172 protein-coding genes, 1 tRNA gene, 6 pseudogenes and 1 riboswitch (1 of these 180 running past the window's edge) are annotated in these 230686 nt (G+C 70.2%); of the genes and pseudogenes, 73 read left to right on the top strand and 106 right to left on the bottom strand.

Annotated features, from left to right (window positions below; genetic code table 11):
* On the bottom strand, nt 1–966 hold the 5' portion of the coding sequence (locus tag ACI2L1_RS03545) for a 3-isopropylmalate dehydrogenase (protein WP_404737655.1). It extends 78 nt beyond the left edge of the window; only the first 966 of its 1044 coding nucleotides appear in the window; the start codon lies at nt 964–966; its stop codon lies beyond the left edge, outside the window.
* A 142-nt stretch (nt 967–1108) separates the two neighbouring features.
* Between ACI2L1_RS03545 and ACI2L1_RS03540 the strand changes: the two genes are divergently transcribed.
* Nucleotides 1109–2659, top strand: a complete 1551-nt coding sequence (locus tag ACI2L1_RS03540) for a purple acid phosphatase family protein (protein ID WP_404737654.1) — start codon at nt 1109–1111, stop codon at nt 2657–2659.
* A gap of 54 nt (nt 2660–2713) precedes the next feature.
* Here ACI2L1_RS03540 and ACI2L1_RS03535 read toward each other — a convergent pair whose 3' ends face one another.
* From ACI2L1_RS03535 to ACI2L1_RS03525, 3 genes are all read right to left on the bottom strand, one after another.
* Nucleotides 2714–2845 carry a hypothetical protein gene (locus tag ACI2L1_RS03535; RefSeq protein ID WP_404737653.1) on the bottom strand — a complete coding sequence of 44 codons (132 nt, stop codon included), beginning with the start codon at nt 2843–2845 and terminating at the stop codon, nt 2714–2716.
* A gap of 300 nt (nt 2846–3145) precedes the next feature.
* The gene (gene pruA, locus ACI2L1_RS03530; protein WP_404737652.1) at nt 3146–4777 is read right to left on the bottom strand and encodes an L-glutamate gamma-semialdehyde dehydrogenase; all 1632 of its coding nucleotides are present in this window, start codon (nt 4775–4777) and stop codon (nt 3146–3148) included.
* Between the two features lie 174 nt (nt 4778–4951).
* On the bottom strand, nt 4952–5878 hold the full coding sequence (locus tag ACI2L1_RS03525; RefSeq protein ID WP_404737651.1) for a proline dehydrogenase family protein: 927 nt from the start codon (nt 5876–5878) through the stop codon (nt 4952–4954).
* Nucleotides 5879–5985: 107 nt separating this feature from the next.
* On the opposite strand from ACI2L1_RS03525, the gene ACI2L1_RS03520 reads away from it, so the two are divergent.
* Entirely contained in the window at nt 5986–7254 is a 1269-nt protein-coding gene (locus tag ACI2L1_RS03520; protein ID WP_404737650.1) for a PucR family transcriptional regulator, read from the top strand.
* Between the two features lie 37 nt (nt 7255–7291).
* Here ACI2L1_RS03520 and ACI2L1_RS03515 read toward each other — a convergent pair whose 3' ends face one another.
* A complete protein-coding gene (locus ACI2L1_RS03515) occupies nt 7292–7660 on the bottom strand; it encodes a TetR family transcriptional regulator C-terminal domain-containing protein (RefSeq protein WP_404737649.1) in 369 nt (122 codons plus the stop codon).
* Between the two features lie 4 nt (nt 7661–7664).
* Between ACI2L1_RS03515 and ACI2L1_RS03510 the strand changes: the two are divergent.
* Nucleotides 7665–8999: pseudogene (locus tag ACI2L1_RS03510) on the top strand (MFS transporter); the annotation flags it as partial.
* Between the two features lie 66 nt (nt 9000–9065).
* Here the strand turns inward: ACI2L1_RS03510 and serA are convergent.
* The 6 genes from serA to ACI2L1_RS03480 all read right to left on the bottom strand — a co-directional run bounded on the left by serA (nt 9066) and on the right by ACI2L1_RS03480 (nt 19073).
* A complete protein-coding gene (gene serA / locus ACI2L1_RS03505) occupies nt 9066–10655 on the bottom strand; it encodes a phosphoglycerate dehydrogenase (protein ID WP_362663400.1) in 1590 nt (529 codons plus the stop codon).
* Nucleotides 10656–10917: 262 nt separating this feature from the next.
* Nucleotides 10918–11916: a ketol-acid reductoisomerase gene (gene ilvC, locus ACI2L1_RS03500; protein WP_030942878.1), complete on the bottom strand. Its 999-nt coding sequence runs from the start codon at nt 11914–11916 to the stop codon at nt 10918–10920.
* Nucleotides 11917–12052: 136 nt separating this feature from the next.
* On the bottom strand, nt 12053–12580 hold the full coding sequence (gene ilvN, locus ACI2L1_RS03495) for an acetolactate synthase small subunit (protein ID WP_069766166.1): 528 nt from the start codon (nt 12578–12580) through the stop codon (nt 12053–12055).
* A gap of 33 nt (nt 12581–12613) precedes the next feature.
* A complete protein-coding gene (locus ACI2L1_RS03490; RefSeq protein ID WP_404737648.1) occupies nt 12614–14458 on the bottom strand; it encodes an acetolactate synthase large subunit in 1845 nt (614 codons plus the stop codon).
* 244 nt (nt 14459–14702) lie between these two features.
* Complete coding sequence (locus ACI2L1_RS03485) at nt 14703–17690, bottom strand: EAL domain-containing protein (protein WP_404737647.1); 2988 nt, start codon at nt 17688–17690, stop codon at nt 14703–14705.
* A gap of 420 nt (nt 17691–18110) precedes the next feature.
* Nucleotides 18111–19073, bottom strand: coding sequence for a 2-hydroxyacid dehydrogenase (locus tag ACI2L1_RS03480; RefSeq protein ID WP_404737646.1), 963 nt, complete (start codon nt 19071–19073; stop codon nt 18111–18113).
* A 74-nt stretch (nt 19074–19147) separates the two neighbouring features.
* On the opposite strand from ACI2L1_RS03480, the gene ACI2L1_RS03475 reads away from it, so the two are divergent.
* Together ACI2L1_RS03475 and ACI2L1_RS03470 are read left to right on the top strand one after the other, a co-directional pair.
* A complete protein-coding gene (locus ACI2L1_RS03475) occupies nt 19148–20146 on the top strand; it encodes an aldo/keto reductase (RefSeq protein WP_404737645.1) in 999 nt (332 codons plus the stop codon).
* A gap of 527 nt (nt 20147–20673) precedes the next feature.
* Nucleotides 20674–21852 (top strand): PQQ-dependent sugar dehydrogenase, encoded by a 1179-nt coding sequence (locus ACI2L1_RS03470; RefSeq protein WP_404737644.1) that lies wholly within the window; start codon nt 20674–20676, stop codon nt 21850–21852.
* Here the strand turns inward: ACI2L1_RS03470 and ACI2L1_RS03465 are convergent.
* The 7 genes from ACI2L1_RS03465 to ACI2L1_RS03435 all read right to left on the bottom strand — a co-directional run bounded on the left by ACI2L1_RS03465 (nt 21845) and on the right by ACI2L1_RS03435 (nt 29598).
* Nucleotides 21845–22051 carry a DUF6191 domain-containing protein gene (locus tag ACI2L1_RS03465; RefSeq protein ID WP_404737643.1) on the bottom strand — a complete coding sequence of 69 codons (207 nt, stop codon included), beginning with the start codon at nt 22049–22051 and terminating at the stop codon, nt 21845–21847. The two genes, ACI2L1_RS03470 and ACI2L1_RS03465, sit on opposite strands and share 8 nt — an antisense overlap.
* 35 nt (nt 22052–22086) lie before the next feature.
* On the bottom strand, nt 22087–25146 hold the full coding sequence (locus ACI2L1_RS03460) for an AAA family ATPase (RefSeq protein WP_404737642.1): 3060 nt from the start codon (nt 25144–25146) through the stop codon (nt 22087–22089).
* A 140-nt stretch (nt 25147–25286) separates the two neighbouring features.
* Nucleotides 25287–25475, bottom strand: coding sequence for a hypothetical protein (locus ACI2L1_RS03455; protein WP_404737641.1), 189 nt, complete (start codon nt 25473–25475; stop codon nt 25287–25289).
* Between the two features lie 196 nt (nt 25476–25671).
* A complete protein-coding gene (locus tag ACI2L1_RS03450; RefSeq protein WP_404737640.1) occupies nt 25672–26268 on the bottom strand; it encodes a hypothetical protein in 597 nt (198 codons plus the stop codon).
* A 35-nt stretch (nt 26269–26303) separates the two neighbouring features.
* Nucleotides 26304–26876, bottom strand: a complete 573-nt coding sequence (locus ACI2L1_RS03445) for a GNAT family N-acetyltransferase (protein ID WP_404737639.1) — start codon at nt 26874–26876, stop codon at nt 26304–26306.
* Nucleotides 26851–29097, bottom strand: coding sequence for an MMPL family transporter (locus ACI2L1_RS03440; RefSeq protein WP_404737638.1), 2247 nt, complete (start codon nt 29095–29097; stop codon nt 26851–26853). The genes ACI2L1_RS03445 and ACI2L1_RS03440 overlap by 26 nt, the downstream gene beginning before the upstream one ends.
* A 195-nt stretch (nt 29098–29292) precedes the next feature.
* Nucleotides 29293–29598, bottom strand: coding sequence for a hypothetical protein (locus tag ACI2L1_RS03435; protein ID WP_404737637.1), 306 nt, complete (start codon nt 29596–29598; stop codon nt 29293–29295).
* Between the two features lie 140 nt (nt 29599–29738).
* Between ACI2L1_RS03435 and ACI2L1_RS03430 the strand changes: the two genes are divergently transcribed.
* A complete protein-coding gene (locus ACI2L1_RS03430) occupies nt 29739–30554 on the top strand; it encodes an SAM-dependent methyltransferase (RefSeq protein WP_404737636.1) in 816 nt (271 codons plus the stop codon).
* A gap of 58 nt (nt 30555–30612) precedes the next feature.
* On the opposite strand, the gene gatB is transcribed toward ACI2L1_RS03430, so the two are convergent.
* From gatB to ACI2L1_RS03385, 9 genes are all read right to left on the bottom strand, one after another.
* The gene (gatB, locus tag ACI2L1_RS03425; RefSeq protein ID WP_404737635.1) at nt 30613–32127 is read right to left on the bottom strand and encodes an Asp-tRNA(Asn)/Glu-tRNA(Gln) amidotransferase subunit GatB; all 1515 of its coding nucleotides are present in this window, start codon (nt 32125–32127) and stop codon (nt 30613–30615) included.
* Between the two features lie 15 nt (nt 32128–32142).
* Nucleotides 32143–32382, bottom strand: coding sequence for a hypothetical protein (locus ACI2L1_RS03420; RefSeq protein WP_404737634.1), 240 nt, complete (start codon nt 32380–32382; stop codon nt 32143–32145).
* Nucleotides 32379–33881 (bottom strand): Asp-tRNA(Asn)/Glu-tRNA(Gln) amidotransferase subunit GatA, encoded by a 1503-nt coding sequence (gene gatA / locus ACI2L1_RS03415; RefSeq protein WP_404737633.1) that lies wholly within the window; start codon nt 33879–33881, stop codon nt 32379–32381. Before gatA ends, ACI2L1_RS03420 begins: the two co-directional genes overlap by 4 nt.
* A gap of 5 nt (nt 33882–33886) precedes the next feature.
* Nucleotides 33887–34183, bottom strand: a complete 297-nt coding sequence (gatC, locus tag ACI2L1_RS03410; RefSeq protein WP_007384860.1) for an Asp-tRNA(Asn)/Glu-tRNA(Gln) amidotransferase subunit GatC — start codon at nt 34181–34183, stop codon at nt 33887–33889.
* 206 nt (nt 34184–34389) lie between these two features.
* Nucleotides 34390–36624, bottom strand: coding sequence for a putative bifunctional diguanylate cyclase/phosphodiesterase (locus ACI2L1_RS03405; RefSeq protein ID WP_404737632.1), 2235 nt, complete (start codon nt 36622–36624; stop codon nt 34390–34392).
* Nucleotides 36625–36896: 272 nt separating this feature from the next.
* On the bottom strand, nt 36897–39089 hold the full coding sequence (gene ligA / locus ACI2L1_RS03400) for an NAD-dependent DNA ligase LigA (RefSeq protein WP_404737631.1): 2193 nt from the start codon (nt 39087–39089) through the stop codon (nt 36897–36899).
* A 15-nt stretch (nt 39090–39104) separates the two neighbouring features.
* Nucleotides 39105–40106, bottom strand: coding sequence for a methionine synthase (locus tag ACI2L1_RS03395; RefSeq protein WP_404737630.1), 1002 nt, complete (start codon nt 40104–40106; stop codon nt 39105–39107).
* Nucleotides 40107–40303: 197 nt separating this feature from the next.
* Entirely contained in the window at nt 40304–40993 is a 690-nt protein-coding gene (locus ACI2L1_RS03390) for an SDR family oxidoreductase (RefSeq protein WP_404737629.1), read from the bottom strand.
* Nucleotides 40994–41016: 23 nt separating this feature from the next.
* Nucleotides 41017–41556 carry a TIGR00730 family Rossman fold protein gene (locus ACI2L1_RS03385; RefSeq protein WP_404737628.1) on the bottom strand — a complete coding sequence of 180 codons (540 nt, stop codon included), beginning with the start codon at nt 41554–41556 and terminating at the stop codon, nt 41017–41019.
* A 50-nt stretch (nt 41557–41606) separates the two neighbouring features.
* Between ACI2L1_RS03385 and ACI2L1_RS03380 the strand changes: the two genes are divergently transcribed.
* Nucleotides 41607–41936, top strand: coding sequence for a DUF427 domain-containing protein (locus tag ACI2L1_RS03380; protein ID WP_404737627.1), 330 nt, complete (start codon nt 41607–41609; stop codon nt 41934–41936).
* A gap of 37 nt (nt 41937–41973) precedes the next feature.
* Nucleotides 41974–42756 (top strand): alpha/beta fold hydrolase, encoded by a 783-nt coding sequence (locus ACI2L1_RS03375; RefSeq protein ID WP_404737626.1) that lies wholly within the window; start codon nt 41974–41976, stop codon nt 42754–42756.
* An 84-nt stretch (nt 42757–42840) separates the two neighbouring features.
* On the opposite strand, the gene mnmA is transcribed toward ACI2L1_RS03375, so the two are convergent.
* Nucleotides 42841–43965, bottom strand: coding sequence for a tRNA 2-thiouridine(34) synthase MnmA (mnmA, locus tag ACI2L1_RS03370; protein WP_404737625.1), 1125 nt, complete (start codon nt 43963–43965; stop codon nt 42841–42843).
* Nucleotides 43966–44025: 60 nt separating this feature from the next.
* Between mnmA and ACI2L1_RS03365 the strand changes: the two genes are divergently transcribed.
* Nucleotides 44026–44691 (top strand): N-acetylmuramoyl-L-alanine amidase, encoded by a 666-nt coding sequence (locus ACI2L1_RS03365; protein WP_404737624.1) that lies wholly within the window; start codon nt 44026–44028, stop codon nt 44689–44691.
* A 226-nt stretch (nt 44692–44917) separates the two neighbouring features.
* Complete coding sequence (locus ACI2L1_RS03360; protein ID WP_404737623.1) at nt 44918–46468, top strand: multicopper oxidase family protein; 1551 nt, start codon at nt 44918–44920, stop codon at nt 46466–46468.
* Between the two features lie 116 nt (nt 46469–46584).
* On the opposite strand, the gene ACI2L1_RS03355 is transcribed toward ACI2L1_RS03360, so the two are convergent.
* From ACI2L1_RS03355 to ACI2L1_RS03345, 3 genes are all read right to left on the bottom strand, one after another.
* Nucleotides 46585–47754 (bottom strand): cysteine desulfurase family protein, encoded by a 1170-nt coding sequence (locus ACI2L1_RS03355; RefSeq protein ID WP_404737622.1) that lies wholly within the window; start codon nt 47752–47754, stop codon nt 46585–46587.
* A gap of 65 nt (nt 47755–47819) precedes the next feature.
* On the bottom strand, nt 47820–48086 hold the full coding sequence (locus tag ACI2L1_RS03350) for a DUF4190 domain-containing protein (RefSeq protein WP_404737621.1): 267 nt from the start codon (nt 48084–48086) through the stop codon (nt 47820–47822).
* A gap of 48 nt (nt 48087–48134) precedes the next feature.
* The gene (locus tag ACI2L1_RS03345) at nt 48135–48299 is read right to left on the bottom strand and encodes a hypothetical protein (RefSeq protein ID WP_404737620.1); all 165 of its coding nucleotides are present in this window, start codon (nt 48297–48299) and stop codon (nt 48135–48137) included.
* A 133-nt stretch (nt 48300–48432) separates the two neighbouring features.
* On the opposite strand from ACI2L1_RS03345, the gene ACI2L1_RS03340 reads away from it, so the two are divergent.
* Nucleotides 48433–49059, top strand: coding sequence for a TetR family transcriptional regulator (locus ACI2L1_RS03340; protein ID WP_404737619.1), 627 nt, complete (start codon nt 48433–48435; stop codon nt 49057–49059).
* 70 nt (nt 49060–49129) lie between these two features.
* Here ACI2L1_RS03340 and ACI2L1_RS03335 read toward each other — a convergent pair whose 3' ends face one another.
* The gene (locus tag ACI2L1_RS03335) at nt 49130–49528 is read right to left on the bottom strand and encodes a hypothetical protein (RefSeq protein WP_404737618.1); all 399 of its coding nucleotides are present in this window, start codon (nt 49526–49528) and stop codon (nt 49130–49132) included.
* Nucleotides 49529–49876: 348 nt separating this feature from the next.
* Here ACI2L1_RS03335 and ACI2L1_RS03330 point away from each other — a divergent pair.
* A pseudogene (locus tag ACI2L1_RS03330) lies at nt 49877–50038 on the top strand (streptophobe family protein); the annotation flags it as partial.
* 417 nt (nt 50039–50455) lie between these two features.
* Here ACI2L1_RS03330 and ACI2L1_RS03325 read toward each other — a convergent pair.
* Nucleotides 50456–51310 carry a thioesterase family protein gene (locus ACI2L1_RS03325; protein WP_404737617.1) on the bottom strand — a complete coding sequence of 285 codons (855 nt, stop codon included), beginning with the start codon at nt 51308–51310 and terminating at the stop codon, nt 50456–50458.
* Between the two features lie 159 nt (nt 51311–51469).
* On the opposite strand from ACI2L1_RS03325, the gene ACI2L1_RS03320 reads away from it, so the two are divergent.
* Nucleotides 51470–52690, top strand: a complete 1221-nt coding sequence (locus ACI2L1_RS03320; protein WP_404737616.1) for an alpha/beta hydrolase — start codon at nt 51470–51472, stop codon at nt 52688–52690.
* Here the strand turns inward: ACI2L1_RS03320 and ACI2L1_RS03315 are convergent.
* The 10 genes from ACI2L1_RS03315 to ACI2L1_RS03270 form a co-directional block, all read right to left on the bottom strand.
* Nucleotides 52599–53255 (bottom strand): trimeric intracellular cation channel family protein, encoded by a 657-nt coding sequence (locus ACI2L1_RS03315; protein ID WP_404737615.1) that lies wholly within the window; start codon nt 53253–53255, stop codon nt 52599–52601. The genes ACI2L1_RS03320 and ACI2L1_RS03315 overlap by 92 nt on opposite strands.
* A gap of 23 nt (nt 53256–53278) precedes the next feature.
* Nucleotides 53279–54670 (bottom strand): M1 family metallopeptidase, encoded by a 1392-nt coding sequence (locus tag ACI2L1_RS03310; protein WP_404737614.1) that lies wholly within the window; start codon nt 54668–54670, stop codon nt 53279–53281.
* Nucleotides 54671–54767: 97 nt separating this feature from the next.
* The gene (locus ACI2L1_RS03305; protein ID WP_404737613.1) at nt 54768–56054 is read right to left on the bottom strand and encodes an ABC transporter ATP-binding protein; all 1287 of its coding nucleotides are present in this window, start codon (nt 56052–56054) and stop codon (nt 54768–54770) included.
* A gap of 14 nt (nt 56055–56068) precedes the next feature.
* The gene (locus ACI2L1_RS03300) at nt 56069–57160 is read right to left on the bottom strand and encodes an ABC transporter ATP-binding protein (protein ID WP_404737612.1); all 1092 of its coding nucleotides are present in this window, start codon (nt 57158–57160) and stop codon (nt 56069–56071) included.
* Nucleotides 57157–58164 (bottom strand): ABC transporter permease, encoded by a 1008-nt coding sequence (locus ACI2L1_RS03295; RefSeq protein ID WP_404737611.1) that lies wholly within the window; start codon nt 58162–58164, stop codon nt 57157–57159. The genes ACI2L1_RS03300 and ACI2L1_RS03295 overlap by 4 nt, the downstream gene beginning before the upstream one ends.
* A gap of 69 nt (nt 58165–58233) precedes the next feature.
* Nucleotides 58234–59982, bottom strand: coding sequence for an ABC transporter substrate-binding protein (locus ACI2L1_RS03290; protein WP_404737610.1), 1749 nt, complete (start codon nt 59980–59982; stop codon nt 58234–58236).
* Between the two features lie 59 nt (nt 59983–60041).
* Nucleotides 60042–61040, bottom strand: coding sequence for an ABC transporter permease (locus ACI2L1_RS03285; protein ID WP_404737609.1), 999 nt, complete (start codon nt 61038–61040; stop codon nt 60042–60044).
* 335 nt (nt 61041–61375) lie between these two features.
* A complete protein-coding gene (locus ACI2L1_RS03280; RefSeq protein ID WP_404737608.1) occupies nt 61376–62170 on the bottom strand; it encodes an enhanced serine sensitivity protein SseB C-terminal domain-containing protein in 795 nt (264 codons plus the stop codon).
* Between the two features lie 165 nt (nt 62171–62335).
* The gene (locus tag ACI2L1_RS03275) at nt 62336–63127 is read right to left on the bottom strand and encodes an enhanced serine sensitivity protein SseB (protein ID WP_404737607.1); all 792 of its coding nucleotides are present in this window, start codon (nt 63125–63127) and stop codon (nt 62336–62338) included.
* Nucleotides 63128–63194: 67 nt separating this feature from the next.
* Entirely contained in the window at nt 63195–63863 is a 669-nt protein-coding gene (locus ACI2L1_RS03270; RefSeq protein ID WP_404737606.1) for an AAA family ATPase, read from the bottom strand.
* A 182-nt stretch (nt 63864–64045) separates the two neighbouring features.
* A riboswitch (glycine riboswitch) is annotated at nt 64046–64142 on the top strand.
* A gap of 153 nt (nt 64143–64295) precedes the next feature.
* On the opposite strand from ACI2L1_RS03270, the gene gcvT reads away from it, so the two are divergent.
* The 6 genes from gcvT to ACI2L1_RS03240 all read left to right on the top strand — a co-directional run bounded on the left by gcvT (nt 64296) and on the right by ACI2L1_RS03240 (nt 70367).
* Entirely contained in the window at nt 64296–65411 is a 1116-nt protein-coding gene (gene gcvT / locus ACI2L1_RS03265) for a glycine cleavage system aminomethyltransferase GcvT (protein ID WP_404737605.1), read from the top strand.
* 98 nt (nt 65412–65509) lie between these two features.
* Nucleotides 65510–65887 (top strand): glycine cleavage system protein GcvH, encoded by a 378-nt coding sequence (gene gcvH / locus ACI2L1_RS03260; protein WP_404737604.1) that lies wholly within the window; start codon nt 65510–65512, stop codon nt 65885–65887.
* A 15-nt stretch (nt 65888–65902) separates the two neighbouring features.
* Entirely contained in the window at nt 65903–67168 is a 1266-nt protein-coding gene (glyA, locus tag ACI2L1_RS03255; protein WP_404737603.1) for a serine hydroxymethyltransferase, read from the top strand.
* A 56-nt stretch (nt 67169–67224) separates the two neighbouring features.
* The gene (locus ACI2L1_RS03250) at nt 67225–68592 is read left to right on the top strand and encodes an L-serine ammonia-lyase (protein WP_404737602.1); all 1368 of its coding nucleotides are present in this window, start codon (nt 67225–67227) and stop codon (nt 68590–68592) included.
* Between the two features lie 261 nt (nt 68593–68853).
* Nucleotides 68854–69468, top strand: coding sequence for a type IV toxin-antitoxin system AbiEi family antitoxin domain-containing protein (locus ACI2L1_RS03245; RefSeq protein ID WP_404737601.1), 615 nt, complete (start codon nt 68854–68856; stop codon nt 69466–69468).
* The gene (locus ACI2L1_RS03240; protein WP_404737600.1) at nt 69468–70367 is read left to right on the top strand and encodes a nucleotidyl transferase AbiEii/AbiGii toxin family protein; all 900 of its coding nucleotides are present in this window, start codon (nt 69468–69470) and stop codon (nt 70365–70367) included. Before ACI2L1_RS03245 ends, ACI2L1_RS03240 begins: the two co-directional genes overlap by 1 nt.
* 435 nt (nt 70368–70802) lie before the next feature.
* Here the strand turns inward: ACI2L1_RS03240 and ACI2L1_RS03235 are convergent.
* A pseudogene (locus ACI2L1_RS03235) lies at nt 70803–71015 on the bottom strand (hypothetical protein); the annotation flags it as partial.
* A gap of 105 nt (nt 71016–71120) precedes the next feature.
* Between ACI2L1_RS03235 and ACI2L1_RS03230 the strand changes: the two are divergent.
* Nucleotides 71121–71399 (top strand): hypothetical protein, encoded by a 279-nt coding sequence (locus tag ACI2L1_RS03230; RefSeq protein WP_404737599.1) that lies wholly within the window; start codon nt 71121–71123, stop codon nt 71397–71399.
* Complete coding sequence (locus tag ACI2L1_RS03225) at nt 71396–71788, top strand: type II toxin-antitoxin system VapC family toxin (RefSeq protein ID WP_404737598.1); 393 nt, start codon at nt 71396–71398, stop codon at nt 71786–71788. Before ACI2L1_RS03230 ends, ACI2L1_RS03225 begins: the two co-directional genes overlap by 4 nt.
* A 137-nt stretch (nt 71789–71925) precedes the next feature.
* Here the strand turns inward: ACI2L1_RS03225 and ACI2L1_RS03220 are convergent, their stop codons facing one another.
* The 8 genes from ACI2L1_RS03220 to ACI2L1_RS03185 all read right to left on the bottom strand — a co-directional run bounded on the left by ACI2L1_RS03220 (nt 71926) and on the right by ACI2L1_RS03185 (nt 87440).
* A complete protein-coding gene (locus tag ACI2L1_RS03220; protein WP_404737763.1) occupies nt 71926–72165 on the bottom strand; it encodes a hypothetical protein in 240 nt (79 codons plus the stop codon).
* Nucleotides 72162–72890 carry a lysophospholipid acyltransferase family protein gene (locus tag ACI2L1_RS03215; RefSeq protein ID WP_404737597.1) on the bottom strand — a complete coding sequence of 243 codons (729 nt, stop codon included), beginning with the start codon at nt 72888–72890 and terminating at the stop codon, nt 72162–72164. The genes ACI2L1_RS03220 and ACI2L1_RS03215 overlap by 4 nt, the downstream gene beginning before the upstream one ends.
* Nucleotides 72891–72964: 74 nt before the next feature.
* Entirely contained in the window at nt 72965–73744 is a 780-nt protein-coding gene (locus ACI2L1_RS03210; protein ID WP_404737596.1) for a BTAD domain-containing putative transcriptional regulator, read from the bottom strand.
* A gap of 304 nt (nt 73745–74048) precedes the next feature.
* Complete coding sequence (locus tag ACI2L1_RS03205) at nt 74049–75941, bottom strand: amino acid adenylation domain-containing protein (RefSeq protein ID WP_404737595.1); 1893 nt, start codon at nt 75939–75941, stop codon at nt 74049–74051.
* Nucleotides 75925–82665: an SDR family NAD(P)-dependent oxidoreductase gene (locus ACI2L1_RS03200; RefSeq protein ID WP_404737594.1), complete on the bottom strand. Its 6741-nt coding sequence runs from the start codon at nt 82663–82665 to the stop codon at nt 75925–75927. Before ACI2L1_RS03200 ends, ACI2L1_RS03205 begins: the two co-directional genes overlap by 17 nt.
* Nucleotides 82658–84736 carry a beta-ketoacyl synthase N-terminal-like domain-containing protein gene (locus ACI2L1_RS03195; protein ID WP_404737593.1) on the bottom strand — a complete coding sequence of 693 codons (2079 nt, stop codon included), beginning with the start codon at nt 84734–84736 and terminating at the stop codon, nt 82658–82660. Before ACI2L1_RS03195 ends, ACI2L1_RS03200 begins: the two co-directional genes overlap by 8 nt.
* Before the next feature lie 29 nt (nt 84737–84765).
* The gene (locus ACI2L1_RS03190) at nt 84766–86052 is read right to left on the bottom strand and encodes a cytochrome P450 (protein ID WP_404737592.1); all 1287 of its coding nucleotides are present in this window, start codon (nt 86050–86052) and stop codon (nt 84766–84768) included.
* 164 nt (nt 86053–86216) lie between these two features.
* The gene (locus tag ACI2L1_RS03185; RefSeq protein WP_404737591.1) at nt 86217–87440 is read right to left on the bottom strand and encodes a beta-ketoacyl-[acyl-carrier-protein] synthase family protein; all 1224 of its coding nucleotides are present in this window, start codon (nt 87438–87440) and stop codon (nt 86217–86219) included.
* Nucleotides 87441–87638: 198 nt separating this feature from the next.
* On the opposite strand from ACI2L1_RS03185, the gene ACI2L1_RS03180 reads away from it, so the two are divergent.
* Together ACI2L1_RS03180 and ACI2L1_RS03175 are read left to right on the top strand one after the other, a co-directional pair.
* On the top strand, nt 87639–88229 hold the full coding sequence (locus ACI2L1_RS03180; RefSeq protein ID WP_404737590.1) for a TetR family transcriptional regulator: 591 nt from the start codon (nt 87639–87641) through the stop codon (nt 88227–88229).
* A complete protein-coding gene (locus ACI2L1_RS03175; RefSeq protein ID WP_404737589.1) occupies nt 88192–90933 on the top strand; it encodes an AAA family ATPase in 2742 nt (913 codons plus the stop codon). Before ACI2L1_RS03180 ends, ACI2L1_RS03175 begins: the two co-directional genes overlap by 38 nt.
* 15 nt (nt 90934–90948) lie before the next feature.
* Here the strand turns inward: ACI2L1_RS03175 and ACI2L1_RS03170 are convergent, their stop codons facing one another.
* Together ACI2L1_RS03170 and ccrA are read right to left on the bottom strand one after the other, a co-directional pair.
* The gene (locus ACI2L1_RS03170) at nt 90949–92688 is read right to left on the bottom strand and encodes a 3-hydroxyacyl-CoA dehydrogenase family protein (protein WP_404737588.1); all 1740 of its coding nucleotides are present in this window, start codon (nt 92686–92688) and stop codon (nt 90949–90951) included.
* 36 nt (nt 92689–92724) lie between these two features.
* On the bottom strand, nt 92725–94068 hold the full coding sequence (ccrA, locus tag ACI2L1_RS03165; protein ID WP_404737587.1) for a crotonyl-CoA carboxylase/reductase: 1344 nt from the start codon (nt 94066–94068) through the stop codon (nt 92725–92727).
* Nucleotides 94069–94350: 282 nt separating this feature from the next.
* Between ccrA and ACI2L1_RS03160 the strand changes: the two genes are divergently transcribed.
* The 5 genes from ACI2L1_RS03160 to ACI2L1_RS03140 all read left to right on the top strand — a co-directional run bounded on the left by ACI2L1_RS03160 (nt 94351) and on the right by ACI2L1_RS03140 (nt 99567).
* On the top strand, nt 94351–95127 hold the full coding sequence (locus ACI2L1_RS03160; RefSeq protein ID WP_404737586.1) for a thioesterase II family protein: 777 nt from the start codon (nt 94351–94353) through the stop codon (nt 95125–95127).
* Complete coding sequence (locus ACI2L1_RS03155) at nt 95124–96140, top strand: 3-oxoacyl-ACP synthase III family protein (RefSeq protein WP_404737585.1); 1017 nt, start codon at nt 95124–95126, stop codon at nt 96138–96140. Before ACI2L1_RS03160 ends, ACI2L1_RS03155 begins: the two co-directional genes overlap by 4 nt.
* Nucleotides 96141–96203: 63 nt before the next feature.
* Entirely contained in the window at nt 96204–97145 is a 942-nt protein-coding gene (locus tag ACI2L1_RS03150) for a BTAD domain-containing putative transcriptional regulator (protein WP_404737584.1), read from the top strand.
* A gap of 44 nt (nt 97146–97189) precedes the next feature.
* Nucleotides 97190–97984 carry a sterol desaturase family protein gene (locus tag ACI2L1_RS03145; RefSeq protein WP_404737583.1) on the top strand — a complete coding sequence of 265 codons (795 nt, stop codon included), beginning with the start codon at nt 97190–97192 and terminating at the stop codon, nt 97982–97984.
* Nucleotides 97981–99567: an MFS transporter gene (locus tag ACI2L1_RS03140; protein ID WP_404737582.1), complete on the top strand. Its 1587-nt coding sequence runs from the start codon at nt 97981–97983 to the stop codon at nt 99565–99567. Before ACI2L1_RS03145 ends, ACI2L1_RS03140 begins: the two co-directional genes overlap by 4 nt.
* Nucleotide 99568: 1 nt before the next feature.
* Here ACI2L1_RS03140 and ACI2L1_RS03135 read toward each other — a convergent pair whose 3' ends face one another.
* From ACI2L1_RS03135 to ACI2L1_RS03080, 12 genes are all read right to left on the bottom strand, one after another.
* Nucleotides 99569–101773, bottom strand: coding sequence for an FAD/NAD(P)-binding protein (locus ACI2L1_RS03135; RefSeq protein ID WP_404737581.1), 2205 nt, complete (start codon nt 101771–101773; stop codon nt 99569–99571).
* Nucleotides 101774–101799: 26 nt separating this feature from the next.
* Nucleotides 101800–102918, bottom strand: coding sequence for a pyridoxal-phosphate-dependent aminotransferase family protein (locus ACI2L1_RS03130; protein WP_404737580.1), 1119 nt, complete (start codon nt 102916–102918; stop codon nt 101800–101802).
* On the bottom strand, nt 102915–104084 hold the full coding sequence (aepY, locus tag ACI2L1_RS03125; RefSeq protein ID WP_404737579.1) for a phosphonopyruvate decarboxylase: 1170 nt from the start codon (nt 104082–104084) through the stop codon (nt 102915–102917). The genes ACI2L1_RS03130 and aepY overlap by 4 nt, the downstream gene beginning before the upstream one ends.
* Nucleotides 104081–105631, bottom strand: a complete 1551-nt coding sequence (locus tag ACI2L1_RS03120; protein ID WP_404737578.1) for an isocitrate lyase/phosphoenolpyruvate mutase family protein — start codon at nt 105629–105631, stop codon at nt 104081–104083. Before ACI2L1_RS03120 ends, aepY begins: the two co-directional genes overlap by 4 nt.
* A 146-nt stretch (nt 105632–105777) precedes the next feature.
* Entirely contained in the window at nt 105778–106605 is an 828-nt protein-coding gene (locus tag ACI2L1_RS03115) for an aldo/keto reductase (RefSeq protein WP_404737577.1), read from the bottom strand.
* A complete protein-coding gene (locus tag ACI2L1_RS03110) occupies nt 106602–107837 on the bottom strand; it encodes a cytochrome P450 (RefSeq protein WP_404737576.1) in 1236 nt (411 codons plus the stop codon). The genes ACI2L1_RS03115 and ACI2L1_RS03110 overlap by 4 nt, the downstream gene beginning before the upstream one ends.
* A gap of 69 nt (nt 107838–107906) precedes the next feature.
* Nucleotides 107907–108899: a 3-oxoacyl-ACP synthase III family protein gene (locus ACI2L1_RS03105; RefSeq protein ID WP_404737575.1), complete on the bottom strand. Its 993-nt coding sequence runs from the start codon at nt 108897–108899 to the stop codon at nt 107907–107909.
* Nucleotides 108896–110134, bottom strand: coding sequence for a flavin-containing monooxygenase (locus ACI2L1_RS03100; RefSeq protein ID WP_404737574.1), 1239 nt, complete (start codon nt 110132–110134; stop codon nt 108896–108898). The genes ACI2L1_RS03105 and ACI2L1_RS03100 overlap by 4 nt, the downstream gene beginning before the upstream one ends.
* Nucleotides 110131–111429 carry an acyltransferase family protein gene (locus tag ACI2L1_RS03095; protein WP_404737573.1) on the bottom strand — a complete coding sequence of 433 codons (1299 nt, stop codon included), beginning with the start codon at nt 111427–111429 and terminating at the stop codon, nt 110131–110133. Before ACI2L1_RS03095 ends, ACI2L1_RS03100 begins: the two co-directional genes overlap by 4 nt.
* 64 nt (nt 111430–111493) lie before the next feature.
* Complete coding sequence (locus ACI2L1_RS03090; RefSeq protein WP_404737572.1) at nt 111494–112699, bottom strand: beta-ketoacyl-[acyl-carrier-protein] synthase family protein; 1206 nt, start codon at nt 112697–112699, stop codon at nt 111494–111496.
* On the bottom strand, nt 112696–113022 hold the full coding sequence (locus ACI2L1_RS03085) for an acyl carrier protein (protein WP_404737571.1): 327 nt from the start codon (nt 113020–113022) through the stop codon (nt 112696–112698). The genes ACI2L1_RS03090 and ACI2L1_RS03085 overlap by 4 nt, the downstream gene beginning before the upstream one ends.
* A gap of 45 nt (nt 113023–113067) precedes the next feature.
* Nucleotides 113068–113748, bottom strand: coding sequence for a lysophospholipid acyltransferase family protein (locus tag ACI2L1_RS03080; RefSeq protein ID WP_404737570.1), 681 nt, complete (start codon nt 113746–113748; stop codon nt 113068–113070).
* Nucleotides 113749–114017: 269 nt separating this feature from the next.
* Here ACI2L1_RS03080 and ACI2L1_RS03075 point away from each other — a divergent pair, with 269 nt between their 5' ends.
* The 4 genes and pseudogenes from ACI2L1_RS03075 to ACI2L1_RS03060 all read left to right on the top strand — a co-directional run.
* A complete protein-coding gene (locus ACI2L1_RS03075) occupies nt 114018–115610 on the top strand; it encodes an MFS transporter (protein WP_404737569.1) in 1593 nt (530 codons plus the stop codon).
* A 184-nt stretch (nt 115611–115794) separates the two neighbouring features.
* Nucleotides 115795–116463 (top strand): lysophospholipid acyltransferase family protein, encoded by a 669-nt coding sequence (locus ACI2L1_RS03070; protein WP_404737568.1) that lies wholly within the window; start codon nt 115795–115797, stop codon nt 116461–116463.
* A 60-nt stretch (nt 116464–116523) separates the two neighbouring features.
* Nucleotides 116524–117207, top strand: coding sequence for a DedA family protein (locus ACI2L1_RS03065; protein ID WP_404737567.1), 684 nt, complete (start codon nt 116524–116526; stop codon nt 117205–117207).
* Nucleotides 117208–117363: 156 nt separating this feature from the next.
* Nucleotides 117364–117892: pseudogene (locus tag ACI2L1_RS03060) on the top strand (NAD(P)-dependent oxidoreductase); the annotation flags it as partial.
* A 677-nt stretch (nt 117893–118569) separates the two neighbouring features.
* On the opposite strand, the gene ACI2L1_RS03055 reads toward ACI2L1_RS03060, so the two are convergent.
* Both ACI2L1_RS03055 and ACI2L1_RS03050 read right to left on the bottom strand, forming a co-directional pair.
* Nucleotides 118570–118797, bottom strand: coding sequence for a hypothetical protein (locus tag ACI2L1_RS03055; protein ID WP_404737566.1), 228 nt, complete (start codon nt 118795–118797; stop codon nt 118570–118572).
* A gap of 661 nt (nt 118798–119458) precedes the next feature.
* A tRNA-Thr gene (locus tag ACI2L1_RS03050) sits at nt 119459–119547 on the bottom strand.
* Nucleotides 119548–120196: 649 nt separating this feature from the next.
* Here ACI2L1_RS03050 and ACI2L1_RS03045 point away from each other — a divergent pair.
* The 5 genes and pseudogenes from ACI2L1_RS03045 (at nt 120197) to ACI2L1_RS03025 (ending at nt 124128) form a co-directional block, all read left to right on the top strand.
* Complete coding sequence (locus ACI2L1_RS03045; RefSeq protein ID WP_404737565.1) at nt 120197–120904, top strand: DUF998 domain-containing protein; 708 nt, start codon at nt 120197–120199, stop codon at nt 120902–120904.
* A gap of 31 nt (nt 120905–120935) precedes the next feature.
* Nucleotides 120936–121307: a YciI family protein gene (locus ACI2L1_RS03040; RefSeq protein WP_404737564.1), complete on the top strand. Its 372-nt coding sequence runs from the start codon at nt 120936–120938 to the stop codon at nt 121305–121307.
* Between the two features lie 81 nt (nt 121308–121388).
* A complete protein-coding gene (locus tag ACI2L1_RS03035) occupies nt 121389–122627 on the top strand; it encodes an RNA polymerase sigma factor (protein WP_404737563.1) in 1239 nt (412 codons plus the stop codon).
* A gap of 248 nt (nt 122628–122875) precedes the next feature.
* Nucleotides 122876–123106: pseudogene (locus tag ACI2L1_RS03030) on the top strand (IS3 family transposase); the annotation flags it as partial.
* Between the two features lie 29 nt (nt 123107–123135).
* Nucleotides 123136–124128: an aldo/keto reductase gene (locus ACI2L1_RS03025; protein ID WP_404737562.1), complete on the top strand. Its 993-nt coding sequence runs from the start codon at nt 123136–123138 to the stop codon at nt 124126–124128.
* Between the two features lie 126 nt (nt 124129–124254).
* Here the strand turns inward: ACI2L1_RS03025 and ACI2L1_RS03020 are convergent, their stop codons facing one another.
* From ACI2L1_RS03020 to ACI2L1_RS02980, 9 genes are all read right to left on the bottom strand, one after another.
* Complete coding sequence (locus ACI2L1_RS03020; RefSeq protein ID WP_404737561.1) at nt 124255–125523, bottom strand: diaminobutyrate--2-oxoglutarate transaminase; 1269 nt, start codon at nt 125521–125523, stop codon at nt 124255–124257.
* Nucleotides 125524–125588: 65 nt separating this feature from the next.
* A complete protein-coding gene (locus ACI2L1_RS03015) occupies nt 125589–126590 on the bottom strand; it encodes a TauD/TfdA family dioxygenase (protein ID WP_404737560.1) in 1002 nt (333 codons plus the stop codon).
* Between the two features lie 32 nt (nt 126591–126622).
* Nucleotides 126623–126832 carry an MbtH family protein gene (locus ACI2L1_RS03010; RefSeq protein ID WP_404737559.1) on the bottom strand — a complete coding sequence of 70 codons (210 nt, stop codon included), beginning with the start codon at nt 126830–126832 and terminating at the stop codon, nt 126623–126625.
* Between the two features lie 194 nt (nt 126833–127026).
* Nucleotides 127027–143418 carry an amino acid adenylation domain-containing protein gene (locus ACI2L1_RS03005; protein ID WP_404737558.1) on the bottom strand — a complete coding sequence of 5464 codons (16392 nt, stop codon included), beginning with the start codon at nt 143416–143418 and terminating at the stop codon, nt 127027–127029.
* A 2-nt stretch (nt 143419–143420) separates the two neighbouring features.
* Nucleotides 143421–143678 (bottom strand): acyl carrier protein, encoded by a 258-nt coding sequence (locus ACI2L1_RS03000; protein WP_404737557.1) that lies wholly within the window; start codon nt 143676–143678, stop codon nt 143421–143423.
* A 124-nt stretch (nt 143679–143802) separates the two neighbouring features.
* Nucleotides 143803–145533, bottom strand: a complete 1731-nt coding sequence (locus ACI2L1_RS02995) for an acyl-CoA dehydrogenase (protein WP_404737556.1) — start codon at nt 145531–145533, stop codon at nt 143803–143805.
* Nucleotides 145530–145688 carry a hypothetical protein gene (locus ACI2L1_RS02990; protein ID WP_404737555.1) on the bottom strand — a complete coding sequence of 53 codons (159 nt, stop codon included), beginning with the start codon at nt 145686–145688 and terminating at the stop codon, nt 145530–145532. Before ACI2L1_RS02990 ends, ACI2L1_RS02995 begins: the two co-directional genes overlap by 4 nt.
* Entirely contained in the window at nt 145685–147364 is a 1680-nt protein-coding gene (locus ACI2L1_RS02985) for an acyl-CoA dehydrogenase family protein (protein ID WP_404737554.1), read from the bottom strand. The genes ACI2L1_RS02990 and ACI2L1_RS02985 overlap by 4 nt, the downstream gene beginning before the upstream one ends.
* Nucleotides 147361–149115 (bottom strand): fatty acyl-AMP ligase, encoded by a 1755-nt coding sequence (locus ACI2L1_RS02980; RefSeq protein WP_404737553.1) that lies wholly within the window; start codon nt 149113–149115, stop codon nt 147361–147363. The genes ACI2L1_RS02985 and ACI2L1_RS02980 overlap by 4 nt, the downstream gene beginning before the upstream one ends.
* Nucleotides 149116–149254: 139 nt before the next feature.
* Here ACI2L1_RS02980 and ACI2L1_RS02975 point away from each other — a divergent pair, with 139 nt between their 5' ends.
* The 7 genes from ACI2L1_RS02975 to ACI2L1_RS02945 all read left to right on the top strand — a co-directional run bounded on the left by ACI2L1_RS02975 (nt 149255) and on the right by ACI2L1_RS02945 (nt 157292).
* Nucleotides 149255–150217: an ABC transporter ATP-binding protein gene (locus ACI2L1_RS02975; protein ID WP_404737552.1), complete on the top strand. Its 963-nt coding sequence runs from the start codon at nt 149255–149257 to the stop codon at nt 150215–150217.
* The gene (locus tag ACI2L1_RS02970; protein WP_404737551.1) at nt 150214–151110 is read left to right on the top strand and encodes an ABC transporter permease; all 897 of its coding nucleotides are present in this window, start codon (nt 150214–150216) and stop codon (nt 151108–151110) included. The genes ACI2L1_RS02975 and ACI2L1_RS02970 overlap by 4 nt, the downstream gene beginning before the upstream one ends.
* A gap of 87 nt (nt 151111–151197) precedes the next feature.
* Nucleotides 151198–152334 carry an LLM class F420-dependent oxidoreductase gene (locus ACI2L1_RS02965; protein WP_404737550.1) on the top strand — a complete coding sequence of 379 codons (1137 nt, stop codon included), beginning with the start codon at nt 151198–151200 and terminating at the stop codon, nt 152332–152334.
* Nucleotides 152321–153031: a thioesterase II family protein gene (locus tag ACI2L1_RS02960; RefSeq protein ID WP_404737549.1), complete on the top strand. Its 711-nt coding sequence runs from the start codon at nt 152321–152323 to the stop codon at nt 153029–153031. The genes ACI2L1_RS02965 and ACI2L1_RS02960 overlap by 14 nt, the downstream gene beginning before the upstream one ends.
* Nucleotides 153032–153054: 23 nt before the next feature.
* Entirely contained in the window at nt 153055–153879 is an 825-nt protein-coding gene (locus tag ACI2L1_RS02955) for an SDR family oxidoreductase (RefSeq protein ID WP_404737548.1), read from the top strand.
* Nucleotides 153880–153975: 96 nt separating this feature from the next.
* Nucleotides 153976–156624, top strand: coding sequence for an amino acid adenylation domain-containing protein (locus tag ACI2L1_RS02950; RefSeq protein WP_404737547.1), 2649 nt, complete (start codon nt 153976–153978; stop codon nt 156622–156624).
* A 113-nt stretch (nt 156625–156737) separates the two neighbouring features.
* Nucleotides 156738–157292: a glycoside hydrolase family 25 protein gene (locus ACI2L1_RS02945; RefSeq protein WP_404737546.1), complete on the top strand. Its 555-nt coding sequence runs from the start codon at nt 156738–156740 to the stop codon at nt 157290–157292.
* A 17-nt stretch (nt 157293–157309) separates the two neighbouring features.
* Here ACI2L1_RS02945 and ACI2L1_RS02940 read toward each other — a convergent pair whose 3' ends face one another.
* Nucleotides 157310–157987, bottom strand: a complete 678-nt coding sequence (locus tag ACI2L1_RS02940; RefSeq protein ID WP_404737545.1) for a FadR/GntR family transcriptional regulator — start codon at nt 157985–157987, stop codon at nt 157310–157312.
* A 243-nt stretch (nt 157988–158230) separates the two neighbouring features.
* Between ACI2L1_RS02940 and ACI2L1_RS02935 the strand changes: the two genes are divergently transcribed.
* On the top strand, nt 158231–159886 hold the full coding sequence (locus ACI2L1_RS02935; RefSeq protein ID WP_404737753.1) for a 2-isopropylmalate synthase: 1656 nt from the start codon (nt 158231–158233) through the stop codon (nt 159884–159886).
* Nucleotides 159883–160671 (top strand): ABC transporter ATP-binding protein, encoded by a 789-nt coding sequence (locus ACI2L1_RS02930; protein WP_404737544.1) that lies wholly within the window; start codon nt 159883–159885, stop codon nt 160669–160671. The genes ACI2L1_RS02935 and ACI2L1_RS02930 overlap by 4 nt, the downstream gene beginning before the upstream one ends.
* Before the next feature lie 46 nt (nt 160672–160717).
* On the opposite strand, the gene ACI2L1_RS02925 is transcribed toward ACI2L1_RS02930, so the two are convergent.
* Both ACI2L1_RS02925 and ACI2L1_RS02920 read right to left on the bottom strand, forming a co-directional pair.
* A complete protein-coding gene (locus ACI2L1_RS02925; protein WP_404737543.1) occupies nt 160718–160936 on the bottom strand; it encodes an EF-hand domain-containing protein in 219 nt (72 codons plus the stop codon).
* Between the two features lie 49 nt (nt 160937–160985).
* Entirely contained in the window at nt 160986–161900 is a 915-nt protein-coding gene (locus ACI2L1_RS02920; protein ID WP_404737542.1) for a MerR family transcriptional regulator, read from the bottom strand.
* A 49-nt stretch (nt 161901–161949) separates the two neighbouring features.
* On the opposite strand from ACI2L1_RS02920, the gene ACI2L1_RS02915 reads away from it, so the two are divergent.
* The gene (locus ACI2L1_RS02915; RefSeq protein WP_404737541.1) at nt 161950–162630 is read left to right on the top strand and encodes a GNAT family N-acetyltransferase; all 681 of its coding nucleotides are present in this window, start codon (nt 161950–161952) and stop codon (nt 162628–162630) included.
* On the opposite strand, the gene ACI2L1_RS02910 is transcribed toward ACI2L1_RS02915, so the two are convergent.
* From ACI2L1_RS02910 to ACI2L1_RS02885, 6 genes are all read right to left on the bottom strand, one after another.
* Complete coding sequence (locus ACI2L1_RS02910; protein WP_404737540.1) at nt 162601–163788, bottom strand: hypothetical protein; 1188 nt, start codon at nt 163786–163788, stop codon at nt 162601–162603. The two genes, ACI2L1_RS02915 and ACI2L1_RS02910, sit on opposite strands and share 30 nt — an antisense overlap.
* Entirely contained in the window at nt 163788–164483 is a 696-nt protein-coding gene (locus tag ACI2L1_RS02905; RefSeq protein WP_404737539.1) for a polysaccharide deacetylase family protein, read from the bottom strand. The genes ACI2L1_RS02910 and ACI2L1_RS02905 overlap by 1 nt, the downstream gene beginning before the upstream one ends.
* 147 nt (nt 164484–164630) lie before the next feature.
* On the bottom strand, nt 164631–165134 hold the full coding sequence (locus ACI2L1_RS02900; RefSeq protein ID WP_404737538.1) for an ATP-binding protein: 504 nt from the start codon (nt 165132–165134) through the stop codon (nt 164631–164633).
* 262 nt (nt 165135–165396) lie between these two features.
* Entirely contained in the window at nt 165397–166164 is a 768-nt protein-coding gene (locus tag ACI2L1_RS02895; protein ID WP_404737537.1) for an enoyl-CoA hydratase/isomerase family protein, read from the bottom strand.
* 76 nt (nt 166165–166240) lie between these two features.
* Nucleotides 166241–167479 carry an Ig-like domain-containing protein gene (locus ACI2L1_RS02890; protein ID WP_404737536.1) on the bottom strand — a complete coding sequence of 413 codons (1239 nt, stop codon included), beginning with the start codon at nt 167477–167479 and terminating at the stop codon, nt 166241–166243.
* 112 nt (nt 167480–167591) lie between these two features.
* Complete coding sequence (locus ACI2L1_RS02885; protein WP_404737535.1) at nt 167592–168818, bottom strand: Ig-like domain-containing protein; 1227 nt, start codon at nt 168816–168818, stop codon at nt 167592–167594.
* A 298-nt stretch (nt 168819–169116) separates the two neighbouring features.
* Here ACI2L1_RS02885 and glgX point away from each other — a divergent pair, with 298 nt between their 5' ends.
* Entirely contained in the window at nt 169117–171363 is a 2247-nt protein-coding gene (glgX, locus tag ACI2L1_RS02880) for a glycogen debranching protein GlgX (RefSeq protein ID WP_404737534.1), read from the top strand.
* Between the two features lie 192 nt (nt 171364–171555).
* Here glgX and ACI2L1_RS02875 read toward each other — a convergent pair whose 3' ends face one another.
* From ACI2L1_RS02875 to ACI2L1_RS02860, 4 genes are read right to left on the bottom strand one after another with little or no spacing between them, the layout of a single operon-like run.
* On the bottom strand, nt 171556–172194 hold the full coding sequence (locus tag ACI2L1_RS02875; protein WP_404737533.1) for a response regulator: 639 nt from the start codon (nt 172192–172194) through the stop codon (nt 171556–171558).
* Nucleotides 172184–173434, bottom strand: a complete 1251-nt coding sequence (locus tag ACI2L1_RS02870) for a sensor histidine kinase (RefSeq protein WP_404737532.1) — start codon at nt 173432–173434, stop codon at nt 172184–172186. Before ACI2L1_RS02870 ends, ACI2L1_RS02875 begins: the two co-directional genes overlap by 11 nt.
* 25 nt (nt 173435–173459) lie before the next feature.
* Nucleotides 173460–174194, bottom strand: a complete 735-nt coding sequence (locus ACI2L1_RS02865; RefSeq protein ID WP_404737531.1) for an ABC transporter permease — start codon at nt 174192–174194, stop codon at nt 173460–173462.
* On the bottom strand, nt 174191–175096 hold the full coding sequence (locus ACI2L1_RS02860) for an ATP-binding cassette domain-containing protein (protein WP_404737530.1): 906 nt from the start codon (nt 175094–175096) through the stop codon (nt 174191–174193). The genes ACI2L1_RS02865 and ACI2L1_RS02860 overlap by 4 nt, the downstream gene beginning before the upstream one ends.
* Nucleotides 175097–175302: 206 nt before the next feature.
* Here ACI2L1_RS02860 and ACI2L1_RS02855 point away from each other — a divergent pair, with 206 nt between their 5' ends.
* From ACI2L1_RS02855 to ACI2L1_RS02825, 7 genes are all read left to right on the top strand, one after another.
* Nucleotides 175303–177129: an ABC transporter ATP-binding protein gene (locus tag ACI2L1_RS02855; protein WP_404737529.1), complete on the top strand. Its 1827-nt coding sequence runs from the start codon at nt 175303–175305 to the stop codon at nt 177127–177129.
* Nucleotides 177126–178985 carry an ABC transporter ATP-binding protein gene (locus tag ACI2L1_RS02850; RefSeq protein WP_404737528.1) on the top strand — a complete coding sequence of 620 codons (1860 nt, stop codon included), beginning with the start codon at nt 177126–177128 and terminating at the stop codon, nt 178983–178985. Before ACI2L1_RS02855 ends, ACI2L1_RS02850 begins: the two co-directional genes overlap by 4 nt.
* A 30-nt stretch (nt 178986–179015) precedes the next feature.
* The gene (locus ACI2L1_RS02845; RefSeq protein WP_404737527.1) at nt 179016–180758 is read left to right on the top strand and encodes an ABC transporter transmembrane domain-containing protein; all 1743 of its coding nucleotides are present in this window, start codon (nt 179016–179018) and stop codon (nt 180756–180758) included.
* Entirely contained in the window at nt 180755–182509 is a 1755-nt protein-coding gene (locus ACI2L1_RS02840) for an ABC transporter ATP-binding protein (RefSeq protein WP_404737526.1), read from the top strand. The genes ACI2L1_RS02845 and ACI2L1_RS02840 overlap by 4 nt, the downstream gene beginning before the upstream one ends.
* A gap of 254 nt (nt 182510–182763) precedes the next feature.
* Nucleotides 182764–184827, top strand: a complete 2064-nt coding sequence (locus tag ACI2L1_RS02835; RefSeq protein WP_404737525.1) for a M4 family metallopeptidase — start codon at nt 182764–182766, stop codon at nt 184825–184827.
* Nucleotides 184828–185112: 285 nt separating this feature from the next.
* A complete protein-coding gene (locus ACI2L1_RS02830; RefSeq protein WP_404737524.1) occupies nt 185113–186777 on the top strand; it encodes a M4 family metallopeptidase in 1665 nt (554 codons plus the stop codon).
* A 68-nt stretch (nt 186778–186845) separates the two neighbouring features.
* Nucleotides 186846–187355 (top strand): DUF1990 domain-containing protein, encoded by a 510-nt coding sequence (locus tag ACI2L1_RS02825; RefSeq protein ID WP_404737523.1) that lies wholly within the window; start codon nt 186846–186848, stop codon nt 187353–187355.
* Nucleotides 187356–187379: 24 nt separating this feature from the next.
* Here the strand turns inward: ACI2L1_RS02825 and ACI2L1_RS02820 are convergent, their stop codons facing one another.
* Nucleotides 187380–189998: a glycosyltransferase family 1 protein gene (locus ACI2L1_RS02820; protein WP_404737522.1), complete on the bottom strand. Its 2619-nt coding sequence runs from the start codon at nt 189996–189998 to the stop codon at nt 187380–187382.
* Nucleotides 189999–190349: 351 nt separating this feature from the next.
* On the opposite strand from ACI2L1_RS02820, the gene ACI2L1_RS02815 reads away from it, so the two are divergent.
* From ACI2L1_RS02815 to glgB, 5 genes are all read left to right on the top strand, one after another.
* Nucleotides 190350–191555 (top strand): S8 family peptidase, encoded by a 1206-nt coding sequence (locus tag ACI2L1_RS02815; RefSeq protein ID WP_404737521.1) that lies wholly within the window; start codon nt 190350–190352, stop codon nt 191553–191555.
* Nucleotides 191556–191767: 212 nt separating this feature from the next.
* Nucleotides 191768–193858, top strand: coding sequence for an alpha-1,4-glucan--maltose-1-phosphate maltosyltransferase (locus tag ACI2L1_RS02810; RefSeq protein ID WP_404737520.1), 2091 nt, complete (start codon nt 191768–191770; stop codon nt 193856–193858).
* The gene (treS, locus tag ACI2L1_RS02805; RefSeq protein WP_404737519.1) at nt 193855–195555 is read left to right on the top strand and encodes a maltose alpha-D-glucosyltransferase; all 1701 of its coding nucleotides are present in this window, start codon (nt 193855–193857) and stop codon (nt 195553–195555) included. The genes ACI2L1_RS02810 and treS overlap by 4 nt, the downstream gene beginning before the upstream one ends.
* Nucleotides 195556–195645: 90 nt before the next feature.
* Entirely contained in the window at nt 195646–197034 is a 1389-nt protein-coding gene (locus ACI2L1_RS02800) for a maltokinase (protein ID WP_404737518.1), read from the top strand.
* 91 nt (nt 197035–197125) lie between these two features.
* A complete protein-coding gene (glgB, locus tag ACI2L1_RS02795) occupies nt 197126–199507 on the top strand; it encodes a 1,4-alpha-glucan branching enzyme (protein ID WP_404737752.1) in 2382 nt (793 codons plus the stop codon).
* A gap of 50 nt (nt 199508–199557) precedes the next feature.
* Here the strand turns inward: glgB and ACI2L1_RS02790 are convergent, their stop codons facing one another.
* The 4 genes from ACI2L1_RS02790 to ACI2L1_RS02775 form a co-directional block, all read right to left on the bottom strand.
* Entirely contained in the window at nt 199558–201774 is a 2217-nt protein-coding gene (locus tag ACI2L1_RS02790) for a HelD family protein (protein ID WP_404737751.1), read from the bottom strand.
* Between the two features lie 167 nt (nt 201775–201941).
* Nucleotides 201942–202274, bottom strand: coding sequence for a thioredoxin family protein (locus ACI2L1_RS02785; RefSeq protein WP_404737517.1), 333 nt, complete (start codon nt 202272–202274; stop codon nt 201942–201944).
* Nucleotides 202271–202657 carry a MerR family transcriptional regulator gene (locus ACI2L1_RS02780; protein ID WP_404737516.1) on the bottom strand — a complete coding sequence of 129 codons (387 nt, stop codon included), beginning with the start codon at nt 202655–202657 and terminating at the stop codon, nt 202271–202273. Before ACI2L1_RS02780 ends, ACI2L1_RS02785 begins: the two co-directional genes overlap by 4 nt.
* Nucleotides 202658–203331: 674 nt before the next feature.
* A complete protein-coding gene (locus ACI2L1_RS02775; RefSeq protein ID WP_404737750.1) occupies nt 203332–203997 on the bottom strand; it encodes a maleylpyruvate isomerase family mycothiol-dependent enzyme in 666 nt (221 codons plus the stop codon).
* A gap of 82 nt (nt 203998–204079) precedes the next feature.
* Between ACI2L1_RS02775 and ACI2L1_RS02770 the strand changes: the two genes are divergently transcribed.
* Complete coding sequence (locus ACI2L1_RS02770) at nt 204080–204553, top strand: MarR family winged helix-turn-helix transcriptional regulator (protein WP_404737515.1); 474 nt, start codon at nt 204080–204082, stop codon at nt 204551–204553.
* Nucleotides 204554–204848: 295 nt separating this feature from the next.
* Nucleotides 204849–205019: a hypothetical protein gene (locus ACI2L1_RS02765; RefSeq protein WP_404737514.1), complete on the top strand. Its 171-nt coding sequence runs from the start codon at nt 204849–204851 to the stop codon at nt 205017–205019.
* A 13-nt stretch (nt 205020–205032) separates the two neighbouring features.
* Here ACI2L1_RS02765 and ACI2L1_RS02760 read toward each other — a convergent pair whose 3' ends face one another.
* A complete protein-coding gene (locus ACI2L1_RS02760) occupies nt 205033–205797 on the bottom strand; it encodes a DUF2127 domain-containing protein (protein ID WP_404737513.1) in 765 nt (254 codons plus the stop codon).
* A gap of 77 nt (nt 205798–205874) precedes the next feature.
* Complete coding sequence (locus tag ACI2L1_RS02755) at nt 205875–207545, bottom strand: MFS transporter (protein ID WP_404737512.1); 1671 nt, start codon at nt 207543–207545, stop codon at nt 205875–205877.
* Between the two features lie 119 nt (nt 207546–207664).
* Here ACI2L1_RS02755 and ACI2L1_RS02750 point away from each other — a divergent pair, with 119 nt between their 5' ends.
* Nucleotides 207665–208273 (top strand): TetR/AcrR family transcriptional regulator, encoded by a 609-nt coding sequence (locus tag ACI2L1_RS02750; protein ID WP_404737511.1) that lies wholly within the window; start codon nt 207665–207667, stop codon nt 208271–208273.
* A 122-nt stretch (nt 208274–208395) separates the two neighbouring features.
* Here ACI2L1_RS02750 and ACI2L1_RS02745 read toward each other — a convergent pair whose 3' ends face one another.
* The gene (locus ACI2L1_RS02745; RefSeq protein ID WP_404737510.1) at nt 208396–209775 is read right to left on the bottom strand and encodes a cation:dicarboxylate symporter family transporter; all 1380 of its coding nucleotides are present in this window, start codon (nt 209773–209775) and stop codon (nt 208396–208398) included.
* Between the two features lie 151 nt (nt 209776–209926).
* On the opposite strand from ACI2L1_RS02745, the gene ACI2L1_RS02740 reads away from it, so the two are divergent.
* The 5 genes from ACI2L1_RS02740 to ACI2L1_RS02720 all read left to right on the top strand — a co-directional run bounded on the left by ACI2L1_RS02740 (nt 209927) and on the right by ACI2L1_RS02720 (nt 216276).
* Nucleotides 209927–211717, top strand: coding sequence for an ATP-binding protein (locus ACI2L1_RS02740; protein WP_404737509.1), 1791 nt, complete (start codon nt 209927–209929; stop codon nt 211715–211717).
* Between the two features lie 5 nt (nt 211718–211722).
* The gene (locus tag ACI2L1_RS02735) at nt 211723–212409 is read left to right on the top strand and encodes a response regulator (protein WP_404737749.1); all 687 of its coding nucleotides are present in this window, start codon (nt 211723–211725) and stop codon (nt 212407–212409) included.
* 815 nt (nt 212410–213224) lie between these two features.
* Nucleotides 213225–214586: an extracellular solute-binding protein gene (locus ACI2L1_RS02730; protein WP_404737508.1), complete on the top strand. Its 1362-nt coding sequence runs from the start codon at nt 213225–213227 to the stop codon at nt 214584–214586.
* Nucleotides 214583–215443: a carbohydrate ABC transporter permease gene (locus ACI2L1_RS02725; RefSeq protein ID WP_404737507.1), complete on the top strand. Its 861-nt coding sequence runs from the start codon at nt 214583–214585 to the stop codon at nt 215441–215443. Before ACI2L1_RS02730 ends, ACI2L1_RS02725 begins: the two co-directional genes overlap by 4 nt.
* Nucleotides 215440–216276 carry a carbohydrate ABC transporter permease gene (locus ACI2L1_RS02720; RefSeq protein ID WP_404737506.1) on the top strand — a complete coding sequence of 279 codons (837 nt, stop codon included), beginning with the start codon at nt 215440–215442 and terminating at the stop codon, nt 216274–216276. The genes ACI2L1_RS02725 and ACI2L1_RS02720 overlap by 4 nt, the downstream gene beginning before the upstream one ends.
* Before the next feature lie 187 nt (nt 216277–216463).
* Here ACI2L1_RS02720 and ACI2L1_RS02715 read toward each other — a convergent pair whose 3' ends face one another.
* The gene (locus ACI2L1_RS02715) at nt 216464–216922 is read right to left on the bottom strand and encodes a PPOX class F420-dependent oxidoreductase (protein ID WP_404737505.1); all 459 of its coding nucleotides are present in this window, start codon (nt 216920–216922) and stop codon (nt 216464–216466) included.
* A gap of 178 nt (nt 216923–217100) precedes the next feature.
* Here ACI2L1_RS02715 and ACI2L1_RS02710 point away from each other — a divergent pair, with 178 nt between their 5' ends.
* Nucleotides 217101–217805: a helix-turn-helix domain-containing protein gene (locus ACI2L1_RS02710; protein ID WP_404737504.1), complete on the top strand. Its 705-nt coding sequence runs from the start codon at nt 217101–217103 to the stop codon at nt 217803–217805.
* A 57-nt stretch (nt 217806–217862) separates the two neighbouring features.
* Here the strand turns inward: ACI2L1_RS02710 and ACI2L1_RS02705 are convergent.
* A pseudogene (locus tag ACI2L1_RS02705) lies at nt 217863–218399 on the bottom strand (RNA-guided endonuclease TnpB family protein); the annotation flags it as partial.
* Between the two features lie 206 nt (nt 218400–218605).
* Nucleotides 218606–219631, bottom strand: a complete 1026-nt coding sequence (locus ACI2L1_RS02700; protein ID WP_404737503.1) for an ATP-dependent 6-phosphofructokinase — start codon at nt 219629–219631, stop codon at nt 218606–218608.
* Between the two features lie 184 nt (nt 219632–219815).
* Here ACI2L1_RS02700 and pta point away from each other — a divergent pair, with 184 nt between their 5' ends.
* From pta to pyk, 3 genes are all read left to right on the top strand, one after another.
* Nucleotides 219816–221906, top strand: coding sequence for a phosphate acetyltransferase (gene pta / locus ACI2L1_RS02695; protein ID WP_404737502.1), 2091 nt, complete (start codon nt 219816–219818; stop codon nt 221904–221906).
* A complete protein-coding gene (locus tag ACI2L1_RS02690) occupies nt 221903–223111 on the top strand; it encodes an acetate kinase (protein ID WP_404737501.1) in 1209 nt (402 codons plus the stop codon). Before pta ends, ACI2L1_RS02690 begins: the two co-directional genes overlap by 4 nt.
* Before the next feature lie 90 nt (nt 223112–223201).
* Nucleotides 223202–224626: a pyruvate kinase gene (pyk, locus tag ACI2L1_RS02685; protein WP_404737500.1), complete on the top strand. Its 1425-nt coding sequence runs from the start codon at nt 223202–223204 to the stop codon at nt 224624–224626.
* Nucleotides 224627–224706: 80 nt separating this feature from the next.
* Here pyk and ACI2L1_RS02680 read toward each other — a convergent pair whose 3' ends face one another.
* From ACI2L1_RS02680 to ACI2L1_RS02660, 5 genes are all read right to left on the bottom strand, one after another.
* Nucleotides 224707–225204: a hypothetical protein gene (locus tag ACI2L1_RS02680; protein WP_404737499.1), complete on the bottom strand. Its 498-nt coding sequence runs from the start codon at nt 225202–225204 to the stop codon at nt 224707–224709.
* Between the two features lie 126 nt (nt 225205–225330).
* On the bottom strand, nt 225331–226650 hold the full coding sequence (locus ACI2L1_RS02675; RefSeq protein ID WP_404737498.1) for a hypothetical protein: 1320 nt from the start codon (nt 226648–226650) through the stop codon (nt 225331–225333).
* A complete protein-coding gene (locus tag ACI2L1_RS02670) occupies nt 226640–227209 on the bottom strand; it encodes a DUF6114 domain-containing protein (RefSeq protein WP_404737497.1) in 570 nt (189 codons plus the stop codon). Before ACI2L1_RS02670 ends, ACI2L1_RS02675 begins: the two co-directional genes overlap by 11 nt.
* A 118-nt stretch (nt 227210–227327) precedes the next feature.
* Nucleotides 227328–227960: a DUF6230 family protein gene (locus ACI2L1_RS02665; protein ID WP_404737496.1), complete on the bottom strand. Its 633-nt coding sequence runs from the start codon at nt 227958–227960 to the stop codon at nt 227328–227330.
* Nucleotides 227961–228623: 663 nt separating this feature from the next.
* A complete protein-coding gene (locus ACI2L1_RS02660; RefSeq protein ID WP_404737495.1) occupies nt 228624–229613 on the bottom strand; it encodes a tetratricopeptide repeat protein in 990 nt (329 codons plus the stop codon).
* A gap of 231 nt (nt 229614–229844) precedes the next feature.
* On the opposite strand from ACI2L1_RS02660, the gene ACI2L1_RS02655 reads away from it, so the two are divergent.
* The gene (locus tag ACI2L1_RS02655) at nt 229845–230471 is read left to right on the top strand and encodes a TetR/AcrR family transcriptional regulator (RefSeq protein ID WP_404737494.1); all 627 of its coding nucleotides are present in this window, start codon (nt 229845–229847) and stop codon (nt 230469–230471) included.
* Nucleotides 230472–230686 lie beyond the last annotated feature (215 nt).

Here is a 230686-nt window from a genome sequence, read left to right as displayed (position 1 = left end):
GTCGGCGGAGACCGCCTCGTCGATCCGGGCGGCCTGGGCCTCGAAGCCGAGGTGGCGCAGGAGCAGCGCGACGGACAGGACCGTGGCGGTGGGGTCGGCCTTGCCCTGGCCCGCGATGTCGGGCGCGGAGCCGTGGACCGGCTCGAACATCGACGGGAACTCGCCGGAGGGGTTGATGTTGCCGCTCGCGGCGACGCCGATGCCGCCGGAGACGGCCGCGGCGAGGTCGGTGATGATGTCGCCGAAGAGGTTGTCGGTGACGATCACGTCGAAGCGGGCCGGGTCGGTGACCAGGTAGATGGTGGCCGCGTCCACGTGGATGTAGTCGGTGGTGACCTCGGGGAACTCCTCGGCCACCTTGTTGAAGACGTTCGTCCACAGGTGACCCGCGAAGGAGAGCACGTTGTTCTTGTGGACCAGCGTGAGCTTCTTGCGGGGACGGGCCTGGGCGCGGGCGAACGCGTCACGCACGACACGCTCGACACCGAAGGCCGTGTTGACGGAGACCTCGGTGGCGACCTCGTGCGGGGTGCCCTTGCGGATGGTGCCGCCGTTGCCGGTGTACGGGCCCTCGGTGCCCTCGCGGACGACCACGAAGTCGATGGCGGGCTCGCCCTTCAGGGGCGTCTCCACACCGGGCAGCAGCTTCGACGGCCGCAGGTTGACGTGGTGGTCGAAGAGGAAGCGGAGCTTGAGCAGGAAGCCGCGCTCCAGGACGCCGGACGGGACGCTCGGGTCGCCGATCGCACCGAGGAGGATCGCGTCGTGCTGCTTCAGCGCGTCCACGTCGGCGTCGGTGAGGGTCTCACCGGTCGCGTGGTAGCGCTTGGCGCCGAAGTCGTACTCCTTGGTCTCCAGCTTCACATCCTGCGGAAGGACGGCGGAGAGGACCTTCAGACCTTCGGCCACGACCTCCTGGCCGATGCCGTCACCGGGAATCACTGCGAGATTGATGCTGCGAGACATGCGGGAACCCTACTCCGCGTCCCATGGGATGACACGGCCTGTCCGCGATACGGACATGAGAGCGGGACCGGGCGTCAGCCCTTCGACTGGCGTTCACCCGTAGGTATGGCGGGCGTTGGGGTCCGCTGGGAACTTCATCGTCATGGACCTTCCCGATTTCGGCATTCCGCCCCACCTCGCGCGCCGGATGAGCATGGCCGAGCAGCACGAGTACCTGCGGACGAAGCTGTCCCGGCGCCGCACGCTGGTGACCGCGGGCGCGGTGGCCGGCGGGCTGCTGACGGGCTGTTCCACCGAGGGGACGTCCACCGCCACCCCCTCCCCCACGGCCACCGTGCACGGCTCCGCCGTCTCCCCCTTCGGCCGCCATCTCGCCTTCGGCGCCGACCCGAAGACACAGATGCGGGTCTCCTGGCAGGTGCCGCTCGCGGTGAAGAAGCCGTACGTCCGCGTCGGCCTGAAGCCCGACGACCTGAGCCGGAAGATCGAGGCCGAGCTCCGCGATCTGCACACCCCCGGGCAGACCGGCGTACGCCTCGCGCTCGACCAGTACTACCTGCACGCGGCCCTGGACGGACTGCGTCCCGGCACGACGTACTACTACGGCGTCGGCCACGACGGCTTCGACCCGGCTAACGCGAAGCAGCGCGCGACCATCAGTGAGTTCCGTACGGCCCCGGCGAGCCCGGAGAAGTTCGTCTTCACCGCCTTCGGCGACCAGGGGGTCGGCACCGCCGCGGCCGCCAACGACAACCTCCTGCTGCGCCAGAACCCCGCCTTCCACCTCCACGCCGGCGACATCTGCTACGCCGACAGCAACGGGCAGGGCCTGAAGTCCGACGGCTACGACCCGGGCTTCTGGGATCTGTTCCTCAAGCAGAACGAGGAGGTCGCGCGGAGCGTGCCGTGGATGGTGACGACCGGCAACCACGACATGGAGGCCTGGTACTCCCCCGACGGCTACGGCGGCCAGCTCGCCCGCTGGACCCTCCCCGACAGCGGCTTCGACCCCCGCTCGGCACCGGGCGTGTACTCCTTCGCGTACGGCAACGTCGGCGTGGTGGCGCTGGACGCGAACGACGTGTCGTACGAGATCCAGGCCAACTTCGGCTACACCGACGGGAAGCAGACGAAGTGGCTGGACAAGAGGCTGGGTGAGCTGCGAGCGACGAAGGGGATCGACTTCGTCGTCGTCTACTTCCACCACTGCGCGTATTCGACGTCCTCGCACGCCTCCGACGGCGGGGTGCGCGCGCAGTGGCTGCCGCTGTTCGAGAAGCACCAGGTGGACCTGGTGATCAATGGGCACAACCACGTGTACGAGCGGACGGATGCGATCCGTGAGGGCAGGATCGGCCGGTCGGTGCCGGTCGGCGGCGCCACGGATCCCACGCGGGACGGGATCGTGTACGTCACGGCGGGCGGAGGAGGCCGTGACCTGTACGGCTTCCCCGCGGGTGTGAAGGAGAGCTACGAGGGGCGCGTGCACGACCAAGAGTCCGTCGAGACCTTCCAGTGGACGAAGTCGAAGCAGACCCTGAAGGAGACGGTGGAGTGGTCGCGGGTGCGCTACCGCGGGTTCTCGCTGCTCTCGGTGGAGGCGGAGAGCGGGTCGCGGCCGCGGCTGACGGTGTCCGCGCTGGCGCAGAACGGGGAGCGCATCGATCGGTTCGAGGTGTGGCGCGGGGCCTGACGGGCCCGCGCCACACCTCGTCCGGGTGCGGCTCCCGGCTTGGGAACGGTTACGTCAGTGTCCGGTCGAGCCGCCGTTGTCACGGCGGTCGAGGGCGCGCTGCAGAGCGGCGGCGGCGTTCTTGCGGTCGGACTCGCTCGTACGGGAGATGTGACGGACTCGACCGCGGGCGGTCGTCTCGGCCATGAGAAATCGACTCCTTCGAATTCATGGGAAGGGGACAACGAGACGCCGGAAGGGGCGGGGAGCGGCGGGCCGCAGGGGTTGCCTGCACGGGGCCCGGCTCACGACCGCCATTCGCTTGATCGAGCGAGACGTTCGGCTTCTACAAAGCTAAGGGAGGACGGCCGGTCTGTCTCCACAATTACTCGGACTTCCTACTATCTGAGACGGTGGAGTGGGTCACACCGCGCTGACCTGCGGTTTCGTCGAAACGCTGAGGGGCCGGGCAACAGCCCGGCCCCTCAAGATGACTGACAGGCGCCGTCAGCCCATGTGCGGGTACGGATAGTCGGTCGGCGGGACCAGCGTCTCCTTGATGGCGCGGGTCAGGGTCCAGCGCTGGAGGTTCTGCGGGGCGCCGGCCTTGTCGTTGGTGCCGGAGGCGCGGCCGCCACCGAAGGGCTGCTGGCCGACGACGGCGCCGGTGGACTTGTCGTTGACGTAGAAGTTGCCGGCCGCGTAGCGCAGCTTCTCCATCGTGTACGCCGCCGCCGCGCGGTCGGACGAGATCACCGAGCCGGTCAGGGCGTAGTCGGACGCCGACTCCATCTGGGTCAGCATGTCGTCGTACTTCTCGTCCTCGTAGACGTACACCGCGAGGAACGGACCGAAGTACTCGGTCGTGAAGACCTCGTTGGCCGGGTCCGTGCACTCGACGACGGTCGGACGGACGAAGTAACCGACCGAGTCGTCGTAGGAGCCGCCCGCGACGATCGTGCAGGCGGGGTCCGACTGGGCGCGGTCGATCGCCGCTTTGTTCTTGGCGAACGCGCGCTCGTCGATGACCGCCCCGATGAAGTTCGACAGATCGGTGACGTCGCCCATCGCGATGCCGTCGACCTCGGCGGCGAACTCCTCGCGGAAGCCGCTGTTCCAGATCGACGCGGGGACGTACGCCCGGGAGGTCGCGCTGCACTTCTGGCCCTGGTACTCGAAGGCACCGCGGGTCAGGGCGGTCTTGAGGATCGCGCGGTCGGCGCTGGGGTGGGCCACCACGAAGTCCTTGCCGCCCGTCTCGCCGACCAGGCGCGGGTAGGTGCGGTACTTCTCGATGTTGGCGCCGACCGTCTTCCACAGGTGCTGGAAGGTCTTCGTCGAGCCGGTGAAGTGGATGCCCGCGAGGTCCCGGTGCTCCAGGGCGACCTTGGAGACCTCGATGCCGTCGCCGGTGACGAGGTTGATGACGCCCTTGGGCAGCCCCGCCTCCTCAAGGAGCCGCATCAGCAGCACGGCGGCGTGGGTCTGCGTCGGGGACGGCTTCCACACGACGACGTTGCCCATCAGCGCGGGCGCGGTCGGCAGGTTGCCCGCGATCGCCGTGAAGTTGAACGGCGTGATCGCGTAGACGAAGCCCTCAAGGGGGCGGTGGTCGAGGCGGTTCCAGACGCCGGGGGCGTTGGCCGGCGGCTGCTCGGCGAGCAGGTCACGGGCGTACTTGACGTTGAAGCGCCAGAAGTCGATCAGCTCGCAGGGCGTGTCGATCTCGGCCTGCTGGGCGGTCTTGGACTGCCCGAGCATGGTGGACGCGGCGAGCGTCTCGCGCCAGGGTCCTGAGAGCAGTTCGGCGGCGCGCAGGATGATCGCGGCGCGGTCGTCGAAGGACATCGCGCGCCAGGCGGGCGCGGCGGCGAGGGCCGCGTCGATGGCGTCCTGGGCGTCCTGCTGGGTGGCGTTGCGGTAAGTGCCGAGCACCGCCTTGTGGTTGTGCGGCTGCACGACCTGGAAGGCCTCGCCGCCGCCGAGGCGCTTCTCGCCGCCGATGGTCATGGGCAGGTCGACCGGGTTCTCGGCCAGCTCCTTGAGCTTCGCCTCCAGCCGGGCCCGCTCGGGCGAACCGGGGGCATAGCCGTGCACCGGCTCGTTGACGGGGGTGGGGACCTGGGTCACAGCGTCCATGGGTTCCGTAGCTCCTTGAACTTGAGCGGGTGTTCGGGCTCAGCCCTTGCTGATCAAACTGCGGGCGAAGAAGCGCACATTCGCCGGCTTCTCCGCCAGCCGCCGCATGCTGCGCCTTCCCGGGGGACAACCCCCGGACCCCCGGCAGAAAAGCCTTCGCGTGTACGTCACTTCTCAACCTCGGGTGATCAAACTGCGGGCGAAAAACCGCAGATTCGCCGGCTTCTCCGCCAGCCGCCGCATGAAGTAGCCGTACCAGTCGGTGCCGTAGGCCGTGTAGACGCGCATGCGGTGGCCCTCGGCGGCCAGGCGCAGGTGTTCGTCGCCGCGGATGCCGTAGAGCATCTGGAACTCGTACTCGTCGGGCTTGCGGCCGGCCTGCCGGGCGAGTTCCTGGGCGATGGAGATCAGGCGCGGGTCGTGGGAGCCGACCATCGGGTAGCCCTCGCCCTCCATGAGGATGCGCAGCACCCGGACGAACGCCTTGTCGATCTCGTGTTTCTGCTGGTAGGCGACTTCCGCGGGCTCCTTGTACGCACCCTTCACCAGCCGCACCCGACTGCCCGCCTCGGCGAGCCGACGGGCGTCGGCCTCGGTGCGGAAGAGGTAGGCCTGGATGACGCAGCCGGTCTGCGGGAAGTCCTTCCGCAGTTCCTCGTGGATGGCGAACATCGAGTCGAGGGTGGTGTGGTCCTCGGCGTCGAGCGTGACGGTCGTACCGATGGCGGCGGCGGCCTCGACGACCGGGCGGACGTTGGCCAGCGCCAGCTCGTGGCCGTGGTCGAGGGCCTGGCCGAACATCGACAGCTTGACGGACATCTCGACCCGCTCGCCGAGGCCGAGGTCGCGCAGCCGGTCGACCAGCGCCAGATAGGCGTCGCGGGCGGCGCCTGCCTGCTCGGGGGTGGTGATGTCCTCGCCGACGACATCCATCGTCAGCTCCAGGCCGCGGCCGGTGAGGTCCTTGATGATCGGCACGACGTCGTCGACGCTCTCGCCCGGGATGAAGCGGTCGACGACCTGCTTGGTCACCGGGGCCGCCGAGATCAGACGTCGTATCCGGTCGCTGCGCGACGCGGCAAGAATCACGGGACCCAGCACGGGGCACCTCCACAAACCAGCAGATAGAACCACCGTGAAACCTAAGGATCCCTCCGATCGTCGGCCATCGACAGCTGTCACGCATCCGTGCCGCAGATCTCAGACAGATGTATGAAGCGACTGCGGAATTGCGGGAGAATGCCCGGGTGACGTCCGAATACAAAGGTGATTACCAGGAGCTGGTCGACGAGATCTCGGAGCTCCTCGGCGCCCCGGCGACCCTGGAGAACCGCGACTTCGAGCTGATCGCCTTCGGTGCGTACGACAGTGAGGGCGATCTCGATCCATCGGCGCTGGACCCCGTGCGCACCCGCTCGATCCTGACCCGGCGCTCCACGGCCACGGTCCGGACCTGGTTCGAGGGCTTCGGCATCACACGGGCGAGCGGTCCGGTGCGGATCCCGCCCACCCCGGAGGCGGGGGTGTACCGGGGGCGGATCTGTCTCCCCGTACGCCATCGGGGTGTCGTCCTCGGATACGTCTGGCTCCTGGACTCCGACCCCGGCCCGACCGCCCGGCAGCTGGACGCCGCGATGCGGGTGACGGTCCGGATCGGCGCGCTGCTCGCGGACGAGGCGCAGCACGGGGCGGACCTCAGCCGGGAGCTGAGGGCCGTACTGACCGCCGAGCGCGGCTGGCAGGGCGACATGGCGGTGGCCGCCCTGCGCACGGCACTGGGCTCCCGCAGCGACGGCCCGTACGCCGTGCTGTGCGTCGCCCCCTGGCCGTCGTCCGATCCCGACGACGCCCCTTCGGCTCGTACGGTCCCGCACGCGACGGCGCTGTGCACGGTGCCCTGGGGCGCCTCGTCCCAGTCCCTCGCGGTACTGGTACGCCTTCGCGCGACGGACACCCTGACACCGGCGAGCACGGCGGCGGGCCGGTTGCTGGAGCGGGCGCGCGGTGTGGAGGGGGGCGAGTCAGGCGGTGGGCGCCGCGCGAGCAGTGGTACGGCGGACCCGGGCGCCGTGGCCGCCGGGATCGCCGCCGCGCGTGTGGGCCTCGCCGAGCTGGCCCTCGCCTGGCGGGAGGCGTCGGCCGCGGCCCGGGCAGCCCTCGCGGAAGCGGGGTTCGGGCCCGTCGCGGAGTGGTCGCGCATCGGGCCGTACCGTCTGCTGACCGCGCTGCCCCCGGAGACGGCCCACGATCCCGCCGTACGCCCCCTCCTCTCCCCCGCCCACCGCGAACTCGCCCGTACCGCCGAGGTCTACCTCGACTGCGCGGGCCAGGCCGGCCGCACCGCCGCGCAGTTGGGCATCCACCGACAGACCCTCTACTACCGCCTTTCCCGCGTCGAACAACTCACCGGCCTGGACCTGGACGACGGCGAGGACCGCCTGTTGCTGCACATGGTGCTCAAGGGGGCGCGGCTGTAGGGCCGTTGCGTGCCGGAGACGCGGAACAGGCGGATCGTCAGCCCTTCGTGGCGCCCTCGATCACCCGGCGCAGCCCTTCGGTGAGCTGGTCGGCGTCCGTCGCCATCTCCGGGTTGAAGAGCCACTGCACCATGATCCCCTGGAGCAGGGTCTGGTAGAAGCGGCCCTCGGAGTCGATGACGTCCTTGCCCTGCTCCTCCTCCGGGACACCGTTGAACAGGGGCAGTAGTCCCGACCGGCCTTGTTCCTCCGCCTCGACGAGCATTCTGCGCACCTCCGGCATCCGGTCGCCCTGGACGATCAGTTCGAAGCTCAGCATCCAGATCGCCCGCGACTCACTGACCGCGCCGACGATGTGCGTCCACACCTCCTGGAAGCGCTGCAGCGATCCGGGAGGTGTCGCCATGGCGCGCATAGGCGACCGCATCGGCCGCCGCAAGCTCCTGTTGATCGGCGCGGCCGCCTTCGGCACCGCATCCCTGATCGCCGCCTACGCGAACAGCGCCGGGACCCTGATCGCGGCCCGCGCGGTCCTCGGCATCGGCGGCGCGACCCTGATGCCGTCGACGATGGCGCTGATCCGCACGATGTTCACCGACCCCGGCCAGCGCGCCAAGGCGATCGGCATGTGGTCCGGCATGATGACGGCCGGCATGCGCTCGGCTCGGTGATGAGCGGTGTCCTGGTCGAGTACTTCTGGTGGGGCTCGGTGTTCCTGGTCAACCTGCCCGCGATGGCGCTCCTGCTGGTCCTCGGCCCGCTCCTGCTGCCGGAGTCGCGCGACCCGGCCCCCGGCCGCTTCGACTGGCCGAGCGTCCCCCTGTCGATGGCCGCGGTACTGCCCGTCGTGTACGGCCTGAAGGAGATCCCCTCCGAGGGCTGGAACGTCCGTTACGTCGTCTCGATCACCGTCGGTCTGCTCTTCGCGGCCCTGTTCGTCCACCGCCAGCGCACGACCGCGAACCCGATGATCTCGCCGGCCCTGTTCCGCGCCCACGGCTTCGCCCCCGCGGTCGTCCTCAACCTCGTCTCCGCGTTCGGGATGATGGGCTCGGCCGTCTTCACCACGCAGTACCTCCAGTCCGTCCTCGGCAAGAGTGCCCTGGAGGCGGCCCTGTGGGCGCTGCTGCCCTCGGTGCCGATCGGCATGGTCGCCCCGGTGACGACCTCACTGGTCCAGAAGGGCGTCAACCGCGCCCACGTCGTGACGTCGGGCTTCGCGATCGCGGCGTGCGGATACGGCCTTCTCGTACTCGCCGGTACGGACTCGATGTGGCTGGTCCTGACCGCCTGCGCCGTCCTCGCCTCCGGAATCGTCATGGTCATCTCCCAGATGACGGACCTCGCCCTGGGCGCGGCCCCGGTCGAACGCGCGGGCGGCATCCTCCCTGCTGGAGACCGGCACCGAGTTCGGCGGCGCGCTGGGCATGGCGGTCCTCGGCTCGATCGGTACGGCGGTCTACCGCCACGAGATGCCGGGTTCGGCACCGGATGTGGCGCGCGAGACGCTGGGCGGCGCGCTGGCGGTGTCCGACCGGTTCCCGGGCCTGGCGACGACGGCCAGGGAGGCGTTCACCAGCGGGATGCAGGGGGCGGCGATCGCGGGGGCGGCGGGGCTGGCGGCGGTGACGCTGCGGGGGGGTGACGGTGCGAGAGGAGACTCGGGAGCCGAAGAAGCTCTCGCTCTAGCACCGAGCACACAAAACGCCGGATGGGCTGACCTACTCAGCCCGTCCGGCGTTTGAGGACGAGGCCCCTTCAGGGCCGAAGCGGGGGCCTGGGGGCGGCAGCCCCCAGAACCCACGGCAACCTCAGACCAGGTTCACCGCGCGCGCGGACGTCGCCCCGATCTCCTCGGCCACCTCGGTCAGCACTCCGGCGGGAACCGTGTCATCCACAGTCAGGACGGCCAGCGCCTCACCGCCCGCAACGGCCCGAGACACCTGCATACCCGCGATGTTGATCCCGGCCTCACCGAAGATCCGCCCCACCGTACCGACGACACCGGGCCGGTCCTCGTAGTTGAGGACGACCATGTGGTCGGCGAGCGCGAGGTCGACGTCGTACTCACCGACGGCCACGATCTTCTGGAGGTGCTTGGGCCCGGCCAGCGTGCCGGAGACCGACACCTCCTCGCCGTTGCCGAGCGTGCCGCGCACGGTGACGACGTTGCGGTGGTCGCTCGACTCCGAGCTGGTCGTCAACCGCACCTCGACGCCACGCTCCTGCGCGAACAGCGGGGCGTTGACGTACGACACGGTCTCGTCGACGACATCCTCGAAGACACCCTTGAGGGCGCTGAGCTCCAGCACCTTCACGTCGTGCTGGGTGATCTCGCCGTACACCTCGACGTCAAGCCGTACGGCCACCTCACCGGCGAGCGCGGTGAAGATCCGGCCGAGGCGCTCGGCGAGGGGCAGGCCCGGCTTGACATCCTCGGCGATGACACCGCCCTGGACGTTCACCGCGTCCGGGACCAGCTCACCGGCGAGGGCGAGCCGCACCGAGCGGGCGACGGCGATACCGGCCTTCTCCTGGGCCTCGTCGGTGGAAGCGCCGAGGTGCGGGGTGGCGACGACCTGGTCGAACTCGAAGAGCGGGGAGTCCGTGCAGGGCTCCTTCGCGTACACGTCGAGACCGGCACCGGCGACGCGACCCTCCTTCAGCGCCGAGTACAGCGCCTCCTCGTCGACGATGCCGCCGCGCGCGGCGTTGACGATCCGCACGCTCGGCTTGACCTTGCGCAGCGCCTCGTCGCCGATGAGACCGACGGTCTCGGGGGTCTTGGGCAGGTGGACGGTGATGAAGTCGGAGACCTCGAGCAGCTCGTCCAGGGACAGCACCTTGACGCCCATCTGCGCGGCACGGGCGGGCTGGATGTAGGGGTCGTAGGCGACGACCTTCATGCCGAACCCGGACATGCGCTGCGCGACCAGCGCACCGATCCGTCCCAGACCCACGACACCGAGGGTCTTCTCGGCCAGCTCCACACCCGTGTACTTGCTGCGCTTCCACTCGCCGTTCTTCAGCGCGGCGTTGGCCTGCGGGATGTGGCGGGCGGTGGCGACGAGGAGACCGCAGGCCAGTTCGGCGGCGGTCACGATGTTCGAGGTGGGGGCGTTGACGACCATCACGCCGGCCTTGGTGGCGGCGGAGACGTCGACGTTGTCCAGGCCGACGCCGGCTCGTGCGACGACCTTCAGTTTGTTCGCGGCGGCGATCGCCTCGGCGTCCACCTTGGTGGCGGAGCGGATCAGGATCGCGTCGACCTCGGCGATGGCGGGCAGCAGCTCAGCGCGGTCCGCGCCGTTGCAGTGCCGGATCTCGAAGTCCGGACCAAGCGCGTCCACAGTCGCGGGCGACAGCTCTTCAGCGATGAGTACGACAGGTTTCGAGCTCACGTGAGTCCTCACAAGTCCAATGCGGACGGCCGTCCCGACGGCCGCAGGCGGTGGAGGGGCTAGCCGCGTGGAAGACGCACGACGTTGTGGGCCTGACGCGTATGTTGTGCGCCAGTGTAGTGGCGCGGTGGAGGTCGTCTTACGCCTCCGCGGAAGGATCACCCGAACGAAATCCAGCCCTTACGGCGATTGAGGAGCGGGATCCGGGGCAGAGCCCCGTGGCGGCGCCCCCAGCCGAGGGTGCCGCCACGGGACCAGAAGGTCACGCCTCTTCGTCGACCCACGACATCAGCTTGCGGAGCTGCTTGCCCGTGGTCTCCAGCAGGTGCTCGGAGTCCGCGGTCTTGTACTCGTTGTACTTCTTCAGACCGCCGTGGTACTCGGCCATCCACTCACGCGCGAAGGTGCCGTCCTGGATCTCGGCGAGGACCTTCTTCATCTCGGCCTTGGTGGCGTCCGTGATGATCCGCGGGCCGGTGACGTAGTCGCCCCACTCGGCGGTCTCGGAGATCGACCAGCGCATCTTCTCCAGGCCGCCCTCGTACATGAGGTCGACGATCAGCTTCAGCTCGTGCAGGCACTCGAAGTACGCGATCTCCGGCTGGTAACCGGCCTCGGTCAGCGTCTCGAAACCGGCCTTGACCAGCGCGGCCGTACCACCGCACAGAACGGCCTGCTCACCGAACAGGTCGGTCTCGGTCTCCTCGGTGAAGGTCGTCTTGATGACGCCGGCGCGGGTGCCGCCGATGCCCTTGGCGTACGACAGCGCGAGCGCGAAGGCGTTGCCGGTCGCGTCCTGCTCGACGGCCGCGATACACGGAACGCCGCGGCCCTCCTCGTACTGGCGGCGGACGAGGTGGCCCGGGCCCTTGGGGGCGACCATGCACACGTCGACGTTCGCCGGGGGCTTGATGAAGTCGAAGCGGATGTTCAGGCCGTGGCCGAAGAACAGCGCGTCGCCGTCCTTGAGGTTGTCCTTGATGGACTCCTCGTAGACCTGGGCCTGGATCGGGTCCGGCACCAGGATCATGATGACGTCGGCCTCGGCGGCCGCCTCGGACGGCGTCACCACGCGCAGGCCCTGCTCCTCGGCCTTCGCCTTGGACTTGGAGCCCTCGTGCAGACCGACACGGACGTCGACACCCGAGTCACGGAGCGACAGCGCGTGGGCGTGGCCCTGGCTGCCGTAACCGATGACCGCGACCTTGCGGCCCTGGATGATGGACAGGTCGGCGTCGGCGTCGTAGAACAGCTCGGCCACTTTGGGTTCTCTCCTTGTGTGCAGGTGTTGCGTCCCACCGTATGACGGCGGGCTGAGATGAAGTTCCGGGGTCTCGGTATACGGGCGGCCGACGACCGCCCGTACACCCACTACAGCCGTACGCGTGCGTACAGTCTTACGCGCTGCGGTCGAGGGCGCGCAGCGAGCGGTCCGTGATCGAACGGGCACCGCGGCCGATCGCGATCGTGCCGGACTGGACGAGCTCCTTGATGCCGAACGGCTCCAGCATCTTCAGCATCGCGGACAGCTTCTCGCCGCTGCCCGTGGCCTCGATGGTGACGGCCTCCGGGGAGACGTCGACGGTCTTGGCGCGGAACAGCTGGACGATCTCGACGATCTGGGAGCGCGTCTCGTTGTCGGCGCGCACCTTCACCAGAACGAGTTCACGCTGAACCGCGGAACCCGGCTCCAGTTCGACGATCTTCAGCACGTTGACGAGCTTGTTGAGCTGCTTGGTCACCTGCTCCAGCGGCAGTTCCTCGACCACGGTGACCACGATGGTGATCCGGGAGATCTCGGGGTGCTCGGTGACACCGACCGCGAGCGAGTCGATGTTGAAGCCGCGGCGGGAGAACAGGGCGGCGATCCGGGCGAGGATGCCCGGGGTGTTCTCCACCAGGACGGAGAGCGTGTGCTTGGACATGATCTTTTACGTCTCTCTCTGCGTCTGTCTCGCTCAGTCGTCTTCGTTGTCGCCGAAGTCGGGGCGGACGTCCCGGGCGGCCATGATCTCGTCGTTGGAGGTGCCGGCGGCGACCATCGGCCACACCATCGCGTCCTCGTGGACGATGAAGTCGACGACGACGGGGCGGTCGTTGATGGAGTTCGCCTCTTCGATGACCTTGTCCAGGTCCTCCGGGCGCTCGCAGCGCAGGCCCACACAGCCCATGGCCTCGGACAGCTTCACGAAGTCCGGCACGCGCGTGCCCTTGGCGTCCGGGTTGATGTCCTCGGGACCGCTGTGCAGCACGGTGTTGGAGTAGCGCTGGTTGTAGAAGAGGGTCTGCCACTGGCGGACCATCCCGAGGGCGCCGTTGTTGATGATGGCGACCTTGATCGGGATGTTGTTCAGGGCGCAGGTGGTCAGTTCCTGGTTGGTCATCTGGAAGCAGCCGTCGCCGTCGATCGCCCAGACCGTGTTGCCCGGAGCTCCGGCCTTGGCGCCCATGGCGGCCGGGACCGCGTAGCCCATGGTTCCGGCGCCGCCGGAGTTCAGCCAGGTGGCGGGCTTCTCGTACTGGATGAAGTGCGCGGACCACATCTGGTGCTGGCCGACGCCCGCCGCGAAGATCGTGCCCTCGGGGGCGAGCTGCCCGATCCGCTCGATGACCTGCTGCGGGGAGAGCGAGCCGTCGGCGGGCAGGTCGTAGCCGAGCGGGTAGGTCTCGCGCCAGCGGTTCAGGTCCTTCCACCAGGCGCTGTAGTCGCCCTGGTGGCCCTCGCTGTGCTCCTTCTGGACGGCCTGGACCAGGTCGGCGATGACCTCGCGGGCGTCCCCGACGATCGGCACGTCGGCGGCGCGGTTCTTGCCGATCTCTGCTGGGTCGATGTCGGCGTGGACGATCTTGGCGTGCGGGGCGAAGCTGTCCAGCTTGCCGGTGACGCGGTCGTCGAAGCGGGTACCGAGGGCGACGATCAGGTCGGCCTTCTGCAGCGCGGTGACGGCGGTGACCGCACCGTGCATGCCCGGCATTCCCACGTGCAGCGGGTGGCTGTCGGGGAATGCGCCGAGCCCCATCAGGGTGGTGGTGACGGGAGCTCCGGTGAGTTCCGCGAGGACCTTCAGTTCGGCGGTGGCGCCGGACTTGATGACTCCGCCGCCGACGTAGAGGACGGGCCGCTTGGCCTGGGTGATCAGCTTGGCGCCCTCGCGGATCTGCTTGGCGTGCGGCTTGGTCACCGGGCGGTAGCCGGGCAGGTCCATGGCCGGCGGCCAGGAGAACGTCGTCTTCGCCTGGAGGGCGTCCTTCGCGATGTCGACCAGGACCGGGCCGGGACGCCCCGTGGAGGCGATGTGGAAGGCCTGCGCGATGACCCGCGGGATGTCCTCGGCCTTGGTGACGAGGAAGTTGTGCTTGGTGATCGGCATGGTGATGCCGACGATGTCCGCCTCCTGGAAGGCGTCCGTGCCGATCGCCTTGGAGGCCACCTGGCCGGTGATCGCCACGAGCGGCACCGAGTCCATGTGGGCGTCCGCGATCGGGGTGACCAGGTTGGTGGCACCGGGGCCCGAGGTCGCCATGCAGACGCCGACCTTGCCGGTGGCCTGCGCGTAACCGGTGGCAGCGTGGCCCGCACCCTGCTCGTGACGGACCAGGACGTGCCGCACCCGGGTGGAGTCCATCAGCGGGTCGTACGCCGGAAGGATGGCACCGCCGGGGATACCGAATACCGTCTCGGCGCCGACCTCCTCGAGAGAGCGGATGAGGGACTGCGCGCCCGTGACGTGCTCGGGGGCGGACTGCTGTCCTCCGGATCGGGGCCGCGGCTGCGGATGGGCCCCGGTGGCCTGCTCGGTCATCGTCATTCTCTTCTCGATGCTGAGGGTTTTGTGCTGGGGGTTTCGCGAAGTTTGTGCGGTGTACGGCTGCGGTACGACAGGTGCCTGTGCAACAAAAAACCCCTCGTGCCGTGAGGCAAGCGAGGGGAGCGCGCCGGAGTTGGGTCGCTGAGCGATCGAGGGCTCAGCGTCAGCCGACGCGCTTTCCAAGTACGAGAATTCGGGTGCGCATGGCACTGACCCTCCCCCCGGCACGCACCCGGTGTCAAGCGGGTGGGACGGGAGTCTCATTATGTGAGCGGAGGGCCGTACTGCCTCCGAGAATCGCTGTCACACCACTGGTATACGCCCCCGCACCACCGCCCGCGAACACGGGTTCGGCGGGGCCGTGCGGCACCGGATAGTGCCCCGAGGCCAGGGCCCGGCGCAGCCGGCACTCGTCGAGCGGTCCCGAGAAGGCCATGCCCTGTCCATGGGTGCAGCCCATCGCGCGCAGGGCGACCACCTGCTCTGGCAGGTCCACGCCGTCGGCCACGGACTGGAGCCCGAGATCTCCGGCGATTCTGAGCAGCCCGCTGGTGATCTTGTGCAGTCTGGCGGACTCCACGACGCCCTCGACCAGACCGCGGTCGAGCTTCAGCACGTCGACGGGCAGTCTGCGCAGTGCGGTGATCGCCGCGAAACCGCTGCCGAACCCGTCCAGGGCGATACGGACGCCGACGCGCCGGATCGCCGTCAGTCTGCGCTCCAGTTCGTCCAGGGAGACCTGGGGATCGGTGTCGGAGAGCTCGATGAGCAGCGAGCCCGACGGCAGCCCGTGCCTCGTCAGCAGCGCCTCGACGGAGCCCAGCGGCAGCGAGCGGTCCAGCAGCCGCTGGGCGCTCATCCGCACCGCCACCGGCACGCTGAGCCCGCTCGCGACCCGCTCGGCGGCCTGCTCGACGGCCTCCTCCAGGATCCAGCGCCCCAGCTCCTGTGTCCGGTCACTGTCCTCGGCCACCCGCAGGAACTCGGCCGGCGTGAACAGCACCCCCTGGGAGGAGCGCCAGCGCGCCTCGGCGGTGACCGAGGTGATCCGGCCGTCCTCCAGACAGACCACGGGCTGGTGCAGCAGGGCGAACTCGCCGTCGTGCAGCGCGGCACGCAGGCGTGTGGCCAGCTCCGCCTTCCGTACGACGTCCTGCTGCATCTGGGGTGCGTACAGCTCGACGCGGCCCTTGCCGCCCGCCTTGGCCCGGTACATCGCGAGGTCCGCGTTGCGCAGGAGCTCGCCCGCCCCGAGGCCGGGTTCGGCGAAGGCGACGCCGATGGAGGCGGCGACCCGGACATCGTGGCTGTCGATGAGGTACGGCTGCGAGAGCGTGATCCTGAGGCGGTCGGCGAGCTCCAGGATGTGGCCTTCGCGGGCGGTGCGGTCGCGGGTGCCGTCTCCGACGATCAGGGCGGCGAACTCGTCACCGCCGAGCCGGGAGGCGGTGTCCCCGTGCCGGACCGCGTCCTGCAGTCTGCGGGCGGCCTGGACGAGCAGCTCGTCCCCGGCCTGGTGCCCGATCGTGTCATTGACGGCCTTGAAGCCGTCGAGGTCGATGAAGAGGACGGCCGTGCCGCGGTCGGAGGAACGGCGGCCGGACAGCGCCTGCTGGACACGCCGGGTGAACAGGGCGCGGTTGGGCAGGTCGGTCAGCGGGTCGTGCTCGGCGTTGTGCTGGAGCTGCGCCTGCAGGCGCACTCTTTCGGTCACGTCCCGGCTGTTGAAGATGAGGCCGCCGTGGTGGCGGTTGACGGTGGACTCGACATTGAGCCAACCGCCGTCGCCGGACCGGAAACGGCACTCGATGCGAGTGGTGGGTTCTTCGAGAGGGCTGGCGGCCAGGAAGCGACGCACCTCGTGCACCACGCAGCCCAGATCCTCCGGGTGGATGAGACCGGCCAGTTCCGTGCCCACGAGCTCCTCGGCGGAGCGGCCGTAGACCCCGCCCGCGGCCGGGGAGACGTACCGGAGCATGCCGTTGGGGGCGGCGATCATGATGACGTCGCTTGAACCCTGCACCAGGGAGCGGAAGTGGTTCTCCTGCTGAGCGAGTTCCTGGGTGAGGATGATGTTGTCGAGCAGCATGATGCCCTGGCGCACCACGAGCGCCAGCACGACGGTGCCACCGGTGAGCAGCACCACGCGGTCCACGCTGCGGCCGTTGAGGACGTTGTAGAGGATCCCCAGGGTGCAGACCGCGGCGGCGAGATAGGGCGTGAGGGCGGCCAGCGACCCGGTGATCGGCCGGGTGGCCGGATAGCGGCCGCGGTCACCGCCCTGCTCCGGGACGTGGTGGTGCCCCCCGACGCGCGGCCTGGGCAGGTGCTCGTGCACCACACGCGTGTGCCCGGCCGGATGCTGCCGGACACCTTCGGGGTGGCGCGGTGTGGCCCAGGGCGCGTAGGCGAGGAGCAGGGAGCCGGCGAACCAGCCCGCGTCCAGCAACTGGCCCGAGCGGTAGTTGTTGTGGAGCAGCGGTGAGGTGAACAGGGCGTCGCACATCACGGTCAGGGCGAGCGCGCCGATCACGGTGTTCACCGCGGTGCGGTTGACCGCCGAGCGCCGGAAGTGCAGCGCGAGCACCATGCTGACGAGGGCGATGTCCATCAACGGATACGCCAGTGACAGCGCGATGTGCGCGACGCTCGGTCCCTCGGACTTCGCCGCCTGGGCGAGGGCGAGGCTCCACGAGAGCGTGAGCAGCGAGCCGCCGATCAGCCAGGCGTCGAGGCTGAGACAGACCCAGCCCGCCTTCGTCACCGGGCGCTTGGCGAGGACCAGGAGACCCACGATGGCGGGCGGCGCGAAGCAGAGGAAGAACAGGTCGGCGTAGCTGGGGTTGGGCACGTCCCGGCTCAGGACGACCTCGTACCACCCCCAGATCAGGTTGCCGATGGACGCCATGGTCGAGGAGAGCGCGAACAGCAGCCAGGCGGGTCGAAAGCGGGCCCGGCGGGTGCGGGCGTAGACGAAGCAGGACACTGCGGCGGTGCCCGCCGCGGCGCTCAGTCCGAAGTCGCCCATGATCAGGGCGGCTTCGCGCGAGCCCCAGCCGAGCGCGGAACCGATGGCGTACGCCGCGCACACCAGGGCGAGGAGGAGTTGGTGGACCATGCTCGACCCGCCACGGGAGGCCGGCGGCCGGGAGGGCAGTGCCCCGCGCGCGGGCCGGGCCCGCAGCGCTCCGTCGAGGGTGGTCGTGGGAGACGGGGGCGAGCTCACCGGGCCCTCCCGGTCCGCGCCGCTCCGGGGTCCCGGGGGTCCGGGTGCGCCGGGTGCGCATGCCTCCTGCGGCTGCTGTGCCTGCGGTGGTGGTGGCTGTGATGGCCGCCGTGACCGGCGGCGTGGTGACCGCGTCTGCGCGCGGCTGTGTGCCAGGGTCGCCGCCGACGGCCCCGCCGCGTCGGATCGCTCGTCCATAGGCCGTGCATCGCCCGTCGCCCCCCTCACAGTCCGAAATGTTCATCCCCGGCGCCGAACGGTGCGCGGCGCAGCCCCTGTCGGGACGATACACCAGTCCCGTCACTCAGGGACATAGTTCCTCTACGCTCCGTGACGACCAGCGGAGTTGTGGGCACGGAACGCGTCCGGAAGGTCGCGGAGGGTGCCGGAAACGGATTACACGCCTGCTACTCCGCGGACCTACGAGTTGGGGGAACCCGTCGTAAGGATCACGTTGCGCAGGGGCTCCTGGTTCACGAAACGGTTCAGTTGATCCACCAACAGACGCTTGGCGCGCGGCAGGAACGCTGAGGAAGGTCCTCCGACATGGGGACTGATGAGCACACCCGGCGCCTGCCACAACGGGTGCCCCTCGGGCAGCGGTTCGGGATCGGTGACGTCGAGGGCCGCGGTGATGCGGCCGGTCTCCAGTTCGGTGAGCAGCGCCTTGGTGTCGACGACGGGGCCGCGGGCGACGTTCACGAGGAGGGCGCCGTCCTTCATGCGGGCGAGGAAGTCGGCGTTCGCCAGGCCGCGGGTGGTGTCGTTCAGCGGTGTGGACAGGATGACCACGTCCGCCTCCGGGAGCAGGGCGGGCAGTTCCGTGAACGCGTGCACGGGCCCGCGCTCCGTGGTGCGCGCGGAGCGCGCGACGCGCGCCACCCGCGCCACCTCGAAGGGCACGAGCCGGTCCTCGATGGCCGAGCCGATCGAGCCGTAGCCGACGACAAGGACGTTCTTGTCGGCGAGCGCGGGATGGAACGCGCTCTGCCAGGCCTGTTGTTGCTGGGCGCGGACGAACTGGGGGATGCCGCGCAGCGAGGCGAGGGTCAGGGCGAGGGCGAGCTCGGCGGTGCTGGCCTCGTGCACACCGCGCGCGTTGCACAGCGACACACCCGGCACTATGTCCGACAGTCGCGCCAGGACGTCGTCGACACCGGCCGTGAGCGTCTGAACGAGCCGGAGGTTGGCCATGTGCGGCAGCGGCCGGACCTTCACCGGTTGCCGCTTCATGTACGGCACGACGTAGACGGCGCAGTCCGCCGGGTCACCGGGGAACTCCTGGTCGCCGTCGTCGCCCCCGTCCCAGAACAGATAGTCGGGCCCTGGTGGGAGCCCTGCGATCTCGTCCGGCGGGATGGGAAGCCACACATCAGCAGTCATGCCAGGAGGCTATGTCAGGCGTCCGGAAGCCCAGAGGTTAGGTTGGGGGCCGGAAGAGGGAGGGTCACGGGCAGGTGGAGCGCAGGACGATCGGCGCGGCGGCGCTCACGGTGGGAGCCGTCGGACTCGGATGCATGCCGATGAGCTGGGCCTACAGCGGGTCGCGGCAGCGGGGCGACGAGTCGCTCAGGACCGTGCACCGGGCGCTCGATCTGGGCTCGTCGCTGCTGGACACGGCCGACATGTACGGCCCGTTCACCAACGAGCTGTTACTGGGGCGGGTGTTGAAGGAGCGGCGCGAGGACGCGTTCGTGTCCACGAAGGTCGGGCTGCTGGTGGGCGAGCAGCACATCGTGGCCAACGGCCGCCCCGGCTATGTGAGACGGGCCTGCGACGCGTCGCTGCGGCGGCTCCAGACCGACGTGATCGACCTCTACCAACTGCACCGTGAGGATCCCGAGGTCCCGGTCGAGGAGACCTGGGGCGCGATGGCGGAGCTCGTACAGGCCGGAAAGGTACGGTCGTTGGGGCTGTGCGCGATGGGAGCGAGGGGCGGCCGCCGCTCCGGGACCCGGCTCTACGACGCGACGATTCGGCAGTTGCGGCGGATCCAGCAGGTCTTCCCGGTGAGCGCGGTGGAGGCGGAGCTGTCGGTGTGGTCGCCGGAGGCGCTGGAGACGCTGCTGCCGTGGTGCGCTGCGCGCGGCATCGGCTTCCTGGCGGCGATGCCCCTCGGCAACGGCTTTCTGACCGGCACCCTCACCCCCGGCGAGGGTTTCGAGCCGGACGACGTCCGCGCCCGCCACCCCCGCTTCACCGCCGAGATGATGGCCGCGAACCAGCCGATCGTCTCCGGCCTGCGCCGCATCGCGTCCCGACACGGCAAAGGGGTCTCCCCGGCCCAGGTGGCGCTGGCGTGGCTGCTGGCGCAGGGCGACCATGTGGTCCCTGTCCCGGGTACCAAGCAGGAGCGGTGGGCGACGGACAACGCGGCGGCGACCGCGCTGCGCCTGACCGAACAGGACCTCACGGAGGTGGCGGAACTGCCGGCGGCGCGGGGGTCCTGGGACTGACGGGGTCTGGCCCCGACGCGCCCTCTTCGACGAACCGTGATCGGCGGCCGGTCCCTCCGCATGGCCGGCCGAGTCACAGCGGACCCCTTTCCCACGACGGCATCGGTCACAGCCAACCCGCCCCACACCACCAGCCCCGATCACAGTTCACCCCCTCCACACGACCACTCCCACAGCCGGCCCCGCCGCATGGCTGACCCTCGCCACGGCCGCTCCACCCCACGACCAAGCCCTCTCAGCATGGCCAACCTTCTCCGCGCGGCCGTCCCCCCGCCGCACGGCCCGCCCTCCTCCGCACGTCCATCCCTCTCCGCACGGCCCGCCCCGATCACAGCCGCCCCACTCCACAGGGCTGCCCGGGCACAGCCGGCCCGCCCCACACGACCAGCACCCTCGGCTCGGTCGGCCCTGCCGTACCCCGGGTCTCCTCATCACGGCCGCCCCTCCACGCATCGGGTCCGGGAGATCGGGAACCTGTGAGGCGCGAGCGGTGTATGACAGGTAGAACCCGCCGCTTCGAAGGGACCATGATCGTGCATCGTCGAGCTGTGACGGCCGTGTTGGCCGCGACCACGCTCCTGCTGACGGCCGGCTGCTCCTCCGACGGCGGAGGAGGGAATGACTCTCCGGGCGGCGGTGACAGCGCCTCGTCGAGCAGTACGGCCTCGGGGTCCTCCCCCACCCAGCAAGCCGCCGAGGCCACCCCGCCGGCGAAGGGCTCGGTGAAGGTGCTGCGCACGGTCGCCGAGGACCTCAAGACCCCGTGGGGCCTCGCCCCGCTTCCCGACGGCGACCTGCTGGTCTCCTCTCGGGACGAGGGCGCGATCCTCCGGGTCGACGGGCAGACGGGGAAGAAGACGGAGCTGGGCCGGGTGTCCGGGGTCTCCGCGGCCGGCGAGGGCGGCCTCCTGGGCATCGCCCTGTCCCCGGACTACGCCTCCGACCACATGGTGTACGCCTACTTCACCTCGGCCTCGGACAACCGCATCGTGCGGATGGTCTATGACGAGCAGAAGGAGTCCGGCGAGCAACTGGGCGCCCCCGACACCGTCTTCAAGGGCATCCCGAAGGGCTACATCCACAACGGCGGCCGGATAGCGTTCGGCCCGGACGGCATGCTCTACGCGGGCACGGGCGAGAGCGGCAACACCGGTCTGTCACAGGACACCAAGTCCCTGGGCGGCAAGATCCTGCGCCTGACGCCGGAGGGCGACCCGGCCTCGGGCAACCCGTTCCCGGACTCCCCCGTGTACTCCTACGGCCACCGCAATGTGCAGGGACTCGCCTGGGACTCCAAACAGCGTCTGTTCGCCTCGGAGTTCGGCCAGGACACCTGGGACGAACTGAACGCGATCAAGCCAGGCGGCAACTACGGCTGGCCGGACGCCGAGGGCAAGTCCGACGGCAACAAGTTCCAGAATCCGATAGACCAGTGGCACACCGACGACGCCTCCCCCAGCGGCATCGCCTACGCCGAGGGCTCCATCTGGATGGCCGGACTGAAGGGCCAGCGTCTGTGGCGCATCCCCCTGAAGGGCACAGAGGCCTCCGCCGACCCGCAGGCCTTCCTGACGGGCGAGTACGGCCGGCTGCGCACTGTGGTCTCCGCGGGCGGCGACAAGCTGTGGCTCGTCACCAGCAACACCGACGGCCGCGGCAGCCCCAAGGACGGCGACGACAAGATCCTGGAGATACAGGTCAGCTAGCCGGGCGCTCTTCTTCGTCCTCGTCCTGGTCCTCGTCCGGCCTGGGCAGACGGACGACGACCTTCCCGGACGTGAGGTCTATCGGCCCGCGTCCGGGATCGCCGTCACCGACGTCCTCACGGGTCAGCTCCAGCCGTTTCTGCTCGTCGTGGGTGTGTTTGCGGCCGGGTGCGAACAGTTCCTCGAACATGTTGAACATGCGGCCTCCCCTGCCGGTCTCCTACACCGTACGCCTCAGTCTGTGACCGACGCGTGGAGAGCCTGCGCGGAGAACAGCCCCAGCCGGTGCGCCACCGCCGCCGCCTCTCCTCTGCCGGAGACTCCGAGCTTGGCGAGGATGTTCGAGACATGGACGCTGGCCGTCTTCGGGGAGATGAAGAGTTCGTCCGCGATCTGGCGGTTGGTGCGGCCGAGGGCGACCAGATGCAGGACGTCGCGTTCACGGCCGGTGAGACCGAGGGAGCGGACCGGATCGTCCAGGTCGGACACAGGAGCGGCGGTCAGGGCTAGGCGGGCACGCTGGGCCAGCAGCGCGACCGCGTCGGCGAGGGGCCGGGCGCCGAGGTGGTCGGCGGTGGCGTGCGCGAGGCGCAGGAGTTCGGTGGCCCGGTCCCGGTCGGCCTGGTCGGCGCCGCCGGGTGTGGAGAGCAGGGCCTGGGCGAGCCGGTGGCGGACACGGGCGAGGTCGTAGGGGCGTTCCAGTGGCTCGAAAGCCGTGACGACCTCGCTCCAGTCGTCGGGGGTGTCGGCGGTCTCGGCGCGCAGCAGTTCGGCCCGGACCCAGTGCTCGTGGGCCACCCAGACGGGTGCGTTCGTGGCGAGGGGTCTGGCGGCATCCCGGATGCGGTCGAGGGTCTTCGCGCGGTCCTGTTCGGCGGCGGGCAGGCCGAGGGAGTCCGCCTCCACGGTGGCGGCGGTGAGGAGCAGGGGCCAGACATAGCGCTGGGTGCCGGGTGGGAAGCCGGCGTCCAGGACGCGTTCGAGTTCGGCGCGGGCGTCCAGGATGCGGCCCTCGTCGGCGGCGATGCCGATGGTGATGTCGGAGAGGGAGAGTTCATGCTGAGGAGCCCGGTCGTGGGTGCCGAAGTAGCCGCGGGCCGCGGCCAGTTGACGCGCGGCTTCGGTCAGTTCGCCGCGGGCGAGCGCGAGCGCGGACCGGATGGCGGCGTGAAAGCCGCGGGGTTTGGCGCTCCGTCCGACGAGTTCGGCCTTGGTGGCGGCTTCCACGGCCTGGTCCCAGCGGCCCAGCGAGTAGCAGGACTCGGCGAGGTTGCCCCAGATCCAGGCCTCCTTGTCGGAGAGGCCGAACTTCCGGGCGTAGTCGAGTCCTTCTTCCAGGATGGGCACCGCTTCCCGGGATCGCCCGATGGCTTCGAAGGCGTTGGGGAGATTCACGTACACCCGGCTGGCGACGGTGGAAAGGCCGTCGTCGAGTGTCTGGCGCAGGATCTCGAACATCTCGGCGAGTCCGGTCTCGACACCGCCGGACTCCACGACGAGGCCCGCGTAGGTGAGGCGGGCGTTCATCTCGGTCTCGCGGGCGCCGACCATGCGCGCGTAGTCCACGGCGCGTTCGGCGGCCGAGACGGCGTCCGGGCCGGGGACATGGACCATCGACCAGTGGGCGACATTGGCCAGGACCTCGGCGTGCACCTCGGACGGCGGAAGGCCGCGGACCAGGTCCTCGGCGGTGGCCAGTTCGGCCCAGCCGTCGCCGCGGGCCTGCGCCTGGATCAGATGGGAGCGCTGGACCCAGAACCAGGCGGCGCGCAGTGGGTCGCCGCCGTTCTCCAGGTGGTGCAGTGCCCGCTTGGTGATCTTCAGGGCGCGTTCGCGTTCGCTTCCCAGACGGCCGGCGACGGCGGCCTCGGCCATCAGGTCGAGATAGCGCAGCGGGGTGGTGGCCGGGTCGCAGCCGCAGGGCGGGTAGACCTCGGTGTAGTCGACGGGGCGCAGCGCTGCCCGGACGTCTTCGGGGGCGCTGTCCCACAGCTCCATCGCGCGTTCCAGGAGCCGGAGTTGTTCGGCGTAGGCGTGCCGGCGGCGGGCGGTGACGGAGGCGTCCAGGACGGCGGGCAGGGCCTTGGCCGCGTCGTGGGAGTGGTACCAGTAGCTGGCCAGCCGCATGACCCTTTCGTCGGCGGGGACGAGCGTGGGGTCGGTCTCCAGGGCTTCGGCGTAGCGGCGGTTGAGGCGGGAGCGTTCACCGGGCAGGAGGTCGTCGGCGACGGCCTCGCGGACCAGGGAGTGCCGGAAGCGGTAGCCGTCGCCGTCGGGCGCGGGGATGAGGATGTTGGCGTTCACGGCGGCACGCAGGGCCTCGATGAGATCGTCCTCGGCGAGCCGGGTGACGGCGGCGAGCAGCCGGTACTCCACGGTGGAGCCGCCTTCGGCGACTACCCGGGCGACCCGCTGGGTGCTCTCGGGCAGGCCCTCGACGCGGACCAGGAGCAGATCACGCAGGGAGTCGGTGAGGCCGGTGCCACAGCCCTCGGTGGCGCAGACGGCGAGTTCCTCGACGAAGAATGCGTTGCCGTCGGAGCGTTCGAAGATGTCGTCGACCTGGGCGGGGTTCGGTTCGGTGGCCAGGATCCCGGCTATCTGGCGACTGACCTCGTCCCGGTTGAAGCGGCGGAGTTCGATCCGGCGGACCGTGCGCAGCCGGTCGAGTTCGGCGAGCAGGGGGCGCAGCGGGTGGCGGCGATGGATGTCGTCGGCGCGGTAGGTGGCGAGGACGAGCAGGCGGCCGGTGCGCAGGGTGCGGAAGAGGTAGGCTAGGAGGTGGCGGGTGGAGGCATCGGCCCAGTGGAGGTCCTCCAGAGCGACGACGACCGTGCGCTCGGCGGCGACCCGCTCCAGGAGGCGTGCGGTGAGTTCGAAGAGCCGGGCCAGGCTCTCCTCGTCGTGCCGGCCGGTGCCCCGGGCGGTGAGCGCCTCGCCGACCTCGGGCAGCAGCCGGGCCAGTTCCTCCTCCTGCCCTGCGGCCGCGGCGGCCAGTTCGGCGGGCAGGGCGCGGCGCAGGGCGCGCAGGGCGGTGGAGAAGGGGGCGAAGGGGAGTCCGTCGGCACCGATCTCGACGCAGCCGCCGAGGGCGACGACCGCGCCCTGTCGGCAGGCGGCGGTGGCGAACTCCTCGACGAGCCGGGTCTTTCCGACACCGGCCTCACCGCCGAGCAGCAATGCCTGCGGCTCGCCCGCGGTGGCGCGGGCGAGCGCGTTGTTCAGGGTGGTCAACTCTTCGGCGCGGCCTACGAACACGGGACTTACGGACCTGGTCTCCACAGGCCTGAGCATTACACGCGGGTCGGACAGCGCGGCACCCGTTTTCGGGGTGGGGCCGGTTTCGCCACGGGGCCCGGTTGCCGGGAGGACGGCCGCGGTGGTGACCGCGGGGACGGGCAGAGCCGTACGGCCGTCCTCCCTCCCCCCGACGCTCACGCCGTGCGGAGGAACCGGTACCGCCGGGGGCGGCCGGTATGCGAATCGGTCTCCGCGGAGCGTCCGGCCGCTTCGCGGCGGGCGGCGCGGCGACCGCGCAGGGTCTCGCGGACGAGTCGCTCGTGCTCGGCCTGGCGGATGAGTTCGGCGGAGCGGTACTGGGAGATCTCGTATGCGGAGTACATGGTGTGGTCCTTGTCGGAGTGGGTTTCTGGCTTCGCTTTCTGCGATGCCTCAACCTTCGTCTCCGAGGGGGGTCCGCCACATCGGGAGAGTTCCGCATCTTCGGGGGCCGCGGGGGCCTTAGACGCGCAGGAGGGGCCTCAGGAGCTCCGTAAGGTACTTACGGATGCCCTAAGACCCCTCGCGACCTGCGGTTGTTCAGCTGGTGGAGGGCAGGCCCAGCAGGAAGTCGGTGTACTTGAGGACGGCCAGGAGCAGTCCGATGACACCGAGCGCGACACCGCCCCAGGCGACGGACTTGATCCACACGGCCTGCGGCTTGCCGGGGGCACCGAAGGCCGGCCGGACCAGCACCGCGACACCGACGATCAGTGCGATCAGCGCGAAGATGCCGCCCCACAGCGCGGTGGTCTGCCAGGCGTCGCCGTAGACCTCCTTGACCTGCTTCGCGACGGTCGCGGTGGAGGAGGTCCCCAGCTGGCCGATGAGTGTCTCGCGCGCGGCGGCGACGGTGCCGATCCAGCTACCGGTCAGCGAGACGAGGCCCAGCGCGGCGGAGACGACGGCGCCCGCGCCCTGGCCGACGCCGGTGGGGCCCTCCGCCTGGGCGGTCCCGGGCAGCTCGTCCTCGTCGTCGATGTCGTCGGCGGCGTTCTCGTCCCCGGTGGTGTCCTCGGCCGCGGTGTCCTCGGCCTCCGTCACCTGGTCGGTCTTGGCGACGCTCACCTTCTCCTCGTCGGTCGTGGCCTCGGTGCCCGTCTCGGCACCGGTCTCGTCAGCTGTCTTCGTTCCCATGTCGGGCACCGTACGGATCCTGTCTGAGAGGGTTCTTAATGATCGTTCCGGGCTGCACGCGCACGCGCCTCACGCCACTCGGGGGCGAGAATCGACCACACCTCGAGGTCGTGCCGTACGCCACCATAGGGGTGCGCCTCGCGATGGACTCCGTCGCGGGTCATTCCAAGGCGTCGGGCGACGTTGATGCTGGCCGTGTTCCCAGCCGCGGCGACCCACTCGACCCGGTGGATGCCGCGTTCCTCGACCACCCAGTCGATCAGCACCCGCATGGCCCGGGTGATCAGTCCGCGGCCGGTCGCGGCGGGCTCCAGCCAGCAGCCGACCTCGCAGTTGCCGCGTTCGGCGTCGAAGTTCAGGGTGAGCACTCCCCCGACGAGCTTTCCGGCCAGCCAGATGCCGTGGTAGCCGCCGGTGTCGTCGGCTCGCATCCGGGCGTAGCGCTGGAGTGTCTCGCGCGCGGAGGCCACGTCGACGGCCTGGGAGCCGAAGGGGATGAACCGTCCGATGAACTCGCGGCCCCGTTCCAGGTTCGCCAGGAACTCCTCCGCGTGCCACGGCTCCAGCGGCCGCAGTTCGGCGTCATCGCCCAGGGATATCGCGTACATCCTCGTCCCGCTCCCTCTGCATCTGCTCCACGACGTCCTGCTCCACGACATCGGTGAGCCTCTCATGCGCGGCTCGGCACTCGGGAGGTTCGATGCTGATGCGGGGCATCCGACGGTCCAGCCAGCCCGGCAGCCACCAGTTGGCGCCGCCGAGGAGGTGCATGAGGGCGGGAACGAGAAGCGTGCGCAGGACGAAGGCGTCCAGGGCCACGGCAGCCGCGAGCGCGATGCCGAACATGGCGATCACGCGGTCGCCGCTGAGCACGAAGGCGAGGAAGACGGAGATCATGATGACCGCGGCGGAGTTGATGACCCGGCTGGTCTCGGCGAGGCCGACGCGGACGGCCCGCCGGTTGTCTCCGGTCTCCAGCCACTCCTCGTACATCCGGCTGACCAGGAAGACCTGGTAGTCCATGGAGAGCCCGAAGAGGACCGAGACCATGATCACGGGGAGGAAGGGTTCGATGGGCCCGGCGCGGCCCAGCCCCAACAGCTCGCTCCCCCAGCCCCACTGGAAGATCGCCACGACGACTCCGAAGGCGGCGGCGACGGCGGCGATGTTCATCGCGGCGGCCTTCAGCGGGATGCCGACGGAGCGGAAGGCGAGCAGGAGCAGCAGACAGCCCAGGCCGATGACGACGCCGACGAACAGAGGCAGCTTGCCGATGATGACGTCCGCGAAGTCGTCGTACGACGCCGTCATCCCGCCGACGTGGAGGTCGAGGGAGGTGCCGGTCTCGGCACGCGGCAGTACCTCGGTGCGCAGCCGGTCGACGAGGTCACTGGTCTGCTGGGACTGCGGGGCGGACTCGGGGACGATCGTGAAGTAGGCGATGTCGCCGCCGGTGTCGTAGGTCACCGGTGTGGTGGAGGCGATGCCCTCGGTGGTGCGGAGGGTGGCATCGAGGTTGTCGAGGAGGAATTTGTCCTCGGCGCCGTCGACACGGGTCACCAGCGTCAGCGGGCCGTTGACGCCGGGCCCGAAGCCGTCGGCCAGGAGGTCGTAGGCCTGCCGGGTGGTCGAGGAGCTCGGGCCGTTGCCCTGGTCGGAGGTGCCGAGGCGGAGGCCCAGGGTGGGCAGGGCCAGGACGGTGATGACCACCAGGGCGACGGCACCGAGGAGCTTGGGGTGCCGTTCCACGAACGCCGACCAGCGGTGGGCGAAACCGGTGGGCAGTTCGGGCTCGGGACCGTGCTCGGCGAGGCGGCGCCGCTCACGGCGGCTCAGGGCGCGCATGCCGATGAGGGAGAGCAGCGAGGGCAGCAGGGTCACGGAAGCGGCGACCGTGAGGACGACGGTCAGGGAGGCGGCTATCGCGACGCCATTGAGGAAGCCGAGCCGGAGGATCAGCATGCCCAGCAGGGCGATGCAAACCGTGGCACCCGCGAAGACGACCGCGCGCCCGGTGGTGGTGACGGCGTTCTCGATGGACTCGGCGACGCCCAGCCCGCGTTTCAGCCCGCGTCGGTGCCGGGTGACGATGAAGAGCGCGTAGTCGATGCCGACGCCGAGCCCGATCAGCATGCCGAGCATGGGCGCGAAGTCGGCGACGGTCATGGTGTGCCCGAGCAGCGCGATCCCGGCGTACGCGGTGCCCACGCCGACCAGGGCGGTGGCGATGGGCAGCAGCGAGGCGGCGAGCGAGCCGAAGGCCAGGAACAGCACGAGGGCGGCCACGAGCACGCCGACCACCTCGGCGAGATGCCCGCCGGAGGACTCGGTGAGGGCGACGGCACTGCCGCCCAGCTCGACCTGGAGCCCGTCGGCCTCGGCGTCCTTGGCGGTGTCCACCAGGGCCCGCGCCTCGGACGCGTCGATGTCCTCGGCGGAGTGAGCGAAGGTGACGGTGGCGTAGGCGGTGTGCCCGTCGGCACTGATCCGGCCGGCGCCCCCGGAGTCGTACGGACTGACCACGACGGCCACTCCGGGCAGGTCCGCGATCCTGTCCATGGTCGTGGTCATCGTCTGCTCGACGTCGGCGTCCCGGACCGAGCCCGAGGTCACATGCCAGACGACGGTGTCGGTGTCCCCGCCGAGGTCCGGGAAGCCCTCCTGGAGCAGCGCGGTGGCGCGGCCGGACTCGGTGCCCGGGACCTCGTAGTCGTTGGAGTACGCGGACCCGGCGACGGCGGCGCCCGCGCTCACTCCGCCGAGGGCGAGGAGCCACAGGAGAACGACGACCAGGCGTCGTCGGACACACCAGCGTGCGAGGGCTGCCACGAACGTGCTCCCAGGGGTGGGTGAATTGTGGATCTTTGACCGGGAACAGTCGTTCATGTGGTGAACGGCCCGCAAAGAACGCATGAGCAATGCGTGGCCCACTCTTGCAGGCGAATGTGATCGTTTATCGCGATCGTGCGTTTATTCACAGGAGTGGGAGCCAGATCACAGGACAGTAACGGCCACTCTGTCGCCTCAGTCGAACTGGTCGCCCAACGCCATCACCATCACGCCGGCGATCAGCAGCCACAGGGCTCTGCGGGTGCGGCCGCGGGAGCCGAGGATCGCCGCGAGCGCGCAGACGGCGGCGCCGAACGCGTAGGCCGCCGGGACCAGGGCGGGGGCGGAGCCGCTCAGCCGGAGCGCCGACGCGGCCAGACCGGCGAGCGCCAGCAGGGCCCCGGTGCCGGAGGCCGTCCAGCGGGCCCGCCGGGCGTCCAGCACCTGGTCGTCGTGCTCCTCCTGCATGTGGGACGGCTCGGAATTCGCAGGACCGTTCATGGCGGGCGAGCGTAGCGTGTTCCGCTGAGAAGCCTCGGGCCCGTCCGGCCCCCGACCGAAGCAGGTGCGTTGTTTGAGCGTCCGACCGAGCTCCGCCGTATCCCTTTCCGTCTCTCAGGACTCAAGGAGCCCGTTCACCGATGCCAGACGACATCACCCCGCCGATGACGGGGCCCTCGAATGAGGACCTCACCCGTCGGCTGACCCAGGCCCGCTACCCCCGCAGCAACAGCTACGACGCCCGCTGGGTCATCGAGAACCAGATGGGTCCGAACGCGCTGTGGCTGCTGGAGTGGCTCGCGCCCGCCCTCGGCCTGGACACCCTGCGCCCCTGCGCCCGTGTGCTCGACCTGGGCTGCGGCCGGGCGATGACCTCGGTCTTCCTGGCCAGGGAGTACGACGTCCAGGTCACCGCGGCCGATCTGTGGGTCAAACCCGACGAGAACGCCAAGCGCATCGCCGAGGCCGGTTTCGCCGACCGAGTGCTGCCCGTGCACACCGAGGCGCACGACCTGCCGTTCGCCGAGGCGAGCTTCGACACGATCGTGAGCATCGACGCGTACCAGTACTTCGGCACGAACGACCTCTATCTGCCCACACTGACCCGGCTGTTGAAGCCGGGCGGGCGGATCGGGGTCGTCATGCCCGCGGTACGGGAGGAACTGGAGGGCCACGAGCCTCCGGAGCACCTCAAGCCCTTCTGGGATCCCGGCTTCTGGGCGTTCCACTCCTCCGACTGGTGGCGGCGCCAGTGGACTCGCATGGGGGCCGTCGAGGTCGAGACCGCCGAGTGGCAGCCCGACGGCTGGAAGGACTGGCTGCTGTGGAGCGAGGTCTGCGCCGAGGAGAGTCCCTACGCGTGGATGGCCGACATGGCCCGTGACTCGGTGGATCTGATGCGTGCCGACGAAGGCCGGACGCTGGGATTCGTACGGCTCGTCGGACGCCGTCTGTGAGCTGACATGACTGAGGGGGCCGCATCGATACGACGATGAGGCCCCCTCAGTCGGGTGCTCAGCCTTCGCTGACGCCCAGCTTCTCCAGGATCAGCTCCTTGACGCGGGCCGCGTCGGCCTGACCCCGGGTCGCCTTCATCACGGCGCCGACCAGGGCGCCGGCCGCGGCGACCTTGCCGGAGCGGATCTTGTCGGCGATGCCCGGGTTGCCGGCGATGGCCTCGTCGACGGCGGTGCCGAGGGCGCCCTCGTCCGACACGACCTTCAGACCGCGCTTCTCGACGACCTCGTCCGGGGTGCCTTCGCCCGCGAGGACACCTTCGATGACCTGGCGGGCCAGCTTGTCGTTGAGGTCGCCCTTCAAGACCAGCTCGGTGACCCGGGCGACCTGCGCCGGGGTGATCGCCAGCTCGTCCAGCGATGTACCCGACTCGTTGGCGCTGCGGGCGAGTTCGCCCATCCACCACTTGCGGGCGGAGGCCGCGTCGGCACCGGCGTCGATCGTGGCGACGATCGGGTCCAGCGCACCGGCGTTGAGGATCGCCTGCATGTCGAGGGCCGAGATGCCCCACTCCGCGACAAGGCGGTTGCGGCGCACCAGCGGCAGCTCGGGCAGCGCGGCCCGGATCTCCTCGACCCACTCGCGGGAGGGAGCCACCGGGACGAGGTCCGGCTCGGGGAAGTACCGGTAGTCCTCGGCCTCTTCCTTGACGCGGCCCGAGGTCGTGGACCCGGTGTCCTCGTGGAAGTGCCGGGTCTCCTGGATGATCGTCCCGCCGGACGACAGCACGGCTGCGTGCCGCTGGATCTCGAAGCGGGCCGCACGCTCCACGGACCGCAGCGAGTTGACGTTCTTCGTCTCGGAACGCGTGCCGAACTTCTCGCGGCCGTGCGGGCGCAGCGACAGGTTCACGTCGCAGCGCATCTGCCCCATCTCCATGCGGGCTTCCGACACACCGAGCGCCTTGATGACCTCGCGCAGCTCACGGACGTAGGCCCGCGCGACCTCGGGAGCACGCTCGCCCGCGCCCTCGATCGGCTTGGTGACGATCTCGATGAGCGGGATGCCGGCGCGGTTGTAGTCGAGGAGCGAGTGCGAGGCGCCGTGGATACGGCCCGTCGCGCCGCCCACGTGGGTCGACTTGCCGGTGTCCTCCTCCATGTGGGCGCGCTCGATCTCCACACGGAAGGTCTCGCCGTCCTCCAGCTGTACGTCGAGGTAGCCGTTGAAGGCGATCGGCTCGTCGTACTGGGAGGTCTGGAAGTTCTTCGGCATGTCCGGATAGAAGTAGTTCTTCCGGGCGAATCGGCACCACTCGGCGATCTCGCAGTTCAGCGCGAGACCGATCTTGATGGCCGACTCGATGCCGATCGCGTTGACGACCGGGAGCGCGCCGGGCAGGCCGAGGCAGGTGGGGCAGGTCTGCGTGTTGGCGTCCTGGCCGAGCTCGGTCGAACAGCCGCAGAACATCTTGGTCTTGGTGCCGAGTTCGACATGGACCTCAAGGCCCATGACGGGGTCGTACGACGCGAGAGCGTCCTCGTACGACACCAGGTCGGTCGTGGTGGTCACGGTGAAACTTCCCTCTCAGCCCAGCAGGACGTCGTCGTCGCCCAGCCGCTTCAGCTCGCGGTACAGGATCGCGAGGCCGGTGACGATCGCGACGGCGGACACGGTGGCGTCGATCAGGACGAGCGTGTCCTGTTCGGTGCGCGCCTTCTTGAGCCGCTTGGCGACACCGATGGCGCCGAACGCCGTGGTGGCGATGGACAGGTACGTACCGGACTTGGACTTCTTGAAGTCCTTCGCCTTGGTCAGCTTGCTCACAGCGACGGTGCCTCCTCCAGGAGCGGGTGCCCCCACCTTTCCACGAAGGCGGCCTCGACGGCGGCGCCGACCTTGTAAAGACGGTCGTCCTTCAGGGCCGGGGCGATGATCTGCAGACCGACCGGGAGGTTGTCCTCCGGGGCGAGACCACAGGGCAGCGACATGGCCGAGTTGCCCGCGAGGTTGGTCGGGATGGTGCAGAGGTCAGCGAGGTACATCGCCATCGGGTCGTCGGCGCGCTCGCCGATCGGGAAGGCGGTGGTCGGGGTCGTCGGGGAGACGATCACGTCGACCTGCTCGAAGGCCTTCTCGAAGTCGCGCGTGATGAGCGTACGGACCTTCTGGGCGGAGCCGTAGTAGGCGTCGTAGTACCCGCTCGACAGGGCGTAAGTGCCGAGCATGATGCGGCGCTTGACCTCGGGGCCGAAGCCGGCCTCGCGGGTGATCGAGGTGACCGCCTCGGCGGAGTTCGTACCGTCGTCGCCGGTGCGCAGGCCGTAACGCAGACCGTCGAAGCGGGCGAGGTTGGACGAGCACTCGGACGGCGCGATGAGGTAGTACGCCGACAGCGCGAGGTCGAAGGACGGGCAGTCCAGCTCGACGATCTCGGCGCCCAGGTCCTTGAGGAGGGCGACGGACTCGTCGAAGCGCTGGATGACACCGGCCTGGTAGCCCTCGCCGCGGAACTGCTTCACGACACCGACGCGCATGCCCTCGACGCTGCCGTTGCGGGCCGCCTCGACGACCGGCGGGACCGGGGCGTCGATGGAGGTGGAGTCCAGGGGGTCGTGTCCGGCGATGACCTCGTGGAGCAGCGCCGCGTCCAGGACCGTACGGGCGCAGGGGCCGCCCTGGTCGAGGGAGGACGAGAACGCCACCATGCCGTAACGGGAGACCGCGCCGTACGTCGGCTTCACGCCGACCGTGCCGGTGACGGCGGCCGGCTGGCGGATCGAGCCGCCGGTGTCGGTGCCGATGGCGAGGGGCGCCATGTGCGCGGCCAGCGCGGCGGAGGAACCGCCGCCGGAGCCGCCCGGGATGCGGGTGAGGTCCCACGGGTTGCCGGTCGGGCCGTACGCGCTGTTCTCGGTCGAGGACCCCATGGCGAACTCGTCCATGTTGGTCTTGCCGAGGATGACGACGTCGGCGGCCTTCAGACGCTTGGTGAGCGTCGCGTCGTACGGCGGGATCCAGCCTTCGAGGATCTTCGAACCGACCGTCGTCGGGATGCCCTCGGTGGTGAAGATGTCCTTCAGCGCGAGCGGGACACCGGCGAGGGGGCCGAGCTTCTCGCCCTTGGCCCGCTTCTCGTCGACGGCGCGGGCCTGCGCGAGGGCGCCCTCGCGGTCGACGTGCAGGAAGGCGTGCACCTTCTCGTCGACGGCCTCGATCCGGGCGAGGTGGGCCTCGGCGACCTGGACCGCGGTGAGCTCACCGGAAGCGATCTTCGCGGCGGTCTCGGCGGCGGTCAGCTTGATGATGTTGACGTTGTCCGTCATGGCGGTTAGTCCTCCCCCAGGATCTGCGGCACCTTGAAACGCTGCTGCTCCTGGGCCGGGGCGCCGGAGAGCGCCTGCTCGGGGGTGAGCGACGGACGGACCTCGTCCGCCCGCATGACGTTCGTCAGCGGGAGCGGGTGCGAGGTCGGCGGTACGTCTTGGTCGGCGACCTCGCTGACGCGTGCGACCGCGCCGATGATGTCGTCCAGCTGTCCCGCGAAGTGTTCGAGCTCTTCGGGCTTCAGCTCCAGACGCGCCAGCCGTGCGAGGTGGGCGACCTCCTCGCGCGTGATGCCAGGCATGCAGCGATCCTCTGGGGTGAGTGTGTGTGGTTTGGGGCCCAATCCTATGGCGCGGGGGCCTCTGGCTGTTAAACGGATTCCGGAGGGGGTGCCGGAGGACGTCGTTGGGCGGCTGCGGGTGTTGTGGCTGATCGCGCCCACGCGGCGGAGCCGCATAGCGATACAGCCCCGCGCCCCTGAAGACCGCACACGTGGGCTGGAACGCTTTACTCCGCTGCCGGGAGCGCTGCCCTTGGCCTCTGCCAGCCCCTCGAACCCCGTGCCCTCAGCCAGGCCGTCGTCTCCTCGGGCGGCATCGCCGCTGCCACCAGCCAGCCCTGTACGGCGTCACAGCCCATGTCGCGCAGCCGCTCCCAGGTCTCGTCGTCCTCAACACCCTCGGCCACGACCAGGAGGCCCAGGGAGTGGGCCAGGTCCACCGTGCAGCGGACGATCTCCGCGTCCTCGGTGTCGACGGCCAGCTTGGCCACGAAGGAGCGGTCGATCTTCAGTTCGCTCACTGGGAGGCGGCGAAGGTGGACCAGGGAGGAGTAGCCGGTGCCGAAGTCGTCCAGGGACATCTTCACGCCGTGGCCGGTCAGCGCGGCGAGGGTGTCCGCCGCCCGCGACGGGTCCTCCAGCAGGACGTGCTCGGTGATCTCCAGTTGGAGCGCTCCCGCGGGGACTCCATGACGGGCCAGACGCGCGGCCACCGAGCCGGCGAAGCCCGGGGTGTGGACATCACGCGGGGAGACGTTGACCGCGACCGGGACCTGAAGGCCCTGCGCACGCCACTCGGCGACCTGCGCGAGGGCCGTGTCCAGGACGTACTCGGTGAGATAAGGCATCAGCCCGGACGACTCGGCGATCGCGATGAACTCGTCCGGCGGCACCTTCCCGCGCTCCGGGTGCACCCAGCGGACGAGGGCCTCCAGACCGGCGACCTGCCCGTCGAAGCGGACCTTGGGCTGGTAGTGCAGCTGCACTTCGTGCGCGTCCAGGGCCCGGCGCAGATCGCCCAGGAGGCCGAGGCGGTCGGGGGTGTTGGAGTCCCGCTTGGACTCGTACACCTCTACGCCCGTACGGTCCCGCTTGGCCTGGTACATCGCCACGTCCGCCCGCCGCAGCATTCCCTCGGCGTCCACGGCGTGGTCGGGGAAGACGGCGACCCCGGCGCTGGCCTCCAGGACGAGGGTGAGTCCGTCGAGGTCGAGCGGGGAGCTGAGGGCGGCGACCAGGTTGCGGGCGACCCGGGTCGCGGAGGTCGTGGAGTCGGCGACCGGCAGTAAGACGGCGAACTCGTCACCGCCGAGCCGGGCCGCCTCCGCCCCGCGCGGCAGGGCGATCCGCAGCCGGTCGGCGATCTGCAGGAGCAGCCGGTCACCGGCGAGATGGCCCAGGGTGTCGTTGACCGAGCGGAAGCGGTCGAGGTCGATGAGCATCAGGGCGGACCGGGCGCCGATGCGTTCGGCGTCGTCCAGGGCGGTCCAGATGCGCTCCAGGAGCCACTGCCGGTTGGGCAGTCCGGTCAGCGGGTCGCGCAGCTGCTCCTCGGCCCGGGCCCGGGCCATCCACAGGGTGGAGTCGAGGGCGATGAGCGGGATCGCGAACAGTGGCAGCAGCAGGGGCTTGGCGGCGGTGACCACGCAGACCAGCGGGGCGATGCCGAGCAGCGCGACCGCGACCAGGCCCTGTCTGACCAGGGCGGTGCGGGCCACGGTGGGCAGACCCGCGTGGCGCGAGGAGTGCAGGTACCAGCCTAGGACGCGGGTGACCGCGAGATAGGCGCCGGCGACCAGGACCACCTCGGGGCCGGTGTAGAAGGTCCAACTGTCGGGGTTCCAGGGGGTCTCGACGGACGGCGACTGCCCGAACATGGCGAGGACCACGGCTCCGGTGGCTATGCCGAGGATGTCCACCGCGCCGTGCAGGACGCCCTGCCGCCAGCGGTGGCGCCTGGCTATGCCGACCAGCAGGACGACGGTGAGGCTGACCATGCCCGCCGACACCCAGCCGTACAGCAGCAGGACGGCGAGGGTGAGGGCGGCGCCCGAGCCGGTGCCGCCCCACCAGCGGGCCCGGCCGAGGGCGACCAGATGGCCGACGATGACGCCGGTCAGGACGGCCAGCGACCAACCGACGGCGCCGGAGGGGAAAAGGGCGTGGCCGCCGGTGAAGGCCCGGTAGAAGCCCGCACCCAGGACGAACCCGGCCGCCGCGACGACCGCCGCCGGCAGCGCGGGCCAGGACGGATGCCGGTCCGGTTCGGAGCCCGGCAGGCCGGAGTCGCGCTCGGCGGTGAGCTGCGCGGCACCCGGGCCGCCGGCCGCGAGGTACTGTCCCGCGGTACGCCGCTCCCCGCCCGTGTGCTCAGAAGGCCGTCCGGCCCCCCGGCTCGCCCGCCATGCGCCGGTGAACCGGCGCAGCCGTGAGTCCGGGGCGGCGCTCTCGGTCGGTTCCATTCCCGTCCCTCTCACAGCCGGCGGTGCCCACGCCACGCGGCCCGTTCGCCCGACAAAACCCTCGACGGCGCCGCGTTGGAAAACCCTTCCCCTTGCTCATCAGGAGCAAGGGGATGCCCCAACCGCAGCTGGGCACGGCAGGCGCACATCTCAACAGTAGGCCGCAGAAGGCTTCCACGGGCAGCGGTCGTCGACGGTTGCCCGAATGCGCCCCGGCCACCCGTATGCATCTGGTATGCGCCGATCGGGTGGCGTTCAACCGCCGCTCCTCGCTACTCCTCCGTGGGAAGCGCCACATCGGTGGCCGCCTCGGGGCCCTGTTCCAACAGGACGTCAAAGCCGTCCTCGTTCAGTACGGGCACCTTGAGTTGCATCGCCTTGTCGTACTTCGAGCCTGGATTGTCACCCACAACAACGAAAGACGTCTTCTTCGAAACCGAACCGGTCACCTTCGCCCCACGGGTCTGCAACGCCTCTTTGGCTCCGTCCCGGGTGAAGCGCTCCAGGGTGCCGGTGACGACGACGGTGAGCCCTTCCAGCGGGCGCGGGCCCTCGTCCTCCCCCGAACCCTCCTCCTCCGTGCGCACACCCGCGGCCTTCCACTTGCGCAGGATCTCCTGGTGCCAGTCCTCCGCGAACCACTCCTTGAGGGACTTCGCGATGATCGGGCCGACGCCGTCGGTGTTCGCCAGCTCCTCCTCGCTCGCCTGCTCGATGCGGTCGATCGAGCGGAAGTTGCGCGCGAGGGCCTCGGCGGCGACCGGGCCGACATGACGGATCGAGAGGCCGGTGAGGACACGGGCGAGCGGGCGCTCCTTGGCGGCCGCGATGTTCTCCAGCATGGCCACCGCGTTCTTCTTCGGCTCGCCCTGCTGGTTGGCGAAAACCGTGGCGATCTTCTCCTCGCCGGTCTTCGGGTCGCGCTTGGGCAGACCGCTGTCCTGGTCCAGGACGTACGCCTTGATGGGCAGCAGCTGCTCGATGGTGAGGTCGAACAGGTCGCCCTCGTCGGTCAGCGGCGGGTCCGAGGGCTCCAGTGGCTTGGTGAGGGCGGCCGCGGCGACGTACCCGAAGTGCTCGATGTCCAGCGATTTGCGGCCCGCGAGGTAGAACAGACGCTCGCGCAACTGGGCCGGGCAGGTGCGGGCGTTGGGGCAGCGCAGGTCGATGTCCCCCTCCTTCATCGGCCTGAGCGGGGTCTGGCACTCGGGGCACTTCTCCGGCATGACGAAGGGCTTCTCGCTGCCGTCGCGCAGGTCGACCACGGGTCCGAGGATCTCGGGGATGACGTCACCGGCCTTGCGCAGCACCACGGTGTCGCCGATGAGGACGCCCTTCAGCTTGACGACGTCCTGGTTGTGCAGGGTGGCGAACTCGACCTCCGAGCCGGCCACCGTCACCGGCTCGACCTGGGCGTACGGCGTGACCCGGCCCGTACGGCCCACGCCCACACGGATGTTGATGAGCTTGGTGTTGACCTCTTCCGGCGCGTACTTGTACGCGATGGCCCAGCGCGGGGCGCGGGAGGTGGAGCCGAGGCGGCCCTGGAGCGGGATCTCGTCGAGCTTGACCACGACCCCGTCGATCTCGTGCTCCACGGAGTGGCGGTTCTCGCCGAAGTACGCGATGAACTCCCGGACGCCGTCGAGGCCGTCGACCACCTTGTTGTGCTTCGCGGTGGGCAGGCCCCAGGACTTGAGGAGGTCGTAGCCCTGGGAGAGGCGGGTCATGCCGTCGAAGCCCTCCAGGGCGCCGATGCCGTGGACGACCATGTGGAGGGGGCGGGTGGCGGTGACGCGCGGGTCCTTCTGGCGCAGTGAACCGGCCGCCGCGTTGCGCGGGTTGGCGAAGGGCTTGTCGCCGGCCTCGACCAGACGGGCGTTGAGCTCTTCGAACTTCTCCATCGGGAAGTAGACCTCGCCGCGGATCTCCACGAGGTCGGGGACCTTGTCGCCGGTGAGCCGGTCCGGGATCTCCGCGATCGTACGGACGTTGGGCGTGATGTCCTCGCCGGTGCGGCCGTCGCCGCGGGTCGCCGCGCGGGTGAGCCGGCCGTGCTCGTAGGTGAGGTTGACGGCGAGGCCGTCGACCTTGAGCTCGCACAGCAGGTGGTAGTCGGTGGTGCCGACGTCCTTGGCGACCCGCTCGGCCCAGGCCGCCAACTCCTCGTCGCTGAAGGCGTTGTCCAGGGAGAGCATGCGGGAGCGGTGCTGGACCGCCGTGAACTCCGTCTCGTACGCCCCCGCGACCTTCTGGGTCGGTGAGTCGGGGGTGCGCAGCTCGGGGTACTCCTCTTCGAGGGCTTCGAGGGAGCGCAGGAGCTTGTCGAAGTCGGCGTCGCTGATGACCGGGGCGTCGTTCACGTAGTACCGGAAGCGGTGCTCCTCGATCTGCTCAGCGAGCTGCGCGTGCTTCTCCCGTGCCTCGGCGGGCACCGTCGTCTCCGCTTGCTTGTCGCCGGCCACCGTGTTGTCCTCCCGTTACTCTGGGTTGTCCGCGAGGGATCTCGCCGCCTGGACGCAGTGGGCGAGGGCCTTGCGCGCGTACTCCGGGGAAGCCCCCGCGAGTCCGCACGACGGAGTGACCGTGACTGCCTCCGTGAGAAGTCCCGGATGCAGCCCCAGCCTGCGCCACAGCGTCCTGACACCCATGACGCTACCGGCAGGGTCTGACAATGCCGTGTCCGTGCCGGGCACGACACCGGCGAAGAGCCTCGTCCCCCCTTCCACCGCCTCGCCGATCGTGTCGTCGTCACGCTCGGTGAGGAGCGAGAAGTCGAAGGAGACCGCCGCCGCGCCCGCCCTTCGCAGCAGGGCGAAGGGGACGTCCGGTGCGCACGAGTGGACCACGACGGGGCCGCCCTCGTGAACCCCGACGACGTCGCGGAGGGTGGCCTCGACGAGCTGCCGGTCGACGGCACGGTGGGTCCGGTATCCGCTGGCGGACCTCACCTGCCCCCTCAGTACGGCGATGAGGGAGGGCTCGTCGAGCTGGAGCACGATCCGCGCGCCGGGGATGCGCCGCCGGACCTCCTCCAGGTGCAGCCTGAGTCCCTCCGCGAGCGAGGCGGCGAGGTCCCTGCAGGCGCCGGGGTCGGAGAGGGCGACCTCGCCGTTCCTCAGCTCCAGCGCGGCGGCGAGCGTCCACGGGCCGACGGCCTGCACCTTGAGCTGCCCCTCGTACCCCTGGGTGAACTCCTCCAGGGCGTCGAGGTCCTGCCCCAGCCAGGACCGGGCTCGATTGGTGTCCCTTCCGGGCCGGTCCCCGAGCCGCCATCCGCTGGGCTCCACGCGCGCGTACAGCTCGACGAGCATGCCCGCGGTGCGGCCGATCATGTCGGCGCCGGGGCCGCGGGCGGGGAGCTCGGGCAGGAACGGGAAGTCCTCGAAGGAGCCGGTGGCGGTCCTGGCGGCTTCCCGGGCGTCGCCGCCGGGGAGGGAGCCGATGCCGGTGGCGGGGGCGAAGCTGAAGTCTGCGGTCACGTGCGAAGCCTACGTAGGTGACCGGGGGTGTTTTCTCGCCCCCGCCGCCCCTACCCGTCCCGTCCCTGGGGGCTGCGCCCCCAGACCCCCATCGGCCCTGAAGGGGCCTCGTCCTCAAACGCCGGACGGGCTGGAATCAGCCCCTCCGGCGTCTGAAGAGCGGGGATCGAAGGGGGCGGAGCCCCTGGAAAAATCCGTCAGCGGCCCGGACGGACCGTCAGGTCGTTGATCTCCGCGTCTCGGGGCAGGTCGATCGCCGTCAGGATCGTCGTCGCGACCGACTCGGGGTCGATCCATCGCGACGGGTCGTACTCCTTGCCCTCCTGCTGGTGGACCTTCGCCTGCATGGGGCCGGCCGTGCGGCCGGGATAGACCGAGGTGACCCTGACGCCGTTGCCGTGCTCCTCGTGGCGGAGGGAGTCCGCCAGAGCCTTCAGCCCGTGTTTGGAGGCCGCGTACGCGGACCAGTCGGCGTGCGCGTTCAGCCCCGCACCCGAGTTGACGAAGACGACATGGCCCCGGGCCGCCCGGAGTTGGGGCAGGAAGTGCCGGGTCAGTTCGGCCGGAGAGATCAGGTTGACGTTCAGCTGATGGCGCCACGTCTTCGGGGTCAGGTCCCCCACCGGCCCGAGGTCGACCACACCCGCGATGTGCAGCAGGGAGTCCACCCGGTCCGGCAGCGACTGGTGCGAGAAGGCCCACGAGAGCTTGTCGGGGTCCGCCAGATCCCCGACCAGCGTCCGCGCCCCGGGAAACTCCGCCGCCAGCTCCTTCGCACGGCCCGCGTCACGCGCGTGCAGCACGAGTTCGTCCCCGCGCGCGTGCAGACGGCGGGCCACCGCCGCGCCGATGCCGGAGCCCGCTCCGGTGATCACATGTGTAGCCATGCCGCCATGCTCGCATCACGCCGTCAGGGCGTACCGAGCGACTCCTCCAGGTACGCCAGCGCCCCCACCGGCTCCTCCGCGAAGAACACCAGGTCGGTCAGCGGGCGAGGCAGGAAGCCCTCGTCCTCCATACGTCGGAACTGCTCCTTCAACCCGTCGTAGAAGCCCGCCGTGTTCAGCAGCACCACCGGCTTCTCGGTGTGCCCGTGCTTCTTGAGCTCCAGGATCTCGGTCGCCTCGTCGAGCGTGCCCGTACCGCCCACCATGACGACCACGGCGTCGGCCTTCTCCAGAAGCAGCTTCTTCCGTTCGGCGAGGTCCTTGGTGATCACCATCTCGTCGACGCCCGGACGGACCTTGGCGGCCAGGAACTCCACGGAAACCCCGACGAGCCGCCCGCCCGCTTCCTGCACGCCGTCCGCGACCACCTTCATCAGACCCACGTCCGAGCCGCCCCACACGAGGGTGTGCCCGCCCTTGCCAAGCAGCTTCGCGAACTCCCGCGCGGGGCGCGTGTAGCGGTCGTCCAGGTCGGCGGCGGAGAGGAAGACGCAGATTCGCATGAGGTCACGGTACGCGGGAAGAACCGGGGGCCCGCGAGCGCTTCTCCGGTATGGCTGAAGGACACACGATCACCATCGAGCAGCTCGACCGGCACGTGCGCGTGGTGCACGGCGACCAGGTCCTGGCGGAGAGCGACCGACCGTTGGCCCTCAGGGAGACGGGCTGTCCCGTGCGGTACTACCTCCCCGCCGAGGACGTACGGCTCGATCTGCTGACCCCCTCCGACACCCACACCTACTGCCCCTTCAAGGGCACCGCGTCCTACTGGTCGGCGCCTGACGCGCCCGACCTGGTGTGGTCCTACCCCGAGCCGAAGCCCGCCGTCGCCGAGATCAAGGACCATCTCTGCTTCTACGAGGTCGAGGTCGACGTGTCCTGACCGATGAATTCCGTGTCCTGAGGCAGTCTCCTCAGACATGGACAAGAAGACCCTCTCACGCGACGGCACCCCGATCGCGTACGAACGGACCGGGCAGGGCCCGGCGGTCATCCTCGTCAGCGGCGCGATGTCCACGGGCGGCACGGTCGCGCCCCTGGCCGTGCCTCTGTCGGAGCGGTACAGCGTTTTCGTGTACGACCGCCGGGGTCGCGGCGCGAGCGGCGACACGGCCCCCTACGCCGTGGCCCGTGAGGTCGACGACCTCGCCGCGGTCATCGACGCGGCGGGCGGCGAGGCGTGCCTGTGCGGCGTCTCGTCCGGCGGTGCGCTGGCCCTGGAAGCCGCGGCGAGCGGGCTGCCGGTGCGCCGGGTCGCCGTGTACGAGACGCCTTACGCCGACTTCCTGGACGGCGGCGCCGAGCAGAACGCCGAGTACACCGAGAAGTTGACGGCCGCGCTCGCCGAGGGCCGGCGCGGGGACGCGGTGGAGCTCTTCCTGCGGCTCACCGGCATGGGCGAACAGATGATCCAGGGCGCCCGCCAGTCCCCCATGTGGCCCGGCATGGAGTCCGTCGCACCGACGCTCGCCTACGACAACGCGGTCATGGCAGGTGGCCTGGTCCCCCGGGACCGCCTTGCCTCGATCACGGCCCCGGTGCTGGCCGTCGCGGGCGGCGCGAGCCCCGAGTGGATGCGCGAGGGCACCAGGGCGGTCGCGGAGACGGCTCCGAAGGGCTCGTACCGCGTCCTGGAGGGCCAGACCCACATGGTGGACCCGACCGCCCTCGGACCGGTCCTGACGGAGTTCTTCGCCCCCTGACAGCGCCCCCTGACAGCGCTCCCTGACAGCCGAGGCACACGCGCGTACGGCTCTCCGGGCACGCGCGTGTGCGCGCAGAACGGTTCAGGCCACCCCGGCCCTCGCGCGCGTGGTCGACGCGATCGTCGCCGAGCCCACCACGCGTGTGCCGTCGTACAGCACGATCGCCTGCCCGGGTGCCACCCCGCGGACCGGCTCCGTGAACCGCACCTCCAGGGCGCCGTCGACCAGCTCCGCCGTGACCTCGGTCTCGCCGCCGTGGGCGCGGAGCTGGGCGGTGTAGGTGCCGGGGCCGGTCGGAGCCGCGCCGCACCAGCGGGGCTTGATCGCGCTCAGGGCGGTCACGTCAAGGGCGGCGGCCGGGCCGACCGTCACCTTGTTGTCCACCGGCGAGATGTCGAGGACGTAGCGCGGCTTGCCGTCGGCGGCCGGGGTGCCGATCCTCAGACCCTTGCGCTGGCCGATCGTGAAGCCGTACGCGCCCTCGTGGGTGCCGATCTTCGCGCCCGCCTCGTCGACGATGTCGCCCTCGGCCCTGCCGAGACGCGAGGCGAGGAAGCCCTGGGTGTCGCCGTCGGCGATGAAGCAGATGTCGTGGGAGTCGGGCTTCTTGGCGACCGCGAGGCCCCGGCGCTCGGCCTCGGCGCGGATCTCGTCCTTGGTGGTGACGGTGTCGCCGAGCGGGAACAGGGCGTGCGCCAGCTGCTTCTCGTCCAGGACACCGAGGACGTACGACTGGTCCTTCGCCATGTCGGAGGCGCGGTGCAGTTCGCGGGAGCCGTCCTCGCCCACCAGAACCTTCGCGTAGTGGCCTGTGCACACCGCGTCGAAGCCCAGCGCCAGCGCCTTGTCGAGCAGGGCGGCGAACTTGATCTTCTCATTGCAGCGCAGGCAGGGGTTGGGCGTGCGGCCGGCCTCGTACTCGGCGACGAAGTCCTCGACGACGTCCTCGCGGAAGCGGTCGGCGAGGTCCCAGACGTAGAACGGGATGCCGATGACGTCGGCGGCGCGGCGGGCGTCGCGCGAGTCCTCGATGGTGCAACAGCCACGCGCGCCCGTGCGGAACGATTGAGGGTTCGCGGAGAGCGCGAGGTGGACGCCGGTCACGTCATGGCCGGCTTCGGCGGCGCGGGCGGCGGCGACGGCGGAGTCCACTCCTCCGGACATGGCGGCGAGTACACGAAGAGGGCGCGGCGTGGTGTCAGTCATAACCCCTCAAGGGTACGGGGGCGCGGGAACCGAAGCCCACGAGTATCCGTTGACGATCACATGGGGGAGAAACAGGCATCCGAGGACGGCGACCGACGCATCGGTCGCCGCGCTCTGCTCATCGGCGGGACGGCGGCCGCCGTGGGCTCGGCCGTGCTGGCCCGGGACGAGCTGGCGCGGCTGTGGTGGCGGGCACCGGGCGTGGAGAAGCCGCGGGTCGAGGGCGCGGTCGACTTCCGCGGCGCGCAGTGGGTGGCGGCGTCCGACGCGAACTGGCGGCGCGCGGACCGGCCCGACGACTACGGCGTGGACATGGTGATCATCCATGTCACCCAGGGCAGTTTCGACAGCGCGGTGAAGGTGTTCCAGGACCCGGGGCACGGCGCGGCCGCGCACTACATCGTCCGCAAGGACGGCCACATCACCCAGATGATCCGTGAGCTGGACGTGGCGTTCCACGCGGGCAACCGCGCCTACAACGAACGCAGTGTCGGCATCGAGCACGAGGGCTTCGTGGACCGGCCCGAGGACTTCACGGACGAGATGTACGAGGCCTCGGCGCGGCTCACGGCGCGAATATGTGCGCGGTACGACATACCCGTCGACCGCGAGCACATCATCGGCCATGTGGAGGTGCCGGGGACGGACCACACCGACCCCGGCGAGCACTGGGACTGGGACCGGTACATGAAGCTGGTCAAAGCGGCGCACACCAGGTCCACTTGAGCTACACCTGTGACACAGGTCACTTTCCTTCATTGTTGTGAACAATCGATGAGGGGCGCCCGTCCGATGTGTCCTCCATCCCGACCCTGACCTGCGTCATGCCAACATGACTTCCCCTAAAGGGAGTTGAGAGCAGAAAAGCCTTTCTCACCGTCCACAGGATCCCTGGCTCGTTCCTAATTCGACCCCAGCCTTTACACAGCCCTTAGGCCAAAGCTCCACGGCCATGACACACACCGCAGAACCCGACAAGGGCGCGCACGCGAGAGACGGCCGGGGAGTCAAGGCCGAGCACTCCAAGCAGGGCCGGGGCCACAAGAAGGGCATGCACCGGCGGAAGTTCCTCGGCGGTATGGCCGGGCTGGGCCTCGCCGCGGTCGGCGCGGCCGGGACCACCTTCTCCCTGCTCACCGAAGGCGCTCGCAACAAGGCGGCGGCCGCCACGGACGGCACCCTCACCATCCCGGAGCTGCTGGAGGGCACCACCACCGACGGCACCACCACCTTCACCCTGGAGGCACAGACCGGCACCGCAGAGGTGCTCAGCGGTGTCAGCAGCAGCACCGCGGGCTACAACCAGTCGTTCCTCGGCCCCACCCTGAAGTGGACCAACGGCGACACCGTGCTGCTGAACATCACCAACAGCCTCACCGAGGACACCACCGTCCACTTCCACGGCGCCCATGTCCCGGCCCAGATGGACGGCGGCCCGCAGAGCACCTTCTCCGCCGGGACGGTCTGGTCGCCCACCTTCACCGTCCTGGACGAGGCCAAGACCCTCTGGTACCACCCGCACGCCCTGGGCACCACGGCCAAGCAGGCCACCCACGGGCTGGCCGGGATGATCATCGTCGAGGACGACTCCGACACGTCCGCGGCGCTGCCCAGCGACTACGGCGTCGACGACATCCCGCTCATCTTCCAGTGCCTGGCCGTGGACAGCGCGGGAGACATCAAGTACGACCAGACCGGCTACCTCAGCTCCGGGCTCAGCTTCCCGCTCCTGGTGAACGGCGAGAACGTCGACGACACCACGCTCGCCTTCTCCGCCACCAAGACCCGCAACCGCTTCCGGGCGCTCAACGCCTCACCGTCCGACATCATCACCATCCAACGCAGCGACGGCGGCACGCTGACGCAGATCGCCACCGACCAGGGCTACCTGGCGGAGGCCGCCGAGGTGACCACCATCCGTCTGGTGGCCGGCGCCCGTGCCGAGTTCGTCATGGACGTCAGCTCCGACGTCACCCTCCAGGCGGTCATCACGACCGGCTGGATCCGCGGCGGCTCCGGCACGTACGACTTCCTCACCGTCGCGGCGGGCGGCACCGACACCCCGGACGACCTGCCCAGCACCCTCAACACCATCGAGCGGTACGACACCACCGACTTCACCGCCCGCACCATCACCCTCAGCAACACCGGTGCGACGATGAAGATCAACGGCTCGGCCGGACTCACCATGTCCAGCATGGCCATGATCAGCACCACGCTGGGCGCGAAGGAGATCTGGACGATCACCAACACCAGCCAGCTGGAACACTCGTTCCATCTGCATGACGTGCCGTATCAGCTCATCTCGATCAACGGCGAGGAGCCGACCGGGGTCGAGCTCGGCTGGTACGACACCTACGAGGTCGTCGGTGGCGGCGAGATCAAGATCGCCATGGAGTTCACCGACTTCGCCGACGACACGTACATGTACATGCTCCATTGCCATCTGCTCCAGCACGAGGACGAGGGAATGATGGCCTCCCTGATGGTCACGGAGAGCTGACCGGAGCAGACGGTCGCGCCGGGCCTCGTCAGCAGGCTGCCGCCGGCAGTGGAAGTGCCGGCGGCAGCCCCTGACCGGGCGCCCCACGACACGAGGAGCGTCCCGCTTCGGTGTCGTTACGTCAGCCCCGCCGCCCGGGCCCGTTCCACCGCCGGGCCGATGGCCTTCGCGACCGCCTCGACGTCCGCCTCGGTGGAGGTGTGGCCGAGAGAGAAGCGCAGGGTGCCGCGGGCCAGGTCGGGGTCGGTGCCGGTGGCCAGCAGGACGTGGCTGGGCTGGGCGACGCCCGCGGTACAGGCGGAGCCGGTGGAGCACTCGATGCCCTGGGCGTCCAGGAGCAGGAGCAGGGAGTCGCCCTCGCAGCCGGGGAAGGTGAAGTGGGCGTTGGCCGGGAGTCGTCCCCCCGGCGCCGGGTCACCGCCGAGGATCGCGTCCGGGACCGCCGTACGGACCGCCTCGACCAGGGCGTCGCGCAGGGCGCCGATCTCGGCGTCGAACCACTCGCGCTGCTCGGCGGCGAGGCGGCCGGCCACCGCGAAGGAGGCGATGGCGGGGACGTCCAGGGTGCCGGAGCGGACGTGGCGCTCCTGGCCGCCGCCGTGCAGCACGGGAACGGGGGTCCACTCACGGCCGAGGACCAGCGCGCCGATGCCGTACGGGCCGCCGATCTTGTGGCCCGAGACCGTCATCGCGGCGAGTCCCGAGGCGGCGAAGTCGACGGGGACCTGGCCGAAGGCCTGGACGGCGTCGGCGTGCAGCGGGACGCCGAACGCCTCGGCGACGTCGGCGAGTTCGCGGACCGGCAGAATCGTGCCGATCTCGTTGTTGGCCCACATGACCGTGGCCAGGGCGATGTCGTCGGGGTTACGGGCGATCGCCGCGCGCAGGGCGTCCGGGTGGACCCGGCCGTACTTGTCGACGGGGAGGTACTCGACGGTGGCACCCTCGTGTTCGCCGAGCCAGTGGACGGCGTCGAGGACGGCGTGGTGTTCGACGGGGCTGGCGAGGACCCGCGTCCTTGCGGGGTCCGCATCGCGCCGGGACCAGTACAGGCCCTTCACGGCGAGGTTGTCGGCCTCCGTGCCGCCGGAGGTGAAGACGATCTCGCTCGGGCGGGCGCCGAGCGCCTCCGCGAGGGTCTCGCGGGATTCCTCGACCGTGCGGCGGGCGTTGCGGCCGGACGCGTGAAGGGAAGAGGCGTTGCCGGTGGCGCCGAGGTGGGCGCTGAGTGCCTCGACCGCCTCGGGAAGCATCGGGGTGGTCGCGGCGTGGTCGAGGTATGCCATGGTGACGCCGATTCTACGGGGCGTGCCCGCGCGGCCTCAGGCCAGGACCGGCCGGTACGGCGGGCTCAGAGGCTCCAGGACACCGTACTGTCCAGCTGCATGAACGCCACCAGGACCAGGAGGTCGGCCACTCCGAGGCCGAGGCCCAGGTAGGCGCGGCCGCGGCGCTTGGTGCCGCGCCACAGGGCCACCGAGGCCAGGACGATGGCGACCGGGCCGAGGAAGACATTGAGGACGAGAAGGCCGAGGAGGCCGAGGATGAAGGACGCCACGGCCATGCCGTCGGTGTCGCGGGCGCCGGTGCGGGGGGTGGCCTGCGCGGTGAGCTGCATGGTGATCAGTGCTCCTGGGGACGGTGCGGCTGGGTCAGAGGGACGGGGTCAGTGGGACGGGGTGCGGCGGCGGGCGAGGCGCTCGCGGATCGCGAAGACGCCGAGCCACGCGGCGATGACAGTGGCGGCGACGGCGGTGAAGGTGAACGGCGCGTGGGCGACGGTGCCCAGGACGACGCCGAGCAGCATGAGTGCGGCGACGAGGAACAGCATGGGACGGATCCCCCTCCGATACGGCTGTCGTTACGTTTGGGTGAACAGTTGTGGTTACAGTTGTTCACTGACTCCAGAGTCTAGCGCGCCTTACGGCTTTCCAATTACGGAGAACAGTTGTTAACTGGATGACATGAGTCACACCCTCGGCATCCGGCAGGCACAGAAACAGAAGACCCGGCAGTCGCTCCTGGACGCGGCGCTCGGACTGCTGGAGGAGCAGAGCCTGAGCAGCCTGGGCCTGCGCGAGGTCACCCGCGCCGTCGGGGTCGCCCCGACCGCCTTCTACCGGCACTTCCGCTCCACCGAGGATCTCGGCGTGGCCCTGGTCGAGGAGGCGCTGGGCAGCCTGCACCCGATGATCCGCAGGACGGTGTCCTCTGCCGCCGACCACGGCCAACGCATAGCGCGGGCCGTCGAGTTGATCGCCGGTCACGTGGACGCGTATCCGGCCCATGTCCGCTTCATCGCCCGCGAACGACACGGCGGGGTCCAGCCGGTCCGGGAGGCCATCCGTGACCAACTGGCCCGGTTCGGGCAGGAGGTGAAGGAGGAACTGGCCAAGGACCCGGTGTCCGAAGGCTGGAGCGACGACGACCTGCTCATGCTGGCCAACCTGTACGTGGACCAGATGCTGATCACGGCTTCACTGTTCCTGGAGGCACTGGAGGCCGACGAGGAGGAACGCGAGCGGGTCTGCCAGGTGGCGGAGCGGCAGATGCGGCTCATCGGCATCGGCCGTGAACACTGGCTGAACTGACCCGAACACACAAGGGCGGCGCCCCCGTTCACCGGGGCGCCGCCCTTGTCGTACGGCGTACTACGCCACGTCAGCTCTTCGTGGCCGCCGCGCTAGGCGCACCGCTGGGTGCGCCACTCGGGGCCGCACCGCCCGCGCCGCCGGGGCCGCCACAGCCGCCGCCCTGGCCGCCGCCGGGGCCGCCCTGACCGCCCTGGCCGCCGCCGGGGCCGCCGCTCGGCATGCCCGAGGCGTTGCCGGTGGGGGCACCCGACGGCATCGCGGTCGCGTTGCCGGTGGGGGCGCCCGACGGGGCGGCGCCTCCGCTCGGCATCCCGGTGGCGTTGCCCGTGGGGGCCTGACAGTTCTGCTGCTGGCCCGAGGTACCGCTGTTCGAGGTCGACGACGAGTCGCCCGAGCCACAGGCCACCAGGGCGAGGGGCGAGAGCGCCAACAGGGCCACGGCGGGGAGGAGACGCACACGCTTCATGAGAGACAACTCCAGGGAAGATGAGGAAGTCCTGAGGTCGTGAACTCTCGCAACGGCCCTTAGGGCTTCCTTGAGTCCGCACTGTCCCCCGCCTGTGCGGAAGGCAAAGCGCAGCTAAAGGAACCACTCTGACCTGGGAGTCTTCACGGCTCGCTCACTTACTCGCTGGTACAAGCCCGTGACAGAAGCGGCGTTCGGCGAGGCAGGGGGCCATCAGGCGCAGGAACAGGTCGAGTCGGTCGCGACGAACCCGCCCGGTCACGTCGATGCCGCCGGGGCGCTCCTCGACCTGGCGGCACAACACCTCCCAGACGTCGGCAAGTTCGACACCGACCCGGCGTTTGACCGGCCTCGGTCGGCTTCACGGTGGACACCGCGCCGACGCTGCTCGGCGGGCTCGGCAGGTCGGCCGGGATCCTGCTGGTCGCGCTGCTGGCGTCCCGCCGTACACCGCTGCCGCGCGGCTGGGAGGCGGTGCACGGGGTCGTACGGCCGGCCGCGTCCGCCCTCGCTCCGCCAAAACGGTCGCGGAGTGCACCCGGTCGGCGACCAGACACCAGGCTCCCGCCCTGGCGACGAGGCCGTACCGGTCGACGGTGTACGTCCGGCTCGCGTGAAGGGTCGCCAGGCCCATGGACCGCTGTGGTCCGCTCTTCCAGTGGGTGGCGTCGACCAGGATGCGGCGGGCAGCGCGGCCATCACCTTGCGCAGGACCGAGCCGAGGGCGGAGTCGAGTCCCAGAGCCGCGTGGGCGCCCTGGGCGGCAGGACGAACAGCGCACGGGGCGGTCAGGCCCGTGACGTCCGTACGAGGAGGGCTTCGTATGGCGACTGCGGGCCGCACATGGCTGGTCGCGCCCGCGGCGGTAGCCGCAAATCGAGTCCAGTCCCGCACCCCTGGGTGGGTGCAGTCGCGCCCCTCAGCCTCTTACCCGAGCCTCACCCTTGCCAGTTGGCGTGACTGGGCCACCAACCTGTCCGCACTGTCCCAGACCTCCGCGTCCTCCTCCAGGAAGCCGCCGGCGAGGTTGCGGGTGGTGATGGTGACGCGCAGGGGGCCGGGTGCCGGGCGGCACCTCACGTGGACGGTGAGTTCGACCGTGGGAACCCAGCCCTTCAGGCCGATCTCGAAGGCGGTCGGCGGCAGCGCGTCCACCGCCAGGAGAAGCGAGAGGGGGTCGGCGTCCCTGCCGTCGGCGAGGCCGAACCACGAGCGCATCTCGCCCTTGCCGGACGGCACGCCGAGAGCCCAGCCCAGGGTCGACGGGTCCAGCTTGAGCATCAGCCGCTCGGTGATGGCCGAGCTGCCGTCCACCGGGGCCGGTCCGTCCTCGGGGCCGAAGCACTCGTCCATCGGCGGGAAAGCGGGGGGCGTCGCCGTCGTACGGACGTCGTCGGGGAGGGAGTCGAGGTCGCCGTAGGAGGCGAGGACGCGGATGCGTTCGACCTCGGCGCCCTGCTCGTCGTACTGGAAGAGCGAGGCCTGGCCGGTGGAGAGGGTGCGGCCGGTGCGGACGACGTCCGTGCGGATCACCGCGGGTCCGGGCTGGGACGCGGTCAGGTAGTGCGCGGAGATCGTGAACGGGTCGGGGTGCGGCAGGGCGTCCGCGAGGGCGCGGCCCAGGACCGCCAGCAGATAGCCGCCGTTGACGGCGCTGATGATCGTCCAGCCCGCGGAGAGATCGATGTCGTAGACGCCGGGTGCGCGGCGGGTCACCGCGGTGTCCCGGTCGAACTCGCTGTCGCCGATCGTGGCGCGCGTGGCGGAGGCTGCTTCTGGCATGCCTGAACGGTACAACAACGTACTACTAAGCGGTAGCTTTGCTGCCTCTCCTCACCCCTCGGCTTCTCAGCACGCTCTCAGGTGAGACCTGGGCAACTTCCAGGTAAGTGTCCGTACACATCCGTAAACCGATCCGGCTGTACGCCCCTCTGTAGGGATATGAGCCTCACCGGGACCGCGTTCCTCTACACGCTGATCGTGCTGTCCGTCGTCGCTGTCGCGCTTCCGCTCGCTCTGTGGTCGCGGGTCAGAGGGCCACGAGCCCTGCGTGCCACGGCCCGGCTGCTGATGGTGCTGTTCGCCCAAAGCACCGCCGTCGCCCTCGTCTTCGTGCTGGTCAACAACCAGAACAACCTGTACGACAGCTGGGCCGACCTGCTCGGGACCGGCGACCACGTCCAGCAGGCCGCGGACCTGGGCGCCGACGGCACCGGCGGCATCGCGCTGGAACGTCTGCCCAAGGTGACGCAGCACTTCAGGAGGGCGGGCGGCCCCGGCATGGAGGGCGTGCGGGTCACCCAGCTCAAGGGCCGCGTCTCGGGCGTGAACGCCGAGGTCTACGTCTGGCTGCCGCCCCAGTACGACACGCCCGCCTACCGGCACCACAAGTTCCCCGTGGTGGAGCTGCTGTCGGGCTACCCCGGCTCGGCGAAGGCCTGGTTCGGGTCGCTGCACGCGGTGAACCAGCTGCAACCGCTGATGCGGGACGGCAAGGTGGCACCGTTCATCCTGGTCGCCCCGCGCATGAACCTGCTGGCCGGAGTGGACACCGGCTGCGCCAACATCACCGGCACGGTCAACGCCGACACCTGGCTCAGCCTCGACGTGCCGAAGATGGTCAACGACAACTTCCGCGCCCAGTCGGGGCCCGCGGGCTGGGCGGTGGCCGGGTACTCGGCGGGCGGGCACTGCGCGACCAAGCTCGCCGTGGCACATCCCGACCGCTACCGGGCCGCGGTCAGCATGTCCGGGTACAACGACCCGGTCGCCGAACGCAATTCGCTGGCCGCGGAGACGCTGGCCCTGCGCCGCGCCAACAACCCCTATGTGCTGCTGCGGGACGCCCGTACCCCGCCCGCGATCGCGCTCTACCAGTCCGGTCAGCCGGGCGACGGCTACGAGGCGGCCACCGGCCTGGAAAAGATCGCGAAGGCGCCGACGACCGTGCACGTCGTCTGCATCCCGAAGAGCGCGGGCGGCCACAACATGGCGCTGTGGCGGCCGCAGGTGGTCCCGGCCTTCACCTGGCTGACCGAGGAGATGGGGCTGCTGCACGGCCGGGCGGGCGCTACTCCTCACGCACCGTCGAGCGGCGGTTCCAAGCCCGCGGAGCTCGCCAGTGGAACCGCATCGCGAGCAGCCGCAGTAGGAAAGCGGTGAGGGCCGCGAGCCCGCTGGTCAGCGGGGTGAGGACGTCGTAGCGGATGCAGAGGACGGCCATGGTGGCGCCGACGATCGCTGGGACCGCGTACAGGTCGCGGTCCCAGCGCAGCAGTGACGGCACCTCGTTGGCGAGTACGTCCCTGAGCACACCGCCGCCGACGGCGGTGGCGAGACCGAGCGTCGCCGACTGGGTGAGGCCGAGCCCGTACTCGTACGCCTTGGTTGTCCCGGCGACGCAGAACAGGCCGAGGCCCGCCGCGTCGAAGACGTTCACGCCCACCTGGATGCGCTCCACGTGCGGGTGGAGGAAGAAGACCAGCAGGGCGGCGAGCAGTGGGGTGATGAAGTAGCCCAGGTCCGTGAAGGCGGCGGGCGGCACCGCGCCGATGATCAGGTCCCGGAACAGCCCTCCGCCCAGCGCGGTGACCTCGGCGAGCACGGCGATGCCGAAGACGTCGAAGTTCTTGCGGACGGCCAGCAGCGCGCCGGAGATGGCGAACACGAAGATGCCGACGAGGTCGAGCGTGTGCTGGACGGAGGGGCTGAACAGTTGCTGGAGCACACCGCATTCTTGCGCAGGGCCTGCTACAGGGCGGGCTTGCCCGTCGTGAACAGCCAGGTCTGGAACAGGTCGTCCAGCTGCTGTCCGGAGATCTTCTCCGCGAGGCGGATGAAGTCGGCGGTGTCGGCATTGCCGTAGCGGTGCAGCTTCGTCCAGGTGGGCAGCAGCTTGAAGAACGCCGTGTCGCCGATCCGCTCGCGCAGCACCTGGAGGGTCATCGCGCCCCGCTGGTAGACCGCGGACGCGAACATCGTGTCGCGCTGCGGGTCGCCGACGACCGTCTGCCAGAAGGCGTTGTCGGCGGGCCGGGCGTCATAGCCCGCGAGGAAGGAGTCGTGGGCGCTGCGGGTGCCCTTGTGCTCGGCCCACAACCACTGGCTGTACGTGGCGAAGCCCTCGTTGAGCCAGATGTCCTTCCAGTGCGCGACGGATACGCTGTCGCCGAACCACTGGTGCGCCAGCTCGTGCACGATCGTGGTCTCGTTGCGGACGGCCGAGTAGACCGGTTTCGTCTGCACCTCCAGCGAGAACCCGGCCTGCGGCATGTCGTCGACGATCGCGCCGGTCTCCTCGAAGGGGTACGGCCCGAACACCTGCGACCAGTAGTCGGTGGCCTCGGCGGTGACGCCGTACACGTCGACGTTGTTGCTGTTCGCGAGGACCGGGTCGATGGCGACGTAGATCGGCGTGCCGCCGGGCGTGGTGCCGGTCTTCACGTCGAACTTCCCGATGGTGGCGGTCGCGAGATAGGTCGCCATCGGCTTCTTCTCGCGCCAGTGGGTGTACGTGGAGCCGCCCTTGTCGTACGTCGACACGAGCCGGCCGTTGGAGACCGCGGTCAGGCCCGCGGGGGTCTTGATGCGGATGTCGTAGGTGGCCTTGTCGGAGGGGTGGTCGCTGGACGGGAACCAGGTGGAGGCGGCGTTGGGTTCACAGGCGACGAAGACGCCGTCGGTGGTCTTCATCCAGCCGTAGTCGGAGCCGAAGACGATGGGGCCGCCGAGGGGTTGCGGGATGCCGCCGTAGGTGACGGCGACGGTGAAGTCCTGGTTCTTGCGGAGGGATTGGCGCGGGGTGATGCGGATCTCGTCGCCGTCGCGCGTGAACTGGGCCCGTCTGCCGTTGACTTCGACCTTGGTGACCTCCAGTTTCTGGAGATCAAGGTCGAAGGACGAGAGGTTCTGGGTGGCGCGGGCGGTGAGTGTCGTACGGCCGTCCAGGCGGTCGGTGTCGGGGTTGTACGCCACGTCGAGGGTGTAGTGGCGGGCGTCGTAGCCGCCGTTGCCGAGGAGGGGGAAGTAGGAGTCGCCGATGCCGGGGGCGCCGGGTTTCGGGGCCGGGGCGGCGGCGATGACACAGAAAGAGGCCACCGCCGTGGCGATGGCCCCTAAACGTGCTGAACGGGAGAGTCTCATGTGTCGTCCCTTTCGCGCGTCTGCCGATAAGTCGGACAGGGACGACTCTGCGCTCTCCCGTTCGGGCATGTGCATGACTTTGCCAACTTGTCATGCGTTACTTGTCGGTTGACTCCTGACGGTCGTCTTCCGGTTCTTCGTTCGGCTGCGGGTCAGTGGGGGCTGGTCGCGCCCCCGCGGCGGTAGCCGCAGATTCAACACCGCCCCGCGCCCCTGAGTTGGCCGACTCGTCCGTGGTTTTGGTGCCCGGGCCCGTCTTCGTGGTCTTGACCCCGGGAGTCTCGAGCTCCTCCGCGACCTCGCTCTCCGGCACGGCGACCAGCGAGGCCGCTTCCTTGGCCACCGACAGGAGCACGGTGTCCTGCGGAGCCTGGTCCTCGAAGTTCTCCGGGTGGTGGCAGGCCACGCGCTGGCCGGGGCGCAGCTCGATCAGCTGGGGTTCCGTCGTCTTGCAGATCTCCGTCGCCTTCCAGCACCGCGTGTGGAAGCGGCAGCCGGACGGCGGGGAGATCGGGGACGGGACGTCGCCGCGCAGGAGGATGCGCTCGGACTTGGCACCCCGGCGCTTCGGGTCGGGGACCGGCACGGCCGACATCAGGGCCTTGGTGTACGGGTGCATCGGCGCCTCGTACAGCGAGGTGCGGTCGGCGAGTTCGACGATCTTGCCGAGGTACATCACCGCGATACGGTCCGAGACATGGCGCACCACGGACAGGTCGTGCGCGATGATCACGTACGTCAGGCCCAGCTCGTTCTGGAGGTCGTCCATCAGGTTCACGACCTGCGCCTGGATCGACACGTCGAGGGCCGAGACCGGCTCGTCGGCCACCACCAGCTTCGGCTTCAGGGCCAGTGCGCGCGCGATGCCGATGCGCTGACGCTGGCCACCGGAGAACTCGTGCGGGTAGCGGTTGAAGTGCTCGGGGCTGAGACCCACCAGCTCCAGCAGACGCTGGACCTCCCTCTTCACCCCGCCCTCGGGCTCCACGCCCTGCAGCCGGAACGGCGCCGAGACGATCCCGCCGATGGTGTGCCGGGGGTTCAGGGACCCGTACGGATCCTGGAAGATCATCTGGATGTCCCGCCGCAGCGGGCGCATCCCGGCCGAGTTCAGCCGTGTGATGTCCTGGCCCTCGAAGTGGATCGAGCCGCCGGTCGGCTCCTGGAGCCGGGTGATGACCCGCCCCATGGTCGACTTGCCGCAGCCCGACTCACCGACCACGCCCAGGGTCTCGCCCTTGCGCACCTCGAAGTCGATGCCGTCGACCGCCTTGACCGCGCCGACCTGGCGCTGAAGGACGCCCTTGCGGATCGGGAAGTGCTTCTTGAGGCCCTCGACCTTGAGCAGCACCTCGGAGTCGGCGGCTTTCTTCGTCTCACTCACAGCTTCGGCGTCACTCACAGCTTCGGCGCAATCTCTTCGGTCCAGATCCGCGTGCGGTCCTCCGGCGAGAGGTGGCACGCGGAGTAGTGCCCGCCGCCGACCTGCTGGAGTTCCGGGCGCACGGTACGGGTGACATCGCCCTTGGGGATGTCCGCGTACGGACAGCGGGGGTGGAAGGCGCAGCCCGAGGGGACGTTGATGAGGCTCGGCGGCTGGCCCTTGACGGGGATGAGCCGCTCGGAGGTCTCCCGGTCGATGCGTGGCATCGAGCCGAGCAGGCCCCAGGTGTACGGGTGCTGCGGCCGCTCGAAGACGTCGTCCACCGAACCGCGCTCCACGCACCGGCCGCCGTACATCACCAGGACGTCGTCGGCGATCTCGGCGACCACACCCAGGTCGTGGGTGATGAGGACGACCGCGGAGCCGAACTCCTTCTGCAGGTCCCGGATCAGGTCGAGGATCTGCGCCTGGACGGTGACGTCGAGGGCGGTCGTCGGCTCGTCCGCGATGAGCAGCTCGGGGTTGTTGACCAGCGCCATGGCGATCATCGCGCGCTGGCGCATACCGCCGGAGAACTCGTGCGGGTAGCCGTCGACGCGCTTGTCGGGCTCGGGGATGCCGACCCGGTCGAGCATCTCGATGGCCCGCTTGCGCGCGACCTTCTTGTTGACGTCTTGGTGGACCCGGTACGCCTCCACGATCTGGTTGCCGATCGTGTAGTACGGGTGCATCGCGGACAGCGGGTCCTGGAAGATCATCGCCATCTCGCGGCCGCGCAGCCGGCGCACCTCGTCCGGGTCGGCGGAGACCAGTTCCTTGCCGTCCAGCCAGATCTCGCCGGACATCTGGACGTTCTTGCCACGCGCCCCGAGCCGGTGCAGACCCATGATGGCCAGCGAGGTGACGGACTTGCCGGAGCCGGACTCGCCGACGATGCAGAGGGTCTTGCCCTTCTCCACCTGGAAGCTGAGCCCGTCGACGGACTTGACCAGGCCGTCGTCGGTCGGGAAGTGCACCTTGAGGTCGCGGACCGCGAGGAAGGCGTCGGGGGCGTTCCCCGGTGCCGGCTCGCCCAGGGCGGCACCGGTCTTGGAGAGTTCGGTCACGAGAGCCTCACCCGCGGGTCGGCGGCGGCGTACAACAGGTCCACCAGGAGATTTGCGACTACGACGAAGATGGCGGCCAGCAGGGTGACGCCGAGGATCGGGGGCAGGTCGTTGTCGGTGATGCCCTGCACCGCGTACTGGCCGATGCCGGGCAGCGAGAACACCGTCTCGGTGATCACGGCGCCGCCGAGCAGCAGACCCAGGTCCATGCCGAAGACGGTGATGATCGGGGTCAGCGCGGCGCGCAGCCCGTGCCGGGCCACGACGTTGCGCTCCCGCAGGCCCTTGGCGCGGGCCGTGCGGATGAAGTCCTCGTTCATCGTCTCCAGCATGCCCGAACGGGTCAGCCGCGCGTAGATGGCGGAGTACAGCAGTGCCAGCGAGCACCAGGCCGGGAAGAGCGTGTTGGCCCACTGGGCCGGGTTCTCGGTGAACGGCACATAGGTGCGGCCGAAGATCGGCCACTGGTAGGTGAAGAGCAGCAGCGCCAGGTTGCCCGTGAAGAACATGGGCAGCGAGACACCGGCGAGCGCGACGCCCATGAAGCTGCGGTCGAAGAAGCTGCCCGGCCTGAGCGCGGAGATCACACCGATCACGACACCCGAGACCAGCCACAGCACGGCGGCACCGAGGGCCAGCGACGCGGTCACCGGGATGCGCGAGGTGAGCTGCGGCCAGACCGCCTCGTGGGTCTTGAAGGAGTAGCCGAAGCACGGCGCGTCGCAGTGCGCGGTCGTGGGACCCAGGTTGTAGGTGGCCCCGGACACGACACCCTTGATGAAGTGCCAGTACTGGAGGTACAGGGGGTCGTCCAGACCCAGGTTCTGCTTGACCGCGAGGATGTCCGCCTTCGTCGGGCTCTTGCCCAGGTACTGCTGCGCGAGCTGGTCGGCGGTCTGGCCGGCCATCCGTGGCAGCAGGAAGAAGATCGCGAAGGTGACCGCGGTGACGACCAACAGCAGGATCACTGCCGCGAACGTCCGACGGAGGATGTACGAGATCACGGGGACCGGCGCTGGTGCCCGTGGGCCGCGAAGCCCACGGGCACCAATGCCTTCACCTGCCTTCCGGGGCTACTTCTTGGTCGTGCCGATGTTGAGGTAGTCGTACTGACCGCTGAAGGCCGCCGTGGACACCAGGTTGGTGAAGCCGGTCGGGCGGTACAGCAGGACCTTGAAGTAGGTCAGCGGGACCAGCGCCGACAGGTCCATCGCACGCTTGTCGATCTGGGCGTACAGGGCGTTGCGCGCCGTGTCGTCCTCGGTGGCGATGGCCTTCTCCAGCATCTCGTTGATCTGCTTGTCGTTCAGGTACGAGAGGTTGGTGTTGCCGGAGGCACCGATCGCGTCACCGTGCAGGATCTGCTGCAGGAAGCCGTAGCCGGAGGGCCAGTCGGCACCCCACTGCATCATGTGCAGACCGATGTTCTGCTTCTTGTCGAAGGTGGGCACACCGGCGTAGTCGGTGAAGTACTTGCCCGACGGGTACTGCTTCAGGCTGGCGTTGATGCCGACCTTCTTCAGCGAGGCGATGATCGCGGTGGCCGCGTCGATCTCCTGCGGGCGGTCGCTGCGGGCCGAGATGTTGGTGCTGATGGTCGACTTGCCGCAGGCCTGCAGCTGCTCCTTGGCCTTGGCCGTGTCGCCCTTGTTGCCGGTGGTCGCGTAGACGTCCGCCTTCTGGTAGCCCGGGATGTCCGGCGGCAGGACGGTGGTGGCGATGTCACCGCGGATGGGGCCGCCCTCGGCGGTCTGCACGGAGACCTTGTCGATGGCGTACTGGACGGCCTTGCGGCACGCGACGTTGTCGAACGGCGCGACCTGGGTGTTGATCGCCATGTAGACCAGACGGCCACCGTAGGTGTTGTCCGTGTTGGCCTTCAGGTTGGCGTCGTTGACGACCTTGGCCTGGGTCGCGGCCTGGACACCGGTACCACCGAGGTCGATCGCGTCACCGGCCTGGACGTCCTGGTCGATCGTCTCGGCGTTGACCTTCAGCTTGACGACGATCTTGTCCGGGTACTGCTTGCGCAGCGGGTCCGTCTTCGCGTCCCAGTTGTCGTTGCGGACGAGGACGGCCTGCTGGCCCTCCTTGTAGCTCTGGAACTTGTACGAGCCCGAGGACACGATGCTCTTGACGTAGTCGACGCCGGTGTCCTTGGCCTGCGGCACCGGAGCCGTCTGCGGCGTCGCGACCAGGTAGTCGAACTCCTGGAAGGCGCGGTTGAGCTTGAAGACGATCGTGTTGTCGTCCGGCGTCTCGATGGACTTCAGGCCCTCGGCGCTCTTGTCCTTGTAGGGGCCCTTGTACTCCTTGCCGCCCTCGAGGAACTGCTGGAAGTAGTTCGGGCCGAGGGAGAGCACGTCACGCGCGAAGTTCGAGCGCTCGACGGCGTACTTGACGTCCTTCGAGGTGATCGCGGTGCCGTCCTGGTACTTCAGGCCGGAACGGATCTTGTACGTCCAGGTCTTGCCGCCGTCGCTCGGCTGGCCGGCGCTCTCGGCGAGGTCCGGGACCAGCTTGTTGCCCTCCTCGCCCGGACCGGGCGCGAAGGTCATCAGCGGGCGGGCGTACAGCCGGCTGAGGTTGTACATGTAGGCGTAGTACGTGTTGCCGGGGTCGAAGGAGTCCGGGACGTCGGAGTACTCGTACGTGACCGTCCCACCCTTCTGGGTGGAGGCGTTGACGACACCCTTGGTCGCTGCGTTGGCCCCAGCCGACTTGTTTTCGTCTCCACCGTTGTCATCGGCTTTGCTGCAAGCCGAGAGCAACAGGCTCGCACTGCCGATAGCCGCCACTGCGGCCAGCGCTGACCTTCGCATGATGGTCTGCTTCCCCTTCAATTGTCGGAAATCTTGTGGACTCTCACCGCGGCCGCGGGTCAGCGACTGCGCGGGTCGAGAGCGTCGCGGAGACCGTCGCCGAGCAGGTTGAACGCCAGGACGGTCACGAAGATGGCCAGACCAGGCACGATCATGAACTGGGGGTCGACCTGGTAGTAGTCGACCGCCTGGTTGATCATGCCGCCCCAGGACGCCTGCGGAGGCTGGATGCCGACGCCGAGGAAACTGAGGGACGCCTCGAAGAGGATGTTGGTCGGGATGAGCAGCGTCGAGTAGACGATGATCGGGCCGACGAGGTTCGGCAGCAGCTCACGGAAGAGGATGTACGGCCCCTTGGCCCCCATCCCCCGTGAGGCGTCGACGAACTCCCGCTCGCGCAGGGCCAGGGTCTGCCCGCGCACGATGCGGCCCAGGTAGGGCCAGTTGAAGAAGCCGATGATGAAGATCAGCACGCTGATGTGCAGCGGCAGGCCCTCAAGGCCGAAGGCACCGCCCTGCAGGGTGGCCGAGATGGCGATGGCGAACAGCAGCAGCGGGAACGCCAGGAAGGTGTCCATCAGCCGGCTGATGATCGTGTCGACCCGGCCGCCGTAGTAGCCGGCGACCACGCCGAGGACCGCGCCGATCGTGTTGGACAGGATCGTGGCACCGAAGGCCACGACCAGCGAGACCCAGGAGCCTTCCAGGATGCGGGTGGCGATGTCGCGGCCGAACTTGGGCTCCACGCCGAGCGGGTGGTCCCAGCTCATGCCGCCCCAGCCGCCCTTGGGCAGCGAGGTGTTGGGGTCGATCAGATCCTGGTTCAAGGCGTTCGGGTCCAGTCCGAAGAGGGCCTGGATGGGACGGGACAGCACCGCGATCAGGATCAGCAGGATGACGATGACACCGCCGGCGACCGCCACCTTGTCCCTCTTGAAACGGGACCAGGCGATCTGCCCCAGGGAACGGCCCTCGATCTGCCCCTTGCCGACTCCGGCGAGGACAGCCTCCGGCTGCGCCTCGGCCTGCGCCCCGGTGGTCTCGATCGGTGCGGTCACAGTGACCCGACCCCTCTCGCCGGTGGTGACCGGCCTACACCTGCCGTGGATTACGGCTTTGTCGACTTGCGTTCGATCAGGGATCGTTCGATTCCCTGTCTGACTGGGGAGTCTTCAACGTCGTCGCGATCACCCGCCAGGCCTGGCGACGAAAGTATGCGCAACCGTGATGCAGTACTGGGGATTCCGTTATCCGAACACCGGGTAACGCCTCTCGGACGCGGAACAGTTTGGACAGAACGGCATAATCAACCATCTTCGGAGCGATTCGCCGCTATCTACGCGCGAAGAAATGTGGGTGTTACGTAACGGCGTCCACATGGGGGTCATGACGCTCAGTAACCACCGCGGACCGGCGGGTAGCCGTACCCGGCCGCCGGGGCCTGGGCGGGGGCCGCGTGGGCCTCACGGTCGTAGAACGGACGGGCACCGGCGCGCATCCACAGCGCCACCGGGTCGTACTCGTCGGACATCGCCACCGTCGACACGGGCAGGCCGTCCGGAACCACGCCGATGGACTGCTGCATCATCGCGCGCACCGAGTCCACGGCCGAGGGACTGGTGTCGTACACGTCCAGACCGATGGCGAGATACGGCGCCCCGAGCGCCGGCTGCACCCAGGCACGGCGCAGTGAACGGACCGCCGGGGTGCGGTGGGCGTTCTGCACGAGCAGGGCGTAGAACTGCGGGATCTCGATACCGGGCTCCTCCAGCCGCAGCGGCCCCGCGGGCTGGCGCTCCAAACCGGTGGCGATGCGGCGCAGGTCGAGCCAGGGGATGCCGACGCCGCCGCCGGGGGCGTGCGGGTTGAGCCAGAGGCCGTAGTGGTCGGGGTAGAGGGTGCGGGCCACGTCGATGCCGTCGACCACTTCGTAGGAGCGGTTCCAGCCGCTGGCGCTCAGCTCCTGAGCCGACGTCACACAGGGGGCGTATCCGTAGCCCTCGACCTCCATGTTTCCGTACTGGGCGTCCGGGGAGCCGGCCTGGCCGTGCCACAGGAGCATCCAGATCTGGCCGGAGTTCGGGGTCGCGAGGGCGCGCAGCAGTGCCTCGTAGGCGTCGTAGCGCCCGGGGGTCACCTGGCGCAGCATGTGCTCGACCTGGCCGGTCGTGGTGCCGCTGGCGCTCACGTCGTATCGCCCTTCTTGGAAGTTGCCCCGAGTATGAAACCAGCTTAAGCGCCCACGAGCTCGGGACCTGTGCGTCGTCGGCGAGTGCGGGTCGTGGGGGTTGATCGCGCCCCGCGGCGGAGCCGCATATCGGCACAGCCCCGCGCCCCCGGACAGCTGGGGCGACTAGCCCCGTGTATAGAAGGGCCGTACCTGTTCGCGCATCCAGTGGCCCACCGGGTCGTCCGCCACGTCCAACAGGACCAGGTTGACCGGCCATTGGACCGGGGTCTGGTGCAGGGCCCGGCCCAGGGCGTCCATCGGCAGGGTGCGCAAGTCCCCCTCCCACTGGGAGAGTTCCACGCCCACGAACATCACCGGGTCGGCCGTCTCGATGGCGGCCAGGCAGCGGCGGGCCGTCAGGACCACGCCCGTCGCCGCGAACTCGGCCGAGGCGGCGGCCAGGAAGTCGACCGGGTCGTCCTGCCAGTCCGGCTCGTAGAGCTTGACCCGACCGCCGGTGTTGGGACCGTCAAGCGGAGTGCGGCCCACGCGGCAGAGGTCGGCCACCGCGGCAGGGGGCAGCGGAACGCCGACCACTCCGTCGGGGTTCACGGCGATGCCCACGTGCGGGGGCAGGCCGCGGGCGAACTCCACCGCGGGGGCGATGGTGTACGACAGATGGCCGCCGACGACCTGACGGAACTGCTCCTCGGAGCTGAAGACCGGGACGAACGCCTGGCCCCCGATCTCCAGTGTGGGCAGGTCGAGGGGGCCGCTGTGCGGGCCGCCGCCGTTCGGCAGGGGGATCCATACGAAACTGCGGCCGAGCACCTCGATGATGCGGCCGCCGGCCGAGGGCATGCCGAGGGAGGCCGAGAGCACCTCCTCCAGTTCGTTGCCCGGCCATCCGCCATGCGAATGGGGGTGTGCCGACTGTGCCGGGAAGTCCGCGGGAAGATCCGCCGGGAAGTCCATCTGTCTGACCGCCTGCTGTGAACCACTGATGTGGCTGAAAGGCTAGCGGGTGCGGGCGATGCGTGGCTCAGCCCGTGAACCCGATCCGCCGCAGCACGTCCGCCGCGTCCCGGTCGATCAGCACCGCCGAGCCGCATCCCTCGGGCAGGTCGCCCCGCTCCACGGACCGGATCAGCCGGGAGGCCGCGGCCCGGTGCCGCAGGAAGGCGTACCGCGAGACGCCCCGGCCGCGCTCGCGCTGGCCCTCAAGGGCGGTGTCCGCCGTGACGTCGAGCAGCAGCAGGTGCAGGGCGCCGCCCCGGCGCCGGGCCTCGCGGGCCAGCCAGCCGCGCACCCAGGCCTGGGTTCCGCAGTCGTGCACGACGACTCCCTCGCCCGACCGCAGGGCGCGGCGCAGCCCGGCGTAGTGCGCGAACCGGACCAGGGGGCGGTAGACGGCGTACGGCAGGAAGCGTGGCAGCCTCCCGTCCCAGCGGTCGCGGGTGTCCTGGGAGTCGATCCTCGCGCCCTTGACCGCGCGCTTCATCAGGGTGGACTTGCCGCTGCCGGGCAAGCCGGTGATGACGACGACGTCCTCGGGGCCGAAGAGCAGGGCGTGCGGACTGTGTCCCGCGCGGTCGCGCAGGTCGCGGACGACCGGACGCGCGCCACAGGCCTCGACGGCCGGGGCCGCGGGCTGCTCGGGCAGCGCGATGCCCGAGGTCGTCGCGTACGCCGTGGTCCTGTTCACCGTCATCGTCCTCCTCCGGGGTCAGGATTTCCCTCCCCACTGAGCGTAAAGAGAAGGTAATGCGATGTGCCTCCGGTTTTCGTGATCGTCCTGCCACAAGCCGGTCACAAAGGCAGGGGCCCGATGCGGCCCTGCCGCTCACTCGCGATGCGTGCAATGATGTCCGCGCCAACTGCATACCGGCCGTTTGAATCCGCGCGGGAGAGTCCCGGGTACATGTACCCGGGCGCCGAAGGAGCAAGTCCCTCCCTTGAATCTCTCAGGCCCCGTTACCGCGCGGGCGAGGCACATCTGAAAAGCGGGCCGCCCTTCGTGGCCGCCCCACCCAAGGTGCAAGCCATGTTCCTCATGGCGAACCTCTCAGGTCCCGATGACAGATGGGGAGGACTACCTCGCCCGTCACACCCATGTCCTGGGATCCTTGGAGACGACCGTCCGATGAGCAGTTCTGAACCCCGTCACACCGCCCTGGATGCCCTGCATCGCTCGCTCGGTGCGACGATGACCGACTTCGCCGGCTGGGACATGCCCCTGCGGTACGGCTCCGAGCGCGACGAACACACCGCGGTACGAACGAAGGCCGGCCTCTTCGACCTCTCCCACATGGGGGAGATCACCGTGAGCGGGCCTCAGGCCGCCGCTCTGCTGGACTACGCCCTGGTCGGGAACATCGGGGGCGTGAAGACGGGCCGCGCCCGCTACACCATGATCTGCCGGGCCGACGGCGGCATTCTCGACGACCTGATCGTCTACCGGCTGGACGACACCGCCTACATGGTGGTCGCCAACGCCTCCAACGCCCAGGTCGTGCTGGACGCCCTGACCGAGCGTGCCGCCGGCTTCGACGCCGAGGTGCGGGACGACCGGGACGCGTACGCGCTGATCGCCGTACAGGGGCCGGAGTCCCCGGGAATCCTCGCCTCCCTGACCGACGCCGATCTCGACGGGCTCAAGTACTACGCCGGGCTGCCGGGCACGGTCGCCGGGGTTCCCGCGCTGATCGCGCGCACCGGGTACACCGGCGAGGACGGCTTCGAGCTGTTCGTGAAGCCGGAGCACGCGGTCGAGCTGTGGCAGGCGCTGACCAAGGCGGGCGAGGGCGTCGGGCTCGTCCCCTGCGGGCTGTCCTGCCGGGACACGCTGCGCCTGGAGGCGGGCATGCCGCTGTACGGGCACGAGCTGTCGGCCTCCCTCACCCCCTTCGACGCGGGCCTCGGGCGGGTGGTGAAGTTCGAGAAGGAAGGTGACTTCGTGGGCCGCGCGGCCCTGCGTGAGGCCGCGGAGAACGCGAACCACGAGCCGCGCGTGCTCGTCGGCCTCGTCGCCGAGGGTCGCCGGGTCCCGCGTGCCGGGTACGCGGTCGTCGCGGACGGCGAGGTGATCGGCGAGGTCACCTCCGGGGCCCCCTCCCCCACCCTGGGCAGGCCGATCGCCATGGCGTACGTCGACGCAGCCCACGCGGCGCCGGGCACGGCCGGGGTCGGTGTCGACATCCGGGGCACCCACGAGCCGTACGAGGTCGTGGCGCTGCCGTTCTACAAGCGTCAGAAGTAACCGCCGCAGGTGATGCTGAGCACATAGTCGCTGCTCACGCATGCCTTCCGCAGTCCCCCCTTCATCAGCACTCCCTCGCGTACAGGAGAATTCAGGCCATGAGCAACCCCCAGCAGCTGCGTTACAGCAAGGAGCACGAGTGGCTGTCGGGCGCCGAGGACGGCGTCTCGACGGTCGGCATCACGGAGCACGCGGCCAACGCGCTCGGCGATGTGGTCTTCGTCCAGCTCCCGGAGGTCGGTGCCGCGGTGTCCGCGGGCGAGACCTGCGGCGAGCTGGAGTCGACCAAGTCGGTCAGCGACCTCTACTCCCCTGTCTCCGGTGAGGTCACCGAGGTCAACGAGGACGTCGTGAGCGACCCGGCGCTGGTGAACTCCGCCCCGTTCGAGGGCGGCTGGCTGTTCAAGGTACGCGTCGCGGAGGAGCCGGCCGACCTGCTCTCCGCCGACGAGTACACCGCCTTTTCCGCCGGCTGAGGAGTCGTACACCTGATGTCCGCACTGAACACGCCCCTGCACGAGCTCGACCCGGAGATCGCCGCCGCGGTCGACGCCGAGCTGGAGCGGCAGCAGTCCACCCTCGAAATGATCGCCTCGGAGAACTTCGCCCCCCTCGCGGTCATGGAGGCGCAGGGCTCGGTCCTGACCAACAAGTACGCCGAGGGCTACCCGGGTCGCCGCTACTACGGCGGCTGTGAGCACGTCGACGTGGCCGAGCAGATCGCGATCGACCGGCTCAAGGAGCTGTTCGGCGCCGAGTACGCCAACGTGCAGCCGCACTCGGGCGCCTCCGCCAACCAGGCCGCGCTGTTCGCGCTGGCCCAGCCCGGCGACACCATCCTCGGGCTCGACCTCGCGCACGGCGGTCACCTGACCCATGGGATGCGGCTGAACTTCTCCGGCAAGCAGTTCGAGGTCGTCGCCTATCACGTGGACTCCGCGACCGGTCTGGTCGACATGGCCGAGCTGGAGAAGCTCGCCAAGGAGCACCGGCCCAAGGTGATCATCGCGGGCTGGTCCGCCTACCCGCGGCAGCTGGACTTCGCGGAGTTCCGCCGGATCGCCGACGAGGTCGAGGCGTATCTGTGGGTCGACATGGCGCACTTCGCCGGTCTGGTGGCGGCGGGGCTGCACCCGAACCCGGTCGAGTACGCGGACGTGGTCACCTCCACCACCCACAAGACGCTGGGCGGCCCGCGCGGCGGGATCATCCTCGCCAAGCAGGAGTTCGCGAAGAAGCTGAACTCCTCCGTCTTCCCGGGCTTCCAGGGCGGTCCCCTGGAGCACGTGATCGCGGCGAAGGCGGTGTCCTTCAAGGTCGCGGCGGGCGAGGAGTTCAAGGAGCGCCAGCGGCGTACGGTGGACGGTGCGCGCATCCTCGCCGAGCGTCTGACGGCCGACGACGCCCGGGAGGCCGGGGTCAACGTGCTCTCCGGCGGCACCGACGTCCACCTCATCCTCGTCGACCTGCGCGAGTCTGAGCTGGACGGCCGGCAGGCCGAGGACCGTCTCCACGAGGTCGGCATCACGGTCAACCGCAACGCCGTCCCGAACGACCCGCGCCCGCCGATGGTGACGTCGGGGCTGCGGATCGGCACGCCCGCCCTGGCCACCCGCGGCTTCACGGCCGAGGACTTCACCGAGGTCGCGGACGTCATCGCTTCGGCGCTGAAGCCGTCGTACGACGTCGAGGCCCTGAAGGCCCGGGTCAAGGCCCTCGCCGACAGGCACCCGCTGTACCCCGGCCTCAACAAGTAGTTCCCCGGCGGGGGCACCCGACGACGTGTGCCCCCGCCCTTCTCGGAGGAGTTCCCGTGGCCATCTCGGTCTTCGACCTGTTCTCGATCGGCATCGGCCCGTCCAGCTCCCACACGGTCGGCCCGATGCGTGCGGCACGCATGTTCGCGCGTCGTCTGCGCAACGAGGGCCTGCTGCCGACGGTGGCCTCCGTCCGCTGCGAGCTGTACGGCTCCCTGGGCGCGACCGGCCACGGACACGGCACCCCGAAGGCGGTGCTGCTCGGCCTGGAGGGCGCGTCCCCCCGTACGGTCGACGTGGAGAGCGCGGACGAGCGGGTGGCGGAGATCAAGGCCGCGGGACTGCTGAGGCTGCTCGGCGAGCGCGAGATCCCGTTCTCCTTCGACGACGACCTGGTGCTGCACCGCCGCAAAGCGCTCCCGTACCACGCGAACGGCATGACCGTGTGGGCGTACGACGCCTCGGGCGCCGAGCTGCTGTCGAAGACGTACTACTCGGTGGGCGGCGGGTTCGTCGTCGATGAGGACGCGGTCGGCGCGGACCGGATCAAGCTGGACGACACGGTGCTGAAGTACCCCTTCCGTACGGGTGACGAGCTGCTGCGGCTGACGAAGGAGACCGGACTGTCGATTTCCGCCCTGATGCTGGAGAACGAACGCGCCTGGCGCACGGAGGAGGAGATCCGGGCCGGGCTGCTGGAGATCTGGCGGGTGATGCGGGCGTGTGTGTCGCGGGGGATGTCGAGGGAGGGCATCCTGCCGGGCGGCCTGCGGGTGCGCCGGCGTGCGGCTGTGACCGCCCGTCAACTCCGCGCGGAGGGCGATCCGTTGGCCCACTCGATGGAGTGGATCACGCTGTACGCGATGGCGGTGAACGAGGAGAACGCGGCGGGCGGCCGGGTGGTGACCGCCCCGACCAACGGGGCCGCCGGCATCATCCCCGCGGTGCTCCACTACTACATGAACTTCGTGCCCGGCGCCGACGACGAGGGCGTGGTCCGGTTCATGCTGGCCGCCGGCGCCATCGGCATGCTCTTCAAGGAGAACGCGTCCATCTCCGGCGCCGAGGTCGGCTGCCAGGGCGAGGTCGGCTCGGCCTGCTCCATGGCCGCGGGCGCGCTCGCCGAGGTCCTCGGCGGCTCCCCCGAACAGGTCGAGAACGCCGCCGAGATCGGCATGGAGCACAACCTCGGCCTCACCTGCGACCCAGTGGGCGGCCTCGTCCAGATCCCCTGCATCGAGCGCAACGGCATGGCCGCGGTCAAGGCGGTCACGGCGGCGAAGATGGCGCTGCGGGGAGACGGCTCGCACAAGGTGTCCCTCGACAAGGTCATCAAGACGATGAAGGACACCGGGGCGGACATGAGCGTGAAGTACAAGGAGACGGCGCGGGGTGGGCTTGCGGTGAACATCATCGAGTGTTGAGGAAGTAGGCCCTGACCAGCGCGTTCACGTCCTTCAGCGCTGTCAGGGCCTTTCCTGCTTACTCGGCGGAAAATCCCCGGAATGTCCCTGGGACAGACGTGAAAGTCCCCGAAAAGTCCCCGGGAAATCCCATGGGATCGGCGTCTGGCCTGGGGGTTCATGGCATCCTTCATCGCTGTTCTGGTCCACTACGACCGTCAGTCGCGGCCAGGATGTATCAAATCGATCCCCTAGTGCCGCTTGAGGGGTATCATTCGACACATGAGTGCTGCGGAAAACTCGCGCTTGGAGCAACGGCTGGCCGCCCTCGCCCCCACGTTCACGACTGCGCAGGCGCGTCAAGTCCTGCTGTCCTCCCGCGATCTGGCGTACATGGTCACGCAAGGGGAGATAGACGAACTGTCCCGTGGGGTGTACCGGCGTGCAGATGCCCCGGAGACGGCGCACGCAGACCTGCTCGCCGTATGCGCACGGGCCCCTCGCGCCGTCGTGTGCGGTGAATCCGCCCTGGCCCTGCATGAGCTGATCGACGACATCCCCGCAGCAGTACACATCGCTGTGCCCCGCGGTACACGCCGCCCGACGATTTCCTACCCGCCGACCGTGGTGGCGCAGTACGCCGCGAAGACCTTCGACCTTGGTATCGAACGGTTCGAAGCAGCCCCGGGAGAGACCATCCCCATGTACAACGCAGCCCGCAGCGTCGTCGACGCGATGCGCCACCGCAGTCGCCTCGGCGAGACCCTCGCCCTGTCCGCGCTCGGCCGCTACCTGCGCCGGAGCGGACGCGGCGGGGTCGGCGAACTCCAGTACATCGCGCGCGAGTTGGGCGCTCTCTCCGTCGTCCGGCCCGCCGTAGAGGCGGTGCTCGCCTGATGGCCAACCCCACCCGCGACACCACCGCCGGCCACGTCTACAACGACCTGCGCAACCTGGCCCGCCGCAACAGCCGGTCCACGGACGAGGTCATGGTTGAGTACGTCCTCGAACGTTTCCTCTACCGTCTGGCCTCATCATCCCTTGGACGGGAGCACTTCGTCCTCAAGGGCGGCCTACTGCTGGCCCAGTTCGGCGCGCGTCGAATGACCCGCGACATCGACATCCTCGGCCGCTCGTTCCCAGGCGACGAAACCGAGATCATCCGCAGGATCGCGACCATCGCGGCCACCGAGATCAACGACGGAGTCGTATTCGATCCCACGACGCTCAAGACCGTCCCCATCCGCGAAGAGGACGAGTACCACGGTCTGCGCCTGTCCATGGCCAGTGCCATTGCCCGAGCGCGACTCAAACTCCAACTGGATGTCAGCTTCGGGGACCCGGTCACCCCTGGCCCCCGGATCATCGATTACCCACAGCAGCTCACACCGGAAAGCTTCCAGATCCTCGGCTACCCACTCGCCACCGTCATCGCCGAAAAGCTCTCCACCGCCCTCTCACTCGGCGACCTCAACACCCGCGACCGCGACTACGGCGACCTCTACCGCCTGCTCACCCTCAACGACCTCGACGGCCAAGAACTCACCACGGCGCTGACCGCCACCGCCTCACATCGCGGCATCACCCTGAAACCCCTCAGCACCACCATCACCGACCTCGGCGAACGTCGTCAGACCTCCTACACCGCCTGGCGCCGTCGACAGGGTCCCGCTGCAACGAGCTACCCCGAACGCTTCGTTGACGTCGTCCGGCAGGTCACAGAGTTCGCAGACACTCTCCTCAATGGCGATGCCGCCACTCGCACATGGAGCGCAACAACCCTCACATGGTCATGAACCAGTCCTGACTGGCCGAGCAGAGCGTCAGAGTTCGAACCCGAGACCTACGCATTACGAGCCCGATAGGGATCGTGATGGGGTGTGCTACATGATCGTGTCAGATCCTGTTTTCGCAGATCAGAGCACTGATCGCGGTCCCGCTGCCGGTATGCCGTGTTACGCCGTCCACAGGCGTCCGCGCTCCCCTTGCGCTCCCCGCAACTCGGCGAAGCAAGACATCTGCCTGAACAACATCTCGTGGGCACCATGCTGGCACAGCTTGTCGAGATCGCACAGGCGAGGCAGCGCTCAGAACTCGCAGACTCCTCGCTTGCACCCCTCACACCGGCGAGCACAGCAACAGCAACAGCCAATGGAAAGGGGGCCCGTCCCGTCCGTCGGCGTCACACCGGCAGGCTCTCCGGCCTCGACGTTCTCCCCTTCCTCGATGTGGAGCAGCTTCAGCAAGTCGGCGGTGACGACCCGGTAGGCGTTGCCCAGACGCAGGACCGTGCACGGATACCGGCCGCGCTTGGCGAGGTCGTACCCCGTGGTCCGGCTGAGGGACAGCGCACGGTTCGCAGTCTCCAGGTCCACGGCCGCAGGCAGCGCAAGCAGTTCCTCGCGCGTCAGCCCACGGGACGCATCGTCGCGCTTGGTGATCACAGAGGATCTGTACCACCGCGAGGCAATCCGCCACCTGCCTCCAGACAAGCCGCTGCACCGCAGAATCACCCCACCCAATAACAAGGGTTTTGTTAATATGGCTCCATGGCCACCACCCCCGACCCCGCTCCCGGCGAAGGCCGCGTCCGCCCAGTCTCCGTCTCCCTCCACGAGGGCACCATCGCCGCGCTCAAAGCACGCACCGGCAAGCGCGGCATGTCCGCCTACGTCGAAGCCCTCATCCAGCGCCAATTGGAACGCGACCGGCTGCGCGAACTCATCGAAGACGCCGAAGCCGAGCACGGGCCAGTCGACCAGGCCGCAGTCGATGCCAAGCGGGCCCTCCTGCGCGGCGACGCAGCCGGCTCGGCGGACGCCGCATGAGCGGCACCCTCGTCCTCGACTGCGAAGGCCTGTCCAAACTCGTACGACGCACACCCGAACTCACCGAATGGCTGGCTGCCGCCGAGGCCGAGGACATCCGCGTCGTCACCAGCTCCGTCACCCTCGTCGAAGCCCGCGACCCCAAAACCAACCAGGCTCGCTTCGACTACGCCGTCTCCCGCGTCAACATCGTCCCGCCCGCCGAAGCCATCGCCCGCCACTCCAGCAGACTCCTCGCCACAGCCGGCCTGCACGGTCACAAATACGCCCTCGACGCCATCGTGGCCGCCACCGCACTCGCCGCACCCGCCCCCGTGACAGTCCTGACGTCGGACCCCGAGGACCTCTGCATGCTGTGCGGCCCCGGCATCCGCATGGTCAAAATCTGAACCGCACCGCACCTTGGCCGGTGAGTCGCCCGGAGTCGTCGCGGACGACGGTGGGAGAGGCAGCACCGGCGCACTTACTGGATGTGAGCCTGCGCGTGCCGGGCTGTCCTGCGACGGCGCACAGAACAGCCCGGCGATCACGCGGCGGCCGGGGTCGGCCCCACCAACTCCGTCAGGACGTCCTCCATGGTGACGAAGCCGAGTACCGTGCCCGTCTCGCCGGTGACCGCGGCCAGGTGGCTGCCGACGGCCCGCAGGGCGGTGAGGGTGTCGTCCAGCGGGGTGTCGAGGCGGAGACGAAGACCCCGCCGTCCGTCACCGCTCGCGCGGGCTTCTCGGGGCCGTCGGCGACGTGGCGGAGACGGAAACCGGATCAACGACCCGCCCGGTTCGGCCGCCGCTCCTCCCGGATTTCCTCCAGCAGCGACGTCACCGCCTCCATGATCCGCTCGCTCGCCTCGCGCAGCACCGGCACCGTGAGTTCGGCGCCGTAGAGATCGGACAGGTCGACAGGAGGACCCGCCACGACGACCAGTGTGGGGCGCGGGAGGAGCCGCAGGCGTCGGCCACCGTTGCCGTACGGGGGGACGATCTTGTGGGCGCCCCACTGTGCCACCGGGATGACCTGCGATCCGGTCCTCAGGGCCAGTCTGGCCGCGCCGGTCTTGGCTCTGCCCGGCCATAGCCCGGGGTCGGCGGTAAGAGTCCCCTCCGGGTAGATGGCCACGCACCGCCCGCGGCCGAGCGCCTCGGTCGCCGCGTCCAGCGCGTCCGCCGCCCGATGACCGTGGCGCTCCACGGGAATCTGGCCGGTGGCCCGAAGGACGGCCCCGATCACGGGCACCGCGAAGAGCGAGGATTTGATCAGGAACCTGGGCGGCAGACCGTTCTTGTACTGGAAATGGCCGTAGGCAAGTGGATCCAGATACGACGTGTGGTTGATCACCACGATATAGCCACCCCGCCGCGGGAGATGGTGACCGCCACGCCATTCCCTGCGGGCTACCAAGCACAAGAACGAACGCACGATCAGGGCGATGAATGCATAAGCATGCCCGACCTCACGCTCGGCCTGTACCGGCCGCTTCCCTCTGCTACGCATGGTTCCGTTCTACACGAGACCCGGTATCGCTCGCCCCGCGATTATGGGGGATTTAGTGACGTGTATGGGGGTTGTTAAGCAACATATTTCAGGGAAGGGTCGTCCAACCATGGGTCCCTAGCGAGGATCGCGGCGTGCAGCTGTCGTAGGCGTCGCCCGGGTTCCATTCCCAGGCGTGAGACGTAGGAATTCCTTACTTCCTGGTACACCGAGAGCGATTCAGCTACCCGGCCGCTTCGATAGAGGGCAATCATGAGGTACCAGTTGATCGTCTCCCACGTCGGGTATTCCGCGATCAGCCCGTAGAGCTCGCCCACGATGCGCCGCTGCCGGCCGAGCAGCAGCTCCAGATCGAAGCGCTGTTCATAGGCCAGCAGCCGCCGTTCCTCTATCTGGCGCGCGATGTTGTCGAAGACCACGTTGCCGCTCAGATCGGCCAGCACGGGGCCATTCCACAGGGCCGACGCCGCTGTGAGGCTCTCCAACGCCTCCTGGAGCCGCCCGGTCTCCATGGCCGTGCGCGCTCCGGACGTCAGAGTATCGAATTCCCTCAGATCAAGGTCGTGCCCGTCAAGGGTGAGCAGATAGCCCGGCGCGCGGGTGAGGATAAAGGGGGATCCGACCGCTGCGGACTCGAAATGCCTACGCAGTTTCGACACATAGACCTGAAGGGCGGTGGGCGCGGTGCGCGGAGGATTCTCGGGCCATAGCGCTTCGGTCAGTTGAGCCACGGACACCACACACCCGGAATTTACACTCAGGAGCGCGATGAGGGAACGAAGCTTGACCGACTTCGGTGTCACTTCCGTGCCGTCCGCAATCACGGTCAAAGGACCAAGCACCTTGAACTTCACGAACCCACCCCGACATTCACCCCGGCGTCACGACCAAAGCTTGCCCGGGCAACAGGCAGGCGTCAAGTGTATTAAGATTTAAGGAAGAATTGAGGGAGGGCATATCGCCGCAAACATCACCCACTTAGCACGGCAACTTTTTGGTCGGCTGTGCGGCAGGGAATTCTTGTCGCCGCTTGGTGATTATTTTACCCATTCTTGCCGATGATGACGGTAGCCGGTCAGGGCCCCGCCTGATGAGCGACGGGACGTCCTGCGCGTTCCGTACCGCCGCAGGACGTCCCGCCCGAAGGGCGAACCGGGATCAGCGGGATCGCGCCGCCGACACGGACGTGTCAGGAGCCTCTCGCAGTTGCGTCAACAGCAGGGCCAAGGACCTGATGGTGGGCGCCTGGAACAGCTCGGAGACCGGGATCTCGACGCCCGTCTCACGGCGCAGGACCGCGGCCAGCCGCACCGCCTTGAGCGAATCCCCGCCCAAGTCGAAGAAGTTGTCCGTCACGGACAGGTCAGGCAGCTCGAAGAGGTCGCTCCAGATGCCCAGCAGCATCTTCTCCTCGGCATCCGCCGGCGGCTCGGCGGGCACTGGTGCGATCTCGTCGGGCAGCACCGCCAGCGCCTTGCGGTCCACCTTGCCGTTCGGGGTCAGGGGCAGGTCGTCGCGTACCGAGACGATCGCGGGAATCATGTACCTGGGCAGCCGGTCGGCCAGGAGATGCCTGAGTTCGGCGCCGGTCCGTCCGTCTCCCGGCTCCAGCACCGCATGAGCCACGAGCCGGGTCCTGCCCCGGTCGCCGTGGACGGTCGCCACCGCCGTGCGCACCCCGACGCAGCCGATCAACGCCGACTCCACCTCGCCCAGTTCGATCCGATGGCCGCCGATCTTGACCTGCATGTCCTGACGGCCGAGGAACTCGATCTCGCCGCTCGGCAGCAGCCTTCCCCAGTCGCCGGTGCGGTACAGGCGGGCACCCGTCGTGGGATCGACGCGGAAGCTCTGGGCCGTACGCTCCTCGTCGCCCAGGTAGCCGCGGGCGAGCCCGGCACCGGCGATGTGGATCTCGCCGGGAACCCAGCAGGGCCGCGGCCGCATCGCCCCGTCCGCGACGAACACCCGCTGGTTGCGCATCGACACGCCGTACGGGATCGAGGGCAGCAGCTCGTCGGACCGGGCGATGCGGTGCCAGATGGACCAGATGGAGGCCTCCGTCGCCCCACCCAGACTCCACAGCTCAGCCTCGGGGAACATCCGCCACACGTCGGCGGGAAGCGACACCGGAATCCAGTCCCCGCTCAGCAGGACGGCGCGCAGCGCGGGGAGAACCGGCGGCTTCGGGGTCTGAGCCACGTACTCGCACAGCATGGCCATCAGGGCGGGCACACTGTTCCACACGGTGACGCCGGCGTCCGTGGCCAGACGCAGCCAGTTCCCGGGCTCCCGTTCATCCTCGGGTGCGGGGATCACGACCGCGCCGCCGACCGACAGGGGGCCGAAGATGTCGTACACGGACAGGTCGAAGTTCAGCGCCGACAGCGCCAGCACCCTGTCGTCCGCGGTGAGGGACAGCTCCTCGTTGACATCGAGGACCGTGTTGAGGGCAGAGCCGTGCTCGATCATCACGCCCTTGGGGACGCCGGTCGACCCGGAGGTGTAGATGACGTACGCGAGGTTGCCCGAAGTGGCCTGCGCCCACGGCGCGTCCGCCGGGTCTGGGGCGCCGCCCGGTGCGGGACGTCCGACCTCCGTGATCGACACCGTGGCCGGCCAGTCGACGGCCTCGCGCAACGACGGCTGCGTGAGAACCTGGGTGACGGCGGCCGACTCCAGTACGCCGCACAGCCGTTCGGCGGGCCAGCCCGGGTCGAGAGGCACATAGGCCGCACCGCTGCGCAGCACGCCGAGACAGGCGACGACCTGTTCCCATCCCTTCTCCATCACCACGCCGACCAGGGCTTCCGGACCCGCGTCGCCGGCCACCAACAGGCGGGCCAGGGCCGCCGATTCGACGTCCAGCTCTCCGTAGGTGAGTGACCGCTCCGCGGTGACGACGGCCACGGCCTCGGGAGTCGCGGCGGCCTGCTGGAGAAAACCGTGGTGCAGGAGTGCGTCCGATGCCGGGGGCTCGACGGCGGGCGCGACGGGGGGTTCGTGCGACCAGGCGGGCCGATGCCAGGCCGACTCAGCGACAGAGTTCATCGATCAGCCCTTCGTAGGCGGTGATCATGGCGTCGACCACGCCATCGGGAAAGACCTCTTCGACGACGTCCCAGTTCAGAATCAAGTCCCCCTCCTCCTCAAAGACCTGGTGGTCGAGAATGACCTGCGGGGTGCGCACTCCGCTCCACACCGGTGTCCCGGACTCGCCGAGCCGGCACAGGGCACCGACCGGACCGACCGCCCCGGCTCCCGGCGTGGGGGTGCCGCCGAGGGTGCTGTTGAAGACGACGGGCATGCGGGCACGGCCCACCTCCCGGTCCAGGCGGCCCAGATCGCGCAGGACGTCGAGTCCCGTGTGGGCCACGTGTTCCAGGTCGTGCATCAGCTGCCGCTGGAGGGCGGCCGCGACCTCCTGGAAGGTGGCCGTCTCCTCGATGTGCGCCTCCAGGAGGGTGGTGGAGGAGAAGTTCCCGACCACGCCGGACATGTCCTGGTCGGTGAGACCGGACCGGTGCGACACCAGGACGTTGATCGTGAAGTGCGGCGACTTCGACCAACGCGCCAGGACCTGGCAGTACGCCGCGAGGATCGCGCTCGACGGTGTGATCCCCGCGGCCCCCGCGTTCCGCTTGAAGCGGGACCAGCGAGGCTCGTCGATCCGGATGCGCCGGTTGCCGAACACCGGCACGCGCACCTCACCGAGCGACACGGCGAGGGGCAGCTCGGGGGCGGGCGGGAGCGACGTGAGGCGCTCGCGCCAGTACGTCCTGCTGGGCTCGATCGCGTCGGAGGCCTGTTGGGCCGTCAGCTCGCGGACGAACTCCTCGAACGAGCCGTTCAGGTCCGTGAGATCCGTGTCCGGGTCCCGATAGAGGCGAGCCCATTCGTCGAAGAGCAGAGTGCTGCTGCCGCCGTCGGATATGAGCACGTCGACGGCGACATGCAGGCGAGTGCGCGTCGCGTCGATCCGGGTCGCACGGACCAGGAACAACGGCCACTGGGAGGTGTCGAAGGTGTGCGCCCGCAGCTCCTGGTGAATCTCCGCGAGCCGCGCTGTGCGCTGTGCGTCGTCCAGGAGGCTCAGATCCTCCACCGTGATGTGGTAGTCGGGGACCTGGCCCAGCACCCGTTGCGTACCGGCAGGATCGAAGACGGCCCGCAGCATCTCGTGCCGTCCCACCAGGCGCCGCAGCGCCCGCTGGACTCCGTGGACGTCGACAGCAGTGAGGTCGACCTCGATGTAGAGGACGGTTGGGACGTTGCCGAGCTCGAAGTGCCCCCTGCGGCCGGCGAGGTAGGCCTCCTGCAGCTTGGTCAGCGGGAACGGCTCGGAGTCGGGACGGGCGGCCGCGGGTGCCTGCGGCTCCGTGCGGGGCTCGCCGGACGAGACCGGGACGGACTTCGCCGGGACCGTCACTGACTCGGGCCGATCCTCCTCGGGCCCGGCCTGAGCGAACATCTCGGCGATGCGGTCGGCGAGGGCCTCCGGAGTGGGGTGGTCGAAGACGACGGTCGCACCGAGGCGTACGTCCAGCAGGCGGCTGAGCCTGCCACGCAGCTCCATGGTGGTCAGGGAGTCGAACCCCATCTCGTAGAAGGACTTCTGAGCGTCCACACGGGCGGGCTTGGTGCCCAGGAGCGCGGCCACACACTCCTTGATCAGCCCGAGCAGCGCGGCGACCCGCCGGTCGGCCGAAGTGTCCGGCGAGACAAGGAGAGCGAGGAGATCCGTGGTGTCCTGAACGGGTTCTCGGGCGGTTGTCGGCCGGTCGTCGGATTCGCGCCGTTCCGCGGGTACGGGTACGGGTGCCGCCACGGGCGCGGGACCGCTGACCGTGCCGACCACCCGGCCGCCCTGCCGAGCGAGGCCGGTCAGCAGGAAGGGGGCGTCCACGTCGTCCGTGGGCCCGGGGACGGCGAGACGGGCTCCGACCAGCGCGGGCACGTCGCCGTCGAACGACCTGTCGAAGAGTTCGAGGCCCTCGGCCACGGAGAACGGGGCCACTCCGTTGCGCCGCAGCCGCAGCAGATCGCCTTCGTCGAGGTGCCCGGTCATCCCGGTCGCCTCGGCCCACAGCCCCCAGGCGACAGCGTGGACGGGCCGGCCCTGCGCGCGCCGCCGGGCGGCGAACTGGTCGAGGAAGGCGTTGGCACCGGCGTAGTTGGCCTGTCCCGGGCCGCCCAGGAGGCCGTAGAGCGACGAGAACAGCATGAAGAAGCGCAGGTCGTCGTCGCGGGTGGCGGCGTCCAGGTGCAGCGTCGAGTCGACCTTGCTGCGGAGCACCTTGTGGAGTTTGTCCGGTGTCATGTTCGACACGATCGAGTCGTCGAGCAGGCCGGCGGCGTGGATCACGCCCGCCACGGGCCGCTCCGCCCGCACCTCGGCCAGCGCCCGGCGCAGATCGTCCGCGTCGGCGACATCGGCGGCGATCACCTGGACCGCGACACCCTGCCCGGACAGTTCGGAACGGAACTCCTCGATGCCGGGCGCTTGTTCACCGCTCCGGCTCACCAGGGCGAGCGCACGTGCGCCCCACCGGGCGGCCAGGTGCCGTGCGACCTCGCGGCCGAGGGTTCCCGTACCACCGGTGATCACCACCGCTCCCTCGCCGAGGTCGGGCAGGACCGCATCACCGGGAACGTACGGGGCGAACTGCGGCCGCAGCACGCGGCCGTCACGCACGGCGAGTTGGGGCTCGGTACGCTTCAGCGCCGTGAGCACGGTGTCGCTGTCGCGCAGGGCCGACGCGCTGACGTCGATGATCCGGAACTGCCCAGGGTGTTCCGTCTGCGCCGACCGCACCATGCCCCACACGGCACTGTCGTCCAGCGAGAACGACGCGTCGCCGGGCACGGCCGTCGTGTCCTGGGTGACGAACGTCAGCTGGGCCCGTCCCTCCAGGTCGTCGGCGCGCAGCCAGGTCTGGAGGGCGTCCAAAGTGCGAGCCGCCGCCGCGTGCACCCGGGCTGCCGTGCCGTCGTCGGTGCCGGCGCACGGCACCACCACCTGCCAGTCCCCGGGGATACCGCGCACGATCGTGACCGCCTCGTCCAGGGTGGCGACCGATATGCCGCCCCGGTTGGCGTCGCGCAGGAAGCGCGCGAGGCTGCCCTCGTCCCCGCCCACAACACACAGACGGCGGTCCGCCGTGGTGACTGCGGTGACCGGTTCCCACCGGGTCTCGTACAGCGCCGCGCTGTCGAGGTCCGCGCCCGGCAGGTGCTGCAGCCCCCGTACGACCATGCGCTCGACGGACAGCAGCGGCGCACCGGCGCCGTCGGTGAGGACGAGCGAGATCGTCGCCGGGTCGACACGCCGCGCGAGGGCGTACACCTCGTCGACGGCCGTGTGCGCGTTGGTGCGCACGCCGTTGAACACGAACGGCACCGCGACCTGCCCGGCCCCGGTGTCACCCAGGATGCCGCAGGCCACGGCCGCGTGCAGGGCGGCGTCGGTCAGTGCGGGGTGGACGGCGAAGCCGCGGTGGTTGACCAGGGCGGCGGGCGGCAGAGCGATACGGGAGCGCACCCACTCTCCCCGGTGCTCCGCCTCCCGCACTCCTTGGAAGGCCTCTCCGTAGCCGTATCCCATGGCCCTCAGCCGCTCGTACATGTCCCCGGGCCGCAGCTCGGTGGCGGTCCCGCCCGGCGTGTCCGCGGGAGCGGCCGGGGCGCCAGGGTGGGCGGGCGAAGTGAGCAGGCCCTCCGCGTGCCGCTGCCAGGAGTCCGCGCCCTCGGGACGGGAGAAGACCACGACCGGGCGGGCTCCCTGAGTGTCGGCGCGGTCGACGGACACCTGGATGTCGACGCCCGCGCCGTCCATCGGAATGAACAGGGGGTCGCTCAGCACCATCTCGTCCACGCCCGCGCAGCCCAGCTCGCGGCCGGCCGACAACAGCAGCTCCATGAAGGCGGTGCCCGGCAGAAGCGCCGTGTCGCCCACCCGATGGTCCATCAGCCACGGGTGGGAGCGCAGCGAGAGCCGGCCGCTGAGCAGGACGGATCCGACGGCCGTCTCGACGACGCCGGACAGCCAGGGATGGCTGCCGCTCTCGACCGTGCCGGTCCTGTGCCCGACCGCGGCGGCCGGGGCGGTGACGGTGACGGTGGCGGTCGCCTGCTCCTCAGTCAGCCAGAACCGCTCGCGCTGGAACGGGTACGTCGGCAGCTCGGCGGGGACGGCCCGCCCGAAGGCGCCGCCGAGACCGAGGGCGTTCCAGTCGACGGCATGGCCCTGGACGTACGCCTCCGCGGCGGCCTCCCGCAGCCGCTCGATGGTGCCCTGGTCGCGTTTGAGGGTCGCGTTGACGGGGGCATCGCTGTCCACCGCGTGCAGAATCGATTCGACGGAGTTCACCAGGACCGGATGGGGACTGATCTCCACGAAGGCGTCGTAGCCGTGCGAGACCATCTCCTCGATCGTCTCCGCGAACCGCACCTGGCCGCGCAGATTCCGGTACCAGTACTCGGCGTCCAGCTCCTCGCCATGCAGCGGACGCGCATCGACGGTGGAGAACAGAGGCAGCCTCGACGACGCCGGGGTGATGCCTGTCAGACCGGCCAGGATGTCCTCGCGCAGCTCTTCGACGGCCCAGGAGTGCGAGGCGCACTTCGTGGGCACCTTGCGCGCGAAGACACCTCGTTCGTCGCACAGGGCGAGCAGCCGCTCCATGCCTGGCTCGTCGACACCGGACACCACCACGAAGGAGGGCCCGTTGACCGCGGCGACCACCAGGTCCGCGTCCGCCTCGGCCATGAGCCGGGTCGCCTCGTCCGCCGAGGCGGCGACGGCCGCCATACCGCCCCGTCCCTTCTCCTCAAGGAGCCGGCTGCGGCAGGCCACGACCGCCGCCGCGTCGTCCAGGCCGAGCGCGCCCGCCACACAGGCGGCGGCCACCTCGCCCTGGGAGTGCCCGACCACCGCGGCCGGTTCGACGCCGAGCGACCGCCACACGGCCGCCAGCCCCACCATCACGGTGAACAGCAGCGGCTGGACGACGTCGGTACGGTCCAGGTCGACCTCGGGTGCGTCACCGGACAGGACGGTCACGACGTCGAAGTCGAGGTACGGCTTGAAGGCGACCGCGCACTCCTCCGCCGTGCGCCGGAACACCTCCGACTCCTCCAGCAGGGCCCGTGCCATGTCCGGCCACTGTCCGCCCTGGCCCGGGAAGACGAAGACGGGACGCCTGATCCGGCGTGCCTCGCCGTGAACGACCGGCGCATCGTCGGGGTCGGCCACGAACGACCGCAGGGCCGTGAGCAGTTCGGCCCGGTCGTCGCCGGTGACCACCGCCCGGCAGTCGTAGTCCTCCTTCTCGAACAGGAGGGACCGCGCCACCGCGGCCGGCGGGGCGGTGCCTGACTCCAGGGTGTCGATGAGGGCCTCGGCGGCGGCCCGCAGCGCGGCCGGCTTCCTGGCGGAGAGCTTCAGCAGCGTACGGCCGGTCCATTGCGGTGCCGTCGGCTCGGGCTCGGGCTCCTCCCAGCTCTCCAGGACGACGTGCGAGTTCGTCCCGCTCACGCCGAAGGAGGACACGGCACACCGGCGTACCCCGTCCCGGACCGGCCAGGTCCGGTTCTCCCGCAGCACTTCCACGGTGCCCGACCAGTCGACGAGCGAGTTCAGCGGGCCGTCGACATGGATGGTCCGGGGCATGCGCCCCGCCCGCATGGCGGTGAGGCACTTGATGACTCCCCCCACGCCGGCGGCGGCCATGGAGTGGCCGATGTTCGACTTGAGCGATCCGAGCCAGACGGGCTCGTCGCGTTCCTTGCCGTAGGTGGCGTGGATCGCGTTGACCTCGATCGGGTCACCGAGCTTGGTCGCCGTGCCGTGGGCCTCCACCAGCTGGATGTCCTGGGGGGACAGACCCGCGTCGGCCAGCGCCCGGTTGATCACCTTGACCTGGGCACGGCCGTTCGGTGCGGTGAGTCCGTTGCTCGCGCCGTCCTGATTGACCGCGGTGCCCTTGATCACTCCCAGGATGCGGCGGCCGAGCCTGCGCGCCGTGGACAGCCGCTCCAGCACCAGCACACCGGAGCCTTCCGCCCACACCGTGCCGTTGGCCGCGTCGGAGAACGTACGGCACCGCGCGTCGGGTGAGAGCGCCTGCTTCCTGGCGTAGTCGACGAACATGCCCGGCCCCGTCAGAACGGTGCAGCCGCCGGCGAGCGCCAGCGTGGTCTCACCGCTGCGCAGCGACCGGACGGCGGTGTGGATGGCGACACCCGACGAGGAACACGCCGTGTCGATGGTGAGGGCGGGTCCCTCCAGGCCCAGGAGGTAGGAGATACGGCCGGATGCCACGCTGGGCGACGTCCCGGAGCCCATGAAGCCGGCCGTCTCGCCCTGCCACTTCCACAGGGGCATGCCGTACTCGTTGGGCATGACACCGACGAACACGCCGGTCTGGGTGCCCTTCAGGCTCGACGGAACGATGCCGGCCCGTTCGATCGCCTCCCACGCGGTCTCCAACAGGACACGCTGCTGCGGGTCCATCGCCTTGGCCTCGGCGGGCCGGATGCCGAAGAACTCCGCGTCGAAGAGCGCCGCCTCGTCGAGGAAGCCGCCCTGCCGCACATACCCGGGGTCGTACAGGTCTTCGGTGTGCCAGTCGCGGTCGGACGGGAAGTCACCGACCCCGTCCCGTCCCTCGCTGACGACGGTCCAGAGGTCTTCGGGTCCGCGCACGCCGCCGGGGTAGCGGCAGGCCATTCCGATGACGGCTATGTCGTCCCGCTCCGCGTCCCGCTCAACCACGCGTTGCCTCCATCTCCTTGTGCACGCACTCCGCCAGTTCGTTGATCGTGGGGTTGTCGAAGAGGGCCACCTCTGACAGGTGCAGGCCCGTCGCCGTGTTGAGCCGGTCGAGGAACTCCAGCAGGCTCATCGAGTCGATGCCGTTGTCGGAGAAGGACGCCTCGGGGTCGAAGTCCGGGACCGTCCCGCCGTAGATCGCCGCGAGCTCCCCCTCCAGGAGCTCGCGTACGAGCCAGATCCGCTCCGTATCACCGCGGGCCGCTGCCCAACGGCCGGTGAACGAGGGCAGGTTCGGGTCGATGACCCCGGATGCGTCGCGGTCCCGCCCGCCCGGGTACGGGAACGACGGCGCGGACGCCTGCGCGGCACGAGGAGCCGGACCGGGCAGTCGGAACGGTTCCCGCCGGAAGGGGTACGTCGGCAGCAGGGGCGCCCGGTGCGCCCGCCCCGCGGGCAGCAGCTGTCGTACGGCCTCGATGTCGCCGCTGTGCACGTACGCCCCGGCGGCCTGTACGAGGGCTCCGCGCACGGTGGGGTCGGTGTCCGGCCACTCGGACGGAACGGCGAAGTGGTGGCCCGCGACGATCTTTTCGAGGCCCTGGCGGACCTCGTCCCAGTCGGAGCCGGCGACGACGGCGCGATGCTCCCATTGCGTCCGGCCTTTCAGGGCCCGGGCCACATCGACGACCGTGCAGGCGTCCGTGTCGAAGGGGTGCGCGAGCAGGGCCCGTGCCAGTTCCCGGACGGCCTCCGGGGAGCGGGCGGACAGACACCAGAGCGCCTGCGCGCAGGGCGCGTCCGCGCAGCCGTCCGGGGCGGGGGCCGGTCCCAGCACGGCGTGGACATGGGTGCCCCCCATGCCGAACGAGCTGACCCCGACCGCGTCCCCCGCGGTGAATCCCCCGTCCTCGGCCCGGGTGACGACACGGATGTTCAAGGCCTCCAGGTCGATGTCCAGGTTGCTCCGGACGAAGTTCAAGCTGGGCGGGATGCGCTGGTGGTGCAGCACGAGAGCGGCCTTGACCAGGCCCGCGATACCGGCCGCCGATTCGAGGTGTCCGATGTTGGTCTTCACGGAGCCGACCCTTACGGGGCTGCCGCCGGGACGCGCGCGGCCCACCACGTCCCCGATCGCCCAGGCCTCGACGGGGTCGCCCACGGGGGTTCCGGTGCCGTGCAGTTCGATGTACGAGACGTCCGCCGCGGAGACACCCGCCGTCCGGTGCGCTGCGCGCAGCACCTCGCTCTGGGCCTGCGCGGAGGGCTCACCCAGGGCGCCGCGGTCACCGTCGTTGCCGGTGGCGGATCCGCGCACCACGCAGTAGACGTGGTCACCGTCGCGTCGGGCGGCTTCCAGGGACTTCAGTACGACACAGGCGCCGCCCTCGCCGCGGACGTAGCCGTCGGCCCGCTCGTCGAAGGTGTGACAGCGGCCGTCCGCGGACAGCCCGCCCCACAGCCGGATCTGCTCGGTCACCTCACCGAGCAGGTTGACCGCGACACCCGCCACCACGGCCGCCTCGCACTCGCCGAGTTGGAGGGCGCACATGGCCCGGTGGAGCGCCGCGAGTGAGGACGACTGGCCGGTGTCGATCACTTCGCTGGGACCGCGCAGCCCGAAGTGATGGGAAACGCGGTTGGCGAGCATGCACCCGGCGGTGCCGGTGTGGCCGAACCGGTCAAGGTGCCCGGAGCCGAGATAGCGCAGCCGGAAGTCGTCGGAGCCGGCGCCGACGAATACCCCCCAGCGCCGGCCCCTGAGGTCCCCGGCCGTGAGCGCGGCGTCCTCCACGGCCTCCCAGGCGAGTTCCAGCACGAGTCGTTGCTGCGGATCGAGGTAGGTGGCCTCCCGCTGCGAGATACCGAAGAAGGCGGCGTCGAACAGGTCGGGATCCTTCAGGAAGCCGCCGAAAGAGGGGGTGCGGTCGGCCGACGCCGCCGCGGCGGTCCATCTCCCTTCGGGAGTACGGCGCACGCTCGACGTTCCGGACAGGAGGTTGGCCCAGAGCTCGGTCGGGTTCTCGGCTCCGGGCACACGACAGGACATGCCGACGAGGGCAACAGGTTTCATGAAGTGGGGTTCCGTCCTAGAGGGTCGCGTCACACCGCGTCGGCGGCCGCGGGACCCGGCCCGACGACAAGGCTGCGCAGTCCACGGAAGGTCGGGCTGGCCTTCCAGTCGAACCGGTCCCGCGGGGTGCGGACCGAGAGTTCGGGGCACCGCCGGGCGAGGGCCTCGAAGGCGATCTCCGCCTCCAGCCGGGCCAGGTGCTTTCCGATGCAATTGTGGATGCCCCCGCCGAAGGCCAGGTTCTCCCGGCGCGATCGTCCGATGTCGAAGGTGTCGGGGTCGTGGAAGCGGCCGTCGTCCCGGTTCGCAGCGGCGAACGAGAGGAACACGATGGAACCGGCCGGGATCTTGACGCCACCGACCTCGACGGTGTCGGTGGTGTACCGGTAGAGCGAGAGGTTGAACGGCGACTGGTGGCGGAGCATCTCCTCCACCGCCCGGGGTGCCAGCGAGGGGTCCGCCCACAGCCGTTGCTTCTGTTCCGGGTGGTCCTCCAGCGTGAGGACGCCGGTGACGATGAGGTTCGCCGTGGTCTCGTAGCCCGCAGCCAGCAGGGCGTAGGCCTGGGCCACCGCTTCCGCCGGTTCCAGTGACTGTGCCAGACGGGCGAGAACGTCCTCGTCGGTTCCCGTCCGTTTGAGCTCGATGAGGTCCCGCAGATACGCCGCCATCAGGTCGGCGTCCCGTTTCAGGGTCTCAGGGTCGGCCGCGCCGGTGATGGTCTGGACCCAGGAGTTGAAGACCGTCCGGTCCTGGCGGGGCACGCCGAGGGTGTCGCAGATGACCGCTATCGAGAACGGGAAGGCGTAGTCCTGGACGAGGTCGAAGGTCTCGCGGCCTGCGACCGTGTCGAGGGTGTCGGTCGCGGCCCGCAGGATGTCCTGCCGTTTGCCGGAGACGGCCCGCGCCGTGAAGTTGGCGTTCAGCGGTTTGCGCAGCCGGGTGTGTTTCGGCGGGTCGTTGTTCGCCATGTTGTCGTACAGCAGCGACGAGCGGGCCCTGCCCTCGGTGCCGCTCTGTCCGGAGTGGGCGGCGAACAGTGGCATGGCCTCGGTGATGTCCTTACGGAACCGCTCGTCGCGCAGTACGTGTTCGACGTCCTCGTAGGAGGTGACGAGCCACGCCCTCAGGCCCGGCGGAAGGTAGGCCATGCCGGTCTCGAGGACGATCTCGGTGGGTTTGTTGCCGTTGCGCTTGATGGCGCGGTAGGTGGGATGCGGGTCGGTGTAGAAGTCCTGGTCGAGTGCGAACGGACAGGCACGTGAGGAGGTGTTGCCCGGACAGTCTTCGATGGAGTCACCGGTGGAAGGCGTCATCGTGTTCCCTCTGTTCCCTTTCATGTCTCCATGAGCGGCGGGCATGGTCGGCCGCCGCTTCCGGGTCCGCCCTCAAGGGAGCGGTCCCGCCACGGAATTTTCTGAAAGTCCCCCCTCCGAACCGCCTGGCTGCGCGAGGGTGCGGGCCAGGCGGGGCTGGGCGTCTAGGGCCTCCCGAGGGCCAGGGAGACGTTGTGCCCCCCGAAGCCGAACGAGTTGGCGACGGCGATGTCCCACCGGCCGGTGCGCGCCTCGCCGGTGACGACGTCGAGGGGGACCTCTGGGTCCTGATCGTGCAGGTTGCGGGTCGGGGGCACCGTCCCGTCGCGCAGTGCCAGCAGCGCGGCCATGGCGCCGAGTGCTCCGGACGCGCCGAGCAGATGCCCAGTCATCGACTTGGTGGCGGTGACCACGGGGTGGGTGCCGATCGCGGCAGCGATGGCCTCGGCCTCGGCCACGTCGCCCTGCGGCGTCGATGTGGCGTGGGCGTGCACATGTCCGACGGACGCCGGGTCGACATCCGCGTTCCGGAGCGACTGCCGCATCGCGCGGATCTGGCCAGGGACGTCCGAGGCCGTGATGTGTACGGCGCTGGAGCTGATCCCCGCGCCGAGCAGCCGGCCGTGCGGCCGGGTGATCCCGCGTGCGCGGGCGTGATCGGCCCGCTCAAGGACGAGCAGCGCGGCTCCCTCGCCCAGAACGAAGCCGTTGCGGGTGCGGTCGAACGGCCGGCAGGCGTGGGCCGGTTCGTCGTTCTCGGTGGACAGCGCGAGCATCCGGGCGAAGGCGGTGAGCGGCAGCGGATGGACGCTCGCCTCGACGCCGCCGGCCACGACCATGTCCGCCCGGCCGGCACGAATGAGGTCGAGGCCGAGCGCGATGGCCTCCGCGCCCGACGCGCAGGCGCTGACCGGGGAATGGGCTCCGGCGAGCGCGTTGAGTTCCATGCTCACCCAGGCTGCTGGTCCATTGGCCATGAGCATGGGCACGGTGTGCGGGGAGACCCGACGCGGACCCGCGGTCTCCAGGATGTGGTTCTGGCCGAGCAGCGAGGTCACTCCGCCGATGCCGGTACCGATGACGACGGCCAGCCGCTCCGGGTCGACCTCCGGCTTGCCGGCGTCCTCCCAGGTCTGCCGTGCGGTCACGAGGGCCAGCTGCTCGCAGCGGTCGAGCCGGCGGGCCTCGGTCCGCTCCATCATCTCGGCGGGGTCGCGGGGCAGGGTCGCGGCGATGCGGACAGGCAGGGGCTTCGCCCAGTCGGCGTCCAGGGTGGCGATGCCGTTCTCACCGGCCCGCAGAGCCGCCCAGGTGTCGGAGGCTCCCATCCCCACAGGCGTCATGGCGCCAAGGCCGGTTACCCATACATCGATCGCGCTTGTCTGCATGAGTCCGGACGGTAGCCAACCGTACGGTTGGCTCGCAAGGCGGGAACCAGGTCGTTTTGGCGGCCTTTTAGTCGCGCATCAGTGAGGCGACCTGCAATTCTTCAGCCATACCGATATGGCCTGACAGGTCCGCCCACACCCCCAGTTTGACAAATCCAACCAACCAGTTGGATCCGATCCGGTGTAGCATCACCGGCCATGAGAACCAGCAGCCGTTCGGAGGAGACGCGGGCTCGCCTGCTGGTCGCCGCACGCGCCGAATTCGCCGAGGCCGGCATGAGCGGCGCCCGCGTCGACCGCATCGCCCGCCAGGCCGGCGTCAACAAGGAGCGCATCTACGGCTATTTCGGCAGCAAGGAGCAGCTGTTCACGGAGGTGATCGCGGAAGCCCTGGGCGATCACGCGGGCCAGGTGGGTCTCCCCTACGGCGACCTGGGCGAGTACGCGGGGCGCATCTACGACTTCCATCTGGCGAACCCCGAGCTGACGCGGCTCATGATGTGGGAGGCCCTCTACTATCGAGACCAGCCGCTGCCCGACGACAAGGTGCGCGCCGCCCACTACACGGCGAAGGTGGCCGCGGTGGCCGAGGCCCGCGGGCACCGCTTCGACGAACGGGCGGCGACGGCCTTCGTGGCCCTCATCGCCGTAGCCGTCTGGCCGCTGGCGTTTCCTCAAATGACGCGGCTGATCCTGGGCACCGCCGACGTGGAGCCCGGCGCCCTGCGTCGGCACGTCGTCGCCATGGCCGATGCGCTGGTGTCCGCGCCGGGGTTCGACGACCTGTGAACCCGGGGTGCGCACCAGGTCACCACCGCGATCACGCACTCCCTTCCCACCCGCACGTCCTCGGCACCACAGAGAAAGGTGGGATATACACGAAGACACATCGGAAGAGACGGGGGACGTTGTGGATTTGGTGGAACGGGAACGAAGCCGATGTCTTGTGGAGGATCTGCTCTCCGAGGCGCAGCGGGGCAACGGCCGGGCGGCACTGGTCGTAGGGGCACCCGGTATGGGCAAGAGCGCGCTCATCCGTGAGGTCCAGACGCGTGCGGCGGAGTCGGGGGCACTGGTCCTCGCCGCTGTGGCCTCCGGAGCGGAGCAGGCCCTCCCGATGGGCGTCGTCGGTCAGCTCTTCGACGCGGTCGACCTGTCGCCCCTTCAGGCCTCGGTGCTGTCCGGGCTGCTGGTGTCGGCCCGCGCGCTCTCCCCCGAGCAGTGGGCCACGGCGAGTCCGACACCCGGCACAGCTCCGCTCGTAGAGGGAATCCACCGCATCGTCCGCAGCCTGGCGGGCCGCGATCTCGTCGTCATCACGGTCGACGACGCGCACGAGAGCGATGCCGCCTCACTGAACTACCTGCTCTACCTGGTCCGTAGGGTGGCTCAGTCCCAGGTGCTCGTCGTGCTCGGCGACGGCCACGTGGCTCCGCAGATGTCCTCTCCGCTGACCTCAGAGTTCTTCCGCAATCCCGCGTGCTCACTGATCCATCTGACCCGGCTGTCGGCGGAGCGCACGCTGGCGGAGATCGCACCGCACACCCTCCCTGACGCCGTGGCCCGCCGGGCATCGGGCTGTCACCGGGCGTCCGGCGGCAACCCGCTGCTGCTGCGCGCCCTGCTGGAGGACGACGGCAAGGCGATCCGCCCGCGGCGGGACGACGCCTTTCCCGTGGCCGGACAGGCCTACCGGCTGTCCGTGCGTTACCTGCTCAACCGGCTGGAGAAGCCGGTGGCGCAGGTCGCCCGCGGTCTCGCCCTGCTGGACGGCGAGGCGGCACCGGGCTGCCTCGACCGGCTCCTGGCACTGCCGAGCGGTACCGCCACACAGGCACTGGACACGCTGGACGCCGTGGGGCTGACCCGGGCCGGCCGGTTCCGGCTGGAAACCGCGCGCACCGCGACCCTGGAGGACATACCGGTGGCGGACCGCGCCGCACTGCGGAACCGGGCCGCCCGGTTCCTCCACGAGGAGGGCGCTCCGGCCTCGGCGGTGGCCCGGCTCCTTGTCGCGAGCGGCACCCCGGTCGACGAGGACTGGGCCCTGCGGGTCCTGCTGGACGCCGCAGACCACGCGCTGCGTGGCAGTGACATGCATGGGACCATCGCTTGCCTGCGTGCGGCACAGAACATCTGCGCGACGGACGAGCAGCGGGCGACCGTACGGGCGGAACTCGCCCAGGCGGAATGGGCGGTGGATCCCTCTTTGACCCTGGGACACCTCACCGCGCTGATCGACGACCACCGTGCGGGGCGGCTGAAACCGCGCTACAGCGTGCTGCTGATCGCAGCTCTGCTGTGGCACGGCCAGCCTCGGACGGCGGTCGAACTGCTCACCGGACTGACCGCCGAGGACGGACTTCCTCCCGAGTGCCGGTCCCGGTTGCGGACCTTGCGCGCCTGGCTGCGGCACGCCTACCCGGCTCTCGGCACCCGGCTGCCCGACGGTCCCGCGTCGGACGAGTTGCCTCCGGCCGGCGGCGTCGGTGTGAATCCGCACTCGGAGAGCGCGGTGCTGCTGGACGTCCTCCGGACGGTGGGGCCGACGAGCGGCGCCCTGAAAGCGGCCGAACGACTGCTGCAGGGCACGGTGGTGCACGGCCCCTCGGTGGCACCCGCCGTCGCGGGCATCGTCGCGCTCTTCCAGAGCGCGCGCCTCGACCGCGCCGCCGAATGGTGCGAACTGCTGCTCGACAAGGTCTCCGACCGGCTGCCGACGCCACGGGCGCTGCTGCTGGCCGTGGGAGCCTCGGTCGAGTGCCGGCGTGGCAACCACGATGTGGCCCGACAGCGCGCGGAACTGGCGCTGTCTCTCCTGCCTCCGGCGGCCTGGGGCATCACCATCGGCTTCCCTCTGGCCGCGAAGGTGCTCTCCTGCCTCGGCTCCGGCGACCGCCGGGAGGCCGAGGCCTGCTTCGCGATCCCGGTGCCCCACGAGATGTTCCAGTCCCTGCCCGGCCTGCACTACCTCCAGGCACGCGGCCGGTACCACCTGGCGGAGGGGCGCTGTCACGCCGCCCTCGGCGACTTCTACGCCTGCCGGGAACTGATGGCGTCCTGGAACCTGGAGGCCTCCGCCGCCCTGCCCTGGAGGGTGTACGCCGCCGAAGCCCTCCTGGAGCTCGACAGCCCGGTCCAGGCCCGGGACCTCCTCGTCGCCGAACTGGCGTACGGCGAAAGCGGAAGCAGTACGCCGTGCGAGCGTGAACGGGCCCAGCGGCTGCTGAGGCGTCTGGAGCCGACCGACCGGTTCACCGCGGTCCCCGGGGACTACACCGAGGATCACGCCCTCTTCGACCAGCTCACCCCGGCGGAACAGCGCGTCACCAAGCTGGCCGTGCAAGGACATACCAACAAGGCGATAGCCGAATGTCTCTTCGTGACGACGAGCACGGTGGAGCAGCATCTGACGCATGCCTATCAGAAGCTGGGCGTACGCGGCCGGCCGGATCTCGTGTCGCTGCTGAGCACCGAGCTGACCGCGCACTGAGCGAAGCCCCCGGGGTCACAGCCTTCGGCGCTTGGGGGTGCGGTGGAAGCCGTGGCTGCTCTTCCGCCCCAGGCATCCCCTCATGACCAGCTGTTCCAGCAGCCGCGGGGGCGCGAAGTCCGGCTCCGGGAAGGCCTGGTGCAGGCTTCGCAGGATGGCCAGGGAGACGTCGAGGCCGATGGTGTCCAGCAGCGCGAACGGCCCCATGGGAAAGCCGAAGCCCTGTTGGACGGCGCTGTCCGTCTCCTCGATGCCCACGTCATGCCGTTCCAGGAGACGGACGGCGTCCGCGAGATAGGGAAACAGCAGGCGGTTGACGAGGAAGCCGGTCCGGTCACCGCACTCGACGGGCGTCTTGCCCAGGCGCCGGCACAGCGCGTGTCCCAGTGCCATGACCTCCTGGCGTGTGGTGTCCGTACGGACCACCTCGACCAGCCGCATCACCGGTGCCGGATTGAAGAAGTGCAGCCCCAGCACGTCTCCCGGACGTCCGGACGCCTCCGCGCAGGCGGCGACCGAGAGACTGGAGGTGGTCGTCGCCAGGACCGCCCCCGGGCGGCAGACCGAGCCGAGCCGCTCGAAGACGGAGCGCTTGACGGCAGGGTCCTCCGCGGTCGCCTCGATCACCAGGTCGCAGTCGGAGAGCGCGGACACGGCGTCGGTGACCTCAAGGAGGTCCAGCGTGGTCCGCTGACGCTCGACGGTGGTGAGGCCGCGGCGCACGGCGCGGGTGAGCGAGGCGGCCACCGCCGCCCGGAGGTCGATGGCCTTCTCCCCCGTGCGGGCGACGACGACCGTGCGCAACCCGGCACTCGCCACGACCTCCGCTATGCCGCGGGCCATCGTGCCGGAGCCGACGACGCCGACGGTCCGGATGTCGTCGGCAGCGCCGTCGGCCTCCTCCGGCCACGGTGCGTCGAGCCGGTCGCCGAGGTCGTCGTACCGGTGGACGCCGCGGCCGCTCTTCTTGCCGAGCGTGCCGGCCCGGACCATGGAGGTCAGCAGCGGGGCGGGGCGGAAGGTCTCGTCGCCGGTCCGGCGCCACAGCTCCAGCAGGGCCGAGTGGACGCTGTCCACACCCAGCTCATCGAGCATCTCCAGCGGTCCGCGGGGCAGTCCGCAGCCCAGGCGCAGGGCCGTGTCGATGGCCTCGTGGCTGACGTAGCCGTCGTCGAACAGCGCCACGGCCCGGTTGAGGAAGGCGTACACCAGTGTGGTGGCGTCACAGCCCGCCACCGGCCCGAGGGCGACGGAGCGCAGCCCGATCGTCGGCAGCAGCCGGTGCAGTGCGTCCACGGCGTCGTCCTCGCTCATCGCGATCCGCACGGGCTCCGCGGCGGAGTCCGATGCCGGGGGAGCGAGGAACCGCAGCCCCAGGGTCCGGCTCGGCCGTCCCGACGCGACGGCGAGGTGGGTGAGCGAGAGCGAGGCGGTCGTGCTGACCAGGACGGTGTGGTCGGAGCAGATGCTGTCCAGACGGCGCAGTACCTCCGTCTTCGTCCCCAGGTCCTCGGTGACGGCCTCGATCACCAGGTCGGCCCGGCACAACGCCGCGGTGTCGTTGGTGAGCGTGCAGTCTCCGCCGGAGCCGCGGGCCGCTTCCGTCGTCTTCATCCGCCGGTCCACCCGGGCCAGCACGTCGGGCTCCCGCTCGATCCCGACCACCTCGTGCCCTGCTGCGCACAGCATGCGCAGCAGGGGTTCGCCCAGTGCGCCCAGTCCCACGACGCCCACCACGGACGGCTCGTGTACCACGTGAGTCTCCCTTCCTTCCGGGTTCGCTCCCGGGTCTCAGTGCGTGGGCGTCCGGAAGCGGTTGATGGCGTCGAGGTGCTGGGCGCGCATCTCCTCGTCGCGCACGCCCAGGCCCTCCTCGGGGGCCAGGCACAGCACGCCGACCTTGCCCTGATGGAGGTTGCGGTGCACGTCGTAGGCTGCCTGGCCGGTCTCTTCCAGGGAGTACACCTTGGAGAGCGTGGGGTGGATCTTGCCCTTCGCGATGAGCCGGTTGGCCTCCCAGGCCTCGCGGTAGTTGGCGAAGTGCGAGCCGATGATCCGCTTCAGCGACATCCACAGGTAGCGGTTGTCGTACTCGTGCATGTAGCCCGAGGTCGAGGCGCAGGTGGTGATGGTGCCGCCCTTGCGGGTGACGAAGACGGAGGCGCCGAAGGTCTCGCGGCCGGGGTGCTCGAAGACGATGTCGATGTCCTCGCCGCCGGTGAGTTCGCGGATGCGCTTGCCGAAGCGCTTCCACTCCTTCGGGTCCTGGGTCTGCTCGTCCTTCCAGAACTTGTAGCCCTCGGCATTGCGGTCGATGATCGCCTCGGCGCCCATGGAACGGCAGATGTCCGCCTTCTGGTCGCTGGAGACGACACAGATCGGGTTGGCGCCGCCCGCCAGCGCGAACTGCGTGGCGTACGAGCCGAGTCCACCGGACGCGCCCCAGATGAGGACGTTGTCGCCCTGCTTCATGTCGGCGCCGTTGCGGGAGACGAGTTGCCGGTACGCGGTCGAGTTGACGAGCCCCGGAGCGGCGGCCTCCTCCCAGCTGAGGTGGCCCGGCTTCGGCATCAGCTGGTTCGACTTGACCAGCGCGATCTCCGCCAGGCCGCCGAAGTTGGTCTCGAAGCCCCAGATCCGCTGCTCGGGGTCGAGCATCGTGTCGTTGTGACCGTCGCTCGACTCCATCTCCACAGACAAGCAGTGCGCAACGACCTCGTCACCGGGCTTCCAGGAGTTCACACCCGGGCCGATGCGCAGGACGACACCCGCCAGGTCGGAACCGATGACGTGGTACGGCAGGTCGTGCCGCTTGGCCAGCTCGCTGGTGCGGCCGTAGCGCTCCAGGAACCCGAACGTCGACAGCGGCTCGAAGATCGCGGACCACACGGAGTTGTAGTTCACGGACGACGCCATCACGGCCACCAGGGCCTCACCCGGGCCGAGCTCGGGCAGCGGAACGTCCTGGACGGACAGTGACTTCCGAGGGTCCTTGTCCGCCGTCCGCATGCCCTCGAACATGTCGGTGTTCTCTTTCCGGATGACGACACCCCGATAACTCTCCGGAAGACGAAGAGACTCGAAGTCCCGGGTGTCCGCCTCGCCGGAAAGTACGGCCCCGATGATTTCTTCCACTGGTTTCCCTTCGGAAGCAGAATGCGTGATCGGCGCACATGCGCCTGTCCTGGGCAACGTAATCCCATTCCTCAAGGCGTAAAAACCCCTGAAAAATGGAGGGGTTCGTTCTCTCCAGGGGGCTTCACCCCAGTACCAGGAGCACCCCTTCTAGGGGTGCGTTTAGGGGTTGCCCGACCCTCATGCCTCTCACATCGTCGAAAGGGAGGCGCAGGTGCGACCTCCCGGTGATCCGGCGCACCGCACCGGTGCGCGACCGAACGACGTGAGAGCAGGTGGCCCGTGGGCGGAAGTACTGTGGACGGCGGACGGTGGGCGCGTCGGTTCCACCCGACGGACGACGCGGAGTTCCGCCTCTTCTGCTTTCCGCATGCGGGAGGTTCGGCGAGCTTCTTCTTCCCCCTTTCTCAGGAACTCGGGCAGGACCCGGCGAACCCGGTCGACGTGCTGGCCGTGCAGTACCCCGGCCGGCAGGACCGGCGCTCCGAGGAGAACGTCCACGACATGAGCGTCCTGGCGGACCAGGCGGCCGAGGCCCTTCTCCCGTGCGCAGACCGGCCGTTCGCCCTCTTCGGGCACAGCATGGGTGCCACGCTGGCGTACGAGGTCGCCCGTCGGCTCGAGGAGGCTGGCCGGAGCGCCGACGCCCTGTTCGTCTCCGGGCGCCGGGCGCCCCACCGGGTCCTCGACGACGGACTGCACGCTCTGTCGGACAGCGAGATCATCGACGACATCAAGGCGCTGGACGGGACGGGATCCGCGATGCTCGGCACTCCGGATCTGATGCGGATGATCCTGCCGGCGATTCGCGCCGACTACACGGCCGCCGAGACCTACACCTATGCCCCGGGTCCGGTGCTGACCTGCCCGATCCATGCCTTCACCGGCTACTCCGACCCACGGGTACCGGTCGCGGAGCTGCACCACTGGAGCGCGCACACCAAGGCCCCGTTCGACCTTCTGGTCTTCCCTGGCGGCCACTTCTACCTGTCGGAGCACTGGTGCGAGGTCTCCCGGGCCGTCGTGGACCGGCTGGCCGGGCGGACGGTGTGTCCGTGACCGTGTACTCGACGGTCCACACCCCCGTAGGAGTGCTGGGTACGGGGTCGTTCCTGCCGGAGCGGGTCGTGCCGAACGAACTGGCCGCCCTGCCCGCCGGGGTGACCGCGGACTGGATCGAGCGCAAGACCGGCATCCGCGAGCGGCACCACGCCGCCGCCCACGAGGCCACCTCGGACCTCGCCGCGGAGGCTGCCGTGCGCGCATTGGAGAACTCCGGCACGGCTCCCGAGCAGCTGGACTGGATCATCGTCGCCACCTCAACGCCGGACCATCCGCAGCCCGCCACGGCCGCCCTGCTCCAGCACCGGATCGGAGCCTTCCGGGCCGCGGCGTTCGATGTCAACGCGGTCTGTGCCGGATTCGTCGCCGCACTGCACACCGGAGCCCTGCTGTGCGCCGGCACCGGCGTCGCTGTCGACGGGCGGGTCCTGGTCGTCGGCGCCGAGACCTACTCGCGGATCGTCGACCCGACGGACCGGCGGACCGCGCCGCTGTTCGGCGACGGTGCCGGGGCCGTCGTCCTCGGCCCGGTCGCGGAGGGCGGCGGCGTCCTCGGCACCGGGCTGGCCACCGACAGCCGGTTCCACGACCTCATCGGCGTACCGGCGGGCGGCAGCAGACTGCCCGCCTCGGACAAGACCGTGGCCGCCGGCGACCACTACTTCCGCATGCGCGGCCGGGAGGTACGGGAGTACGTCCTACGGGAACTTCCCACGGCCGTAAGGGAATTGCTGCGTGCGTTCGATGTAGGGCCGGAGGACGTCGACCACTTCGTCCCGCACCAGGCCAACGGGGCAATGCTCAAGGACCTTCTGGAGCCGCTGGGGCTCCCCCGCGCGCGGGCGCATCTGCCCGTGACGCACCACGCGAACACCGGTGCCGCCTCCATACCGCTAGCGCTGGACGAAGCGCACCGCTCCGGCCTGCTGCGCCGGGGAGAGCTGGTCGTGCTGGCCGGTTTCGGCGGCGGGATGACGTTGGGCACGGCCCTGCTGCGCTGGACCGGCTGACGCGCTGTCCGTACCACTCGAATCACAGGCGCCTCACCCGGAGGAGCCACAGGGGGATGTGAAGTGCAGTTCAAGATCCTGGGACCCATCGAAACGGTGGTGTCCGACCAGACCGTGACACCCCAACCCGCCAAGATCAGGGCCGTACTGGCACTGCTGTGCGCCCATTCCGGATCGGTCGTCTCCAGGAAGTCCCTGGTCGACGCGCTGTGGAACGGGCATCCGCCGCGTACCGCGCGCACCGCGCTCCAGGTCTATGTGTCGAAGCTGCGCAAGCACCTCGACGAGCACGCCGACCTCGCGAACCGGCTGGTGACCAGGCCGCACGGCTATTCGCTCGACCTGGAGACCGGAGAGCTGGACCTCGACTCGTTCGACCGGCTGGTCCGGGAGGCACAGGCCTCCTCGGCGGAAGGTCGGCCACGGGACGCGCTGCGCTGTCTGGAGAGCGCCTGCGCGCTGTGGCGCGGTCCCGCCCTGGCCGATCTGCGCGGCTCGGAGCCGTTCGACACCCTGGCACGCCAGCTGGACGAACGTCGCATCGACGCGCTCGACCAGCGCATCGGCATCCAGCTGGCCCTCGGTCAGCACACCCATGTCATCAGTGAGTTGTATGGCCTGGTGGCCCAGTACCCCACGTGGGAGGCGGTGCACGAGCACCTCATGCTCTCCCTCTACCGCAGCGGACGGGTCGCCGAGTCGCTCGACGTCTACCGCATGATCCGCCTCACCCTGGTGCACGCACTCGGCCTGGAGCCCGGCGACCGGATCCAGCGGCTACAGCGGTCCATCCTGTCCCGGGACCCCGAACTGGACGAGATCCAGCTGCTGTCGGCCGCCTGGTCGTACCGCGCACAAGCCAGGATTAGGCATTCCTTTAGCGGCATCCAAGTTTCTGCCGGAACTCACCGGAACTCATACGGACCGAGGGGCACCTCGTGCTTTCACACCTGTCGGAAAGACTCCACGATCCGATCATCTACGCAATTCCCGCGGTCGCGCTGATCATCGTTGTCGAATTCTTCGCCATCCGCTGCGATCGCGACGACATGGAGCGTTACTCACTCGCCGACACACGTGCCAACATCCTGACCGGAGTCGGCGCTCTCGTCATATCCAGCGTGCTGCGTACGGTGGCTCTCTTCTTCTACGCCTGGATCTACGTCTATGTCGCCCCGTTCCGACTTCCCGCGGACGCCTGGTACACCTGGGTCGCCCTGTTCTTCGGGGTCGACCTCACCATCTACGTCTACCACCGTATGACCCACCGGATCCGGTTGCTGTGGGCAGGCCACCAGGTCCACCACTCCAGCCAGTACCTGAACGTGTCCGTGGCCCTGCGGCGAAAGTGGGCCCAATGGTTCGAGAAGCTCATGTGGCTGCCGTTGCCGCTGCTGGGCGTCCCACCGGCGCTGGTCTTCACCGTGCACTCGCTGCATCTGCTCTATGGTCTGTTCGCCCACACCGAGAAGATCGGCACCCTGCCCCGGCCCGTCGAGGCGGTCTTCGTCACCCCGTCCCACCACCGGGTCCACCACGGCAGCGACCCCGAGTACCTGGACAAGAACTACGGCAGCATCCTGATCGTCTGGGACCGGCTGTTCGGCACCTTCCAGCCCGAACTGCACCGCCCCACCTACGGTCTGACCAAGCCGGTCGACACCCACAGCGTCTGGCGGATCCAGGTGCACGAGTTCGCCCAGATGTTCCGTGACGTGCGCGGGGCCACCTCGTGGCGCGACCGGGTCGGTTACGTCTTCGGCCCGCCCGGCTGGCGTCCCGCGAAGTCCACGAGCGACACGGATGCCACGGACTCCGCGCCCCAGCGCATCGCAGCCCGATGAACACGCCCGGCGCCTCCACCGGCCGTGGCCTGCGGGGCCATCCCTGGCTCACCCTCACGACACTGACCCTGGGCGCCATGATGGTGTCCCTGGACACCACCGTCGTCGCCGTCGCCCAACCCGTCATGCGGAACCGGCTCGACGCGACCATCGGCGACATCCAATGGGTGACGGCCGGTTATCTCCTGGCGCTCGCCGCCCTGCTCGTCATCGCGGGCAGGGCGGGAGACCGCTTCGGCCACCGGCGGACCTTCCTCGTCGGCACGGCCGGCTTCGTGTGCTCCTCGGCGCTGATCGGCCTGTCCCCGCACATCTCCTGGGTCATCGCTTTCCGGGTGCTCCAGGGGGTGTTCGGCGCGTTCATGCAGCCGCCGACGCTAGCCCTGCTGCGGACGACCTTCCCGGCCGACCGGCTGAACGTGCCCATCGCGCTGCGCAGCGGTGCTCTGGGCACAGCGACCGCGGCGGGCCCGGTGGTCGGGGGTCTGCTGGTGGCGCACGGCGACTGGCGTCCGGTCTTCTTCGTCAACCTGCCCCTGGGAGCCCTGACCTTCGGCCTGGGACTGCTTGTGCTGCGCGAGACCCGTCCGGATCCGGCCGCGCGCGCCGGCGATACGGTCGCCGTGCTCCTGCTGGCCGGCACCCTGCTCGCGCTGGTGTGGGGCGCGGTCAGGGCTCCCGACCACGGCTGGTCCGACGCGCGGACCTGGTCGGCGCTGACTGGCGCCGCGATGCTGGGCGCCGGGTTCTGCCGCTGGGAGTCCCGGGCGCGGGCACCGCTCGTTCCGCTGTCCCTGTTCCGCTCGCCGCGCTTCACCGCCGGCGTGCTGCTGATGACCCTGGTCTCCTTCGTCCTGTTCGGCGTGCCGTTCGTGCTCGCCTTCCAGCTTCAGAACGTGCTGGGCATGTCCCCCGTCAACTGCGGGCTTCTGGTGCTGTGGCTGACTCTGGCCATGGTCCTGTCGGGCATCGCGACCGGGCTGCTGATGCACCGCACCGGTGCGCCGCTGCCCGCCGTCGTCGGCATGGGGGTCACGGCCGTGGCCGTGCTGGGCGTCGCGCACGCGGTCACGGCGGGGCCGGCCGATGCCGGACTGCGGTGCTGGCTGGTGTTGTTGGGGCTCGGCTTCAGTGCCGTCATCGTCGCCGCGACCCATCTGATCGTGCGGGAGGCACCGGTACGGAACTCCGGTGTCGCCAGCGGCATCCAGCAGACCGCGATGCAGATCGGGGGCAGCCTGGGCACCGCCGTCCTGGGCGGCGTGCTGGCCGCCCGGGTCGGCACGCTGCTGCCGGAGCGGCTCACGGACGCCGGCGTGCACCTGACCGGAGGGGCACTGGACAAGGCGGTACGTTCGGCGGCGACGGGCGTCACCTCGGACGCGCTCACCGGTGCGGCGGACCATGCCGTGCGGGACTCCTTCAGCTCCGGCCTGCACACCGCTCTCCTGCTCTCGGCCACGCTCGCCGTCCTGGCGGCCGGGACCGGTACGGCACTTCTCCGCCGTCGCGGCGGGACGGCGGAGAAGGAAGGGCACGGCGGAGCGGAGCCCAGGGAGCCAGTGACGGAGCCGGCCGCGTGACCTACGTCCGGGCCGTCACCCGGGGCCCCGCGCGGTGCGCTCCGGCCCGGCAGGCGTCCGCCTCCCATCTGGTCCAGAAGTCGTGGAGCCATGTCAGGGTGTCCCGCATCAGATAGTGGTCGGAGCCGGGGCGCAGGGCGGACAGCAGAAAGGACTTGCGTCCTTCGGCGGGCGGCCCAAGCACAGTGAGACGCGCCTCCACCGAGCCGTCGCGGCCCAGGGGCCGGAAGCGGTCGTCCAGGTCCAGCCCGCCCGGCTCGAAGCTCTCCCCCGTCGACGGGGCGTTGCGCCACAGCCGTACGGTTCCCCGGCGCAGCAGGTTGCGGAACAGCGGCGAGGCGTCGCGACGCGGGTCGAAGGGGTGGATCCGGGCGTCCACGAGAGTGTCGACCGGGCAGGACACCCCGGTGACCGGTCCGTCGACCCGGAACCCGCCGGTGCCGGGGTCCGGTGCGACCGAGGCGCCCGGTCCCGCGCCGACCAGCAGCAGCCCGTGCCGGATCAGGGCCTCGACACGGGCCATCACCTCGGCGGCGGCTCCGTTGGCGAGCCGGTTGTGCAGGCGTACGTACCGGGCCAGGAAGATCCGCTGGGAGGCCGGAGTCAGACCGCTGTCGTCCACCGCGTACGAGATCACCGACCGCAGGTCGCGCCAGACCCCGTCGGCCGCGGCCTTGTGCGGGTTGTCGAGGTTGCCCTGAGCTGCCCGGCACCGGTCGCGGGCCATGAAGCCGAGCACCTCGTCCCGGTACTCCTCGGGGGTGCACGAGCCGGGAGCGGTGAGCGGGGTGACGGTGCGTTCCCAACTGAACCGGTTCCCACGGGGGTGCGGGTCGAGTCCCCAGGGTGACTGGCCCGCGGTGCCGTCCGGAGCCCACGGCTTCCCCGGTCCGAGCACCACGTCCGCCCAGCGGCGCAGTGTCGCCCCGAACGGCCAGTGCCGGACGGCCGACTCAGCCTCCGCCTCGGCCGGGCACATCCGGCCCCCGACGACCGCGTCGAGCACCTCGACGATCTCGTCCACCGCGTCCTCCAGGGGGCCGAGCAGCCGCGCCGGGTCGTGCGCACGCTCCTGGTGCGGCCGGCCCCCGGCGAGGAACGCCCGGTGGGCCGGGGCAGCGCGATCGGCCAGGAATGCGGCCGTGTCCGGGCCGAACAACGTGGCGTAGTGGACGTAGGCCATCTCCAGCACGATGAGCGGGAGGACGTCCCGCTCGAAGTCGAGGCGGCGCGGCCCCCCTGCGACCGCTCCGGCGGTGCCCACACTCGCGCGCAGCTGGTCGATGGCGTCGTTCGTCAGAAACGCACCCCGGTGCTCCAGCCGGGCGGGGTCGGCCTCCTTATGGTTGTCGGGCCGCGCGAAGGTGAACAGACCGGTCTCGCTGAAGGCGAGCAGCCGTGCGGGCTCGGCACCGCTGGGCTCGTAGCGCAGCCCGTGCGCCGAGTCGGGAAGAAAACGCCCGCCGCGGCCCTCGGTCAGGTGGAGGATCACGTCGATCGCGGTCAGGCCCATTCCCGCGACACCGACCACCCGGCCAGGCCCTGCGCTGTCGACGCCCAGCGTCCTGTCCATCGGGTACGCCCAGGGGACGTAGCGGGCTGCCGTGCGTTCCGCGTGGTCCAGCAGTGCCTTGGCGCGCGGCGAACGCCGGGGGTCGTGCTGGGTGTGGCCGGTGACGAGCAGGGCCTGGTCGGCGGGGAAACTGCGGCCGTCGGCGATGAGTACCAGCAGACGGGATCCATGGGGCCGGATGTCGACCACTTCCGCGTGGTGGAGGTGCACCCGCACGCCGGGGTGCCGGCGCAGATCACGGAGATAGGTCCCGAACATGTCCTGCAAGGCCAGTCCGTGCACATAGCGCCTCGGCCAGTCGTCGGGGCCGAGGTCGAGGTCGGGTTCCCCGGTCAGCGCGAACCGGCGCCGGCACCACTCGTGGAGGGTGGGGCGTTCCGCCGCGGGGCGCAGCCGTACGGCGCCCCGGACCGATTCGTCGGCGGCGAACGCCACCTGGCTGGTGATGCGGTTCAGATAGCTCGTCGTCGGCTGGGTGGGGCTGTGCGACTCCCCGGAGCCGAACTCCCCTGACCGTTCGAAGAGGTGGACGTGCAGCCGACCGTCCGGGCCGAGCCGGCCGATCTCCGCGGACAGCCGTTCCAGGGCGTAGGTGGCACGTGGGCCACCGCCGACGATGGCCAGGGTATGCACGCGTCCGGTGGTTCCCCGTGTCCCGGTCACCGGACCTCCTGGCCGGGGAGCAGTCGAGCGAGGACGGCGAGGAAGGAATCGATGTCCTTCTCGTCCATGGCTCCCATGGTGGACAGCCGGAAGAAGCCGCCGGCGAACTGTTCCTGGGCCGCGTAGACGACGAACCCCTCGTCCTTGAGCGCGCGGTGCAGGCGCTCGAAGGTCAGGCCCTCGGGCAGTTCGACGGCTGTGAGCGCGATGGCGCGGTGCCTCGGGTGGACCGGCATCCGCAGTCCGAGCGCGCTCAGTCCGGCGCGGAGCCGGTCCGCCAGACGCAGGTAGCGGGCCCCGCGCGTGACCGTACCCTCGGCGAGGGCCAGGTCCAGGGCCGTCTCGAACGCGTAGAACAGCGGGACCGACGGGGTGAAGGCCGGGGCACCGGCGTGCTCCTGCGCCTGGTAGTGCCGCCCCAGATCGAGGTAGTACGAGCGTGGCGCACGCCGCCTCAGTTCGGCGAAATCGGTGTGGGCGGCGCACACGAAGGACAGGCCGGGCATCCCTTCCAGGCACTTGTTGGCCGTCCCGACGAGCCAGTCGATGCCGTCGCGCGCGATGTCGACCGGCTCGGCGCCGACACTGCTGATGGCGTCCACGACGATCCGGCGTCCGTGCCGCCGCGCGACCGCGGCGAGCGCCGCCACGTCGTTGAGCATCCCGGTGCTGGTCTCGTGATGGACGACGGCGACATGGGTGAGGCCCGGATCCACGGCGAGGGCCCGGTCGACGAGGTCCGGTTCGATGGGGGTGCCCCACCCCAGCTCCAGTCGGACGCAACGGATTCCCAGGAGCGTCGCGATCTCGTACAAGCGCCTGCCGTAGTGGCCGTTGTCGACCACGAGGAGGCCGCCCGTGTCCGGCACCACGCCGACGGCGGCCTCCAGGGCTGCCGTCCCCGAGCCGGTCAGGACGACGGCCGTGTGCTCCGCGTTGCCGCCACACACCGCGGTCGCCTTGTGGCGGACCCGGCTCATCAGCGAGGTGAACTCCGGTTCGCGGTGACACAGGTCCGGGCCGCCGAGGGCGGCACGCACCTCTTCGGAGGTGTTCACCGGTCCCGGGTTCATCAGCACCCAGCGGCGGCCGACGGGCGAGCCGTGCGCGCTCATGCCGTCACCGCCGCACCGAAGCGTGCGGCCGACGCCGGTGGCGGCAGCGTCGGCCGGCCGAGCCGCGGGTCGGAACACGCGCGGACGCGTACCCGGATCAGTGACGGGCCGACATGGGAGAGCTGTGCGGCGAGGGCGGCCATCAGCCCCTGCTCGCCGGTGACCTCCGTCGCCGAGCAGTATCCGCAGGCGGCGGCGATCTCGGTGAAGTCGATGCCCCCCGAGCCGGTCGGCTGCCCGCCCGTCGACTCATATGCCTCGTTGTCGAACAGCACGTGCAGCAGGTTCGGCGGTGCGAGCCGGCCGATCGTGGCCATCGCCTCCAGGCGCATGAGCGCGGCGCCGTCCCCGTCCAGCACGACGAGTTGGCGAGACGGCGCGTGCAGGGCGACGCCGAGTGCCACGCTGGAGGCGCAGCCCATGGAGCCGACGACGTAGAGGTTCTGCGGCCGGTCCCAGTAGCGTTCCAGTTCCCTCGCGGTCTTGCCGGTGGTGGCGACGACCAACGCGTGTTCCCCGACCTCGCGCATGACGTGGCCGATCGCCTCGGCGCGCGACATGAGCCGACCCGCAGTGGACGGTCCCGGTCCCCCGTCGCCACCGAGCGCCTCCGCAGCACCAGCGGACTCGTGTGTGCCGCTGTTCTTCTCCTCATAGGGCCCGATGGCCCCTTTCGGAACGACAAAGGCGAAGGGAAGCCCGGTCTCGCGCATGTGTTCGTCCGCGGCACGGAGCCGTTCGGCCAGGTCCTCCGCCCGGTCCGGCAGGAGCTCGTTGCGGATCTCCATGCTGGTCAGCAGTTCGCGGGTGATGCTGCCCATCAGCTGGTGCTGGGGCTCGTCAAAGGTCCCGGGTTCGCCGCGCCAGGTCACCAGCAGGAGGACCGGGATACGCAGGGTGTGGCACAGCGAGGTCAGCGGGTTGACGGCGTTGCCCAGGCCCGAGTTCTGCAGGATCACCACCGGACGACGGCCCGCCAGCCAGGCGCCGGCGGCGACTGCCACCGCCTCGCCCTCGTTGGCGGAGATCAGGTATCTGTCCGGGATCTCATTCTGCAGGCAGCTGATCACCGGGCCGAGGAACGAGCACGGCACACCGGTAAACGGGCCGAAGCCCGCCTCCTCGAAGACGCCGACGACCTTCCCCGGGTCGAGCGGGGACGTCATGCCGTCACCTGCCCGGACGCCAGCGCGGACAGCTGCGACAGGTCGTCCCGCGAGCGTACTTCGGTCCAGCCGCCGGCCGTCACCACCGCCTGGACGCTCCAGCCCGCGGCAACGAGGTCGGCAAGCAGATCGGCCGTCGCAACCGGCGTCGCCTCGCCGGAGAGGCGCTTCTCCGCTGCCTGCTGAAGGGCCGTGAACGCGGCGGGAGAGAAGGCCGCGCTGCCGGTGAACACCGCGTCCCCGGCCGCCCCGTCGCCCAGAGCGGTGACGAGGTGCAAGCCGAGCCGCCTACCGGCGACCACGCACGAGGACAGCGTCACGGGAGGGGCACCTGTCTCCCGCGCGGTCACATCGACCAGTACGGCGATGTCGGCCGTGGTGGACGCGAGTCGGCTCATGGCGTCGGCATCGGCGAACACGGCGTCGGGAATCACGAGGGTGCGGCCACGGAAGCCGGCCGGCACGTCGGCGATCACCTCCGCCGCATCGACGTGTCCGCCGGCCGCGGTGTCGAGCACCAGGCGCGTACCGCTCTCGCGCAGCACCGGGGCACGCAGCTCGGTCAGGTCCGTGCCGGAGACCGTTTCGTCGCCACCGCGGACCCCACGATGAGGATCCGGTACGACGACGGCTCGGGCCCCAGAGCCGCCGGAGCGGACGAATCGTTCCTCGTCCGCCTTGAGCCGCGCCATGCCCTGGAGGTCGAAGACGGTCGCCAGCGGGGCGATCCGCTCCTCGACGCCGGTGGTGCGGCCCTCCTTGAGGATCGTGTCGAAGACTTCGGTGACCGCGTTGATCCCGGCACGCAGGCCGTGGTTGGCGTAGATCACCATCTTGGCGCCCGCCGCGTGGAGTTGATCGGCCGTGATGGTGTGGTACGTGGTGGGAACCACGACGACCGGCAGTGCCGGCTTCCATCGGCTCAGAAACTCCAGGACCGGCTCGGGCGAGACTCCCTTGGCGTGAATGAGGACGGCGTCCGCGCCGGCCTCCGCATAGGCCTCGCCGCGGGCCAGCGCCTCGTCCATGCCGTGTCCGGCGATGAGCGCCTCGGTCCGGGCGATCACCATGAAGTCGGTGCTGCGCTGCGCGCTCTTCGCCGCCTCGATCTTGCCGCAGAACTCGTCCGGCGGGCAGAGCTCCTGCCGACCGGCGACGAAACTGTTGACCTTCGGGAAGACCTTGTCCTCAATGCTCACGCCTGCCAGGCCGGCCCGCTCGTAACGCCGGATCGTGTGCATGACGTTGAGCGCGTTGCCGTACCCCGTGTCGCAGTCCGCGACCACGGGGATGTCGACGGTGGCCGCCAGCGAAGCCGCGACCGCCTGGAGCTCCGCCATGCTGAGCAGGTCGGTGTCGGGCAGCCCCTGGGACGCCGAGATCTCCAGCCCGCTCGACCAGACGCCGTCGAATCCGGCCCGCTCGGCGAGACGTGCGCCGAGCGGGTTGTGGGCGCCGACGATCCGGACCACTCCAGGACGTGCGAAGAGTTCCCGCAGTCCGGCCGCCCCTGCCGGCATGTGCTCAAATCCGTTGACGGGCTTCATGTTGCCCCTGCTCTCCTGTGTTTCAGGGCATCAGGGCCCGGACGCCGGCGTCGGCGGCATCGGTGGCGTCTCGGCCTCGCCGGAGCCCTGTGCAGACTGTCGATTCGTTGGTCGCGGTGGAAGTGGCGACGGAGCCGTCGGTGAGGTCAGCCGTAGTCGAAGGTGTCGGGGTCCGGGCCCCGGCGGCGGTCCGTGTCGAGGGAGTCGATGGCGGCCATCTCCGTGTCGTCGAGCGTGAAGCCGAAGACATCGGCGTTCGACGCGAGCCGGCCCGGGTCCACGGACTTGGGGATGACCACGGTGTCCCGCTGAAGGTGCCAGCGCAGCACCACCTGGGCGGGCGTCAGTCCACGCTGCCGGGCGATGTCGGTCAGCACCGGAAGGTTCAACAGGCCCTGCCCCGAACCGAGCGGGCTCCATGCCTGGGTGACGATGCCGTGCTCGGCGTGGAAGGCTCGCAACTCCCGTTGGGCGAAAAGCGGATGGAGCTCGACCTGGTTGACCGCCGGGACGACGTCACAGGTGTCCATGAGGTGGCGCAGCTGACCGGTGGTGAAGTTGGAGACGCCGATGGCACGGGCCCGTCCCTCGGCGTGGATCTTCTCCAGCGCCTTCCAGGTCTCGACGTAGCGCCCCCGCATGGGGAGCGGCCAGTGGATCAGGTAGAGGTCGACCCGGTCCAGGCCCAGCCGTTCGAGGCTGGCGTCGAAGGCGCGCCGGGCCTCGTCTGTGCCGTGGTCGGCGTTCCACAGTTTGGTCGTGACGAAGACGTCCTCGCACGGGAGTCCGGAGGCGGTGACGCCCGCGCCGACACCTCGTTCGTTACGGTAGCTCGTCGCGGTGTCGATGGCGCGGTAGCCGGTCGCCAGCGCCGTTGCGACGACCTTCTCGACGTCCTCGTCCGGGATCTGCCAGGTGCCCAGGCCCAGCTTCGGCATGCGGGCCCCGGTGTTGAGGGGGACGGTGGGCATCATGAGCGCGTGTTCCTGAGGCCGAGGTCGACGGGGAGCTCGTAGCAGCCGTGCAGATGGGTGGTGGTACGGAAGCTGATCTCGTCCACGGGGACCGCCAGTCGCAGGTCCGGGTAGCGGGTGACCAGGTGCTCCAGGACGACCTCCAGCTCCAGGCGGGCCAGACCGACGCCCAGGCACACATGGATTCCGTGGCCGAAGGCCAGGTGGCGGGGGCCGCGCGGCCGTTCCAGATCGATCATCTCCGGAGCGGGGAAGGCTGCCGGATCCCAGTTCGCCGCCTGTATGGACGCGATGACGCCTTCGCCCTCGCGGATGGTGACACCGCCGATCTCGATGTCCTCGACGGCAGCGCGGCGCGGCGAGTCACGGACGACGGCGTGGTAGCGCAGGAGTTCCTCGACCAGGACCGGGATGACGGACGGGTCCTTCCGTGCGCGTTCGGCCAACTCCGGACGCTGCGCCAGGGTCAGGGCGCTGAGTTCGATCATGTGAGCCGTGGTGGAGAAGCCGGCGAACAGCAGCAGCGCCACGAAGGAGACCAGGTCGAGGTCGCTGAGGCCGGGGTGGTCCGTCATCAGCTTGCTCAACAGGTGGTCGTCGGGCTCGGCGCGCTTCTGCCCGATCAGCTTCATGACGTATTCGAGCAACGCGAGTTTCGCCTGGTCGCGTTCGGCCGAGGCGAGGTCGTCGTGTGCGAGGACCAGCCGCACATTGCGTTCGAAGAACTCCAGCGCGTCGGTCGGCACACCGAGCAGCAGGCTGATCGCCATGGCCGGGATCGGGGTGGCGAACTCCGTGACGAAGTCGAACGGCTGGGGCAGTTGCTCGACGGCCGCGCACCGTTCGAGCGTGATGCGTTCGATGTCCGGCCGGAGCCGGCTGATGCGCCGGGGGGTGAACGCGCCCGCGACCATGGCCCGCAGCTCCGTGTGAAGCGGGGGATCGGCGTGGGTCATGCTCATCGGCAGGTCGGTGCCACCCGGCAGGTTCCAGCGTGGGAACCCCTCAGAGCGGGGATTGGCACTGAATCCGGGGTGGGTGAGGATCTCGCGGACCAGCTCGTGTGTCGTGGCCAGCCAGGCCCAACTACCGTCGGGCAGCGATACTTTGGCCAGCGGGGACTCCTCCTGGAGCTTCGCCGTCCCGGCGGGAGGGGCGAACGGGCAGCCGCCGGAGGCGCCTTGCGGCAGTGGGGGGAGGGCGGCCACGTCGGGGCCGATGTCAGTAGTCACGCTCTTCACCTTTGTCCGGCTTCGTGTCTGGTGTGCGGGCTCCGGCGTGTGCCCGGCCGCTCGGCCGGGTCACCAGGTCACCACCGTGGCGCAGGCCGCGGTTCCGCCGCCGAGGCCGGCGAGCAGCACCCGGTCGCCCCGGTGGATGCGCTGGTGCTGCGCCTCGTGGGCGAGCGTCAGCGGTATGGAGGCGGCACTGGTGTTGCCGAAGAGGTCGGCCGTCAGCGCGACCTTCTCCGGCGGTGCGTCGATCCACTTGGCACACAGCTCCACCATCCGGCCGCTGCCCTGATGGAGGACGAACCTGTCGATGTCGGCCGGCATCACTCCGGCCTCGGCGCAGGCCTGGTCGACCACCTCGGGCAACGCTTCCTGAGCCCAGGCCACGATCGGGCGGCCCTGCATCTCGAAGCGGTCGGCGAGCGGGTCGGCGGTGTCGCGCAACGGCAGCGCGCTGCCGCCGCCGCGTACCCGCACGAGGTCCAGGTGTTCCGGGCGGCAGCGGGCGACGATCCGTACGGCGTCGTCGTCGGACCGCGCCCGGTCGAGGATGACCGCTCCGGCGCCGTCGCCGAAGAGGCTGACGGTACGGCGGTCCTGCCGGTTCATGATGGCCGAGTACTTGTCGGCGCCGACGACGGCCACCGGTCCGCGCCGCCGCCAGCCCTCGGCTGCGCCGAGGCCGTAGAGGAAGCCGGCGCACACGCCGTTCACGTCGAACGCGGGGATGCCCGAGACACCCAGCTCGGCCAGCACGAAGGCCGCTGTCGGCGGTTGGGGCTGGTCCGGAGTCGAGGTGCACACCACCACCGCGGCCAGGTCGTTCCCGGCGAGTCCGGCGTCGTCGAGGGCACGGGCGAGCGCGCGGGCCGCGAGGGTGGAGGTCGGCGTCTGCGGGTCCGCGTAGCGGCGCTCGCGGACGCCAGTGCGGGCGACGATCCACTCCGGGGTCACTCCGCACCAGCGGGCGACGGTCTCGTTGTCGACGCGCCGCTCCGGCACGTACCAGCCGAGACCGGCGACCCGCAGGGTGGCTCCGGATGCCTTCAGCGGTGTCTTCATCGATACGCCTCGTAGACCTTCTCAAGGGTGCGCGCGGTGATCCGGGACGGGACGGCGTCTGGTACGGCGGTCCGCGGGACCGGCCGCGGCCGCGGTGCGCGGAGGGCGCGGGCCACGGCTCGGGCCTGGATCTCCGCGCATCTGACGGCCGCGTCACCGCAGCGGAATCGGTTCATCAGGTAGAGGGAGGGGAATCCCGGAACGTCGAGAGCGAGCCCGAGCAGTCCGCGGTCGAGCACCTCCCGAACCGCCGGCGGCAGGTGCGGGGAGCTGTCCCGGTATCCCGTCGCGGTGATGACGGTGTCGAACTTGTCGGTGCTGCCGTCGTTGAACCGCACGGCGGTCTCGCCCAGTTCGGCCACCCCTCGGTAGCGGGTGAGCCGGCCGTGGGCAAGGTGGGCGAGGAAGTGGTCGCTCAGTACCGGGGTGGAGGCGGCGAGCGGCGACGTGGGATCGTCCAGCCCGTACACGCGGTAGGACCCCAGGATCCGCCGGACCGCGGACTCCACCGCGCCGGAGGCGAGCCGGCCGAGCACCGGCGTGTGCCGCCACCAGCCGTCCGGGGCGTGGTCGACGGGCCTGCCGAGGAGCATCTTGGGCAGGTACCACTTCGGTGTCCGGATGCTGATGCCGACCTCGGACGCCGTGCCGACGAGGTCGCAGGCGATGTCCACGGCCGAAGCGCCGTTGCCGACGACCAGGACGCGCTGTCCGCGGTGGGCGGCGGCATCGCGGTGGTCCGCCGAGTGCAGGAGCGCGTAGTCGGTGCGGGCGGCCGTCGGTACGTCCGGCCTCCGGGGCTCTCCGCTGTGCCCGGTGGCGTCCACGACCGCGTCGAAGACCGCTTCCCGGGCGGATCCGTCCGATGCCGTGAAGCTCACCAGCCAGCCGCCCTCCGGCCGCACGGACACCGCGCCGACCCGGCATCCCCAGCGGCGCTCGGTGACCGTGCACCGGCTCGCGATCTCGTGGAGGTAGGCCGCGTAGCGGGAGTGGTGCACGAAGTGGACGCCGGGAGCGGCGTCGAGGCTGGTGCCGGTGAAGGAGCTCGGTTCACGGGAGGTGTTGAGGTACAGCGCGTCGTAGACGCGGCTGCGGCTGGAGGACGTGCTCCACAGGCCGCCGGCCTCGGTGTCCTCGGAGAACCAGTGCAGCGACCCGTCGGGCAGAGCCGCCTCCAGCGCGCGCACCGCCGCGATGCCGAAGACCCCGGAGCCGATGACGCACACCTTCACAGGGACCGTCCTCCCACCGAGGTGGAGGTGGCGGCCGGAGCCAGGACCGCGGTGGCGGCCGCGACCGGGGCCGCGAACATCGGGGAGGGTTCACGGTCGCGGTACAACCGCTTGGCGTAGTCGTAGGCGGGCACCTCGACGTACCGGTAGAGGGGGACGGCCAGCAGGACTATCAAGCCGAAGTAGCCGGCCATGATGCACGCCTTCCACAGCGGCTGGCCGAGCGTCGTCTCGGACACACCCAGCGCCGACGACAGCCAACGCACCAGGAAGGGCGCGGTCGGCAGGAAGACCAGCAGTTGGATGGCGTACATGCCGTACGACAGTTTCCCCAGCTCCACGAAGAGCTTGCGGCGCAGCAGCGAGGGCCGTCCGTCCATGTCCGCCTGGGCCAGGGCGACCACCAGGACGGCGAGCGGGACGAGTCCGACGGAGGTGCGCTGGAGGGGCCCCGTCGTATAGGTGCCGATGGCATAGGCGACGGCGCACAGCGACCACGCCCAGCAGGTCCTGACGCGGGGCAGGGCCCCCCGGGTGAGGAGGACACAGCCGATCATGCCGACCAGGAATTCCAGGAACCGGTACGGCGGGAAGGGCAGCGTGAACCAGTAGGCGAGGTCGCCGCCCCTGGAGCCGGTGCTCATGAAGGTCTCGTGTCCGGGCAGCGCCGCGACGGTGAAGTAGTGCATCACGTAGAGCGGCAGCGCGAACTCCAGGAAGACCGCCGCACCGAGCAGCCACCACAGGGCGCGTGTACCGAGCCGGTGGACCAGGAAGAGTGCTGTCGGGAACAGCAGGTAGAAGAAGGCTTCCGTACTGAGCGACCATGTCACGGGGTTGACACCGTGGTAGATGTCCTGGAAAGGCACCCATGACTGCAACAGCGTGAGATGCAGGACGATGTTGGTGGCGCTGATCGGCATCCCGATCAGCACGATGGCGGCGATCGCCAGCACCGAGGTGACGAAGTAGACCGGGAACAGTTTCCCGACGCGCTTGGCGCAGAAGTTGGCCATGCTGGTTCCCGGCCGGGTGGTCAGGGCCAGGACGAACCCGCTGAGGATGAAGAAGCTGCCCACGGCGAAGTTGCCGCTCATGGTCAGCCACATGGGCCGGGTCAGCGGGGCGAACTCCAGGCCGCCTCCGGAGGCGAAGACCATCTGGAACGTCGTGTAGTGGAAGCAGAAGACCAGGATCGCGGCGAGGCCGCGCAGCCCCGTCAAGGAGTCCAGCAGCGAGGGCGCCTTGGGGCCGGCCGGGGGCGACTCGGCCGTCAGCTGTTCGGGACTCGCCATGTTCATTCCTCTGTTCCTGTTCGCTCGTCTCGCCTGGGGCCGAAAGGTGCCGGGGTGCGCCGCGTCACCGCGCTAGGACCAGGGCGGTGTTGTGGCCGCCGAATCCGATCGAGGTGGACAGGGCGGCGTGCTGCCGTACCTCCCGTGGCCGGTGCCGGACGAGGTCGAGGTCGATCCCGTCCCCGATCCGGTCCAGGTTGCGGACGGGCGGCACCAGTCCGTCCCGCAGCGCCAGGACCGTGGCCACCGCCTCGACCGCGCCGGAAGCACCGAGGAGATGCCCGGTGCACGACTTCGTCGCGGTGACCGCGGGCCGGTGAGCGCCGAAGGCCATACACAGCGCCTGGCTCTCGGCCCGGTCCCCAGCGGGGGTCGCGGTGCCGTGGCTGTTGATGTGACCGATGTCGGCCGGGATCAGGTCCGCGTCGCGCAGGGCGAGTTCGATACAGCGGGCGGCGCCGGCGCCCTCCGGATCGGGGGCGATCATGTGGTGTGCGTCGGAGGTGACGGCCGCCCCGAGCAAGGTGCCCAGGGTCCGCGCGCCGCGCGCCTCGGCGTGCTCCGCCCGCTCCAGGACCAGCATTCCCGCACCCTCGCCGAGCACGAACCCGTCGCGGTCCTCGTCGAACGGGCGGCTGGCTCCCGCCGGGTCGCTCTCGCGCCGCGACAGGGCGCGCAGTTGGGCGAAGCCGGCCAGCGTCATCGGGTGCAGACAGGACTCGGCCCCGCCCGCCACGACCACGTCGGCCCGGTTCAGCCGAAGCAGGTCCAGCGCGAGGGCGATGGCCTCCGCGCCGGAGGCGCACGCGCTGACGGGTGCGTGCGCACCGCCTCGGGCACCGAGGTGCAGGGCGACCTTGCCCGCGGACGCGTTGGGCATCAGCAGGGACATCAGATAGGGGTTGATCCGGCGAGGGCCCTGCTCACGCAGGACCATGGTCTGCCCCGGAATGGCCTGCGCCCCGCCGATGGCGGTGCCGACGACCACGGCCAGCCGTTCCGGCTCGACGTCGTCCGCCTTGGCCTGGTCCCAGGCCTCCTGGGCGGCTACCAGCGCCAGTCGCTGTACGCGCTCCAGGGTCCTGCCGGTCACCCGGTCGAGGCGGCCCTCGATGTCCGCCCGTCCGGCCAGCCGGGTCGGCAGCGGCGCGAACTCCGGACCGTCCAGCAGGCCGATCCCCGACTCCCCGGCGAGCAGAGCGTGATGGACGTCATCCGCCCGGGCCCCGATCGGGGAGACCGCGCCCACCCCCGTGACGACGGCGCTCACGCGGTCGCCCCGGATGCGTCCAGGTGGTCCAGCACCGCGCCCACCGTGCGGAGTTCGCCGGAGACGTCATCGGGAATGTGCACGCCGAACCGGGTCTCGCACGCGACCATCAGCTCGATCTTCGCCACCGAGTCGATGTAGAGGTCCTCGACGAGATCGGCCTCCGGGACGACCGCCTCCTCCGGCAGCCCGGTGATCTCCGCGATGAGCGCGGCCATTCGCCGCAGGTTCCGCTCCCGTGGAGCCTCGCCGACGGCCTCGCCCGCCGGGGACGCGTGGGGTGCGGTGTCGGCTGCCCGGTCGGTGGTCTCGGACGCGGTCATGGGTAACTCCCGTCGAAGAATGAGGTGTTCGCTGGGATGAGCGGATCAGCGAGGCTCGCCCGCGGGCGCCGCCGCTCGTACGGTTCCGGCTCGGCCGGCCTCGATCGCCTGCCCCTTGACGGCGAACCGGAGGACGAGCTCCTGTCCGGTGAGATCCCGGATGCCACGCATGATCTCTTCGGTGAACCGGTGGCGCGTCAGGCTCAGTTCCTCCCGGCCCGCGTACCGTTCGGGCGACAGTGGCTGCCCGAAGTGCACTTCGAAGCGGGCCCGCCTGAGCAGCAGACGGCCCGGGCCCTGCACCTGGTCGGTCCCGACCAGACCGCACGGCACCACGGGCGCCCCGGTGGCCAGCGACAGCCATGCGGCGCCCGTGTGGCCCCGGTAGAGGCGGCCGTCGGGTGAGCGGGTGCCCTCCGGATGGATGCCGACGGCGAGACCACGGTCCAGCAGTTCACGGCTCAGCTCCAGGGCCGCCACGCCACCCCGTCCACCGTCCCGCCGTACCGGGATCATGCCGACGCTCCTGAAGAAGAGCCCGCTGAGCCGGCCGCGCAGCCCCCGCCTGCCGAGCCGTTCCGCCTTGCCCACGAAGTAGAGGGAGCGCGGCACGAACAGCGTCATGAATATGTGGTCCGAGAAAGAAAGATGGTTGGCGGCCAGGACGACCGGGCCCGACTTTGGAACGTGGGACAGGCCGGTCACACGGGGACGGAAGACGAGCATGGCCAGACACGACAGAATTCTACGCAGCAGCTCTCGACCGGTCACAAGTCCTCCAACGTTCTCGCCAGTTGGCCTTTCCCGTCTCTGGACTTCACTATGGCGAGGCGTCCGATGCTCTCTCAAGTCGAATCCGCCCGATTTAAATCCGGTAGCCGCATGCGCTTTAGCGGGAGGAAAGCGGATCGGGGATCCTCGACGCGGAGAGTACGGCCGATGCGCTCGGGTAGTGTTTCCCACCCCCAAGTAGTCGGCAGGTTCAGGCGGTTCACATGTCCCGTGTCAACGATTCGAAGCCCGACGGCTCGAAGAGCTCCGATCGCGCCTTCGAGCCGCGCAGAGCCTGGCTGATGCTCGCCGTTGTCACCCTGGGCACGACGATGGTCTCCCTGGACGGCACCATCGTCCTGCTCGCCCAGCCGGCCCTCCAGGCGGACCTAGGTGCCAGTCTGGAGCAGGTGCAGTGGGTCACCGCGGCCTATCTGCTCGCTGTCGGCAGCCTGCTCATCGTCTCCGGGGGCATTGGGGACCGGATCGGCAACCGTTGGACGTTCCTCATCGGGGTGACCGGCTTCGCCGTGTCGTCGGGCCTGATTGCATCCGTGCACGACATCAACTGGCTGATCGGCCTGCGGGTCCTGCAGGGGCTCAGCGGCGCCGTCCTCCAGCCGTCCACCATGGGCCTGTTGCGCGAGGCCTTCCCGGACGACCGGCTGGACATGCCGATCGCCGTGCGCAGCGCCGCGATCGGCATCTCGACGGCCGCCGGCCCGGTGGTCGGCGGGCTGCTGGTGGAACACGTGTCCTGGCGGGCGGCCTTCCTCATCAACATTCCGATGGGCATGCTCACCATCGCGCTGGGCAGCTGGATCTGGCGCGGCCGGCCGGCCAGCCGGCCCACAACGTCCTTCCGCAGGGGCTTCGACGTACCCGGTGCGCTGATCCTCGGGACGCTCCTGTTCACGGTCTTCCTCGGGGTCTCCACGGTCACCGAGCGCGGGGTGCTCGATCCGCGCAGCGCGGCCCTGATCGCCGCCGCGGCGGCCCTGGCCTGGCTGTTCCTCCTGCGTGAACAACGGGCCGCCGATCCACTGTTGCCTCCGGCTCTGCTGCGCACGCCACCACTCTGGGCCGGGCTCCTGCTCGTGATCAGCCTCTCGTTCACGATGATCGGCACCCTGTTCGTGATCTCGTACTACGTGCAGAACCAGCTGGGCCTGCGTCCGGTCGAAGGAGGCCTCCACGTACTGCCACTGACCGGCACGCTGATCGTCGTCGCACCGCTCTCCGGTATCGCCATGCGCAGGGTCGGCGCACGCGTGGTGGTGTGTGCGGGGCTGGCGGTCACCGCCGACGCCGTGTACGGGCTGTCCCGCCTGGGAACGCACCCTGGCTCACTGGAACTCAGCCTGCTCCTCTTCACCCTGGGCCTAGGCCTCGCGCCCGCGCTGGCAGGCTCCACCAAGATCGTCGTGAGCCAGGTCCCGGCCCCGCTGGGCGGGCTGGCGGGCGGACTGCACCAGACCGGCATGCAGATCGGCAGTGGCATCGGCATCGCGGCCATGGGCACCATGCTGGGCAGCCGCGCCGAGGACCTGCTCAGGAAGGCCCTGCACAAGGCGGGAGCGAACAGCACGGACCAGCGATTCGTCCGCCAGGCGATCGACGACGTGTCCGTCGGACTGCATCGCCCCCTGGCACACACTCCCCCAGCCCTTCGGGGGACTTGGGACGAGCTGAGCAGCTCGATCTTCATGGACGCCATGTCGTACGCCCTTCTCGCGGGCGTGGTCGTGGCGCTCGCCGGAGTGGCTGTCACCGTGCCGGGAGCCCTCGCGGAACGACGCGGCCGGCGCGACGAATGAACGGCGAAGTACCCTTTCCCGCTGCTTTTAGTGGCGCTTTAGTGGTGCATTAGTAGCGCTTTGACGAGGATATCGGCAACCTGTCAGCGGGGCTTGAGCAAGGGTCGCAGATTAATCGGCCGGCCGTCCCGGTCCCTGCGCTAGCATCACTCGGCATGGCTCAGCAGAGAGCGGAGAAAACCCAGTGACGATCTATCAGACATTGCAGTGGACGGTCGGCCCTCTACTCCGTTCCCTGGCACGTCTCGAAATATCGGGGGAGGAATTCGTTCCGAAATCCGGACCCGTTGTCCTGGCGTCGAATCACTTGTCAATCGTCGACTCCACCTTCCTCCCACTGGCACTGGACCGGCATATCACCTTCATGGCCAAAGCCGAGTATTTCCAGGGTCCTGGCCTGCGGCACCGATTGACCTCGGCCTTCATGCGTGGGACCGGGCAGGTCCCAGTCGACCGCGCCGACCGGCGAGCCGCCGTGGCCGCGCTGGACCCTTGTCTCGACCTCCTGCGCCGCGGTGGCGCGTTCTGCATCTATCCGGAGGGAACTCGGTCACCGGACGGACGGCTGTACAAGGCGCGCACGGGGGTGGCCTGGCTGGCACTGCGGTCCGGTGCGCCGGTGGTACCCGTCGCGATGTCCGGCACCGATCGCGTCCTTCCTCCGGGGAAGGTCTCGCCCCGGCCGGCCAAGATACGCGTCGCGTTCGGCAAGCCCGTGGATCTCACACCGTTCGAAGGCGGTGCCGACGACGCGAGGGCCCGCCGTCAAGCCTCCGACACCGTCATGGACGCCATCGCGGAACTGTCCGGCCAGGAGCGCGCCCCGGTCTTCGCCACGTCCGTGAAGAACTGAGCAGCGCCCTCCGGTACCGCGCAACCACGCCGCCACCCACCGTTCGCCGAGGAGAAGCTCATGAACGTCGCCGCCGTGAACGTCATGGACGCCCAATCGCTGATCGCCGCCTTCGGTCTGGCGGGCATCCTCATCATCGTGTTCATCGAGACCGGGCTGCTGTTCGGCTTCTTCCTGCCGGGCGACTCACTGCTGTTCCTGGCCGGAGTGGGCGCGTCAGGTGCGGCCGCGGAGGTGTTTCATCGGCCCGGCTTCCACCTCTCGCTGCCCGCGCTGCTGATCGGCGCCCCCGTCTGCGCCACGGCTGGAGCACAACTGGGACACCTACTCGGGGCGCACGTGGGCCCGAGGCTGTTCCTGCGGCCGGACTCCCGGCTGTTCAAACAGGAGTACGTGGCCAAGGCCGAGGCCTATTTCACCCGCTACGGCGCGGGCAAGGCGGTGGTCCTCGCGCGCTTCCTACCGGTCGTACGGACGTTCCTGAACCCGGTCGCCGGAGTACTCGGGATGCGGGCGCGCGAGTTCTTCGTCTGGAACGTCCTCGGAGCATCCTTGTGGACGGTGGGGATCATCCTCCTCGGCCACCGGCTCGGCGATTCGCTCAAGGGCAGTATCGACTCCTACCTGCTCCCCATGATCATTCTGATCATCGCCCTCTCCCTCGTGCCGGTCCTGGTCGAGGCGATACGGGCCCGCAGGGCAGCACCGCCCTCGAGACCGGAAGAGCGACCTGCTCGCCCGTGACAACCGCGACGGCACCGGCCACACCGTTCGCAGCGCCCGACAGTGTCGCCCGGCCACCGCGTACAGTCGATCTTCTCGGCCATGCGGGACAGCGGGACAAGAAGAGGGACCGACGTGTGACTGCACTACGCTTTGCTCGACGACGAGGGTGTTCCTGCCGAGGCGCACGGCGTCACCGTGTGCGGCACAGCCGACTCACCCACCCCGCCTGTCGAACTGACCTAGGCGCTGCTGCTGGGTGGGCCTCCCCCGCGGGGTCATCGAGGAGAACAACGCACTGCACACACAAGGCTCCTGGGAATCCACCGTCGGCGCCGGCCTGCACATGCGCCGACTCAGCCTCCTCGGGCTCGGCAGGATCGGCAGCTGGGTGGCGCAGTTCGGGCTCGCTTCGGCATGCGCGTCAGCGCGTGGGGAGCCAGAACCTCACCAAGGAGTACGCCGCCGAGGTAGGCGTCGAACTCGCCCCTGCCCAGCAGGACCTGCTCCGGGACAGCGACTTCGTCTCGGTCCACCTCCTCGCCCTCGGTGACCGCACCCGCGGGCTGCTCAGTCCGCCGAACTCGCCCTTCTCAAGCCGACGGCGTACCTGATCAACACCTCGCGCGCGGCCATCGCCGACCAGGACGCTCGCCTCGCCGCGCTCTACGAGGGCCGTGTCGCGAGACAGGGCTTGATCAAGTTCCGGAGGTGTCCGGGTTGTTGGTGATGCCCAGGATGGGGAGTGCTCGCTCGGGCTTGTTGCAGATCGCCTGGGTGGTCTTGGCGATGTTGTCGGCACCGAGGAGCTTCAGCGTGCCGATGGCGAGGTTACGGAGGGAGCCATGGCGCGGGGCGCGGTGCCAGTGGAGGCGTCCTCGGCGAAGGTGACTTCTCTGACCTGGTGCAGGGCTTCGATCTTCCAGTGGCCGCGGATCGCGGCGGTCAGGTCGGCGGGTGTGGCCTGGTGGGCGTTGAGTTTGGTGACGGCATAGACACTTTCGCGGGTCTCGCGTTCGCCGGTGGGCCTGCGGCGACGGTGGATGCGGATGGCCAGGCGGGCATGTGGGCAGGCGATGCCGCCGAGTTCGTCCGGGATGGCGCAGGTCTTGCTGGAGCAGGTCTCGCGGCGGCCGTGTCCGGTGTCGGAGGTAGCGTGCTGGACGGTGATGTCCCACCCGCCACGGCAGGGCCGCGAGCTGGCGGTACGTGGTCGGCTGGTTGGTTTTGATCACGGCGATGTAGTGCGGCTGCTTCGTATCCACCAGCCAGGTGATGTCCGCCTTCACCGAGTGCAGAGCGTCGAAGGTCACCAGGTCACCAGGTCGCCGGTCAGGTCCAGCGGCGCGAACAGCGGCTTGAAGTGCGTGGTCTCGTTCGTCTTCACCCCGGCCTGCCTGGGCCAGGGGCAAGACCGGCCAGCGAGTGACCGCGGGCAGCAGATGACGGCGGCGCATCGAGGCGGGCGGAGCCCTTGAGGGCCTTGCCGTCGACGGCGATCACGCTTCGCGGCCCCGAGGTGTCGGCCGGCTCGACCACGCCGCGGTGCCGGTCCGCGAAGTAGGCGCCCACCGCCTGGTCCAGGGCATCGCCGTCAACCACCCCCAGCACACGCCGATCGTGGCCGGCGGCGAGGGAGCGCGCCGCCATCTGAGCGGGTGCCGATGAATGCCGATGGCCGTCAGGAGTCTGATGGAGGCGTTCGCGCCCCATTCGGCCAGCTCCTCGATGCTCCTCGTGCCCTAGACGACCGCACAGGCGCAGACCAGCACGATCGCCGTCAGCGAGTACCACTGGCCCCGCCGCGAGCGCGGATCGGGCACCGCGTCGAAGTCCAGGGGAGTCGCATCCCTGACATTCACCGTCGAACGACGGAACCTCCGTTGACGGCAACCACCGTGCCCATCTGCGCACTTCCCGCGAGACCGGAGACCATCGGCCTCACAAGTTGACCGACACCGACAATCCCAGCACGGTCGACACGTCCCGTTCGACGACCCATCCCCCGGACTGCCCGCCGTACTCTCAATGCACGGATGCGCTCCCCTTGCGCACACCACCAGCACCCGGCACTGATCAGACATCACCCGAACCTTGAAATCCGCAGGTCAGGTGGCTTGCACACACCCAGCGAAACAGATCACGCCCGTAATCAAACCTCTGACCTACGCATCACGCCTGCGCAGGCCAACAGCCCGGCTCGCGCCCGGACCAAACAGCACGAACAACAAAAACCCCAGGTCAGAGGCCTGACCTGGGGTTCAAAAAGAGCCGCCTTCGGGATTCGAACCCGAGACCTACGCATTACGAGTGCGGGGGCCCGGCGAAACGATCGGACGCCTGCACGAACACTAACGACCCGACTCCCGCAAGCACGTCACGTACCATCGGATACTTCGCAGGCAGCCCTCGGCAAGAAGTCCCCGAGAAGTCCCCGACGCGACTCAGGACGAGCCTGCCCACGACAAAACTGCAGTTCAAGGGCATGATCAACAGCCGCCGACATGTCCGTGAAGTACAAGGAGACGGCTCGGGGTGGGTTGGCTGTGAACATCATCGAGTGTTGAGGAAGTAGGCCCTGGCCAGCGCGTTCGCGTCTTTCAGCGCTGTCAGGGCCTTCCTTTCTTACGCGGCCCACGATTCAAGCACCGTGGTGCTTTCCGGTGTGGCGGCTGGTGGGCCGCATCGACGGCGACGCGTTGGACCGGGCGGTGGGCCCCTGGCTGTCCGACCGGCACAGGTGCCGACGGCTGGCTTCGGGGGCCGGCGGTCGACGGCAAGAGCCTGCGCCGCGAAAGCGTTGCTGACAAGGGAAATCTTCCCACCCCGATTCGACCGACCCGGTGTACTGAGTCACCCGCGCCATCTGGCCGGCGACGACGGCACGGAGTTCCGCCGAGACCTCATCCAGAAAAGATCTTGGCGGGTCATGTCGAAACAGGGGCTTCCCGTTCGAGCTCCAGTTGGAAGGGCTGACAGCCAGCCCTGCAGTTCGAAGGGAACAGGGACGATGTCCCAGACAAATACGGTGTCAGCGGCTGCGAAGGCCGCAGGGCGCGGTCGCATCCCGGCTACGGGAGCCGGAAGGAACCTGCTGGTCTGCAGCGCCATCGCCGGGCCGTTCTACGTCGTGGTGTCACTGACCCAGGCGCTGACCCGCGAGGGCTTCGACCTGACCCGGCACGCCTGGAGTCTGCTCAGCAACGGCAGCCTGGGCTGGATCCAGGCGACCAACCTGATGGTGACCGGCCTGATGGTCACCGCGGGTGCCGGTGGCCTGCGCCGCGTCGTGGCCCTGGACAGAAGGGGCATCCGGTCTGCTCGGCTGTGGGTTGCGTATGGGCTGAGCATGGTGGCAGCCGGGATCTTCCGCGCGGACCCGGCGCTGGGCTTTCCCCCGGGTACGCCCGACGGTGGCGTTTCCACCAGCTGGCACGGCGTGTTGCATTTCGTGTCGGCAGGCATCGGTTTCCTCTGCCTTGTCGTGGTGTGCTACCAGCTGGCGCGGCACTTCGCAGCTGCCGGCCTGCGGGGATGGGCAATGTTCTCGCGCATCACCGGGAGCGTGTTCCTGGCAGGCTTCGTGGCGCTGGCCGGCAGCGGCGGAGCTGCCTGGGCGAACCTCACGTTCACGGCGGCGATCCTGTTGGCCTGGGCGTGGTTGTCCATGGTCTCCCTCCACTTCCGCAGCCGCGCACCACGCACTGCGACCGCATAGCTCCCCTCTACACACAAAGAAAGGTCCGATCATGCGTTACCTGGCGTTGCTCAAGGCCGCCCGCCCGACCACACCGCCTCCGCCCGAGCTGATGGCCGCGATCCTCAAGCTCGGTGAGGAGGCGACCAGCGCCGGCAGTCTGCTGGACACCGCGGGCCTGGCCCCGGGTGAGATGGGCTCTCGTATCAGCCTGTCCGAGGGGAAGCTGAGCGTGACCGACGGCCCGTTCGCCGAGGCCAAGGAGATCATCAGCTACGCGCTCTACGAGGTACGCAGCAAGGAGGAGGTCATCGAGTGGACCTCCCGCTTCATGCAGCTGCACCGGGACCTGTGGCCGGGCTGGGAAGGCGACGCTGAGGTCCTGAAGGTGATGGGACCCGAGGACTTCGCCTCGCCCGCCTAGCGCACGGGTGGTTGGATCGGCAGCGTGGCAGCTGCCGATCCAACCGATCCCGAAGATCCTTCCCGCACGACCCATCGGGCCGTGGAGGCGGTCTGGCACATCGAGGCGGCCAGGCTGATCGCGAGCCTCGCCAGGCTCGTACGAGACGTCGGCCTAGCCGAAGATCTCGCACAGGACGCCTTCGTCGTCGCGCTGGAGCAGTGGCCGAAGACCGGCATTCCCGATGATCCCGGTCCGTGGCTGAGGGCGACCGCGAAGCATCGCGCGATCGATCTGCTGCGGCGCCAGGAGCGGTACGCGGCCAAGCTCAACTTGCTCGGCCGCGACGTCGAAATTCAGCAGGAGTACGCGGAGAAGGAGTTGGACGCCGAGCTCGACGACCACATCGGCGACGACCTTCTCCGGCTCATGTTCACGGCGGCTCATCCGGTGCTGTCCGCCGAGGCGAAGGCGGCGCTGACCCTCCGGCTGCTCGGCGGACTGACCACCAGGGAGATCGCCAGGGCCTTCCTGATTCCGGAGCCCACCGCCGCCCAGCGCATCGTGCGGGCCAAACGCGCACTGGCCGACGCCGGCGTCCGCTTCGAGTTGCCCACCCCGGCCGACCTGGCCGACCGGCTGTCCTCGGTTCTGGAGGTCATCTACCTGATCTTCAACGAAGGCTACTCCGCGACGGGCGGCGAGGACTGGGCACGCCCCGCACTGTGCCAGGAGGCCCTGCGGCTGGGACGCGTCCTGACGTCTCTGCTGCCGGACGAAGCCGAGGTCCACGGTCTGGTGGCGCTCATGGAACTGCACGCCTCCCGTCTGCCGGCCCGTACCGACGACGCCGGGGAGCCCGTACTCCTGCCCGACCAGGACCGGCGGCTGTGGGACCGGCTTCTCGTCCGCCGCGGTCTCGAAGCCCTCGACTGTGCCGAGTCGCTGGGCGGCGGCTCCTACACGCTGCAGGCCGCGATCGCGGCGTGCCATGCCCGCGGGCGCTCCGCGGACGAGACCGACTGGCCGCGCATCGCCGCCCTGTACGAGGTGCTCGCCTACGTCCAGCCCACTCCCGTGATCCTGCTCAACCGGGCCGTCGCGGTGGGCATGGCGGACGGCCCGGAACGAGGGCTGGGCCTCCTCGCCGAGCTCGCCGAGGAGCGGGCGCTCAAGGAGTATCCGCAACTTCCGGCGGTACGCGGAGAACTGCTGACCCGGGTAGGCCGACACGACGAGGCACGTGCCGAGTTCGCACGGGCCGCAGGGCTCACTCGCAACAAAGCCGAGCGAAATCTCTTCCTCAAACGCGCCGACGACACCAGCCGGCGACCGGGATAGAGCACGTTCACTCGCCCGACTCTACGACCGGCAGACCGGCAGTCCATCAACAACCAGCGCATCGAAGGGCTCCTGAGCGCCTACGTCCGGCCACCCGACTTGGATCAGTAGCGTCTGCGGCGAAGCCCTGGGTGGGTTGGCTGTGAACGTCATCGAGTGTTGAGTCGGGCGGGCTGCGGGCGGCGGCGTATCTGTCTCTGGTCCGGCGGGCGGACCGCCTGGCGGGTCTGCCGGAACAACGGCTGGTGGAGCGCCTTCGGCAATTCCGGGTACGGAAGGTCGCCGCCGTACTCACCCGGCACGGCCTGGCCTTCTTCGCACAGTTGCAGAAGAACGTCCTCGACCGCCAAGTCTGGTTCGCCCGCCAGGAGTTGCGGATCTCGATCGTGACCTGGATCGAGCGGACCCACCACCGGCGCCGGCGACAACGACTCCTGGGCCGATGGACCCCCGTCGAGTACGAGTGCGTGCTTGCCTAGAGCGCACTCCACGTGACTAGCGTTAGTCCATGAAGTACACGCAGCTCGGACGCACGGGCCTCAAGGTCAGCCGACTCGTCCTCGGCACCATGAACTTCGGTCCGCACACTGACGAGGCCGACAGCCACGCGATCATGGACGCGGCGCTGGACGCGGGCATCAACTTCTTCGACACGGCGAACGTTTACGGCTGGGGCGAGAACAAGGGCCGTACCGAAAGCATCATCGGCAACTGGTTCGCGAAGGGCGGCGAGCGGCGCGACAAGGTCGTCCTCGGCACCAAGGTCTACGGCAACATGGGCGTGGACGACGCGGCCTGGCCCAACCACGACAAGCTGTCGGCGGTGAACATACGGCGCGCCGTGGACGCCTCGCTCAAGCGGCTCCGGACCGACTACATCGACGTCTACCAGTTCCACCACGTCGACCGGGACACCCCGTTCGAGGAGATCTGGCAGGCCGTCGACGTACTGATCCAGCAGGGGAAGATCCTTTACGTCGGGTCGTCCAACTTCCCGGGCTACAAGATCGCCCAGGCCAACGAGATCGCCGCCCGTCGCGGCGGCACCATCGGCCTCGTGAGCGAGCAGTGCCTCTACAACCTCTACGAGCGCCGTGCCGAGATGGAGGTCATCCCGGCCGCGCAGGAGTACGGCCTCGGCATCATCCCGTGGTCACCGCTGCACGGCGGTGCGCTCGGCGGCGTGCTGAAGAAGGAGGTCCAGGGCGGTCGGCGCAGCGAGGGGCTCGCCGCGGGCAACATGTCCGGCCCTGACGTACGCGCGAAGATCCAGGCGTACGAGGACCTGCTCGACAAGCACGGTCTGGAGCCCGGCGAGGCCGCCCTGGCCTGGCTCCTCACCCGCCCCGGCGTGACCGGCCCGATCGTCGGCCCGCGCACGGCCGAACAGCTCGAATCCGCCCTGCGCGCCATCGAGTTGGATCTGAGCGAAGAGCTGCTGGCCGGGCTGGACGAGATCTTCCCGGGACCGGGGCCGTCTCCGGAGGCCTTCGCCTGGTAGCGGTCGCAGCCGCATTCGTTCGCAGTCGCATTCCTTCGCAGTCGCCGCCACCGTCTTCGGGACGGGGCAGCGCTCGTTCGAGTACAGGGATGCGACATCCTTCGATTGCTTGCCCGTGTCGGGCGACTACGCCGTAGCGAGTACCTGGACGGTGTCGCCCAAGGTGCCCGCCACTTCCTTCCACTCGGGGAGGGAGATCGTCAGGGGTGGCAGAAGCTTCAGTACATGCCCCGACCCCGAGGTCTCGGCGATGACGCCGGCACGGAACAACGCCTCCCGAATCCGCTCGGCCGTCACGGCGGCGGGGAATCTCAGGCCGCTCATCGCTCCCTTGCCGACGACTTCGGCGGCACCCGCCGGGAGGGCGTCGGTGATGCTCGCGAGGCTGGTGCGGATCGCGGCGGTCAGTTCGGCGGCGTGGTCGGTGAAGTGCGGGTCGGCCCAGTGGTCCAGTGCCGCGGAGCCCGCCACGAAGGCGAGGTTGTGACCACGGAACGTGCCGTTGTGCTCGCCGGGGGCCCAACGGTCGAGCTCGCGCCGGATCAGCAGCGCCGCCATCGGCAGCCCCATTCCGCTGAGGGACTTGGACAGGCAGACCAGGTCGGGGCGGAGTTCGGGGGCGTCCTCGAAGCTGAAGAAGGTACCGGTGCGTCCGCAGCCCGCCTGAATGTCGTCCACGATGACCAACGTGCCGGTGGCCTCGGCGAGTTCACGGATCCGGGCCAGCCACGCGCGGGGAGCGGTGTGCAGTCCGCCCTCGCCCTGGACCGTCTCCAGCAGGACCGCGGCGGGCGGGGGCGTCGCCGCGCCCGGGCCGAGGGCGTGTTCCAGGGCGGCGAACGGATCGGGCTCGGCCGCGTCGCCGTACGGGAGGATCGTGACGTCGGTCAGAGGAACGCCCGCCGCGCCGCGCAGCAGCGGGGAGGTCGTGGCGGCGAGGGCGCCGAGGGACGCGCCGTGGAAGCCTCCGGTGAAGGCGATCACCTCGGTGCGCCCGGTGACCTTGCGGGCCAGCTTCAGGGCGGCCTCGACGGCGAGCGTTCCGGCCGGTCCGGGGAACTGGACGACGTGGTCGCCGAGGCCGCGCGGCTGAAGGACGACGCTGGTGAACCGCTCCAGGAAGTCGGCCTTGGCCGTGGTGTGCAGGTCCAGCGACTGCACCGGGCCGTCGGCTGTGAGGTAGGCCGTCACCCGTTCGACGATCTCGGGCGGGTTGTGGCCGTAGTTGAGCGAGCCGGCCCCGCACAGCAGGTCCACATAGCGTCGCCCCGAGGTGTCCCACAGATGGTGTCCGGCGGCTCGTTCGAAGACCACCGGGAAGTCGCGGCAGTAGCTGCGTACGTTCGACTCGTGACGCTCGAACACCGCGAGGGGCGTCCGGTCGGTCTCGGCCATGTCAGCACGTACCTTTCCTGTCAACGGTTCTCGTAACGCGTCGCGGGCCGACGTCATTTGAGGGATCACTTGACCAGCACCGTTCCGTCACCGGGACGGTGGTCGCGGGAACGGCGCAGGTCGCTGAAGGCGAAGGTCCGCTGGAGCCAGCGGTCGCGGCCGTCGTAGCGCGGGGTGAACGCCGAACGGCCGTGCAGGGTGATCCGGTTGTCGACGACGGCGAGGTCGCCGGGGCGCAGCAGCACCCCGGTGTACGTGCGGTGCGCCACCTCGGCGAGTTCGGCGAGGGCGGCCCGGCCCTCGGGCGTCACACCCTTGGTGGCCGCCTCGTCGAAGCACCAGTCGGGGTCGTCCGGGTCGCCGGTGAGCACGGCATGCGCGGTGCCTTCGCCGGCCGGGCCGAAGGACGGTGGCGCCTCGGTGACGTACTCGGGCCTGCCGAGCGCCTCCCGGGTGCCGGGGGTCAGCAGCGGCAGGACGCGTCGGGCGCAGCTGGTGCGCAGTTCGGCCGTGCCCTCGTGGTCGGGGCGCAGGCACAGCAGCATGACGTAGTCGGGGCGGTGGGGGTGGAAGGCGTTCTCGGTGTGGAAGGTGAGTTCGACCGAGCCGACGTTGCCCTGGACCGTCTCCTGGCCGGGCACCGGCACCACGTCCTGAACGAGGGCGCCGGACTTCTCCGCCGCGAACGCGGCCGGGTCGCCGAGCCCGGCCGCGAACAGCAGCAGCGTCGCCGCGGGCAGGGACGGGCCGTGCTGGACCGAGCCCTTCACCATCGGGGTCGGCGGCAGGTGCGCGGCACCGATGGGGAGACTCCGGAGGACGAGGGCGCCGTCGGGGCCGGAATACCTGCGGAACTCCCTCACGGTGCGCCGTATTTCGGCGGGGGCGTCCTCCCAGGCGTGCCGGGCGAGGGCCACCCAGGCGGGGTCGTCGACCCGGTCGCCCGCCTGGTCCAGCAGCTGCGTGGTGACCTGGCCCAGGGTGGTCAGCGTGCGGGGGCCGTACCGCACTGTGCCGTCGGCGCTCGCCGGGGCGTACGGTGCCTGCGTCATGTCGACGCTGCTCACGTGCGTGTTCCCTTTCGTCCGCTGCGTCCGCGTCACTCGCCCATGGCCCGGACAAGGCTCTTGGGGCGCAGGTCGGTCCACTCGCGTTCGACGTACTCCAGGCAGGCGGTGCGGCTGTCCGGGCCGAAGACGCTGGTCCAGCCGGCGGGTACGGCGGTGAAGTCGGGCCACAGCGAGTGCTGGCCCTCGTCGTTGGCCAGGACCCGGTAGGTGCCGTCGGGGTTCTCGAAGGGGTTCGTCATGACGGGTCGGTGTTCCTTTCGGGAGCCGGGAGGCGCTTCGCCTCCCGGGTGTGGGGAGTTGGGCCACGGTTCCGGCCGGTGGTCCGGGCGGTGTGGCCGGTCATCAGGTGGGAAGGGGCGCGCGGAGGCAGCCCTGCGTGGGAAGGCCCGCGCGGAGGCAGCCCGGCCACCGAGGCCGGTCCGCACGGCTCGCCTCACCGTTCGACGAAGTCCCAATAGCGGGAGATCGCGGCCTCGTCGATGTCCGGGATCGCGACCGCCAGGTCCCGCAGCCGCTGAAGCGTCCTGTCGTTGTCGAACTGCAGGGTCGGCTGCTCCGGGTCCGGCGCGTTCCTCGCGTGCTCTTCGAGATACGCCTGGTAGGGCATGATCGGCAGGTCCTGTCCCCGTTCGCTCGCGCGCCGCAGACGGTGCAGCCACTCGGTGAGCGGAACCGCTTCGGAGACCGTCCCGCGCATCCGGTCATAGCCGCTCATGAAGACAGCGGCTCCGACCCTGCGCGGGTGGTGGAGGTGGTGCACACGGGCGGTCCCGGTCCCGTTCAGGACCAGCTCCACGACGGCGCGGGCCAGGGCGTCGACGGGGAGCAGCGCTTCCTCCAGATCCGGTCCGACCGGATGGCAGCCGAGCGCGGCGCAACTGGTGAGCAGCCGGGAGAACATGTCGTCCGCACTGACGGCACCGGTCGAGGTGTGCGCCCAGATACGGCCGAGCCGGTGGATGCCACCGGTGGCCCCCCGCTCGAAGGCACGCTCCACCAGCCGGTCCGCGACCCATTTGCTCGCCACGTACCCGTTCCCGAACGGGTGCTTCTCACCGTCGATCGGTGAGTCCTCCGTGACCAGCCGGGAGTCCTGGCCGAGCCCGAACACACCGAGGGTGGAGAGGTGGTGGAACGCCTTCGGCCGGCCTTCGGCGGCCAGGCGCAGCAGGGTTCGGGTGCCCTCCACGTTGGCCGGTTTCAGCCGGGTGTACGGCGAGAGGTGATGGACGTGTGCGCCGCTGTTGACGATCGTGTCGACCCGCTCGCGCAGTCCCGCCCAGTCCGCGGGGTCCAGGCCCAGGTCCACTGCCGTCAGATCCCCCCGGACGACGTTCAGCCGCGGATCGTCCGGCGTCGGCGTGAGGTCGATGCCGTAGCGCCGCATGGCCCCGGTCAACCGTTCGACCGCCTCGGCGTCGGTCCGCGCACGGACGAGGCAGTGCACCCGCGCCGGGGTCCGGTGCAGCAGCTCGGCCAGGAGGAAGGCTCCGACGAACCCTGTGGCCCCTGTCAGCAGAATCTCTCGCGGACCACCGGCCTGCGGCGCATCGGAGGGGCCTGCGGGGGATGTGCCCGACGTGAAGCGCAAAGCGGGACTCAGCTCGGCTTCCGAATCCGGCACCCACGATTCGGTCTGCGGGCCGCCTTCCGCGAGGTGGTGGGCCAGTCCCGCCGGGGTCGGTGCTTCGAGAAGCGCCGACAGGCTGAAGCGGACCGCCAGCGCCTCACCGATCCGGTTTGCCAGACGGGTGGCGAGCAGGGAGTGACCGCCCAGCGCGAAGAAGTCGTCGTCGGCGGAGACCTCAGGCACCCCCAGCACCTCGGCGAACAGCCCGCACAGCAGGGCCTCCTGTTCGGTCCGCGGCGGTCGGCCGGTACCGGCGGCGGTGTCCGGCGGGGCGGGCAGTGCCCTGCGGTCGAGCTTTCCGTTGGCGTTCAGCGGGATCGCGTCGACCTCGACGAACGCGGACGGTACGAGGTGGGCTGGCAGGGTCGCGGCGAGCCGGGCCCGCAGGTCGTCGGCGTCGAGCGGCGCGGGGCGCTCCGCTGGAGGGGCAGTTCGTTCGCTGCGGGTCTGTGGGGGCTGGTGGCGCAGTTCCCCGCGCCCCTTACGGGGCACGACGTAGGCGACCAGCCGTACGTCGCCCGGGCGCTCCTCCCTCGCGATCACGGCGGCCCCTGCAACCCCGTCGAGCGCCGTCAGCGCCGACTCGATCTCGCCGGGCTCGATCCGGTAACCCCGGATCTTGACCTGGTCGTCGACGCGCCCGGCGTACTCCAGCACCCCGGCACGGTTCCAGCGGGCCCGGTCGCCCACCCGGTACATCCGGGTGCCGGGCGGGCCGTACGGGTCGGCGACGAAGCGTTCGGCACTCTGGCCGGGCCGCCCGGCGTAGCCGCGGGCCAGGCCGGTGCCGGCGAGGTACAGCTCGCCCCACACCCCGTCGGGGACCGGCTGGAGGTGCTCGTCGAGCACGTACACGTGCGCGCCCGCGATGGGGCGGCCGATGGGCACCGGCCCCGCGCCGAGGTCGTCGTACGGTTCGAGCCGGTGGACGACACAGCCGACGGTCGCCTCCGTGGGACCGTACTCGTTGATCACCACGGCCTTGGGGTGCCGCTCTCGCCACTCCTGGAGGGCGGTGCCGTCGAGGGCCTCGCCGCCGATGACCAGGTTCCGGGCGTCGCTGACACGGTCGGGCAGCGACTCCAGCAGCCGTAGATGGCTCGGGGTGACCTTGAGCAGGTCGGGGGTCGGCGTGTCCTCGTCCAGTTCCCCGAACCGCACCCGGCCGCCGGTGACCAGTGGCGTGAACAGCGTGGTCACCGGCATGTCGAAGGCGAGGGAGGTGTGGACCAGGGACTCGCCCGAGGCGGCCGGGTACATCCCCGCGGCCTCGCTCAGATAGGCGGCGAGCGAGCCGTGCTCGACGACCACTCCCTTCGGGCGGCCCGTCGATCCGGAGGTGTAGATCAGGTAGGCGGCCTGCCGGGGGTGGACCCGGACGCCCGGGTCACCGTCCGCACCGGTGTCCGGGGCGGCGGCGAGGGCGTCCTCGTCGAGGACGATCGCGGCGCCCGCGTCGGCGACCAGAGCGTCGATCCGCGCCTGCGGGTTGGCCGGGTCGATCGGCAGATAGGCCGCCCCGGTCTTCAGGACCGCGAGCAGCGCCACGACCACCTCCGGGCGACGCGGCAGCACCACGGCGACGACGGTCTCCGGTCCGGCCCCGAGCGCGACCAGGTGCCGGGCGAGCCGGCCCGCGCGGCGGTTCAGTTCGTCGTACGTCAACTCCGTACCGCCCGTACCATCCTTGCCGTCCGAGACGACGGCCACGGCGTGCGGAGTACGCGCCACCTGTGCCTCGAACATCTCCGGCAGCGACGCCTCCGGGAGCGGCCGGGCGGTGCCGCCTCGCCGGTCGAGCGTGTCCTCGCGTTCGGCCGGGGTGAGCAGGGGGAGGGCGTGCAGGGGACGCGCCGGGTCGGCTGTCACCTCCTCCAACAGGCGCAGATAGCGGGCGGCGACGCTCTCGGCGGTGGCGCGGTCGAACAGGTCCGAGGCGTACTCGACCGACCCGGACCAGCCGCCCTCGCCGCTCTCGACGAGCGTCAGCGACAGGTCGAACTTGGCATGGTCGCCGGTCACGTCCCCGACGGTCACCTCAAGTCCGGGCAGTTCGGGGGCGATCGCTTCCTGATTGACCGTCAGCATGACCTGGAACAGCGGGTGTCGGGAACGCGAGCGCGCCGGGTTGAGGACCTCGACCAGTTGCTCGAACGGCACGTCGTCGTGGTCGTACGCCGCCACGTCCGCCGCTCGCACCCGGTCGAGGAGTGCCTCGAAGGTGGGGGCGCCGGAAGTGTCGGCACGCAGGACCAGCGTGTTGGCCAACAGGCCGACGAGGTCTTCGAGCGCCGTGTCCGGGCGGCCCTCGACGGGCGTTCCGATCACGATGTCGTCGCCGGCTCCCAGCCGATGAAGCAGAGTGACGAGCGTGGCGTGCAGCACCATGAAGGCGCTGGCCCCCCGGCCCCGGCCCAGCGCGTCGATACGGCCGCGCAGTGCGGCCGGCACCGTGAAGGGCACCGTGCCACCGCGCTGGGAGGCTACAGCGGGTCGGGGCCGGTCGGCGGGCAGTTCGATCTGGTCGGGGATACCTGCCAGCTCCCGCGTCCAGAAGTCGAGCCGGTCGGCGGGCAGTTCGCGCTCCCACAGCGCGTAGTCGGCGTACTGGAGGGGCAGCGCGGCCCAGTCGGGGGCGCGGCCGGTGAGGCGGGCGGCGTAGGCCGTGGAGAGATCCTCGGCGAGGGGCCGCATGGACGCGCCGTCGGCCGCGATGTGGTGCAGGAGCAGCAGCAGGACGTGTTCCCGCTCCGCGTCGGTGAACAGCACGGCGCGGATGGGCGGTTGGGAGTCCAGGGCGAACGGCAGTCGGGCGGCCTCCGCCACCCCGGCGTCGAACCCGGCCGGGTCGGACGACCGGATGGCGAAGCTCGGTTCCGTGTCGACGACGACCTGGTGCGGTCCTTCCGGCCCCTCGGCGATCACCGTGCGCAGCACGTCGTGCCGCCGTACGAGGTCGCCGAAGGCGGCTCGCAGGGCGTCCGTGTCGAGGGTGCCGGTCATCCGCAGGACGACGGGGATGGTGTACGTCTGCGACGGGCCGTCGAGCCGGTCGAGGAACCACATCCGCCGCTGTGCCGCTGACAGGGGCACCCGCTCGGGCCGTTCGCGCCGCACCAGCGGCGGCCGGGCAGAACCCGCACCCGAGCCCGTGACCAGCGCGGCGACCCCGGCGACGGTCGGGTTCTCGAAGACGTCCCGCAGGGACAGCTCCGCGCCGAACAGGGTCCGGATCCGGTTGACCAGGCGGGCGACCAGCAACGAGTGGCCGCCGAGGTGGAAGAAGTTGTCGTCCGCGCCCGCCTCGGGAACGCCCAGGACCTCCGCGAAGACGTCGGCGACCTGCCGCTCGACGCCCTCGGCGGCCGGCTTGCGCGGCTGCCCTGCGGTGAGGTCGGGTGCGGGCAGCGCCTTGCGGGCGATCTTGCCGTTGGCGGTCAGGGGCAGGGTCTCCAGCACGACGAAGGCGGCGGGAACCATGTAGTCGGGCAGGGCGCGCGCGGCGGCGGCACGCAGAGCGACCGGATCCGCCGGGTGATCCGCCTCCGGCACCACATACGCGACGAGGCGCTTGTCGCCGGGGGTGTCCTCGCGGACCACCACGGCGGCCGCGTCGATGCCGGGCTGTGCCGTCAGAACGGCCTCCACCTCGCCGAGTTCGATGCGGAACCCGCGGATCTTGACCTGGTCGTCCACGCGGCTGACGAACTCCAGCAGACCGGCGGCCGTCCAGCGGGCCAGGTCACCGGTGCGGTACATCCGGGATCCGGGCGAGCCGTACGGGTTGGCGACGAAGCGTCCGGCGGTCAGCCCGGGGCGGCCGTGGTAGCCGCGGGTGACCAGGTCACCGGCGACGTACAGCTCGCCGGCCGTGCCGAGGGGCGCCGGGCGCAGCAGCGCGTCCAGCACGTACATCCGGGTGTTCCAGGCGGGGGTGCCGATCGTGATGACGCCGGGCGGGACGGGGTCGCCGGGTTCGATGCGGAACAGGCTGCAGCCGATGGTGGTCTCGGTCGGGCCGTACTCGTTGAGGACGGTCACCCCGGGGTGCCGGGTGCGCCAGGCGTCCAGCACGTCGCCGAGCAACGACTCGCCGCCGAGGACGAGTTGGCCCTGAGGCGAGTACTCCTCGGGAACCACGCCAAGGAGGTGCAGATGGCTGGGGGTGGCCTTGACGAAGTCGGGCCGGGTGACGCGGGCGTCCGGGTCGGGGCCGCTCGCGGTCCAGCGCACCAGTTCCACGGTGCCGCCGTGGATCAGGGGGCCGAACATGCCGGTGGCGGTGAGGTCGAAGGAGACCGGCGAGTGCACCAGGACGCGTCGGCGCAGGCTCTCGTACTCGTGGGTCGCCCAGGCCAGGTAGGCGACCAGCGAGCGGTGCTCGACGACGACGGCCTTGGGCCGCCCGGTCGAACCCGAGGTGAAGATGACGAACGCGGCGTGCTCGGGCCGTCGTGCCACGTCGGTGACCGGGGCCGTCGACTGCCGGTCGATCTCCGGATCGGAGGTCAGGACGATCGCCGCGTCCGTCAACGGGCGTACGGTGTCGGCGAGTTCGGCCGTCGTGACCACGGCGGCCGGCGCGATGTCGCCCAGCATGAAGGCGAGCCGGTCGGCCGGGTGGGCCGGGTCCAGGGGCAGATAGCCGGCGCCGGTCTTCAGTGCGGCCAGCAGGGTCACCGGGATGTCCTCGCCGACCGGCATCAGTACGGCGACACACCGCTCCGGACCGGCGCCCAGGCCGATCAGGTGCCGGGCCAACTGGTTGGCGCGGGCGTCGAGTTCGCCGTACGACAGCTCGCGCGCGCCGAAGACGACGGCCGGGGCGTCCGGGGTGCGGGCAGCCTGGGTCTCGATCAGGTCGGTGAGGGTGGCCGACGGCACCTCGTGGTCTGTGGCGTTCCAGTCGGTGAGCAGCCGCCGTTCCTCGTCAGCCACGACGTCGAACTCCCCCACCGGGCGCCCCGGTTCGGCGGCGACGGCGGTGAGCAGCCGGGTGAAGCGCTCCGCGATCCGGGCGGCCGAGTCGCGGTCGAACAGGTCGGTGGCGAACTCCAGGAGTCCGCTCACCCCGCCCTCGGGCCGCTCGGTGAGGAAGAAGGACAGGTCGAACTTGGCGGCGGGCGAGGCGACTGGCTGGACCCGTGCGGTGAGGCCGGGCAGGTCGACGGCAAGGTCGAGTGCGGCCTGCTGGTCGGCGTTGTTGAAGTTCAGGCCGGTCTGGAACAGCGGGTGCCGGGCGGTGGAGCGGGCCGGGTTCACGGCCTCCACGACCCGCTCGAACGGCACGTCCTGGTGGGCGTAGGCGGCCAGGTCGGCGGCCCGCACCCGGCGCAGCACCTCGGTGAAGTCGGGGTCGCCGGTCAGGTCGGTGCGCAGCACGAGGTTGTTGGCGAAGAAGCCGACGAGGGGTGTGAGGGCGTCGTCCGTGCGGTTGGCGACGGGTGAGCCGATGACGATGTCGTCGCCCGCGCCGAGCCGGTGCAGCAGGGTGGCCAGAGCGGCGTGCACGACCATGAAGACGGTCGTGTGGTGCTCCCGGGCGAGCCGGACCAGGGCCTCGTGCACCTCGGGTGCGACGGCGAGGGGCACGGTGTCGCCGCGGTGGGTGGGCACGGCGGGCCGGGGCCGGTCGAAGGGCAGCTCCATCTGCTCGGGCAGCCCGGTGAGCGTCCCGCGCCAGTGGTCGAGCTGCCGGGACAGCGCGCTGTCCGGATCGTCGGCCTCACCCAGCGCCCGCCGCTGCCACACCGCGAAGTCGGCGTACTGGACGGGCAGTTGGGTCCAGCCGGGTTCTTCGCCCCGGGTCCGGGCCGCGTAGGCGGTGGCGAGGTCGCGGGCGAGCGGGGCCATGGAGGCGCCGTCGCCGGCGATGTGGTGCAGGACGAGGAGCAGCACGTGCTCGCCGGCGCCGAGGTCGAACAGGGTGGCCCGCAGCGGGCGTTGGGCGGTGAGGTCGAACGGCGTACGGACGGCGTCGGCCAGGTGTGCGGCGAGCGCCCCCTCGTCGACGCTCACCACGGTCAGCGGCGCCACCGACGGCAGGATGATCTGGTGCGGGCCGTCCGCGTCCTCGGCGAAGACCGTGCGCAGGGCCTCGTGCCGTAACGTCAGGTCGTCCAGGGCGGCGGTGAGCGCGGGCACGTCGAGATCGCCGGTCAGCCGCAGCGCGACCGGCAGGTTGTACGTCGGGGACGGGCCCTCGAAGCGGTGCAGGAACCACAGCCGTTCCTGGGAGTACGACAGCGGCAGGCGCCCCTCGCGCGGCTGCGCGGTGATGCCGGCACGGCGCGGTCCGCTCCCGGTGAGCCGGGTGGCGAGCTTCGCCACGGTCGTCGCCTCGAACAGCACCGACAGCTCGATGTCGACGTCGAGGGCGGCGCGGATACGGCTCGCCAGCCGGGTGACCAGCAGGGAGTGACCGCCGAGCGAGAAGAAGTCGTCGTCGATCGAGACCTCGGGGAGACCGAGCACCGCGGCGAACAGCCCGCACAGGATCTCCTCCTGCGGGGTGCGCGGTCCGCGTCCGGCGGTGTGCGTGACGTCGGGGGCGGGCAGGGCCTTGCGGTCGAGCTTGCCGTTCGGGGTGAGCGGCAGCACGTCGAGGGTGATGATCTGGGCCGGGACCATGTACTCGGGCAGTCGGGCGGCGAGGCGGTCGCGTACGTCGTCGGTGTCCACCGGGGTACCGGGGTCGGCGAGGACGACGTACCCGACGAGCCACTGGCCGTGCACGGCGGCGGCGGCCTGTGCGACGGCCGGGTGGTCGGCCAACGCGTCCTCGATCTCGCCGAGTTCGACCCGGAAGCCGCGCAGCTTGACCTGGTTGTCGGCGCGGCCCAGGTACTCCAGCTCGCCGTCCGCCGTCCAGCGTGCGACGTCACCCGTGCGGTACATGCGGGATCCGGGCGGGCCGTAGGGGCTGGCGACGAACCGTTCGGCGGTCAGGGCGGGCCGGTCGAGGTAGCCGCGGGCGAGCTGGACGCCTTCGACGTACAGCTCGCCGGGCACTCCGGGGGCGACCGGTGCCAGCGTCGCGTCGAGCACGTACGCGCGGGTGTTGGCGATGGGCCCGCCGATCAGCACGGTCTCGGTGTCGGGCGGCGCGGCCCAGGCGGTGACGTCGACGGCGGCCTCGGTCGGGCCGTAGGCGTTGAGGAGCACGGCGCTGGAGTCGTCGTGGAAGCGGCGGACCAGCTCGGCGGGCAGGGCCTCGTCGCCGGAGACGACCAGGCGGACGGAGTCCGGCAGCAGGGTCTCCGCCAGGTAGGCGCCGAGCATGGACGCGCTGAGGTGGACGACCGCGACGGACTCCTCGCGCATCAGCCGCTCCAGGTAGAGCGGGTCGCGATGGCCGTCGGGCCGGGCCACGACGAGGGTGCCGCCGTACATCAGAGTCCAGAAGACCTCCCACACCGACACGTCGAAGCTGACCGGGGTGGACTGCAACACCCGCTCACCTGCGGCGAGTTGGTGGTCGCGCTGCATCCACCACAGGCGGTTCGCCATGCCCGCGTACGTGTTGACCGTGCCCTTGGGGCGGCCGGTGGAGCCCGAGGTGTAGATGACGTACGCGGCGTTGTCGCCGTGGGCCGTCACCTCCGGGTTCTCCGCGGCCCCCGCGGCGTCGGGTGCGATCCGCTCGAAGCCGTCCGCGTCCCGGTCGGAGATCAGCAGCCGGGCGCCGGAGTCGGTGAGGATGTACGCGATCCGGTCGGCCGGGTAGCCGGTGTCGATCGGCACGTACGCGGCGCCCGACTTGAGGACCGCCCACAGGGCCACCATCAGGTCGACCGAGCGCGGCAGCATCACGGCGACCCGTGACTCGGGGCCGACACCCCGCTCGCGCAGGGCGTGTGCAAGCCGGTTCACCCGGGTGTTGAACTCGCCGTAGGTGACGCGCTCGCCCTCGAAGCGGATCGCCTCGGCGTCCGGGTCGCGCAGCGCGTGTGCCTCGAACAGCTCGACCGCCGAGCCCTCGCCGTCGAACGCCACGGCGGTGTCGTTCCAGCCGGCGAGCACCAGGGCGCGGTCGTCGGCGCCGAGCACGTCCACCTCGGACAGCCGCTGCCTGGGGTCGGTGGTGACGTGCTCCAGGATGCGGACGAACCGGGCGGCGAAGCTCTCCGCCGTACGCCGGTCGTACAGGTCGGTGGCGTACTCCAGGCGGCACAGCAGTCCGCCGTCCTCGTGGACGTGGCAGTCGAAGTGCACGTCGAACTTGGCGGTGCCGCTGGTCACCGGGCCGGGGTCGGCGGTGATGCCGGGCAGGTCGAAGTGGGCCTCGCGCAGGTCCAGCCAGGCCAGCATCACCTGGAAGAAGGCGTGCCGGGAGCGGGAGCGCTCCGGGTTCAGCTCCTCCACCAGGCGTTCGAACGGGACGCCCTGGTGGGCGTAGGCGGCGAGGCCGGTCTCCCGGACGCGGACGAGCAGCTCCTCGAAGCTGGGGTCGCCGGAGGTGTCCATGCGGTAGACGAGGGTGTTGATGAAGACGCCGACCACGTCGTCGAGCACCGAGTCGGGCCGATCGGCGATCACGCCACCGAGCGGGATGTCCTCGCCCGCGCCGAGCCGGGTGAGCAGCAGTGACACGGCGGCCTGGAGGATCATGAACGGAGTGCTGCGGGTCCGGCCGGCCAGATCCAGCATCCGCTGGTAGAGCTCCGGGCGGACGGGGAACTCCACGTGGTCGCCGCGGTGGGTGGCGACCGCCGGGCGGGGCCGGTCGCCGGGGAAGGTGACCTCGGGCGGGAGGCCGTCGAGGTGCTGCTTCCAGTGGTCGATCTGGCGGGGCAGGTCCGCGGCGAGCGTCTCGCGCTGCCAGGTCGCGAAGTCCGGGTACTGGACCGCCAGTTCGGAGAACGCCGGTTCCCCGCCGGTGGTCCGGGCGCGGTAGGCGGTCGTGATGTCCTCGGCCATCGGGCGCAGCGAGGCGCCGTCCGCCGCGATGTGGTGCACGACCAGCAGCAGGACGTGGGTGTCGGGCCCGGTCTCGTACAGCGTCGTCCGCAGGGGCACGTCCCGGGTCAGGTCGAACGGGCGAGCGGCGTCGGCGGCGAGGTCGGGGGCGGGATCGCGGACGCACTCCGTGGTGTACGGCGTCCAGGGCGGCAGGACGACCTGGTGCGGACCGTCGGCGTCCTCCGGGTAGACCGTGCGCAGCGCCTCGTGGCGGGCGACGAGGTCGGCCAGCGCGCCGGCGAGGGCGTCGGTGTCGAGGGGGCCGGTCAGCCGGATCTGGAGGGGGATGTTGTACGTCCCGGAGCTGCCCTGGAGCCGCTGGAGGAACCACATGCGTTCCTGGGCGAACGACAGCGGGATGCGGCCGGGCCGCTCCTCCGCCGTGATGCGCTTGGCCTGCGGGGAGAGCCCGGTCAGGCGTTCGGCGACGCCCGCGACGGTCGGGGCGGCGAACAGGTCCCGCAGGGACAGGTCGACGCCGAACTCGTCGCGCACCCGGTGCACCAGACGGATCATCAGGATCGAGGTGCCGCCGAGTGCGAAGAACTCGTCGTCCACCCCGACCCGTTCGACGCCGAGGACGTCGGCGACGATCGCGCACAGCGTCCGCTCCTCGGCCGAGCGGGGTTCGCCGCCCCTGACGGTGGGGGCGGTCTTCGTGGGAGCGTCGGCCGTACGGACGCCGGTGACGAGCAGCCGGTCCTCCTCGCTCACCGCCGCCACCTCACCGGCCGGGGTGTCGAGTCCGTCCGCCGCGCCGCCGATCAGTTCCGCCAGGAGGTCGGCGAGCCGGGCGACGGCCGCCGCGCCGAAGGCACCGGCGAGGTACGAGAACCTCAACCGCAGCCGCTGCTCCGGGAAGACGGACAGGCTGACCGGGTAGTGGGTGCGTTCGACGAGGTCGGCGTGGGCGAGTCGCAGGCCGCCGGCCGCGATGCCCTCGTTCATCGGGTAGTTCTCGAAGGCGACGACGGTGTCGAAGAGGGCGTCGAAGCCGGTGGCGCGGGTCATCTCCGCGAGGGAGGCGTGCTGGTGGGGGTGGAGGGACTGCTGCTCGCGCTGGAGCCGGGCCAACAGCGCGGCCAGTGACTCGTCGCGGTCGACGCGGACCCGGACCGGGAGGGTGTTGACGAACAGTCCGACCATCGACTCCGCACCGGGCAGCTCGGGCGGGCGCCCTGAGACGGTCGCGCCGAACACCACGTCGTCGCGGCCGGTGAAGGCGCTCAGCAGCAGGCCCCACAGGCCCTGCACGACGGTGTTGACGGTCAGCCGGTGGGTACGGGCCGTGGCCGTGAGGGCGCCGGTCAGTGTCTCGGGCAGGACGAGTTCGTGGACGTCGTGCGCGTCGGAGGTGCGGTGGGCGGGGGCGAGCAGGGTGGGTGCGGCGAGGCCGGCGAGCTGTCGGCGCCACACCTCGGCGGAGGCCTCGTGGTCCTGTCGGCCGAGCCAGGCCAGGTAGTCGCGGTACGGGGTGGCCGGGGGCAGTTCGGCGCCGCCGTACAGGGTGAACAGGTCGCGTACCAGGAGCGGCAGGGACCAGCCGTCGAGCAGCAGGTGGTGGTGGGTCAGCACCAGGCGGTCGCCGAGCACGGTGAACCGCAGCAGGGGCGGCCGGACCACGCTGCAGCCGCGGGCCCGGTCGCGGGCGAGGAACGCCTCCAGGTCGTCCTCGTCGCGTACCTCCCAGCCGACCTTGACGTCGGCGGGGATCACCTGCACGGGAGCGCCCGCCGAGCGGCTGCGGAACGCGGCGCGCAGGTTGGGGTGGCGGTACAGCAGGGCGGTGGCGGCCGCCCGCATCCGCTCCGGGTCGAAGCCGCCGTCGATCTCCAGGACGAGCTGGCCGACGTACGGGTCGTCGGGCTCGTACAGCGCGAGGAAGAGCAGTCCCTCCTGGAGCGGGGAGAGCGGCAGGACGTCGGTTGCGCCGCGGAACCGGTCCAGTTCCTCCTGGGTGATCCGCACGAGGGGCACGTCCGAGACGGTGAGCCCGCCGCGGGTGTGCGCGGAGAGCTCGGTCAGGGCTCCGGTCCATGCCTCGGCGAGGGCGCGCACGTCGTCCTCCGTGAGGACGCCCGCGGGGTAGGTCCACTCGGCGGTGAGCGCGCCGTTTCGGACGTAGGCGTCGATCTGGACGGCGTGGGTGAGGGCGAGGCGGTCGTCGGCGAGCAGTTCGACGGCCGTCTCCGCCTCGGCGAGGTGCCAGCCGCCGAGATCCTGTGCGTCCAGCCGGCCCAGGTAGTTGAAGGAGATCTGGGGCGTGGGCAGTCCGGCGAGGTGGTCGCGCAGCAGGTCGTGGCCGCGGCCGCCGTGCGGGACGGCGCGCAGTTCCTCCTTGGTGCGCTTGATCAGGGCGGCGTCGGTCCGGGTGCCGGCGCCGAGGCGTACCGGGTGGATACGGGTGAACCAGCCGACGGTGGTGGACAGGTCCATCCCGTCGGGCAGGTGGTCGCGCCCGTGGCCCTCCAGGTCGACCAGGACGGGTCCTTCGCCCCGGTGGCGCTGTACGGCGGCCGAGAGCGCGGCGAGCAGGATGTCGTCCGGGGTCGCCCGGTAGGCGGCGGGCAGGGTGGTCAGCAGGGTGGCGGTGAGCTCGGCCGGGAGGGTGACGGTGATCGAGCGGGCGGTGCCGTGTACGTCCCGGGCGGCGTCGAGGGGGCGGGTGCCGAGGACGGGCTCGGTGATGGCCAACAGGTCTTTCCACAGCGGGAGTTCGTCGTCCGGGGCGGTGGCGAGGTGGTGGGCCCAGCGGCGCAGGGAGGTCCCGGGCGGGGACGGTTCGCCGTCGGCGAGCGCCTCGGCGAGGTCGGTCAGGAGGATGCGCCAGGACACTCCGTCGACGACCAGGTGGTGGAGTACGAGCAGCAGTTGCCCGGACTCGAACCACACGGCCCGCACCATCACCCCGTCCTCGGGCGACAGCGCACGCCGGGCGGCCTCCTTCTGCCCCGGAACGTCCTCGTCCTCGGCGCGGGTCAGGCAGTCCTCGGCCCGTACGGCGCCCACGGGCCGAATGCGGCGGCCTCGCATGCGCAGGGCGTCATGGCGGTCGAGCAGCTTCTGGAGGGCGGCGGTCAGGTTGTCGTACGACAGTCCCGGCCGGGCGGCGAGGAGGAGCGACTGGGCGAATCCCTCGGTGGGGCCGCCGCGTTCGGCCAGGCGCCGGGCCATCGGTGTCTCGGGGAGGTCGCCGACCGGGTCGTCCTCGACGTGCACGGTGGGCGAGGTCGCCGGTGCCGTCGCGGCGGCCGTGGCGAGCCGGGCGACGGTCGGGTGGTCGAAGACGTCCTGAGGGGTGAGACGGAGGCCCTGGCGGCGGGCCCGGCTGACGAGCTGGATGGCGTGGATGCTGTCCGCGCCGAGGGCGAACAGGTTGTCGTCCACGCCCAGTTCGGGCCGGCCGAGCAGGTCCGCCGCGAGGGTGTGCAGCGTGCGTTCGGTGATGGTCCCCGGTGCGCGTCCGCCGGCCGGGAGGTCCGGGGCGGGCAGGGCGCGGCGGTCGACCTTGCCGTTGGGGGTCACCGGGATCGACGGCAGGACGAGCACCCTCACGGGCACCATGTGCGCGGGCAGCCGGTCGGCGAGGTGGGTCCGCGGATCGGTCTCCGGCGCGCCGGTCACATAGCCGACGAGTCGGCGGGCGCCCGCGGCGGAGTCGTGGACGAGGACCACGGCCTGCTCCACGCCGGGCACCGACGCCAACACGGCCTCGACCTCGGCGGGTTCGACGCGCTGTCCGTTGATCTTGACCTGATCGTCGGCGCGGCCGACGAACTCCAGGCCCCCCTCGGCCCGGCGGCGCACCAGGTCACCGGTGCGGTACATGCGGGCGCCGGCCGGGCCGTACGGGTCGGCCACGAACCGCTCGGCGGTCACGCCGGGACGGTCGAAGTAGCCACGGGCGAGCTGGACGCCCGCGAGGTACAGCTCGCCGGTGACACCGTCCGGGACCGGCTGGAGGGCCGGATCGAGCACGTAGGCACGGGAGTTGTGGGTGGGCGTGCCGATGGTGACGGGCACTCCGGGCGCACAGGCGTGGGAGGTGGCGGTCACCGAGAACTCGGTCGGCCCGTAGGAGTTGTGCAGCCGCGCGCCGCACTCGCGGTGGAAGCGGTCGGCGAGCCCGTCGGGCAGGGCCTCGCCGCCGCAGCTGACCATGCGCAGCGACGGAGTGGGCACGTACTCGTCGAGGAACGGGCCGAGCATCGCCGGGACGAAGTGGATGACGGTGACCTGTTCGTCGCGGACCAGGCGGGCGAGGTACGCGGGGTCGCGGTGGCCGTCGGGGCGGGCGACGACGAGGGTCGCGCCGCGGGTGAGGGTCCAGAAGACCTCCCACACCGACACGTCGAACCCGACCGGCGTCTTGTGCACGACCCGGTCGCCCGGGGTGAGCCGGTACTCGTCCTGCATCCAGGCCAGCATGTTGCCGATACCGGCGTGGGTGACGACCGTGCCCTTGGGGCGGCCGGTGGTGCCGGAGGTGTGGATGACGTAGGCGGCGTGGTCCCCCCGCGGGACGACGCCGGGGTGCGTGTCGGGCTCGCCGTCGCCGAGGACCCGTACGTTCTCCTCGTCGAGCACGAACAACACGCGGGCGTCGGCGAGGACGTAGGCGATCCGCTCGGCCGGGTAGCCGGTCTCGACCGGCACGTAGGCGGCGCCGGTCTTCAACACCGCCCACAGCGCGACGATCAGGTCGAGCGAGCGCGGCAGTCGCACGGCGACCCGCGACTCCGGCCCCACGCCGCGTGCGCGCAGGGCGTGCGCGAGGCGGTTCACGCGGGCGCCCAGTTCGCCGTACGTCAGCCGCTCGCCCTCGAAGACGACGGCCTCCGCGGCCGGGTCCTGCGCCTCGAACAGCTCCACGAGCGAACGCGGGTCGGTCGCCCGGTCGGTGGTGTTGTGGGCGTGGAAGCGCTCCCGCTCCGCGTCGGCGAGCAGGTCGAGGGCGCCGATGGGCCGGTCGGGGTGCTCGGTGGCGGTGGTGAGGAGGCGGGCGTAGCGGTCGCGGTGGGCGGCGGCCGTGTCAGGGGTGAAGCGGCCGGGGTGGGCGTTGACGGTGAGTTCGATGCCGTCGCCGGCTTCGGGGTCGCCGTAGGCGTGCAGGGCGAGGTCGCGTACCGGTCCTGAGGCCAGCTGGTGTGCCTCGGCCTGGACCGGTCCGAAGGGCAGGCGGGCGGCGGCGAAGGTGAGGACGTTCAGGGAGGGGCCGTTCAGGGTGCCGGGGTGGGCCGTGGCGGCGAGGTCTCGGCGGAGTTCGTCGTGCGGGTGACGCTGATGGCGGGTCGCCTCGGCCAGGCGGGCGGCGACGCGGTCGAGGAGTTCGGTGAAGGTCGTCGAGCCGTCGACGGGGATCCGCAGCGGGACGTCGTTGACGAGCATGGCGGGTGTCGCCAGGGCGTGCGGGCTGAGCCGGGCGGCCATGAACACACGGACGAGGACGTCGTGGGCGCCGGTGACCCGGTGGGTGTGCGCGGCCATGGCGGCGATCACCGGCAGGGACCAGCGGGAGCCGCCGAGACCCCGCACGCGCGAGGAAGTGTCCTCCGGCAGGCGCAGCCGCGCGCCGGGCAGGCTGGGGGCGAGTCCCGTGGCTCCGGAGCCGAGTTCGGTGGACTCCGGCAGGTCGGCGAACTCCCGCCGCCAGTAGGCCCCGTCGCGCTCATGACGGGCCGAGCCCAGGTAGGCGTGCTCCTCGGCCAGTACCTCGCTCAGGGTGCCGAAGCCGCTCGCGGGCGGCTGCTCGCCGGCGGCCAGGGCCGTGTGGATCTCCAGCAGGCGACGGCAGTGCAGGACCTGTCCGTAGCCGTCGAGGAGGATGTGGTGGTAGCGGAAGTGGAACCAGTGCCGGTCGGGTCCGAGCCTCAACAGGGTGTGCCGGAACAGGCGGTCGCCGGTGAGCGGGACGGGGCGGGCCTGATCGGTGTCGATCCAGGCTCGGGCGGCGCCGGCCGGGTCGGCCTCGCCGCTCAGGTCGTGGTACTCCAACTCCCCCGTGACGGACGGGTCGAGCGTCTGCCGGACCGTGTCCCCGTCGTCGTGGAAGCGGACTCGCAGGGCCTCGGTCTCGGCCACGGCCCGCTCGACGGCCCGGGTCAGCAGGGCGCGGTCCACGGGCCCGGGGATGTCGTAGTAGATGCCGCAGGTGTAGAGGGGGCTGTCGGTGGCGAGGCGCTGGGCGACCCATACCCCTTGCTGGGCCGCCGTGAGCGGGAGCGCGGTGTTCATCGTCAGGCCCGCTTCTCGCCGACCAGCCCGGACAGGGCCGCGCTCAGCGCGTCGACCGTGGGGTGGTCCCAGGTCAGGGCGTCGTCGACGGTCACCTCGAACTCGTCCTCGATGTCGGCGGTGATGGCCAGCGCCGTCAGGGAGTCCAGGCCGTAGTCGGCCAGCGGCACCGACGTGTCGATGTCCTCCGGAGAGCGCCGCAGGTAAGCCGCCACCCGTTGCGTCAGCCAGGTGTGCACGTCTTGGTTGCCAGCGGTCATGAGGAACTCTCTTTCTGAGCGGAGAAGACGAAACGGGGAGGGAGCAGGGCAGGCCGGAGCCCATGTCGGCGGAGCCGCGGACCCGAGGCGGTACGTGGTGCGGTCTCGCGGTGGGGTACGGCGTTCAGAGCCCCCGGGGCCGGTACGCGGCGAGCGGGCGTCCGGTCAGGCCGAACGAACGGCCCGTGTCCCGGCGGTGCAGGAGTTCGGCGAAGAGGGCGTCCTCGACCGGGGCGGGCAGCGGGCCCGGCCGGTGCGGGCCGGCGGCCGAACGGTGCAGGGCCGCGCGCGCCCAGGCGGGGTCGGCCAGGAAGTCCCCGGGGACGGCGTGCCGCCACACCTGGACGCAGACGGTCCGGGTCAGCAGGCGCACGTAGCGGGTGACGAGGTCGTAGTGCTCGGGGCGGGCGTCGACTCCGAGGTCCACGGGTGACAACTGCCCGCACACCGCGGCGAGTTCGGTCAGTTCGGCGTGATCGGCGGCGAGGGCGGCCCGCAGGTCGGCGTGCTCGGGGGCCCAGGGTGCGTCGAGCAGGGCCTGGAGGGAACCGGCGATCGGGTCGCGGCCGGCGGCGTGCAGGGTCAGCCGGTCGTAGCGCAGGGGCGGCAGCGCCCGGTCGAGCGCGAACAGGTCAGCCGGCGCCTCGGTGCCGGGGCGGTTCCAGGTGCGGCGGGCCAGCAGCGGGAGTTGGGGCAGCAGGCTCATCTGGCAGGCGGCGCGCGCGATGTGCCCGAACCCGACGGGGGCCAGGTCGCGCAGCAGCTTCTGGAACAGAGCGGTCGGGCCCTCGCGCAGATAGAAGTGCGCGCCGAGGAGTTCCGCGAGCCGGTCCATGGCCTCCAGCAGCAGCCGGGACACCTCGAACTTGACCGCGGAGGCGTACCCGCTCGCCGCGCCGGGCACCAGGTGCAGCGCGCGGGCGCCGACCGCACTCAGCGCCTCGGCCCGCAGCAGGTCGGCGAAGACACCGGCCAGCGTCGAGCGGACGTGTGGGAGGGCGGTCGCGGGGCCGCCGTAGAGCTGACGGCCGCTCAGGTGGTCGACGGTGATGCGCAGTCCGGTGTCGAGGATCCCGGTGGCCATCGCGGGCAGGACGGTGCGGGTGATCTGGAGGGCCTTGAGCGCGGTCTCCAGGCCGGAGCCGACGGGGCCGAGCACCGCGGCGGCGGGTACGGGCAGTTCGTCGAAGTCCAGGCCGCCGAGCTGGACGCCCCGCATGCCCACGGTGGCGAAGCGCGGCACGTCCCTCAGGTGCGCGGGTTCAACTCCCGCACGGTCGACGAGGACCAGGGAGTGGCTGCGCGGGCCGGGCCGGGGATCGGTGCGGGCGAGGACGACCATGGCGTCGGCCCGCGCGATGTTGGTGACCACCGTCTTACGGCCGCTCAGCCGCAGACCGCCGTCCGGTGCGGTGTGCGCCGCGAACTCGGTGCCCGCCATGTCGTTGCCGTGGTCGAGTTCGTGGAAGGCGATGGCGATGCGCCGGCCGTCGAGCAGCATCCGGGCGGCGTGCTCGGTCTGCTGTGCGTCGCCGGCGGTCCACAGCGTGACCGCGGCGATGAGGGAGCTGGCGCCGTAGCCGAGGCCGAGCGCGGGGTCGCGGCGGTAGAGGGCGCGCATGACCTCGGCGAGATGGTCGGCGCGCTCCAGCCGACCGCCCAGCTCGGGCGGTACGAACTCGGCGTTGAGCCCGTAGGCGTGCAGCAGTGTCTCTCCGGCGGCGAGCATCTCGGCGCGTTCGTCGGCGGCGAGGACGGCGGTCGCGCCGGTGGGGTTGGCCGGGTCGGCGAGGGCGCCGAGCAGGTGCTCCAGTTCGTCGGCGCGCTTGGGAGCGAAGCCGGTGGCGGTGGTCATGCGGTGCCTCCCCACAGGGTCAACGGCGTGTCGGGCGAGGCGAGCAAGACGTCGCTGCCGCTCGCGCCGCTCGCGTCGGCCGAGTCAGCGACGGCGCCGAGCAGGTGCTCCAGTTCATCGGCGCGCTTGGGGGCGAAGCCGGTGGCGGTCGTCATGCGGTACCTCCCCACAGGGTCAACGGCGTGTCGGGCGAGGCGAGCAGGACGGCGGCCAGGGCGTCGAAGACGTCGTTGTCGCTCGTGTCGCCGCCGCCGTCCTCGCCGAGCAGGGCGGTCAGACAGGCCCGCAGCCACAGGCCGTCGGCGCCGAGCCGCCCGGTGCGCAGGGTCGGGTTCTCCCTCCACAACAGCAGAACGGCGGCAGCGGCGTAGGCGCGTTCGTAGTGCTCGGCCAGGCCGAAGGCGGTGCTGGGCAGTCCGCCCGCGACCGGCACGAAGTCCGCCGACTCCCTTTCCAGTCGGGCGAGTTCGGCGAGCAGCCGGTCGGGGAGGGCGCCTGCCTGCGGTGGCCCTTCCTCCCGTATGTGCTGCGCCAGGTCCGGCAGGGCCTGCACAGCGCTGCACCCCCTGGCGGACAGCAGTGACAGACGGTCCCGGTCGAACGGCGGCAGGGGCGCGGTGAGGTCGGCGGCGGCCCGCAGACCCTCGGTGTCGGTGGCGCGACGCTTCAACTGACGGGACAGGCGCGGCATCTGGTTCAGGAGGGCGGCGCGGTTGACGACCGTGCTGCCGTCGAAGATGGCGCAGATGCGGTGGTCGCGCTCCAGTTTGGCGAAGCCCACACCGGGCGGTGAGGTGAGGAAGCCGCGTACGCCCAGCAGTTCGCCGAGCGAGCCGAGCGTGTCCTGGGTGAGCGTCGGGACGTACGCCTTGGTGATCGCCGAGATCACGCCGAGTTCCGCGGGCAGGGTGTGCACCGAGCGGACGGAGAGCGCGCTCACGGCTTCGGCGGTCAGCACAGCGGCGGCGGCCCGGCCGAGGATGCGCCGCACGTGCGGGACGTCGGCGAGGCGGCGGCCGTACAGTTCCCGTCCGATGGCGAAGTCCCGGGCCAGCCGCAGGGCGTGGTCGGCGGCGCCCAGGGAGAGCGCCGTGCAGGCGATGCGGGTGAGCTGGAGCGTCTTCAGGACTACGGCGATCCCGTCGCCCTCGGCGCCGACGAGGGCGTCGGCGGGGACCGGGGCGTCGTCCAGCACGAGGCCGCTGATGTCGGCACCGCGGATGCCGTGGGTGCGGACCTTGGGCAGGTCGCGCCAGGCCTTCTCGGGCAGTCGGCGCCTGTCCACGAGGAAGAGGCTGAAGCCGCGTCCGCCGCCCGCCGGGTCGGTACGGGCGAGGACACAGGCGAGGCCCGCGCGGGTGGCGTTGTTGATGAGCCACTTCTCGCCGGTGAGCCGCCAGCCCCCGGCGCCGCTGTCATCGGCCTCCGAGTTCGCCGCGGGAACCGCCGTCAGTTCGCTCGCGAGCAGGTCGGCGCCGTGGTCGCGCTCGGTGAGTGCCCAGCAGACCGCTTCACCCGCGCGTACGCGTTCGGCGAGCCGGGTGGCCTGGTCCGGGGTGCCGGCCACCCACACGGGTGCCGTACCGAGGAATGTCTTGCCGTGTGCGATGGCCACGGTCAGATCACGGCGGGCGACGGCGCGCAGCAGTCGTACCGTCTCGCTGAAGTCGCCGTCCGGGGGCAGGACGTAGTGGGCGGGCAGTCCCGCCTCGTCGAGGGCGCGGACCGCGTCGCCGGGGAACTCCTCACGGGCGTCGAGCCCGGCGAGCGTCTCGGGGGAGAAGGCGTCGTCCTCGGCGAGCAGGGTCTCCAGCTCGGTCGTGGTGGTCATCGGGCGGTCACCCGCCGGTGTTCGGCCAGGGCGGCGGTGAGCAGCTTGTCCTCGCCGAGGTGCAGGGTGTCCAGTTCGCCGGCGAGGTAGAGGGCCCGCATCGCCGAACGCTGCACCTTGCCGCTCGTGGTGCGCCGGACACCGCCGGGCCGCACCAGGGCGACGGCCGCGACCGGCACGCCGAACTCCCGGGCCGTGGTCTGCTTCATGTCCACGGCGATCTGGCCCAGCCGTTCGGCGCCCCAGTGGGCGCGTATCTCGTGGACGGCGACGATCGCGGGGGCGATGTCCAGCCCGTCGTCGTCACCGACCATGAAGGCCGCGCCGTGCAGGCCCTCCAACTCCTCGTGCTGGGCCCGCAGTTCGTACTCGATGTCCGAGGGGTGCAGGTTGCGACCGTGCAGGACGAGGACGTCCTTGCGGCGGCCGGTGATGTACAGGTCGCCGTCGAGGAACCCGCCGAGGTCGCCGGTGCGCAGGTACGGTCCGCGTCCGTCGCCCGTGTACGCCTGGAACGTGCTGTCCGTGGCGCCCTCGTTCTCCCAGTACCCGGCGGTGACACAGGGGCCGCTGAGCCAGATCTCGCCGATCCGCCGCTCGGGCAGGACGTCCCGGGTGCCGGGATCGACGATCAGCACGTCGGCCCCGGCCGGTGCCCCGCACCCGGTCAGTACGCGGGGCGCTTCGAGCCCCTCGGCCGGCTTCAGCACCTGGTCCTCAAGTGCCTTGACGCCGACCGCGGTTCGCAGGGCCGGCCGGCCGGTGGTGCCGGAGACCATCAGGGTCGCCTCCGCCAGGCCGTACACCGGGATGAGCGCTTCGGGCCGCAGTCCTGCGGCGGCGAACCTCTCGGTGAAGGCGGAGACGACGTCGGCGCGGACCGGCTCGGAGCCGTCGGCGGCCTTGAGCCGGGACAGGTCGAGCGTGGCGAGCTGCTCGTCGGTGACGCGTCGTACGCACAGTTCGTAGGCGAAGTCGGGTGCGGCGGTGAAACCCACATCGCAGGCGTCCAGCATCCGCAGCCAGTGGTACGGGCGGCGCAGGAAGGACATGGGGTCCATCTGCACATAGCCGCTGCCGCACAGGAGACCGGGCAGCATCAGGCCGATCAGCCCCATGTCGTGGTACAGAGGGATCCAGCCGCCGTAGACCGTGTCGCTGTCGTTCCCGAACAGGCGGACCATCCGCTCCACGTTGGTCACGAGGTTGCCGTGGGTGACCTTGACGCCCTTGGGGTCGCCGGTCGATCCCGACGTGTACTGGAGCAGGGCCAGGGTCTCGGGTGACGGCCGGGGAGCGGTCCAGGCGTCCGGGTCGCCGTCCTGGGAGTCGGTCGGGTGGCAGAGCGTGCCGACGACGCCCTCCTCGGCGATCCACTTCTCGACCTCCGGAAGATCGCTCCGCTGTGTCAGCACGGCGCGCACCCCCGCGTCACGGGCGATCGCGGCGAGCCTGCGGCGCTCATGCCGGTAGCGGCCCGGCAGCGGGGCGGGCACGGCGATGACGCCGGCGTAGACACAAGCGGAGAACGCGGTGGTGAACTCGATGCCCGGGGAGTAGAGGAGCAGGACCCGGTCCCCGGGGGAGAGGCGCTCCTGAATCCAGGAGGCTATGCGTCGGGAGTGCTCGTCGAGTTGTGCGCGATCGCGCACCGTACGGCTGAAGTCGCTGAAGTCCGAAACAAACGTCACGGCAGGCTGCTGCGGGTTTCGCGCCGCCTGTTCCCTCAGCGTCGTGAGTAATTCTCGCACGACAGGAACCGTACGCAGTCACGATTCCCGAACCGGTACTGAAACATTCAAGCAACCTTCAAGCAACGCAAGCGAACGCACAAAAAACCTTGAACGTTCCATGATCGATTTGATTCACGGACGGGCGTAGAACGGATCCGTGCATACCCCCACCGAGTCGGCCGTCGCCGTACATGGATTACACAAGAAATTCAAGGAGAGTCACGCCTTATGCGGCGTTGACCTGCGAGTCAACCCCGGTGAGGTCCTAGGCCTGCTCGGTCCGAACGGGGCCGGTAAAACCACCCTGGTCAGGATTCTCACGACTCTCCTCAAGCCTGATTCCGGCCACGCCTTCGTGAATGGCTGGAATGTGACGGCCGCGCCGGAAAAGGTCCGCGCCACGATCGGAATGGCTGGCCAGTATTCAACGGTCGACGACACACTGACCGGATTCGAGAACCTCTACCTCATCGCGAAACTACGTGGTGTGGGACGACGTACGGCTCGTCGCAGTGCCGATGATCTGATGGCCCGATTCCGACTCTCGGAGGCCGCGGGACATACCGCGGGCACCTATTCGGGCGGCATGCGCCGACGGCTGGATCTGGCCGCCGCCCTGGTCGGCTCCCCACCCCTGGTCGTCCTGGACGAACCCACCACGGGTCTCGACCCCGAGAGCCGGCTCGACACCTGGGACGCGGTCGGTGAACTCGTCGCCGGTGGCACCACGATCCTGCTGACGACCCAGTACCTGGAGGAGGCGGACCGCCTCGCCGACCGGATCACGGTGATCGACCGGGGCCGGGTGGTGGCGGAGGGCACCAGCGACGAACTGAAGGCAGCGGCCGGAAACCGGCTCGTGGTGTGCGTCGCCCGGGACGACCAGCTCGACGCCGCGGCGCGGGCCGCCGCCGGCGCGACCGGCGCGGCCCCGACGGTGGACCGCCGTGCCCGCCGGGTGGAGGCGGCCGCCGCCGACGGCCCGGCAGCTCTGGGCCGGGCCCTCACCGCGCTGGAGGACGAGAAGATCGAGGTGCTGGAGATCGGGCTCAGCCGCAGCACCCTCGACGACGTGTTCCTCGCCCTGACCAGCCGCGCCCGCCAGAAGGCCGCGCGGTGAGCGCGCCCACCGACGTCGACCGGGCCGGCTCCCCGCACGGCGGCGCACTCGCCACCGGTCTCCCTCCGGCGGCGGCTCCGACCCGCGCCCGGCGCAACCCCGTGCTGCGGGTCGTCGCGGAGAGCGCTGACCTCGCCCTGCGCAACCTGCTGCACCTGCGGCGCACTCCGGGCCTGCTCATCTCCTGCCTGGTGGAGCCGGTCGTCTACGCCATGCTCATCGGGTACGTCTTCGGCAACAGCCTGGGCGGCACGGCCTACCGCTCCTACCTGGTCGCCGGGCTCATCGCCCAGACCGTGGCCTTCACCACCACCTTCACCACGGTCGGGCTCTCCCGAGACCTCGACCGGGGCATGATCGACCGCTTCCGCACCCTGCCGATCTCCCGGGTGGCCCTCCTGCTCGGCCGCACCACCTCCGACCTCACCACCTGCCTGGCGGGCGTGGCCGTCACCACCGTGTGCGGGCTGCTGATGGGCTGGCGCCCGCACACCGGACCGGTCGACGTGGCCGGCGGTGTCCTGCTGGTGCTGCTGTTCTCCTTCGCGATGTCGTGGATCGGCGTGTTCGTCGCCCTCGTCACCCCCAACGCCCAGGTGGCCGGAAGCGTCGGCATCATCTGGCTGTTCCCGGCCACGTTCATCTCCTCCGGCTTCGTCTCCGGCGCGAGCCTGCCGGGGCCGCTTTCCACACTGGCGGCCTGGAACCCGATCACCTCACTGGCGAACGCCCTGCGCCGCCTCTTCGGCAACACCGCCCCGCCCGGCTTCCCGGTACAGCACGCGTGGCCCGCCCGCCACCCCGCGCTGTACACCATGGGCTGCTCCGTCCTGGTCATCGCTGTCTTCATCACCCTGTCGACCTGGCGCTTCCGCACCCGCACCAGCCGCTGACCGCGGCCGCCCCTCCAACCGCCCCGCGCCCGGCCCCTGAACAGGAACCCCCGGCAACCGGCCCGCGCGCCCGCACAGGAGCACCCCATGCCCGTCCCCACCCTGCGACTCGGCCTCAACCTCGGCTACTGGGTCGGCGCCAACGACGCCTCCAGCCTCCCCCTCGCCTCCCTGGCCGAAGATCTCGGCTACGCGGCGGTCTGGGTCTCGGAGGCCTATGGATCCGACGCCGTGACCCTGATGTCCTGGATCGCCGCCCGCACCTCCCGCATCGACGTCGGCAGCGCCGTCCTCCAGATCCCCGCCCGCTCGCCCGCGATGACGGCGATGACCGCCGCCACCCTCGACACCCTGTCCGCAGGAAGGTTCCGGCTCGGGCTCGGCGTCTCCGGTCCCCAGGTCTCCGAGGGCTGGCACGGCGTCAGGTTCGCCTCACCGCTGGGCCGTACCCGCGAATACGTCGACCTGGTACGCCGTGCCCTGCGCCGGGAACCCCTGGCCTACGAGGGCAGCCACTTCACGCTGCCGCTGCCGGACGGCCCCGGCAAAGCTCTCGCCCTCACCATCCGGCCACCGCGCGAACGGATCCCGGTCTACCTCGCCGCCCTGGGGCCGCGGAACCTGGAGCTGGCAGGGGAGATCGCCGACGGCTGGCTTCCCGTGTTCTTCTCCCCCGCCCACGCCGCCCGGCAGCTGGAGCCGCTCAAGGCCGGCCTCGCGAGGTCGGGGCGCACGCTTGACGGCTTCGACATCGCCCCCGGCGTCCCCCTGGTGACCGGCGCCGACTGGCGGGCCTGCGCCCGCCGGGTGCGGGGGTACGCCGCGCTGTACCTCGGCGGCATGGGCGGACGCGAGGACAACCACTACACCCAGCTGGCCGAGCGCATGGGCTTCGGCCCCGAGGCACGTACCGTCCAGGAGAGATTCCTGGCCGGTGACTACCCCGGCGCCATGGCCGCCGTACCGCTCGAATTCCTCGACGCCACCTCGCTCCTCGGGCCGCGGGAGCGGATCGCCGAGCGCATGACGGCATTCGCCGAGGCCGGCGTCACCACGCTCAACGTCATGCCGGTCGGCCCCGGCCTGCCCGGCCCGGACCGCGCCGCCGCCGCGCTGCGTGTCGCCGTCGAGGCGGCGGAGCTCGCCGGCCTGCTCGCGTCCAGCCCCGACCCCCACACCCCATGCGCCTCACAAGGAGACACCCGTATCCATGACCACGCATGACACGACCAAACTGATCTGCCTCCCGTACGCCGGGGCCGGTGCCTCCTTCTACCGTCCCTGGACGGCCCTGGCCGGGGACGCGGTGCAGATCGTGCCGTTGCAACTGCCCGGCCGGGAACGGCTGATCGACGAGGAGCCGTACCGGGACGTGCACCGGGCCGTCGACGGTCTCACCGACGATCTGCGCAGCCGGCTCGGTGACGGCGGCGGCAGAGTGGCTCTCTTCGGACACAGCCTCGGCGCGGTGCTCGCCTACGAACTCGCCCACCGGCTGGCCGACGAGCCCGGCGTCGACCCCGTCCACCTCTTCGTCAGCGGATCACCCGAACCGGCCCGGGGCCGCGAGCGGCACGCCACCGGACTCAGCGACGAGGACTTCCTCGCCCGGGTCGGCGAGTTCGCGGGCTACCACCATCCCGCGCTGGACGACCCGGAGATGCGCGAGATGATCCTGCCCGCCCTGCGCGCGGACGTCGAGATGCACGAGAACTACGCTCCGTCCACCGAACTCCCGCTGAACGTGCCCCTCACGGTGATCCGGGGCGAGGACGACGACCTCGTCGGCTACGACGACGCGGAGTCCTGGAGCAAGGTGGCGGGCCGCGACTTCGAGCACGTCGAGGTCCCCGGCGGCCACATGTACCTCACCGATGCCGCGCCCGCGCTGGTGCGGCTGATCGTCTCGACCCTGCTGTGACCCCCATCCCCAAGGAGTTCCCGATGCGTCTGCACGGCAAGTCGGTCCTGGTCACCGGCGCCGCCCGAGGACTCGGCCGGTCCATCGCCCTCGCCTGTGCCGCCGAGGGCGCCGACCTCATGCTGCTGGACATCTGCGCCGACCTGCCCGGAGTGCCCTATCCGCTGGGCACGAAGGGCCAGTTGGAGCACACGGCGGCACTGTGCCGGGAGACCGGCGCCGCCGTGCTGACAGCCTCGACGGACATCCGTGACCTGCGGGCCGTGCGTGAGGCCGTGACCCTCGCCGAGGACCGGTTCGGGCGGATCGACGTCGCCGTGAACAACGCGGGCATCGCCGCGCCCTCGGGCAAGCCGGTGCACGAGATCGACGAGGACGAGTGGTCCCTGATGATCGACGTGGACCTCTCCGGTGCCTGGCGGGTGATCCGCGAGGTCGGCAAGGCGATGAGCGCCCGGCGTGCCGGAAGCATCGTCAACGTGGCGTCCACGGCGGGGCTCGTGGGCTACCGGCACTTCGCCGGGTACGTCGCCGCCAAGCACGCCGTCGTCGGGCTGACCAAGGCCGCGGCGCTCGACTACGCGCCGACGAAGGTGCGCGTGAACGCGGTGTGCCCGGGGTCGGTGCGCGACGACGCGCAGGCCGAGGGGCGCATGCTCGCCGAGATCGCCAGGGCGCTCGAAGTGCCGGTGCACGAACACGAGAAGACCTTCGTCGAGGCGCAGCCGATGAACGCGCTGATCGAGCCCGAGGACGTCGCCGCCGCGGTGGTCTTCCTCGCCTCGGACGAGTCCCGGCAGATCACCGGCTCGGTCCTGACCGTGGACGGCGGGTTCAGCATCCGCTGAGCCTGCGCCCCGCGTCCCCCCTTCCCGAACGACTCCCCCGGACAACCCCTCCGGCAACCCCCAGAACAACTCCCCGCGTCGACAAGGAGTACGACCGTGTCAGGCCCCCTCCACCCCGCGGCCCGCTGCCATGCGGTCCGTGTCCGCTCGGACCGCTCGCCGTATCCGACGGCCCCTCCGGGACTGTGGATCGAGGACATACCCGTGCCGGCGGCGGACCCGCTCGCCGAGCGCCGTCGCGCAGCCGAACTCGCCCGCCCGACCGAGGGACTGCGCAGGGTACTGCTGCGCTACGCCGACGGCTCCTGCGATCTGGTCCTGGTGGCCGCGCGGGACCAGTGGGACCGCGCGGCTCTCGCACGGCTGGCAGTCGGTGAGTCCGTCGAGCCGGGGACCGGGGAGTCCGTCGAGCCGGGGACCGGGGAGTCCGTCGAGCCGGAAGCGGGCCGTTCCGCCACCACGGCACCCGCACCCGCGTGGGGCTTGGGTGACGAAGGCCCCGCCGTCCCGCACCTCTTCACCCTCGACGACGGCGGCGACGAGGCAAGCTGGCTCGCCGCCCTCGCCGTGACCCTGCGCCGGCACGACCCCGAGACCACTCCGGTCATCGGCACCGACCACGGCACCTTCACCGTGCCGGAGGCCACCACGCTCGGTGAGCTGAAGGCCGCCCCCGCGGACGGTCCCGTACTCGCCGGTCTGCTCTTCGACGAGGCGGAGCTTCCGGGTGCGTACGTGCCGTGCCTCGCACCGCCGTTCCCGCTCACCCTGTCGGTGTTCAAGGACGCCGACGGCTGGCGGCTGCGCTGCGACCACGTCGGCGGCCATGTCTCCACGGAGATCGCCGCGCAGTTCGCCCGGTACCTGGTGCGGGTGCACCGGATGATCCTCACCGAGCCCGGGACCGCGGTGGCCGACGTCGATCTGCTCGACGAGGCCGAACGCGACCGGGTGGCGGCACTCGGCCGACCGTCCCGCCCGCTGGTCACCACCCCGGTGACCGTGCCCGAGGCGTTCGCGCGGATCGCGGGGGCGACACCGGAGCGCATCGCCGTGACCGAGGGCGCGGCCGGTCTCACCTACGGCGAGATCGACGAACGGTCGACTCGGTTGGCCCACGGCCTGCGCGAGCGCGGCGTCACGGCCGGCGACCGGGTGGGCGTCTGCCTGGAACGCACCGCCGAACTCGTCGTCACCCTGCTCGCCGTACTGAAGGCCGGCGCGACCTACGTACCCGTCGACCCGGCCTACCCGGCGGACCGCATCGCCCACACCGCACAGGACGCGGGACTGCGGGTGATGGTCACCCGGCTGTCGGAGTTCCCGGACGTCGCGGGCTGTGTGCCTGCCACTCCGGACGAACTGCTGGACGCCGCCCAGCAGTTCACCGACGCCCCGGTCCCGCCGACGGCCACCGCGCCCGACGCCGCCGCCTACGTCATCTACACGTCCGGCTCCACCGGCCGCCCCAAGGGCGTCGAGGTACCGCACCGCAATGTGATCGCCCTGATCGACGCGACCCGCGAGGAGTACGGCTTCGGCACCAGCGACGTGTGGACCTGGTTCCACTCCAGCGCCTTCGACTTCTCGGTGTGGGAGATCTGGGGGTGCCTGCTGACCGGCGGGCGGCTGGTCGTGGTGCCGTACTTCGTCTCCCGCGAACCCGACCGCTTCCGCGACCTGCTCGTGGCCGAGAAGGTCACCGTGCTCAGCCAGACCCCGTCGGCCTTCGCCCAGCTGCTGGACGTGGACCACACCCGGGTCGCGGTCCGGATGGTCGTCTTCGGCGGCGAGCCACTGGATGCGCGCATGCTGCTGCCCTGGTTCGACCGGCACCCCGAGTCGGTCTGCCGGATGGTGAACATGTTCGGCATCACAGAGACGACGGTCCACGTCACCGAGCAGACCCTCACCCGGCGACTGGCGCTCTCCGCCACCCGCTCCGTCGGACGGGCACTGCCCGGCTGGCACCTGTATGTGACCGACCCGTCCGGGCGGCTGCAGCCGCCCGGTGTCGCGGGCGAGATCTGCGTCGGCGGCGCCGGGGTCGCACTCGGCTACCTCGGCCAAGGGGAGCTGACCGCCCAGCGCTTCGTCCCGGACCCGTACACCGGCGGCACCATGTACCGCAGCGGGGACCTGGGACGCCTGCGCCCGGACGGCCGCCTCGAACACCTCGGACGCATCGACAGCCAGGTCAAGATCCGCGGCTTCCGGATCGAGCTGGACGAGATCCGCTCGGTGCTGCTGGAAGACCCTGATGTCCGGACGGCGGCCGTGGTGGTCCGGCGCGACGACCCGGACGACGCGGCCACCGCCAGGATCGACGCTTACGTGGTCCTCTCAGACGGCGATCCGGTGACAGTCCGCAAGCGGGCCGCGGGCATCCTCCCCGACCACATGCTCCCCACCACGGTCACTGCCCTGGACACGCTGCCGCTGACGGCCAACGGCAAACTCGACACGGCCCGGCTCCCCGCACCCGCCGCGCCGACCCGAAGCGCCGAGCCCGTCGCGGCCGAGGACGAGCTCACCGAGCGGCTGAGGCAGATCTGGAGCGAGGTGCTCGGCACACCTGTCGGCCTGGATGACGACTTCTTCGAGCTGGGCGGCAACTCCCTGTTCGCAGTCCGCATCGGGGCCGTCATGCGCGCGCAGGGCCTGCCGTCGCTACGGATGCGGGAGCTGTACCGCCATCCGACCATCCGCGGCACGGCCGGAAGCCTGGCCGCCTCGGACGGCTGAAGCGCGATGCTCCGCTTCCGCGGAGGCCTTCGCCGAATGCCGAGGTTCCCGCGCAGGCATATGGGGCACTATCAACTCCCGTCCCCCCACTTTCACTTCAGGGAGCCCCCGACATGCTCCGCGGCATCGATGTCAGCGCCTACCAGTCCTCGTCCTACGCCACGGCCGGTCTCTCCTTCGTCTTCATCAAGGCGACGGAGGGCCGCTCCTACACCAACCCGAAGCTCTCCGCCCAGGCCAAGCACGGCCGCGACGCCGGACTGGTCGTCGGCTTCTACCACTTCCTCTGGCCGGGCAACCTCACGGCCCAGGCCGAGTACTTCGTCGCCCACGCTCCCGAGAAGGCGGGTGACATCCTCGCCGTGGACTGGGAGACGACCGGCGACGGCACCCACGCGACCAACGCCGAGAAGGACGCCTTCATCCGCAAGGTGAAGCAACTCCGGCCGAACAACAGGGTCGTTCTCTACTGCAACCGCAACTACTGGCTCAACGTGGACAGCACGTCGTACGCCGGAGACGGCCTGTGGATCGCCGACTACGTCACGGCCGGCGAACCACGTATCCAGGCCAAGTGGCGCTTCCACCAGTACACCGACGACCCGGTCGACAGGAATGTCGCCGACTTCGCGAGCAAGGCGGCGCTGAAGGAGTGGGCGACGGTCTGATCGGTACGAGTGGGGTTCTACTCCGCGAAGGGGTCCTCCAGCTCACTCCGCAGAATCTCCGCCGCCCCCTCCGCGTCCCCGTCCGCCACGGCCCGGACCAGTGCCGCGTGGGCCTCGTCGGCGGTGTTGGGGTCGTGGGTGCGCAGTCCGGTCAGGGTCAGGAGTTCGATCAGGCCCTCACGCAGGACTGGGGTGAACTCCCGGAAGAGGTCGGCGAGTACGGGGTTGTGGGCGGCGGCGACCACGGCCGCGTGGAAGGTGATGTCCGCGTCGACGAAGGCCCCGTCGCCCGCCGTCGACGCGGCCCGGCGGCCCTCCAGCGCGAGCTCCATCGCCGCCACGTCCTCGGGCGTACGGCGGCGCGCGGCGAGCCGGGCCGCGTGGACCTCCACGGCCATGCGGACCTCGTAGACGTCGGTGACCGCGGCCCGGCGCAGACGCGTGGGCCAGTCCTCCGCCACTTCCGTCGCGGTGACGAAGACGCCCGCGCCCTGTCTGGGCCGCACGAGCCCCGCCCCGGCCAGCGCCCGCAGCGCCTCGCGGACCGTGGAGCGGCCCACGCCGAGTTCCTTCGCGAGGGTCGTCTCGCCGGGCAGCTTCGTGCCGACGGGCCAGTGTCCTGCGGTGATCTGCGCGCGCAGCCGCTCGGCGGCCTGCTCGACCAGGGGGCTGGGACGGACGGGACCTAGCGGCATCTGCGGTTCACCAACTCGTGCGGGGACAAAAGGCGCTCAGTGAATTCTCACTTGTCTGAGGAGCTGAGGAGTGACTAGCCTACCTTCCGTGATCTTCCGCGGACTCCTTCTTCTCGGCTGCCGCGGCGGGGCCTGACGCGACCGGCACCCCGCCGCGGGACGCCGTGCTGCCGGTCCCAGTCGACCGACCGAGCCGAAGGACACACCGTGATCTCCCTCTGGAACCCCCAGCGGCCCAGCCCCATGCCGTTCCACCGCTACCGCCCCTTCCAGGACCGCGTCCACGTCCCCGCCACCGACCGCGCCTGGCCCTCCGCCCGCATCGACCGCGCCCCCCTCTGGGTCCCCGTCGACCTGCGCGACGGCAACCAGGCCCTCGCCGAGCCGATGGACACCCCGCGCAAGAGCCGTTTCTTCGACCTGCTGGTGCGGACCGGCTTCAAGGAGATCGAGGTCGGCTATCCGTCCGCGAGCCGCGCGGACTTCGACTTCGTACGGCATCTGGTGGCGAGCGGCACCGTCCCCGACGACGTCACCCCCGTCGTCTTCACCCCGGCCAGGACCGACCTGATCGACCGGACCTTCGACGCGATCGCCGGGCTGCCGCGAGCCGTCGTGCACCTCTACATCGCCACCTCGCCGGTGTGGCGGGACGTCGTCCTCGGCCGGGACCGGGACGAGGTGTGGCGGACGGTCAGGGCGGCGGCCGAGCACATGGCGCGGCGGGCCGACGCCCTCGAAGGCACAGCCGTCCGCTTCCAGTTCTCCCCGGAGACCTTCAACCTCACCGAACCCGACTTCGTCCTGGAGCTGTGCGACGGGCTGACCCGGCTGTGGGACGCGAGCCCGGACCGCCCGGTCACGCACAACCTCCCGGCGACCGTCGAGATCGCCACCCCGAACGTCTACGCCGACCAGATCGAGTACGTCCACCGCCATCTGGCCCGCCGCGACTCCGTGATCCTCTCCGTGCACCCGCACAACGACCGCGGCACCGGCGTCGCCTGCGCCGAACTCGCCGTGCTGGCCGGCGCCCAGAGGGTGGAGGGCTGTCTGTTCGGCAACGGCGAGCGCACCGGCAACGTCGACCTGGTGACCCTCGCGATGAACCTGTACGCCCAAGGGGTGGATCCCATGGTCGACTTCGGCGACCTCGACGCGGTCCGCGAGACGGTCGAGCACTGCAACCGGCTGCCCGTGCACCCCCGCCACCCGTACGCCGGCGACCTCGTCCACACCGCCTTCTCCGGCACCCACCAGGACGCGATCAGCAAGGGCCTCGCCGAACACACCCGCAGGGCCGAGGAGTTGGGGGTCCCGGCCGGGCAGGCTCCCTGGAACGTGCCCTACCTGCCCATCGACCCCGCCGACATCGGCCGTTCCTACGAGGCCGTGATCCGCGTCAACTCCCAGTCGGGCAAGGGCGGGACGGCGTATCTGCTGCGCACCCACCACGGCATCGACCTGCCCGCCCGGATGCGCCCCGACGTCTCCCGCACCGTCCAGGAGGCCACCGACACCAGCGGCCGGGAGATGACGCCGAAGGAGCTGTACGAGCTGTTCCTGGCCACCTATCTGCCGGAGTTCACCCAGGTACGGCTGCACGACTGGTCGACGTACGAGGAGGCGCCCGGCGTCCATCGCTTCGTGTGCACGCTGGAGGCCGGGGACCGGATCGGCGACCACGAGGGCACGGGCGGCAGCCCGGTCTCCGCGTTCGTCGACGCGCTCGCCGGTGCCGGACACACCGTCGACGTCGTCGACTTCGCCGAACAGGAGGACGGGGCGGCCGCGTACGCCGAGTGCCGGGTGGACGGCCGTACCGCATGGGGCGCGGGCATGGGGGCGTCGGCCGCCGTCCAGGCCGTGCTGGCCGCGATGAACCGTGCGATGCGGTGAGGGAGGTCCTGCGCGCCGAGAACGTCCATGTCGTCCGGGACGGGAAGCCGATCCTCCAGGAGGTCTCCCTGACCGTCCGGGCGGGCGAACACTGGGCGCTGCTCGGGGCCAACGGCGCGGGCAAGTCCACGCTGCTCAGCCTGCTCGGCGCCCTGGTCCACCCCACCCGCGGCACGGTCGAGGTGCTGGGTCGCCGGCTCGGCCGGGTCGACCTGCGGGAGCTGCGCGCTCACGTGGGTCACGTCGACCCGCGTCATCCGCTCACCGCGCCCCTGCGGGTCCGGGACGTCGTCCTGACCGGACTGACCAACTCCGTCGCCCCGCTCCCCCGCTGGCGGCCGACACCGGGACAGCGGGAAAGGGCCGAGCGCCTCATCGACGTCCTCGGCCTCGCCGACCTCCCCGACGCCCGCTGGCCGACGCTGTCGCAGGGACAGCGCGGCCGTACGCTCATCGCCCGCGCGCTGATGCCCGAGCCGCGGCTGCTCCTGCTCGACGAACCGGCGACCGGCCTCGACCTGCCCGGCCGCGAGCGGCTGATCGACGCCCTGGACGCCCTGCGCCGGGAACATCCGGCCTTGGCGACGGTCCTGGTCACCCACCACCTGGAGGAGCTGCCGTCCGGCACCACCCACGCGATGCTGCTGCGCGAGGGTCGTGTGCTCACGCAGGGCCCGGTGGCGTACGTCCTCACCGGTGACCAGGTCGGCAAGTGCTTCGACCTGCCGCTGGTGCTGGAACGCCGTGACGGCCGCTGGACGGTACGGATCAGGGGCCGGGCATGACGAAGGGGGCGCCCCGGACCGCCGGGCGCCCCCTTCTCCGTACGCCTTACTTGTTGAGGAAGGCCCAGAACTCGTCGAACGACAGGAGCTTGTCGCCGTTCAGGTCGCGGCTCTTGATGATCGCCTCGGCGACCGACTCGGTCACGTTCCAGTCGCCACCCTGGGCCAGGGCGGTCTTGAACTCGGCGGCGGTGATGGAGCCGTCACCGTCCGCATCGATGCGATCGAACTGCTTGCGTGCTTCCTCGATGTCGATGTGCGCCACCGGTCCGCCCCTTTTCTCATTCCTTGCCGTCTTGCTGACGGAGGCCAGATTAACCGCCTGTCCTGGCCCGCAGTGCGGCGGCCACCCAGGCGAACTCCTCTCGGTGCACCGGCCCGCGCGGGCCGCCCTTCAGAGCGGTGAGCAACTCGCGGTAGCGGGCGAGCCGGTCGTTCTCCGTCGATTCCAGGCGTTCCAGTACGGCCGCCCAGTCGGCGTCACCGAGCAGATCCCGCAGGATCGCCTCGGCCTCCGGTGTCGCGGGGTCGATCCCCCGCTCCCGTGCCTCCCCCGCCAGCTGGACGAGCCGCTGAGCGAACCACAGGGACGTACCGGCCGGGGTGTCGTGCGCCCGGCCGTCGGCGTTGAACTCGGCCGCCTTGCGCATCTGCGCCCGGAACTCCGGATCCCGCACCAGCTCGGCGAGCTCCACCCAGGCGTCGACCTGCTCGGGCGTCGGGTCGTCCGGCAGGTTCACGGCGGTGTTCCGCATCCTTTCGCGGATGTCGGGATCCACGGTGTCCAGCCCGTGGAACATCTCCTCCACGAACTCCTCCATGATCCGCCTCCGCTCGGCGGCGGACAGTCGTGCCAGCTTGTTCATCAGGGTCATCTCCTCCGCGGTCGACCCGCGCCTCGCAACGGTCGACAGCACCGCCCGTGTCACCCGCAGCGACCGGATCTGCGCGTCCAGGGCCGCCACATGCGCGGCCGCCACCGACGCGACGTCCTTCTCGCCGCTGACCACCTTCCGTACGTCCGCCAGTCCCAGCCCCAGCTCCCGCAGCGTGCGGATCAGCTCCAGGCGGGCGACGGACTCGGCGTCGTAGAGCCGGTAACCGCCGGACGACCGCGTCACCGGGTGCAGGACACCCGCGTCGGACCAGTAACGGATGGTCCGCACGGTCAGTCCGGTGGCCCGGGCCAGCTCGCCGATGGTGAAAAGTCCGGTGCCGTCTTCGATCATGTGTGTGAGTCTGGGCCTTCCAGTGGGTGGAGACTCAAGGAGCGCGGTGATGGAGACCTTGCGGGACATTCTCGACGCGGCGGCCCGCGGTGTCTTCCCGCCGGCGGATGGCGGCACGACGGTCGTACCGCAGACGTGCCACCGGGACGCGGGTGTCCTGGCCTTCACGGCGCACTCGGTCGTCTTCACCGACGAGGACCCGGAGTGGGTGCGCGAGACCCTGCGCGGGCTGGACTGCGACCCGCTGGCCGCGACGATGAACCCGGTGTTCCTCGCCGCCCTCGTCACCCGGACCGGCCGCAGGTCGGAGACGATCGACGCGATGCTGGTGACCGAACCGCTGCCGGGCGAGCCGCAGCTCGCGCTGAAGGAGATCGAGGACGCCGACCATCCCCGGATCGTCTACGCCCGCAGGCGGCGCGACGACATCCGGGCCTGGACGACGGAGGGCGGGGTGCTGGTGACGGGTCGCGGGGTCGGCGGCCGCCTGGAGGTCTCGGTCGAGGTGGACGAGGACGTACGGCACCGGGGCCTGGGCCGTGCCCTGGTGACCGCCGCCCGCCACCTCACCGAGGAGCCGCTGTGGGCCCAGGTCTCCCCGGGGAACGCCCGCAGCATGCGGGCGTTCCAGGCGGCCGGTTACCGTCCGGTGGGCGCGGAGGCGGTGCTGCTCGCCGCGGCTCCGCGGGTTCCCGACGGTTCAGCGGAAGATGCCGGTGTGACCGAGTGAGTACCGCCCCGGCTGCGGATACACGGCCAGCCCGTGCGGCCCGCTGCCGACCTTGACGCGGGCCAGCTGCCTGCCGGTGCGGGTGTCGATGGCGTAGACCTCGGAGTTGTAACGGCCCGACAGCCACAGGACCTTGCCGTCGGCCGAGACACCGCCCATGTCGGGGCTGCCGCCGTCGGGCAGACGCCACTTCCTGGTGATGCTGTTCCGGGTGAAGTCGAAGACGGAGACGGTCCCTTCGCCCCGGTTGGACACGTACATCTCACGGGAGTCACGGCTGACGTAGAGACCGTGGGTGCCTTTGCCGGTGGGCAGCAGGGCCGGCTCGGTGAACTTGTCGCCGTCGAGGACCCACATCCCGTCGGCCTTCATGTCCGCGACGTAGAACCGCTTTCCGTCCGGGGAGACCTTGACGTCCTGGGGCATGGCCCCGTCGAACGGGAGTTTCCGCTGCCCGATCACCTTCATCTTCTCGGTGTCCACCTTCAGCAGCTCACCGCTGAACTCGCACGACACGATGAAGTACCTCCCGTCCAGGGAGAAGTCGGCGTGGTTGACGCCGTAGCAGCTGACCGGAACGGTCTTCTTCCGCTCCATGGTGTGCGGGTCGCGGAAGACGAGTTCACGGTCGAGGGAGGCCATCACGATCGCGTACCTGCCGTTGGGCGTGAAGTAGAGGTTGTACGGGTCGTGCACCTCGACCGGCTTGCCCGCCTTCCCCGTCCTCGGGTCGATGGGCGTGAGGGTGTGACCGCGGTTGTTGTTGACCCACAGCGTCTTCATGTCCCAGGAGGGCACGACGTGTTGGGGCTGCCGCCCCACGTGGATCGTCTCGATGACCCCGTACGTCTTCGGGTCGATGACGGAGACCGTGTCGGACTCCGTGTTGGGCACATAGACCCGGGACGGGAAGTCCCTGACCACCGGCGACAGCCTGCCCGGACGGTCCGCCGCGTACACGTCCTTCGGATCGAGCACGGGCGGCATCCCCGGCAGCCCGGGCACGGGCTTCTTCTTGACCTGTTTCACCGGCGCGGGGACGGCCGCCTTCGTTCCGGGGGCCTCGTTCACCCCGTCCCCGGTCTCGGTCCCGCAGGCGGCGAGGGCGACGAACGCGGCACCCGCGATCAGGGCGCGCTTCATTGACGTGGGGGACATCAGCTGAACAACTCCGTGGTGGTCACCGCGGCCAGGCCGCGCCGGTCGAGTTCTTCCAGTACGACGGGGAGGGCGGCGACCGTGTCGCCGTACCCGAAGTGCAGGCTCACCACGGACCCTTCGCGGATCTCGGCGAGCACCTTCCGGGCGACGACGGCGGCGCCGGGCGAGGTGAAGTCGAGGGAGTCGACGTCGTAGGAGAGGACGTGGGGGTAACCGGCCTCCCGGGCGAGCCGCGTGACGAGGGGCGAGGCGGTGGGCGTACGGGAGGGCCGGAACCACCTCCCGATCGACCCGGTGAGCCGCCGGATCCGCTCGGCGCAGCCGGTGATCTCCGCTCTGGCCTCGGCTTCGGAGATTCCGTTGATGTCGAGGTGGTGGAGCGTGTGATTGCCGAGGTCGTGTCCACCGTCCAGGATCCGGCGCGCGATGTCGGGGTGCGCGTCGAGCCAGGTCCCGACGGCGAGCACGGTGACCCGGGCCCCGTACTTCTCGGCCTCGGTGAGCAGGGCGCGGGCGGTGGCGGGGTCACCGCCGCCGTGGAAGGTGAGGGCGATGCGGGGACGGTCGCGGGGGCCGTGGGTGAGCTGGGCGGGGAGGGCGAGGGCGCTGTTGGAGGGCCGAGCGGGGTGAGCGACGGCACCGCTGGTGGCGCATCCCGCAGCCAACGCCAACCCAGCGGTAGCGAGCAGCACTGCCCGACGATCGGTAGTGGTCACCGCGCCATTCAAGTGGGATTGATGCTGAATGCCGGTTCATTAACCCACCTAGGGGCGCGGGGCTGTGTCAATGTGCGTCTCCGCGTGGGCGCGACAAGACCACACCCACCCGCACCCGCCCGACTACCTGTCAGCCACCCGCATCTCGAACCACGTGGTCTTCCCCCGCGGCAGCAGATCAACGCCCCACCGATCCGCGAGCTTGTCCACCAGGAAAAGCCCCCGCCCGCTGATGTCCATCTCCTGCACCGGCATCAGACAGGGCAACCCCCGGGACGGATCCCGCACCTCTATCCGGATCCACCCGCGCCGTCGCCGCATCCGAAGCCCGAACACCCGCGCCCCCGTGTGCCGCACGGCATTACCCACCAGCTCGGACACGAGTAACACCGCTTCCTCCGTCATCTTCGGAGTGAGCCCCCACTGACGAAGAACGATCACCTGGGTCAACCGGCGCGCCACCGCAGCGGACTCCGGCCGGGACGGCAACGGAACCTCCGCCTCCGCAGGATTCCCGAACAGTTCGAGCGCCTTCAGTGCGTGCTCGTCCTCGACCGCCGGAGACCAGCGCGCCGCGGTCACACGGCCGTCTCCCCGCGGCTGTTCGAAACCCTCCAGCCCCGCCATGACCCCATCATGGCCGCACACAGCGTCCCCCGGGGCCGTTCCCGACGAATACGCCCCCCGGAATGCGTCGCTCCGCGAGGGTCGATCGGCATATGCCACCGGCACTTCGGTGCTTTTGGCAGCCCTTCTGACCTGCGGCGGAGGCTCACCGGGAGGCAATCTTCGGACTCCCTCGACAAGGCAGACTTAAGGTTGCCTTAAGGCTCCCATAAACCGCCCCATCGAGGGACCCGAATCAGACATCGCGTCAATTGCAAGCGGTTCAGAGGAATTTCGCCTTGCCGGGGCCCTCCTCGACGAAACTCTTCATGCCCCGCTCACGGTCCTCCGTGGCGAACAGGCCTGCGAACCAGTTCCGTTCCACCGCGAGGCCCGTCTCGATGTCGGTCTCGAGCCCCGTGTCGATCGACTCCTTCGCCGCGCGCAGCGCGATCGCCGGTCCCTGCGCGAGCTTCGCCGCCCAGGCGTGCGCCTCGGCGTACACCTCGTCGGCGGGCACGACCCGGTCCACCAGACCCAGCGTCAGCGCCTCGTCGGCCTTGACCATACGACCCGTGAAGATCAGGTCCTTCGCCTTGGACGGGCCCACCAGCCGGGCCAGGCGCTGGGTGCCGCCCGCGCCGGGGATCAGACCGAGCAGGATCTCCGGCTGCCCCAGCTTGGCGTTCTCCGCGGCGATCCGGAAGTCCGCGCACAGGGCGAGTTCGCAGCCGCCGCCCAGGGCGTAGCCGGTGATGGCCGCGACGACCGGCTTGGGGATGCGGGCCACCGCCGAGAACGAGTCCTGGAGGGCGCGGGCGCGCAGGACCATCGCGGCGTGGTCCATGTTCTGCATCTCCTTGATGTCCGCGCCGGCCGCGAACACCTTCTCCCCGCCGTACACGACCACCGCGCGCACGTCCTCACGCCGGGTGGCCTCCTCGGCGAGCTCCTTCAGCCGGTCCTGGGTGGCCACGTCCAGCGCGTTCATGGGCGGGCGGTCGAGACGGATGGTGCCGACACCTTCGGCGACTTCGAGATTCACGGTCATGTCAGCAGGTTAACGGGGGCTAACGGGAACGGCCCCGGTGCAGTACCTCACACAGGGGCCGTAAGTCAGCGGAGCGTTACGCCTTCCACTTCTCCCACGACATGTTCCAGCCGTTGAGGCCGTTGTCCGCGGCGACCGTCGCGTCGTCGGAGTTCTTCACGACCACCACGTCGCCGAGCATCGAGTGGTTGAAGAACCACGCGGCCGGGACGCCGCTGTCGTAGCCGCCCTTGACGTCCCTGAGGCCGACGCAGCCGTGGCTGGCGTTGTAGTTGCCGAAGGCGCCGCCGCCCCAGTAGTTGCCGTGGATGAAGGTGCCGGAGTCGGTGAGGCGGGCGGCGTGCGGGACGTCCTTGATGTCGTACTCGCCGCCGTAGCCGACCGTTTCGCCGTTCATCCGGGTCACCGCGAGCTTCTCGCTGATGACCATCTGACCGTTCCAGGTGTCGTAGCCGGGCTTGCCGGTGGTGACGGCGATCGTCTTGACGGTCTTGCCGTCCTGCGTGACCTTCATCGTGTGCTTCTTGGCGTCCACGACCGAGACCTGGTTGCGGCCGATGGTGAAGGAGACGGTCTTGTCCTGCTTGCCGTAGACACCGGAACGGCCCTCGACGCCGTCGAGGTTGAGGTCGACGGTGACCTTGGTGCCTTCCTTCCAGTACTGCTCGGGACGGAAGTCCAGGCGGTCGTTGCCGAACCAGTGGCCCTCGACGTCGACGGCCGGCGAGGTCTTGATGGTGATGGCCTTCTCGACGTCCTCGGGGCTGGTGATGCCCCGGGTGAAGCGGATGGAGAACGGCATCCCGACGCCGACCGTCGAGCCGTCCTCGGGCGTGAACGTGCCGAGGAACGTGTTCTTCGGGGTCAGCGTGGTGAAGCTGGAGTCCTCGGCGGCCGTACGGCCGTCGGAGTCCTTCGCGACCGCGTGCACGGTGTAGGCGGTGCCGGAGGCGAGATGGGCGGACGGCGTCCACGAGGCGCCGTCCGCGGCGATCGTCCCGGCCACCGCGGTGCCCTTGGCGTCCTTGACCTGGACCTCGGTCAACTTGCCCTTGGTGGCGGCGACCTTGAGGACGCCGCTGGTGTCGACGGACTTCGAGCCGTCCTTCGGGGCGATGGTGACCACCGCCTCGGACTGCTTGGTCCCGGCCTGCGAGGAGTCCCCCGCCTTGCCCTTGTCGTCCGAGTCGCCCGAACTTCCCCCGCCGCACGCGGTGACCGCCAGCAGCAGGGCGCCGAGTATCAGCGCCAGCAGCCCCCGGGCCCTACGCCCCCGCGCGTCAACCGACGCCCCCGATATCGGTCGCACGTTCAAGTCGCTCTCCCCTCGCCGGGCCTGGTCAGGCCCGCATCACCCCCGCGATCACCGCGTGTCGGCGCATATTAACCGCATAAATTTCAGAATCTTGTGAGTACAAGGTCACCATTCAGTCACTGCCCGCCTTCCACTGCTTCCAACTCATATTCCACCCTCCGAGTCCGTTGTCGGGAGCGACCTTTTTGTCTTTGCTGTGGACGATCTCGACGACGTCCCCGATGAGACTGCGGTCGAAGAACCAGCCCGCGGGGGTGTCCGAGCTGCCGCCCTTCACGTCCCTGAGGCCCACGCAGCCGTGGCTGACATTGACCTTGCCGGGGGCGTCCGGCGCCCAGTAGTTGCCGTGCAGGAAGGTCCCGGAGTCGGTGAGACGCATGGCGTGCGGGACGTCCGGGATGTCGTACTCGCCGCCGAAGCCGACCGTGCGGCTGTTCATGCGGGTCACTTCCAGCATCTCGGAGACGACCATCTTGCCGTTGTACGTGGTCGTCTTGGGGGCGCCGGCGGTGATCGGCACGGTGGCGAGCAGCTCGCCGTCCCGCCGGACCTGCATGGTGTGTGCGGACGCGTCGACGAGGGAGACCTGGCTGCGGCCGACGGTGAAGGAGAAGGTCCTGTACTGGAGGCCGTAGACGCCGGGGGCGCTCTCCACGTCACGCAGCCGGAGAGCGACCGTCACGCGCGTGCCCGGCTTCCAGTAGTGCTCGGGGCGGAAGTCGAGGCGGCCGTTCCCGAACCAGTGCGGGCGGATCTCGACGGGGGGCTTCGAGGTGACGTGTACGGCGCGTTCGACGGCGGCGCGATCCTCGATCTCCCGGTTGAACTCCAGGGAGACGATCATTCCGGTGCCGACGGTGGAGCGGTTCTCCGGGGTGACGTATCCGATGAAGCGTTTGTCGGGGACGTACGTGGTGAAGGTGGTGTGCCGGGCCGAGCGGCGGCCGTGGCCGTCGAGGGCGACCGCGTCGACGGTGTACTTGGCGGCCAGCGCGAGCTGCGCCTCGTCGGGTTCCCAGCGCAGGCCGTCGTCGGAGATGTGCCCGGGCACCGGGATGTCCTGCGCGTCCTGGGACTTGACGACGGTGACCGACTCCAGGCGCCCGCTGGGTACCCGGACCCGTAGTTTCTCCTCGGGCGGCACGCCCTTGGTGCCGTCGTCGGGGGCGACCCTGATGACGTCCTCGGGCGCGGGAGGTTTCCCGAAACCGCCGACGCCGCCGATCCCGCCACCTCCGTCCGACGTACAGCCGGCGGCCCCGGCCAGCAGTCCTGCCCATGTCAGTACGGCGGCCAGAGCGGCCCCCGCGCGCCGAGCGCGCCCATGTCGATGCCTCACGAGGATCTCAACGACGGGGCCCACCTGGGGGAAACGTGACCTTTGGTCCTACGGCACCGGAGACGCGCCCTGCTTTTGAGGACCGCGGGGAACTGCGCGACAAGCCCCCACCGCCCCGCACCCGCCCCTCAACCCGACCCGGCACCCGCTGAGGCCGCCACCCAAGCCGAGCAGCGAAACGTGAGTGTGCCCCACGCTCTGGGCAGAACAGTGGGGAGGACGACGTGAGAGGGCACCACGGCCGGGACGCCGTGGGCCCTTCCCACCTCGCCCCATGAGAGCCGTGGGAGGCCGACCGGTGTCCAGCGCAGCCGAGCAGGAGGCGGTGACGGAAGCCGCCGAGGAGCGCCCCGCCGCGCTGGTGAACGGCGTGCGCCACAAGGCGCCCGCCGTGCCCGTGTGGCCCGGTGCGCCGACACCGCTGGGTGCCCGGTTCCGGGTCGGCCCGGACGGCGTGGCGGGGACCAACTTCGCGCTGTGGGCGGGCGGGGCCGAGGCGGTCGAGCTGTGTCTGTTCGACGCGCACGGCAAGGAGAGCCGGGCCCGGCTCAGCGAGCTCACGCACGAGATCTGGCACGGGTTCGTGCCGGGTGTGATGCCCGGCCAGCGCTACGGCTACCGGGTGCACGGCCGCTGGGACCCGTGGACCGGCGGCCGCTGGAACCCGGCGAAGCTGCTCCTCGACCCGTACGCCCGCGCCGTGGACGGCGACTTCAGCCTGCCGCCCGAGGTCTACGGCCATGTCCGCGACTGGCCCCAGCAGCAGGTCGCGGACACCGTGCGGGACGACCGCGACTCGGCGCCGTACGTCCCGAAGGGCGTGGTCGTCCACGATGACGCCACCGACGACGAATGGATGGAGGACCGCCGGCCGAAGACACCGTGGGCGGACTCGGTCATCTACGAGGTGCACGTACGGGGGTTCACGGCCCTGCACCCGGACATCCCGGAGGAACTGCGGGGCACCTACGCCGGGTTGGCGCATCCGGCCGCGATCGAGCACCTGGTGGCACTCGGCGTCACGGCCGTCGAGCTGCTCCCCGTCCACCAGTTCGCGCACGAGGACCATCTGCTGCGCCGCGGGCTGAAGAACTACTGGGGCTACAACTCCATCGGCTACTTCGCGCCCCACGCGGCCTACGCCGCCTCCGGTACGACGGGCCAGCAGGTCGGTGAGTTCAAGCGCATGGTCCGCGCGCTGCACGCCGCCGGGATCGAGGTCATCCTCGACGTGGTCTACAACCACACGGCGGAGGCGGGCGAGTTGGGCCCCACGCTGTCACTGAAGGGCATCGACAACCGGGGCTACTACCGGCTCCAGTCGGATGCGAGGAGGTACGCGGACTACACCGGCTGCGGGAACACGCTTCACGTGGTCCAGCCGCATGTCCTACGGCTCATCACCGACTCGCTGCGCTACTGGGTGACGGAGATGGGCGTGGACGGCTTCCGCTTCGACCTGGCCGCCGCGCTGGCCCGCTCGATGCACGACGTCGACATGCTCTCCCCGTTTCTCGCGGTCATCGCCCAGGACCCGGTGCTCAGGCGCGTGAAGCTGATCGCCGAGCCGTGGGACGTGGGTTCCGGGGGCTACCAGGTGGGGGCCTTCCCGCCCCTGTGGACCGAGTGGAACGACCGCTATCGCAACGCCGTACGGGACTTCTGGCGGGGCGCGCTGCCCGACGTGCGCGACCTCGGTTACCGCCTGTCCGGCTCCAGCGACCTGTACGCGTGGGGCGGGCGGCGGCCGTACGCGTCGGTCAACTTCATCACCGCGCACGACGGTTTCACCCTGCGCGACCTGGTGTCGTACGAGCGGAAGCACAACGAGGCGAACGGCGAGGGCAACCGGGACGGCACCGACGACAACCGGGCGTGGAACTGCGGGGCGGAGGGGGAGACGGACGACGAGCGGGTACGGGCGCTGAGGCGGCGGCAGTTGAGGAACCTGCTGACCACCCTGCTGCTGTCGACGGGCGTGCCGATGCTGGTCGCGGGTGACGAGCTCGGCCGCACCCAGCGCGGCAACAACAACGCGTACTGCCAGGACAACGAGATCAGCTGGGTGGACTGGGGGCTGCTGGCGGACCCGGGCTGGAAGGCCCTGTTCGACCTCACCGCCCGGCTGATCGAGCTGCGTCACCGGCATCCGGTGCTGAGGCGGCGGGCGTTCTTCTCGGGGCGGGCGCACTCGGCGGACGGACTGCGCGACCTGGCCTGGTTCACGTCCCGCGGCACCGAGATGACGGAACGGGACTGGTACGCGCCCGCCGGCACGCTCGGCATGTATCTGTCGGGGCGGGACATCCCCGGCCGGGACGAGCGCGGCGCCCCGATCCTCGACGACAGCTTCCTCGCCGTCCTGCACGCCGGCGACCGCCCGGCGGCCTTCGTGCTGCCGGGGCCACCGTGGGCGGAGCGGTACGAGGTGGTCGTCGACACGTCGAGGGAGGAGCAGGGCGAGGCTCCGGGGGTGGTGCACCGGGCGGGGACGTCGATCACGGTTCCGGCGCGGGCGGTGCTGCTGCTCAAGGTGGCCGACTAGGGCGTGTGTCGGAAGTCCCTTCTGCCCCGCGACGCCTGGCACGCTCCCCCAGAGGGGGCACCCCCACTCGCCGCACGGGGTGAAAGCCCAAGTACGTCCAGTACGAGGACTTCCACCCCGCACGCCGAGAGCACGCACCAGACGCCGCAGAGCCCGCCCTTCGGGCGGACGAAGGGACTTCCGACACACGCCCTAGCCGAGGATCCCCCGCCGGTACGCCGTCGCGACCGCCGCCGCGCGGTCGTTGACGCCCAACTTGGCGTACAGGTGGGTGAGATGGGTCTTCACGGTCGCCTCGCTGATGAACAGCTCACGGGCGATCTCGCGGTTGGACGTGCCCCGGGCGACCAGGGCCAGCACCTCGCGTTCGCGGGCCGAGAGGGGCTCGCCCGGAGGGGACTTGGGGGCGCGGACCGCGGAGACCAGGCGCGAGGCGACCGCCGGGGAGAGGACCGTCCGGCCCTCCGCCGCCGCCCGGACAGCCGTGAACAGCTCGTCGCGAGGAGCGTCCTTCAGCAGGTATCCGGTCGCGCCCGCCTCGATCGCGGGCAGGGTGTCGGAGTCGGTGTCGTACGTGGTCAGGACGAGCACCTTCGCGCGGGCGGAGCGGCGGGCCAGTTCACGGATCGCGTCGACCCCGCCGCCGCCCGGCATGCGCAGGTCCATGAGGATCACGTCGGGGTCGAGCGCGGCAGCCCTCTCGACCGCCTCCACACCGCCCGCCGCCTCACCGAGCACGGTGAAGCCGGGCGCGGACTCGAACATTCCGCGCAGACCGTCCCGTACGACGGGATGGTCGTCGACGATCAGCACCGAGATGTCACTGGTCATGGCGGACCAACGGTACGCGAGCCGACAGCGCGGTGCCGTGGCCCGGTTCGGTCTCCACGGTGAGGGAGCCCGCGATGCGCTCGGCGCGGGCGCGCATGCCGTCGAGGCCGAAGCCGCCGGTGCGGGTGCGGGACGGCAGGGCGAGGGGATCGAAGCCGACGCCGTCGTCGCGGATGTCGAGGATGACCTCGTCGCCCAGGAAGGTGAGGGTGACGCCGAGGCGGCCGGCCCGGGCGTGCCGGGAGGCGTTGGAGAGGGCTTCCTGGGCGATGCGCAGAAGGGTGGCCGAGACCTCGTCGTGGAGCTGTTCGGTGGCTCCGGCGACGGTGAACTCGGCGCGGACTCCGGTGCGTTCGCCCCATTCGGCGACGGTGTTGTTCAGGGCCTGGGGCAGTCCGTCGTGCTCCAGGGCGACGGGGGCGAGGTTGTGCACCGAGCGGCGGGCCTCGCCGAGGCTGTGCCGGGCCAGGTCCATGGCGCGGCCGGCGTGCTCGCGGGCCAGGTTCTCGTCGGGCGTGTTCGCGACGACCTGGAGCTGGGCGATGATCCCGGTCAGCCCCTGGGCGAGGGTGTCGTGGATCTCGGCGGCGAGCCTCCGGCGCTCGTCGGCGACCCCCGCTTCCCGCGCCTGGACGAGGAGTTGGGCGTGAAGGGCGGCGTTCTCGTCGAGCGCCTGTTGCAGCGCCGTGTTGGTGCGCTCCAGTTCGGTGATGGTTTCGGCCTGGACGCGGGCGCGCTCCTGTTCCTGGAAGGCGAACCGGGTGAACACGCTGACCAGGCCCATGTTGAGGCCCAGGACGAGGAGGAAGCCGGTCCACAGGAGCAGCCCGTGCGGCGGCATGCCACCCACCTCGCTGCCGGCCATGGTGATCGCGGTCAGGAACAGACCGGGCATCACCAGCCGGCGGGGCAGCTCCCGGGCGGCGGTGTAGTAGCCGGTCACCGCGTAAAAGGCGAAGAACGGGTTGAGCCAGGTCAGCACGAATCCGAGGCCCCAGCGCGAGAAGTAGAAGTACACGCCGGTCCGGCTCGGGCCTGGCTGCCTCCGCCTCACCCTCCCCCACCACACCTGCAGCAGAGCACCCGTGGCAACGAGTACCGCCGAGGCGGCCATCGCTGACCGGCCCATGCCGACCGGGCGAGCGGAGACGGCCGCCGCCACGACACCGGCGGCCAGCAGCGCGTAGGGCCCCCAGTTGTCGAAGGAGGCCCGGGGCTCCACCGGCGCGGTGTCCGTCATGGCCCCAGTGTCCGGCACGGCTCGCTCACTCCCAGCGGAACCAGCGCGAGGCGCCTGCGGTGAGCAGCACCGTCCAGGCGACGAGGACGCCCAGGTGGGTCCAGCCCGGCCAGCCGCCGGCTGCCGCCCGGCTGAGTGCCTCGGCCGCCGCGCCGAACGGTGTGTACCCGACGATCCGGGCGAGGACGTCCGGCATGGTCTGCACCGGCGCCCACACACCCGCGCAGAACATCGCGGGGAAGAACACGGCGGACCCGATGGCACCGGCGATCTTCGTCGTCCGGGACAGTGCGGAGACCACCGCGCCGAGCGCGAGGGCGGCGAGCACGGCCGGCGCCAGGGCCAGCAGGTATCCGAGTGGCTGCTCGGGCAGTCGTACGGCGAAGGCGACCCGCCCGACGACGAGCGCGAGCAGCGCCGACGCCAGGGCGGCCCCGCCGTGGACGGCCATCTGCGCGGTGAGCAGGGCGGAGGGACGGACCGGGGTGGTGGACATACGGCGCAGGATGCCGCGTTCGCGGTAGCCGGTGAGGGTCTGCGGCATGGACTGGAGGCCGCCGACGATCACACCGAGGAGCACGGCCACGGGCACGTAGACATCGATGGTCCTGAGGCCGCCGAGGTCGGCGTCGTGGTCCCGGAAGGACGGGATCGAGCCGAGGATCACCAACAGCAGGGTCGGGAACAGCAGGATCCAGAAGAGGGCGCCGGGTTCGCGGCGGAAGAGTCGGACCTCGGTCCGCAGTACGGCGGTGTTCATGCCGTGGCCTCCTGGGTCAGGTCGAGGAAGGCGTCGTCGAGGGTGGCGTCGACGACACGGAGCTGGTGGGCGGTGACATGGCGGCGGGCGAGCAGGGTGATCACGGCGTTCACGGTCTCGTCGGTGCCGGACAGGGTGAGACGGCCGTCCCGGTCCTCGACCGAGGCGAGCGCGGGCAGCGTGTTGAGCTCGTGCGCGTCGAGCGGGGCGGACGGGGTGAAGCTGATGACGGTGCCGCCCGCCGAGCGCCGGATGAGCCCTGCCGGGGTGTCCAGGGCGGCGACCCGGCCCTTGTCGATCACGGCGATCCGGTCACAGAGCCGCTGTGCCTCCTCCATGAAGTGGGTGACGAGCAGGACGGTGACGCCGTTCGCGCGGATGTCCTCGATCAGCTCCCAGGTGTCGCGGCGGGCGCGCGGATCGAGGCCGGTGGTCAGTTCGTCCAGGACGACGATCCGCGGGTTGCCGACGAGGGCGAGCGCGATGAACAGGCGCTGCTTCTGGCCACCGGAGAGCTTGCCGAACCGGGTGGTGAGCTTCTGGCTGAGCCCGAGGCGCTCGGCGAGCGGCCGCCAGTCGAGGGGCTGATCGTGAAACGAGGTGTACAGCTCCAGTGCCTCGCGGACCGTGAGCTTGGCCTGGAGCTCGCTCTCCTGGAGCTGGGCGCCGAGAACGCGGGCCACGCGCGCGTGGTCGGCGACGGGGTCGAGCCCGGTGACCCGGACCCGGCCCGCGTCGGGAACCCTCAGGCCCTCGACGCACTCGACGGTGGTGGTCTTCCCGGCGCCGTTCGGGCCCAGGATTCCGAAGATCTCGCCCTCTTCGACGGCGAAGGAGACCCCGTCGACGACGGCCCGGCCGCCGTAGGACTTGCGCAGTTCGCTGACTTCGATGACGGACATGGCTTCAGCGTCCCGGGCGAGGCCTTTGCGCCACATCGGCCGTCGCGCTCGAACCGGCATCAACCGATCGGTGGATGCGGCGGTACGACCTCCTCGGCTCCTCCCGTACGACCCCTCGAACGCGCAGGTCGTAGGACCAGCGGCCGATTCCGGTCCGGCCAAAACTCGGTGGGCGTTGTCAGTGCCGGTCCGTAGGCTCGCAGCTGATGTCCATCACACGTGCAACCACCAAGGAACGCTCCGCCGTCCGAACCCTCCTGCGCCTGTGGCCGTATGTCCGCCCGGTCCGCGCGCGGCTGTTCACCGCCGCGTTCGTGGCGATCCTCGCCTCCTGTACGGGGCTGGTGATCCCGCTCGTCCTGAAGTGGATGGTGGACGGCCCGGTCGCCGACGGGGACACCGCGGGCGTGTGGCTCGGTGCGCTGTACCTGCTGCTGCTCGGGTTCGCGGAGGCGCTGCTGTTCGGGCTGCGGCGGTGGCTGGTGGCACGGCCGCTGTCGCATGTGGAGGCGGAGATGCGGGCGGGCCTGTACCGGCACCTCCAGCGCCTCCCGGTGGCATTCCACGACCGGTGGGCGTCCGGCCAGTTGCTGTCCCGGGCCACGACGGACCTCATGCTCCTGCGCATGTTCCTCGCCTTCCCGCTGACCTTCCTGCTGGTCAACAGCGTGACCATCATCGTCGGCGTGATCATCATGCTGCTCCAGGACTGGACCCTGGGCCTGGTGATCCTCGGCCCGGCCATCCCGGTGATGGTCACCTGCGTGATCTTCGAGAAGCGCTACGCCGGCGTGGCCCGCCTCGCCCAGGACCAGGTCGGCGACGTCACCACGGTCGTCGAGGAGAGCGTGCTCGGCATCCGCATCATCAAGGGCTTCGGCCGACACCGGTCGCAGGCGAGGGCGTTCCGCGACCTGACGGGAGAGCTCCGGGGCACGGAGCTTCGGAAGGCCGGCCTTCTGGCCACCATTTGGGGCGTCATCGTGACCCTGCCGGAGGTGGCGATCGGAGCGGCGCTGGTGCTGGGCTGCGTGCAGGTGGCGGACGGGGACTTGTCGGCGGGGACGCTGGTGGCGTTCCTTTCAACGGCCCTGGCGCTGAGATGGCCGGTCGACTCCATCGGCTTCCTGCTGGCGATGAGCCAGGAGGCAGCGACGGCGACAGAGCGCTATTTCGAGGCGATGGATGAGGTACCGGAGCAGGAGAACGCGCCCCTCAGGGGCGCGGGGCTGTGTCACTTTGCGGCTCCGCCGCGGAGCGCGACAAGCCCCCACCAGCCCGCAGCCGAAAACGACGGCCTCCAGTTCCACAACGTCCAGTTCCGCTACCCCGACGCCCCCGAAGACTCCCCACCCATCCTCGACCTGATCAACCTCCACATCCGCCCAGGCGAGTCCATGGCCCTGGTCGGCGCGACGGGCAGCGGCAAGACCACCCTCACCGCCCTCGTCCCCCGCCTCCACGAGATCACCTCCGGCCACATCACCCTGGACGGCGAGGACATCACCGCCATGTCCCGCGCACAGCTGCGCTCCATGGTGGCCGTCGCCTTCGAGGAACCCACCCTCTTCTCCACCAGCGTCGGCGACAACGTCCTGATGGGCACGGACGAAAGAGAACTGGACCGGGCCCTCTCCGTCGCCCAGGCAGACTTCGCCCACGCCCTCCCCCAGGGCACCGACACCCAGGTGGGCGAACAGGGCCTCAGTCTCTCCGGCGGCCAGCGCCAACGCCTGGCCCTCGCACGGGCCGTGGTCGGCAACCCCCGCTTCCTCGTCCTGGACGACCCGCTGTCCGCCCTGGACGTCCACACCGAGGCCGCCGTCGAAGCCGCGCTGCGAGACGTGCTCGCGGACACCACCGCCCTGATCGTCGCGCACCGCCCTTCCACCGTGCAGCTCGCCGACCGGGTCGCTCTGCTGTCGGACGGCCGCATCACGGCTGTGGGCACCCATCACGAACTCCTGCGCACGAACGCCGAGTACGCCCACCTGATGTCCGGGAACTCCGAGCAAGGGAAGGACGCCCGATGACGGCCCCCACGACGTCCGCGCCCACCGCGGACGAAGAGCCCGGCCTGCCCAGGCCGAAGGACACCGACGACGCCTTCGACCAGGACCGCCTGCCCGCTCCTCCCAACGCCACGGCTCTCCTCCTGCGTTCGCTGCTCACCCCGATGAAGGCGCGCGTCACCGTGACCACGCTCCTCCTGCTGCTCCAGCAGGCGGCGGTGCAGGCGGGCCCGCTGCTGGTGGCGTACGCGATCGACCATGCCGTCCCCGCGTTCCGGGACCACGACAAGGGCCCGCTGGTCGCGGTGGGCGCCGGCTATCTGCTGTGCGCGCTGGCCTCCGGCGGGCTCCAGTACGCGTTCATCCTGGCCTCCGCCCGGGTCAACCAGGATGTGCTGCTCGATCTGCGCGGCCGGATCTTCCGGCACGCGCAGGCGTTGAGCATCGACTTCCACGAGCGTTACACCTCGGGCCGGCTGATCTCCCGTTCGACGACGGACGTGGAGTCGCTGCGCGAACTGCTCAGCGAGGGCCTGCAGGAACTCGTCACGGTCATCCTGTCCTTCCTGTACATCTCCGCCCTGCTGCTCTGGCTGGACCTCGGACTCGGCGCGGTCGCGGTGGCGTCGTTCGTGCCGCTGTACCTGCTGGTGCGGGTGTACCGGCAGCGGGCGGGCCGGGTGTACCAGAAGCGGTCGACCGCCATCGCCGCCGTCATCGTCAGGTTCGTGGAGACGATGAACGGCATCCGCCCGGTGCGCGCGTTCCGTCGCGAGGCGGCCAACGACGCCGAATTCGCCGTACTGAACAAGCGGCATGAGCGGGTCAACGGCGACGCGCTCCTGGAGATGGCCCGCTATGTCGTCGGTTCCCGGCTGGTCGCCAACACGGCCGTCGCGGTGATCGTGCTGTGGGGCGCCTACCGGGTGGCGCAGGACTCGCTGGAGCTGGGTGTGCTCGCGGCCGCGGTGCTGTATCTGCGGCGGCTGTACGACCCGATCGACCGGCTCGGGATGTTCCTGAACTCCTACCACTCGGCGGCGGCCTCCCTGGAGAAGATCGCGGGCCTGCTCGCCCAGAACCCGACCGTTCCCGAGCCGTCAACCCCCAAGCGCCTCCCGGCTCTTGAGTCCGAGCACCCGGGCCGCGAGGTCGTCTTCGCCGGCGTCCGGTTCGCCTACCGCACCGGCGGCGAGGTGCTCCCGAGCTTCGATCTCACCCTGCCCGCCGGGCAGACGGTCGCGGTGGTCGGCTCGACCGGCGCCGGAAAGTCGACGCTCGCCAAGCTCCTCGCCCGCTTCTACGACCCCTCGGACGGCCGGGTCCTCCTGGACGGCGTGGACCTGCGCGACCTCTCGGTCCCCGAACTGCGGCGCGGGGTGGTCATGGTGACGCAGGAGGCGTTCCTGTTCTCCGGCACGGTCGCCGAGAACATCGCGATCGGCCGGCCCGACGCGCCCCGCGAGGAGATCGAGCGGGCCGCGAAGGCGATCGGCGCGCACGACTTCATCAGCGCGCTGCCCGACGGCTACGACACGGACGTACGCAAGAGGGGCGGCCGTATCTCGGCTGGTCAACGCCAACTCGTGGCATTCGCACGGGCGTTGCTCGCCGACCCGGCGGTGCTGATCCTGGACGAGGCGACCAGTTCGCTGGACATCCCCGGCGAGCGGGCGGTGCAGCGGGCGATGGCCACGGTCCTGAAGGGCCGTACAGCCGTGGTGATCGCCCACCGCCTCTCGACCGTCGAGATCGCCGACCGGGTCCTGGTCATGGAGCACGGCAGGATCGTCGAGGACGGCACACCGGCCGAACTCGTCGCGGGCACGGGCCGGTTCGCGGATCTGCACCGGGCGTGGCGGGACAGTCTGGCGTGAGCCACCAGATGTGAGTAACCAGGGGGACAGATGATCGACGCGTACGAGGACCCGGGTACGCCCGACGTCCGCGGTGGCTGGCGGTATCTGTGGTGGCTGGTGCGCTGCCAGCCGGGGCGGTCCGTGGCCGGGGCGCTGCTGGGCAGTTCCTGGATGGTGCTGCTCGCGGCGACTCCCTATCTGATGGCCAAGGCGATCGACGAGGGTCTGGAGCCGGGTGACTGGCCGGCGCTGGCCGGCTGGAGTTTCGCGCTGTTCGCGGTCGGCTCGTTCAACGCCTGGCTGAGCATCATGCGGCACCGCACGATGACCCGGGTGCGGATGGACGCCAACTTCCGCACGGTCAAGGTGGTCGTGGGACAGGCGGTCCGCCTCGGCGCCGCGCTCTCGCACCGGACGGGGGCCGGGGAGGTCGTCACGATCGGCGTGGGCGACGTGCAGACGATCGCCCAGGCCCTGACCGTCGTCGGCCCGGGCGTGGGCGCGTGCGTCGCCTATCTGACGGTCGCCGCCCTGCTGATCTCGGTGTCCCCGGTCCTCGCGGCCGTGGTCCTGCTCGGCATCCCGGCGATCGTCGTCCTCGTGGGCCCCTTCCTGTCCCGCCTCCAGGGCACCGAGACGGAGTACCGCAACCGCCAGGGCGTCCTCACCGCCCGCATCGCCGACCTCGCGGGCGGCCTGCGCGTCCTCAACGGCCTCGGCGGCAAGAGCCTGGTCGCCGACGCCTTCCACCGCGACTCCCAGCACCTGCGGGCCCAGGGCTACCGGGTCGGCGCGGTCACCAGCTGGGTCCAGGCCCTCGGCGTGGGCCTGCCCACCCTCTTTTTGGCCGTCGTCACCTGGCTCGCGGCCCGCCTGGCCGCCCAAGGGGACATCACCGTGGGCGAGTTGGTGGCGGTGTACGGCTATGTCGCGGTCCTGGTGGGCCCGGTGGCGTTCTGGGTGGAGTGCGGCTACCAGCTCAGCCGGGGTGTGGTGTCGGCGAGGAGGGTCGTACGGTTCCTGCGCCTGGAGCCGTTGGAGGACAGGGGGACGCGAGACGCCCCGGCGGAACCGTCGGCCCTGCACGACCCGGAGTCGGGGGTGAGCATCCTGCCGGGCCGCATGACGGCACTGGCGTGCGCGAGGCCCACGGACACGGCAACGGTCCTGGACCGCCTGGCCCGCTACACACCGTCAACGGCCACCTGGGGCGGAGTACCCCTGGACGAGATCCAACTTCCCCAGATCAGACAGCACATCCTGCTGGCGGACCACGAGGCCGACTTGTTCGCAGGAAACCTACGCGAGGTAGTAGCGCCCTATAGGGGCGCGGGGCTGTATCAATATGCGGCTCCGCCGCGGGGCGCGACCAGCCCCCACGAACTCGCAGCCGCCCTCCACGCAGCCGTGGCAGACGACATCGTTCAAGGCCTCCCAGACGGCCTCGACTCCTCGATTGACGCCCAGGCCCGCAACCTCTCCGGCGGCCAACGCCAACGCATCCGACTGGTAAGAGCCCTGCTGGCCAACCCAGAAATCCTCCTGGCCGTAGAACCCACCTCCGCCCTCGACGCGCACACGGAAGCCCTCGTGGCCGAACGCCTACGAGAAGCCCGCCAAACCCGCACCACGGCCGTCACCACCACCTCCCCCCTCGTGCTGGACCACGCCGACACAGTCCACTACCTGGTCGACGGCAAACTCGCGGCCACCGGCACCCACCAGCAACTCCTCACCGAGGAACCGGGATACCGCGCCCTGGTCGCCCGAGACGCGGAGGCCATGAAGTGAACAAAGGCCACCTCCCGGTCGCCGACCCGGTCACCGTACGGCGGGCCGCCGTCCGGCTGGTACGCAAAGACGCCCGCGCCTTCACCGCCGTACTCGCCCTGAACGCACTCGCCGCCCTCACCGGCCTCGCAGGCCCCTGGCTGCTCGGCCGGATCATCGACGAGGTGCGCGCCGGTGAGGGCGTGGCCGCGGTGGACCGGCTCTCCCTCGTCCTCGTGGTGTGCGCGTGCGCACAGCTCCTCCTCGCCCGCTGGGCCCGTTACGTCGGCCACCGCTTCGGCGAACGCACCCTCGCCCGGGTCCGCGAGGAGTTCGTGGACCGCACCCTCGCCCTGCCCGCCTCCGTCGTGGAGCGCGCCGGCACCGGCGACCTCACCGCCCGGGGCACCGCGGACGTCGCCACCGTAGGCACCACGCTCCGTGACGCGGGACCCGAGCTGCTCATCAACTCCGTGCAGTTCCTGTTCCTGCTGGCCGCGGTGTTCGTCCTCGACCCGCTGCTCGGTGCCGTCGGCGTGTTCGGTCTGCTGCCCATCTGTTTCGTCCTGCGCTGGTATCTGCGCCGGGCGAGGGACGGCTACCTGGCCGAGGGCGAGGCCACTTCGGACGTCGCCGAGATCCTCGCGGCCACCGCCTCCGGCGCCCGTACGGTCGAGGCGCTGCGGCTTGAGGAGCGGCGCGTCCGGGCGAGCCGGGACGCCCTCGACACGGCCCGCGGCGCCCGTCTGTACACCCTCTACCTGCGCAGTGTGTTCTTCCCGGTGGTGGAGGTGGCGTACATCCTGCCCGTGGCCGGCGTGCTCCTGGTCGGCGCGATGCTGCATGCGCGGGGCGTGCTGAGCCTGGGCTCGGTCGTGGCGGCCGCCCTGTATCTCCAGCAGCTGGTCAATCCGCTCGACCAGATCCTCGTGCGGGTCGAGCAACTCCAGTCCAGCGGGGCCTCGTTCGCCCGTGTGGAAGGGCTCGCCCAGGCACCGCGCACAGCCGAGGGGGACTCCCCCGTCCCCGCCGACGACCGCATCGACGTCACCGACGTGCGCTACTCCTACGGCCGCGGCGGCGATGTGCTGCACGGTGTCGACCTGACCGTGCGCCCCGGTGAACGCCTCGCCGTGGTGGGCCCGTCCGGCGCCGGGAAGACCACGCTCAGCAGGCTGCTGGCGGGAGTCGACGCGCCGACGTCGGGATCTGTGACCGTCGGCGGGGTCCCGGTCGTCGGCCTCGGCCCCGAGCAGCTGCGCCGCCAGGTCGTCCTGGTCACCCAGGAACACCATGTCTTCCTGGGCACGGTCCGTGACAACCTCCTCATCGCCGAACCCGGCGCCGGGGACGAGGAGTTGTGGGCCGCCCTGACCGCCGTAGGGGCCGACGGGTGGGTGCGGGAGCTGCCCGAGGGCCTCGACACCGCGCTGGGTGAGGACGGCTTCCGTACGGACGGCTCACAGGCGCAGCAACTCGCCCTCGCCCGCGTGGTGCTGGCCGACCCGCACACGCTGATCCTCGACGAGGCGACCGCGCTGCTCGATCCCACGACCGCCCGGCACACCGAGCGCGCCCTGGCCGCCGTACTCGAAGGCCGTACAGTCATCGCGATCGCACACCGGCTGCACACCGCGCACGACGCGGACCGGGTGGCGGTGATGGAGAACGGGCTGCTGACCGAACTCGGCACGCATGAGGAGCTGGTGGCGGCCGAGGGGGCGTACGCGGCGCTGTGGGGGTCGTGGCACGGAGGAGCGGGCGGCAGCTGAGCCCATAGGACCGTATATCGAACATGAACTACCGGACAACGAACTGTTTCCGGCCAAGTTTCTGACGCGCTCCTGACAGTACGGGCTTTCCGGTGCCACTCTTCCCACGGCCGCCTCACAGCAACCTCACAGATCCCTCGCTGTGTTCTCATGCGCGGCCGCCTGCACCTCGTTCCGCGTACCGCCCGGACGGTCGACCCACTGTCCGGTCTCCCCTGGCCGCGCGATCCGCGGCCGCGCAGAAGGAGTCAGTGTTGAGAGACAGTTCCTCCCACAGACGCACCCCCCACACGGCACAGCGCCCCACGGCGCCCCGCAAGGCCGCAGCCGTGGCCCTCGTCGGTGTCGCCGCCCTGATCGCCGCGGCCGTCCAGTCGGGCGCCGCCACCGCAGCCCCGGAGAAGGCACCGTCGGCCGCGAGCAAGGTGATCCCGGGCGCCGAGTCCGTCAAGCTCACCCCCGCCCAGCGCGCCGAGCTGATACGCCAGGCGAACGCCGGCAAGGCGGACACCGCCCAGCAACTCGGCCTCGGCGCCAAGGAACAGCTGGTCGTCCGTGACGTCGTCAAGGACGGCAACGGCACGCTCCACACCCGCTACGAGCGCACCTACGACGGCCTGCCCGTCCTCGGCGGCGACCTCGTCGTGGAGACCACGAAGTCCGGCGCGACCGAGGGCGTCGTCAAGGCGACGAACAAGACCATCAAGGTCGCCTCGCTGACCCCGAAGGTCACCACCGCCAAGGCCTCGGCCCAGGCACTGAAGGCCGCACAGGCCGCCGGCGCCGACAAGGCCGACGCCAACCGCGCCCCGCGCAAGGTGATCTGGGCCGGGAACGGCACCCCGACCCTGGCGTACGAGACGGTCGTCGGCGGCCTCCAGGAGGACGGCACGCCGAACGAGCTGCACGTGGTCACGGACGCGGCGACCGGTGCGAAGCTCTACGAGTACCAGGGCATCGAGACCGGCACCGGCAACACCATGTACAGCGGCACGGTCACCCTCGGCACCACCCAGTCCGGGTCGACGTACAACCTGACCGACGGGGCGCGCGGCGGCCACAAGACGTACAACCTGGGCCGCGGCACCTCCGGCACCGGCACCCTCTTCTCGGGCGCCGACGACATCTGGGGCAACGGCAGCGCCTCCAACACGGAGACGGCCGGCGCGGACGCGCACTACGGTGCCGCGCTCACCTGGGACTACTACAAGAACGTGCAGGGGCGTTCGGGCATCCGCGGGGACGGGGTCGGGGCGTACTCCCGGGTCCACTACGGCAGCAACTACGTCAACGCGTTCTGGTCGGACAGCTGCTTCTGCATGACGTACGGCGACGGCTCGGGCAACACCCACCCGCTGACGTCGATCGACGTGGCCGGTCACGAGATGACCCACGGCGTCACGTCGAACACCGCGGGGCTCAACTACTCGGGCGAGTCCGGCGGGCTGAACGAGGCGACCTCCGACATCTTCGGCACGGCCGTCGAGTTCTACGCCAACAACTCCTCCGACGTCGGTGACTACCTCATCGGCGAGGAGATCGACATCAACGGCGACGGCTCGCCGCTGCGTTACATGGACCAGCCGAGCAAGGACGGCTCCTCGTACAACAACTGGACCTCCGGCATCGGCAACGCCGACGTGCACTACTCGTCCGGCCCGGCGAACCACTTCTTCTACCTCCTGTCCGAGGGCAGCGGCGCCAAGACCATCAACGGCGTCAGCTACAACTCGCCCACCGCGGACGGCCTTCCGGTCACCGGCATCGGCCGGGACAAGGCGGAGAAGATCTGGTTCCGCGCGCTGACCACGAAGTTCACGTCCACCACCAACTACGCGGCGGCCCGCACCGGCACCCTCGCGGCGGCGGGTGAGCTGTACGGCACCACGAGCGCCGAGTACACGGCCGTGGCGAACGCCTGGGCGGGCGTGGCGGTCGGCTCCCGTCCCGGTGGCGGCGGTGGCGGCGGCACCTCCTTCGAGTCCACCACCGACGTATCGATTCCGGACAACGGGGCCGCGGTCAACTCGCCGATCACCGTGTCCGGGCGCACGGGCAACGCGCCCTCGAACCTCGCGGTCGCGGTCGACATCGTGCACACCTACATCGGCGACCTCCGGGTGCAGCTGATCGCCCCCGACGGCACGGCGTACACGCTGAAGGCGTACGGCACCGGCGGCAGCACCGACAACCTCAGCACCACGTACACGGTGAACGCCTCCTCCGAAGTCGCCAACGGGACCTGGCAGTTGCGGGTCCAGGACAACGCGGCTCAGGACACCGGCTACATCAACAGCTGGAAGCTCACCTTCCCGTAGGCCGACGGGCACACGGACTGGGCGCCGCCCCGGTGGTTCGACTCCCCGGGGGCGGCGCCCTCTTTTTGCCAGCCCATGACCGACGTCTTGTTGGGGCTTTGCCCAGGTCAACTCACTTCACACGGCTGCAATATTCACCCACAGGTCGACTTTCAGCCAACATCACTTGAGGGTCATGACATGTACGCGCCTTGATGCCACGCTTCCTCACAACCGCCGCACAACTTCACAACCAACCCGGAAGGCAACCCCACGCCGTCCGGGCTCCCCCACGAAGGAGCTTGTGTGACCCCCCTCTACGCGCGTCACAAGCGCACCACGCTGGCCATCGCCACCGCTGTCGCCGCCGGCGCCCTGCTCACCACCGGTCTGACCGCCGGTACCGCGTCCGCCGAGACCCCGGCGGAGAGCGGCAGAAGCACCCTCTCCGCCGCCCCGCTCCAGCTGTCCGCGGCCGCGCGCACCAAGCTGATCAAGCAGCAGCAGGCCGGTGCCGCCGACACCGCCCAGGAGATAGGCCTCGGCGCCCAGGAGAAGCTGGTCGTCAAGGACGTCGTGAAGGACGCCGACGGCACGGTGCACACGCGCTATGAGCGCACCTACGACGGTCTGCCCGTCCTCGGCGGCGACCTGGTCGTGCACGAGTCGAAGTCCGGTGCGACCGAGGGCGTAGTGAAGGCGACGAACAAGACCATCAAGGTCGCCTCGCTGACCCCGAAGCTCACCGTCGCCAAGGCCGAGGCCCAGGCGCTGACCGCCGCCAAGGCCGCGGGCTCGGAGAAGACCGCCGCCGACGGTGCCCGCAAGGTCATCTGGGCCGGCTCCGGCACGCCCGTCCTCGCCTACGAGACGATCGTCGGCGGCTTCCAGGACGACGGCACCCCGAACCAGCTGCACGTCATCACCGACGCGGCCACCGGCAAGAAGCTCTACGAGTACCAGGGCATCGAGAACGCGACCGGCACCGGCAAGAGCCTGTACTCGGGCACGGTCAGCCTGGAGACGACCCTGTCGGGCTCGACGTACCAGCTCACCGACGGCACGCGCGGCGGCCACAAGACGTACAACAAGGCCCACAGCAGCAGCTCCTCCGCGGGCACCCTGTTCACGGACGCCGACAACGTCTGGGGCACCGGCGCGGCCTCCAGCTCCACCACCGACCAGACCGCGGCCGTCGACGCCGCCTACGGCGCTGCGGAGACCTGGGACTTCTACAAGTCCACCTTCGGCCGCAGCGGCATCAAGAACAACGGCGTCGCGGCCTACTCCCGGGTCCACTACGGCAACGCGTACGTCAACGCGTTCTGGGACGACAGCTGCTTCTGCATGACGTACGGCGACGGCGAGGGCAACGTCAGCCCGCTGACCTCGCTGGACGTGGCGGGCCACGAGATGAGCCACGGCGTCACCTCGAACACGGCGGGCCTGAACTACTCCGGCGAGTCCGGCGGCCTCAACGAGGCGACCTCGGACATCTTCGGCACGGGTGTCGAGTTCTACGCGGCCAACTCCAACGACGTCGGTGACTACCTCATCGGCGAGGAGATCGACATCAACGGCGACGGCACCCCGCTGCGCTACATGGACAAGCCCAGCAAGGACGGCGGCTCGGCGGACTCCTGGTCCTCCTCGGTCGGCAACCTGGACGTCCACTACTCGTCCGGTGTCGCGAACCACTTCTTCTACCTCCTCTCGGAGGGCAGCGGCGCCAAGACGATCAACGGCGTGTCCTACAACTCGCCGACGTCCAACGGCTCCACGGTCACCGGCATCGGCCGCGCCAAGGCGCTGCAGATCTGGTACAAGGCGCTGACGACGTACTTCACGTCGACGACCAACTACAAGTCGGCACGCACGGGCACGCTGTCCGCGGCGTCCGCCCTGTACGGCTCCACCAGCACCGAGTACAAGGCGGTGGCGGCGGCCTGGTCCGCGGTCAACGTGAGCTAGTCCCCCAGGTCTGACGGGCGGTACCCGGAACGAAGGCATTTCCGGGTACCGCCCTACTCTTGGGTCCCATGTCCTTCACGTACGAAGACGTCGGCGCGACCCGGCGGAACGGGTTCTGCCCGCCCGGCTTCCACCCCCTGCATGTACGCACCCGCATAGGCGAGGGCCACGACGTCTTCCAGAAGGCCTCCGAGGCGGTCCTGACCTGGGAGATGCACCGTGCGCTGGGTGTCGGCATAGACGCCACCGCGGACCGCGCGGCTCCCGACGTGGACGTGACGGTCACCCTCGCCGGAGTCATCAAGGCCCCCTGCCGGGTGGTCTGGACGGTGGAGGAACACCGCCGCGCGGGCTGGGCCTACGGCACGCTGTCCGGCCACCCGGAATGCGGCGAGGAGTCCTTCGTGGTCGACCGCACGGGCGACGGCACGGTGTGGCTGACGGTGTCGGCGTTCAGCAAGGGCGCGAAGTGGTACTCGCGGGCAGGCGGGCCGGCGACCCGGGGCCTCCAGCACGCGTATGCGCGGAAGTGCGGGACGGTGCTGCGCCGGCTGTGCGGCGGGGAGGACGCGGGCTGAGCGGAGGGCCCGCGTCCCCTGTGTTCACCGCATGAGCACCCCCGCCCCCTCCACCACATCCTCCGAAGGCACCGCCAGCAGCCCCAACTCCGCGCCCGACGCCAGCAGTCGGTGTGCGGGCAGGATACGGACCGTGTAGCCGAAGGGTCCGGTGCGGTCCAGCGAGAGCGGGCCCTCGTAGACCCAGCGGCCCTCCTGGTCCGGGCCGCCGACCGACTTCAGCGGGACCGTCGCCGCGTCCGCGATGCGGTCCTCCTCGTCCACCCGGCCGGAGACCGCCTGGATCTCCACGTCGTCCGGGCCGAGGGCGCCGAGGCCGACGCGGACCCTGAGGCCGAGCGTGGTGCCGAGTTCGGCCGTGGTCGTCGCGGCCGTGGTCTCCACGTGGTCGACCGTGACGCCGTGCCACTGCGCCCGCACCCGGGACTTCCACTCCGCGAGCTCGCGCGCCGCGTCCGGGGCCATCGTGCGGTGGGCGTGGGCAGCGGGGGCGTAGAGGCGTTCGACGTACTCGCGGACCATGCGGCCCGCCAGGACCTTCGGGCCCAGGAGGGTGAGCGTCTGGCGGACCATCTCGATCCAGCGGTCGGGCAGACCGCCCTGGCCGCGCTCGTAGAAGCGGGGGGTCACCCGCTGTTCGAGGAGGTCGTAGAGGGCGTTCGCCTCTATGTCGTCACGGCGGTCCGGTTCCGTGCCGTTGCCGTCCGCCGTGGGGATCGCCCAGCCGAAGTCGGGCTGGAACCACTCATCCCACCAGCCGTCCAGGACGGACAGGTTCAGGCAGCCGTTCAGAGCCGCCTTCATCCCGCTCGTCCCGCAGGCCTCCAACGGCCGCAGCGGGTTGTTGAGCCAGATGTCGCAGCCCGGGTAGAGCTTCTGCGCCATCGCCATGCCGTAGTCGGGCAGGAAGACGAGCCGGTGGCGGACCCGCGGATCGTCCGCGAACCGCACCAGCTCCTGCACCAGGCGCTTTCCGCCGTCGTCCGCCGGATGCGCCTTGCCCGCCACCACGATCTGGATCGGGCGTTCGGGGTGCAGAAGCAGGTCCATCAGACGGTCGCGGTCCCGCAGCATCAGCGTCAGGCGTTTGTACGACGGGACGCGGCGCGCGAATCCGATCGTCAGGACGTCGGGGTCGAGCACCCCCTCGATCCAGCCCAACTCGGCGGTACCGGCGCCCCGTTGCCGCCAGGACGCGCGCAGCCGCTCCCGCACCTCGACCACCAGTTGCTCGCGCAGATCACGCCGCAGCTCCCAGATGTCCTGGTCGGGGATGTCCCCCACCGCGTCCCAGCGGTCCGAGCCGCCCACCGTCATCGCGTCCTCGGTGCGCTGCGCGCCGATCTGCCGGGCACCGAGCCGGAACACCTCGGGGGCGACCCAGGTCGGGGCGTGCACCCCGTTGGTCACGGAGGTGATCGGCACCTCCTCGGGGTCGAATCCCGGCCAGAGTCCGGAGAACATCTCCCGGCTGACCTGACCGTGCAACAGGGAGACCCCGTTGGCGCGTTGGGCGAGCCTGAGGCCCATCACGGCCATGTTGAAGAGGTTGGGCTCGCCGCCCGGGTAGGTCTCCATGCCGAGCGCCAGGATGCGGCCCACGTCCATGCGCGGGAGCTCGGCGTCGGCGCCGAAGTGCCGGGCGACCAGCTCCCGGTCGAAGCGGTCGATACCGGCCGGGACGGGGGTGTGGGTCGTGAACACGGTCCCTGCCCGTACCGCCTCCAGGCCCGCGTCGAAGTCCAGCCCCTGGTCGCAGAGTTCGGCGATCCGCTCCAGGCCGAGGAAGCCGGCGTGCCCCTCGTTGGTGTGGAAGACCTCGGGGTCGGAGTGGCCGGTCAGCCTGCAGTACGTGCGTACGGCCCGGACGCCCCCTATGCCGAGCAGCATCTCCTGGAGCAGCCGGTGTTCGCTGCCGCCGCCGTAGAGCCGGTCGGTCACCCCGCGTTCCCCGAGGTCGTTCTCCTCGACGTCGGAGTCCAGCATCAGCAGGGGCACCCGGCCGACCTGGGCGAGCCAGATCCTGGCGTGCAGCTGCTTGCCGCCGGGCAGGGCCAGGGACACCTGGGCCGGGGTGTCGTCGGCCTCCTTGAGCAGCGCCACCGGCAGTTCGTTGGGGTCGAGGACCGGATAGTGCTCCTGCTGCCAGCCGTCCCTGGACAGGGACTGGCGGAAGTAGCCGTGCCGGTACAGCAGCCCGACCCCGATCAGCGGTACGCCGAGGTCGCTGGCCGCCTTCAGATGGTCGCCGGCCAGGATGCCCAGGCCGCCGGAGTACTGCGGCAGGGCGGCGGTGATGCCGAACTCGGGCGAGAAGTAGGCGACGGCGGCCGGGAGTTCACCGGTGTGGGCCTGATACCAGCGCTCACCGGTGACGTAGTCGTGGAGATCGTCGGCGACCGCGGTGAGCCGGCGCAGGAAGCGGCGGTCCCCGGCGAGTTCGGCGAGCCGGGCGGGGCGCACGCTGCCGAGCAGCCGTACGGGATCACCGCCCGACGCGGCCCAGCGCTCCGGATCGACGGACTGGAAGAGATCACGGGTCTCCGCGTGCCAGGACCAGCGCAGGTTGCGCGCCAGATCGCTCAGGGGCCGCAGGGCCTCGGGGAGTACGGGTCGGACGGTGAATCGACGGATAGCCTTCACTTGCCACCTCAGCGCACTCGCTGGAGAACGCACGGCGGTGTGCGTCCACGTCGGTTACGACGGTATCGGCGTTGCCGTCACCCTTGCTGCGGGCCGCGCCCCCAGACCCCCGCTTCGGCCTGAACGGCCTCGTCCTCAACCGCCGGACGGGCTGATTGTGCCCAGGCCGGTCCGGAAAACACCGCAACCCCCACACGTCCCCCATGGCTGATATGGCCGATTCCGCCCCCGCAGGCGTCCTTGTGGTGCTTCACACCGCACGAGAGGCTGCCTGTGGCGTACCGGCCGACGCGGGGTGCACCCGACGGACCGCGGCAGCCGTATGCCGAGTCGAGGAGGGGAACTCAAGTCATGGCACGGACGCGCAATCGGCGTCTGCGCTGGGTGGGGGGCCTGACCGCGGTGAGCTGTGCCGCCGCGCTTTCGGCCATCACCCTGCCCGCGCACGCCGCACCTCAGGGGCGGATACTCGGCGCCGGAGAGCCCGGTTCCGTCAGCGGGAGTTACCTGGTGACACTCAAGGGGGGAACGAAGGCTCCGTCGGCGACGGGAAAGAGCCTCGCCGAGAGGTACGGGGCGAGAATCAGCCATACCTACGGCACGGTACTCAACGGCTACGCGGTCAGGGCCGATGAGAGACAGGCCGGACAGCTCGCGGCGGACCCCCAGGTCGCCTCCGTGGTCCAGGACACCCGGGTGACACTGGAGCACACCCAGAAGAACCCGCCGTCCTGGGGCCTGGACCGCGTCGACCAGCCGAGGCTGCCGCTGGACAGGTCCTACACCGGGCCGGAGTCGGCGGGCGCCGGGGCGACGGTGTACGTCATCGACACCGGCATCCGGATCTCCCACAAGGACTTCGGGGGCCGGGCGAGTTACGGCTGGGACTTCGTCGGGGGCGACCGGTCCGCGGGCGACGGCAACGGCCACGGCACCCATGTGGCGGCCACCGTCGCCGGAACCGGGTACGGCGTGGCGAAGCGGTCCAAGGTGGTCTCCGTACGTGTCCTCGACAACGCAGGATCGGGCACGACCGCCCAGGTCATCGCCGGTATCGACTGGGTGACGAGGAACGCGCGGAAGCCGGCGGTCGCCAATCTCAGCCTGGGCGGCTACCACAACGCCCAACTGGACGCCGCCGTACGCAACTCCATCGCGTCCGGGGTGACCTACACGGTCGCCGCGGGCAACGACGGACTGCCGGCCGGGCTCTACTCGCCCGCCGACGTACCGCAGGCGATCACCGTCGGCGCGACCGACGCCAAGGACACGCGGGCGGGCTTCTCCAACTACGGCTCGGCACTGGACCTGTTCGCGCCAGGTGTGTCGATCACCTCGGCGGGGATCACCAGCGACACCGCCAGGGCGACCTATTCCGGGACGTCGATGGCGACCCCGCACGCCGCGGGTGCCGCCGCGCTGTACCTCGCCGACCACCCGAAGGCCACTCCGGCCCAAGTGGCCAAGGCACTTGCGGCCATGGCGACTTCCGGGAAAGTCTCCGGCCCGGGGCTCGGTTCACCGAACAAACTCCTGCGGGTACCGGTGTCTCGGTGACAGTGTCCGCACACCGGCCCCGTTTGTCCGAACGGGGCCGGTCTTGTGCGTGGATATACGCGTGAGTAGTTAACAAAGTGCCGGATTGCCCACCCGAATAGGGTGGGAAGGCTCCTCCGGTACACGGCTCAGGTAGGTTCACGGTACGCCCCGCAGGACCCCCCTCCCCACATCCATCCGCCCACCCGAAGTTGATGCGGACAGGAGCGGTCATGCCCGCCACGCACCACTCGTCAGCACCCCCGACGTCCAGCACCGAAGCACCCCCCACGCGCCCCGACAGCGCCGGACCGCCGCCCCAGGAGCGACCCTCCGCGGCGGCGGAAGTGACCACGGCCGTCGGTCGCATACCCGTCCTGGACGTCCGCCCCGTCGTCCAGAACGGCCGCCGGCCCGCCAAGGCGGTCACCGGCGAGACGTTCGAGATCTCGGCCACCGTGTTCCGTGAGGGCCATGACGCGGTCGCCGCCAATGTCGTACTGAAGGACCCGGAAGGCCGCGCCGGACCATGGACGCCGATGCGGGAGCTGGCCCCGGGCACCGACCGCTGGGGCGCCGAGGTCACCGCCGGCGCGCCGGGCGACTGGACCTTCACCGTCGAAGCCTGGGGCGACCCCATCACGACCTGGCGGCACCACGCCCAGATCAAGATCCCGGCGGGCATGGACACCGACCTGGTCCTGGAGGACGGCGCGCGGCTGTACGAGCGGGCCGCGGACGGAGTCCCGAAGAAGGGCAAACGCCAGGTCCTGCGCACCGCCGTCGAGACGCTCAGGGACGAGTCCCGCCCCGCCGCCGCCCGTCTCGCCGCCGCATTGACGCCGGAGGTGGACGAGGTCCTGGCGCGGTATCCGTTGCGGGAGTTGATCACGGCGTCCCGGACGTTGCCGCTGCTGGTGGAGCGGGAGCGGGCGTTGTTCGGTTCGTGGTACGAGTTCTTCCCCCGCTCGGAGGGCACTCCGCAGCGGCCGCACGGCACGTTCCGCAGCGCGGCCCGCAGGCTGGCGGCGATCGCGGCGATGGGCTTCGACGTGGTCTACCTGCCGCCGATCCATCCGATCGGGACGACCTTCCGCAAGGGCCGCAACAACACCCTGTCGGCCGGGCCCGACGATGTCGGTGTGCCGTGGGCGATCGGCTCCGCCGAGGGCGGCCATGACGCGGTCCATCCGGACCTGGGCACCCTGGAGGACTTCGACTGGTTCGTCCGGGAAGCGGGAAAGCAGCAGCTGGAGGTCGCGCTTGACTTCGCCCTGCAGTGCTCCCCGGACCACCCCTGGGTGCACAAGCACCCGGAGTGGTTCCACCACCGTGCGGACGGCACCATCGCCTATGCGGAGAACCCGCCGAAGAAGTACCAGGACATCTACCCGATCGCCTTCGACGCCGACCTGGACGGCCTGGTCGCCGAGACCAGCCGGGTGCTGCGGCACTGGATGGACCACGGCGTGCGGATCTTCCGGGTCGACAACCCGCACACCAAACCGGTCGTGTTCTGGGAGCGGGTGATCGCCGGCATCAACGCCACCGACCCCGACGTGATCTTCTTGGCCGAGGCGTTCACCCGCCCGGCGATGATGCACACCCTGGCCCAGATCGGCTTCCAGCAGTCCTACACCTACTTCACCTGGCGCACCACCAAGGAAGAACTCACCGACTACCTCACCGAGCTGTCGGGTGAGGCGGCCTCCTACATGCGGCCGAACTTCTTCGCCAACACCCCCGACATCCTCCACGAGTTCCTCCAGCAGGGTGGCCGGCCGGCCTTCGCGCTGCGGGCCGTGCTGGCCGCGACCCTGTCGCCGACCTGGGGCATCTACTCCGGCTACGAACTCGCCGAGAACACCCCGCTGCGCTCGGGCAGCGAGGAATACCTCGACTCCGAGAAGTACCAGCTCAAACCCCGGAACTGGGACACCGCCGACACCCTCGCCCCCCTCATCACCCAGCTCAACACGATCAGGCGGGCCAGCCCGGCTCTGCGGCAGTTGCGCGATCTCCACTTCCACCACGCGGACAAGGACGAGGTGATCGCGTACTCGAAGCGGAGCGGTTCGAACACGGTTCTGGTGGTCGTGAACCTCGACCCGCACCACACCCAGGAGGCGACGGTCTCGTTGGACATGCCGCAACTCGGCCTGGAATGGCACGAGTCGGTGCCGGTGCGCGACGAGCTCACCGGCGAGACCTATCACTGGGGCAGGGCGAACTACGTGCGTCTCGAACCGGGCACTCGCCCCGCGCACATCCTCACCGTCCTGCGACCGTCCACCCCGCAGATCGGAGGGTCACCCACAACATGATCGTCAACGAGCCGGTCCCGGACACCTTCGAGGACACCCCCGCCAAGGACCGCGACCCAGACTGGTTCAAACGAGCCGTCTTCTACGAGGTGCTGGTCCGCTCCTTCCAGGACAGCAACGGCGACGGTGTCGGCGACCTCAAGGGCATCACCGCCAAGCTGGACTATCTCCAGTGGCTGGGCATCGACTGCCTGTGGCTGCCGCCGTTCTTCAAGTCACCGCTCAGGGACGGCGGCTACGACGTCTCCGACTACACCGCCGTCCTGCCGGAGTTCGGTGACCTCGCCGACTTCGTGGAGTTCGTCGACGCCGCCCACCAGCGCGGCATGCGCGTCATCATCGACTTCGTCATGAACCACACCAGCGACCAGCACCCGTGGTTCCAGGAGTCCCGCGCCAACCCCGACGGCCCCTACGGCGACTACTACGTCTGGGCGGACGACGACAAGCAGTACCAGGACGCGCGGATCATCTTCGTCGACACCGAGGCCTCCAACTGGACCTTCGACCCGGTCCGCAAGCAGTACTTCTGGCACCGCTTCTTCTCCCACCAGCCGGACCTCAACTACGAGAACCCGGCGGTCCAGGACGAGATGATCTCCGCCCTCCGCTTCTGGCTGGACCTGGGCATCGACGGCTTCCGCCTGGACGCGGTGCCGTATCTGTACCAGGAGGAAGGCACCAACTGCGAAAACCTTCCGGCGACCCACGAGTTCCTCAAGCGGGTCCGCAAGGAGATCGACGCCTCCTACCCGGACACGGTGGTGCTGGCGGAGGCGAACCAGTGGCCGGAGGACGTCGTCGACTACTTCGGCGACTACGAGTCCGGTGGCGACGAGTGCCACATGGCGTTCCACTTCCCGGTGATGCCCCGCATCTTCATGGCGGTCCGCCGTGAATCCCGCTACCCGGTCTCGGAGATCCTCGCCAAGACCCCGGCGATCCCCTCCAACTGCCAGTGGGGCATCTTCCTGCGCAACCACGACGAGCTCACCCTCGAAATGGTCACCGACGAGGAACGCGACTACATGTGGGCCGAATACGCGAAAGACCCGCGTATGCGCGCCAACATCGGCATCCGCCGCCGCCTCGCCCCACTCCTCGACAACGACCGCAACCAGATCGAGCTCTTCACCGCGCTCCTGCTCTCCCTGCCCGGCTCGCCGATCCTCTACTACGGCGACGAGATCGGCATGGGCGACAACATCTGGCTGGGCGACCGCGACGCCGTACGCACCCCCATGCAGTGGACACCGGACCGTAACGCGGGTTTTTCGTCCTGTGACCCCGGGCGGCTGTTCCTGCCGACCATCATGGACCCGGTCTACGGCTACCAGGTCGCCAATGTCGAGGCGTCGATGGCGTCGCCGTCGTCGTTGCTGCACTGGACCCGCCGGATGATCGAGATCCGCAAGCAGAACCTGGCCTTCGGTCTGGGATCGTTCACCGAGCTGCCGTCCTCCAACCCCGCGGTCCTGGCCTTCCTGCGGGAGTACGAGGACGATCTGGTGCTGTGCGTGCACAACTTCTCCCGGTTCGCGCAGCCCACGGAGCTGGACCTGAGCGCCTTCAACGGACGGCACCCGGTCGAGCTGTTCGGAGGGGTGCGCTTCCCGGCCATCGGTGATCTGCCGTATCTGCTGACCCTCGGCGGACACGGCTTCTACTGGTTCAGACTGCGCAAGGACGCCGCCTAGCCGCCCCGGGCGGGGCGGTTTCCACCGCCCCGCCCGGGGCACGCATCAGTAACACCCCGACCAGCCAGCCCGGGGAAAGGACGCCACGCCATGTCGGAAGCCGTCACCCGTACCGCCACGACAAGTCCCGGCCTCCTCGCCTCACTCGATCCACTCCTGCGCGAGTGGCTACCGAGGCAGCGCTGGTTCGCGGGCAAAGGACGGCCGGTCACCGGGTTCTCGCTGGTGGCGGCCACCGAACTGCTGCCGCCCACGGCCAGGCTCGGCCTGTACCACCTGCTGCTCCGCGCCCACCAGCCGCTCACCGTGGGCGCCCCGCCGCACCCCGGGGACTGCTATCAGCTCCTCATAGGCGTGCGCGAGGCGCTGCCGCCCCGGCTGGCGCCCGCGCTGATCGGCCATGTCGAGGAGGGCCCGCTCAACGGCCGTACCGCGTACGACGCCCTCCACGACCCCCTGCCCGCCGAACTGCTCCTGGAGGCGATCCGCACCGGAGCCCGGATCGGCGGGCTGCGTTTCGAGCGGGACCCGGGCCAGGAGATCCGGGACGGACTGGTGGCCCGGGTGATGACCGCCGAGCAGTCCAACTCGTCGATCGTCTATGGAGATACGTTCATTCTGAAGCTGTTGCGCCGGATCGTGCCCGGCGTCAACCCCGACCTGGAGCTGCCGCTGGCGCTGGCGCGGGAGGGCTGCCCCCGGGTGCCCGCGCCGACCGGGTGGCTGCGCGCGGAGCTGGCGGGAGAGCCGTACACCCTGGGTGTCCTCCAGCCCTTCGTGCAGGGCGCGTCCGACGGCTGGGAGCTGGCGCTCCGGGAGCTGGCCAAGGGCGAGGACTTCGGCGCGGAGGCACACGCCCTCGGGCGGGCCACCGCCGAGGTGCACACCGCGCTCGCCCGGGCGCTGCCGACCGTGACGCTCGGACATCAGCAGCTGCAACTGCTGGTCGACGGCATGATCGAACGGCTGGAGGCGGCCGTACAGGCGGTGCCGGCGCTACGCCCGTACGCGCCGGGCCTGCACTCCGCGTTCACCGCGCTGGGCGATCTTGCCGCCGAGGACAGCACCTGGACCGCCCAGCGCATCCATGGCGATCTGCACCTCGGTCAGTGTCTGCGCTCGCCCTCCGGGCAGTGGTCGCTGATCGACTTCGAGGGCGAGCCGTCCAAGCCGCTCACCGAACGCCGGCTGCCGCAGCCCACCGCCCGGGACATCGCGGGGATGCTGCGCTCCTTCGACTACGCCGCGCACTCGACCGACCTTCCGGTGCCGGGCTGGGCCGAGACCTGCCGGGCCGCGTACTGCTCCGGATACGCCGAGGTCAGCGGTGTGGACCCGCGGACCGATCCGGTGCTGCTGCGCGCGTACGAGACCGACAAGGCGATATACGAAGTCGTCTACGAGGCCCGGCACCGGCCGGACTGGCTCCAGGTGCCGATGGCCGCGGTGGCGCGGTACGCGACAACCGACCCGATCTGACCCGACCTTCGCCTAGGAGGCACCGCACGTGACCCCGCCCACCCCCAGCGGTTCGGATCCGAAGAAGAAGGCCGTGAAAGCGGCGAAGAGCATGAAGAAGGCCGCGGAGAAGGCGACCGCGCCCGAGAAGGCGGCGAAGAAGGCGACAGAGAAGAAGGCAGTGGCCAAGAAGGCGGTGGCGAAGAAGACCGTCACCAAGGCTGTCGCCAAGAAGGCCGCCGCGAAGAAGAGCACCGCGAAGGCGAAGAAGGTCGCGGCCCCGGCACCTGCACCGGTCCCGGCCGCGTCTGCGGAAGTACCCGCCGGTGACCGCGACCGGCTCCTCGCCGGTACCCATCACGCCCCGCACTCGGTGCTCGGTGCCCACCTCGTACCCGGCGGGGTGGCCTTCCGTGTCTTCAGGCCCTACGCCCTGTCCGTCACCGTCGTCGCCGGAACACTCCGGGCCGAGCTGCAGGACGACGGGGGCGGCTTCTTCTCGGGCCTGCTCCCCCTGAGCGAGGTCCCGGCCTACCGCCTCCTCGTGGCGTACGAGGGCTCGGCCCAGGACACCGAGGACGCCTACGCCTTCCTGCCCGCGCTCGGCGACCTCGACCTGCATCTGATCGGCGAGGGCCGGCACGAGCAGCTCTGGACGGCGTTGGGGGCGCGGCCGATGACCCACCAGGGCGTGGCCGGCACCCGGTTCACGGTGTGGGCGCCGAACGCGCGCGGGGTGCGGGTGGCCGGCACCTTCAACTTCTGGGACGGGTCGGCTTTCGCGATGCGTTCGCTCGGCTCCACCGGTGTCTGGGAGCTGTTCGTGCCCGGGGTCGGCGAGGGCGAGCTGTACAAGTTCGAGATCACCCGCCCCGACGGCTCGAAGACCCTGCGCGCGGACCCGCTGGCCCGCCGTACGGAGGTGCCGCCCAACACCTCCTCGATCGTCCACGCCTCGCACCACGAGTGGGGGGACGAGGAGTGGCTGTCTCGTCGCGCGGAGGGCGCCCCGGCCCATGAGGCCCCCTTCTCGGTGTACGAGGTCCATCTGCCCTCCTGGCGCCCGGGCCTGACATACCGTCAACTCGCCGACCAGCTCCCGGCCTACGTCAAGGACCTGGGCTTCACCCACGTCGAGCTGATGCCGGTCGCCGAGCACCCCTTCGGCGGCTCCTGGGGCTACCAGGTCACCGGTTTCTACGCGCCGACGGCACGTCTGGGCACCCCGGACGACTTCAAGTACCTGGTGGACGCGCTCCACCAGGCCGGTATCGGCGTACTGATGGACTGGGTGCCCGCGCACTTCCCGCGCGACGACTGGGCGTTGGCCGAGTTCGACGGCCGCACCCTGTACGAGCACGAGGACCCGCTCCGCGCGGCCCACCCCGACTGGGGCACGCTGGAGTTCGACTACGGCCGCCGGGAGGTGCGCAACTTCCTGGTCGCGAACGCCATCTACTGGTGCGAGGAGTTCCACATCGATGGTCTGCGCGTGGACGCGGTGGCCTCGATGCTCTACCTCGACTACTCGCGTGAGCCGGGACAGTGGGTCCCGAACGTGCACGGTGGCCGGGAGAACCTGGACGCGGTGGACTTCCTGCAGGAGATGAACGCGACGGTGTACCGCCGGGTCCCCGGTGTGGTCACGATCGCGGAGGAGTCGACCGCCTGGGACGGTGTGACCCGCGCGACCCACCACATGGGTCCGGGCGGCTTCGGGGGCCTCGGCTTCGGCCTGAAGTGGAACATGGGCTGGATGCACGACTCCCTGGGCTACATGAGCCACGAGCCGGTGCACCGCAAGTACCACCACCACGAGATGACGTTCTCGATGGTGTACGCGTACAGCGAGAACTACGTCCTGCCCATCTCCCACGACGAGGTCGTGCACGGCAAACGCTCACTGGTGTCGAAGATGCCGGGCGACTGGTGGCAGCAGCGGGCCAACCTGCGGGCGTATCTGGCCTTCATGTGGGCCCATCCGGGAAAGCAACTCCTCTTCATGGGCCAGGAGTTCGCCCAGGGCGCGGAGTGGTCCGAGGCGCACGGCCCGGACTGGTGGCTCCTCGACCCGGCGTACGGCGCCGAGGCCGACCACCGGGGCGTGCGCGACCTGGTCCGCGACCTGAACGTCGTCTACCGCCACACACCGGCGCTGTGGCAGCGCGACATCGACCCGTCGGGCTTCCAGTGGATCGTGGGCGACGCGTCCGAGGACAACGTCTTCGCCTTCCTGCGCTACGACGCGGAGGGCACCCCTCTCCTCGCGGTCTCCAACCTCTCCCCGGTGATCCGCCACAACTACCGCCTGGGCGCCCCCGACGACATCCCGGCCTGGCTGGAGTCCCTGAACACGGACACGGCCAAGTACGGCGGCGGCGACATCACCAACCCCGACATCGTGAAACCGGAACCCCAGGGCTGGCACGGCCGCCCGGCCAGCATCCAGCTCACGCTCCCGCCCCTGGCGACGGTGTGGCTGCGGCCGGCGTAGGAGTCCCGGACGCCGGAGGGGCTGATCTCAGCCCCTCCGGCGTCTGATGCTCAGGTGGTGACCAGCGCCTTCGGCAGCCGGCCCGTGTGCAGCACCCCCAGCCGCTGGGTCGCCCGGGTCAGCGCCACATAGAGGTCGCTCGTGCTGTACAGCCCCGGCTCGACCACGAGCACCGAGTCGAATTCGAGCCCCTTCGACTGCCGGGGATCGAGGAGTACGACGGTCCGCGTCAGGTCCGGTTCCGCGCCCGCCGTCACCCCGTCGAGCCGGGCCGCCAGCCTGCGGTGCAGATGGCGCGGGGCGATGACCGCGAGCCGTCCCTCGGCGGGGGTCAGCTCCTTCACCGCCTCGGCGACCGCGCCGGGCAGGTCGTCGGTGGCGCGCACCCATGGCCGTACTCCGGTCGAACGGACCGAACTCGGGGGTTCGAAGTCGGGATTCTCCGCGCGTACGACGGCTGCCGCGAGGTCCATGATCTCGGCGGGGGTGCGGTAGTTGACGCCCAGCCGGGTGTGCTCCCAGCGGTCCTCGACGTACGGCTCCAGGATGCGCTCCCACGATCCGACGCCCGCCGCCTCCGCGGTCTGTGCCGGGTCGCCGACCAGGGTCATGGAGCGGGTCGGGCTGCGCCGCATGAGCAGTCGCCAGGCCATCGGCGACAGTTCCTGCGCCTCGTCGACGATGATGTGCCCGAACGCCCAGGTGCGGTCGGCCGCCGCGCGCTCGGCGGCGCTGCGGTGGTCGTCCTCCTCCTGCCGCTCGGCGAACCGCTCGGCGTCGATGATGTCGTGCGCGGACAGGACCTCGGAGTCCTCCTCGTCCTTGTCCTCGAACTCGTAGGTCCGCGAGGCGTACGACACGTCGAGCACCCCCTGCGCGTACGCGATCTGTGTCTCCCGCTCGCGCTCGGCCAGCGCCCGCGCCACCCGCTCGTCGACGCCGAGGAGTTCGGCCGCCTCGTCGAGCAGCGGTACGTCCGACACGGTCCACCCCCGGGTCACCGGGCGGCGGATGGCGGCCGCGTCCTCGTCGGGGAGGTAGCCGACGGGATCGGCGAGGAAGTCCGCGACCAGCCGCTGCGGGGTCAGCCGCGGCCACAACTGGTCGATGGCGGCCCATACTTCGCGGTTCTCGGCGATCTCGTCGCGGATCTGGGTGATGTCGCTCGCGTCGAGAAGGCTGCTGCCGTCGTAGGGGTCGGTGCCGACCCGCTCGGCGTACAGCTCGGTGAGCGTGTTGAGGATGTGACCCTCGAAGTGCTCGCGGGCCACGTTGTGCGGCAGCCGGGCGGCCCGGGTGCGCTCGCGGGCGACCTTCACCAGTCCGTCGTCGAGCATCAGGACCTCACGGTCGTGCTCGATCGCGATCACCGGGTCGGGCAGCGCCTGCCAGTCGCGTACGGCGTCGGCGAGGACGTCCGCCATGGCGGCCCGGCCCTTCACGGCGGCGGCCGCGCGGCTGTCGGTCGCCGTCGCCCTCACGCCGGGAAAGAGCTCGCCGACCGTGGCGAGCAGCACTCCGGTCTCGCCCAGCGAGGGCAGCACCTCGCCGATGTAGCCGAGGAAGGCGGGGTTGGGGCCCACGATCAGCACGGCCCGCTTGGCGAGCAGTTCCCGGTGTTCGTAGAGGAGATAGGCGGCCCGGTGCAGGGCCACGGCCGTCTTTCCCGTCCCCGGGCCGCCCTCGACCACCAGCACCCCGCGATGGGGCGCGCGGATGATCTCGTCCTGCTCGGCCTGGATGGTCTGCACGATGTCGCTCATGCGGCCGGTGCGCGCGGAGTTCAGCGCGGCGAGCAGCACGGCGTCCCCGGTCGGGTCCTCGTGGCCGGTCCGTTCCTGGTCGCCCAGGTCGAGGATCTCGTCGTGCAGGTCGGTCACCCGGCGGCCCTCGGTGCCGATGTGCCGACGGCGGCGCAGGCCCATCGGGGTGTGGCCGGTGGCCAGGTAGAAGGGGCGGGCGACCTCGGCCCGCCAGTCGATGAGGACCGGGGTGCTTTCGGCGTCGTCGGTGCGCAGACCGATCCGGCCGATGTGATGGGTGAGACCCGAGGTGAGGTCGATCCGGCCGAAGCAGAGCGAGCCGTCGACCGCGTTCAGCGCGGCCAGCAGCCCGGAGCGCTCGGCGACCAGGATGTCCCGCTCAAGGCGAGCCTGCATGGGGGTGTTGCCCTGGGCGAGCGCGTCGGTGACCGACGTCTCGGTGTGGCCCCGCAGGGCGTCCACGCGCGCGTACAGGTCGTCGATGAATTCCTGTTCGCGCCGGATTTCATGGTCTGGCAAACCGGTGTTTGACAATTCCACTCCCGCCCATATACACTGTGCCTACTGAGCTTCTTTGCGACTCAATCTTTATGAAGTCGCGAATCATTGAATATACCAAAAGAAATCCCCCGAGCACAATTGCTCGGGGGATTTCTTCGTATTCCGTCAGGTCACAGTACGTCCGCCAGCTCCTCCAGGAGCCGCCGCTTGGCCCTCGCCCCCACCATCGAGCGCACCGGCTCGCCGTCGCGGAACACCATGAAGGTCGGCATCGACAGCACCTTGTAGGCGTTGGTGGTCAGAGGGTTGGTGTCGACGTCCAGTTGGACCACCTTGAGCCGCTCGCCCTCCTCCGAGGCCAGAGCCGTGAGCACCGGCCCCATCTGCCGGCACGGCGGGCACCAGTCGGCGGTGAACTCCACCAGTACCGGCAGCTCCGAGCCGATCACCTCCGTCTCGAAGTCCGCGTCCGTCACCTCGGCCACACCCGCTGCCTTGATCACAGTTCCTGTCCTCCCAGTTCGCACAACGGATCCGCGCCGTCGACCGTGGCCAGCCGCACCCCGATCTTCGCCCGTATCGCCTGCAACTCCCCGATCAGGGAGTCGAGTTCGTCCAGCTTGCGCCGGTAGACATCGATCGACGCGGGACAGGTGTCACCCTCCGGATGCCCGGACCGCAGACACTCCACGAAGGGCCGCGTCTCCTCCAGGTCGAACCCGAAGTCCTGGAGCGTCCTGATCTGCCGGAGCAGCTTCAGGTCGCTCTCGTCGTAACTCCGGTACCCGTTCTCGGCCCGACGGTCGGGCAACAGGCCGCGCGCCTCGTAGTACCGCAGCGCCCGCGTCGTGGTCCCGGCCCGTGCGGCCAGCTCGCCGATTCGCATACGTACGAACCTAGTCCTTGACGCCGACGTCAAGGCAAGAGAGCGGTTCTGCGCTGCAGCGGAGAGGTCAGCACGATCGACGTCGTCGACCAGGTCTGCTGCACCCCGAGCCAAGACGTCGATGGTGGACCCGAATTCCTCGATTCCCGTTACGGTGAGGGAAAGCGCCAGGCGGAGTCCGTATTCGCGGCCGAGCCCGGATTTCCCTCGGCCGGGAGTCAGCGCAGGGGCGCGTCGTAGTGGCCCGGGGGCATTCCGGGGAACCGGCGGCCGGGGCCGGGTACACGCCGCCGTGGAAGCGCGGGCCGCTCTCGTCCTCGCCCTCGACATCCTCACCGGTCCGCAGAGGAGTTCGTCGAGGGCCTCGCGGAAGTCCGCCGACTCCGTGCGGGCCGCCTCGCGTTCGGCGGCGATCAGTACGGCCCGGCGGACCAGCTCCTTGGTGCCGGCCGGACCACGTGAGGCCGCGAGGACCCCGGCCGGCCCACCTGAAACCGTCAGGACACCGGCCGCGACACGTGAACCCGTCAGGACACCGACCGGAAACGCGCCTGCGCGGCATACCGCCGGCCGGAAGACGCGCGAGGAGTGCCACCCGGCCCGGCCCAGCCCTGGGATCCGCCACCGGCGCACACCAGGGGCCGCGACCTTCCGACACCACGCCCCGCCCCGCGTCACCGGGAAGCCGTGCCCCCCGTCCACGGCTTCCCGGCACGCTCGGCGTACTCCCGGGCCGCCTCCGGGCGGCCGGTGAGCAGCAGGAGCAGGGAGGTGATCGGGCCGCGGACCTCCTCGCCCTCCCCGCGTGTCCACTCGATGTCGGTGGCGGTTAGCCGTGCCTTCGGCAGCGGCCAGGGGCGCGGCGGGAACCGCATGGTCCACACCCGGTCAGCGGCGTCCCGGGCGGCCTCCGGAGGCACCGCGCGCTCACGGCCGAGGGCGAGGGCGATGTCCTGGCCGTGGACGAGGAGGTCGAGGAGGGGTTCGCGGGGTGAGGTGGTCGGCGCGAGGCGGCGGGAGCCGATGATCGAGCGCAGGTTGGCGACGATCGCGGTGACCGGCAGCCCGGCCTCGCGGACCGCGGAGTCGTGGATCATGCGGTTCCAGTCGCCGCGGGCCCGGAGCATCTCCCGTACGACCTGGCCGTGGGAGAAGCGCGCCGCGACGGTCAGATGCGCGGCCACGTCCCGCACCCGCCAGTCCCCGCAGCGTGTGCGCGTCTCCCACTCCTCGGGGCCGAGGCGCTCCAGCAGGTCGGCCAGGCTCGCCCGCTCCCGGTCGACGATCTGCCAGAGCTCGTCGGTGTCCAGCACTGCGTCTGATACGGCACCCACGGGCATCACCTACTCAAGTGGTAAGCTTCCCTGACTAAAGTAGTCAGAGGTTCTGACCAATGTCAAGCAGTGCGAGGGAGCGTCGACGATGGTGGCGGAGAGCGAGCTCAACACGGGTGTGCTCCTGTTCCTCCCGTACCGGGCCCTGGAGAACCGCATCTTCGCCGCGCTCGCAGATGCCGGGTTCGACGACTTCACGCCCGCCCAGGCCCGGGTCATGCAGCGGATCGGCCCCGACGGCACGCGGCTCACGGAACTGGCCGAGCAGGCCCAGATCACCAAGCAGACCGCCGGCTTCCTGGTCGACCAGCTGGAGAAGACGGGCTATGTCACCCGCGTCCCGGACCCGACCGACAAACGGGCCCGGCTGGTGCGCGGCGCGGCGAAGGCGTGGGCGGCGAAGGAGGTCGCCGACGGGGTGGTCGCGGAGGTGGAGAAGGAGTGGGAGGCCCACCTCGGCAAACGCCGCATGAAGCAGCTGCGTGAGGCACTGACCCTGCTGCGGGAGATCACGGACCCTTGGGCCGAGCCCGCAGGGTCCCCCGCGGGGAGCACTCGGTGATCGCCACCCTCCTCGCCGTCGCCGGCACGCTCCTCGGAGCGATCGTCACCGGCACCTTCCAGCACCTGTCGGCAGGCCGGGCCGAACGCGCGACCGCGGCCGAGCAGTTGCGCCGCGAGCGGCTCGACGCGGTGACGACCCTCGCCGCCGCCGGCTCCGACCACCGCAGGGCCCTGTGGATGCGCGGGGAGGCGAAACTGTGCGGGGCCGGCGAAGCCGAACCGGAGGACCTGCGGGCCGGCTCCCACGCCACCCGTTCCGCCATCACCCGCCCCTGGTCACCCTCCGGCTCCTCGTGCCGGACCCGGCCGTCCACGCCACCGCGCAGGCGATGGTCGTCGCCACCTACGACATGGTCGACGCCGCGACGAGCACCGAGCGGCTCACCGCGGCCCAGGACACGGCACGCGCGGCGCACGACCGCTTCGTCGACGCGGCCGCCACGTACTTCGGCACCCACAGGTGACCGCGCCGGCGGTCTAGGCGGGCACCTTCGCCGCCTCCTCGACCTCCAGCAGGGACGCGCTCTGCCGTTCCTCCTCGAAGGCGCGGTGGCCACCGCGGAGGCCGAACAGGCGCTTGGCGAGGAGGATGTAGAGGACCGCGAGCACGTTCAGCACCAGCGTGCCGATCTTCAACCAGCTGATGCGTTCGGTGAGTTCGTAGATCTCCAGAGGGAGGAAGGCGGCGGTCGCGACCACCGTCAGGTACTCCGCCCAGCGCCTGGCGTACCAGAGGCCGACCGCCTCGACGAGTTCGATCAGGGCGTAGGCCAGCAGCAACACCGCCACCAGGAGCAGCGTGTTGTGTTCGTAGCCGAAGGTCTTCTGGACGGTGTCGACGATCGGTGAGTGGTCGAGGTCGTAGTGGAAGTGCTTGAACACCGGGCGGAAGACGTCCAGATACTCGTCGAAGAGCCTGCGCACCGCGTCCTGGCTGTTGCTGAACTTCCACACCGCCACCGCGGCCAGCACGATGAACACCCCGCGCACCGCCCGCTCGACCGCGAGGAAGCGAAGGACGAACAGGTCCCGCAGTACTTTGCCGCGCGGCACCAGCGGTGCGTGGTCCGCGGGTCCCGAGCCGTGCGGGTCGCCGAGGGCGAAGTCGCCGCAGCGCAGGCACCGCCAGGCCGCTCCGAGCGCGGTCTCGGCGAGCAGCCGCTCCCGCAGGCGGGGTTCGTCCGGCGCGTACGTCACATGGCCGCGGCGCGCACAGGTCCGCCGGTCCCAGTCGATCTTCATCCCCCGTGTGCCTCCGATGAAAAAAGCGTGCCGTCCGGGGACGGCACGCTAGTGGGACCGGGTAAGAGTTCGGTGAGTCAGCGGGTGCCGGCCAGTTCCTTCTCCTCCTCGGCCCGCGGAGCCGGTTCGGCGGACTTCCGGCCGGGCAGCAGCACGGCCACCAGAACCGTCCCGACGCCCAGCACGATCGCCCCGATCAGGCTCGTGTGCGCCACCGCGTCCGAGAAGGACGAGCCGACCGCGTCCGCCATCTGCTGGGCGCCGGAGGCCAGTTGCCCGGCCTGTGCCTTCAACTGGGCCGCCTGCTGCGGGTCCGTGGCCTTCGCGGCCCGCGCCGCGAGCTGCTGGGCCTGCTCGCCGATGCCCTGCGCGACCGTGTACCCGGCGCCGACGGAGTCCTGTGCCGCATCCAACGTCGAGGCAGGGAGCTTGCTCCCGGCGGTGGCGTCGGAGAGGTGGCCGGAGTACGACGTCGCCAGCAGCGAGCCCAGGATCGCGATGCCCAGCGAGCCGCCGAGTTCGATCGAGGTGTCGTTCACCGCGCCGCCGACGCCCAGTTCGGACTCGGGGAAGGCGCCCATGATCGCATCCGTGGCGGGCGAGAGGGCGAGACCGATCGCCAGACCCAGCACCAGCAAAGGCGCCACGAAATCGCCGTACGTCGAACCCGCGTCGACCTGGGTGAGCAGTGCGAGGGCCGCCGTGCCGCCGACCATGCCCGCGGTGACCGTCCACTTCATGCCGACCCGCGGGGTGAGGAAGCCGGTCAGGGCCGACCCGACGAAGACCGCGCCGGCGAGGGGGAGCATGCGCAGGCCGGTTTCCAGGGCGCTGTAGCCGAGGACGAACTGGAGGTGCTGGGTGAGGTAGTAGAAGGCGCCGAAGACGGCCAGGAAGAACAGGGCGACGGCGAGGTTGGAGCCCGCGAAGCCGCGGTCGGTGAAGCGGCGGACGTCGACGACGGGGCGCGGGTGGCGCAGCTCCCACACCACGAAGAGCACCAGGCCGACGGCCGCCACCACCGCGGCCGTGAGCGCCTTGGCGTGCCAGCCGAAGTGCGGGCCCTCGATGATCATGTAGACCAGCGCGCCGATCCACCCGACCGACAGCAGTCCGCCGACGTAGTCGATACGGCCGTGCCTGGCGGCCCTGGACGGCGGGACGAGGACGAGGGCGGCGACGATCGCGACGGCCGCGATCGGGACGTTGATCAGGAACGTCGAGGTCCAGGCGTGGTTCTCAAGGAGCGCGCCCGCGACCAGCGGACCGGCCGCGATCGCCACACCCGAGGTGGCGGTCCACACGGTGATCGCCTTGGCGCGCTCACCGCGCGGGAAGGTCGCGGCGAGCAGGGACAGCGTCGCCGGCATGATCATGGCGGCGCCGAAACCCATCACGGCGCGGGCCGCGATGACGGTCGTGGCGCTGTCGGCGAAGGAGCCGAAGACCGCGCCGCCGCCGAACACGCCGAGCCCGAGCAGAAGGGCACCGCGGCGGCTGTACTTGTCGCCGATCGCCCCGAACAGCAGCATCAGCGCGGCGTACGGGACGGTGTAGCCGTCGATCACCCACTGGAGGTCGGCGCTGGACAGACCGAGGTCCTCGGTCATGGCGGGCGCCGCGACCGTGAGGGCGGTGTTCGCCATCACGATGATCAGCAGGCTGAGGCAGAGGACGAGGAGTGCCCACCAGCGGCGGACGTAGGGGCGCTCCATCTTCTCGACCGGTTCGGTCATGACGAGTCGCATGGCAGGGGTGGCCTTCCTCAGCGGTCTTGCACAGTGATGTGCATTTGCTCAATGCTGTGCAATGTACGCCTACTGCACAGCGCTGTGCAAGTCCGTGTGGGAGGGGCACAATGGCGGCCATGACCACGGGCCACTCCAGTCGCGCCGACGCCAACCGCCGCCGCATCCTCGATGTCGCGCTCACCGAGCTGCTGCACGACCCCGACGCGTCCATGGACCAGATCGCGCGCGCCGCGGGCGTCGTACGACGGACCGTGTACGGCCACTTCCCGAACCGTGAGGCGCTGATCGGCACGCTCGTCGACGGTGCCGTGGAGGCGGTGGCGGCCGCTCACGCGGCGGGGCGCGAGGGGGCCGAGGACCTGGCGCAGGCCGTGGCGGGCTCCGTGCTCGCGGTCTGGGAGGTCGCCGACCGCTATCGCATCCTGGTGGCGCTCGCCCAGCGCAGCGTCACCGTGCAGGGCATCCGCGAGCGGCTCGCCCCCGTGCGCGCGGCCTGCACCGAGCTGCTCCAGCGCGGCCTGGACGAGGGCGTTTTCGTCTCACCGCTGCCCGCGCCCGCGCTGGCGTACGTCCACGAGCAGATGCTGTTCGCGGTGATGGAGGCGGTGAACGACGGTCTGCTGGCAGCGGAAGAGGCGGGCCGCGCCGCCGCGGTCACGACTCTGACCGCGGCGGGCGTACCCGCCTCTCTGGCCACCGCGCTGGTGGCGAAGCTGAGCGACTGATTCGGTGGTGAGCAAGACCCGGGCGGCCGAGCTACGGGGGGAGTCCTCGGCCGCCCGGGGAGGGTGAGCCGGGCCCGGGTTCAGGTCGGGCCCGGCCCTGCTCTGTGGCGGTACCGCGGCCCTCAGGTCTTGGCCAGCTCCTTCTCGCCGCCCTGTTCGGGGATGTTCGGCTCGGCGGCGGGCTCGTCACCGTGGTCGAGGAGCGTCTTCTCGTCGAAGGGGATGTGGCCCGCGAGCACCTGGTCGACGCGCTCGCGGTCGATCTCCTTGGTCCAGGTGCCGATCAGGAGGGTGGCGACGGCGTTGCCCGCGAAGTTGGTCAGGGCGCGCGCCTCACTCATGAAGCGGTCGATGCCGACGATCAGGCCGATGCCGTCCACCAGGGCGGGCTTGTGCGACTGGAGACCGCCGGCCAGGGTCGCCATACCGGCACCGGTCACACCCGCGGCGCCCTTCGAGGCGACGAACAGGAAGAGCAGCAGCGGGATCTGCTCGCCGACCGACATCGGCGTACCCATGGCGTCGGCGATGAACAGGGACGCCATGGTCATGTAGATCATGGTGCCGTCGAGGTTGAAGGAGTAGCCGGTCGGGATGGTGATGCCGACCACCGGCTTGCTGACGCCCAGGTGCTCCATCTTCGCGATGACCCGCGGCAGCGCGGACTCGGAGGAGGAGGTCGACAGGATCAGCAGGAACTCACGGCTCAGGTACTTGAAGAGCGTGAGGATGTTCAGGCCGGCGACGATTCGCAGCAGCGTGCCGAGCACGATGAAGACGAACAGGACGCAGGTGACGTAGAAGCCGAGCATCAGTACGGCGAGGCTCTTCAGGGCGTCGACACCGGCGGAGCCGACCACGGCTGCCATCGCGCCGAAGGCGCCGATCGGGGCGGCCCACATCACCATCGCGAGGACGCGGAAGACGAGCCGCTGGATGTGCTCGACACCGCGCAGGACCGGCTGGCCGACCGGGCCCATGGCCTGGAGCGCGAAGCCGCACAGGAGCGCGATGAGCAGGGTCTGCAGGACCTCGCCCTCGGTGAAGGCGGAGACGAACGTGGTCGGGATGATGCCGAGCAGGAACTCGGTGGTGTCCTTGGCCTCCGCGTCGACCTGGGCGTGGCCGGCGTCCTTGATGGCGTCGGTGACGGCAAGGCCGGTGCCCGGCTCCAGGATGTTGCCGACGACCAGGCCGATGCCCAGCGCGACCAGCGACATGACCGTGAAGTAGGCCAGTGCGATACCACCGACCGCGCCCACCTTGGCGGCCTTCCGCACCGATCCGATACCGAGCACGATCGTGCAGAAGATGATCGGCGAGATCATCATCTTGATCAGGTTCACGAAGCCGGTACCGATCGGCTTCAGCTCGACCGCGAAGTCGGGCGCGACCAGGCCGACGGTGATACCGAGGGCTACCGCGACGATCACCGCGATGTAGAGATAGTGCGTGCGGTCCTTCTTGACCTCGCGTGCCGTATCGGGGGTTGTGGCGGCCACGGCTGCCCTCCTTGACGTCTTCGTCGGCAAGACCGGCGTGCGGCTCACGTCCGGGCTGTTTAAGGAATGCCGTGACTATCTCCCGCTCTGTGAGGACGGTCACCCTTCCGTTCATTTAGTTCACAATCAGCCATGGAGGCAGACTGACGACATGCGCATCCCCGCGGTACCGAGACCCCGCAGCCTGGCTGCCCAGCTCTTCGCCATGCAGGCCGTGCTGATCACCGTGGTCGTCGCGGGATACGCGCTGTTCACGTATGTCAGCGACCGGAGCCAGGCCGAGGCTGCGGCGCGCGACAAGGCCAGGGCGGTGACGCGGGCGGTCGCGGACTCGCCGTCCGTGCGGGAGGCGATCGGTACACCGAAACCGACGGTCGATCTCCAGCCGTACGCGCTCAGGGTGACGGCCGACACCGAGGTCGACTTCGTCACGATCATGAGCCCGCAGGGCATCCGCTGGACCCACCCCGACAAGAACCAGATAGGCAAGCACTTCCTCGGCAACACCGAGCGCGCGCTCAAGGGCGAGACCTTCACGGAGACCTACACCGGCACCCTGGGCTCCTCCGTGCGGGCGGTCACCCCGGTCAAGGACGACAAGGGGCACATCATCGGCCTGGTCAGCGCCGGCATCCAGGTCGAGAAGATCAGCCAGCGGGCGCAGGGCCAGCTCACTGCCCTGCTCGTCGTCGCGGGCGGCGCGCTCGCGCTCGGCGCCATCGGCACCTACGTCGTCAACGCGCGCCTGCGCCGGCACACCCACGGCATGAACGCGGCCGAGCTCAGCCGGATGCACGACTACCACCAGGCCGCCCTGCACGCCGTACGCGAGGGGTTGCTGATGCTGGACGGGCAGTACCGTGTCGCCTTGATAAACGACGGCGGACGGGAGCTGCTGGGTGTGTCGTCCGAGGACGAGGTGATCGGGCGTTCGGTGGCCGAGCTCGGGCTGCCGGCGCCGCTGACGGGTGCGCTGCTCGCCTCGGAGCCCCGGGTCGACGAGGTCCATCTGACGTCGGCGCGGGTCCTGGTCGTCAACACCTCCCCCGTCTCCGGCGGAGAACAGCGCGGCACTGTCGTCACCCTGCGCGATGTGACCGAACTCCAGTCCCTGATGGGCGAGTTGAACTCCGAGCGCGGCTTCACCCAGGCGCTGCGCTCCCAGGCCCACGAGGCGGCGAACCGGCTGCACACCGTCGTCTCCCTGATCGAACTGGGCCGCACGGAACAGGCGGTGGACTTCGCGACGGCGGAGTTGGAGCTGGCACAGACACTGACGGACCAGGTGGTGGCGGCGGTGGGCGAACCGGTGCTGGCGGCGTTGTTGCTGGGGAAGACGGCGCAGGCCAACGAGCGGGGCGTGGAGCTGGTGGTGTCGGAGGAGAGCCGCCTCGACGACGGCCTCCTTCCTCCCTCGCTCCCGGCCCGGGACCTGGTCACGATCCTCGGCAACCTCATCGACAACGCGGTGGACGCCGCGCAGGGTCGTGCGCCGGCGCGGGTGACGGTGACGGCGTACGCGGACCCGGTGGGCGCGGAACTGGTCCTGCGGGTCTCCGACACGGGGGCCGGGGTGGATCCCGCGCACGCGGAGGCCGTCTTCCAACGGGGCTTCTCGACGAAGCCGGCGGGACCGGGCGGGCGCGGGCTGGGGCTCGCCCTGGCCCGGCAGGCGGCGCATCGACAGAACGGGACGTTGTCCGTGGCGCAGGCGGACGGGGGCGGGGCCGAGTTCGAGGTGCGGTTGCCCTTGGGGGCGCCTGGTTCCGGTAGGCCGGCTTCGGACACGGCGGATTCGGATACGGCGGATTCGGATACGGCGGATTCGGATACGGATACGGCGGGTTCGCCGGCGTCGGCATCCGGTACGGCGGCTTCGAGAACCGAGGCTCAGCCCGCGTCGGTGCCCGTAGTCTCCGGAGCCCCGGGAGAAGAGGCATGAGCGGCATGGATGACGAGCGGCCGATCCGTGTGCTGGTGGTGGAGGACGACCCGGTCGCGGCGGACGCGCACGCCCTGTACGTCGGACGGGTCCCGGGCTTCGTGATCGTGGGCAAGGCACACACGGGGGCGGAGGCGCGACGGATCCTGGACCGTACGGCCGTGGATCTGCTGTTGCTGGATCTGCACCTGCCGGATGGGCACGGCCTGCAGTTCGCGCGGTGCCTCCGGGCGGCCGGGCATCAGGCGGACGTGATCGCGGTGACGTCGGCGCGGGATCTGACCGTGGTGCGGGAGGGGGTGTCGCTGGGTGTGGTGCAGTACGTGCTGAAACCGTTCACCTTCGCGACGCTGCGGGACCGGCTGGTGCGGTACGCCGAGTTCCGCGGGGCCGCGGGCGAGGCGAGCGGGCAGGACGAGGTGGACCGGGCGCTCGCGACACTGCGGGCGCCTTCGCCGGCGGCGCTGCCCAAAGGGCTGAGCGGGCCGACCCTGGAACGGGTCGCGGGGGCTCTGCGAGAGGCCGGGGAGGGGCTCACCGCGGCGGGGCTCGCCGAGTCCGTGGGGATCTCCCGGATCACGGCCCGGCGGTATCTGGAGCACCTGGTGGAGGCGGGCCGGGCCGGACGAAGCCCGCTGTACGGGCAGGTCGGAAGGCCGGAGCTGGTCTATCGGTGGGTACGGGGCCACTAGGGGACGCCCGTCGGACGGGGGCCCGTGCCGGTTGGAGACCCCCTCACACAGGAGCCCGTGCCGACCAGCGGACACCCGCCGGACGAAGCCCGCTGTACAGACAGGTCGGAAGACCGGAGCTGGTCTATCCGTGGGCGCGGGGCCGCTAGGGGACACCCGTCGGACGGGGGCCCGTGCCGGTTGGAGGCCCCCTCACACGGGAGCCCCTCACACAGGAGCCCATGCCGACCAGGGGACACCCGCCGGACGAAGCCCGCTGCACAGACAGGTCGGAAGACCGGAGCTGGTCTATCCGTGGGCGCGGGGCCGCCAAGGGACGCCCGTCGGACGGGGGCCTGTGCCGGTTGGAGACCCCGCCACACAGGAGCCCCTGCCGGCCAGCGGACACCCGCCGGACGAAGCCCGCTGTACAGGCAGCTCGGAAAGGCCGGAGCTGGTCTATCCGTGGGTACGGGGACGCTAGAGGACGCCCGCCGGACGGAAGTCCGTGCCGACCAGGGGACGTCCACCAGACGGGAGTCCGTGCCGGCCGCGCGTACCACACCGCCTGCGTTCCGGGCCCGGCCACCGCGAGCGCGCCCGGCACGGACAGGGCGACGAAGCAGCCCCCACCGTCGCCGTCCGCCCCGGAAGGCGGCACAGCGCAGAACGCCGTCAGGCAGGTCCACCACCAGCTGGACCGCCTCGCGGGACCCGCGCCGCAGCCGCACACCTCAACACCCGACCCCCGCACACACATTGACCTGACTAGACCACTCCCCCTACGTTCACCGGGCAGCCATCCCCCGTGCCACAACGACGTGCCGCAGGAGGTCATGCCCGTGCGCCCCACCGCCGCCCTGCCCCTGTTCCTCTCCGCCGCCCTCGCCGCCGCCGGCCTCACCGCTTGCGGGGGCGGTTCCGGCAGCGACCCCGACACCGTGAAGATCTCGTTCAAGCAGTCCACGGACAACTCGATCCACGTCATGGACGACTACCTCGCGGACATCAAGAAACAGTTCGAGAAGGCGAACCCCGGCAAGAAGGTCGAGCTCGTCCCGATCAAGGCCCCGGACTCGGAGTACTACACCAAGCTCCAGCAGATGCTCCGGTCCCCGAAGACGGCCCCCGATCTCGTCTACGAGGACACCTTCCTCATCAACTCCGACATCACGAGCGGGTACTTGAAGCCCCTGGACTCCTATCTCGCCAAGTGGCCGGACTGGAACCAGTTCATCGACACGGCGAAGGCGGCGGCGAAGGCCGAGGACGGGAAGACGTACGGCGTCCCGGACGGGACCGACACCCGGGGGCTCTGGTTCGACAAGGGGATCTTCGCGAAAGCCGGTCTGCCCGCCGACTGGCAGCCGAAGACCTGGGACGAGGTCCTCGACGCGGCCCGCACCATCAAGCGCAGGGTCCCGGACGTCACGCCCCTCAACGTGTACACCGGAAAGCCCGCGGGCGAGGCCGCCGCCATGCAGGGCTTCGAGATGCTGCTCTACGGGACCGGGGACCGCCTGTACGACGACAACGCCAAGAAGTGGATCGCCGGCAGCCAGGGCTTCAAGGACGCCCTCTCGTTCGTCGAGACGGTCTACCAGGAGAAGCTCGGCCCGGACGTCTCCACCGCCCTGGACCCCAACATCCAGACCATCGTCCGCGGCGACCTGCTCCCGAACGGCAAGCTCGGCATCAACCTCGACGGCTCCTGGCTCCCGCAGGACTGGCTGGAGGGCAGCGGCCACGAATGGCCCGAGTGGTCCGGCAAGCTGGGCCTCGCGTACATGCCCACCCAGCACGGCCAGGCCCCCGGCAAGGTGAGCATGTCCGGCGGCTGGACCTGGTCCATCCCCGCCAAGGCGGCCAACCCCGACCTCGCCTTCGCGTTCGTCAGGACGATGCAGACCAAGGCCAACGCCCAGAAGTGGTACGTCGCCAACTCGGGCATCGCGGTCCGCAAGGACGTCGCCGACGACCCCGCGTACGCCAAGGCCCAGCCCGGCATCGAGTTCTTCACCGACCTGGTCGCCGCCACCCACTACCGGCCCGCCTACCCGGCGTATCCGAAGGTCTCCACGGCCATCCAGGAGGCCATGGAAGGCGTGACGACAGGTGACGCGTCCGTCGATCAGGCGGCGAGCGGCTACGACGACACGCTCAAGGAGGTCACCGACAACCAAGTGATCGCACAGTGAACCTCCGCTCCCTCACCCGCGCCCTCCCCGTCGCCCCCGCCCTCGTCCTGCTGCTCCTCTTCCTCGCCGGGCCCATCGCCTACTGCGCGTGGATCGCCTTCACCGACCTCCAGTTGACAGGACAGGCCGAGTCGTCGTTCGTCGGCTTCGAGAACTTCCGTACGGCCTTCCAGGACGAGGAGTTCCTCAACGCCGTATGGCTGACCCTCGTGTTCACCGTCCTGTCGTCGCTCATCGGGCAGAACACCCTGGGCCTCGCGCTCGCCTCACTCATGCGGCGCGCCTCGAAGCCGGTCCGCACGCTCACCGGCGGCATCGTCATCACCGCGTGGGTGCTCCCCGAGGTGGTCGCCGGTTTTCTGCTCTACGCCTTCTTCCGCAAGGAGGGCACCCTGAACGCCATCCTCGACCTGCTCCATCTCCCGTCCCAGAACTGGCTGTTCACGCTGCCGATCCTGGCGGTGTCCTTCGCGAACGTCTGGCGCGGCACGGCCTTCTCGATGCTCGTCTACTCGGCGGCCCTGGCCGAGATCCCCGAGGAGATCACCGAGGCCGCCGAGATGGACGGCGCGGGTGGTTGGCGCCGGCTGTGGCACATCACCTTGCCGATGATCCGCCGTTCCATCGGCACGAACCTGATGCTCAACACCCTCCAGACCCTCTCCGTGTTCGGGCTGATCTGGGTGATGACACGGGGCGGGCCCGGCGACAGGAGCCAGACCCTCCCCCTCTTCATGTACGAACAGGCCTTCCAGAACAGCATGATCGGCTACGGCACCGCGGTGGCCCTGCTGCTGCTCCTGGTCGGCTCCCTGTTCTCGGTGGTCTACATGCGCCTGCTGCGGACGGAGGTGTGACCCGGGTGAGCCGCAGGAACCGCTCCCGCCGCCTGGCCGCCGACGCGGGACTGTTGGCGGTCGCCGCCGCCTTCATACTGCCGCTCGCCTGGGTGGTCCTGTCCGCCCTGGACCCGCACGCCGATCTGAGGGTGAAGCTCCCCGACGGCCTCACCACCGCCAACTTCGACGCGATCCTGACCGACGACATCACCTTCACCCCACTCCTGAACAGCCTGTTCCTGTGCGGCGGTGGCACGGCGTTGACGGTGGCCTGCGCGGCCCTCGCCGCCTACCCGCTCTCCCGCTTCCGCTCCCGCCTGAACCGCCCGTTCCTGCTGTCGGTCCTCTTCGCGACCAGTCTGCCGATCACCGCGATCATGGTGCCGGTGTACGCGCTGTTCGTGCAGGTCGACCTGATCGACACCCTCCAGGGCACGATCCTGTTCTTCGCCGCCTCCCAACTCCCCTTCGCCATCTGGCTGATGAAGAACTTCATGGACGGTGTGCCGAAGGAGCTGGAGGAGGCCGCCTGGACCGACGGCGCGAACTCCCTCCAGTCCCTGCTCCGCATCGTGCTGCCCCTCATGGGCCCCGGAGTGGCGGTCGTGACCGTCTTCTCCTTCGTCATGATGTGGGGCAACTTCTTCGTACCGTTCATGCTGCTGCTGAGCCCCGACCAGATGCCGGCCTCCGTCAGCATCAACGAGTTCTTCGGCAACCGCGGAATGGTGGCGTACGGCCAGCTCGCCGCGTTCTCGATCGTCTACTCGACACCGGTGATCCTGCTGTACGTACTGATCGCCCGGCGCCTCGGAGGAGGGTTCGCGCTGGGCGGGGCGGTCAAGGGCTGACGGGTGCCGGGTGCCCCTTGCCGGGGCTTTCTCGTGCCGCCGGGCCCAGGCAGGCAAGCGTGCGGGGACACGTCGGACGTCTGTCGGACACACCCGGGGATCCCCGGTGCTCCCCCGGCCTGGCACCCGTGCCGCCGCCCGGCCGGCCAAGCCGTCCTCCTGCCTCGCGGGACGCGGCAGTGCGCGCTCAGGCCTGCGGCAGCACCCCGGGACGGAACGGCTCCACGCCCACCACCCTGCGCACCCGCACCGGCTCGATGAGCAGCATCACCCGCCGCTCTCCCTCAAGGAGCCACGGATACCGCTCCTCGCCGATGTACTTCCGGGTGAGCCGGTCCATGGACCGCTCGGCTTCCTCACCCTCCACGAACCGGACCACCCTGCCCCGGATCTCGACGCGGTCGTAGGGGTTCTCGGGGTCGTGATGGGAGAGGGAAACGTTCGGATTGCGCCGCAGGTTTTCCTCCTTCACCCGTCCGATCGCCGTGTTGACCATGACGTACTCACCTTCGAGATCCGCCCACATGGGCGAGACCTGCGGCGCTCCGTCCGGACCGACGGTCGCGAGATGCCAGAAGTTCGGCGCCAGCAGCCGCTCGCGAATATGCCCCTCGACCTTGCCATTCACTTCGTACACGAAGATCACACCTCTTTCCGGCCACCCGCGCGGGCACCCGGCGCCATCCTCGCCACCCCGCCCGCACCACCGACAGACGATCTTCGGCCAGCCCGAAACCGCAGTCGAAACCGTAGATTCCTACAATCCGTGTTGTTGGCCGAACAGACCGTAGTCACCGGCCGTTCGCTTCCCTAACTTGTGGGCCGTGCGCCGCCCCCCAGCTCTCCCGAACCAGTCCGGACCGCCCTTCGACAACCTCACCGCCCGCAGGCTCCGTGTCGCTCTCGGCATGGGGCCCGAGCACGTGGCCTACGGGCTGCGCGTCTCGTACGGGCTCCCCTATGTCACGCCGGATCTCGTCGTCGCCTGGGAACGCGGGATCGTCTGTCCCACCAGTCCGGAACTCACCGCTCTCGCGGGCGTGTTGTGGTGCTCGACCGGTGAACTCATCGGCCGCCCCCGCACCCTGCGCGAGCACCGTGTCGCCCGCGGTATCGCCCCCGAGGACGTGGCCCGTGCGGTGGGGCTCGAACTGCTCGCCTACCTCGCCATGGAGGAGCACGACGAGTGGCGCGGCACCGACCGCCAGTCCACCGCCCTCGCCGACCTGCTGGAGCTCACCGTGCCGGACTTCGTCGCCGTCACCGGCCGCGAACAGCGGCTCGCCGAGTGTCTGCGCGGCGCGGTCACCACCCGCTGGCAGGCCCACGTCCGCCAGATCGTGAAGATCGTGCCCCTGGACCGGCGCCTGGTGGAGGACATCCTCCAGGAGCTGCACCGGCAGTACCAGGGGCAGATGGTGTCCACCCTGAGCTGGGGCGGCGGCGCCGAGAACGCCGGCGAGACCGGCCGGGACTTCCTGGACGGCATCGTGGACCTGTTCTGGGAGGCAGCCGAGAGACGGCCTTGACATGCTCCTTGCCCTGAAGGGCGAGGATTCTGGCCTTCTCGACCGGTTGCTGTGCCGCTAGGCGGCACGGTTTCCGGTCTCGAATCCGTGGCTTCCTGTTTCTTCGCGCTGTGCCAGAACGGGTTCTGGTCTTACCGGCGCTCCGCAGGCCGTTACCGCCAGTCCGGCGGCCTGTTTGATGTTGAGTGCGGCGTTGTGGTCCCGGTCGTGCACAGTGCCGCAGGCACGGCAGGTCCATTCCCGCACGCTGAGGGGCTTGGGGCCGTCCACAGCGCCGCAGGTGGAGCAGGTCTGGCTGGTGGGCTCGAACCGGCCGATCTTCACCAAAATGCGGCCGTACCGCTCTGCCTTGTATTCCAGCATGCTGAGGAACGATGACCATCCGGCGTCGTGCACGGACTTGGCCAGCTTCGTGCGGGCCAGCGCCTTCACCGACAGGTCCTCCACGGCGATCCCTTGGTTCTCGCGGATCAGCCTGGTGGACAGCTGGTGGTGGAACTCACGGCGCGCGTCAGCGACTTTCGCGTGGGCGCGGGCGACCTTCTCGCGGGCCCTGGCCCGGTTCTTCGATCCCTTCTGTTTGCGCGACAGCTCGTACCGGAGCTGCATGACGATCACACTAGGCACGTCGAACCCGCGTCGTCACCGGGAACATACAAGCGACCCGTCACCGACACGAAGCCCCGTCCCGCTCTGCCGGAACGCCACCGCGACGCTCCGCGTCGCCGCCACGAGATTCGCTTCACCCCAGGCCTGAAGACCGGAGCACTGCGAATGAATCCCGGTAGCGGAACCGCCGTCTAGAAGACCGACTCCGCCTCGTCCATCCGGTCCTTCGGGACCGTCTTCAGCTCGGTGACCGCCTCCGCGAGCGGGACCATCACGATGTCGGTGCCCTTGAGCGCGGTCATCCTGCCGAACTCGCCCCGGTGCGCCGCCTCCACCGCGTGCCAGCCGAAGCGGGTGGCGAGGACCCGGTCGTACGCGGTGGGTACGCCGCCGCGCTGGACGTGACCGAGGATGACCGGCTTGGCCTCCTTGCCGAGCCGGCGCTCCAGCTCGTACGCCAGGGCCGTACCGATGCCCTGGAAGCGCTCGTGGCCGAACTTGTCGATCTCGCCCGTGCCGTAGTCCATGCTGCCCTCCGCGGGGTGGGCGCCCTCGGCGACGCAGACCACGGCGAACTTCTTGCCACGGGCGAAGCGCGCCTCGACCATCTTGACCAGGTCGGCCGGGTCGAAGGGACGCTCGGGCAGACAGATGCCGTGGGCACCGGCGGCCATGCCGGACTCCAGGGCGATCCAGCCCGCGTGCCGGCCCATGACCTCGACGACCATCACCCGCTGGTGGGACTCGGCGGTGGTCTTGAGGCGGTCCATCGCCTCGGTGGCGACACCTACGGCGGTGTCGAAACCGAAGGTGCGGTCCGTGGAGGAGATGTCGTTGTCGATCGTCTTGGGGACGCCGACGACCGGGAGACCGGCGTCGAACAGCATGCGGGCGGCGGTGAGCGTGCCCTCGCCGCCGATCGGGATCAGCGCGTCGATGCCGAACTCGTGGATCATGTCGGAGGCGCTCTCGCACGCCTCGCGCAGCCGGTCGCGCTCCAGGCGGGAGGAGCCGAGGATGGTGCCGCCGCGGGCCAGGATGCCGCTGACGCTGTCCAGGTCGAGGGCGCGGTAGCGGCCGTCCAGGAGGCCGGAGTAGCCGTCCTCGAAGCCGATGACCTCGTCGCCGTAATTGTCGACCGCTCGGTGCACGACCGACCGGATCACTGCGTTCAGACCCGGGCAGTCGCCGCCTGCGGTGAGAACTCCGATGCGCATCGTGCTGTGTCTCCTGCTCGCTGTTGATACCGGTGAGCCAGGTCCGATTCTTTCACGACCCGCAGAGCACCGTCGCCTCCCGTGCTGACGGGCGCCATATCCATCCACCGGGGTACTGTCAAGAGGGTTTCCGCTCACCTCGGTGGGCGATTTTCATGACCGGTGCGAGAGAGGGAGATCACGCGTGACCCGCAGCGTGTACGTGACCGGGATCGACCGCGGCGACGGCCGCCAGGTCGTCGAGCTGGGGGTCATGGAGCTGCTGACCCGCCAGGTCGACCGGGTGGGGGTGTGCCGGCCGCTGGTGCACCACGTTCCCGACCGGCTCTTCGAGCTGCTGCGCGCCCGCTACCGGCTCTCCCAGGACCCGGCCACCGTCTACGGCCTCGACTACCACGAGGCCTCCGCGCTGCAGGCCGAGCGCGGCACCGACGAGCTGGTCTCCACCCTCGTCGACCGCTTCCACCTGGTGGCCCGCGACTACGACGTCGTCCTGGTCCTCGGCACCGACTTCGCCGACACCCAGCTCCCGGACGAGCTCTCGCTCAACGCCCGGCTGGCCAACGAGTTCGGCGCCTCCGTGATCCCGGTCGTGGGCGGTCGCGCGCAGCCCGCCGAGTCGGTGCTCGCCGAGACCCGCAACGCCTACCGGGCCTACGACGGCCTGGGCTGCGACGTCCTGACCATGGTGACGAACCGCGTCGCCCGCCAGGACCGCGACGAGATCGCCGAGCGGCTCGCCGGCCTGATGCCCGTGCCCTGCTACGTCGTGCCGGACGAGCCCGCCCTGGCCGCGCCCACCGTCGCCCAGATCGGACAGGCCCTCGGTGCCAGGGTGATCCTCGGCGACGACTCCGGGCTCGCCCGGGACGCGCTGGACTTCGTCTTCGGCGGCGCGATGCTGCCGAACCTCCTGAAGGCCCTGACCCCGGGCTGCCTGGTGGTCACACCGGGCGACCGCGCGGACCTGGTCGTCGGCTCGCTCGCCGCCCACAGCGCCGGCACCCCGCCGATAGCCGGTGTGCTGCTCACCCTGGACGAGGTGCCGGGCGACGACGTCCTCACCCTCGCCGCCCGCCTCGCCCCCGGCACCCCGGTGCTCTCGGTGCCCGGCACCAGCTTCCCCACCGCCGCCGAACTCTTCGCCCTGGAAGGCAAGTTGAACGCGGCCACGCCACGCAAGGCGGAGACCGCGCTCGGCCTCTTCGAGCGGTACGCCGACACCACGGACCTCGCCCGCCGGGTCTCCGCGCCGAGCGGCGACCGCCTCACCCCGATGATGTTCGAGCACCAGCTCCTGGAGACGGCCCGCTCCGACAAGCGCCGCGTCGTCCTGCCCGAGGGCACCGAGCCGCGGGTCCTGCACGCCGCCGAGGTCCTGCTGCGCCGGGGCGTCTGCGAGCTCACCCTGCTCGGCCCGCTCGACCAGATCCGCAAGAAGGCCGCCGACCTCGGCATCGACCTCGGCGACTGCCAGTTGATCGACCCGGCGACCTCCGAACTGCGCGACGCCTTCGCCGAGAAGTACGCGGCCCTTCGGGCCCACAGGGGCGTCACGGTCGAGCTCGCCTACGACGTCGTCTCCGACGTGAACCACTTCGGCACCCTGATGGTCCAGGAGGGCCTCGCCGACGGCATGGTGTCCGGCTCGGTGCACTCCACGGCCGCGACCATCCGGCCGGCGTTCGAGATCATCAAGACCAAGCCGGACGCCGACATCGTGTCGTCGGTCTTCTTCATGTGCCTCGCCGACCGGGTGCTTGTGTACGGCGACTGTGCCGTGAACCCCGACCCGGACGCCGTGCAGCTCGCCGACATCGCCATCCAGTCGGCGGCGACCGCCGAGCAGTTCGGTGTGGAGCCGCGGATCGCGATGCTGTCGTACTCCACGGGTACGTCGGGTTCGGGCGCCGACGTCGACAAGGTGCGGGAGGCCACCGAGCTGGTGCGCTCGCGGCGGCCCGACCTGAAGATCGAGGGGCCGATCCAGTACGACGCCGCCGTCGAGCCGAGCGTCGCGGAGACCAAGCTTCCGGAATCGGATGTGGCCGGGCAGGCGACGGTTCTGATCTTCCCGGACCTCAATACAGGGAACAACACCTACAAGGCCGTGCAGCGTTCGGCGGGCGCGATCGCCGTCGGCCCGGTGCTGCAGGGCCTGCGCAAGCCCGTCAACGACCTGTCCCGGGGCGCCCTGGTCTCGGACATCGTCAACACCGTCGCCATCACGGCGATCCAGGCCCAGACCTCCGCCGAAAGGGCTCCCCAGCAGTGAGCGCCACCCGCGTCCTCGTCCTCAACTCCGGCTCCTCGTCGGTGAAGTACCAGCTGCTCGACATGCGGGACAGCAGCAGGCTCGCGGTGGGGCTCGTCGAGCGCATCGGCGAGGAGGGCTCCCGGCTCAGGCACACGCCTGAGGGTGGTGGGTCGCGGGAGTGGACCGGCCCGATCTCCGATCACGAGGCCGCGCTGAAGGCGGTGGCGGAAGAGCTGTCCAAGGACGGGCTCGGCCTCGACTCCCCCGAGCTGGCCGCGATAGGCCACCGTGTCGTGCACGGCGGCCGGACCTTCACCGAGCCGACCGTGATCGACGAGGCCGTGCTCGCCGAGATCGAGCGGCTGATCCCGGTCGCGCCGCTGCACAACCCGGCCAACCTCACCGGCATCCGCACCGCCCGGGCGCTGCGCCCCGACCTGCCCCAGGTCGCCGTCTTCGACACCGCGTTCCACACCACGATGCCGGAGTCGGCCGCGCGCTACGCGATCGACGTGGAGACCGCAGACGCGCACCGCATCCGGCGCTACGGCTTCCACGGCACCTCGCACGCGTACGTGTCCCGGGCGACGGCGGAGCTGCTGGGCAGGTCGCCAAAAGAGGTGAACGTGATCGTGCTGCACCTCGGCAACGGCGCGTCCGCCTCGGCGGTCCGCGGCGGCCGGTGTGTGGACACCTCCATGGGGCTGACGCCTTTGGAGGGGCTCGTGATGGGTACGCGCTCCGGTGACATGGACCCGGCCGTCATCTTCCATTTGATGCGTGTTGGCGGAATGTCCACGGACGAGATCGACACTCTTCTCAACAAGAAGAGCGGGCTGATCGGCCTGTGCGGAGACAACGACATGCGGGAGATCCGCCGCCGGATCGACGAGGGTGACGAACAGGCCCAACTGGCCTTCGACATCTACATTCACCGGCTGAAGAAGTACATCGGCGCGTATTACGCGGTGCTCGGCCGGGTGGACGCGATCGCGTTCACGGCCGGGGTCGGTGAGAACGCGGCACCGGTGCGGGAGGCCGCCGTGGCGGGCCTCGACGAGCTGGGCATCGCGCTGGACGCGGAGCTGAACGCCGTACGCGCGGACGAGCCGCGGCTGGTCTCGCGGGCGAACTCACGAGTAGCGATCGCGGTGGTGCCGACGGATGAGGAATTGGAAATCGCGACACAGACTTACGCACTGGTCGGAGTCGAAAGCAACTGAGCGGTAACCGCAACTGAGCAGGACCCCGCCCATTTGTATCTTCCGCCAGACGGAATATTCCGTAGCGAAACAAACCGATAGGATCGCCCCATGCGCCGTTCGAAAATCGTCTGTACTCTCGGCCCCGCGGTCGACTCCCACGAGCAATTGGTCTCGCTGATCGAAGCCGGCATGAACGTGGCCCGTTTCAACTTCAGCCATGGCACGCACGCCGAGCACCAGGGGCGGTACGACCGCGTCCGTGCCGCGTCCAAGGAGACCGGCCGGGCCATCGGTGTCCTCGCCGACCTGCAGGGCCCGAAGATCCGTCTGGAGACCTTCGCCGAGGGGCCGGTCGAGCTTGAGCGCGGTGACGAGTTCGTCATCACGGTCGAGGACGTCCCGGGTGACAAGACCATCTGCGGGACGACCTACAAGGGCCTGCCCGGTGACGTCTCCCGCGGCGACCAGATCCTCATCAACGACGGCAATGTCGAGCTGAAGGTCCTCGACGTCGAGGGCCCGCGGGTCAAGACGATCGTCATCGAGGGCGGCGTCGTCTCCGACCACAAGGGCATCAACCTCCCCGGCGCGGCCGTGAACGTCCCGGCGCTGTCCGAGAAGGACGTCGATGACCTCCGCTTCGCGCTGCGGATGGGCTGCGACATGGTCGCGCTGTCCTTCGTGCGGGACGCCAAGGACGTGGACGACGTCCACCGGGTGATGGACGAGGAGGGCCGCCGGGTCCCCGTCATCGCCAAGGTGGAGAAGCCGCAGGCGGTGGACAACATGGAGGACGTCGTGATGGCGTTCGACGCCGTCATGGTGGCCCGCGGTGACCTGGCCGTCGAGTACCCGCTCGAAAAGGTCCCGATGGTGCAGAAGCGCCTCATCGAGCTGTGCCGCCGCAACGCCAAGCCGGTGATCGTGGCGACCCAGATGATGGAGTCGATGATCACCAACTCCCGCCCCACCCGCGCCGAGGCCTCCGACGTGGCCAACGCGATCCTGGACGGCGCGGACGCGGTCATGCTGTCGGCGGAGTCGAGCGTGGGCGCGTACCCGATCGAGACCGTGAAGACGATGTCGAAGATCGTCGTCGCGGCCGAGCAGGAGCTGATGTCGAAGGGCCTGCAGCCGCTGGTCCCCGGCAAGAAGCCTCGCACCCAGGGCGGTTCGGTGGCCCGCGCGGCCTGCGAGATCGCCGACTTCCTCGGCGGCCGCGGCCTGGTGGCCTTCACCCAGTCCGGCGACACCGCCCGCCGTCTGTCGCGCTACCGCGCGCAGCAGCCGATCATCGCCTTCACCACCGACGAGAACACCCGCAACCAGCTCACCCTCAGCTGGGGCGTGGAGTCGCACGTGGTGCCGTTCGTGAACACCACGGACGAGATGGTCGACATGGTCGACCAGGAGATCGCCAAGATCAACCGCTTCAACGCGGGCGAGATCGTCATCATCACCGCCGGCTCGCCCCCCGGCGTCCCGGGCACGACGAACATGCTGCGCGTGCACCACATCGGCGGTAGCAACTGACGAGCCGCTGAAGGCTGTTGTACGACGCTGAGGGCGCCCCCTGTAGCAGGGGGCGCCCTCAGTTCTTCCCGGCTGGTGGATCACGTGGCCGACGGCACTCCCACCGTCTCCCGCAGCCACGCGTTGTCGCGCAGTTCGGGGTGAGCGGTGGTGATCAGCCGGAACGCCTCGGCCTTCGCCCGGTCGGTGAGCCGGCACAGCTCGGCCCAGGTCAACTCGGCTGCGCCCGGCGCGTAGTTCGTCGTCACGGTGACGGTCTCCGGTCCCCGGCTGAGGGAGAACACGTGCTGGGTCACGCTTGTCTCCACGGCGATGTCACTCCGGGTCTCCAGCTCTCTCCTCGCGTACTCCAGCATCAGCGCGAAGTCGACCACGGACAGTCCCGGCGTGCGCAGGCCGAGATCCACGCCGTGGAGGAGGAGCCGCACGTCGGCCCGGAAGAAGCTCAGGGAGAAGTCCGCGCCGGTCAGCTCCGGATGCTCAGGCCGGTCCGGGTTTTCCGGCCGCTGATCCGGCGACCAGGAAACGTCCTCGGCGCGAGGTTCGAAGGAGAAGGTGATCATTCCTGAGTCCCGCAACCTCGACTGCTCCTCCCCTGACGGCCGCCGACGCTCTTGTACGGCGCCGAGGGCGCCCCCTGTTGCAGGGGACGCCCTCAGGCCTTGTGCGGCTCCCGGACGGGCTTTCAGGGGCCCTTGGCGGGCCTATTCGCTGTACTGGTGCATCTCGGGGACGTGCAGGGTGCCGCCGAACTGGGCGGCCTGCTTGACCGTCACGTTGGTGAAGTAGATCAGCGGGATGTTCAGCGGCGGCGGGCTGTCCGGGGTGAACGTGACGGGGATCAGCCCGAGCAGGTTGCCGGAGATGCTCTCGGTGTACATCACGGTGTCGCCGTCGCGGATCGTGGACGTCGTGCCCTTGCCCGCCTGGACGTGGTACGTCTTGCCGTTCTCGGTGACGATCTGGTGCAGGTCGCCGATGTCGGTGCCGCCGGAGATGACGTACTTCAGCACCTTCTTGGTCTTGCCGCTGGCGGTCTTGACCTCGACGACGCCCTGGTAGTCGGCACCCTTCAGCAGCAGCGAACTGGCCTGGAGCGTCCAGGGGTTGTCCGCGACCGCCTGGGTGTTGTCGACGTCGCCGACCGCGTCGGTGGCGACCGGGCAGTCGTCCGCGTCCGTGGTGGAGCTCGCCGACGCGCTCGGGGAGGCCGTGGCGTCGGACGCCGCCTCCTCGGCCGCCTTGGTGGTGTCCTCGACGGCCTTGGTGGTGTCCTCGGCTGCCTTGGACGCCGTGTCGGTCGTGTCCTTCACGGTGTCGTTCACCGTGTCGGTGACCTTCTCGGTCGTCTCCTTGACGGTGTCGGAGGCGCTCTCGGAGGCCGAGGCGGACGGCGTCGGGGTGGCGCTCGTCCCGCTGCCGCTCGTGCTCGTCGAGGAGCTGCCGCCGGTGAAGATCCCGGTGATCGCGTCGCCGATGTCCGTCAGGAGGTTGCCGTCGCTCGCGGAGGCCGACGGGGACGCCGTGGCCGTGTCGGAGCCGGAGGAGGAGCTGCTCTCCTCCTTGCTCGCGGAGGCCGACGCGGAAGGCGTGGGGGTGGCCTCCTCGTCGGAACCTGAATCCGACGAGGAGGAGCCGCCCGAGCCCGAGTCCGAACCGGAGTCCGATCCCGAGCCGGCGGTGGCCGACGGGGACGGCGTCGCCGAAGCGTCGTCGGAGTCGTCCGAGGACGACGAGCTCGCCGAGGCGGACGGCGACGCGCTGTCGGTCAGCGCCGAGACGCAGTCCTTGTACTCGTCGGCCGTCAGGCTCTTGGACGTCGGCTGGTCGTCGGCGTTCGCGAGCGACGCCGTGAAGCCCATCCCCATGATGACCGCGGTCGGCATCGCGGCCAGGGCTATCGCCTTGCCGGCCGGCATGTGGAACCTGGTGAACAGCGGCTTCTTGGGTGCCGCATGGCGCGGCCCGGTTCTCGCACGGGACGCGTCCACGTCAGTCCCGTGGGTCACCTCGTCAGCCGGCACTGTGCCTCCCGTTCGCCCCGTTCGCCGGGCTCGTTCCTGACAGATCGTTCGGCTCGCCCATTCCGTCCACGACCGGCTTGAGGATCGTGGTGTCGGGGTCGTTGCCCTCGGGGACAGCGCCCTGTCCCGCATCGGGGTCCTGCGCCGGCTGCGACGCGGGCGGCGGTCCCGGCGCCCACGAGACGGCCATCGCGCCGCCCACCAGGGCGAACAGGAAGCCGACCACGAAGCCGCCGAAGTTGGACACGGGGATGGACACCAGGCCGAGCAGGATCGCCGCGACACCGGCGAAGGTACGGATGTGCCGCTGGAACCAGACGCTGATGCCCAGGACGAACAACAGCACGCCGATGATCAGGGACCCGGCGCCCGCCGTGGTGGCCATGGCCAGGTTCAGATGGCCGATCTGAAGGTTCGCGTACGGGAAGTAGAGAATGGGAACCCCGGCGAACAGCATGTACAGACCTGCCCAGAACGGCCTCGCGCCCCGCCAGGCGCGGAACTGCAGCCTCCGGCGGGTGAACTGGCCGGGTGCGGCGGCAGGAGTCTCGGCGCTCATGGAAAACAGCTCCCTGTTGCGGCGTTGCTGTGGTGGTGAGTTGTACTGACTGTGAAGGCCGGGGCCTCACAGTGGACGGGCGGGGGCGCCACCGGCCCCCCCGCCCGTCAGTGAGTGCTTAGTAGCACTCCTTGGTACCCGTCGACAGCGACATCTTCAGACCGCTGAGCTTGAAGGTTCCGGCGGTGGTGGCCCACGCCGTCTGCTTCACATCGGTCAGCGTGGCCGACTCGGCCTCCTGGGCGAACCCGTAGGGGTTTGCCGTGTCGCCGCTCTTGATGCCCGGACCCTTGCTGAGGTCCTTGCCCGCAACACCGATGTTGATGTTGTTGAAGGTGGCGTCGGCCTCAAGGTCCTCGACATCGATGTAGAGGTTGTGGGCCTGGACCGGAGTGCCGGCACCGCCGGCCTTCAGGATGAGGCTGACCGAACCGAGCAACGGGATGTTCGGGGTGACCACGGACTGGCACATGTTCGTGATCTCGGCATCGGTGAACGCCGAGACCGCGACCGGGTGCGCCGTCTTCTTGCCGTCGAGGGTGTAACCCGAGTCGATGGCACCGTACTGAGAGAAGCCATGACCGACGAGCGTGTCGGCCCTGACCTTGAACGACTGGCCCGACACGCTGAACGACGCGGCCAGCGCGTTGCTGGCGATGCCGATGCCTATCGCAGCCGTGGCGGCGACGCTGGGCACCATGACCACAGCGAACCGCTTCCATCTGGTCCCGCCACGCACCTGGGACTCCATATTTCCTCCTTCTCGGACGTACATCTCCTGGCCCTGACTGCCCTGTCGAAAAGGACGGCTCAGCCGGGCAGGGATGGGAGAAGTGCTACGTCCTCGGGAAGGGGAGCGCCTGCACTCGGAGGCGCGAACTGCGCACCGATCACCGGCGATCACCCCCGAGCGACAACCACTGGTCGCGCCTGACACGCATCACGCACAACCTTGCTGGACAGGCTTCGCCGGATGAGCGAAGACCCCCCTGTCCAAGAGCCGGCGCACCTGCCGCCGACTCTGCTCGGTGGGGACCCAAGGAATCCCGCCGCCCAACCGGCTGTCGGGGTACGGGAAAGGACCGAGCGTCGCCGATCGTGGTGCATTCTCGCCGCCCGCACAAGGGGCTTCGTTACTCGGTAGTAACGGCCGGATAACCGAACAACGACCCGCTGGTCTCGGTCGGCAACGCTGGGTGGCAACCAGGGGGAGGACAAAGCATTTGATCGATGGACAGAATCCGACAGATCAACGCCTCTGACTTACTGGAAGTAACAGCGGCCGCGATTACCAAGTTTTGGTAAAGCGCGGCCGCAGTGACCATCTGGCGGCAAATCTTTCACTCGGGCAACACATGCCGTGGTGTTTAGCGACTGGTCAGAACCGGGCTCCCGCCCCGCCCGGCTCCCCCGCTCAGAACAGGGCGCGGGACAGCGCCCTGCGGGCGGCCGTCACCCGCGGATCGTCGGCACCGACCACCTCGAAGAGCTCAAGCAGCCGCAGCCGTACGGCATCCCGGTCCTCCCCGGCCGTGCGCCGCACGGTGTCGATGAGCCGTCCGAACGCGTCCTCGACATGACCGCCCACCAGATCCAGGTCGGCGGCGGCGATCTGCGCCTGCACGTCACCCGGCTTCTCGGCCGCGTCCTTGCGCGCCCGCTGCGGGTCGAGGTCCTGCACCCGCCGGAGCAACTCGGCCTGGGCGAGCCCCAGTTTGGCCTCGCTGTTGCCGGGGTCGTCACTCAGTACGTTCTTGTAAGCCTGGACGGCACCGCCGAAGTCCCCGGCGTCCAGGGCGTGTACGGCGGCTTCGAGGAGCGCGTCGTACGGCCCCGCGGGCACCTCGGCGACCTGCTGACCGCCACCGCCCCCACCGCCCGGCTCCGCGTCCGGGTCGACCTGGAGCCCGGTCAGCCCGAAGCGCTGTTCGGCGACCTGCACCAGCTGGTCCAGGGTCTGCTGGATCTGCTCCTTGCCGGCGGCCCCCTGGAAGAGTGGCAGGGCCTGGCCGGCGACGACGGCGAACACGGCCGGGATGCCCTGCACCCCGAACTGCTGCATCAGCATCTGGTTGGCGTCGACATCGATCTTCGCGAGGAGCAGGCGCCCGTTGTACTCGACGACGAGTTGCTCAAGGACGGGGCTCAGCTGCTTGCAGGGCTCGCACCACTCGGCCCAGAAGTCGATGACGACCGGGACCTCGGTGGACCGCTGCAGGACCTCGCGCTCGAACCCGGCCTCGTCGACGTCGATGACGAGATCGGCCTGGGAGACGGCACCGGTGCCGCCGCCCTGCCGGGCCGCTTCGGCGCGCGCCTGCTCCGCCTTCGCCTTGGCCTCCTGGGCCGCCTTCACCGCGGCGAGGTCGACGACTCCGCTCATGGACATGTTCCGTGGCTGCATGCGTCTATCCTCCCCCGTGGGCGCGCGTCTGTGAAAAACGATGTGAAAGCTGGTCACGCAGCGCGGTCCTGACGCCGGGTCCCCACCCCACGCCGTGCGTCCCGTCACTCGCATACGTCCATCGCGAGCTTTCGCTACGAGTCGTAGCGTAATGGCACTGAGTGCCTACCCGGTACCCCACCCCGGTGATCTCCCTCACTGCGCCACAGAACCGCCCGTTATCGTCATGGGATGCCGAGCCGCACCCCCGCTCCCCGCGCCACAGGACGCCCGCGCAGCGCCGCCGCGGACACCGCGATCCTCGCGGCGACGAGGGAGGCGCTGGTGGAACTGGGCTGGTCGAAACTGACGCTGGGGGACGTGGCGACGCGGGCCGGGGTCGCGAAGACCACCCTCTACCGCCGCTGGGCCGGCAAGAACGAACTCGTCGTCGACGCGGTGGCGGAGCTCTTCGACGAACTGGAACTCCCCGACAGCGGGACGCTCGCCGCGGACATCGAGGGCGTGGTTCTCCAGTTCGCGGCGATCCTGGCGCGTCCGGAGGCCAAGAACGGGCTGATGGCGGTCGTGGCGGAGTCGTGCCGCGACGACGCGCTGCGGGAACGCATCCGGTCGTCGATCGTCAACCGCCAGAAACGGCTGGTCCTGGAGGGCCGCGAACGCGCCCAGGCCCGCGGGGAGTTGCCGCTCGAGACGGACCCCCTGGAGTCAGCCCGGACGATCGACCTGATCTTCGACATGGTGGCGGGAGCGGTGGTCCACCGCACGCTGGTGAGCGCGGAACCGGCGGACGAGGCGTGGGTCCACGGCTTCACACAGGTCTTGCTGACGGGTCTCGCGGGAGATCCCGCGAAGTGAGGTACGTCGGCGACTGCGGCCCGGCGGGGGCTGATCGCGCAGTTCCCCGGGCCCCTGAAGGGGCGCACTCGTAGCTGCGGGCGGTCGTGCCGCTGGGGCGGCTCCCGACCCACAGAAGCGGCACCCCGCAAGCGCGGGCGAGCGGGGGGGGGGGGGGGGGGGGGGGGGGGGGGGGGGGGGGGGGGGGGGGGGGGGGGGGGGGGGGGGGGGGCCGG

Origin of the sequence: Streptomyces sp. NPDC019531 (assembly GCF_044903305.1) — a bacterium.
In the GTDB taxonomy this organism is placed as follows: Bacteria; Actinomycetota; Actinomycetes; order Streptomycetales; family Streptomycetaceae; genus Streptomyces.
Note: the sequence above shows the minus strand (reverse complement) of the source record. Positions and strands in the feature narration are given on the sequence as shown.

Excerpts from the sequence above, each read along its gene's own strand:
- ACI2L1_RS02815 (WP_404737521.1), top strand. The coding sequence starts at position 190,350 with ATGGCACGGACGCGCAATCGGCGTCTGCGCTGGGTGGGGGGCCTGACC.
- ACI2L1_RS03290 (WP_404737610.1), bottom strand. The coding sequence starts at position 59,982 with ATGCGAAGGTCAGCGCTGGCCGCAGTGGCGGCTATCGGCAGTGCGAGC.
- ilvN (WP_069766166.1), bottom strand. The coding sequence starts at position 12,580 with ATGTCCAAGCACACGCTCTCCGTCCTGGTGGAGAACACCCCGGGCATC.
- ACI2L1_RS02875 (WP_404737533.1), bottom strand. The coding sequence starts at position 172,194 with ATGACCAGTGACATCTCGGTGCTGATCGTCGACGACCATCCCGTCGTA.
- ACI2L1_RS03205 (WP_404737595.1), bottom strand. The coding sequence starts at position 75,941 with ATGAACTCTGTCGCTGAGTCGGCCTGGCATCGGCCCGCCTGGTCGCAC.
- ACI2L1_RS02660 (WP_404737495.1), bottom strand. The coding sequence starts at position 229,613 with ATGCAGCCACGGAACATGTCCATGAGCGGAGTCGTCGACCTCGCCGCG.
- ACI2L1_RS02995 (WP_404737556.1), bottom strand. The coding sequence starts at position 145,533 with ATGACCACCGCCACCGGCTTCGCTCCCAAGCGCGCCGACGAACTGGAG.
- pyk (WP_404737500.1), top strand. The coding sequence starts at position 223,202 with ATGCGCCGTTCGAAAATCGTCTGTACTCTCGGCCCCGCGGTCGACTCC.
- ACI2L1_RS03350 (WP_404737621.1), bottom strand. The coding sequence starts at position 48,086 with ATGCAGCTCACCGCGCAGGCCACCCCCCGCACCGGCGCCCGCGACACC.
- ACI2L1_RS02920 (WP_404737542.1), bottom strand. The coding sequence starts at position 161,900 with ATGATCGAAGACGGCACCGGACTTTTCACCATCGGCGAGCTGGCCCGG.
- ACI2L1_RS03520 (WP_404737650.1), top strand. The coding sequence starts at position 5,986 with ATGTATGAAGCGACTGCGGAATTGCGGGAGAATGCCCGGGTGACGTCC.
- ACI2L1_RS02780 (WP_404737516.1), bottom strand. The coding sequence starts at position 202,657 with ATGCGAATCGGCGAGCTGGCCGCACGGGCCGGGACCACGACGCGGGCG.
- ACI2L1_RS03515 (WP_404737649.1), bottom strand. The coding sequence starts at position 7,660 with ATGGCGACACCTCCCGGATCGCTGCAGCGCTTCCAGGAGGTGTGGACG.
- ACI2L1_RS03445 (WP_404737639.1), bottom strand. The coding sequence starts at position 26,876 with ATGTACGCGATATCCCTGGGCGATGACGCCGAACTGCGGCCGCTGGAG.
- ACI2L1_RS03540 (WP_404737654.1), top strand. The coding sequence starts at position 1,109 with ATGGACCTTCCCGATTTCGGCATTCCGCCCCACCTCGCGCGCCGGATG.
- ACI2L1_RS03310 (WP_404737614.1), bottom strand. The coding sequence starts at position 54,670 with ATGAGACTCTCCCGTTCAGCACGTTTAGGGGCCATCGCCACGGCGGTG.
- ACI2L1_RS03470 (WP_404737644.1), top strand. The coding sequence starts at position 20,674 with ATGATCGTGCATCGTCGAGCTGTGACGGCCGTGTTGGCCGCGACCACG.
- glgB (WP_404737752.1), top strand. The coding sequence starts at position 197,126 with ATGAAGAAGGCCGCGGAGAAGGCGACCGCGCCCGAGAAGGCGGCGAAG.
- ACI2L1_RS03105 (WP_404737575.1), bottom strand. The coding sequence starts at position 108,899 with ATGAAGACACCGCTGAAGGCATCCGGAGCCACCCTGCGGGTCGCCGGT.
- ACI2L1_RS02865 (WP_404737531.1), bottom strand. The coding sequence starts at position 174,194 with ATGAACACCGCCGTACTGCGGACCGAGGTCCGACTCTTCCGCCGCGAA.
- gcvT (WP_404737605.1), top strand. The coding sequence starts at position 64,296 with ATGAGCAGTTCTGAACCCCGTCACACCGCCCTGGATGCCCTGCATCGC.
- ACI2L1_RS02800 (WP_404737518.1), top strand. The coding sequence starts at position 195,646 with ATGTCGGAAGCCGTCACCCGTACCGCCACGACAAGTCCCGGCCTCCTC.
- aepY (WP_404737579.1), bottom strand. The coding sequence starts at position 104,084 with ATGACGTCCCCGCTCGACCCGGGGAAGGTCGTCGGCGTCTTCGAGGAG.
- ACI2L1_RS02870 (WP_404737532.1), bottom strand. The coding sequence starts at position 173,434 with ATGACGGACACCGCGCCGGTGGAGCCCCGGGCCTCCTTCGACAACTGG.
- ACI2L1_RS03345 (WP_404737620.1), bottom strand. The coding sequence starts at position 48,299 with ATGCTGTTCCTCGTCGCCGCACTCATGCTGCTCGGCGTCGTCCTGGGC.
- ACI2L1_RS03005 (WP_404737558.1), bottom strand. The coding sequence starts at position 143,418 with ATGAACACCGCGCTCCCGCTCACGGCGGCCCAGCAAGGGGTATGGGTC.
- ACI2L1_RS03225 (WP_404737598.1), top strand. The coding sequence starts at position 71,396 with ATGAGCGGCACCCTCGTCCTCGACTGCGAAGGCCTGTCCAAACTCGTA.
- ACI2L1_RS02755 (WP_404737512.1), bottom strand. The coding sequence starts at position 207,545 with ATGCGACTCGTCATGACCGAACCGGTCGAGAAGATGGAGCGCCCCTAC.
- treS (WP_404737519.1), top strand. The coding sequence starts at position 193,855 with ATGATCGTCAACGAGCCGGTCCCGGACACCTTCGAGGACACCCCCGCC.
- ACI2L1_RS03140 (WP_404737582.1), top strand. The coding sequence starts at position 97,981 with ATGAACACGCCCGGCGCCTCCACCGGCCGTGGCCTGCGGGGCCATCCC.
- ACI2L1_RS02910 (WP_404737540.1), bottom strand. The coding sequence starts at position 163,788 with ATGTCCCCCACGTCAATGAAGCGCGCCCTGATCGCGGGTGCCGCGTTC.
- ACI2L1_RS02850 (WP_404737528.1), top strand. The coding sequence starts at position 177,126 with ATGACGGCCCCCACGACGTCCGCGCCCACCGCGGACGAAGAGCCCGGC.
- ACI2L1_RS02990 (WP_404737555.1), bottom strand. The coding sequence starts at position 145,688 with ATGACGACCGCCACCGGCTTCGCCCCCAAGCGCGCCGATGAACTGGAG.
- ACI2L1_RS03535 (WP_404737653.1), bottom strand. The coding sequence starts at position 2,845 with ATGGCCGAGACGACCGCCCGCGGTCGAGTCCGTCACATCTCCCGTACG.
- ACI2L1_RS03240 (WP_404737600.1), top strand. The coding sequence starts at position 69,468 with ATGGCCAACCCCACCCGCGACACCACCGCCGGCCACGTCTACAACGAC.
- ACI2L1_RS02750 (WP_404737511.1), top strand. The coding sequence starts at position 207,665 with ATGACCACGGGCCACTCCAGTCGCGCCGACGCCAACCGCCGCCGCATC.
- ACI2L1_RS03465 (WP_404737643.1), bottom strand. The coding sequence starts at position 22,051 with ATGTTCAACATGTTCGAGGAACTGTTCGCACCCGGCCGCAAACACACC.
- ACI2L1_RS02655 (WP_404737494.1), top strand. The coding sequence starts at position 229,845 with ATGCCGAGCCGCACCCCCGCTCCCCGCGCCACAGGACGCCCGCGCAGC.
- gatC (WP_007384860.1), bottom strand. The coding sequence starts at position 34,183 with ATGCCTGGCATCACGCGCGAGGAGGTCGCCCACCTCGCACGGCTGGCG.
- ACI2L1_RS03120 (WP_404737578.1), bottom strand. The coding sequence starts at position 105,631 with ATGAAGCCCGTCAACGGATTTGAGCACATGCCGGCAGGGGCGGCCGGA.
- gatA (WP_404737633.1), bottom strand. The coding sequence starts at position 33,881 with ATGACGGACAACGTCAACATCATCAAGCTGACCGCCGCCGAGACCGCC.
- ACI2L1_RS02700 (WP_404737503.1), bottom strand. The coding sequence starts at position 219,631 with ATGCGCATCGGAGTTCTCACCGCAGGCGGCGACTGCCCGGGTCTGAAC.
- ACI2L1_RS03080 (WP_404737570.1), bottom strand. The coding sequence starts at position 113,748 with ATGCTCGTCTTCCGTCCCCGTGTGACCGGCCTGTCCCACGTTCCAAAG.
- ACI2L1_RS02915 (WP_404737541.1), top strand. The coding sequence starts at position 161,950 with ATGGAGACCTTGCGGGACATTCTCGACGCGGCGGCCCGCGGTGTCTTC.
- ACI2L1_RS02845 (WP_404737527.1), top strand. The coding sequence starts at position 179,016 with ATGATCGACGCGTACGAGGACCCGGGTACGCCCGACGTCCGCGGTGGC.
- ACI2L1_RS02985 (WP_404737554.1), bottom strand. The coding sequence starts at position 147,364 with ATGACCACCACGACCGAGCTGGAGACCCTGCTCGCCGAGGACGACGCC.
- pruA (WP_404737652.1), bottom strand. The coding sequence starts at position 4,777 with ATGGACGCTGTGACCCAGGTCCCCACCCCCGTCAACGAGCCGGTGCAC.
- ACI2L1_RS02935 (WP_404737753.1), top strand. The coding sequence starts at position 158,231 with ATGCCGTTCCACCGCTACCGCCCCTTCCAGGACCGCGTCCACGTCCCC.
- ACI2L1_RS03335 (WP_404737618.1), bottom strand. The coding sequence starts at position 49,528 with ATGAAGCGTGTGCGTCTCCTCCCCGCCGTGGCCCTGTTGGCGCTCTCG.
- ACI2L1_RS03450 (WP_404737640.1), bottom strand. The coding sequence starts at position 26,268 with ATGGGAACGAAGACAGCTGACGAGACCGGTGCCGAGACGGGCACCGAG.
- ACI2L1_RS03000 (WP_404737557.1), bottom strand. The coding sequence starts at position 143,678 with ATGACCGCTGGCAACCAAGACGTGCACACCTGGCTGACGCAACGGGTG.
- ACI2L1_RS03075 (WP_404737569.1), top strand. The coding sequence starts at position 114,018 with ATGTCCCGTGTCAACGATTCGAAGCCCGACGGCTCGAAGAGCTCCGAT.
- ACI2L1_RS03065 (WP_404737567.1), top strand. The coding sequence starts at position 116,524 with ATGAACGTCGCCGCCGTGAACGTCATGGACGCCCAATCGCTGATCGCC.
- ACI2L1_RS03195 (WP_404737593.1), bottom strand. The coding sequence starts at position 84,736 with ATGAAACCTGTTGCCCTCGTCGGCATGTCCTGTCGTGTGCCCGGAGCC.
- ACI2L1_RS03455 (WP_404737641.1), bottom strand. The coding sequence starts at position 25,475 with ATGTACTCCGCATACGAGATCTCCCAGTACCGCTCCGCCGAACTCATC.
- ACI2L1_RS02965 (WP_404737550.1), top strand. The coding sequence starts at position 151,198 with ATGCCCGTCCCCACCCTGCGACTCGGCCTCAACCTCGGCTACTGGGTC.
- ACI2L1_RS03275 (WP_404737607.1), bottom strand. The coding sequence starts at position 63,127 with ATGGACTTCCCGGCGGATCTTCCCGCGGACTTCCCGGCACAGTCGGCA.
- ACI2L1_RS03230 (WP_404737599.1), top strand. The coding sequence starts at position 71,121 with ATGGCCACCACCCCCGACCCCGCTCCCGGCGAAGGCCGCGTCCGCCCA.
- ACI2L1_RS03180 (WP_404737590.1), top strand. The coding sequence starts at position 87,639 with ATGAGAACCAGCAGCCGTTCGGAGGAGACGCGGGCTCGCCTGCTGGTC.
- ACI2L1_RS03025 (WP_404737562.1), top strand. The coding sequence starts at position 123,136 with ATGAAGTACACGCAGCTCGGACGCACGGGCCTCAAGGTCAGCCGACTC.
- ACI2L1_RS03175 (WP_404737589.1), top strand. The coding sequence starts at position 88,192 with ATGCGCTGGTGTCCGCGCCGGGGTTCGACGACCTGTGAACCCGGGGTG.
- ACI2L1_RS03365 (WP_404737624.1), top strand. The coding sequence starts at position 44,026 with ATGGGGGAGAAACAGGCATCCGAGGACGGCGACCGACGCATCGGTCGC.
- ACI2L1_RS03085 (WP_404737571.1), bottom strand. The coding sequence starts at position 113,022 with ATGACCGCGTCCGAGACCACCGACCGGGCAGCCGACACCGCACCCCAC.
- ACI2L1_RS02860 (WP_404737530.1), bottom strand. The coding sequence starts at position 175,096 with ATGTCCGTCATCGAAGTCAGCGAACTGCGCAAGTCCTACGGCGGCCGG.
- ACI2L1_RS02735 (WP_404737749.1), top strand. The coding sequence starts at position 211,723 with ATGGATGACGAGCGGCCGATCCGTGTGCTGGTGGTGGAGGACGACCCG.
- ACI2L1_RS02730 (WP_404737508.1), top strand. The coding sequence starts at position 213,225 with ATGCCCGTGCGCCCCACCGCCGCCCTGCCCCTGTTCCTCTCCGCCGCC.
- ACI2L1_RS03430 (WP_404737636.1), top strand. The coding sequence starts at position 29,739 with ATGCCAGACGACATCACCCCGCCGATGACGGGGCCCTCGAATGAGGAC.
- ACI2L1_RS03020 (WP_404737561.1), bottom strand. The coding sequence starts at position 125,523 with ATGGCCGAGACCGACCGGACGCCCCTCGCGGTGTTCGAGCGTCACGAG.
- ACI2L1_RS02770 (WP_404737515.1), top strand. The coding sequence starts at position 204,080 with ATGGTGGCGGAGAGCGAGCTCAACACGGGTGTGCTCCTGTTCCTCCCG.
- ACI2L1_RS02855 (WP_404737529.1), top strand. The coding sequence starts at position 175,303 with ATGTCCATCACACGTGCAACCACCAAGGAACGCTCCGCCGTCCGAACC.
- ACI2L1_RS03360 (WP_404737623.1), top strand. The coding sequence starts at position 44,918 with ATGACACACACCGCAGAACCCGACAAGGGCGCGCACGCGAGAGACGGC.
- ACI2L1_RS03010 (WP_404737559.1), bottom strand. The coding sequence starts at position 126,832 with ATGACGAACCCCTTCGAGAACCCCGACGGCACCTACCGGGTCCTGGCC.
- ACI2L1_RS03435 (WP_404737637.1), bottom strand. The coding sequence starts at position 29,598 with ATGAACGGTCCTGCGAATTCCGAGCCGTCCCACATGCAGGAGGAGCAC.
- glyA (WP_404737603.1), top strand. The coding sequence starts at position 65,903 with ATGTCCGCACTGAACACGCCCCTGCACGAGCTCGACCCGGAGATCGCC.
- ACI2L1_RS03040 (WP_404737564.1), top strand. The coding sequence starts at position 120,936 with ATGCGTTACCTGGCGTTGCTCAAGGCCGCCCGCCCGACCACACCGCCT.
- ACI2L1_RS03375 (WP_404737626.1), top strand. The coding sequence starts at position 41,974 with ATGGACAAGAAGACCCTCTCACGCGACGGCACCCCGATCGCGTACGAA.
- ACI2L1_RS02945 (WP_404737546.1), top strand. The coding sequence starts at position 156,738 with ATGCTCCGCGGCATCGATGTCAGCGCCTACCAGTCCTCGTCCTACGCC.
- ACI2L1_RS03320 (WP_404737616.1), top strand. The coding sequence starts at position 51,470 with ATGAGCCTCACCGGGACCGCGTTCCTCTACACGCTGATCGTGCTGTCC.
- ACI2L1_RS03355 (WP_404737622.1), bottom strand. The coding sequence starts at position 47,754 with ATGGCATACCTCGACCACGCCGCGACCACCCCGATGCTTCCCGAGGCG.
- ACI2L1_RS02960 (WP_404737549.1), top strand. The coding sequence starts at position 152,321 with ATGACCACGCATGACACGACCAAACTGATCTGCCTCCCGTACGCCGGG.
- ACI2L1_RS02810 (WP_404737520.1), top strand. The coding sequence starts at position 191,768 with ATGCCCGCCACGCACCACTCGTCAGCACCCCCGACGTCCAGCACCGAA.
- ACI2L1_RS03185 (WP_404737591.1), bottom strand. The coding sequence starts at position 87,440 with ATGCAGACAAGCGCGATCGATGTATGGGTAACCGGCCTTGGCGCCATG.
- ACI2L1_RS03385 (WP_404737628.1), bottom strand. The coding sequence starts at position 41,556 with ATGCGAATCTGCGTCTTCCTCTCCGCCGCCGACCTGGACGACCGCTAC.
- ACI2L1_RS03115 (WP_404737577.1), bottom strand. The coding sequence starts at position 106,605 with ATGATGCCCACCGTCCCCCTCAACACCGGGGCCCGCATGCCGAAGCTG.
- mnmA (WP_404737625.1), bottom strand. The coding sequence starts at position 43,965 with ATGACTGACACCACGCCGCGCCCTCTTCGTGTACTCGCCGCCATGTCC.
- ACI2L1_RS03190 (WP_404737592.1), bottom strand. The coding sequence starts at position 86,052 with ATGACGCCTTCCACCGGTGACTCCATCGAAGACTGTCCGGGCAACACC.
- ACI2L1_RS03270 (WP_404737606.1), bottom strand. The coding sequence starts at position 63,863 with ATGACGGTGAACAGGACCACGGCGTACGCGACGACCTCGGGCATCGCG.
- ACI2L1_RS03490 (WP_404737648.1), bottom strand. The coding sequence starts at position 14,458 with ATGACCGAGCAGGCCACCGGGGCCCATCCGCAGCCGCGGCCCCGATCC.
- ACI2L1_RS03480 (WP_404737646.1), bottom strand. The coding sequence starts at position 19,073 with ATGACTGCTGATGTGTGGCTTCCCATCCCGCCGGACGAGATCGCAGGG.
- ACI2L1_RS02825 (WP_404737523.1), top strand. The coding sequence starts at position 186,846 with ATGTCCTTCACGTACGAAGACGTCGGCGCGACCCGGCGGAACGGGTTC.
- ACI2L1_RS02740 (WP_404737509.1), top strand. The coding sequence starts at position 209,927 with ATGCGCATCCCCGCGGTACCGAGACCCCGCAGCCTGGCTGCCCAGCTC.
- ACI2L1_RS02775 (WP_404737750.1), bottom strand. The coding sequence starts at position 203,997 with ATGCCCGTGGGTGCCGTATCAGACGCAGTGCTGGACACCGACGAGCTC.
- ACI2L1_RS02895 (WP_404737537.1), bottom strand. The coding sequence starts at position 166,164 with ATGACCGTGAATCTCGAAGTCGCCGAAGGTGTCGGCACCATCCGTCTC.
- ACI2L1_RS03045 (WP_404737565.1), top strand. The coding sequence starts at position 120,197 with ATGTCCCAGACAAATACGGTGTCAGCGGCTGCGAAGGCCGCAGGGCGC.
- ACI2L1_RS03215 (WP_404737597.1), bottom strand. The coding sequence starts at position 72,890 with ATGCGTAGCAGAGGGAAGCGGCCGGTACAGGCCGAGCGTGAGGTCGGG.
- ACI2L1_RS03390 (WP_404737629.1), bottom strand. The coding sequence starts at position 40,993 with ATGGCTACACATGTGATCACCGGAGCGGGCTCCGGCATCGGCGCGGCG.
- ACI2L1_RS03405 (WP_404737632.1), bottom strand. The coding sequence starts at position 36,624 with ATGGAACCGACCGAGAGCGCCGCCCCGGACTCACGGCTGCGCCGGTTC.
- ACI2L1_RS03460 (WP_404737642.1), bottom strand. The coding sequence starts at position 25,146 with ATGCTCAGGCCTGTGGAGACCAGGTCCGTAAGTCCCGTGTTCGTAGGC.
- ACI2L1_RS03340 (WP_404737619.1), top strand. The coding sequence starts at position 48,433 with ATGAGTCACACCCTCGGCATCCGGCAGGCACAGAAACAGAAGACCCGG.
- ACI2L1_RS02665 (WP_404737496.1), bottom strand. The coding sequence starts at position 227,960 with ATGGAGTCCCAGGTGCGTGGCGGGACCAGATGGAAGCGGTTCGCTGTG.
- ACI2L1_RS03380 (WP_404737627.1), top strand. The coding sequence starts at position 41,607 with ATGGCTGAAGGACACACGATCACCATCGAGCAGCTCGACCGGCACGTG.
- ACI2L1_RS02670 (WP_404737497.1), bottom strand. The coding sequence starts at position 227,209 with ATGAGCGCCGAGACTCCTGCCGCCGCACCCGGCCAGTTCACCCGCCGG.
- ACI2L1_RS03245 (WP_404737601.1), top strand. The coding sequence starts at position 68,854 with ATGAGTGCTGCGGAAAACTCGCGCTTGGAGCAACGGCTGGCCGCCCTC.
- ACI2L1_RS02760 (WP_404737513.1), bottom strand. The coding sequence starts at position 205,797 with ATGAAGATCGACTGGGACCGGCGGACCTGTGCGCGCCGCGGCCATGTG.
- ACI2L1_RS03095 (WP_404737573.1), bottom strand. The coding sequence starts at position 111,429 with ATGGCGAGTCCCGAACAGCTGACGGCCGAGTCGCCCCCGGCCGGCCCC.
- ACI2L1_RS03325 (WP_404737617.1), bottom strand. The coding sequence starts at position 51,310 with ATGCCAGAAGCAGCCTCCGCCACGCGCGCCACGATCGGCGACAGCGAG.
- ACI2L1_RS02940 (WP_404737545.1), bottom strand. The coding sequence starts at position 157,987 with ATGCCGCTAGGTCCCGTCCGTCCCAGCCCCCTGGTCGAGCAGGCCGCC.
- ACI2L1_RS03130 (WP_404737580.1), bottom strand. The coding sequence starts at position 102,918 with ATGAGCGCGCACGGCTCGCCCGTCGGCCGCCGCTGGGTGCTGATGAAC.
- ACI2L1_RS02955 (WP_404737548.1), top strand. The coding sequence starts at position 153,055 with ATGCGTCTGCACGGCAAGTCGGTCCTGGTCACCGGCGCCGCCCGAGGA.
- gcvH (WP_404737604.1), top strand. The coding sequence starts at position 65,510 with ATGAGCAACCCCCAGCAGCTGCGTTACAGCAAGGAGCACGAGTGGCTG.
- ACI2L1_RS03145 (WP_404737583.1), top strand. The coding sequence starts at position 97,190 with ATGGAGCGTTACTCACTCGCCGACACACGTGCCAACATCCTGACCGGA.
- ACI2L1_RS02900 (WP_404737538.1), bottom strand. The coding sequence starts at position 165,134 with ATGGCGGGGCTGGAGGGTTTCGAACAGCCGCGGGGAGACGGCCGTGTG.